Source organism: Blautia massiliensis (ex Durand et al. 2017), from assembly GCF_051861785.1.
GTDB lineage: Bacteria > Bacillota > Clostridia > Lachnospirales > Lachnospiraceae > Blautia_A > Blautia_A luti_A.
On record NZ_CP146725.1, the window covers coordinates 1,365,172 to 1,595,857 of the forward strand.

The 230,686-nt window shown below is 42.7% G+C and carries 217 protein-coding genes, 1 tRNA gene, 11 pseudogenes and 1 other annotated feature (1 of these 230 cut by a window edge); of the genes and pseudogenes, 71 read left to right on the forward strand and 158 right to left on the reverse strand.

Annotated elements, in window-relative coordinates; translation table 11 throughout:
- A protein-coding gene (locus tag V9W66_RS06550) for an undecaprenyldiphospho-muramoylpentapeptide beta-N-acetylglucosaminyltransferase (RefSeq protein ID WP_044962288.1) crosses the window boundary here: on the forward strand, nt 1–204 show its 3' end. The gene continues 864 nt to the left of window position 1, outside the view; only the last 204 of its 1,068 coding nucleotides appear in the window; the start codon falls outside the window, past its left edge; it ends in the stop codon at nt 202–204.
- A gap of 64 nt (nt 205–268) precedes the next feature.
- On the opposite strand, the gene V9W66_RS06555 is transcribed toward V9W66_RS06550, so the two are convergent.
- Together V9W66_RS06555 and V9W66_RS06560 are read right to left on the reverse strand one after the other, a co-directional pair.
- Nucleotides 269–796 (reverse strand): RNA polymerase sigma factor, encoded by a 528-nt coding sequence (locus V9W66_RS06555; RefSeq protein ID WP_144093376.1) that lies wholly within the window; start codon nt 794–796, stop codon nt 269–271.
- 23 nt (nt 797–819) lie between these two features.
- Nucleotides 820–1,224 (reverse strand): HIT family protein, encoded by a 405-nt coding sequence (locus tag V9W66_RS06560; RefSeq protein WP_015525628.1) that lies wholly within the window; start codon nt 1,222–1,224, stop codon nt 820–822.
- Between the two features lie 130 nt (nt 1,225–1,354).
- Between V9W66_RS06560 and V9W66_RS06565 the strand changes: the two genes are divergently transcribed.
- On the forward strand, nt 1,355–2,029 hold the full coding sequence (locus V9W66_RS06565) for a two-component system sensor histidine kinase NtrB (RefSeq protein ID WP_144093378.1): 675 nt from the start codon (nt 1,355–1,357) through the stop codon (nt 2,027–2,029).
- Here V9W66_RS06565 and V9W66_RS06570 read toward each other — a convergent pair.
- The 15 genes from V9W66_RS06570 to V9W66_RS06640 form a co-directional block, all read right to left on the reverse strand.
- Nucleotides 1,996–2,598, reverse strand: a complete 603-nt coding sequence (locus V9W66_RS06570) for a rhomboid family intramembrane serine protease (RefSeq protein WP_114001496.1) — start codon at nt 2,596–2,598, stop codon at nt 1,996–1,998. The genes V9W66_RS06565 and V9W66_RS06570 overlap by 34 nt on opposite strands.
- 157 nt (nt 2,599–2,755) lie before the next feature.
- Nucleotides 2,756–4,186 (reverse strand): DUF6382 domain-containing protein, encoded by a 1,431-nt coding sequence (locus tag V9W66_RS06575; RefSeq protein WP_144093380.1) that lies wholly within the window; start codon nt 4,184–4,186, stop codon nt 2,756–2,758.
- 1 nt (nt 4,187) lies between these two features.
- Nucleotides 4,188–4,619, reverse strand: a complete 432-nt coding sequence (locus tag V9W66_RS06580; protein WP_021652838.1) for a TadE family protein — start codon at nt 4,617–4,619, stop codon at nt 4,188–4,190.
- On the reverse strand, nt 4,616–5,032 hold the full coding sequence (locus tag V9W66_RS06585; RefSeq protein WP_144093382.1) for a prepilin peptidase: 417 nt from the start codon (nt 5,030–5,032) through the stop codon (nt 4,616–4,618). Before V9W66_RS06585 ends, V9W66_RS06580 begins: the two co-directional genes overlap by 4 nt.
- 11 nt (nt 5,033–5,043) lie before the next feature.
- Entirely contained in the window at nt 5,044–5,820 is a 777-nt protein-coding gene (locus V9W66_RS06590; RefSeq protein ID WP_144093384.1) for a hypothetical protein, read from the reverse strand.
- Nucleotides 5,821–5,838: 18 nt separating this feature from the next.
- Nucleotides 5,839–7,332 carry a DUF5702 domain-containing protein gene (locus V9W66_RS06595; protein ID WP_243121619.1) on the reverse strand — a complete coding sequence of 498 codons (1,494 nt, stop codon included), beginning with the start codon at nt 7,330–7,332 and terminating at the stop codon, nt 5,839–5,841.
- Between the two features lie 59 nt (nt 7,333–7,391).
- Complete coding sequence (locus tag V9W66_RS06600; protein WP_044962312.1) at nt 7,392–7,562, reverse strand: Flp1 family type IVb pilin; 171 nt, start codon at nt 7,560–7,562, stop codon at nt 7,392–7,394.
- Between the two features lie 44 nt (nt 7,563–7,606).
- Nucleotides 7,607–8,632 (reverse strand): type II secretion system F family protein, encoded by a 1,026-nt coding sequence (locus V9W66_RS06605; protein ID WP_186290013.1) that lies wholly within the window; start codon nt 8,630–8,632, stop codon nt 7,607–7,609.
- A 9-nt stretch (nt 8,633–8,641) separates the two neighbouring features.
- A complete protein-coding gene (locus V9W66_RS06610) occupies nt 8,642–9,424 on the reverse strand; it encodes a type II secretion system F family protein (protein WP_021652832.1) in 783 nt (260 codons plus the stop codon).
- Nucleotides 9,421–10,611 carry a CpaF family protein gene (locus tag V9W66_RS06615; RefSeq protein WP_144093389.1) on the reverse strand — a complete coding sequence of 397 codons (1,191 nt, stop codon included), beginning with the start codon at nt 10,609–10,611 and terminating at the stop codon, nt 9,421–9,423. Before V9W66_RS06615 ends, V9W66_RS06610 begins: the two co-directional genes overlap by 4 nt.
- Nucleotides 10,608–11,621, reverse strand: a complete 1,014-nt coding sequence (locus tag V9W66_RS06620) for a hypothetical protein (RefSeq protein WP_144093391.1) — start codon at nt 11,619–11,621, stop codon at nt 10,608–10,610. Before V9W66_RS06620 ends, V9W66_RS06615 begins: the two co-directional genes overlap by 4 nt.
- Nucleotides 11,618–12,130 carry a prepilin peptidase gene (locus V9W66_RS06625; protein WP_129975086.1) on the reverse strand — a complete coding sequence of 171 codons (513 nt, stop codon included), beginning with the start codon at nt 12,128–12,130 and terminating at the stop codon, nt 11,618–11,620. Before V9W66_RS06625 ends, V9W66_RS06620 begins: the two co-directional genes overlap by 4 nt.
- Nucleotides 12,131–12,361: 231 nt before the next feature.
- Entirely contained in the window at nt 12,362–13,516 is a 1,155-nt protein-coding gene (nagA, locus tag V9W66_RS06630; protein WP_144093393.1) for an N-acetylglucosamine-6-phosphate deacetylase, read from the reverse strand.
- Between the two features lie 79 nt (nt 13,517–13,595).
- Nucleotides 13,596–13,667, reverse strand: a tRNA-Glu gene (locus V9W66_RS06635).
- Nucleotides 13,668–13,766: 99 nt separating this feature from the next.
- Complete coding sequence (locus V9W66_RS06640; protein ID WP_144093395.1) at nt 13,767–13,952, reverse strand: hypothetical protein; 186 nt, start codon at nt 13,950–13,952, stop codon at nt 13,767–13,769.
- Nucleotides 13,953–14,016: 64 nt separating this feature from the next.
- Between V9W66_RS06640 and V9W66_RS06645 the strand changes: the two genes are divergently transcribed.
- From V9W66_RS06645 to V9W66_RS06655, 3 genes are all read left to right on the forward strand, one after another.
- A complete protein-coding gene (locus V9W66_RS06645) occupies nt 14,017–14,781 on the forward strand; it encodes a GNAT family N-acetyltransferase (protein WP_144093397.1) in 765 nt (254 codons plus the stop codon).
- A gap of 127 nt (nt 14,782–14,908) precedes the next feature.
- On the forward strand, nt 14,909–15,109 hold the full coding sequence (locus tag V9W66_RS06650; RefSeq protein WP_144093399.1) for a hypothetical protein: 201 nt from the start codon (nt 14,909–14,911) through the stop codon (nt 15,107–15,109).
- A gap of 26 nt (nt 15,110–15,135) precedes the next feature.
- Nucleotides 15,136–16,299 (forward strand): hypothetical protein, encoded by a 1,164-nt coding sequence (locus V9W66_RS06655; RefSeq protein ID WP_144093401.1) that lies wholly within the window; start codon nt 15,136–15,138, stop codon nt 16,297–16,299.
- Here V9W66_RS06655 and V9W66_RS06660 read toward each other — a convergent pair.
- On the reverse strand, nt 16,269–17,159 hold the full coding sequence (locus tag V9W66_RS06660) for an amidohydrolase family protein (protein WP_144093403.1): 891 nt from the start codon (nt 17,157–17,159) through the stop codon (nt 16,269–16,271). The two genes, V9W66_RS06655 and V9W66_RS06660, sit on opposite strands and share 31 nt — an antisense overlap.
- A gap of 5 nt (nt 17,160–17,164) precedes the next feature.
- A complete protein-coding gene (locus V9W66_RS06665) occupies nt 17,165–18,379 on the reverse strand; it encodes an alanyl-tRNA editing protein (protein WP_330575520.1) in 1,215 nt (404 codons plus the stop codon).
- An 87-nt stretch (nt 18,380–18,466) separates the two neighbouring features.
- Here V9W66_RS06665 and V9W66_RS06670 point away from each other — a divergent pair, with 87 nt between their 5' ends.
- Genes V9W66_RS06670 through V9W66_RS06680 form a run of 3 tightly spaced genes read left to right on the forward strand, consistent with a single transcriptional unit; the run spans nt 18,467 to nt 20,186 of the window.
- Nucleotides 18,467–19,000, forward strand: coding sequence for an RNA polymerase sigma factor (locus tag V9W66_RS06670; RefSeq protein ID WP_144093407.1), 534 nt, complete (start codon nt 18,467–18,469; stop codon nt 18,998–19,000).
- Entirely contained in the window at nt 19,001–19,495 is a 495-nt protein-coding gene (locus V9W66_RS06675; protein ID WP_144093409.1) for a hypothetical protein, read from the forward strand.
- Between the two features lie 4 nt (nt 19,496–19,499).
- On the forward strand, nt 19,500–20,186 hold the full coding sequence (locus V9W66_RS06680; protein ID WP_144093411.1) for a hypothetical protein: 687 nt from the start codon (nt 19,500–19,502) through the stop codon (nt 20,184–20,186).
- A 60-nt stretch (nt 20,187–20,246) separates the two neighbouring features.
- On the opposite strand, the gene atpC is transcribed toward V9W66_RS06680, so the two are convergent.
- The 11 genes from atpC to V9W66_RS06735 all read right to left on the reverse strand — a co-directional run bounded on the left by atpC (nt 20,247) and on the right by V9W66_RS06735 (nt 29,174).
- Nucleotides 20,247–20,654, reverse strand: coding sequence for an ATP synthase F1 subunit epsilon (atpC, locus tag V9W66_RS06685; RefSeq protein ID WP_118368480.1), 408 nt, complete (start codon nt 20,652–20,654; stop codon nt 20,247–20,249).
- A 9-nt stretch (nt 20,655–20,663) separates the two neighbouring features.
- Entirely contained in the window at nt 20,664–22,061 is a 1,398-nt protein-coding gene (atpD, locus tag V9W66_RS06690) for a F0F1 ATP synthase subunit beta (protein WP_144093413.1), read from the reverse strand.
- Between the two features lie 5 nt (nt 22,062–22,066).
- A complete protein-coding gene (gene atpG / locus V9W66_RS06695; RefSeq protein WP_015525580.1) occupies nt 22,067–22,957 on the reverse strand; it encodes an ATP synthase F1 subunit gamma in 891 nt (296 codons plus the stop codon).
- A gap of 8 nt (nt 22,958–22,965) precedes the next feature.
- Nucleotides 22,966–24,474 carry a F0F1 ATP synthase subunit alpha gene (atpA, locus tag V9W66_RS06700; protein WP_021652816.1) on the reverse strand — a complete coding sequence of 503 codons (1,509 nt, stop codon included), beginning with the start codon at nt 24,472–24,474 and terminating at the stop codon, nt 22,966–22,968.
- 7 nt (nt 24,475–24,481) lie between these two features.
- Nucleotides 24,482–24,985, reverse strand: a complete 504-nt coding sequence (gene atpH, locus V9W66_RS06705) for an ATP synthase F1 subunit delta (protein ID WP_015525579.1) — start codon at nt 24,983–24,985, stop codon at nt 24,482–24,484.
- Nucleotides 24,966–25,466 carry a F0F1 ATP synthase subunit B gene (gene atpF / locus V9W66_RS06710; protein WP_021977339.1) on the reverse strand — a complete coding sequence of 167 codons (501 nt, stop codon included), beginning with the start codon at nt 25,464–25,466 and terminating at the stop codon, nt 24,966–24,968. Before atpF ends, atpH begins: the two co-directional genes overlap by 20 nt.
- A gap of 50 nt (nt 25,467–25,516) precedes the next feature.
- Nucleotides 25,517–25,735, reverse strand: a complete 219-nt coding sequence (gene atpE, locus V9W66_RS06715; protein ID WP_144093415.1) for an ATP synthase F0 subunit C — start codon at nt 25,733–25,735, stop codon at nt 25,517–25,519.
- A gap of 65 nt (nt 25,736–25,800) precedes the next feature.
- Nucleotides 25,801–26,466 carry a F0F1 ATP synthase subunit A gene (locus V9W66_RS06720; protein WP_144093472.1) on the reverse strand — a complete coding sequence of 222 codons (666 nt, stop codon included), beginning with the start codon at nt 26,464–26,466 and terminating at the stop codon, nt 25,801–25,803.
- Between the two features lie 191 nt (nt 26,467–26,657).
- Nucleotides 26,658–27,638 carry a biotin--[acetyl-CoA-carboxylase] ligase gene (locus V9W66_RS06725; protein WP_144093417.1) on the reverse strand — a complete coding sequence of 327 codons (981 nt, stop codon included), beginning with the start codon at nt 27,636–27,638 and terminating at the stop codon, nt 26,658–26,660.
- A 276-nt stretch (nt 27,639–27,914) separates the two neighbouring features.
- Nucleotides 27,915–28,901: a helix-turn-helix transcriptional regulator gene (locus tag V9W66_RS06730; protein ID WP_144093419.1), complete on the reverse strand. Its 987-nt coding sequence runs from the start codon at nt 28,899–28,901 to the stop codon at nt 27,915–27,917.
- A gap of 18 nt (nt 28,902–28,919) precedes the next feature.
- Complete coding sequence (locus tag V9W66_RS06735; RefSeq protein ID WP_144093421.1) at nt 28,920–29,174, reverse strand: hypothetical protein; 255 nt, start codon at nt 29,172–29,174, stop codon at nt 28,920–28,922.
- 463 nt (nt 29,175–29,637) lie between these two features.
- Between V9W66_RS06735 and V9W66_RS06740 the strand changes: the two genes are divergently transcribed.
- Together V9W66_RS06740 and V9W66_RS06745 are read left to right on the forward strand one after the other, a co-directional pair.
- Nucleotides 29,638–30,036: an IS5 family transposase gene (locus V9W66_RS06740; RefSeq protein ID WP_243125561.1), complete on the forward strand. Its 399-nt coding sequence runs from the start codon at nt 29,638–29,640 to the stop codon at nt 30,034–30,036.
- A gap of 26 nt (nt 30,037–30,062) precedes the next feature.
- Nucleotides 30,063–30,314 carry a transposase gene (locus V9W66_RS06745; protein ID WP_243121620.1) on the forward strand — a complete coding sequence of 84 codons (252 nt, stop codon included), beginning with the start codon at nt 30,063–30,065 and terminating at the stop codon, nt 30,312–30,314.
- 61 nt (nt 30,315–30,375) lie between these two features.
- On the opposite strand, the gene V9W66_RS06750 is transcribed toward V9W66_RS06745, so the two are convergent.
- From V9W66_RS06750 to V9W66_RS06830, 17 genes and pseudogenes are all read right to left on the reverse strand, one after another.
- Entirely contained in the window at nt 30,376–31,068 is a 693-nt protein-coding gene (locus V9W66_RS06750; protein ID WP_144093425.1) for an LrgB family protein, read from the reverse strand.
- Entirely contained in the window at nt 31,065–31,427 is a 363-nt protein-coding gene (locus V9W66_RS06755) for a CidA/LrgA family protein (RefSeq protein WP_144093427.1), read from the reverse strand. The genes V9W66_RS06750 and V9W66_RS06755 overlap by 4 nt, the downstream gene beginning before the upstream one ends.
- 272 nt (nt 31,428–31,699) lie before the next feature.
- Nucleotides 31,700–32,167, reverse strand: coding sequence for a metallophosphoesterase family protein (locus tag V9W66_RS06760; protein ID WP_144093429.1), 468 nt, complete (start codon nt 32,165–32,167; stop codon nt 31,700–31,702).
- 189 nt (nt 32,168–32,356) lie between these two features.
- Nucleotides 32,357–33,544 (reverse strand): annotated as a pseudogene (locus tag V9W66_RS06765) (endonuclease Q family protein); the annotation flags it as partial.
- A 188-nt stretch (nt 33,545–33,732) separates the two neighbouring features.
- Nucleotides 33,733–35,073: an MBL fold metallo-hydrolase gene (locus V9W66_RS06770; RefSeq protein ID WP_243121621.1), complete on the reverse strand. Its 1,341-nt coding sequence runs from the start codon at nt 35,071–35,073 to the stop codon at nt 33,733–33,735.
- Nucleotides 35,074–35,157: 84 nt separating this feature from the next.
- A complete protein-coding gene (locus tag V9W66_RS06775) occupies nt 35,158–35,652 on the reverse strand; it encodes a GNAT family N-acetyltransferase (protein ID WP_015525566.1) in 495 nt (164 codons plus the stop codon).
- Between the two features lie 158 nt (nt 35,653–35,810).
- Complete coding sequence (locus tag V9W66_RS06780) at nt 35,811–36,578, reverse strand: ABC transporter ATP-binding protein (protein ID WP_439362947.1); 768 nt, start codon at nt 36,576–36,578, stop codon at nt 35,811–35,813.
- On the reverse strand, nt 36,575–37,378 hold the full coding sequence (locus V9W66_RS06785) for an ABC transporter ATP-binding protein (protein ID WP_144093431.1): 804 nt from the start codon (nt 37,376–37,378) through the stop codon (nt 36,575–36,577). Before V9W66_RS06785 ends, V9W66_RS06780 begins: the two co-directional genes overlap by 4 nt.
- Nucleotide 37,379: 1 nt before the next feature.
- The gene (locus tag V9W66_RS06790; protein ID WP_144093433.1) at nt 37,380–38,936 is read right to left on the reverse strand and encodes an ABC transporter substrate-binding protein; all 1,557 of its coding nucleotides are present in this window, start codon (nt 38,934–38,936) and stop codon (nt 37,380–37,382) included.
- Nucleotides 38,937–38,982: 46 nt separating this feature from the next.
- Nucleotides 38,983–39,852, reverse strand: a complete 870-nt coding sequence (gene nikC, locus V9W66_RS06795) for a nickel transporter permease (RefSeq protein ID WP_144093435.1) — start codon at nt 39,850–39,852, stop codon at nt 38,983–38,985.
- On the reverse strand, nt 39,849–40,793 hold the full coding sequence (nikB, locus tag V9W66_RS06800) for a nickel ABC transporter permease (RefSeq protein ID WP_118062337.1): 945 nt from the start codon (nt 40,791–40,793) through the stop codon (nt 39,849–39,851). The genes nikC and nikB overlap by 4 nt, the downstream gene beginning before the upstream one ends.
- 132 nt (nt 40,794–40,925) lie before the next feature.
- The gene (locus tag V9W66_RS06805; protein WP_243121622.1) at nt 40,926–42,875 is read right to left on the reverse strand and encodes a dipeptide ABC transporter ATP-binding protein; all 1,950 of its coding nucleotides are present in this window, start codon (nt 42,873–42,875) and stop codon (nt 40,926–40,928) included.
- 25 nt (nt 42,876–42,900) lie between these two features.
- Complete coding sequence (locus V9W66_RS06810; protein ID WP_144093439.1) at nt 42,901–44,487, reverse strand: ABC transporter substrate-binding protein; 1,587 nt, start codon at nt 44,485–44,487, stop codon at nt 42,901–42,903.
- Between the two features lie 94 nt (nt 44,488–44,581).
- Nucleotides 44,582–45,499 (reverse strand): ABC transporter permease, encoded by a 918-nt coding sequence (locus V9W66_RS06815; RefSeq protein ID WP_144093441.1) that lies wholly within the window; start codon nt 45,497–45,499, stop codon nt 44,582–44,584.
- Nucleotides 45,493–46,485, reverse strand: a complete 993-nt coding sequence (locus V9W66_RS06820) for an ABC transporter permease (protein WP_144093443.1) — start codon at nt 46,483–46,485, stop codon at nt 45,493–45,495. The genes V9W66_RS06815 and V9W66_RS06820 overlap by 7 nt, the downstream gene beginning before the upstream one ends.
- A gap of 416 nt (nt 46,486–46,901) precedes the next feature.
- Complete coding sequence (locus V9W66_RS06825; protein WP_144093445.1) at nt 46,902–47,819, reverse strand: LysR family transcriptional regulator; 918 nt, start codon at nt 47,817–47,819, stop codon at nt 46,902–46,904.
- Nucleotides 47,820–47,823: 4 nt separating this feature from the next.
- Nucleotides 47,824–50,265 carry a methyltransferase domain-containing protein gene (locus tag V9W66_RS06830; RefSeq protein ID WP_144093447.1) on the reverse strand — a complete coding sequence of 814 codons (2,442 nt, stop codon included), beginning with the start codon at nt 50,263–50,265 and terminating at the stop codon, nt 47,824–47,826.
- A gap of 256 nt (nt 50,266–50,521) precedes the next feature.
- Here V9W66_RS06830 and V9W66_RS06835 point away from each other — a divergent pair, with 256 nt between their 5' ends.
- Nucleotides 50,522–51,157 (forward strand): endonuclease III domain-containing protein, encoded by a 636-nt coding sequence (locus V9W66_RS06835; protein WP_022427162.1) that lies wholly within the window; start codon nt 50,522–50,524, stop codon nt 51,155–51,157.
- Nucleotides 51,158–51,204: 47 nt separating this feature from the next.
- The gene (locus tag V9W66_RS06840; protein WP_144093450.1) at nt 51,205–51,738 is read left to right on the forward strand and encodes a DUF3877 family protein; all 534 of its coding nucleotides are present in this window, start codon (nt 51,205–51,207) and stop codon (nt 51,736–51,738) included.
- Between the two features lie 143 nt (nt 51,739–51,881).
- On the opposite strand, the gene V9W66_RS06845 is transcribed toward V9W66_RS06840, so the two are convergent.
- The 5 genes from V9W66_RS06845 to V9W66_RS06865 form a co-directional block, all read right to left on the reverse strand.
- Entirely contained in the window at nt 51,882–53,693 is a 1,812-nt protein-coding gene (locus V9W66_RS06845; RefSeq protein WP_144093452.1) for a DUF6320 domain-containing protein, read from the reverse strand.
- Nucleotides 53,659–54,948, reverse strand: a complete 1,290-nt coding sequence (locus V9W66_RS06850) for an alpha/beta hydrolase (RefSeq protein WP_330575266.1) — start codon at nt 54,946–54,948, stop codon at nt 53,659–53,661. Before V9W66_RS06850 ends, V9W66_RS06845 begins: the two co-directional genes overlap by 35 nt.
- A 19-nt stretch (nt 54,949–54,967) precedes the next feature.
- On the reverse strand, nt 54,968–55,774 hold the full coding sequence (locus tag V9W66_RS06855; protein ID WP_021652785.1) for a DNA-3-methyladenine glycosylase family protein: 807 nt from the start codon (nt 55,772–55,774) through the stop codon (nt 54,968–54,970).
- Nucleotides 55,771–56,091 carry a hypothetical protein gene (locus V9W66_RS06860; RefSeq protein ID WP_144093455.1) on the reverse strand — a complete coding sequence of 107 codons (321 nt, stop codon included), beginning with the start codon at nt 56,089–56,091 and terminating at the stop codon, nt 55,771–55,773. The genes V9W66_RS06855 and V9W66_RS06860 overlap by 4 nt, the downstream gene beginning before the upstream one ends.
- A gap of 293 nt (nt 56,092–56,384) precedes the next feature.
- Complete coding sequence (locus V9W66_RS06865; protein WP_114001518.1) at nt 56,385–56,828, reverse strand: HD domain-containing protein; 444 nt, start codon at nt 56,826–56,828, stop codon at nt 56,385–56,387.
- Between the two features lie 465 nt (nt 56,829–57,293).
- On the opposite strand from V9W66_RS06865, the gene V9W66_RS06870 reads away from it, so the two are divergent.
- A complete protein-coding gene (locus tag V9W66_RS06870) occupies nt 57,294–57,572 on the forward strand; it encodes a type II toxin-antitoxin system HicB family antitoxin (protein WP_144093457.1) in 279 nt (92 codons plus the stop codon).
- Nucleotides 57,573–57,713: 141 nt separating this feature from the next.
- Here V9W66_RS06870 and V9W66_RS06875 read toward each other — a convergent pair whose 3' ends face one another.
- The 14 genes and pseudogenes from V9W66_RS06875 to V9W66_RS06940 form a co-directional block, all read right to left on the reverse strand.
- The gene (locus V9W66_RS06875) at nt 57,714–58,154 is read right to left on the reverse strand and encodes a MarR family winged helix-turn-helix transcriptional regulator (RefSeq protein WP_022427168.1); all 441 of its coding nucleotides are present in this window, start codon (nt 58,152–58,154) and stop codon (nt 57,714–57,716) included.
- Between the two features lie 135 nt (nt 58,155–58,289).
- Entirely contained in the window at nt 58,290–60,044 is a 1,755-nt protein-coding gene (locus V9W66_RS06880; protein WP_144093459.1) for an acetyl-CoA carboxylase carboxyltransferase subunit alpha, read from the reverse strand.
- Nucleotides 60,034–61,398: an acetyl-CoA carboxylase biotin carboxylase subunit gene (locus V9W66_RS06885; protein ID WP_092071743.1), complete on the reverse strand. Its 1,365-nt coding sequence runs from the start codon at nt 61,396–61,398 to the stop codon at nt 60,034–60,036. Before V9W66_RS06885 ends, V9W66_RS06880 begins: the two co-directional genes overlap by 11 nt.
- Before the next feature lie 9 nt (nt 61,399–61,407).
- Nucleotides 61,408–61,836: a 3-hydroxyacyl-ACP dehydratase FabZ gene (gene fabZ / locus V9W66_RS06890; protein WP_015525544.1), complete on the reverse strand. Its 429-nt coding sequence runs from the start codon at nt 61,834–61,836 to the stop codon at nt 61,408–61,410.
- A 57-nt stretch (nt 61,837–61,893) separates the two neighbouring features.
- Entirely contained in the window at nt 61,894–62,469 is a 576-nt protein-coding gene (accB, locus tag V9W66_RS06895; RefSeq protein ID WP_144093461.1) for an acetyl-CoA carboxylase biotin carboxyl carrier protein, read from the reverse strand.
- Nucleotides 62,470–62,473: 4 nt separating this feature from the next.
- Complete coding sequence (gene fabF, locus V9W66_RS06900) at nt 62,474–63,715, reverse strand: beta-ketoacyl-ACP synthase II (RefSeq protein ID WP_015525541.1); 1,242 nt, start codon at nt 63,713–63,715, stop codon at nt 62,474–62,476.
- A 32-nt stretch (nt 63,716–63,747) separates the two neighbouring features.
- A complete protein-coding gene (gene fabG / locus V9W66_RS06905) occupies nt 63,748–64,488 on the reverse strand; it encodes a 3-oxoacyl-[acyl-carrier-protein] reductase (protein ID WP_015525540.1) in 741 nt (246 codons plus the stop codon).
- Between the two features lie 115 nt (nt 64,489–64,603).
- Nucleotides 64,604–65,524 (reverse strand): ACP S-malonyltransferase, encoded by a 921-nt coding sequence (gene fabD, locus V9W66_RS06910; protein ID WP_144093464.1) that lies wholly within the window; start codon nt 65,522–65,524, stop codon nt 64,604–64,606.
- A gap of 3 nt (nt 65,525–65,527) precedes the next feature.
- Nucleotides 65,528–66,472: an enoyl-[acyl-carrier-protein] reductase FabK gene (gene fabK, locus V9W66_RS06915; protein WP_015525538.1), complete on the reverse strand. Its 945-nt coding sequence runs from the start codon at nt 66,470–66,472 to the stop codon at nt 65,528–65,530.
- 121 nt (nt 66,473–66,593) lie between these two features.
- Nucleotides 66,594–67,559 (reverse strand): beta-ketoacyl-ACP synthase III, encoded by a 966-nt coding sequence (locus tag V9W66_RS06920; RefSeq protein ID WP_015525537.1) that lies wholly within the window; start codon nt 67,557–67,559, stop codon nt 66,594–66,596.
- A gap of 276 nt (nt 67,560–67,835) precedes the next feature.
- Entirely contained in the window at nt 67,836–68,108 is a 273-nt protein-coding gene (locus V9W66_RS06925; protein ID WP_022427174.1) for a DUF1294 domain-containing protein, read from the reverse strand.
- A gap of 56 nt (nt 68,109–68,164) precedes the next feature.
- Nucleotides 68,165–68,731, reverse strand: a complete 567-nt coding sequence (locus tag V9W66_RS06930) for a class I SAM-dependent methyltransferase (protein WP_144094102.1) — start codon at nt 68,729–68,731, stop codon at nt 68,165–68,167.
- A 23-nt stretch (nt 68,732–68,754) separates the two neighbouring features.
- Nucleotides 68,755–68,856, reverse strand: a pseudogene (locus V9W66_RS06935) (GNAT family N-acetyltransferase); the annotation flags it as partial.
- A gap of 10 nt (nt 68,857–68,866) precedes the next feature.
- Entirely contained in the window at nt 68,867–69,505 is a 639-nt protein-coding gene (locus tag V9W66_RS06940) for a Crp/Fnr family transcriptional regulator (protein WP_173740370.1), read from the reverse strand.
- A 291-nt stretch (nt 69,506–69,796) separates the two neighbouring features.
- On the opposite strand from V9W66_RS06940, the gene V9W66_RS06945 reads away from it, so the two are divergent.
- Nucleotides 69,797–71,590, forward strand: a complete 1,794-nt coding sequence (locus V9W66_RS06945; protein WP_144100278.1) for a flavin reductase — start codon at nt 69,797–69,799, stop codon at nt 71,588–71,590.
- Nucleotides 71,591–71,811: 221 nt separating this feature from the next.
- Here the strand turns inward: V9W66_RS06945 and V9W66_RS06950 are convergent, their stop codons facing one another.
- Entirely contained in the window at nt 71,812–72,942 is a 1,131-nt protein-coding gene (locus tag V9W66_RS06950) for a glycerate kinase family protein (protein WP_144093777.1), read from the reverse strand.
- A gap of 183 nt (nt 72,943–73,125) precedes the next feature.
- On the opposite strand from V9W66_RS06950, the gene V9W66_RS06955 reads away from it, so the two are divergent.
- The gene (locus tag V9W66_RS06955; protein ID WP_227945638.1) at nt 73,126–73,296 is read left to right on the forward strand and encodes a helix-turn-helix domain-containing protein; all 171 of its coding nucleotides are present in this window, start codon (nt 73,126–73,128) and stop codon (nt 73,294–73,296) included.
- Nucleotides 73,297–73,309: 13 nt separating this feature from the next.
- On the opposite strand, the gene V9W66_RS06960 is transcribed toward V9W66_RS06955, so the two are convergent.
- Complete coding sequence (locus V9W66_RS06960; protein WP_144093778.1) at nt 73,310–73,582, reverse strand: acylphosphatase; 273 nt, start codon at nt 73,580–73,582, stop codon at nt 73,310–73,312.
- 249 nt (nt 73,583–73,831) lie between these two features.
- Between V9W66_RS06960 and V9W66_RS06965 the strand changes: the two genes are divergently transcribed.
- On the forward strand, nt 73,832–74,350 hold the full coding sequence (locus V9W66_RS06965; RefSeq protein ID WP_015525528.1) for a nitroreductase family protein: 519 nt from the start codon (nt 73,832–73,834) through the stop codon (nt 74,348–74,350).
- A 54-nt stretch (nt 74,351–74,404) separates the two neighbouring features.
- Here V9W66_RS06965 and V9W66_RS06970 read toward each other — a convergent pair whose 3' ends face one another.
- Both V9W66_RS06970 and V9W66_RS06975 read right to left on the reverse strand, forming a co-directional pair.
- Nucleotides 74,405–75,316 (reverse strand): LysR family transcriptional regulator, encoded by a 912-nt coding sequence (locus V9W66_RS06970; RefSeq protein ID WP_144093779.1) that lies wholly within the window; start codon nt 75,314–75,316, stop codon nt 74,405–74,407.
- A gap of 77 nt (nt 75,317–75,393) precedes the next feature.
- Nucleotides 75,394–76,347, reverse strand: a complete 954-nt coding sequence (locus V9W66_RS06975) for a hypothetical protein (protein ID WP_243121656.1) — start codon at nt 76,345–76,347, stop codon at nt 75,394–75,396.
- A 365-nt stretch (nt 76,348–76,712) separates the two neighbouring features.
- On the opposite strand from V9W66_RS06975, the gene V9W66_RS06980 reads away from it, so the two are divergent.
- Nucleotides 76,713–77,804 (forward strand): DnaJ C-terminal domain-containing protein, encoded by a 1,092-nt coding sequence (locus tag V9W66_RS06980; protein WP_144093780.1) that lies wholly within the window; start codon nt 76,713–76,715, stop codon nt 77,802–77,804.
- 91 nt (nt 77,805–77,895) lie between these two features.
- Here V9W66_RS06980 and V9W66_RS06985 read toward each other — a convergent pair whose 3' ends face one another.
- Together V9W66_RS06985 and V9W66_RS06990 are read right to left on the reverse strand one after the other, a co-directional pair.
- Complete coding sequence (locus V9W66_RS06985) at nt 77,896–78,987, reverse strand: PTS transporter subunit IIC (protein ID WP_144093781.1); 1,092 nt, start codon at nt 78,985–78,987, stop codon at nt 77,896–77,898.
- Nucleotides 78,988–79,036: 49 nt separating this feature from the next.
- Nucleotides 79,037–80,161, reverse strand: a complete 1,125-nt coding sequence (locus V9W66_RS06990) for an aldo/keto reductase (RefSeq protein ID WP_144093782.1) — start codon at nt 80,159–80,161, stop codon at nt 79,037–79,039.
- A gap of 339 nt (nt 80,162–80,500) precedes the next feature.
- Here V9W66_RS06990 and V9W66_RS06995 point away from each other — a divergent pair, with 339 nt between their 5' ends.
- A complete protein-coding gene (locus V9W66_RS06995) occupies nt 80,501–81,346 on the forward strand; it encodes an AraC family transcriptional regulator (RefSeq protein ID WP_144093783.1) in 846 nt (281 codons plus the stop codon).
- Between the two features lie 15 nt (nt 81,347–81,361).
- Here V9W66_RS06995 and V9W66_RS07000 read toward each other — a convergent pair whose 3' ends face one another.
- Nucleotides 81,362–82,993, reverse strand: a complete 1,632-nt coding sequence (locus V9W66_RS07000; RefSeq protein ID WP_243121657.1) for a glycoside hydrolase family 36 protein — start codon at nt 82,991–82,993, stop codon at nt 81,362–81,364.
- Nucleotides 82,994–83,510: 517 nt separating this feature from the next.
- Here V9W66_RS07000 and V9W66_RS07005 point away from each other — a divergent pair.
- Nucleotides 83,511–83,963: an Hsp20/alpha crystallin family protein gene (locus tag V9W66_RS07005; RefSeq protein WP_015525518.1), complete on the forward strand. Its 453-nt coding sequence runs from the start codon at nt 83,511–83,513 to the stop codon at nt 83,961–83,963.
- Nucleotides 83,964–84,331: 368 nt separating this feature from the next.
- On the forward strand, nt 84,332–84,976 hold the full coding sequence (locus V9W66_RS07010; RefSeq protein WP_144093785.1) for an orotate phosphoribosyltransferase: 645 nt from the start codon (nt 84,332–84,334) through the stop codon (nt 84,974–84,976).
- A 69-nt stretch (nt 84,977–85,045) separates the two neighbouring features.
- Here the strand turns inward: V9W66_RS07010 and V9W66_RS07015 are convergent, their stop codons facing one another.
- On the reverse strand, nt 85,046–86,047 hold the full coding sequence (locus tag V9W66_RS07015) for a hypothetical protein (protein ID WP_144093786.1): 1,002 nt from the start codon (nt 86,045–86,047) through the stop codon (nt 85,046–85,048).
- A 676-nt stretch (nt 86,048–86,723) separates the two neighbouring features.
- Here V9W66_RS07015 and V9W66_RS07020 point away from each other — a divergent pair.
- A complete protein-coding gene (locus tag V9W66_RS07020) occupies nt 86,724–87,938 on the forward strand; it encodes a DUF4317 domain-containing protein (protein WP_059086232.1) in 1,215 nt (404 codons plus the stop codon).
- A 10-nt stretch (nt 87,939–87,948) separates the two neighbouring features.
- Nucleotides 87,949–88,746 carry an HAD family hydrolase gene (locus V9W66_RS07025; protein ID WP_243121658.1) on the forward strand — a complete coding sequence of 266 codons (798 nt, stop codon included), beginning with the start codon at nt 87,949–87,951 and terminating at the stop codon, nt 88,744–88,746.
- 72 nt (nt 88,747–88,818) lie between these two features.
- Here V9W66_RS07025 and bglX read toward each other — a convergent pair whose 3' ends face one another.
- From bglX to V9W66_RS07055, 6 genes are all read right to left on the reverse strand, one after another.
- A complete protein-coding gene (gene bglX, locus V9W66_RS07030; protein WP_144100280.1) occupies nt 88,819–91,038 on the reverse strand; it encodes a beta-glucosidase BglX in 2,220 nt (739 codons plus the stop codon).
- A complete protein-coding gene (locus V9W66_RS07035; RefSeq protein ID WP_144093789.1) occupies nt 91,035–93,461 on the reverse strand; it encodes a glycoside hydrolase family 31 protein in 2,427 nt (808 codons plus the stop codon). The genes bglX and V9W66_RS07035 overlap by 4 nt, the downstream gene beginning before the upstream one ends.
- Before the next feature lie 8 nt (nt 93,462–93,469).
- Nucleotides 93,470–95,689 carry a glycoside hydrolase family 95 protein gene (locus tag V9W66_RS07040; protein WP_144093790.1) on the reverse strand — a complete coding sequence of 740 codons (2,220 nt, stop codon included), beginning with the start codon at nt 95,687–95,689 and terminating at the stop codon, nt 93,470–93,472.
- Between the two features lie 21 nt (nt 95,690–95,710).
- Entirely contained in the window at nt 95,711–96,601 is an 891-nt protein-coding gene (locus V9W66_RS07045; RefSeq protein WP_144093791.1) for a carbohydrate ABC transporter permease, read from the reverse strand.
- Nucleotides 96,602–96,612: 11 nt separating this feature from the next.
- On the reverse strand, nt 96,613–97,563 hold the full coding sequence (locus tag V9W66_RS07050) for an ABC transporter permease (RefSeq protein ID WP_144093792.1): 951 nt from the start codon (nt 97,561–97,563) through the stop codon (nt 96,613–96,615).
- 69 nt (nt 97,564–97,632) lie between these two features.
- The gene (locus V9W66_RS07055; protein ID WP_186290039.1) at nt 97,633–99,216 is read right to left on the reverse strand and encodes an extracellular solute-binding protein; all 1,584 of its coding nucleotides are present in this window, start codon (nt 99,214–99,216) and stop codon (nt 97,633–97,635) included.
- Nucleotides 99,217–99,449: 233 nt separating this feature from the next.
- Between V9W66_RS07055 and V9W66_RS07060 the strand changes: the two genes are divergently transcribed.
- Complete coding sequence (locus V9W66_RS07060; protein WP_144093794.1) at nt 99,450–101,183, forward strand: sensor histidine kinase; 1,734 nt, start codon at nt 99,450–99,452, stop codon at nt 101,181–101,183.
- A gap of 20 nt (nt 101,184–101,203) precedes the next feature.
- Nucleotides 101,204–101,983, forward strand: a complete 780-nt coding sequence (locus V9W66_RS07065; RefSeq protein WP_186290040.1) for a response regulator — start codon at nt 101,204–101,206, stop codon at nt 101,981–101,983.
- Nucleotides 101,984–102,076: 93 nt separating this feature from the next.
- Here the strand turns inward: V9W66_RS07065 and V9W66_RS07070 are convergent, their stop codons facing one another.
- From V9W66_RS07070 to V9W66_RS07180, 23 genes and pseudogenes are all read right to left on the reverse strand, one after another.
- On the reverse strand, nt 102,077–103,357 hold the full coding sequence (locus V9W66_RS07070; RefSeq protein WP_144093796.1) for an FKBP-type peptidylprolyl isomerase: 1,281 nt from the start codon (nt 103,355–103,357) through the stop codon (nt 102,077–102,079).
- A gap of 213 nt (nt 103,358–103,570) precedes the next feature.
- Nucleotides 103,571–106,897 carry a transcription-repair coupling factor gene (gene mfd / locus V9W66_RS07075; RefSeq protein ID WP_144093797.1) on the reverse strand — a complete coding sequence of 1,109 codons (3,327 nt, stop codon included), beginning with the start codon at nt 106,895–106,897 and terminating at the stop codon, nt 103,571–103,573.
- Between the two features lie 7 nt (nt 106,898–106,904).
- The gene (gene pth, locus V9W66_RS07080) at nt 106,905–107,483 is read right to left on the reverse strand and encodes an aminoacyl-tRNA hydrolase (protein WP_015525511.1); all 579 of its coding nucleotides are present in this window, start codon (nt 107,481–107,483) and stop codon (nt 106,905–106,907) included.
- A gap of 79 nt (nt 107,484–107,562) precedes the next feature.
- Nucleotides 107,563–108,513, reverse strand: coding sequence for a TIGR03943 family putative permease subunit (locus tag V9W66_RS07085; protein ID WP_021651300.1), 951 nt, complete (start codon nt 108,511–108,513; stop codon nt 107,563–107,565).
- Between the two features lie 122 nt (nt 108,514–108,635).
- The gene (locus V9W66_RS07090; protein WP_144093798.1) at nt 108,636–109,832 is read right to left on the reverse strand and encodes a CobW family GTP-binding protein; all 1,197 of its coding nucleotides are present in this window, start codon (nt 109,830–109,832) and stop codon (nt 108,636–108,638) included.
- 211 nt (nt 109,833–110,043) lie between these two features.
- Nucleotides 110,044–110,277, reverse strand: a complete 234-nt coding sequence (locus tag V9W66_RS07095) for a hypothetical protein (protein ID WP_015525508.1) — start codon at nt 110,275–110,277, stop codon at nt 110,044–110,046.
- Nucleotides 110,278–110,413: 136 nt separating this feature from the next.
- Nucleotides 110,414–111,526 carry a DUF3878 family protein gene (locus tag V9W66_RS07100; protein ID WP_144093799.1) on the reverse strand — a complete coding sequence of 371 codons (1,113 nt, stop codon included), beginning with the start codon at nt 111,524–111,526 and terminating at the stop codon, nt 110,414–110,416.
- Nucleotides 111,510–112,442 carry a GTP-binding protein gene (locus V9W66_RS07105; RefSeq protein ID WP_144093800.1) on the reverse strand — a complete coding sequence of 311 codons (933 nt, stop codon included), beginning with the start codon at nt 112,440–112,442 and terminating at the stop codon, nt 111,510–111,512. Before V9W66_RS07105 ends, V9W66_RS07100 begins: the two co-directional genes overlap by 17 nt.
- A 162-nt stretch (nt 112,443–112,604) precedes the next feature.
- A complete protein-coding gene (locus tag V9W66_RS07110) occupies nt 112,605–115,937 on the reverse strand; it encodes a TRAP transporter large permease subunit (protein WP_144093801.1) in 3,333 nt (1,110 codons plus the stop codon).
- A complete protein-coding gene (locus tag V9W66_RS07115) occupies nt 115,938–116,441 on the reverse strand; it encodes a TRAP transporter small permease (RefSeq protein WP_144093802.1) in 504 nt (167 codons plus the stop codon).
- Nucleotides 116,442–116,527: 86 nt separating this feature from the next.
- Nucleotides 116,528–116,774: a binding site (T-box leader), on the reverse strand.
- 86 nt (nt 116,775–116,860) lie between these two features.
- Complete coding sequence (locus tag V9W66_RS07120; protein WP_144093803.1) at nt 116,861–118,258, reverse strand: alanine/glycine:cation symporter family protein; 1,398 nt, start codon at nt 118,256–118,258, stop codon at nt 116,861–116,863.
- A gap of 202 nt (nt 118,259–118,460) precedes the next feature.
- The gene (locus V9W66_RS07125) at nt 118,461–119,489 is read right to left on the reverse strand and encodes an alpha/beta fold hydrolase (protein ID WP_144100282.1); all 1,029 of its coding nucleotides are present in this window, start codon (nt 119,487–119,489) and stop codon (nt 118,461–118,463) included.
- 212 nt (nt 119,490–119,701) lie between these two features.
- Entirely contained in the window at nt 119,702–120,238 is a 537-nt protein-coding gene (locus V9W66_RS07130; protein WP_144093805.1) for a nitroreductase family protein, read from the reverse strand.
- A gap of 231 nt (nt 120,239–120,469) precedes the next feature.
- Nucleotides 120,470–121,402, reverse strand: a complete 933-nt coding sequence (locus V9W66_RS07135; RefSeq protein ID WP_144093806.1) for a DMT family transporter — start codon at nt 121,400–121,402, stop codon at nt 120,470–120,472.
- Nucleotides 121,403–121,406: 4 nt separating this feature from the next.
- Nucleotides 121,407–122,498 (reverse strand): hypothetical protein, encoded by a 1,092-nt coding sequence (locus tag V9W66_RS07140; protein WP_243121659.1) that lies wholly within the window; start codon nt 122,496–122,498, stop codon nt 121,407–121,409.
- Nucleotides 122,479–123,213, reverse strand: a complete 735-nt coding sequence (locus V9W66_RS07145) for a class I SAM-dependent methyltransferase (RefSeq protein ID WP_144093807.1) — start codon at nt 123,211–123,213, stop codon at nt 122,479–122,481. The genes V9W66_RS07140 and V9W66_RS07145 overlap by 20 nt, the downstream gene beginning before the upstream one ends.
- A gap of 168 nt (nt 123,214–123,381) precedes the next feature.
- Complete coding sequence (locus tag V9W66_RS07150; RefSeq protein WP_330575307.1) at nt 123,382–123,726, reverse strand: MarR family winged helix-turn-helix transcriptional regulator; 345 nt, start codon at nt 123,724–123,726, stop codon at nt 123,382–123,384.
- A 34-nt stretch (nt 123,727–123,760) separates the two neighbouring features.
- On the reverse strand, nt 123,761–125,734 hold the full coding sequence (locus V9W66_RS07155; RefSeq protein WP_144093808.1) for a bifunctional metallophosphatase/5'-nucleotidase: 1,974 nt from the start codon (nt 125,732–125,734) through the stop codon (nt 123,761–123,763).
- Between the two features lie 37 nt (nt 125,735–125,771).
- Nucleotides 125,772–126,185 (reverse strand): EamA family transporter, encoded by a 414-nt coding sequence (locus V9W66_RS07160; protein ID WP_144093809.1) that lies wholly within the window; start codon nt 126,183–126,185, stop codon nt 125,772–125,774.
- Nucleotides 126,186–126,243: 58 nt separating this feature from the next.
- The gene (locus tag V9W66_RS07165; protein WP_243121660.1) at nt 126,244–127,458 is read right to left on the reverse strand and encodes an AI-2E family transporter; all 1,215 of its coding nucleotides are present in this window, start codon (nt 127,456–127,458) and stop codon (nt 126,244–126,246) included.
- Nucleotides 127,459–127,460: 2 nt separating this feature from the next.
- Entirely contained in the window at nt 127,461–130,079 is a 2,619-nt protein-coding gene (locus V9W66_RS07170) for a cation-translocating P-type ATPase (protein WP_144093811.1), read from the reverse strand.
- Between the two features lie 415 nt (nt 130,080–130,494).
- Nucleotides 130,495–130,968, reverse strand: a pseudogene (locus V9W66_RS07175) (transposase); the annotation flags it as partial.
- The gene (locus V9W66_RS07180; protein ID WP_420313828.1) at nt 130,896–131,165 is read right to left on the reverse strand and encodes a hypothetical protein; all 270 of its coding nucleotides are present in this window, start codon (nt 131,163–131,165) and stop codon (nt 130,896–130,898) included. The gene V9W66_RS07180 and the pseudogene V9W66_RS07175, both read right to left, overlap by 73 nt.
- Nucleotides 131,166–131,456: 291 nt before the next feature.
- Here V9W66_RS07180 and V9W66_RS07185 point away from each other — a divergent pair, with 291 nt between their 5' ends.
- Entirely contained in the window at nt 131,457–131,555 is a 99-nt protein-coding gene (locus V9W66_RS07185; protein WP_243121661.1) for a hypothetical protein, read from the forward strand.
- Nucleotides 131,522–131,881, forward strand: a pseudogene (locus tag V9W66_RS07190) (relaxase/mobilization nuclease domain-containing protein); the annotation flags it as partial. The gene V9W66_RS07185 and the pseudogene V9W66_RS07190, both read left to right, overlap by 34 nt.
- 365 nt (nt 131,882–132,246) lie before the next feature.
- On the opposite strand, the gene V9W66_RS07195 reads toward V9W66_RS07190, so the two are convergent.
- Complete coding sequence (locus V9W66_RS07195; RefSeq protein WP_005330972.1) at nt 132,247–132,546, reverse strand: ArsR/SmtB family transcription factor; 300 nt, start codon at nt 132,544–132,546, stop codon at nt 132,247–132,249.
- 173 nt (nt 132,547–132,719) lie between these two features.
- On the opposite strand from V9W66_RS07195, the gene V9W66_RS07200 reads away from it, so the two are divergent.
- Complete coding sequence (locus V9W66_RS07200; RefSeq protein WP_144094053.1) at nt 132,720–134,294, forward strand: IS1182 family transposase; 1,575 nt, start codon at nt 132,720–132,722, stop codon at nt 134,292–134,294.
- A 153-nt stretch (nt 134,295–134,447) separates the two neighbouring features.
- On the opposite strand, the gene V9W66_RS07205 is transcribed toward V9W66_RS07200, so the two are convergent.
- From V9W66_RS07205 to V9W66_RS07260, 12 genes and pseudogenes are all read right to left on the reverse strand, one after another.
- Nucleotides 134,448–135,158, reverse strand: coding sequence for a succinate dehydrogenase/fumarate reductase iron-sulfur subunit (locus V9W66_RS07205; protein WP_330575278.1), 711 nt, complete (start codon nt 135,156–135,158; stop codon nt 134,448–134,450).
- Nucleotides 135,155–136,699, reverse strand: coding sequence for an FAD-binding protein (locus V9W66_RS07210; RefSeq protein WP_144093572.1), 1,545 nt, complete (start codon nt 136,697–136,699; stop codon nt 135,155–135,157). The genes V9W66_RS07205 and V9W66_RS07210 overlap by 4 nt, the downstream gene beginning before the upstream one ends.
- Nucleotides 136,696–137,235 carry a pilus assembly protein PilX gene (locus tag V9W66_RS07215; protein ID WP_144093574.1) on the reverse strand — a complete coding sequence of 180 codons (540 nt, stop codon included), beginning with the start codon at nt 137,233–137,235 and terminating at the stop codon, nt 136,696–136,698. Before V9W66_RS07215 ends, V9W66_RS07210 begins: the two co-directional genes overlap by 4 nt.
- 10 nt (nt 137,236–137,245) lie before the next feature.
- Entirely contained in the window at nt 137,246–137,764 is a 519-nt protein-coding gene (locus tag V9W66_RS07220; RefSeq protein WP_055062590.1) for a DUF6921 family protein, read from the reverse strand.
- 16 nt (nt 137,765–137,780) lie between these two features.
- The gene (locus V9W66_RS07225) at nt 137,781–140,366 is read right to left on the reverse strand and encodes a heavy metal translocating P-type ATPase (RefSeq protein ID WP_144100572.1); all 2,586 of its coding nucleotides are present in this window, start codon (nt 140,364–140,366) and stop codon (nt 137,781–137,783) included.
- Between the two features lie 59 nt (nt 140,367–140,425).
- Nucleotides 140,426–140,785: an ArsR/SmtB family transcription factor gene (locus V9W66_RS07230; RefSeq protein ID WP_015512809.1), complete on the reverse strand. Its 360-nt coding sequence runs from the start codon at nt 140,783–140,785 to the stop codon at nt 140,426–140,428.
- A gap of 193 nt (nt 140,786–140,978) precedes the next feature.
- Nucleotides 140,979–141,536, reverse strand: a complete 558-nt coding sequence (locus V9W66_RS07235; RefSeq protein ID WP_144093578.1) for a hypothetical protein — start codon at nt 141,534–141,536, stop codon at nt 140,979–140,981.
- A gap of 45 nt (nt 141,537–141,581) precedes the next feature.
- A complete protein-coding gene (locus V9W66_RS07240; RefSeq protein ID WP_144093580.1) occupies nt 141,582–141,887 on the reverse strand; it encodes a hypothetical protein in 306 nt (101 codons plus the stop codon).
- Nucleotides 141,888–141,927: 40 nt separating this feature from the next.
- Nucleotides 141,928–142,305 (reverse strand): annotated as a pseudogene (locus tag V9W66_RS07245) (DUF6017 domain-containing protein); the annotation flags it as partial.
- 93 nt (nt 142,306–142,398) lie between these two features.
- Nucleotides 142,399–142,728, reverse strand: coding sequence for a hypothetical protein (locus tag V9W66_RS07250; RefSeq protein WP_243121632.1), 330 nt, complete (start codon nt 142,726–142,728; stop codon nt 142,399–142,401).
- Nucleotides 142,729–142,734: 6 nt separating this feature from the next.
- Nucleotides 142,735–142,953, reverse strand: a pseudogene (locus tag V9W66_RS07255) (replication initiator protein A); the annotation flags it as partial.
- A 24-nt stretch (nt 142,954–142,977) separates the two neighbouring features.
- Nucleotides 142,978–143,445, reverse strand: a complete 468-nt coding sequence (locus tag V9W66_RS07260; RefSeq protein ID WP_144093582.1) for a hypothetical protein — start codon at nt 143,443–143,445, stop codon at nt 142,978–142,980.
- 596 nt (nt 143,446–144,041) lie between these two features.
- On the opposite strand from V9W66_RS07260, the gene V9W66_RS07265 reads away from it, so the two are divergent.
- From V9W66_RS07265 to V9W66_RS07300, 8 genes and pseudogenes are all read left to right on the forward strand, one after another.
- Nucleotides 144,042–144,845 (forward strand): reverse transcriptase domain-containing protein, encoded by an 804-nt coding sequence (locus tag V9W66_RS07265; protein ID WP_144093584.1) that lies wholly within the window; start codon nt 144,042–144,044, stop codon nt 144,843–144,845.
- A gap of 158 nt (nt 144,846–145,003) precedes the next feature.
- Entirely contained in the window at nt 145,004–145,525 is a 522-nt protein-coding gene (locus V9W66_RS07270; protein ID WP_242828381.1) for a hypothetical protein, read from the forward strand.
- 52 nt (nt 145,526–145,577) lie between these two features.
- Complete coding sequence (locus tag V9W66_RS07275) at nt 145,578–146,831, forward strand: DDE-type integrase/transposase/recombinase (RefSeq protein ID WP_439362801.1); 1,254 nt, start codon at nt 145,578–145,580, stop codon at nt 146,829–146,831.
- Nucleotides 146,832–146,833: 2 nt separating this feature from the next.
- Entirely contained in the window at nt 146,834–147,637 is an 804-nt protein-coding gene (locus V9W66_RS07280) for an ExeA family protein (RefSeq protein ID WP_243125600.1), read from the forward strand.
- A gap of 173 nt (nt 147,638–147,810) precedes the next feature.
- A pseudogene (locus tag V9W66_RS07285) lies at nt 147,811–148,332 on the forward strand (group II intron reverse transcriptase/maturase); the annotation flags it as partial.
- 97 nt (nt 148,333–148,429) lie between these two features.
- Nucleotides 148,430–148,912, forward strand: coding sequence for an IS630 transposase-related protein (locus V9W66_RS07290; RefSeq protein ID WP_439362974.1), 483 nt, complete (start codon nt 148,430–148,432; stop codon nt 148,910–148,912).
- A complete protein-coding gene (locus V9W66_RS07295) occupies nt 148,839–149,405 on the forward strand; it encodes an IS630 family transposase (RefSeq protein ID WP_439362976.1) in 567 nt (188 codons plus the stop codon). Before V9W66_RS07290 ends, V9W66_RS07295 begins: the two co-directional genes overlap by 74 nt.
- A 21-nt stretch (nt 149,406–149,426) precedes the next feature.
- Complete coding sequence (locus tag V9W66_RS07300) at nt 149,427–149,786, forward strand: restriction endonuclease subunit S (RefSeq protein WP_144092611.1); 360 nt, start codon at nt 149,427–149,429, stop codon at nt 149,784–149,786.
- Between the two features lie 147 nt (nt 149,787–149,933).
- On the opposite strand, the pseudogene V9W66_RS07305 reads toward V9W66_RS07300, so the two are convergent.
- The 8 genes and pseudogenes from V9W66_RS07305 to V9W66_RS07340 all read right to left on the reverse strand — a co-directional run.
- Nucleotides 149,934–150,008: pseudogene (locus tag V9W66_RS07305) on the reverse strand (hypothetical protein); the annotation flags it as partial.
- Between the two features lie 89 nt (nt 150,009–150,097).
- Complete coding sequence (gene istB, locus V9W66_RS07310; protein WP_008369148.1) at nt 150,098–150,874, reverse strand: IS21-like element helper ATPase IstB; 777 nt, start codon at nt 150,872–150,874, stop codon at nt 150,098–150,100.
- The gene (gene istA / locus V9W66_RS07315; RefSeq protein ID WP_144094096.1) at nt 150,871–152,415 is read right to left on the reverse strand and encodes an IS21 family transposase; all 1,545 of its coding nucleotides are present in this window, start codon (nt 152,413–152,415) and stop codon (nt 150,871–150,873) included. Before istA ends, istB begins: the two co-directional genes overlap by 4 nt.
- 175 nt (nt 152,416–152,590) lie before the next feature.
- A complete protein-coding gene (locus V9W66_RS07320) occupies nt 152,591–152,764 on the reverse strand; it encodes a helix-turn-helix domain-containing protein (protein ID WP_144093830.1) in 174 nt (57 codons plus the stop codon).
- 4 nt (nt 152,765–152,768) lie between these two features.
- On the reverse strand, nt 152,769–153,188 hold the full coding sequence (locus tag V9W66_RS07325; protein ID WP_022278534.1) for a sigma factor-like helix-turn-helix DNA-binding protein: 420 nt from the start codon (nt 153,186–153,188) through the stop codon (nt 152,769–152,771).
- A 226-nt stretch (nt 153,189–153,414) separates the two neighbouring features.
- Nucleotides 153,415–154,653: a macrolide efflux MFS transporter Mef(H) gene (gene mef(H), locus V9W66_RS07330; RefSeq protein WP_070509550.1), complete on the reverse strand. Its 1,239-nt coding sequence runs from the start codon at nt 154,651–154,653 to the stop codon at nt 153,415–153,417.
- Between the two features lie 106 nt (nt 154,654–154,759).
- Nucleotides 154,760–155,395 (reverse strand): TetR/AcrR family transcriptional regulator, encoded by a 636-nt coding sequence (locus tag V9W66_RS07335; protein ID WP_022278536.1) that lies wholly within the window; start codon nt 155,393–155,395, stop codon nt 154,760–154,762.
- Between the two features lie 341 nt (nt 155,396–155,736).
- Nucleotides 155,737–156,357: a helix-turn-helix domain-containing protein gene (locus tag V9W66_RS07340; RefSeq protein WP_010727155.1), complete on the reverse strand. Its 621-nt coding sequence runs from the start codon at nt 156,355–156,357 to the stop codon at nt 155,737–155,739.
- 526 nt (nt 156,358–156,883) lie between these two features.
- Here V9W66_RS07340 and V9W66_RS07345 point away from each other — a divergent pair.
- The 6 genes from V9W66_RS07345 to V9W66_RS07370 all read left to right on the forward strand — a co-directional run bounded on the left by V9W66_RS07345 (nt 156,884) and on the right by V9W66_RS07370 (nt 163,393).
- Nucleotides 156,884–158,026: an XRE family transcriptional regulator gene (locus V9W66_RS07345; RefSeq protein WP_118013355.1), complete on the forward strand. Its 1,143-nt coding sequence runs from the start codon at nt 156,884–156,886 to the stop codon at nt 158,024–158,026.
- On the forward strand, nt 158,019–158,225 hold the full coding sequence (locus tag V9W66_RS07350; protein WP_002341493.1) for an excisionase: 207 nt from the start codon (nt 158,019–158,021) through the stop codon (nt 158,223–158,225). The genes V9W66_RS07345 and V9W66_RS07350 overlap by 8 nt, the downstream gene beginning before the upstream one ends.
- A gap of 78 nt (nt 158,226–158,303) precedes the next feature.
- On the forward strand, nt 158,304–159,497 hold the full coding sequence (locus V9W66_RS07355; protein ID WP_118013354.1) for a site-specific integrase: 1,194 nt from the start codon (nt 158,304–158,306) through the stop codon (nt 159,495–159,497).
- Nucleotides 159,498–159,755: 258 nt separating this feature from the next.
- Nucleotides 159,756–160,655, forward strand: a complete 900-nt coding sequence (locus V9W66_RS07360) for a hypothetical protein (protein ID WP_144093831.1) — start codon at nt 159,756–159,758, stop codon at nt 160,653–160,655.
- A 389-nt stretch (nt 160,656–161,044) separates the two neighbouring features.
- Nucleotides 161,045–162,601 (forward strand): transposase, encoded by a 1,557-nt coding sequence (locus V9W66_RS07365; protein WP_144093832.1) that lies wholly within the window; start codon nt 161,045–161,047, stop codon nt 162,599–162,601.
- A 12-nt stretch (nt 162,602–162,613) separates the two neighbouring features.
- Nucleotides 162,614–163,393, forward strand: a complete 780-nt coding sequence (locus tag V9W66_RS07370) for an ATP-binding protein (RefSeq protein WP_144093833.1) — start codon at nt 162,614–162,616, stop codon at nt 163,391–163,393.
- A 159-nt stretch (nt 163,394–163,552) separates the two neighbouring features.
- Here V9W66_RS07370 and V9W66_RS07375 read toward each other — a convergent pair whose 3' ends face one another.
- The 9 genes from V9W66_RS07375 to V9W66_RS07415 all read right to left on the reverse strand — a co-directional run bounded on the left by V9W66_RS07375 (nt 163,553) and on the right by V9W66_RS07415 (nt 173,797).
- A complete protein-coding gene (locus V9W66_RS07375; RefSeq protein WP_021652523.1) occupies nt 163,553–164,635 on the reverse strand; it encodes a Gfo/Idh/MocA family protein in 1,083 nt (360 codons plus the stop codon).
- A gap of 4 nt (nt 164,636–164,639) precedes the next feature.
- Nucleotides 164,640–165,491: a carbohydrate ABC transporter permease gene (locus V9W66_RS07380; protein WP_021652524.1), complete on the reverse strand. Its 852-nt coding sequence runs from the start codon at nt 165,489–165,491 to the stop codon at nt 164,640–164,642.
- Between the two features lie 13 nt (nt 165,492–165,504).
- Nucleotides 165,505–166,386 (reverse strand): carbohydrate ABC transporter permease, encoded by an 882-nt coding sequence (locus V9W66_RS07385; protein ID WP_021652525.1) that lies wholly within the window; start codon nt 166,384–166,386, stop codon nt 165,505–165,507.
- 2 nt (nt 166,387–166,388) lie between these two features.
- On the reverse strand, nt 166,389–167,687 hold the full coding sequence (locus V9W66_RS07390) for an ABC transporter substrate-binding protein (RefSeq protein WP_044962128.1): 1,299 nt from the start codon (nt 167,685–167,687) through the stop codon (nt 166,389–166,391).
- A gap of 205 nt (nt 167,688–167,892) precedes the next feature.
- Nucleotides 167,893–169,482: a response regulator transcription factor gene (locus V9W66_RS07395; RefSeq protein ID WP_021652527.1), complete on the reverse strand. Its 1,590-nt coding sequence runs from the start codon at nt 169,480–169,482 to the stop codon at nt 167,893–167,895.
- A 2-nt stretch (nt 169,483–169,484) separates the two neighbouring features.
- Complete coding sequence (locus V9W66_RS07400; RefSeq protein WP_144093834.1) at nt 169,485–171,248, reverse strand: cache domain-containing sensor histidine kinase; 1,764 nt, start codon at nt 171,246–171,248, stop codon at nt 169,485–169,487.
- A gap of 6 nt (nt 171,249–171,254) precedes the next feature.
- Nucleotides 171,255–172,001 (reverse strand): amidohydrolase family protein, encoded by a 747-nt coding sequence (locus V9W66_RS07405; RefSeq protein ID WP_021650083.1) that lies wholly within the window; start codon nt 171,999–172,001, stop codon nt 171,255–171,257.
- A 28-nt stretch (nt 172,002–172,029) separates the two neighbouring features.
- Nucleotides 172,030–173,127: a sugar kinase gene (locus V9W66_RS07410; protein ID WP_144093836.1), complete on the reverse strand. Its 1,098-nt coding sequence runs from the start codon at nt 173,125–173,127 to the stop codon at nt 172,030–172,032.
- A gap of 7 nt (nt 173,128–173,134) precedes the next feature.
- Complete coding sequence (locus tag V9W66_RS07415; protein WP_144093837.1) at nt 173,135–173,797, reverse strand: bifunctional 4-hydroxy-2-oxoglutarate aldolase/2-dehydro-3-deoxy-phosphogluconate aldolase; 663 nt, start codon at nt 173,795–173,797, stop codon at nt 173,135–173,137.
- Between the two features lie 294 nt (nt 173,798–174,091).
- On the opposite strand from V9W66_RS07415, the pseudogene V9W66_RS07420 reads away from it, so the two are divergent.
- A pseudogene (locus V9W66_RS07420) lies at nt 174,092–175,210 on the forward strand (IS110 family transposase).
- A gap of 143 nt (nt 175,211–175,353) precedes the next feature.
- On the opposite strand, the gene ilvD reads toward V9W66_RS07420, so the two are convergent.
- The 5 genes from ilvD to V9W66_RS07445 all read right to left on the reverse strand — a co-directional run bounded on the left by ilvD (nt 175,354) and on the right by V9W66_RS07445 (nt 183,308).
- Complete coding sequence (gene ilvD / locus V9W66_RS07425) at nt 175,354–177,036, reverse strand: dihydroxy-acid dehydratase (protein ID WP_144093838.1); 1,683 nt, start codon at nt 177,034–177,036, stop codon at nt 175,354–175,356.
- 129 nt (nt 177,037–177,165) lie between these two features.
- Nucleotides 177,166–179,730: an alpha-L-rhamnosidase gene (locus V9W66_RS07430; protein ID WP_144093839.1), complete on the reverse strand. Its 2,565-nt coding sequence runs from the start codon at nt 179,728–179,730 to the stop codon at nt 177,166–177,168.
- A gap of 1 nt (nt 179,731) precedes the next feature.
- Nucleotides 179,732–180,736, reverse strand: a complete 1,005-nt coding sequence (locus tag V9W66_RS07435; protein ID WP_186290042.1) for a zinc-binding dehydrogenase — start codon at nt 180,734–180,736, stop codon at nt 179,732–179,734.
- A 595-nt stretch (nt 180,737–181,331) separates the two neighbouring features.
- The gene (locus V9W66_RS07440; protein ID WP_021650092.1) at nt 181,332–181,961 is read right to left on the reverse strand and encodes a sugar O-acetyltransferase; all 630 of its coding nucleotides are present in this window, start codon (nt 181,959–181,961) and stop codon (nt 181,332–181,334) included.
- Nucleotides 181,962–181,964: 3 nt separating this feature from the next.
- Entirely contained in the window at nt 181,965–183,308 is a 1,344-nt protein-coding gene (locus tag V9W66_RS07445; protein WP_144093841.1) for an MATE family efflux transporter, read from the reverse strand.
- A 110-nt stretch (nt 183,309–183,418) separates the two neighbouring features.
- On the opposite strand from V9W66_RS07445, the pseudogene V9W66_RS07450 reads away from it, so the two are divergent.
- A pseudogene (locus V9W66_RS07450) lies at nt 183,419–183,724 on the forward strand (cupin domain-containing protein); the annotation flags it as partial.
- 132 nt (nt 183,725–183,856) lie between these two features.
- Complete coding sequence (locus tag V9W66_RS07455; protein WP_243121666.1) at nt 183,857–184,300, forward strand: helix-turn-helix transcriptional regulator; 444 nt, start codon at nt 183,857–183,859, stop codon at nt 184,298–184,300.
- Between the two features lie 128 nt (nt 184,301–184,428).
- Here V9W66_RS07455 and V9W66_RS07460 read toward each other — a convergent pair whose 3' ends face one another.
- The 7 genes from V9W66_RS07460 to V9W66_RS07490 form a co-directional block, all read right to left on the reverse strand.
- Nucleotides 184,429–184,848 (reverse strand): YolD-like family protein, encoded by a 420-nt coding sequence (locus V9W66_RS07460; protein WP_144093842.1) that lies wholly within the window; start codon nt 184,846–184,848, stop codon nt 184,429–184,431.
- Nucleotides 184,849–184,863: 15 nt separating this feature from the next.
- A complete protein-coding gene (locus V9W66_RS07465; protein ID WP_144093847.1) occupies nt 184,864–186,390 on the reverse strand; it encodes a DinB/UmuC family translesion DNA polymerase in 1,527 nt (508 codons plus the stop codon).
- 65 nt (nt 186,391–186,455) lie between these two features.
- Nucleotides 186,456–186,797 carry an arsenate reductase family protein gene (locus V9W66_RS07470; protein ID WP_119240892.1) on the reverse strand — a complete coding sequence of 114 codons (342 nt, stop codon included), beginning with the start codon at nt 186,795–186,797 and terminating at the stop codon, nt 186,456–186,458.
- Nucleotide 186,798: 1 nt separating this feature from the next.
- Complete coding sequence (locus V9W66_RS07475; RefSeq protein WP_144093843.1) at nt 186,799–187,254, reverse strand: YaiI/YqxD family protein; 456 nt, start codon at nt 187,252–187,254, stop codon at nt 186,799–186,801.
- A 10-nt stretch (nt 187,255–187,264) separates the two neighbouring features.
- Nucleotides 187,265–187,633: a VOC family protein gene (locus V9W66_RS07480; protein WP_144093844.1), complete on the reverse strand. Its 369-nt coding sequence runs from the start codon at nt 187,631–187,633 to the stop codon at nt 187,265–187,267.
- A 27-nt stretch (nt 187,634–187,660) separates the two neighbouring features.
- On the reverse strand, nt 187,661–188,071 hold the full coding sequence (locus V9W66_RS07485; protein ID WP_144093845.1) for a peptide deformylase: 411 nt from the start codon (nt 188,069–188,071) through the stop codon (nt 187,661–187,663).
- A 317-nt stretch (nt 188,072–188,388) separates the two neighbouring features.
- Nucleotides 188,389–188,685, reverse strand: a complete 297-nt coding sequence (locus tag V9W66_RS07490) for a hypothetical protein (protein ID WP_144093846.1) — start codon at nt 188,683–188,685, stop codon at nt 188,389–188,391.
- 693 nt (nt 188,686–189,378) lie between these two features.
- On the opposite strand from V9W66_RS07490, the pseudogene V9W66_RS07495 reads away from it, so the two are divergent.
- The 4 genes and pseudogenes from V9W66_RS07495 to tnpC all read left to right on the forward strand — a co-directional run bounded on the left by V9W66_RS07495 (nt 189,379) and on the right by tnpC (nt 193,505).
- A pseudogene (locus V9W66_RS07495) lies at nt 189,379–190,616 on the forward strand (IS110 family transposase).
- 212 nt (nt 190,617–190,828) lie between these two features.
- Nucleotides 190,829–191,224, forward strand: coding sequence for an IS66 family insertion sequence element accessory protein TnpA (gene tnpA, locus V9W66_RS07500; RefSeq protein ID WP_118516239.1), 396 nt, complete (start codon nt 190,829–190,831; stop codon nt 191,222–191,224).
- The gene (tnpB, locus tag V9W66_RS07505; RefSeq protein ID WP_439362986.1) at nt 191,214–191,582 is read left to right on the forward strand and encodes an IS66 family insertion sequence element accessory protein TnpB; all 369 of its coding nucleotides are present in this window, start codon (nt 191,214–191,216) and stop codon (nt 191,580–191,582) included. The genes tnpA and tnpB overlap by 11 nt, the downstream gene beginning before the upstream one ends.
- Before the next feature lie 279 nt (nt 191,583–191,861).
- Nucleotides 191,862–193,505, forward strand: a complete 1,644-nt coding sequence (gene tnpC / locus V9W66_RS07510; protein ID WP_302233058.1) for an IS66 family transposase — start codon at nt 191,862–191,864, stop codon at nt 193,503–193,505.
- A gap of 409 nt (nt 193,506–193,914) precedes the next feature.
- On the opposite strand, the gene V9W66_RS07515 is transcribed toward tnpC, so the two are convergent.
- From V9W66_RS07515 to V9W66_RS07570, 12 genes are all read right to left on the reverse strand, one after another.
- Nucleotides 193,915–197,586 carry a hypothetical protein gene (locus tag V9W66_RS07515; protein WP_144100458.1) on the reverse strand — a complete coding sequence of 1,224 codons (3,672 nt, stop codon included), beginning with the start codon at nt 197,584–197,586 and terminating at the stop codon, nt 193,915–193,917.
- A 111-nt stretch (nt 197,587–197,697) separates the two neighbouring features.
- Nucleotides 197,698–199,314, reverse strand: coding sequence for an N-6 DNA methylase (locus tag V9W66_RS07520; protein ID WP_186292808.1), 1,617 nt, complete (start codon nt 199,312–199,314; stop codon nt 197,698–197,700).
- Nucleotides 199,304–202,318, reverse strand: coding sequence for an Eco57I restriction-modification methylase domain-containing protein (locus V9W66_RS07525; protein WP_186292807.1), 3,015 nt, complete (start codon nt 202,316–202,318; stop codon nt 199,304–199,306). The genes V9W66_RS07520 and V9W66_RS07525 overlap by 11 nt, the downstream gene beginning before the upstream one ends.
- Complete coding sequence (locus tag V9W66_RS07530; protein ID WP_117499436.1) at nt 202,305–202,547, reverse strand: helix-turn-helix domain-containing protein; 243 nt, start codon at nt 202,545–202,547, stop codon at nt 202,305–202,307. Before V9W66_RS07530 ends, V9W66_RS07525 begins: the two co-directional genes overlap by 14 nt.
- Before the next feature lie 162 nt (nt 202,548–202,709).
- Nucleotides 202,710–203,087 (reverse strand): TnpV protein, encoded by a 378-nt coding sequence (locus tag V9W66_RS07535; protein ID WP_144092041.1) that lies wholly within the window; start codon nt 203,085–203,087, stop codon nt 202,710–202,712.
- Nucleotides 203,088–203,097: 10 nt separating this feature from the next.
- A complete protein-coding gene (locus V9W66_RS07540; RefSeq protein WP_186289959.1) occupies nt 203,098–204,594 on the reverse strand; it encodes a coiled-coil domain-containing protein in 1,497 nt (498 codons plus the stop codon).
- A 341-nt stretch (nt 204,595–204,935) separates the two neighbouring features.
- On the reverse strand, nt 204,936–205,163 hold the full coding sequence (locus V9W66_RS07545; protein ID WP_144092042.1) for a DUF5348 domain-containing protein: 228 nt from the start codon (nt 205,161–205,163) through the stop codon (nt 204,936–204,938).
- A 158-nt stretch (nt 205,164–205,321) separates the two neighbouring features.
- Nucleotides 205,322–205,564, reverse strand: coding sequence for a hypothetical protein (locus V9W66_RS07550; protein WP_005340455.1), 243 nt, complete (start codon nt 205,562–205,564; stop codon nt 205,322–205,324).
- Between the two features lie 91 nt (nt 205,565–205,655).
- A complete protein-coding gene (locus V9W66_RS07555; protein ID WP_144092043.1) occupies nt 205,656–206,810 on the reverse strand; it encodes an AAA family ATPase in 1,155 nt (384 codons plus the stop codon).
- A complete protein-coding gene (locus V9W66_RS07560; protein WP_144092044.1) occupies nt 206,807–207,130 on the reverse strand; it encodes a plasmid mobilization protein in 324 nt (107 codons plus the stop codon). Before V9W66_RS07560 ends, V9W66_RS07555 begins: the two co-directional genes overlap by 4 nt.
- Nucleotides 207,108–208,208: a site-specific integrase gene (locus V9W66_RS07565; RefSeq protein ID WP_118586247.1), complete on the reverse strand. Its 1,101-nt coding sequence runs from the start codon at nt 208,206–208,208 to the stop codon at nt 207,108–207,110. The genes V9W66_RS07560 and V9W66_RS07565 overlap by 23 nt, the downstream gene beginning before the upstream one ends.
- A 17-nt stretch (nt 208,209–208,225) precedes the next feature.
- A complete protein-coding gene (locus V9W66_RS07570) occupies nt 208,226–208,408 on the reverse strand; it encodes a DNA-binding protein (protein WP_144092045.1) in 183 nt (60 codons plus the stop codon).
- A 231-nt stretch (nt 208,409–208,639) separates the two neighbouring features.
- Here V9W66_RS07570 and V9W66_RS07575 point away from each other — a divergent pair, with 231 nt between their 5' ends.
- From V9W66_RS07575 to V9W66_RS07675, 21 genes are all read left to right on the forward strand, one after another.
- Nucleotides 208,640–209,164 carry a helix-turn-helix domain-containing protein gene (locus V9W66_RS07575; protein ID WP_144092047.1) on the forward strand — a complete coding sequence of 175 codons (525 nt, stop codon included), beginning with the start codon at nt 208,640–208,642 and terminating at the stop codon, nt 209,162–209,164.
- Between the two features lie 516 nt (nt 209,165–209,680).
- Nucleotides 209,681–210,583, forward strand: coding sequence for a hypothetical protein (locus tag V9W66_RS07580; RefSeq protein WP_118633429.1), 903 nt, complete (start codon nt 209,681–209,683; stop codon nt 210,581–210,583).
- Nucleotides 210,584–210,725: 142 nt separating this feature from the next.
- Nucleotides 210,726–211,040 (forward strand): YdcP family protein, encoded by a 315-nt coding sequence (locus V9W66_RS07585; protein ID WP_144092049.1) that lies wholly within the window; start codon nt 210,726–210,728, stop codon nt 211,038–211,040.
- 21 nt (nt 211,041–211,061) lie between these two features.
- The gene (locus V9W66_RS07590) at nt 211,062–211,439 is read left to right on the forward strand and encodes a YdcP family protein (RefSeq protein ID WP_118633427.1); all 378 of its coding nucleotides are present in this window, start codon (nt 211,062–211,064) and stop codon (nt 211,437–211,439) included.
- Between the two features lie 132 nt (nt 211,440–211,571).
- Nucleotides 211,572–212,300 (forward strand): hypothetical protein, encoded by a 729-nt coding sequence (locus V9W66_RS07595; protein ID WP_118633426.1) that lies wholly within the window; start codon nt 211,572–211,574, stop codon nt 212,298–212,300.
- A 108-nt stretch (nt 212,301–212,408) separates the two neighbouring features.
- On the forward strand, nt 212,409–213,806 hold the full coding sequence (locus V9W66_RS07600; RefSeq protein WP_144092051.1) for an FtsK/SpoIIIE domain-containing protein: 1,398 nt from the start codon (nt 212,409–212,411) through the stop codon (nt 213,804–213,806).
- A gap of 151 nt (nt 213,807–213,957) precedes the next feature.
- Nucleotides 213,958–215,181 carry a MobT family relaxase gene (mobT, locus tag V9W66_RS07605; protein ID WP_144092053.1) on the forward strand — a complete coding sequence of 408 codons (1,224 nt, stop codon included), beginning with the start codon at nt 213,958–213,960 and terminating at the stop codon, nt 215,179–215,181.
- A gap of 51 nt (nt 215,182–215,232) precedes the next feature.
- Nucleotides 215,233–215,454, forward strand: coding sequence for a hypothetical protein (locus V9W66_RS07610; protein ID WP_002570387.1), 222 nt, complete (start codon nt 215,233–215,235; stop codon nt 215,452–215,454).
- Nucleotides 215,455–215,639: 185 nt separating this feature from the next.
- Nucleotides 215,640–216,146, forward strand: coding sequence for a superinfection exclusion B family protein (locus V9W66_RS07615; RefSeq protein ID WP_011861920.1), 507 nt, complete (start codon nt 215,640–215,642; stop codon nt 216,144–216,146).
- Nucleotides 216,147–216,219: 73 nt separating this feature from the next.
- Nucleotides 216,220–216,714 carry an antirestriction protein ArdA gene (locus V9W66_RS07620; protein WP_144092055.1) on the forward strand — a complete coding sequence of 165 codons (495 nt, stop codon included), beginning with the start codon at nt 216,220–216,222 and terminating at the stop codon, nt 216,712–216,714.
- 25 nt (nt 216,715–216,739) lie between these two features.
- The gene (locus tag V9W66_RS07625; protein WP_181975791.1) at nt 216,740–217,228 is read left to right on the forward strand and encodes an antirestriction protein ArdA; all 489 of its coding nucleotides are present in this window, start codon (nt 216,740–216,742) and stop codon (nt 217,226–217,228) included.
- Between the two features lie 93 nt (nt 217,229–217,321).
- Nucleotides 217,322–217,714, forward strand: coding sequence for a conjugal transfer protein (locus V9W66_RS07630; protein ID WP_005427021.1), 393 nt, complete (start codon nt 217,322–217,324; stop codon nt 217,712–217,714).
- Nucleotides 217,698–220,148: an ATP-binding protein gene (locus tag V9W66_RS07635; RefSeq protein WP_144092057.1), complete on the forward strand. Its 2,451-nt coding sequence runs from the start codon at nt 217,698–217,700 to the stop codon at nt 220,146–220,148. The genes V9W66_RS07630 and V9W66_RS07635 overlap by 17 nt, the downstream gene beginning before the upstream one ends.
- Nucleotides 220,148–222,529, forward strand: a complete 2,382-nt coding sequence (locus V9W66_RS07640; protein WP_144092115.1) for a CD3337/EF1877 family mobilome membrane protein — start codon at nt 220,148–220,150, stop codon at nt 222,527–222,529. The genes V9W66_RS07635 and V9W66_RS07640 overlap by 1 nt, the downstream gene beginning before the upstream one ends.
- Nucleotides 222,526–223,530, forward strand: coding sequence for a bifunctional lytic transglycosylase/C40 family peptidase (locus V9W66_RS07645; RefSeq protein WP_144092059.1), 1,005 nt, complete (start codon nt 222,526–222,528; stop codon nt 223,528–223,530). Before V9W66_RS07640 ends, V9W66_RS07645 begins: the two co-directional genes overlap by 4 nt.
- A 16-nt stretch (nt 223,531–223,546) precedes the next feature.
- Nucleotides 223,547–224,455, forward strand: coding sequence for a conjugal transfer protein (locus tag V9W66_RS07650; protein ID WP_144092061.1), 909 nt, complete (start codon nt 223,547–223,549; stop codon nt 224,453–224,455).
- A 168-nt stretch (nt 224,456–224,623) separates the two neighbouring features.
- Complete coding sequence (locus V9W66_RS07655; protein WP_044925970.1) at nt 224,624–225,289, forward strand: response regulator transcription factor; 666 nt, start codon at nt 224,624–224,626, stop codon at nt 225,287–225,289.
- Nucleotides 225,286–226,422 carry a sensor histidine kinase gene (locus V9W66_RS07660; protein WP_144092063.1) on the forward strand — a complete coding sequence of 379 codons (1,137 nt, stop codon included), beginning with the start codon at nt 225,286–225,288 and terminating at the stop codon, nt 226,420–226,422. The genes V9W66_RS07655 and V9W66_RS07660 overlap by 4 nt, the downstream gene beginning before the upstream one ends.
- Nucleotides 226,423–226,535: 113 nt before the next feature.
- Nucleotides 226,536–227,933 (forward strand): ABC transporter permease, encoded by a 1,398-nt coding sequence (locus V9W66_RS07665; RefSeq protein WP_144092065.1) that lies wholly within the window; start codon nt 226,536–226,538, stop codon nt 227,931–227,933.
- A 10-nt stretch (nt 227,934–227,943) separates the two neighbouring features.
- On the forward strand, nt 227,944–228,585 hold the full coding sequence (locus tag V9W66_RS07670; protein ID WP_144092067.1) for an ATP-binding cassette domain-containing protein: 642 nt from the start codon (nt 227,944–227,946) through the stop codon (nt 228,583–228,585).
- Nucleotides 228,582–228,752 carry a hypothetical protein gene (locus V9W66_RS07675; protein WP_186289957.1) on the forward strand — a complete coding sequence of 57 codons (171 nt, stop codon included), beginning with the start codon at nt 228,582–228,584 and terminating at the stop codon, nt 228,750–228,752. Before V9W66_RS07670 ends, V9W66_RS07675 begins: the two co-directional genes overlap by 4 nt.
- 13 nt (nt 228,753–228,765) lie before the next feature.
- Here the strand turns inward: V9W66_RS07675 and V9W66_RS07680 are convergent, their stop codons facing one another.
- On the reverse strand, nt 228,766–229,119 hold the full coding sequence (locus tag V9W66_RS07680; RefSeq protein WP_144092068.1) for a helix-turn-helix domain-containing protein: 354 nt from the start codon (nt 229,117–229,119) through the stop codon (nt 228,766–228,768).
- A 595-nt stretch (nt 229,120–229,714) separates the two neighbouring features.
- Here V9W66_RS07680 and V9W66_RS07685 point away from each other — a divergent pair.
- A complete protein-coding gene (locus V9W66_RS07685; protein WP_022615780.1) occupies nt 229,715–230,137 on the forward strand; it encodes an RNA polymerase sigma factor in 423 nt (140 codons plus the stop codon).
- A complete protein-coding gene (locus tag V9W66_RS07690; protein WP_144092070.1) occupies nt 230,134–230,373 on the forward strand; it encodes a helix-turn-helix domain-containing protein in 240 nt (79 codons plus the stop codon). Before V9W66_RS07685 ends, V9W66_RS07690 begins: the two co-directional genes overlap by 4 nt.
- Nucleotides 230,374–230,686 lie beyond the last annotated feature (313 nt).

Consider the following 230,686-nt stretch of genomic DNA (forward strand, 5'->3'; position numbering starts at 1 on the left):
CAGATCCTTAACGCTCGATCCTTCGAACGCCAGGGCTTCAGTAAAGTGCTGGAAGAAGAGGAGATTACAGAAGAAAAGCTTCTGGAAACCATCCGCCAGCTCTATACCGATCGTCAGAAATATACAGATGCTATGGCAGGAAACGGTCAGGTAGATTCCATCAGTAAGATCACTGATCTTATTGAAGAATGCGCCAGAGCCTGACTATATTTCCACAACAGCCATATGAAAACTCTGCCACCCCCTTCCGGGCTGGCAGGGTTTTCTTTTATTCGTATACTTTGCGAAATTCTTCCTGCAGCCAGCGCTTCGCCTTATATATCCTGTTATTGACACCACTTTTCGTCAGACCATATTCTTCTGCAACTGTTTCAACGGAAATCTCCAGATATTTGACCTGAATTAATATCTCATAATTTATCGGCTGTTCCTTTCGAAATCTTCTCAGCACCATATACATAAATTCTTTCTTCTCTTTACGCAGAAATACCTCTTCCGCATCGACCGAATTCTGTTCTTCCAGAAATGCCGCAACTTCTTCCTGACAGACAAACTCATGCTTGGAGCTTGATTTCTTTATATAATCCAAAGCCTTATTCATAGATGCCCTCTTGATCAGAGAAAACATCATCTTTTCATTATCAATATTCAGGCCATCCTTTATAGTATACATTTTGTAAAGTACATCCTGACTGACATCATCAGCAGTACTCCAGTCATGGAGAACCCCATACGCATACCCTCTGGATATTTTTCGGTATTTAAGATAAAACTCTTCAAATGTCTGATTATTCATTTTTCCTCTTTAGTGGCTATTTGTCATTCTTTAATTTTCTTTAAGATTTCATCTCTCACCTCATCGCTGAGTTCTCCGGGTTTCCAGGTTAAACCAACACCATCTCCCTCATATCTCGGAATCAGATGCATGTGAAAATGAAACACAGTCTGTCCTGCGATCTCTCCATTGTTCTGCACAACATTAAATCCATCACAGTTCAGTGCATCTCTCAGCTTTCCTGCCATTTTTTTAGCCAGGATCATTGCTTTTCCGGCAGTCTCATCCGGAAGTTCATAAATATTCGCTGCATGCTTTTTCGGCAGGATCAATGAGTGTCCTTTGCTTGCCGGTCCCAGATCCAGAATCACACGAAATTCCTCATCCTCATAAAGTGTTGCTGATGGAATCTCTCCATTTGCGATTTTACAAAATATGCAATCTCCCATTATTTTGTCCTCCTTGTTTGCAAAATTATTTTATCTATATTCTTATTTTGTCGTATTTTCTCGAATTTTTCAATACTGTTCTTGTTGATATTTGAAATTTCTGATGTTAATATTTTTTCGAGGTGATAATATGTGCAACGATACTACAGTTAGTAAATTGAAAAACGATTTTCATTATACACTTTCAAAATTTTCACATGAACTCCGGAATCCTCTGACTCTTATTAACAGTGGACTCCAGATGATCGCATCTGCACATCCTGAGGTCAAAGAATATGAGCACTGGGATGATGTTATGGATAATCTTGATTATGTAAAAGAACTTCTTGATGAACTTTCTGCATTTAATAATGCAGGCCATGTCAAAAGAGAAAACATTGACACCTGCAGCTACCTCCGAACGATCCTTTCCTCCATAAAACCTACTCTGGATTATCTGGAGATCACACTTGAAACAGATATTCCGGATTCATTGCCATCGATGGCTCTTGACCGGATCCGTGTCCGGCAGATGCTTCTGAATCTTCTGAAAAACGCATGGGAAGCCGTTCCCATTCCCGGAGGAAAGATTTCTTTTTCTGTCATTCCGGAAAATTCCGGCATCCGCATTGATATCCGGGATAACGGATGTGGAATCTCAAAGGAACAGCAGGCTACGATATTTCAGCCATTTTTTACAACCAAAGAATCCGGGACCGGCCTTGGCCTTGCTGTTTCAAAACAGATCGCTCAGGCACACAGTGGAGACATCACGCTTGAGAGCGCTCCCGGTCAGGGAACTGTTTTCCATATTTTTCTGGGATGATAAAGAATTACAGCGATCAGGAAACCACTCAACAAACCGCCTATATGCGCTACGTTATCCACGCCTTCACTTGCAAATCCGAAATACAGTGAAAATGCGGCCATGATCAGCATCTGTCTGACAGTCAGATCCGCCACTCTTCCTCTGTGCCGTATGATCACATAGATCATACCGCCCATGACTGCAAAAACAGCTCCGGAAGCTCCTGCAGATAAAGAAGCGTTTCCTGCATACATATCAAAAAACAAAGAGAGCATATTTCCGCCCAGACCACCAAATATATAGATCAGAAAAAATTTTATCTTTCCTGTTACCGGTTCCAGTCTCTGGCCAAGCACAAACAGAACCAGCATATTATTGATCAGATGCGGCGCACCAAAATGCAGAAACATACTGCTAAACAGCCGATACCACTGTCCCTGTTCCAGGATCAGCGGTGCATAAGCAGCACCGCATTCCAGCATATGCTGCCCGTTCTCCGAGCCGCCGGTAAATTCCACCACAAGAAAGATCAGCGTATTTATGAGGATCAGTAAAACTGTCACAGGTTCTTTTTTTATTTCTTCCAATTCCGGCCTCTTTCCACAGCGGTTCCGGAAATATTTCCCATAACTCGCTGTTATAATCTGAAAATTCGAATTTATTTCATTATTTTAACAGCTTTTCATCAGGCGGACAACCTACAGATCTATATTAATACGATACAAAACCGGATTTTTCGCTCTGTTATTTCAAAAAAATATAACGGGCCTGTGCAAAATCAACTTCATCCTCATCCTCCAGCAAATAATCTTCTCCTGTTTTCAGAAGCTGTCCATTTACAGAAGTCCCATTTCTGGAGTTCAGATCTGCCAGATAATATGCCCCCTCCCTCTTTCGGATCTTGGCATGGATCCTGCTGACAGTTGGTATATTGATCACTGCATCCGCCGCAGTTTCCAGTTTTCCGATCACTGTGATATCTTTTTCCAGATAAATGGTAGCCAATTCCCCCGGTTCCCGGCTTACTAATGTAGCAGGACCTTTGGATGCACCTGCCGAAAGAACTACTGTTTCACCAAATCCATCTGAAAAATCTTCCGCTTTTGTCGGGATATTTTTTTTGATCTTTTCCAGTTCTTTTCTGCTGTCACCGGCATTGCTCCCTGACAGCGTACCAGATTCTTTCTGATCTTCAGCATATACAGCTGCCTCTTTTTCCGCCGCATCATATTTCTGCTCAGGCACCGGCGTATCCTGTTTTTTCTTTTTTCCACAGACTTTTTTGATCAGAATATAGCTCAGCATCCCCAGTATCATTGCTGCAAGAATTCCCAGAAGAAAAATTTCTTTGCTTATTCTTGGAATATATCCGCCGGCCATTCCTGCCGTAATTCCCAGAAGAAGCACCAATGCTGCACCAAATCCAGCCACTGGCTTCCATATTTTGTTTGTTTTCCGCTTCTGTGAGTCCGCTGAAGATTTTTTCTGTTTTTCATTTCCGGACACACTGGCTCTTTCCCAGCCTTCCACCTGCCACAGATCCTCTGCTTTTTCCTCCTCTGTCATCCTGTTTTCTTCCTGGACCACTGTTTTCTTTTTTTCATATGGAGAAAAATCTTCCTCGTCGCTGTTACATATTTTATATAACTCTTCCTTGATGTATTCCAGATGAAAGCTGTCCTCCAGTGCACGTCTGTATACATTATATCCCAACATGACCGCTTTTCCGTCTTCATGATCCAGCTTTGGAAGGATATACTCCGCAAGACTCTGAAACTGTTTCTGTATTTCCCCATGAAATCCCGGAAGATAACAAAATCGGACACTTTTTCTTTCCGCATCCAGATAGATATATTCCGGTTCCAGGATCAGCTGACAGGGATTCAAAAGATACTCGGACATTTCTTCCATGATCTGTATAAAGCCTCCCAGTATCACCTGAAGCGACTCCAGATCCATCTTTTTCTCCTCAAAAAGCGCAGTCATGGAATGCCGGGAAGTTATATCATAATACACCATGAATTTTCCGTCGATTCCCTGTATCCGACACTGAAGAAGATCAGGCACAGCATTGGCCACGATCATCCTTACCTGGTAAGAATCTGTATCGATTCTCTCATCTCCTGTCAGGATCAGATAATTATGATTCATATCTCTTTTATATTCCGTTCTCATTTTATGGCGTCACCTCTCCCAGCATATCCACAGTTCCTTTTACCTTGCGGATCCATCCCACAGGCCGCAGAGGCTTTGCCTTACCACTGACTTCCAGCTTCCATTTCTGCCCCAGGAACCCGGCAGGTACTTCCAGTCTGTAAGTTACTTTCACAGTTTTTCCTGCATTTGTCTGCATGCTCAGATTCTCTCCTCCCGGCAGCCCGATATCGCCCAGCATTCTACCCTGTATATCCGCCTTTTCATATATGTTCCCTTTCTTTTTATATCCTTCCATACTGCCGCTGACTGCTGCCTCATAAGCTGCCGCAGTAAGATATGCTCTGTCATGTACAAAAAAATCCAGATACAGCACTCCGATCAGTATCATAAGCACCAGAGGCATGAGCAATGCAGCTTCTATTGTAAAGCTCCCCTTTTTTATTTTTCTCACAAAAATATCCCTCCCAAATATCCGATCAGCAGAAACGGTACAAAAGGAATTTCCTCACTTCGACTCTTTTTTAGCATAAGATACTCAATGCCTGAGTAGATTCCGCACAACAATAATGCCCCACAGAGGATCCCTGCCAGTTCTCCGGCTCCCAGCACAGAGCCCATTGTCAGTATCAGCAATCCGTCTCCAAATCCGACCATTCCTCCGCTGATCAAAGCGATCAAAATTATAAATACTCCGATTCCCATGGAAATAATCCCTGCCGGCCAGAGAAGCCCCTGCCTGATCCGCCACAGGATCCCGCCTACCAGAAATATAAAAAGCACCGGTAAACAGATTTCTTTTTTTCGGATATCTGTCCAGGTATTAATTCCAAGAAGTACAGTCATGCAAATTTTTACACTGCTCATGATCTCTCCCTTCAGCCACATCGTCCGCAGGCACTCATTTCACCGGAAACCTCAGTTTCTTTCACCATCCGTACAGATCGTTTCAATGCGCTGCAGCTTTCCCTGTTATGAAAACGGTTACTCTTTTTTGTGACATATACCACTCCGGCCGGTTCCTGCCCACGACTGCACAGCTCACAGGCCTGATACTTTTCTCCATATGCATTTTTTAAAGCTTTAACCGAAGAACCTGATATCTGCTGAACAGACAGATTCAGATAACTGCACCCCAGTTTTCTGTGATACACACTTCCTGATTCTGTCACATACACCATAGGCTGGCTCTCCACTGTATCCTTTCCATTTTCGTATACCACACCATTCCACGTATGGACCTTTACCGTATTGTGAAACCATATTTTAGGAAGCGGGAGCAGACCGCCTATGGGCTGATAGGAATATATGTCCGGCAATGTGATCGTTTCTGTACCTGAGCCGCCGGCACCATACGCATACATACCTGCTTCCTTTGCTTTCTGGCACAAGCCGGTCAGATGCTCTGTCTGTATTTTGTAAATATCCATAAAAGAAAGCAGCGTGAGCACTCCGAAAAAAAACAGCGGCAAAGCCATCGCAGTCTCCAGAGTGAGACTTGCTTTTTTCAGAAAGGTGCACAGGGATACTTTTCCAGAAAGCGTTTTCCGGCTTATCGGGGAAAGCAGGAAAAAAGCTCTTCGAGAGCGCCTTTCTCTTTTTTGATCCAGTCTGTTTATCTGATTTTTATCTTCTTTTTCTTTCTGAAAAAGCATCCCTGTACACCTCTCTTTCTATTCATACGCATACTGACGTGTAACTGTAAATATTTTCCGTCTGTTTGCTTTTACATCTGCAGACGCTTCCAGGGCAGTGATGCAGTGATCCATCTGAAAACCCGGTCTTTTTCCCTTTTCACGTACAGAGCACTCGATCATGTCCATTCCTCTCAGAACTTTATCCTGTTTTCCTTTCGCCATAAGCAGAACCTGAAGATAATCCTCATAAGACATTCCATTCCCTGTATCCTTTCTTGAAGAATCCATCTTATCCAGGATATTGGGCAGATTACTCAAAGACAGCTGCCAGTCTGAGGAGTTTTTTATAAGAGGTACATGTCCTCCTGCAAAAAGTTCCCGGACATCCAGAATACTCTCCGCAAATGCCCAGCAAAAAATCAGTGCCGCTTCGATCACTGCTGCCGCCGGTGGGATCAGAAAACCTGATGCAATCGCCAGCGCCAGTGTTTCGACCTGTATCCGTTTTCCACCATCTGAAAGCAGATACGCCATGTTAACCCCCTGACGGATCACCAGAAGTTTTCCTGCCACGGACTTCAGATTTTCCCGATCACTGTTCTTCCCTCCAAGAATATATTCCACCTGATAATTCAACCCCGCCGCTGCCGGTCTTCGATAATTTCCCAGTTTCTTTAGCAGATACTGTCCAAACAATATTCCGGACGTATACGAATTATCGGATCGTATATCCGTATCCAACATTAGTCCTGTCTGGAGCTTTCTTCCGGATGTAAGGCTTTTTCTGTCTGTAACCGCATCCGATATTCCCCGTTCGGATGGTACTACCAGATCAAGAAGTCCCATTTTACGGACTCTTCTGATGATCGGAATAGGATTTTCCACGCTTTCATCAACACCTCCGGTAAAATCATCCCCATTTCCTGCATCCGAAAAATCTCCCTGGTTTTTTTGTTGTTCCTGTTCTTTTTTTGCTTCTTCGCTCTTCTGCGCGGCGTCCGTAATAGCAGAATCATAGGAATCCAACGTTCCTTTATTTTCTGCCTGTTCTCCTTTTTTCTCTGCATCCTCTGTCTTCTTTTCCTGATCCTTCAGTTTTCCGAGAAGAGTCTGTACCCCCTGGCTTCCCAGAGTTTCACGCATATACTGAACAGCCTGCTGGTAAAAAATCTCGCCTTTTCCGTCGCTCAGAAGCTGATAACCATTGAATCCGCCCTGGAGAAGCTCCAGTTTCTGACTGTTCTGTTTCAATACAGGTTTCATATAAGTCTGAAAATCATCATATACAGAAGCCATATCCAGTTCTTCTTTTCCACCTGCATACAGTGCAAACAGCTCATAATCTTCCAAAAGCGTTCGGTCATACTGTCCAAATAAGGAATATAAGCCGATATCCATACTGTTAAGTATCTGTGTCCTGGCAGCTGCCATGCGTACAGATTCAATGCTGGCACACACAAGAGAAAGAACCAGGCTCAAGATCAGAGCCAGAAAGATCGTAATGCTGCCTTTTTTCACATTTCCTGCCAAGGGGTACCTCTCCTTTCCAAAACGGAAATATCAGCAGATATCACCGTTTTTTCTCATTTTCAGATCGTGTTGCTTTGTTTTGTGATTTTTGTAAGGATTTTTTTAACAAGTGCTGTAAGCTGTTCCTTAAAGATGATGACCAGACTGATCAGAACCACCAGAATCAGGATGATCTCCACAACACCCACCGCATCCTCTTCCATCGCAAATTCTTTTACATACTTCCACATATTTTCATTTGTCACCTCACATTTCCTTTCTCTTTTCTCCAGTCCTACCCTCCGTAAAAGGAAAGGCATGCCGGCAGCATGATCACCGCCATCACCACCAGGAGCATTAAGACCATCGGAAGAAGCAGTTTTGTTGCTGCTGTATCTCCCAGCACTCTTGCTTTTCTTTTTCGCTCCTCCCAGGCTTCCACGGATTCCTTTTCCAGCAGATCGGCCAGATACCTGCTTCCTTTCTGGAGGTTCTGGATCAGTAGTGTTGACAGAGTTTTATACTTTACCTGTCCGCACCGTTCTCCAAATCTCCGGTAAGCCTCTGCTTCGGAAATCCCACTGTCCATCTCATAACAGGCTACTCGGATTTCTTCGTAAGCCTCACGTTTTTTACCATCTTCTCTCTTTCCGTAATCCAGTGCTATTTTCTGGAACGCTTTTCTGGCAGTTAAGCCTGCCTGCACCAGAAGGGTAAATTTCATGATCAGTCCTGGATAATCCATCAGCATCTGTTCTCTTCTTTTTATCTGAGCATTCTGTTCTTCCCGTTTTTTTGCAATGACAGCTGCTGCCGCTGCTGCCAGACCAAGAGCTGAAAGCAGGTTTCCTGTTTTGTCTTTTGGCTGCTCCCATTCAAGATGTTTTCCATTCCATTCATCTGGAAGATAATAGTACTGCGGATCGTTTTTTTTCTGATTATATTGTACGATCATGTCCTGCAGCTCTTTCCCGCGCTGCTGTTCTTCGCTAAGTTCTGTTTCCGGTTCTTCTTCGGATCCTTCTGTTTCTTTTTCCGGCACCTGCACATACAGGGAACCGGCTTCTTCTCCGTCTACAGATACTTTGAATTTCTCTTCATAAGCACCTGTCTCCTCTTTTTCCATACGGTATCCGGATGAATAAACCTTATCTCCGCCACTTTGAAATGTCAGGAGCATACCGATGATATTTCCGGTAAGCGCTATCCGTATAAACAGTTTCTTTTCTTCCGGATTTCCGGCTTCCGGAGGCAGCCGCCCCATTTTTCCTGCCAGAAACACCCCAAGGATCACCATAAATATCAAAATATGTATCCACATTATCCTCACCTACACTTCTATGTCTACAATCTTCACACCCAGCCAGTAAGACAAGCCATAGATCACCATGCAAACTGTCATGGCACAGATTCCGAAAGGATTCCCATAAAGTACATCCAAAAATCCCGGCGAAGTCAGTTTCAGATAGCAGATGATACCGGCCGGCATGATACTCATAACCATCTGTTCCGATTTCTTTGCGGCCAGCGTTGCCTCGATCTCTTTTTTTACCTCGATCTTATCACTAAGCATTCTGGCTACTTTCTGGATCACCTGCGTCATATCCCCGCCTGTTCTTTTTGCTGTATAAAATACTGCTGCGAAATTTTCAATATCTTCCACTCCGCTGCGTTTTCCCAGATCCAGGAACAGCTCTTCCACCGGAACACTCAGACGCAGCTGGCTTTCGATATACCGAAATTCATCCAGGATATCACTTCCCTTTTCATAAAGTCTCCCCAGATCCTTTACACTGGCACGCACTGCATTCTCCGCGGAATAGCCGGCCTGTACCGCCACATTCATGGCCGTCAGAGCATCCCTGAACTGGTAATTCAGCTCCCTCTGCTGCCGTGCAGTGCATTTTTTCCTCTGCATTTTCAGAAAAAGCACTGGTATTGGAAGCATAAACAGCAACACAGGAAGGCTCTGATAAAACAGATAGTCGGCTGCAGCGCATACGGCAGCTCCCTCCAGAAGATACTTTGCGGTCTCCTTCCCCGTAAAATGATACATCCTGTAATCTTTCCTCGTAGATCTCCATTTCTGATTCTTTCCTTTCCGCTCTTTCATAGTCTGATTCCTGCCCGTTTCATTTTTTCACAATGCAAAAGTTCTCCGGTTTTTACAAGTCCCTTTCCTTCTTCCCAGCGATACAGCGGCCTGGTCTGGATCTCTCCGTTTTCAAATCCACATACTTCTGTGATTTCCAGCAGCTTTCTGCTTTTATCCCGCATACGCCCGAGATGTACCAGAATGTCTACCCCGGAAGCGATCTGCCTTCGGATTGCTTCCAGGGGAAGATCGATTCCCATCAATGTCATCGTTTCAATTCTGGAAAGCATATCCTGACTGCTGTTTGCATGAAGTGTTGAAAGGCTTCCATCATGTCCTGTATTCAGGCTCTGCAGCATATCCACTGCCTCTCCTCCACGGACTTCCCCTACAATTATCCTGTCCGGCCTCATTCGAAGGGCTGACCGGATCAGATCTCGGATCGTTACTGACACCGTGCCCGCCATATTGGCCATTTTTGCCTCCAGACATACCAGGTTATCAATTCCCCGGATCTTAAGCTCCGCATTATCTTCAATGGTGATCAGGCGCTCATCTTTTGGAATATATTCTGTAACAGCTCCAAGGAATGTTGTTTTTCCACTGCCTGTACCTCCACCGATCACAATAGAATATCTTGCCTGAACAAGTTTTTTTAAAAACTGTGCACATTCTTCGGTGATGCTTCCAAAAGCGATCAGTTTTTCCATTGTGATAGGATCATCCGGAAAACGACGGATCGTCAGGATCGGACCATTCAGAGCAACCGGATAAACCACTGCATTCACACGTGCTCCGTTTTCCAGCCTTGCATCTACAATGGGCATGGACTCGTTGACAACCCGGTTACAGCGCCCTACGATCTGCTGGATCACATCCTCCAGCTTCTCTTCTGACGTGAAGACCTTATTCCATCTGGTCAGTTTTCCTCCACGTTCCACAAAAATATGATCCGGACCATTTACCATGATCTCCGTAACACTTTCATCATCGATCAGTTCCTGCAGAACATCCAGCTTGCGCACAGAACAGAACAGCTCCTGTCTGAGCTCTACTTTCTCCTTCAGTGAAAGAAACAGTTCCCTTGCCTGAGTTAATATCAGTTCATCGATCACCCCCAGGATCTCATCATCGGACAGCTCTCTGGAAACATCCAGCTGTTCCATGAGCAGATCATACATTTCCCGGAATTTTTCTCTGTTCATGACCGCTCCTTTCTCAAAAGTTCACGGATATAATCTCCCAGTTCACTCCAGACCAGCTGTTCTACGTAAGCGTCAGAAGAGATCCTATCCATATGAAAGGGCAGATGCACCTTTTCTGTTTTTTCCAGGATCTTTTCTTTATTCCAGATACGCAGAAGATTTTCGAATTGTGTCACCTTACAGACAGAAAGTGTGTCATTCAAAACCGGCATATAGATTTTTCTGCACATTTCCAGAAGCCGGAAATCCTCATCTCCATTTTCTCCCATATCCAGGATCAGCACTTCATAGGAACTGTGAAGTACGATCTCCTGCAACAGCCGCTCCCAGTCTTCCCAGTCCACGGTCCGGATATCTGAAGGTGTTCTTACAGGCGGTATAAAATCCAGATTATTTACTGTCTGGATCATTCCGTTCATTCTATGGATCAGGTTTTCATTTCCCTGGCGAACATAATAAAACAGATCACTCAGATTAGCCGGAAATTTTTTCCCAAGAAGTTCCTCAAAACCAGAATAGGATTCCAGATTCAGATAAAGAACGGCACGTTCTTTCGCCAGTATCTGTCCCAGCGCAAGTGCAAAGGATGTCTTCAGACATCTGCCAAGAGGAGAAAAAACACCGATGATCTCCATTGTCTTTTTCAACGCAGGAAAAGTTACCGGATCAAGAGACTTCTCTTCTCCATAGCAGGCCATCACCTCCCTTATCACATCTGAGGACGATTGATATTTATACACACTTGAATACTGATCCAGTTCCGGAGGATGCACACCCTCTGAAAGAATGATGATCTTTCCGATACCAAGGTCACGGACTTCTTTTCGCATTGCTTTATCGGAAATCAGCAGCAACTCAATATGATTTTCTTTTCCGTAGGCAATGAGACTTTCCGCTGTGGTAAATGCCTGGATCTCAAACGGAAGATTCTTTTTCTGGTTCAGATAATCCATAAAATTGAAAGCATAATCCACCTCCAGATCACAGACCGCAAATATGTTTTTCTTCAATACACACCTCCTGCATAAAGCACCGCACTCAAAAATATGGGTACCGTAAAATGAAAGTTCTCCGGAAAGCTCATCCCCTTTCTGTAATAAGGACGTATCTCACCGGTACAGTAAAACTCATTCATATACTGATATAAATAAAGGAATCGTCGGCGGATACCGCCTGTAGAAATAAGAATTGCCAGAGAAATGCCTGCACCTGCAAGCAGAGAATAAACAATACATTCCATAACTGTCCGCGGCCCCATGATCCCGCCAAGTGCGCACAGAAGCTTGATATCTCCGGCGCCGATCATATGGAATATAAAAAGAATTCCCAAAAGAAGCACCGGCACGGCCACTCCTGCCAGAAAGATCACTCCACCTTTCGGCCCGTTTTCTGTAATCTGGATCAGGAAACCGATCATAAAAGAAAAAAGGATCCATCCATTGTCTACAGATGCATTTTTAAGATCCATCCAGACCGCCATCGCAGATATCACCACGGATAATTCTCCATAAAGAAACATACACGCCCCCTTTCCTTCTTAAAATATATGTTTATTCAGTTATGATAAAAATGGGATTTCCCGCCTGACCTGGCGGTGATCGATACCAGAAGATCTCTGGTGAAATTAATTATAGAATTTCAGGAGCATTTTGTCCAGCATTTTCGTTCGACAAATTCTGACACGAATTTTGCTGTCATCTGCTCCTGAAATTCTTTTTATCTTTTTTTTATCGCTTTATCTTCTATGAGCTTATCGGATCTTTACTCCGTCCTTGATCACTGCTTTCAGTTCCAGATCCTGATCCAGCAGTACCACATGAGCCTTTTTACCTGCTTCCAGAGATCCGTACTGTTCTTCCACACCAAGGCTTCTGGCCGGATTTATAGTCGCGCAGGCCACGGCTGTTTCCAGCGGAAGCTCCATCTTTTTAACAACTGTACGCATACAGTCCATCAGATTTGTGGCAGATCCTGCGATCGCACCGTCAGATACCAGCGTGGCAAGTCTTCCCACAACCTTAACATCCAGTCCGCCCAGTGTATACTGGCCGTCCGGCATACCGGTAGCTCTCATACTGTCGCTGATCAGGATCATCCTGTCAGCTCCCATCATCTGAAAGGTAGCTCGAACAACAGACGGATGGATATGGATCCCGTCACAGATGATCTCTGCCATAACATCCTTATTATCAAAAACAGCACCTACGACGCCTGGTGCACGATGCGTAAACGCAGGCATTGCGTTATACAGATGGACTGCATGGTTTGCCCCTGCTCTGCATGCTTCCATTGCTGTATCGTAATCTGCATTGGTATGTGCCAGAGAAACATTGACCCTTTCATGAACTTCCCGGATAAATTCTGCTGCATGCTCACTTTCTTCAGGTGCAATCCCTATAAATTTTACCAGACCTTCCGAGGCCTTTAAAAAACGGTCACAGATTTCCACATTACACGGCAGAATATTTCTCGCGTCCTGTGCCCCTTTTTTCGCCGGGCTGATAAAAGGCCCTTCCATATTGATCCCCAGAAAATCCGCCTTACGGCAGTCCTTTGTTTCTTTTTTATATTCTGCTGCTGTATGGAGGATCTGCTCCAGTTCCTCTATCGGTAAAGTCATAGTAGCCGGTGCGATCGCTGTAACTCCTACCGATGCCTCATATTCCGCGATCCTTCCGATCGCAGCCTTGTCTCCGTCGCAGAAATCATCTCCCTTGCACCCATGAAAATGCAGATCGATCAGTCCCGGAATGGCGTAGCAGCCTTTTCCGTCCAGAACATCCCCGTTAAGCTGCGGCGCATCCTTTTCTTCATAAACCTGTCGGATCTTATCCCCATCCAGGATAATCCCGCCTTTTACAAATGCTTTGTCCGGTGTAAAAACATACACATTATCAATGATCAAAGTAAAACCTCCCAAAATCCCCATTTGTGATCATAAACAAAAAAGCAACCAGAAACATGTTCTGATTGCTTTCAGTTAATAGCCAGTACGGGAATCGAACCCGTGTTTCCGCCGTGAGAGGGCGGCGTCTTAACCCCTTGACCAACTGGCCATACTCTTTTGTTTCTGTCGTTTGATTCGTTTTTTTGTTGTTTCCCTCAACCGACTCCGTTAGTATATAACACTTTCTTTCAAAATGCAAGTACTTTTTTTAATTTTTTTTAAAAATTTTCATGTTTTTCACGTTTATTCGTTTTTTACCCATTTTCCGGTATTTCGTACGCTTGACCACTGCTGGTGTAAGTGCTACTATCAAAGCACCACTACGAAAATAATCGACTGCGGATAATGATCCGCCCGGTATAACAGAAAGAAGGAATTGTTTTTCCATGGCCACGCTGCTACGCTTCCTGGGCTCCCCTTCTTTCACAGATGTCCGTACATATCAGAAAGGTAATACTATGGAAACAACGATCAAAAAAATCGAAGATATGTCACTGAACGCATGGCCTTCCCATAAAATGGAACTTTATGACGGATGGATCTTACGTTTTTCTTATTTCTATACGCACAGGACCAACAGTGTGGAACAGTTCGGAACCTCCACACTTCCATGGCGCGAAAAAATCCCCTACTGCGAACAGGTCTATAAGCGTCTGGGAACTCCTGCGATCTTTAAGATCAGCCCCCTTGTATCCCCGGATTTTGACTATATGCTGGAAAACAGGGGCTATTCCGTTCAGCACATAACAAATGTTATGACTGTAGACCTGGACAATGCCGTTCTGGATGCGTCTGTCACCGATGTGCTTTTTTCCAATGAAATTCCGGATTTCTGGATCCACAGCCTTTTTGACCTGAAAAGAACTACAAATCCGATCCATCGAAGCGTTGTTCCTTCCATGTACCGTGCCATTCTTAAGGAAACTATCTGCGCTTCCATAACAAAAAACGGCGAGATCATTGCCACAGGGCTTGGAATCCTGGATCGCGACTACATCGGTATCTATGCCATTCATGTGCGTGAAGATTATCGCCGCAGAGGATATGCCCGTCAGATCTGTACCGGTCTTCTCAATGAGGGCAAAAAAAGAGGCGCCAGCCACGCTTATCTTCAGGTGGTAAAAAACAATACTTCCGCAGAAAAGCTTTACAGCTCTCTTGGATTTCAGTATTCCTATACCTACTGGTTCCGTGTTCAGCCTGTAGGAACACGTTTTCAGTAAATGCATGGATTTTCCGTAAATCCCTGTAGAAATCAAAAAATCTTTTTGCTATAATACCCTTAATGTGTATAAAATCTTTCCTGCCTTCATATACTGATCCTTATCAATCAATAAGGAGACTGATCCGATGAACGATCCGCAGGAAAAAAGCACCCAAAATCCCTATCATATTTATTACGATAATTATCTGGATACCAATGCCTGTACTGAATGCACGGGTCTGATCACCCATGGAATCGACAGCCGTGAGCAATGGGATTCTTTCCGTCAGATCTTTGACTTTATGCCGGCGTCGAAAACCCATGATCTTACAGATAAACAGGACTGACCGTTATCCCGGGTCGGAGGACACAAATGAAAAAACTGTCTGCTGCATGTATGATTCTCGGCCTTTCCCTTTTTGCAGGAGGCTGCAGCAATGATCAGATCGATGATCATATTATTTCTCTTCAGGATAAAATTTCAGACGTTACTGCTTCAGATTCCACAGAACAGGAAGATCAGGAGCCTTCCACGGAAGAACGTGTTTATATGGATGAGCTTACCGGCACACTGCTGGATTTTGACGGTACACACCTGACGATTTCCAGCAATGGAGAAACCTATGTATTTGATGTTTCCCAGACAAGGCTTGAATGCAAATACGGCGTTGTATCCAGTGATCAGGTCAGTGTGATCTACCAGGGACAGCTTTCCGGAACGGATATCAGCACTATTTCCCCCATCAAAATAACCGACAAATATCATAATGAAACTCCTCTGGAGAACCGCACTTTAAAGGGCAAAGTGAAATCACTCACCTCCAATGCCCTTGTGATAGTTACAGAAAAGGGAAATACCGTAACCTTCCCTGTCACCGGTGTCAGACAATACTACAAAAAAGGCATCAAGGCCGGCAAGTGGGTCTATGTCCATTTTCGCGGTAAATTCATCAACGAAACACTCGTGGGTGACAAGCAGTATGACGGCAGTTTCACAAAAGTGATCAGTGTCTCCGATACGGATCCACTGAAAGTACCTGCAGCAACTCCTACGCCTTCCCCTGAACCGAAGAAAAAAGAGCAGCATCTCCGTGCAAAGATCGTAAATGTCAGCACCGGCACAATGACTGTCATTCCGCAGACCACAGGATCGGAACTGACTGTTTCACTTTCCTCGGTTCCTGTATATTTCAAAGGAGGAATGGCTCCGGGATCTTATGTAAACATTATCTATACCGGTAAATTTAATGGCGAATCCACCAGCGGCATGAAGATCCGTGGAATTACCGGGGAGGATCCGGACATACTTTCCGTACGCAACATTACTTCTACTGTAACCGGCACGATCCTGGGCACAACCGCCAATACCGTGCTGCTCCAGACATACGACGGCGTAAAGATCCTCTGCAGCCGTGAAAACGTTCCGGACCTTTCCTCAAGCGGAATGGAAGAAGGTGCCGATCTCCGGGTTACTTTCAACCCTGCGAAATCACGCACCTCCAATATTTATACCTGTATTAAATTCGAAGACCCGTGACGGAAGATGGTACGGATCCTTTTTTCTCCAGCTTCCATCCAGCTTCGTACTGCCTGCGTATCACCCAGTATATCAAAAAAAGCTCTGCTTTCATCCTGTACACCCTGGCCGTGAAGAACCTGATATGCACCGGCATCGCTTCCTACTGCCACATGAACCTTCTTTTCAAAAGCTTTCTTCAGATTCTGCTCGCCTGTCTTTATAATAGATGCAAGGATCGTATCTTCAAATCTGCCGCAGCCTTTAAGATTCCGCACAGTTACAAGTGTCGGAACCCACACGCTTTCGCTGTCTGCCAGCATGGAAATCGTCTCATCATCCATATAGTTCCCATGCTCAATACTGTCAACACCAGCCTCCACTGCTGCCTGTACGCCATAGCATCCATTTGTATGGCTCATCACGGCAAATCCCTCTTCATGAGCAATATGTACCATTTCTTTCACATCCGTTGCTGAAAGCGGCGTTCCCGTAATTTTCCCGTGATCTGCAAAATCCAGAAGCCCTGTAGTCATGATCTTGATAAAATCCGCCCCTTCAGCGGCAGCTTCCAGAACTCTTCTGTGATATTCCTTCATATCCGAGAAGCTTTTTCCAACGATCTTCCCGTAATGGCCCTCTTTATAAATGGCAAAAACCGGTGTGCGATAGACAATTTCATATTCCGGGGCCAGTCTGGCAGCCCGTTTTGACACACCGTAATGATCACCTCCGTCTCTCACAAAACGGATTCCTCTTTTCCGGTATTCCTCAAAATGAGCACGGATCAGTGCATCCCGGGGCCCGTTTTTCTGTGTCTCAACGGCTTTCCGGTAATCATAACCATTGAGAAATATATGTGCATGACATTCCCCAAACATTTTCATCACTGCTCAAAAAAGTTTCGGATCTCTTTCTCAGATGCCTGCACCGATCCCTGTACAAAGAACGGCTTTCCGCCTCCGCGTCCGTTTAATTTCGCATTCATCTCTTTTGTAAACTGACGGAGATCGCCGTCTTTTTCACCTATTGCATACTTGTAGCTTCCGTCTTCATTTCCGGAAAAAACCGCACAGCAGCCCTGGCAGGTCTGCGTCACCGCGTCTGCAAGCTTCCGCACACTGTCTGCATCCATTCCATCCACAAAGAGCAATACACTTCCGCTTCCCTCATAACGCTCTGCCTCTCTCTGACACATATCATCCACAAGCTGCGCTACCTGTCCTCTCAGACGGAAATTCTCTTCCTGAAGACGTTCCACCGCCTGCGCAGTCTTATCCATTTTTGCAGAAAGCTTTACAGAAATCTGGTGGTTCTGGTCATTGACCATGTTCAGGTAATCCAGCACACGTTTTCCGCAGATCATCTCAATACGGACACCTTCACGGAATTTTTCCACGGAAAGTAGCTTCACCATTCCGATCTCTCCGGTGTGTGTCACATGAGTTCCGCAGCATGCACAGATATCCACCCCTGGAAATTCTACGATCCGCACCTGACCGGTAAGCTCTTTTTTGCTTCGGTAGTCAATCTTTTCCAGTTCCTCCGCTGTAGGATATATGATCTTTATCTGCGTATCTTCCCATATCTTTTGGTTTGTTTTCCGCTCGATCTCAGCAAGCTGCGCCTCATCCAACGGGCCATTCAGATCTATGGTAATGGTATCGCTTCCCATATGAAAGCCTACATTATCATATCCGTAAGCCTCATGGATCAGTCCGCTCACCATATGCTCACCGGAATGCTGCTGCATCAGATCAAATCTTCTGGCCCAGTCGATGCATCCCTGTACTTCTGTTCCAGCTTCCATCGGCTGATCTGTATAATGAAGAAGTTCTCCCTCCTTTTCATGCACTTCCTTTACTTTCACATCGTTGAGATATCCGGTATCGCTTGGCTGTCCGCCGCCCTCCGGGTAAAAAGCGCTCTCATCCAGAATGATATGAAAGCCTTTTTTTGCTTCTCTGCACTCCAGGACTTTGGCTGTAAATTCTTTTTTATATACATCTTCATAATATAAACGTTTCGTCTCTGTCATTTGTCTCATCCTTTCTGCATCTCTGCTTTGATGACTTATAGTATAGACCAAATTTTCTCTCACCGCTATATTAAAACGGCATTTATCCAATGATTTACATATTTTTCTATAAAAGCTGAAGTCTTTCCTTCAGGTTCTGCGTTATAATAAATGAAACGGGAAGAGAAGGGAGCTGATTGCATTACACGGGAAGAATATCTGGAATATCTGATACATACATACCAAAATTTAATATTTTCCATTTGTCTGAAATCGGTGGGCAATCCCTTTGACGCCGAGGATCTGACACAGGATGTTTTTCTTTCCGCCTACAAAAATCTCTCCCGTTTTGATGGCACCTACGAAAAAGCCTGGCTCAGCAAGATCGCAGTCAGAAAATGTCTGGATCATCTGAAAGCAGCCGGCAGACGTACCATTCCCACAGAGGACGCCTATTTTGAACAGCTCCATGATAAAGAGTTTTCCCCGGAGGAGGCATTCCTGGACAAAGATTTCAAGGATCGGATCCGGCATTTATGTTCAGCGCTGAAAAGCCCCTACAGGAAGGTTGCCCTTGAGCATTTCTGCGAAGAAAAAACCGCCGCAGAAATTGCAAAAGCGCAGAATAAAAATATCAAAACAGTCCAGACGCAGATCTACCGGTCCAGATCTATGCTGAAAGCACTGCTGGAAAGGAGTGATTAGATGCACATACCACAGGATGAATTACAGAAATTCCAGGACGGAACCATGAATACGGATGAAATGATCCATTTTCTGGAGCATATGGAGCAATGTGACTTCTGTCTGGATGAACTTCTTCAGAATGAAGATGCCGCTTCTGAGTATGCTCCATCCTATCTGCAGGATGAAATTCTGAAAAAAGCAGCTTCTCCGGAAGTTCAGGCTTCCAGAAAAATACTTGAAACTTCTTTTTGGATGAAGCTTCTCTGTTCAGGCTTACGGACTGGCGTAGGCATGGGCGTTGCGCTGATCATGCTTTTTTCTGTATCGCAGACAGATTTTACGACTCTTCATCCTTCACCGGAAACAAAAGTTAAGATTTCTTCATCCCTTGACATTGGTTCCGGCCTGAACCAGCTTTCCATGCAGGTAGGTTCCCAGCTCAGTGAACATTCTCAGAAGATCAGTAATAATCTGAACGATCTTACGAATAAAATTATAAACGGAGGCAAGTAAATTTATGAAAAAACAAAAACATGGTTTCTGGGTATTTATCTTTTCCCTGATCCCCGGTGCCGGGGAAATGTACATGGGATTTAAAAAACAGGGGCTCAGCATTATACTGCTGTTCTGGGGGGCTATCGCACTGGCATCCATAACCGGACTTGGATGGCTGGCCATGTTTCTCCCGGTGATATGGTTCTATAGTTTTTTTAATGTCCATAATCTGAAATCACTGTCAGAAGAAGAATTCTACTCTGTAGAGGATAATTACATCCTTCACATGGATCAGTTTTCCGGTGATATGGGAAAATTCTTACAAAAGCATCAGAGTGCAGCTGCATGGGTTCTGATCCTGTTTGGTATCTGCATCCTGTGGAGTCGTTTCACAAGTCTTCTGTACTTCATTGTACCAAATAATATGGCCGACTATGTATACAATATCTGCAACAGCCTTCCGCAGATCGTCATTGCTGCAGGTATCATTGCTGCAGGTATTTATCTTCTTACTCAGCAGAAAAAGAAACTGAAACAGGAAACCGAAACAAAAGATGAGCATTACTGGGAACCCTATCGTCCATATCAGCAGCTGACAGAAAAGCCTGTTCATACTTCTGATAACTCAGACAAAGATACAGATTCTGAAGCTTCTTCCATTACTGATCCGGAAAATACCGGTTCTGATCCTGCTTCATCCAAAAAATAACAGCGAAAAAAAGATCCACTGTCAGTTTCCTGACAATGGATCTTTTTATATGATTTAAATTTACTGCTTATGTGTTACCTTAAGACGTGTCATTGCTCTCGCAAGAGCCAGCTGACTCCTGTGGTATTCCATAATACTCTGTTTCTGACGAAGCTGCTCCTCTGCACGATCCTTCGCTTCCTGCGCACGACGGATATCGATTTCCTCGGGGCTTTCTACACTGAGACAGAACAGCTTGGCACGGTTATTGATCATCTCAACAAATCCGCTGCTCACAGCAAAAACATGTGTATTTCCATCTGCATCCTCAAAACGCATCTCACCTGGAATAATGGTTGCTACCACATTCGCATGATGAGCAAGAAAGCCCTGCTCGCCATCCACAGCCGGAATAATAAGCTTCTGGGCACGTCCCGCATAAGCCAGTTTATTGCTGGCGTAGATCTCCAGGCCAAAAGTCTCACTCATAGCCGCTCCTTACTGCCGGTTTTCTTCGGCTTTTGCTTTTGCAATTACATCATCAATGGTTCCAACATTAAAAAATGCGTTCTCCGGATACTCATCCATCTCGCCGTCAATGATTGCCTTAAAGCCACGGATCGTCTCTTTCAACGGTACGTATTTACCTTTGATACCGGTGAAGTTCTCAGCTACATGGAACGGCTGGGAAAGGAACTTCTGGATCTTTCTTGCACGAAATACTGTCTGCTTGTCTTCCTCTGAGAGCTCCTCCATACCAAGAATAGCAATGATATCCTGAAGTTCTTTATATTTCTGAAGAATCTCCTGTACTCTACGTGCAACCTCGTAATGTTCCTCACCGACAATATCTGCCTCCAGGATACGGGAAGTAGACTCAAGCGGATCTACAGCCGGATAAATACCCTGCTCAACGATCTTACGGGAAAGAACGGTTGTTGCATCCAGATGGGCAAATGTTGTTGCCGGAGCCGGGTCAGTTAAGTCATCGGCCGGTACATATACTGCCTGTACAGATGTAACAGAACCTTCCTTGGTAGATGCGATCCTCTCCTGAAGCTCACCCATCTCAGTTGCCAGTGTAGGCTGGTATCCTACTGCGGACGGCATACGTCCAAGCAGAGCGGAAACCTCAGATCCTGCCTGTACAAAACGGAAGATATTATCAATGAAAAGAAGTACATCTCTGTGCTCCTGATCACGGAAATACTCTGCCATGGTAAGTCCTGTCTCAGCAACACGCATACGTGATCCAGGCGGCTCGTTCATCTGTCCGAACACTAAGGCTGTCTTCTCAAGAACACCTGATTCCTTCATCTCTGTCCAAAGGTCATTACCCTCACGGGAACGCTCACCGACACCGGTGAAAATAGAATATCCACCATGCTCGGTAGCGATATTCTGAATCAGCTCCTGGATAAGGACTGTCTTACCAACACCGGCACCACCGAACAGACCGATCTTACCACCTTTTGCATATGGAGCAAGAAGATCGATAACCTTGATACCTGTTTCCAGGATCTCAACTGCCGGTTTCTGCTCCTCAAATGAAGGCGGATCACGATGGATGACCCAATGCTCTTCACCGTCCAGGGAATCACCGCCATCTACGGTATCTCCAAGAACGTTGAACAGACGACCAAGTGTTTTATCTCCAACCGGAACCTTGATACCGCTTCCGGTAGCTGTTACTTCTCTGTCTCGCTGCAGGCCCTCGCTGGCTCCCAGCATGATGCAGCGTACGATATTATTTCCAAGGTGCTGGGACACCTCCATAACGCATCTCTTACCGTTGTTCTCGACTTCAAGGGCATCCTTGATATCCGGAAGCTGTCCGTCTTCAAAAACAACGTCTACAACAGGTCCCATAACCTGTACGATCTTACCTTTATTCATAGTCATCACTTCCTTTTTTGTGCTTTAGCACCGCTGATAACCTCAGTGATCTCCTGGGTGATCGCAGCCTGACGTGCACGATTATACTGAATGGAAAGATCCTTCAGCATCGCCTTTGCACTATCTGTAGAGGACTGCATTGCTGTCATTCTCGCACTGTTCTCACTGGCATATGCCTCTACAAGACATCCATAGATCACACCTGTAAGGTAGTTGGGGATCATAGTATCCAGAAGCACATCTGCAGACGGAGATAACACGATCTCCTCCTGATAAATATCTGCCGGGATCTGACCCACCTTAAAATCAGCCTTTTTCAGCGGTAAAAGCTGCATATTCACATTTTCCATTGCCATCGCATTCAGCATCTGTGTATAGACAATGTGAATTTCATCCAGCTCTCTTTCAAGAAATGCCCGTACGATCTCTTCCGTGATAAGGCGTGCTCTGTGCATAGTCGGCTTCTGCACGGTATAATGAAAACTGCCGTCCATATCCACATCTCTCTTGCCGAAATACTGACGCCCTACCATACCAAGGACATACAGCTTGTGATGTCCCGGTACCTCTTCCATGAAATCTTCTGTCATTTTCTGTACATTATGATTGTATGCACCAGCCATACCTTTATCACCTGTAATGACAATGGTACCTACCTTTCTTTCATCCTTCGGAACAAGATGACGCTCACTGAAGAAAGGATGCTGGATGTCCGGCATATGACGGAGGATCCTGGCAATGGCAGCCTGCATATTATAGAAATATGGTTCCGTGTCCTGCAGGATCTTCTTGGCCTTCTGCATCTTGGAAGAAGAAATCATGTACATCGCATTGGTGATCTTCATGGTGTCCTGAATGCTTTTCATACGAGTCTGTATTTCTTTTGCATTTGCCATATCAACACCTACCTGCTCTTATCTCTGAATTCTTCTGCCGCCTTTACGATTTTCTCTACAAGCTCATCAGAGAGCTGCTTTGTAGTCTCGATCTCTTTGCCGATCTCAGGATATACATTATCAAAGTACTCCAGAAGATCCTTCTGATATTTCTTAATCTCTTTCTTTTCTACATCTACCATCAGCTTGTGAGTCGCAACGCAGAGAGTAATTACCTGCTGATGAAGACTTAACGGGCTGCAGAGCGGCTGTTTCAGAAGCTCCATCAGACAGCTTCCGTATTTCAGCTGTGCAGTTGTAGCCTCATCCAGATCTGAACTGAACTGGGTGAACACTTCCATCTCTCTGTACTGTGCCAGGTCGATACGTACACTACCGGAAGCTTTCTTCATAGCCTTGGTCTGTGCAGCACCACCAACACGGGATACGGAAAGACCAACATTGACTGCCGGACGCATACCGGAGAAGAACAGATCACTTTCCAGGAAGATCTGACCATCTGTGATGGAAATTACGTTTGTAGGAATGTATGCAGATACATCGCCGGCCTGTGTCTCGATGATCGGAAGTGCCGTAATGGATCCGCCGCCTGCCTCTTCGCTCAGACGGCTGGAACGCTCCAGAAGTCTGGAATGAAGATAGAATACGTCACCAGGATATGCCTCACGTCCCGGAGAACGCTCAAGCAGAAGTGACAATGCACGATATGCCACTGCATGCTTGGAAAGATCATCATATACGATCAGTACGTCTTTACCCTGATACATGAAATACTCTGCAAGAGCAGTACCAGCATAAGGAGCAATATACTGAAGCGGTGCACAGTCGCTGGCTGTTGCGGAGAATACGGTTGTATACTCCATTGCACCGTATTTTTCAAGATTGGAAACTACCTTTGCAACGGTAGAAGCTTTCTGTCCGATAGCAACATAAATACAGATCACATCCTTACCTTTCTGGTTGATGATCGTATCGGTTGCGATGGATGTTTTACCTGTCTGTCTGTCGCCGATGATCAGCTCTCGCTGTCCACGGCCGATCGGGAACATGGAATCAATGGAAAGGATTCCTGTTTCCAGAGGTACAGTTACAGACTTACGGTCGATGATTCCAGGAGCCGGGTTCTCGATCGGGCGGTATTCCTCTGCCTGGATCTCTCCCTTTCCATCAATAGGCTCACCAAGTGCGTTCACGATTCTTCCGATAAATTTATCCCCTACCGGAATACCTGCCTGCTTGCCAGTTCTGGCAACCTTGGTGCCTTCCTTGATTCCTGTATCCTTTCCGAAAAGAATACATCCCATGCTGTTGGCACGGACATCCTGTACCATACCTTTCAGACCATTCTCGAAGGTCACGACCTCACCGTACATGGCATGATCGATGCCATAAACAGTTGCGATACCATCTCCCACGGAGATGACAGTGCCTACTTCCTGGTCCTTGCTGATTTCGTCATAGTTCTTTATTTCTTCCTTGAGAATCGAAATGATTTCATCTGGATTTATTGCACCCAATTCAATTTCACCTCCGGGTTAATTTCTGTTTCAGTTTCTTATAACGTCCGATGAGGCTCCAGTCGTACTCACGATCTCCTGCCCTGAGAACAAATCCACCTACAAGGCTTTTATCCTCTGTAAGGGTAAGTTCCACTTCTCTGGCAGAAAACTGGCTACGGAGAAACTCCTTCATCTTATTTTCCTGCTCTTCGGCAGGACGTGTTACATAAAGAAGCTCTGCCTTGAGAATTCCTTTCTGTTCCCGGCTGTAAGCATCATAAGCTTCAAGGATCTCTCCGATTCTGTCAATCTTCTGATACTTACACGTTACTTTAAGAAAACTCTTCATTTCCTGCGGAAAAACCCGCTCTATTACCTGTTCTTTTTCTTTGAGGGAAACAAGTGGATTTTCAAGCATCTTACCTATCTCAGGTGTATTCTTAAAAATCCTTCCTGTTTCGCAGATTGCCTCCCCCGGGACAGAAAGACCGTATAATGCTTTTGCATAATTAATGGACGTCTCTGTCATGAGGATCACCTGCTCCTTCTAAAAACTGGTCATATAGGGACATATCCTGTGCTTCGTCGTTCTTTTTTCCCATGATTCTGGATGCTGCATCCATTGCCAGCTCAGCCACTTTGCCTTCCATCGCTTTCATAGCAGCTTCCTGCTCAGTGCTGATATCTCTTCTTGCTTTCTCAAGAATCTGACCAGCCTGATCATTAGCTCTCTTCACGATGCTGTCTGCCTGTACTTTTGCCTCGTCCTTAGCCTGCTCTACAATACTGAAGGATTCCTCCTTCGCAGATTTCAGTGCATCCTCATACTGTCCTTTCAGCTGGTTTGCTTCAGTGGTTGTCTTCTCTGCTGAAGCAAACTGCTCATCGATCATGGATTTTCTCTTCTCCATAACACCAATGATCGGGCCGAAAAGGAACTTCTTCATTAAAAGATAAAGAACGATCAGGTTTATAATAGTAAAGACAAGGTTGATATCAATTTTAATCACCTGGTCCACCTGCCTCTCTTAATCCTGAATTAGTATCTCGTCTTTACCTATTAGCCAAGCATGATGATGATCAGAAGACCGATTACGAAACCGTAAATAGCTGTTGCCTCTGCAAGAGCACATCCAAGAAGAAGTGCTTTACTGATCTTGCTCTCTGCCTCCGGCTGTCTTGCGATAGCTTCTGTTGCCTTAGATGTTGCAATACCGATACCAACACCTGCTCCAATACCTGAAAGAACTGCAATACCTGCACCAATTGCGACTAACATAATTTTTTCCTCCTGTAAAATACAATTTTTTTCATTTTTTTAGATCAAGCGGATCTTCCGCTTCACTACTCAATTGCTTCCTTGATGAACAAGGATGTTAAAAATACAAATACATACGCCTGTATAAATCCGTCGAAGAAATCAAAATACAGACTGAATGGTATGGGAAGAATGGCCGGACAAACAAACTCCAGCAGCTTCATAACTACGAAGCTTCCCAGAACATTACCAAACAACCGCATGCAGAGAGATGTAGGTCTGATCGCAACTTCCAGAATGTTGATCGGAAGCATGATCGGAACCGGCTCCGCAAAGCTTTTCAGGAAACCCTTCAGTCCCTTTTTGTGAAAGCCTGCATACTCGATCAGAATAATGCTCATCAGCGCCAGCGCAATGGTAACGTTCATGTCCTTCGTTGGTGGTGTAAAACCAAATACGCCTGCGATATTGGCTATTCCGATGTAAATTACGGTTGACATCAAATAAGGCACATACTGTTTGCCTTCTTCTCCAAGGATACCTATGAAGAAATCCTGAAGAAAACTTACCCCGGTTTCCAGAAGCAGCTGCTTCTTACCCGGATTTTCCACACTGAGATTCCGAACTAAGATCAGGGACAGAACCACAAGGACCGCCATAATGATCCATGTGACTACTACACTCTCTTCGACCGGTATTCCACCGAAAACCGGAACAGTAAAGGCTGTCTTGCTGCTTAACTCTTCTGCCAGTGAACTTGATAAATCTCCCGTTTTTCTCCCTCCTTTTCTCTTGGCCGTGATCACAGCTTTTTATAATTGGTATGACCACGCCTTGTAGTTGACTTTATTTTACTCCGCATTTCCAGAATGTCAATATTATTTTTGCCTGTTTTGTACAAAAAAGAATCTTTTTTTTATACAAAATATATAATTCATTTCAATTAACCTTGATCCGACTTCCTGCGTACAGATACCTCTCCATAAGAAAGCAGGGTTTCTGAACCATCCTGTTCTCTCACAAGAAGCCTTCCATCTGGTGCTATGGATTCTGCATAAGCTTCCCTTGTACACTGTCCGTCTGTGATCACGATCATGTTTTCAGGAATGATATTATTTTCTGTATATTCTCTGGAAAGTCCCGGAGTCTCCACTTCCATGAGAAGCTGATTGACGATCTCCGCCACAAGAATACTGCAGTTTATATGCTCTGCGTCATTCCTGTTTTCAAATAATGCTCCAGCCGTTTCCTGTATATCTTCAGGAAACCCATCTTCCGGCATATACAGATTCAAACCAATTCCTACAACTGCAAACTCAATGTTCCCGCTTTCAAAGTCTGTAACAGCCTCTGTCAGTATCCCACACACTTTCTTATTATGAAAATACAGATCATTGACCCATTTGATTCCAAGGTCGATCCCGCAGATTTTCTTCACTGCACGGCACACTGCAGTTGCCGCCGCTGTAGTGATCAGGAGTCCCTCCTTCAGAGTTCGGTCAGGTCTTAGAACGATACTCATATAAAGTCCTGCATTTTCAGGAGAATAAAAACTTCGGCCTCTTCGGCCTCTTCCGCTTTTCTGTCTGCGCGCCAGTATCAGTGCACCATGACCTGCTTCTCCTGAAAATGCAGCCTCCTTGGCTGCCCGGTTTGTAGAATCCAGTTCTCTGTATATTTTTACAGGGACATCCGGATGATCGAGGTAAAGCCGTATTCCTTCTTCCGATAAACGGCTGCCTCCTCGAAGCACATAGCCTTTGTTTGGTCCAGCTTCTATGGTATATCCCTCTTCACGAAGGGATTTCACAGCTTTCCAGATGGCTGCCCGTGTGCAGTTCAGTTCTGCTGCTGCCGCCTCTCCGGATATCAGTTCATTCTCGTGCTGCTCCAGAAGCTTCAGCATTTTTGCTTTTACAGTCATATCTTCACCGCCCGTAATCTGCCTGAAATGGCAAAATTTATTCCCTTCTAAGAGTCGAAAGCATTATAGCACTTAAACATCGCGATGTCTATTATCTTTTTTACATATGCTATCTATATTATTTTTATATTTCAGATGCAGCTATTATATATTTTTTCTCATTTTTGTCTGTTTTCATTTATTTTTTTATATATTATTTCTGTTGAAAACCTGCAGACTCAGGAGTGAATTTTCCTGAATCTTTATTATATACAGATTTTCTTTATCATATATTTATCATTTGTAATTAGAAAGACTTTTCTCAAGAAATTCCCGGTACTTATTGCGAACCTCATCCGGTGACGCGATCACCGCATCCGGGCCAAGACTGGCTATCCAGCCAAAGAACTGGTCACTGATATTTACACGAACCAGTGTTTTGAAATGTTCAGGATCCTTCCTGTGTATCATAATATCTCTGCCAAACCGATCCAGCAACACCCCGACCAAGCGGTTATGTGCTTCCAGACATATGGTTACTTCTCTGCCGCCAAACATCCCGAAGGTCCTGGATGTCAGCTCCCCTATATCATAATTCTCAAAAAATTCTCTGCCGCGTCGCACCTCCTTCTCTATACGGATCTGCTGGAGCTTATCTACCTGATACTGCTTAACCCTTCCACACTTCTCGTCGTAAGTGATCAGATAATACTCCTCATTCTGCCATACAAGTCCCCAGGGACTGACCGAATATCGTTCTCCCTCATTCTCCGGACGCAGCTTCTTCTCCACAGTCCATTCACAATATTGAAAAGAAATCTGCCTGTCCTCAGTTAATGCACGCTGGATCATATCAATACTGTAATACACATTCTCGTTTATAGTCCGGATACGGTTCTCTGCAAATCCCTGTCGCCGCAGCTGTCTGGACTCATAAACACTGGCAAGGCTCTCCAGCTTCCTGATCAGCTGTCGGGATTTCCCATTGGTGATACATCTGGAGGACTGTACTGCATCCACCAGAAGTCTCAGCTCCGGAAGCTCAAATTCCCGACTGGCAAGATAAAAACCGGCCGGGTGCTCCCGCCGGTTCAGGATATCCATTCCAAAATTCCGCAGGGTTTCAATATCATCATAGACAGTCTTACGCTCTGCACTGATCCCCAGACTATTCAGATAAGCGATCAGCTCCTTCACGGACATCGGATGCTCTTCGTCCGTCTGCTCCAGAAAAATGCGCATCAGATATAAAATTTTAATCTTCTGGTTAAAGACCCTTGGCATCCTCCTACCTCCGTTCCATTACTTGTCTGTCAGTGATGCTACCACTGCAAAATATAATACCATGAATGACAATACAACAGCAACGATATCTGCTCCACGGAAATCAAAATTAAACAGCATTGCCCCGCCAAGCATGATCTCCATTGTAAGAAGTGCGCCCAGTACCATTGCCATTCCTGAGGAAAGCTTCTGTCTGCCGCAACGTCCGTTCTCAGCTTCCACATATCTTCTCTCTGCCAATACTGCCTTCCTGCTGCTCTCTGTATTCCACATAAGATCCATCCTCCCTGTCCTATGTTCGTCTCAGGATTTATCGAACATATTTTCCAAACATATTTTCTGTATGTTTGCATTATATCTCATTTTTAGTCCAATAAAACGGTATAAATATGGTTTTTCCGAACATTTGTTTATTTTATGCAAAAATATGTTCGTCTTTAAGATCCACAAAAAAGAATGCTGTCTGCCAGTCACTCCGACAGTTCTTTCTGAACTTTGGATATAGTGAGCTAGATAATAGTCAAGCATGGATGTGTATCCAAGCTTGGATATTATTTTATTCGAAAAGATTTGGTTCAGTACCTTTGCCACTCTCCAGTAACCTTTTCTGCTACATGCAAGTTCTTTTGCTTTCCAATGTTTAAGTCCTAGAGCGTGTTTGAAAAACAAAAGTTGCACAAAACATATATTCTAATACCCTTTTTCATGTTAGAGTAAAGAAAAAAGGGTGTTAATTATGTTGAGACGATACGAATTAACCGATAAAGAATGGAACCGTATAGCTTCATTACTGCCGCCTGAAAATTCTGGAAAACAGGGACGCCCACAAAAATGCAGCCGGACAATTCTGAATGGAATTGTTTGGATTGCTCGTAGCGGAGCTCCATGGCGAGACCTTCCAGAACGTTATGGTTCCTGGCAAACTATTTATTCCCGTTTCCGTAAATGGATTGAAGACGGCACCCTTGATAATATTTTTCGTGTTTTGAGCTTAGAAGCCGAATTAACAGAACTGTCAATGGACGCTTCTATCGTCAAAGCTCATCAGCATAGTGCTGGAGCAAAAAAAGGGGGTCTCCAAACGAAATCGGACACAGCCGCGGTGGAGCCAGCACAAAAATCCATGCAGTTGTAGATGCATACGGTTATCCGGTTTATTTTATGATCCGTGAAGGGCAGCGTAACGATATCAATTACGCAATCCCTTTGCTGGATCATGTCAATCCCAATGGAAGTAATGTATTGGCAGACCATGGATACGACTGTAACAAGCTAATTGATTATATATATGCCCATGGAGGAGAACCAACGATTCCTTCTAGAAAAGGTGCTAAATTTGAACGCCATTGCGATTGGTGGCGCAACACGCTTCGCGGGATATTACCAACGAACAACAAAAAAAGCCTGCCGTAAACGACAGACTTGTAAAATGTAACACTTTGAAAGGGCATTTGAAATCCTATGATATCTGCTTTTACATCATTCCCGAAAACACAGACGCTCCTACAACCGTAAGCAATCCGGCTACGGCAATGGCAAGGCTGCTCATAGCTCCTTCTACCGGTCCAAGCTCCATGGCTTTGGCTGTTCCGATAGCATGGGCAGATGTTCCAAGTCCAAGACCTTTTGCGATCGGCTCCTCGATCTTTGCGATCCTGTAGACAACCTCTGCGAGCATATTTCCCAGAACTCCTGTGATGATGATCACGGCAACGGTGATGGTCACGATACCGCCAAGCTCCTCGGAAACACCCATTCCGATGGCGGTTGTGATAGACTTCGGAAGCATGGTGACATATTCCTGATGATCAAAGCCAAACAATTTCGCCATAAGCAGAATGCTGCAAAGCCCGGCCAGCGTTCCGGAAAAGATCCCGGCAGCCACTGCCTTGAGATTTTTTTTCAGCAAATGGATCTGCTCATAAAGGGGCACTGCCAGACAGACCGTTGCCGGGGTCAGCAGATAGCTGATATATTTTCCACCTTCATTGTAATCATCATAATCAATATGGAAGATCAAAAGAACACCGATAACACAGATGATCGAGATCAAAAGCGGATTAAAGATCGCCATTTTAAACTTCTTTTTCAGGATCAGACCGATCTCATAGGCGATCAGACTTATCATTGCTCCGAAAAATGCGGAGTTTTTTATGAATTCCATCATTTTTCAGTTCCTCTCTTTCCCATACGGATCACTCCCTGTGTTACTTTTCCTGTTACGACCATTACGATCACCGTGCTGATAAACGTCATGATGAGAACCGGTACACAGATCGGTTTCAGAGTACTCCAGGCTGTGATCAGTCCCGCACCAGCCGGCACAAACATCACCGGCATGATCTCAACCAGAAAATCTGCCGCACCTTTGACCTGATCCAGCTTCAGAATACCTGTGAGCAAAGCCACCAGCATAATGATCAATCCATAGACACTGGCCGGTACCGGAAGTGGAAGACAGGTTTTCAGTAATTCTCCAATGACGGAAATCAACAGGATGATGCTGAACTGCTGCACATGCTTCATGTTGCATCCCTCCTGATTCATGTAAAGCGCATATTCACATTTTGCTTTACTGCATACTCATGAACGCAGCTGCGTTCAAATTCTGCGCTCAAACGAATTTTTCAAAAGTGGTAAGACCACTTTTGTTTTAAACGTTTTTTAATTATACGCTACAAATCCAAAATTACAAGGATTGTATCCAATAAAATACAAAAAATCCTTTTATGCATCAGCGTATTCCAGTAATCTACAGAAACGGATCTGCATAAAAGGATCCATAAACAGAGTTATGATCATTTCCTGGAATTTTCCGCCAAAATGATTTTTTCCACCTGATATTTGCCATCCTCCACAGTCATCACCGCCATGGTAACCGCTCCGCCAAAACGGCTTCTTCCACAGCTTCCCGGATTCAGCCACAACCGACCGTCAATCATATTCTCAAAATATTTATGAGTATGTCCGAAAATGATCACCTGTGTGTCCCCCAGCTCCCACGCAACGTCTTTTTTGTTATGGACCATAAAAAATTTCACGCCGCCAATGGTAAAGCTTAGACTGGTGCGAAGATTTTCCGCCCAGTCTTTATCATTATTTCCACGGACCACATAGAGATTCCCCATGGAACGCAGTACATCCAGGATCTCGTCTTTATTGACATCTCCGGCATGAAGAATGTATTTGCAGTCTTTTAAGATTTCCAGTACTTCAGGCCGCAGAAGACCGTGAGTGTCTGATATGATGCCGATTTTTTCTTTCATGATCTCTATCCTGCTCCAATCCTTTATCATTATTGCCTTTTACCTTTTGCAGCTCACGCTATGACCGGCAATACTCTTCACAATACATAAATTTTTAACAGTTGCTTCTTTTCACACCATTTCAGAAATTTTCTTAATTGGATCAAGCCGATATTCGCAATCACGCAGAGGACTTACCTGAGTCGCTTAAAACAATTCTATTTTTCCATATTCTCCGTCAGATCCCGGTTTCCGCACCACTTCTCCTGCACGGAGCCGCCGGATGCCTTCCGCCAGAACTTCTCCGCCGGCTTTTCGGATATCTTCCGGCGGAACCTCTCTCAATATGGTAAATTCCGCACCCAGTTTCTCAAGCAGAGCCTCGTACTGTCCCTGAACTTTTTTGCTTGCCGTGGAAAATCCCACACATGCGGAGATCACCTCCGGCAGCGGCATCAGGCTTTCATATGGGCGGCCGCTTTCCGGCATGGCCGCTGAACTCTCGTCACGGTCAGATAACTGCATGATCCGGTGATCCACACCCATGGTCAGCTTCTTTCCGCAGACCGGGCAGATACCGTTATACATCTCTGCTTCTTTCGGACTCAGGCATACACCGCATTTCCGGTGCCCGTCAAAATGATACTTTCCTTCTTCCGGAAAAAATTCAATCGTCCCTTCAAGACCTTTTCCGTTCTGCACTGCATCCCACAATCCCTGATAGGAAAGCTCTATATCCAGAAGGTCCGCTTCCCTTCCCAGCTTCGACGGTGAATGTGCATCCGAATGGGACACCAGCTGATAGCCATCCAGCGCCGAGATCTGCCAGTTCATCGCCGGATCTGAAGAAAGTCCTGTCTCCAGGGCATGGATGTAAGGTGTCAGTTCTTCAAAGCATTCTTCTATGGTGTCAAATCCGGACTTCGCTCCAAACAGGGAAAAATGTGGGGTCCAGATATGCGCGGGGATATAGATACCCTCCTCACTGACCTCCAGCATTATTTCCAGAAGATCATGGCAGGGCAGCCCCAAAATAGGACGTCCGTCTGAATGGATATTTCCGATCTTTTCCAGCCTTGCGGCAAAAGCATCTGCCTCATTGAATCCCGGAAGCAGGATCAGGCTGTGCACCTTCCTGGTTTTTCCTCCTTTTTTATAGATGGAACTGATCTCACCGGACAGTACAAACCTGGGTGCTTTTCCAGGATAGCGTGCCGCCTCCGGCAAAACATATTCCTCTTTCAGCCGGAACAGTCCCTGTTCTGCAGGGATCAGCTTATCCTTCAACTCCTGCCGCCAGATGGGATGTGTCATATCTCCTGTTCCAAGGAGTGTGATTCCTTTTTTCCGCGCCCAGAGATCCAGCATCTCCGGCGTGCCATCTTTGCTGGTTGCCATGGAATATCTGGAATGTATGTGCAGGTCTGCGATCTGTTTCAAAACTTTTCCTCCTGTATCATTTTTCCTCTGTCCACATGTACATCCTGTCTTTTTAACAAAAACGCAGACAAAGAAATTACCGTCTTCTTTGTCTGCCTGAATGACCGGATCGTATATAACTCACCAGAAATCCATCTGTAACATGATCAGATATCTTTATAATACGATGGTGATATCACATCATACTCCCTGCAGGAGCATCCGTTCTCATAGCTGTCACAGCAGTCACAGTTGGAACAATACATATGCGCGTCATTAATATAAAATAAACCGCCGTACTGCATGGAAGTGCGCTGATTCTTGGATTTCTTCTTGCTGTTGTCGTAGTAGGCTCCGTTGGGGATCATCATATTCTCCGGGGAGAAGCTGCTGAAATCAAAGAAATGGGATTCCGTACCATGATGTGGTACCTTGATACACCAGTAATGCTCATGAAGGGGAATCCTCCCATCATAGTTTTCTGCGATCATCCTCATGTACTGTGGCTGTACATCTCCGGTAAACAGAAGATTCAGCTCTCCGTCGCCGGTATTCTGAAATGCCAGACTGATCTTGTGGCGGAACTGACGCAGAAAATGCCCCTGTTTTTCCGCACTTTCCAGAAGTGCCTGAAATTCTCCGGTTGCCTGTAATTCACGGAATTTCTTTTCCAGCTTTTCCGGTTTAAGGCGACGTGTTCTCTCTTTTTCGGCTTCTTCCGGAGCCTCTGCTGTATCCTCAGCTGCTGCGCCTGTATCTTCCATTATAAGCTCCAGCTTCTCCTGCGTATATCCTTCGTTTTCCCTACCAGGCTCTGTCTGTCCTGTCAAAGAGCGCTCGGATTCCTCTGTATCCTCTTCCACCAAAGATGCCTCAGACAGTGGAGCAGATTTCTGCTCTGTTTCCGGCATCTCCTCTGTCATGGACAGGAACAGCTGACGTACCTCCTCCGCAATGTTCACAAGCTCGGTCATTGCGTTTTCATGATTCTCGATCAGGGAATTAAATACGTCCTCCGTTTCCCGGCTGACTTCCCTGAGATCCGGCCAGAGCGCTGTATATTTTCCCTCAAACTCTGAGCCTCTGGATAAAAGGTCGATCTTTACCCTTCTGGCGCAAAGAGCTTCTGCAAGGGCAAAAAGGCTGACACGTCTTCCGGGAAGGCTGGCCTTTTTTGTCACATCCGCAAGGAGCAGCAGCGCCAGTGTGTATTTCATTTCCGGACCGGAAAATACATCCGGAAGATAGATCTTTTCAAATTCGTAGGCATCTCTTCGGTAACGCATCATATAAAGCAATCCGGAAACATGGTCCGGATGAAAATGTGTCAGAAGCAGATTTTTTTTGCGGATAGTGGTAAGGTCTGAGATGATCACATCAAAGACCTCTCTCCGTGGCCGCCCTTCGATCTTGCTGTTGGCTGCCCCGAAATCCACAAGCAGGCTGCTTTTTCTGTCACGGATACAGAAACAGTCTCCGAACCCCACATTGTACATTCGTATTCTCATTTATTTTTCCTCTGGTTTCTTATTCAGCTGACCTTTATTTCTGCAGCTGACTCTTCTTTTTTCTTCTGTTACTGTCTTCATTTCTCAGAACCAGATCTGCATATCATACCAGGTTGCTCCGCCATGACAGGAATCTGCCACACCCAGCTTCTTCAGTCCGTGGCTCTCATAGAATGGGATCATATGCTCCTTGCAGGTAAGGATCAGAGCTTTTTTTCCGCGCTCTTTCGCAAGCTCCTTGAAATATTCCACAAGCTCTCCGGCAATTCCCTGATGACGGTATTCCGGGATCACATTCAGTCCGAATACCGTCTGGATCTCCCCGTCCTTTCTGTGAAGCGTGATATCATGATAAAATTCATCCGGGAGTACTGGTTTATCTGTGGTTCCTCCGTTGATAAAGCCTACGATCTGCTCATCCTTTACTGCTACAACGAAATTCTCCGGGAATGCTCCCATACGCTTCACAACTTCCTCATGACTTGCTGCCTCCGCAGGTGGAAAACAGATTGCCTCGATCTCTGCCAGACGGTCCGCCTCACCGGGATCTGCCAGTCTGATCTGTAAATTTTCTGCCATTTTTCGTGGTCTCCTCTATATTTATTCCGTTTTCATCCGGTTTCGATTCTTTTTTAATTATATCGGGTGAGGGAAAATGCGTCAACGTGTAACCTGCAAAAAAGCCCTCAGTATTCGCACTACTGAGGGCTTCGTTCTTTTGTTTTTATCTGTCATTATCACAGCACCGACCGGATCAGCTGCTCCGTATACTCTGTCTTCGGATGCTCAATGATCTCTTCCGGTGTCCCTTCCTCTTCCACATGTCCGTCATGCATCACGATCACCCGGTCGCAGAACAGCTGGACAAGGGCCAGATCATGGCAGATAAAAAGAAAGGACAGCTGGTTTTCTTTTTTTAACTTCTGAAGCAGCTCCATAATCTGTTTCTGCACAGTCACATCCAGGGCGCTGGTTGCTTCATCACAGATCAGCACTCTGGGTTCCACAGCCAGGGCTCTGGCAATAGCCGCTCTCTGGCACTCCCCTCCGCTGACCTGATGGGGATACCGATCTGCATATTCCGGAGTCAGTCCGCAGGTAAGCAGAAGCTTTTCCACACGGTTCCTGGTTTCCTTCTTACTTATCCCCATATTCCGGAGACTTTCCCCGATTCCGTCCCCAAGAGTGCATCTGGGGTCAAAGGATTCTGCCGGTGTCTGAAAAATCATCTGCATTTCCCGGTAGATTTCCCGGAGATTTTTTCCCCTTGCATGTGTGATATCCTTTTCCATGAGAAAAATTTCTCCGGCGGTGGGTTCTGTCAGATGTGTGATCATCTTCGCCACAGTGCTTTTTCCTGAGCCGGATTCCCCTACGATTCCTAATACCTCCCCCGTTTTCAGAGAAAAGCTTATGTCTTCTACAGCCGTGAAGGATTTTTTACCGGTGGTGAAGCTTTTTTTCAAATGATGTACTTCCAGAATGTTTTTATTTTCTGTCATCATCTGCCTCCATTTCCGGTACCTGTACGTTTCAGACGAGGTACCGAACTCATAAGCTCTTTTGTATAGGGATCCTCCGGATCTGTCAGAACCTGAGCTGTTTTTCCGTATTCCCTCACCTTTCCGTTTTTCAGTACCAGAACCTTATCTGCCATTTTTTCCACCACACCGATGTTGTGTGTGACAACGATCATGGCTGTTCCGTATTCCTTACGCATCAGCAGCATTTCCTCAACTACCTGTTTCTGTATGGTTACATCCAGGGCACTGGTAGGCTCATCTGCCAGAAGAAGCGACGGATTCTGCAGCATGGAAATACAGATTCCCACACGCTGATTCATACCGCCGGACAATTCAAAGGGGTAGCTTTGCAAAACACGTTCCCCATCCTTGAGGCCAATCTTAGCCATCATCCGGACGGCGCGCTCCGCACACTCCTTACGGCTGATCCTCTCATGCTCCCGCATACTCTCATAAATCTGATCGCCCACGGTGCGGATGGGACAAAGGGCTGCTCCTGAATCCTGAAAGACCATGGCGATCTCAGGACCCAGAAGTCTGCGTAATTCTTTTTCCGGCATATCCACCACATTTTTTCCTTTGTACCAGATATCCCCTTCTGTCACCATGCCTTCATTTCCCAGAAGTCCCATGATTGCCTTGATGATGGTACTTTTTCCGCTTCCGGATTCGCCTACCACCCCCAGGATCTCCCCTTTATTCAGTTCCAGATCCACATCATGTACAACCGGTTCTTCGTTGTAACAGATCGTCACATGCTCAAGCTTCAACAATGATTCCATCTTATTTCACTTCCAGATCTGCCGTGATCTCGTAATAATCACATGGGTGAGCAGTCAGCCCTGATACATTTGACTTTGACACAAGTCCCATATTCAGATGAGAAACAAAGAAATACGCATCATCATCCAGAATGGTCTGCTGTGCTTCCACAGCAAGCTTGCCTCTCTCATCTGTATCAAAGGTCTCATGCAGCTTCGCTACGATATCATCAACATCCGAATTGCTGTATTTGCCATAATTTTTAGCAGCATCAGATATAACTGTACTTGTGAAGAAATATTCCGGATCACCGGTAGGTGCAGTTGTAAGCGAGCTTACATATACATCAAATTCTCCATTCTTTGCATACGTCGCATGGTCTGCTGTATTGTTGACATCGACCTCAATTCCGATGTCCTTTAAAGTGGACTGTGCATATTCTGCAAGCTTAGGCTGTTCCAGACGGGTTGGATAGGTCAGCCATGTGATGGACAGCTTCTTTCCGTCCTTATCTGCATAGCCATCTCCATCCGTATCTGTCCATCCGGATTCTTCCAGAAGCTTTTTCGCCTCTTCCGGATCATAGGACGGTGCCTTTACTGCATCGTTTCCATAGGAAAAGCTGCTTGGGAAGGCTCCCACTGCCGGAACACCTCGTCCTTCCATGATCACACTGCAGAAGCCGTCCTTATCGATTCCCATCTCAATGGCTTTTCTCACATTCTGATCCTGCATCAGTTCAGACTTCATATTAAACTGTCCGAAGAAACATCGGCTTGTTGCTACAGAGCTGATCTGATAGTCTGGATTTCCGTCAAAAAGCGCATAGTTGTCATACTGAAGTCCATAGGTTCCCTGTATATCGCCTGTCTGTAATGCTGCAGTCAGGGCACTTCCGTCTGAGAAGGATTTTACGATAACGTTGTCTACCTTTACATCTCCGCCCCAGTAATCCTCATTTTTTACCAGCTTAATCTCTGTTGGAGATACCTCTGTTGCAACATAAGGGCCTGTTCCTGCCACATTTGCAGAGCCGCCCTCTCCCTGTACGCCATAATCCATATCAATGATAGCACCATATGGATCACCGAGATAATGGATCAGTGCCGGACATGGTTCGGAAGTATGGATCGTTACTGTCATTCCATCTGCTTCGATCTTATCGATCTTCATATCGTAAGGTGCACGGTCATGGTTTGCGATCAGATCCTCCAGGCATTCCTTTACCGCTTCTCCGTCCATGGTTCTTCCGCTGGAAAATTTCACACCATCACGAAGGGTGATCTTTACTGTATTATCGTCTGTAAATTCATAGTCTGTAGCAAGCCATGGCTCTACCTCCATGTTGTCATTGTACTTAAACAGTGTTTCTCCTACGCCATAACGAAGACAGCTCCATCCGGAATAATTGTCGTGAGGGTTTAATCCTGCATCTCCCATTTCTTCACTATATCCGGTAGTTCCGTAAACAAAGGTAGTTCCTTCACTCTTTTCTTTGCTTTTTGCTGCTGCCGGAACTCCTGTCATGCTCATGACCATTGCCGCTGCAAGCACTGCTGCCAGAATCTTTTTCTTCATAATCTCCGCTCTCACTTTCTCTGTTATGTTTATTTATAAGTGCCTGTTATCCTTTTCTCCTGTTTCGTTCCTTCGGATCCATATAATCCCGGATCGTATCTCCCAAAAGATTAAAGATCATTACTGTAATAAAAATCGCCATTCCCGGCGCAAGTACCATCCACGGTGAAATCTGCAGCATACTTCTTCCATCGTTGATCATACTTCCCCATTCTGCCATTGGAGGCTTTACCCCAAGCCCGAGAAAGGAAAGTCCTGCCAGCTCCATCATCATGGTTCCGATATCAAGAACTGACGTAACAAGGATGGGGCCTGCGATATTGGGAAGGATATGTTTGAGCAGAAGCTTTCCTGTACTGCTTCCGGAAAGCTTCGCCGCCATAAGATATGCAGAGTCCTTCTGAGTCAGAGTAAGCCCTCTGGCAAGTCTCGCAAACTTCGGCCAGCTGATCACTGCCAGGGCAATGATCGCATTCTGGATACCGCCTCCCAGAACACCTGCTACTGCCAGGGCAAATACCAGTCCCGGAAAAGCCAGGAACAGATCAGAGATACGCATCAGAACGGTATCGGCTTTGCCGCCCTTCCAGCCACAGAAAATACCAATAGCCGTTCCCGCCACCGTGATCACCGCAACCAGGAGCAGCGTTGCATAAATACTGGTCGTACTTCCTATGATCACACGGGAAAGCATATCTCTTCCATAACGGTCTGTCCCCAGCAGATGCTCCGGTCCCGGCGGTTTCTGGGCAAGTGCCAGATCCTGGGCATAAGGATCATAAGGGCAGAGATATTTTGCAGATGCTGCTACAAACAGAAGCAATGCTGTAAGCACAAGAAAAAAGACAAGCTTTGCTTTTGTATGATTTTTCCGGATCTTCTGCTTCCGGACTGTGATATTATTTTTTCCACTCATGCTCTGTCACCTCCAAGTCGTACTCTCGGATCCAGATAGTGGTAAATAATATCTGTCACCAGATTTACCAGAACATAAATAACCGCCATCCAGGCCACATAAGCCTGGATGATCGGATAGTCACGCATGGTGATCGCATCTACCGCCAGTTTTCCGACACCATCCCACATAAAGATATTTTCCACAATGGCAGTTCCTCCCAGAAGATTACCGATGGACAGAGCCAGCAGTGTGATGATCGTCAGCATGGAAGCCTTCATTACACTCTTCCAGATGATCACACGACTGCGGATCCCTCTTGCCCGGGCTCCGGTCACATAATCCTTATTCAGTTCTTCCAGAACCGTGGCACGCACCTGTCTGGTATATTTTGCAGCCATGGAGATCGCCAGTGTCAGTGTCGGCAGAATAATACTCTGTCCGAGATCTGTATTTGTGACTACCGGTAAAACGCCCAGCCTGATGGACAGAAAATACATCAGGACCATGGCAGCAAAAAAATTCGGCATGGAATTGCCGATAAAGCTTAAAAATCTTATCAGATAATCTACCCATTTGTTGTGCTTTACTGCTGACAGGATTCCCAACGGGATCGCAAGAACAATTGTAAGAAGGATCGATGACAGAGTCAGCATCATCGTTGCCGGAAGCTTTGAAATAAAGGTTTCATAGACATCTCTGTGAGACACATAGCTCTCTCCCATATCTCCGGTTACCATTCCCGCAAACCAGGCAGCATATTGTACAAGGAATGGTTTATCAAGGCCATATTCTGCCTTCGCCTTATCAATGACCTCCTGGGATACTGCAGAGCCTGCATTTTCATACATATAAGTTACTGCATCTCCGCCGGCAAGCCGCATCATGGCAAAAGAAAGAAATGTGATCCCGATCAGAACCGGGATCAGCTGCAGCAACCGTTTTATTATATATTTTCCCATATTTTCCTCTCCGCACTTTGTTTCTCAGTATTTCGAATAACAAAAGTTTAACAACACGGCTGTTCTGCCACAACCCCGGCGGGGGGATTTTACATATTCCATTTTGTCATGCATATGTATTCCATTATGTTCTTATATTCTCACACAGTGACATGCGGATAATTCTTTCCAGCCCTCTCCAAGAGACTGTGGCTCTTCATACTCGATCAGCCTCCGTTTTCTCTCTTCCAGCGGATCCGGGATATGGATTGCAGAAAGCAGGGACTGTGTATAAGGATGCTGCGGATTTTCAAAAAGCTCTTTTGTAGGTGCCATTTCTACCAGCTTTCCGTTTTTCATCACACCGGTTGTATCACTTAAAAAACGTACCATGGACAGATCATGGGCAATAAAAAGAAACGAAAATCTTTTTTCCTGCTGAAGCTTTTTAAAAAGCATGACGATCTGTGCCTGGATAGAAATGTCCAACGATGCGATGGGTTCATCTGCAATGATAAGACGTGGTTCCATGAGAAGGCTTCTTCCTATGGCAACTCTCTGTCTCTGTCCGCCGGAAAGCTCTCCCGGCTTTTTCGAAAGAATGCTTTCATCCAGTCCTGTCTCCTTCAGGATTTCCCGAAGCCTGTTCTCCAGAATTTCTCTGTCACGGATCCTGCGGCTGATCTTTACAGGCTCCAGCATGATCTGCCGTATGCTCATTCGGGGATTCAATGCAGCGCCCGAATCCTGAAAGATCATCTGGATCTCCGTCTGCATTTTCTTCCGCATTCCGAAAGAATCCTTTTTATCCGGCACTCTTTCTCCCTGATAAAAGATCTCCCCGCCTGTAGGCCGGTAGATTCCTGCAAGCGTTCTGGCTGTCGTGGATTTTCCACAGCCGGTTTCTCCCACCAGTGCCATGATCTCACCTTCCCGGATACTGAAGGAAACATCATCCACTGCATGGATCGTATAATCGGAACGGATACGGAAATGCTGCTTCAGATTTCTGGCTTCGATCAGTACAGGCGCCTGTTTCTGTTCTGTTTTCTGTAAAAATGACGCTTCCTTTTTATCCGGTTTCTGTTTACGGCCGCTGTTTTTCGGTAATCTGTCCTTCAAAATGGAGGTCTTTTCTATTTTCGGAGCTCTTTCATCCAGAAGCCATGTGGCGGCATAATGCGTATCACTGACCTTAAACATCGGAGGAGTCTGTTCATAATCGATTGCCAGTGCCTGGGGATTTCGAACGGCAAACGCATCTCCCGGCGGAGGATTCAAAAGAGAGGGCGGCATTCCGGGGATCGGATTCAGCTCCCCTTTTTCACCTGCAAATACAGGCAGAGAAGACAGAAGTCCCCAGGTATAAGGATGCCGGGGATCATAATAAACATCTTCCGCTGTCCCGATCTCAATGATCTTTCCTGCATACATAACTGCAACTCTGTCTGCGATCCTTGCAACAGCTCCCAGATCATGAGATATGAACACAATACTGATCCCTGTTTTTTCTCTCAGCTCAAGAAGCAGATCCAGAATCTTTGCTTCCACGGTTGCATCCAATGCTGTAGTCGCCTCATCGGCAAATAATATTTCCGGATCACAGGCCAGTGCAATAGCCAACACACAACGCTGACGCATTCCTCCTGAAAAAAAATGAGGCTGCAGGCCATAGCGCTGTTCTGCATCCGGAATCCCTACCAGCTTCAGCATTTCCACAGCTCTTTTTTTCGCCTCATTCCTGGATACTTTCTGATCTTTGATAATAGCCTCTGTGATCTGTTTGCCAACAGGGATCGTCGGATTCAGCGTCAGCATAGGGTCCTGGAACACCATGCTTACCTTGCTTCCGCACAGCTTTTCCATTTTTTTTCTTTTATAGGCTGTGATATTCTCTCCGCAGAGACTGATCTCTCCGCTTTTTACATGTGCATTCGGTGGCAGAAGCTTCATCACACTACGGCACATAACGGTTTTTCCACATCCGGATTCACCTACGATACAAAGTATCTCTCCTTTTTTTACCGTGAGATCAACATTCCGGACGGCCTGTACCTCGCCGTCCGGTGTGTCAAAGCTTACCGAATAGTTTTTTAATTCCAAAACGGTTTCCTGCATGATCTTTTCCTTATTTTGTAATGGTCCAGTTTTCAATATTCCACATAACACCTACGGAATGATGTCCCAGAACACGTGTGGTATCCAGTCCGTCAAGTCCGGAAACGCCTACATAATCTCCCTGAAGATAAGCAACCAGAAGGATTCCAGGTGCCTCGGCATATGCCTTTTCGAATTCACCATATGCTTCTTTTCTGGCTTCCTCAGTCTCACCGTGACGGCCTTCCTCAAGATATTTATCCACATCTGCATTGGAATAATGCATGTTGTTTCCACTTGCATCTGTCACAAAATTTACATATGCCATATCCGGGTCAAACTGTGTTGAATAGCCGGCAAGAAATCCATTGTATCCTGCATCCCAGTCAAATTTGGTAACAAGCTTTACTTCCATTTCCACACCAGCCTGCTTCAGCATATCAGACATGACATTGGCAATATCCACACGCTCTTCTTCGTAATCACGTACCTGGATGGTAAAGTGGAATTTCTGTCCGTTTCTCTCATAGATCCCATCATCACCTTTTTTCCATCCCAGCTCTTCCATCTTCTTTGCAAAGGTATCCAGATCATAGGAGTAGATATTGGCTTCCTTATCTGTTCCGAGAGGGTTTCTCTGGATCGGGCTGTATGCCGGCTCCCCCTGTCCTGCAAGAACACCTGCAATAATGGAATCCTTATCCAGCGCATAATTCAGAACGCCGATGGAATCTCCGTTTTCCTTCCAGAAATCTGTGCTCATATCCATGGCAGCTCCACGGTAATCTGCTGTGGTGAACTCCCAGTAATTATATCCGTCCTTATCCTTGAACTGAGAAGCATAGTTGGAATTCAGCCATGCAAGATCCGCCTCACCGGACTGGAGCATGGTTGCCTTTGTAGTCTCATCCGATACTGTACGATATACAACGGTTTCAATATTCGGAACCTTTCCGTAATAATCTTCATTTCGTTTCAGTGTGATCATTCCGCCGGTAGCATCCCAGTCTTCAAATTTATAACGGCCTGTTCCCACCGGATTCTGGTTAAAGGATGTAGTATTTATGTCCTCCCCTTCCAGAAGATGCTCTGGAAGGATTCCCATGGTAAAGTAATCCAGCATGGCAGCATCATACTGATCCAGTGTAAAGATCACAGTCTGATCATCCGGTGCCTCAATACTTGTGATGTCCTGATAGTTGCTGGTGATGCTGGCTCCCAGGGTTTCATCCTCTGTAAGCTCCTTATAGGTGTATACAACATCCTTTGCATTGAAATCTTCTCCATCATGCCACTTAACACCATCTCGAAGTTTAAAAGTATAGGTATTGGTATCCTTGTCAAAGGTATAACTCTCTGCAAGATCCTCTACCGGCTTTCCATTGGCATCATATTTCATCAGTCCTGAAAAAATAAGATCCGGAAGTTCATCATGGTTATTCAGAAGGGGATTGATCGTACTTTCTGACTCACCTGCATATACCAGAGTTTTGTTTTCTTCTGCCGCAGCTACAGTTACCGCACTGCCTGCCGATACTCCTGTACATGCTGCGGTCACTGCTGCCAGTGTTATCGCAGCATATTTTCTTCCATAGTTGATTCCTGTTCTCTTTTTCATTCTGTTTTCCTCATCTTTCCTTATTTTCAAACCGGTTATCTACACCTCGGAATGTTTTATCACGGTTTGCGTCCAAATATTTTTTCTGACTGCATCAGAGATTGCTGTAATGATCATTTACCTCACTTCTCACAAAGCTTCCCATACTGGTAATGCACATTAAAGTAATGACCAGAAAAACTCCCGGGATCACGATCACCCACCAGGTATTCATGATCAGTGCTTTATTTGCCAGTGAGAGCATACTTCCCCAGGAGACTACATTTGCCGGAAGCCCGAGGCCAAGAAAGCTTAAAGTAGATTCCATGGTAATACAGCTGCTTATCGAAGAGATCACCACAAACATGATCGCCGAAACAAAATTCGGTATCAGATGGTGATACATCACATATCCAAAACTTCCTCCGCAGAGTCTTGCATACATCACATAATCACTGTTTCTTATCTGCCGCACTTCACTTCTTACAATACGTGCCAGTGCAAACCACCCGGTAATACCGATGATCACAGATATGCTGATCACATCATCGGCCTGAAGGACCGCAGACAGGATCAGGATCAGCAGAAGGGTCGGAATACTTCCGCACATTTCCGTAAACCGCATCAGAACCGAATCCACCTTTGGACCTGCTGTTCCGCTGATGCATCCGTAGGTAACACCGATCACAGTAATGATCGCAGCTCCCAGAAGCCCGATCACCAGAGAAACCCGTCCGCCATACCAGATCAGTGAATAAATATCTCTTCCAAGCGAATCCGTTCCAAAGATAAATTCCTTTCCCGGCGGTGTATTCAGATTCTGGAGATAAAAACCTGAGGGATCATGATTTGCAACAACATTTGCAAATACACAGCCCAAAACGATCAGAAAAAGCAGGAACATGGAAAATACCGGTTTCCCCTTCAGCTTTTCCTGAAATGTTTTTTTTCGTTTTTCAGATTCATGCTGCTTCCACCCGGCACCAACTACCTGAAAAAGCTCAGCTTCTGAAAGCTTCCGGTCAGCTACCATACCCTCACCTCCGAATCCTTCATTCTTGGATCGATCTCTTCATTGACAGTCTGTGCAACAAAGCTGCTTAAAAATACGATAAATCCCGTGATCAGCACATCGATCATCAGCAGGTTATAATCATGATATTTCGCAGATTCCACTGCAAGATTTCCAATTCCCGCATAATTGAAAACAGCTTCCACAGTTACAGTCCCACCGGTTACATGGGGTACCGAGACTGCCATGATACTCACGATCGTCGGCATTACATTTCGAAGACAATGCTTCCACAGGATCTTTCTTTTGGAAAGTCCCTTGGATCTGGCAAGAAGTACATAATCCTTTCGCACCTCATCCAGGAATTTGTTGCGTATCATATATGCGTAATACCAGAGATGGCTGAAGATCATTACTACCAGCGGAAGGATCATATGCTTCATACGATTGCCGATACTATCTGCCATTCCCACATCATAGGCACCGCTGCTTGGGAACCATCCAAGATTTACACTGAAGATCAGGATCAGTACCACACCAAGCCAGAAAGCCGGCACATAATAGGCTGCTGTTCCGATCTTGCAGATCAGCCGGTCGATCCACTGATCCTCATGGAGCGTACAGAATATGGCGATCAGAACTGCCAGTATAAAGATCACAATATAAGCAATTCCTCCCAGCACCAGAGTATTTCCGATCAGCGGTTTGATCACATTCATAACCGGCTGCCTGTATTTCAGCGACAATCCGAAATCACCATGGACTACATTGGTAAACCACCTTACATACTGTACCCCGATCCCCTGATCCAGTCCCAGCCTCGTTCTGGCCGCAGCCACTTCCTCGCTGGTCATCATTTCCAGGGAATCTCCGTAAAAAGACTGCAGGGGATCTCCCGGCGCCAGTCTCGCCAGCCAGAACACCACCACAGACAGCAGAAACATAACCACTGAAAGCAGAAGGATCCGCTTCAGGATCCGGATGACGAGTTTATTTTCTTTGTTCATAATTTTCCTTTCCCACTGCCCTTTACAGTTCAGACAGACATTCGCATTCCTCTCTGCTGCATACTCATGAACACAAATCGTGGAGCGATTAGTGTTCATATTTCAAAAGCAGTTATGGCATCCAAAACCATAACTGCTTTTGAAAGGGTCGTGTTATTATTCGACAAAACATTTGTATGCACAAATAGGAGTGCGCGGAGGTTATGTGCATCACAGTGTTTTTATATTCAGCACGCGGAGTGTGCTGCTGATATTATTTTATCATTTAACAGCTTTCGGACAACCCCGGTACGGGGATATTGGACAGTCGGGTTTGGCATGGATGTGTATTCCATATAAAAAACGGGACTTTTCTGTATCAGGAACCTGTGTCCCGTGCAGAAAAATCCCGTCTGGTCTTTTGCTTTATTCTTTTATCACTTCCCGGAAATCTGAAGTCTTTCCTTCACGAATCCCAGAAAATCCTTTCCCTGTTCACTGAGCTCTTCACCTCTCCGGCAAATGCACCCGTAAACAAGTTTCTGGCCTTCTCCCGGAAATGTATATTTCACGGAGGAATATCCCGGATCACGGCCGGAAAGATCCGCACCACTGATATTACACAGCTCTCCGGAACCAAGAAGACGTTCCACGATATAATCACTGTTTGTTACGACTACAGTCTCTGCCTCCACTGCGGAATGACCGTTTTCCTCTACAAGGTTCCGGTAATTATCCGGGGAAAATTCATCGGGAAATCTCTGGATCAGCCTGAGCTGGGACATATTAAAATCTCCCTCATCTGCTGTATCTGCTTTCCCTTTCCCGGTATAAATATTTACCTCGGTTTCCGTCAGCAGCTCAAATTCCAGATAATTCCGGGAAAGAAAATACTGGAACGCCGCCAGCTGATTCTGCATCACATAGGCGAATCCCATATCATCCTGTCTGCCTTTCACACGTTTTATGATCTCATGGGTATCTGCTGCGTAAACCTGATAATGAAGATCATCGCACTTATGTGCTTCATAATACGTTACGAAGATATCCGCAAACCAGGAGCTGGGATGAAAGCATACACACAAGCTGCTTTTTGCAAGTGGCTGTGCCTGCATTTCCAGTTCATCTATATTTTCCAGGATCCTCTGCACATGGATATATGCACGCTCTCCTTCCGGTGTCAGCTCTATGCCCTTTGCATGACGGACAAACAGCTGGGTACGCATATCGTCTTCCATGGAACGGATCACCTTGCTTACATTTGACTGCGTGGTAAAAAGCATCTCTGCTGCCTGGCTGAAGGAGCCTGTTTTGGCACAGGCCGCAAAATACTGTATCTGTTTTATATTGAGCATGATCCTACCTCTGTTTCTTTGCAAAGATCAAAAACATCGGGGTCGGATTGTAAAACTCGTCTTTTTCTGTATAAATACGTTTGCTGATACCAAGGTCAAAGGAAAATTCTTCCACACCTATACGGCTCAGCGTTTCCAGATCCCATGCCGGACGCAGAAAAGAACTGATGGGCAGCTGCCGCTTGATATCCTCGCATTCCTGCATCAGCTCATCCTGGATCTGATGATGGGCATGATTCTCCGGAAGATCCGCAGTGTCCGCAAAGTCTGCTGCTCCGTAGTTTGCATCCAGATTTATCATCACTCCGCCCGGTTTCAGTACGCGGAACCATTCCTGATAAGCATGCTCCGCGTCCGGAAGTGTCCAGGTAAGGTTTCGTGATACGATCACGTCAAATTCCTCATCCGGAAAATCCGGAGCTTCTGCATCCATCACCATAAACCGGCAGTCTGCTTTTTCTTCCTCCGTCAGCTCCTTTGCATGAGTGATCATATCCGGCGTCAGATCGATCCCGGTTACCTGATGGCCTTCCTTTGCAAGAAGAATGGTAAAAAATCCGGTTCCGCAGCCTACATCCAGGATCCGGAGATTCTTTTTCTCAGGCAGATACTTCTTAAGCTCAGCCATCCAGCGGCCTGCAAGTGCACTGTGAAGCTCTGCTCTTCTCTGTTCCAGAAAGCTGTCGCTGCGCCTGGTCCAGTACTGGGCGATCCTTGTTTTCCGCTCGTCTTTTTCTCTTACGATATTTCCGTAGGTGATCACAGGGCCGCCTTCCACAACCTGAAGGCTTGATACCTGATAAAGGATCACACCATCCATGTCTGCGCGACAGATTTCCTGTACATTTCCCTCATAATCACGGATCTCTCCAAGATACTCATCCTGATGAACGATATCGCCTGGTTTCTTCACCGGGTACCAGAGACCGTTGACACTGGCGCACTGATAACGCACATCATCCATTTTCAGCGGATAGTACGTACTGTGGGAACGGATTCCGTTATAGGCTCCGATGCTGCAGAGGATATTTCTTACATCTCTTCGCATGGAATCCACTTCCTCCCGTTCCCAGGTTCCCATACAGCCGCGTTCCAGAAGGACCGCCGGAATATGGAAGGTACTTGCCGCATAATTGTAGGCGCCGCCTGTACTCACATTTGACTGTACCATATATGGGACATCAACCTGCTCTGCCATTTTCCGGGAAGCTTCCACGATCTCCGGCTTTGCCACGCCTGCAAAATATACATACGGAGTCAGCTCCTCATAATCATCACCGCCGTGAAGATCGATATAATAATCTGCCTTCCGAATCAGGGATTCTGTGATGGCCGCTGCCAGTCGTTCCATTTTTGTGCCATCTTTTCTGCCAGGGAAAACACGGTTCAGATTTTTTCCGTCTTCCCAGCTGATGCTGCCTGCACGCTTCTCAAAGTCTTCCCGGTTCAGCACCTTTACCAGAACCAGCTGGCCCTTTACCTTTTCCGGCTTCAGCCGCTTCGACAGCTCGATCAGAGTCTGGATCCCCACATACTCTCCTGCATGAAGACCTGCTGTGACGAGAACGGTTTTTCCAGGATCTTTTCCACGGATGATGGTTGCCGGAAGGACAAATTCTCCATCTCCGAGCTCGAGAAAGCCTTCTGTTTTTTCTCCTGCCGCAACCGGAAGATTCAGGAAATGATCCGGCTTTACACCAGTTACCATAAACATTGGTGTGGACTGATAATTTAATCTCTCCTCCTCACTCCAGACCGTTTTCCATATTTCTGTGTCTGTGCGGATCCCAAGAAGTCCTGCTTCTCTGAGAGTTTTTACATCCCACTGGGGACGACTGATCTTTGACAGCGGTACCTGGAGGGCGATCCGCTCCATGCGCTCAATATCCGTACAGAGATAGTGATCATCCAGGCTGTTGTTTTCCACATTTTTCCGGTCGTTTTCGTAGGCCTTACGCTGCTCTTCCTCATAAAGATAACCGTACCAGTTGGCATCAAAATTCAGAAGTCTTCCTCCTGCCTTCAGTACACGGACCCACTCTCTGTAAGCAACATCAGGATGCTCCAGATTCCAGGTAAGATTTCGGGAAATGACCACGTCAAAGGTATTATCCTCAAAATCCAGCTTCTGTGCATCCATCCTCCAAAAACAGATGTTCCGGCAAAGCTCTCCTGCATTTTCCTTTGCCTTTTCCAGCATTCCTTCCGTATAATCCACTGCATCTACATGATATCCGGCTTCTGCCAGGATCACAGGAAAAAATCCGGGGCCTGTTCCGATATCCAGGATACGGATCTCTTCCCTGGGTTTGTCCGGAAACTGACTGGTCAGCACCTTAAGCCATGCGTTTTTCTGCGTTCCTGCAAGCTCTTTATGATTCACTTCGGAGTACCCTTCTGTACGGGTGCTCCAGTAAGATTCGATTTCATCGAGAAGTTTTTCCACGTTGATTCCTCCGCACTTTTCTATTCACGTGAGGGAGATCAGGTCCCTCACAGGTCACGTTTAATGTACCAAATTGTCAGGGTATTAACAAGCCCCTGGGGGGGATTCCCAAAATTGCTCTGCTGATAAAATTCCCAAATGCCACACACTGCTTCCGTACTCCTGTCCACCTTGTAATTCTCCGAATGCTGTGGTATCATCCTGGCTGTAGTAATTCAGTAATATAACCGAAATTGAAAGGATGGTTCATATACAAATGACAACACAGGAACTGGCCTATGAAGTTATCAGCCGTTTAAAAAAGGAATATCCGGATGCAGACTGTACACTGGATTATGATGATGCCTGGAAGCTTCTTGTAAGTGTCCGTCTGGCAGCTCAGTGCACCGATGCCCGGGTCAATGTAGTTGTTCAGGATCTCTATGCAAAATACCCGGATGTGGCAGCCCTGGCAGCAGCAGAGCCGGAAGCGATCGAAGCCATTGTACGTCCCTGCGGCCTTGGAAAAAGCAAAGCCCGGGACATCAGCGCCTGTATGCGCATTCTCCACGAACAGTATCACGACAAGGTGCCGGAAGACTTTAACGCACTTCTGAAGCTTCCCGGTGTGGGCCGAAAAAGCGCAAACCTGATCATGGGGGACGTATTCGGCAAGCCCGCCATTGTAACAGATACTCACTGTATCCGCCTTTCCAATCGCATCGGCCTTGTCCATGACATGAAGGATCCGAAAAAGGTGGAAATGGCTCTCTGGAAGATCATCCCTCCGGAAGAAGGCAATGATCTCTGCCACCGTCTTGTCAATCATGGAAGAGAAGTCTGTACAGCGCGGACAAAGCCTTACTGTGACCGCTGCTGTCTCAATGATATCTGCGAAAAAAATGGGATCTGAATGTATGCAGTTCAATAAACCTTCAGACCTCGGAAAGGAAAAACATAATGAATTTCAAAAAACTGGAAAATAATCTCCTGGATATGATCCAGGAACAACAGGTAAAGATCGGATACATGAGCGGAGTTACCCGTTTTTATTATCCGCTGCAGTCTCTGAACCGCCTTCTTGGCACAGAGCTTACGGAAGAAGAAATGCAGCATGCAATGGAAAAATTCTCAGATTATGCCTGTGACCGTCTTGGAAAAGTAACGGCTTCTTCCAAAAACGGGCGTTTCTGCATCACCCTGCCGCCTCAGGCCTCGGACTACGTTCACGAAAACCGGAAGCCGAGTGAATTTCTGGTACGCTTTATAGGCACGGTTGCACGTCAGGGCTGTACTCTGGATGAAGTGATGGACATTTTTCATGCTTATTCCGAACATGTACACGTGGAAAAAACAACCGGAACCGGATTTGATTATCTTGTATATTTCGAAGACGGGATCCCGGATGACTACCGGTATTGTCTGTCCCTGGAGGGTGAGCATATGATCTATCATAAGTTCACACCGGAGGACTATGAGGACTTCGGATTCTGATCTCCGAACATCGGGCAAGTTTCCCCCACTGCTTATTGCTTTTCGCAACCCTGCAGGAGACTCCCTTGATTTGATCAAAAAACCGCCGGTCTGCAGACAGCTCTTCAAAAAGTCCTCTGCAGATCGACGGTTGTTTTTATTTTCTATGCACGGAATTTCTTCTGCATCTCCCGCACCATATCTTTCCTCTTAAACAGGAACAGCCATATCAGCATCAGGAAACTGACGCATATGCAGATCAGAGACGGATACAGCACCGTTACCACACCGGCAGCCAACAGGATCACAGGGATCACTCCTCCGAAAGCTCCTGCCTCCAGAAGATAGATCATATATTCCGCCACCTCCAGCTTCTGTACCGCAGTGATCACCCACATGGAGCAGATCACAGCAAGCGCAGCCAGAGGAAGCAGATAATCCACAGACCAGCCACGCCAGCCGGTAAACACATCCCAAAGCACTCCTGCAACAGCTGCGATCACCAGCTGCCACATCTCATTCTTCAGAAGATTCCGCCGCTTCACATAAGCCACTGAAACCATCAGCCAGGTGCAGAACGCCCCTGCAGTCACAAACCAGGCCCAGCCTATATGACCATCCAGCAGATAATCGATCAGATTACATACCACAGCCAGCACAATACACAGAAATGTAAAGCTCTCAAAAAGCTTCATCTGCTGTTTCTGCTCCTCTTTCTGTCCCGGAAGATCATTCTCCCGAATTGTACAGGATACCTGCTCATTTTTCAGTCTCTCCACAAAATTCCGCTCAATATTTCCATTGGGGATCTTGGACGTAAAGCTTAAAACCATCTCATCTCCAAAAGAACAGGAACACAGCTGCAGACTGTCCGTGCTTGCAAAAAGTCCGAATCTCTGAATATATTTCCGATATTCCTCCGGCATCCGGATGATCCCCACATTGGAATAGATCGCCGTGATAGACCTCCCTCCGAGAGTCGTCCCGGCAAGAAGGAACGGGGTTTTGATCTCAAGTGGTACCAGACGCAGGATCGGATTTTTCTCCAGGCTTACCAGATCATTCAGCTTTGCTTCGATCACGTCCTTACTCAGTTCCTTTGCAAACTGCTCCTTTACGGATCTCAGAATATCCTCAAAGGCTGTATCAGGCTGAAAATAACAGCTGATCTCGATCCATCCGAAAAAATTTGCCATAGACCGGGACGGAAAATAATTTCTCAAATTTACCGGGATCATCAGACCAATGGGCTTTTTCGCCTGATTCTGAGGTACTTCTTCATGGATCGCCCAGATAAGTGCTGCCGTAAGAAAAACCGTGATCGACACACCGGCCGCTTTTGCACGGGCGTGGATCTCTTTTACCGGAACACAGACTTCCGTGATATTCATATCCTCCTGCCTGAGCTTCTCGCCTTTTAACTGGAAAGCAGGCTTCTTGGACTCTCTCTTTCTTGGCGCATCGGAGGAATAATACTGAGAAAAGCTGTCCTCCTCCATATCCCTGCCCGTAATGTTTTCATCCGGAAAAAGCTCCGGAAGCTCTGCGGATGGGTGCGTCTCCTGAAGATAATTTTTCACCAGCTCCATCAGAAAATGCATGGCTCCCGTTCCATCCGTCAGCGCATGAAATACCTCGAAATTGATCCTGTTCTTATAATAGCTCACCCGAAAAAGAAGCGTTTTTTTGTCCGGAATATAAAGTCCGCTGCAGGGTGCACCTGCTTCTTTCTTTACCACTGCCGGAATATCACGTCTCTCCAGATAAAACCAGAACAGTCCCTTTCTTAAAACTGCACGGAAAAGAGGATATTTTTCCAGTGTCCCCTCCAGGGCCTCCTGCAGGTTTTCTTCTTTTATCTCTTCTTTCAGTTCACAGTAAAAACGAAATACCCTGGTGTCATTCTTTCCTGTCACCGCCGGGAACGCCAGCGCCGCATTGTCAAGTTTTCTCCACTGTGCATATTCGTTCTTCATGATGCTTTCCTTCTTCCTGTTCCTCTGTTTCGAGAAAACGATTTACATATGCAAAGCTCTCCTGCACATGCAGAAATTTGATCCCCAGTGCAAAATACCCGTGAAACGCACCTGCGATCCTGCGCACTTCCACACGATTTCCCGCTTCCTTCAGTTTTTCACCAAATGCCTCACCTTCATCCCGAAGAGGATCGAACTCAGCGGTAAGTATCAGTGTATCCGGCATATTTCTAAGATTCTTCTCCAGGATCGGCGCAAAATAGGGATTCCTCCTGTCTTCCGGACAACTCTCATAGAATTTCAGATAATCTTCCATCTTCTCCGCTGTGAGAAGATAACCGGTTCCGTTTGTTTTTACGGATTCAAAGGGAGAGTCTTCCGTATAACAGTTGTTCAGTGCCGGATAAATAAGGATCTGTTTTTTTGGAAAAAAATCTCCGCGGTCTCTGGCCATCATACATACAGCCGCTGCCAGATTTCCGCCTGCACTATCTCCCATAATGGTGATACGATCCGGATCCGTATTCAGAAGAAAACGATTGGTGTAAAAAGTCTTCGCAGCTGCATAACAATCCATCAGTCCCACCGGGAAACGGTATTCCGGGGCCAGCCTGTATTCAACAGACGCCACGATCTGACCGGTAGACTGTGCCATTCTGGCACAAACCCGCTGATAATTCTCTACACTTTCCGTAACCCAGCCACCGCCATGGAAAAACAGGATCACCGGTGGTTTTTTTCCGGAGGCGGCACCGTTTTCCATGTCCTCTTCTGTTGGAAAAAACAGACGGATCGGCACTTTATAGTCTCCGTTATAAACTTCCGCATCCAGCGTCCTGTAAAAGATCCTCATAGGATCCATCTTCTTAAGATCTGCCAGCTTTCTGGAAGCCTCCACTTCGATCCCGCCATAGGAAAGAGCATGGAGCACGGTCCGCACGGCACGTGGCATAGCAGTTTTTCTACCGGTCGGAATGCCCGGAACTATGACCGGGCGGCTTCTTCTGTTTTCTTTTCTTGTATAGATATATTTTGTTTCTGTTTCATATCTTCCAGGAATGCAGACTTGTTTCACGCAGGTACGCCTGTAGGCAATCCTCTTCAGGATCTCATGATCTGTACAGATGATCACTTCCGTTCCCTTATAGCCCCGGATATAATATCTGTTTTCTTTCTTTTTTATACGTGGTTGTCTCAATCGCAGTAAATATTTTCTGATTACTTTTTCCTCCGTGGATTTTTCCTTTATTTTCATCTATGATAGCATCCGCAGTCTATGAGTACAAGTCATAGTAAAAAATATACTGCTGCATGATCCCACGCATTCCTCTGTATCTGCGGTTGGGAAATCCTCTTTTGTAATGCACGTCCATGACCTGACGGATGTGGGTATCTATGGGAAAAGCATCCATATGATGCAGTGCAAACAGGCAGATACATTCAGCTACCTTTTCTCCCACACCACAGAGCTTCATCAGCTCCTTCTTTGCCTGAGGGTAACGCATATCATAGATTTTTTCCAGGGAGATCTGACCGGATGCAATGGTCCTGGCCGTTACTGCGATATATTTTGCCCGGTATCCCAGGCCGCATCCTCTTAACTCCTCTTCCGTTGCCTGACTCAGCGCCTCTACAGTCGGAAAAGCGTAGTATTCCACACCTGCAGATGAATTTTTTCGCTCTCCGTACTTCCGGCAGATGGTTTCGATACATTTGCGGATACGCTTGATATTGTTCTGCTGAGATATCAGAAACGTAACGATCATTTCCCAGAGATCCTGTCTTAATATCCGTATCCCGTCTCCTGCCTTTATTGCGGCACCCAGATATTTATCCCGTGGATTAGCAGCATTCATGTAAGCTTCATAATCCGTATCCAGATCAAAATAAAGCACCCAGTAACAGATAAATTCCTCCTGAGAGCAGCAGAAATCCACCACTCCGTCTTTCTGATACATTTCCAGATACTGGTCTCCCGCCACCATGGAAAAATGTCCGTCTCCAAGCTTTCTCATCCGGAAGCACTGTCCGGAATCGCATATTTTATCAAGGCTGAAATGTTCCAGCTCTACTGTGATCATGTCTGTCCCTCTCGTAAATATTTTTCCTTATATAATGTTCTGTATTCTCTTGAAATGATATCATTGCTCTCCACTCTGCTCTTCTCCATCATGCGAAAACAGGAAATGCTTCTTGCCAGAAGGATCTGCACATACGCCTGTTCCACTGCAAGATCTCCTTCTTCCATATGATAAAGCTCCTGTCCCATACCAAGCTCCGGAGTTCCCTCTGTGATATAGATAAACTCTATGGAGTTATAAAGATGGGGTGAAGCATGGGCTGAGGTCCGCAGATGAATATGGAGATTCTTCTTTTTTTCTTCGTATACTGGAAACATGGATTTTTCTCTCCGCAATATTTGACTACTTTTTCTGTGTTTTTGGCACGTAATATTTCCGAGAGTTTATTATAATGCATTTGTAAGTTAAAGAAAAGAGGAGGAAACTAAAATGAAAAAAATCATAGAATTTATCAAATATGCGATCCAATGCTACATGGAGATCAATGCAAGAAATCCATACTTCCACTAAGAAGATCCACAATAATATCTGAGGTCACGGATATTTTGTGTGGATCATGCGCATGAAAAAACTGAATAAAAGTCAATAAATGACTTGTGCGAAAATAATATCACCTGGCATCATGAAGTATCTCCAAAGCCCGTTTATATCTTCCATGCAGCCGTGATATCTGTTCAGCAGACATATTTTCGCAGTCAGAAAGACGTGTTACATCAGAATTGTGGAGCAGATCAGCCTGCTTCACTTTTTTTGCGATCGGATTCTTCCGAAGCTTCCGGATATAATCGAAATAATTCATATTCTTATCTCTTGTAAGACAACGTAATGCCTCCACAACCTCTTCCGGAAATTCTCCGGTAAGATCCTCAAATGTGATCTCTGTATCTTCTATCACATCGTGCAGAAGTGCCGTACATACACTGAGTTCATCATCCATTTGCTCCGCTACATGAAATGGATGAAAGATATAAGGTGTCCCGCTTCGATCTGTCTGTCCATGATGTGCCTCGTACGCCACCTTCATAGCTTTTTTCGTCAAAGCTGTATAAATCATAGCTGTGCCTCCCGTCAGGTCTTTCGAACCCCCGTTCATACTCTGTATTACACAGTATAGCATCTATATTTCCTACATACAAGGATAAAAAGTTTTATATATCTATCATTTTTACTTATATACGACAATTTTCTGATTATAGCATCCCCAAAACTCTGCTGTTCTTATTTAGATCTTTCATTGGATCATGAACTCGCTTGCCCTCATTCTGAAATTGGTATATACTTACTAGTACAGCGAAAATTAAGTTTCTGCTATATTGACGCAGGATGATTTCTTCATCTGCAAGGCGGAGGAATGAGGCGTAGCGGTGGCTACGACGATTGACGACAACGCAGCAGATGAAAAATCAGACAAGTCAATATGGCGGTTACTTAATATTCGCTGTACTAGGTCAGGTAAAACTATCCATATTCATGGTATTACACGGATCACTTCATTTAAAAAAAGAAAGGAATCTTACCTATGAAATTTATATATCCCGCAGTTTTCCGTCCCACAGAGGACAAAAAATACAATGCTTTTTTTCCGGATCTTGTCTGCTGTGAAGCCAGCGGTGACACGCTGGATGATGCCATCGAAAATGCCAATGCAGCTGCATACGACTGGATCTACACAGAGCTTATGGAATTTGAGGGAAAGCTTCCTCCGGTTTCCGATGAGAGCGATCTGGAGCTTCAGGAGGGAGACGTTGTCCGCAATATCTCTGTAAATATCCGCTTCCAGGATGGCTGGGACGAATAAACTCTCGTATCACAAAAACAAAGGCGACATTTAATATCATTTTCAATAAATGTCCGTGTCGAAAATGCCTGTTATGCAAAAAGCATCCGGATCGGTAATTGTCCTTTATTACCGATCCGGATGCTTTTATTATACATTTCTTCATTGTTCGTGATACTGTCTGAAAAATTTACGCAGTCCGTCCAGTGCTTTTACCAGCACTTCTGTCTCATTCTCATTCAGCTCTGCGATCACCGCTTCTGTCATCTGCCTGTGAAACTCCGCATGATGATGATATGCCATACGTCCCTTATTTGTAAGCTGGATAAATACCACACGCCGGTCCTTCTCACTTCGTTCTCTCTTCACATAGCCCTTTTTTACAAGACTGTTCATAGATGTTGTGAGGGAGCCTACGGTGATCTTAAGCTTGGCTGCAATGGAGGACATGTTCCCCCCTCCAAGGCCTACAGCCTCGATAATGTGCATATCATTGTTGGAAATATCTTTATATTTATCTGTGATGATGGCTTCCTCCTCCAGTCGGAGGATCTCATTGAACAGATTCACCAGCACGTCATTTATAACTTCCCGATTGTCCACTCTACCCGCTCCTGTTTCTCCGGAGCAAAAAGGCTTCTCCGGTTCTCTGTTTATGAAGCCATCGTAACATAAATATGGCATTTTTTCCACTGGATTTTTACTTTGCGGACTACAAAATCACTGCACTTATTGCTTCTACATTTTCCGGAAACGTTCATAACGATGTTCCAGAAGCTTCTCCGGCTCTTCTTCGCCATATTTCTCAAGAAAATCCGCAATTCCGTTTTCCAGACAACCCGCAATATCATTTATGTTCTCACGGCTTACAGGCTCTGCTTCCGGAATCACATGCTCGATCATTCCCATCTGGTAAAGGTCTGCAGCTGTGAGTTTCATCACTGCTGCTGCTTCCTTTGCCTTTTTGCTGTCTTTCCAGAGAATGGAGGCAAAGCCCTCCGGGGACAGGATGGAATAAACGGAATGCTCCAGCATCCATACCTCATCTGCCACCGCCAAGGCAAGGGCACCTCCACTTCCGCCTTCACCGATCACAACGGAAAGCACCGGCACTGTGAGACCTGCCAGTGTATAGAGATTTTTTGCAATGGCTTCACCCTGTCCACGTTCCTCTGCTTCCAGCCCGCAGAATGCGCCTGGTGTATCTACAAGGCAGATCACCGGACGGTGAAATTTCTCTGCCTGCTGCATCAGGCGCAGGGATTTCCAGTACCCCTCCGGAGATACCATTCCGAAATTCCGGGTAATGTTTTCCTTTGTACCCTCTCCTTTTTCCTGTGCAAGGACAGTTACCGGCTGTCCGTGGAAAAATGCCACACCACCGATCACTGCCGGATCATCCCCGCAGTGACGGTCTCCGTGAAATTCCATGAAATCGTCAAAAAGCGCTTCGATGTAATCCTTTCCTGTAGGGCGTGTTTTGGCTCTGGCAAGCTGGACATGTTCCCAGGGAGTGAAATCTCCGGATGGGACGAAGTCCGGCCAGATCCTATTATCTTCCTCAACCGTTTTCATCGATTCCTGATTGTCAGACTTGAACCCATTTTTAATGTCTGCATTATCGGACTGTACATTATTCAGAACTTTATCCTGATGTAATCTCAGAATATCCGACAATACGATCCTCTGCTCCTCACGCTTTACGATCTTGTCCACAAAGCCGTGTTCCAGAAGAAATTCCGCTCTCTGGAAGCCTTTGGGAAGCTTTTGCCCGATGGTCTGTTCGATCACTCTGGGACCTGCAAAACCGATCAGCGCTTTCGGCTCTGCCAGGATAATATCTCCCAGCATAGCAAAGCTTGCCGTCACGCCGCCTGTTGTCGGGTCTGTGAGGACCGGCACATAAAGAAGTCCGGCATCGCTGTGCTTCCGGATGGCCATACTGGTTTTTGCCATCTGCATCAGGGAAACCAGCCCCTCCTGCATTCTGGCACCGCCGGAACAGATATAGAGGATTACCGGCAGCTTCTCCTCTGTGGCACGTTCAAAAGCCCGCGTGATCTTTTCCCCCACGACTTCTCCCATACTGGACATCATGAAACGACAGTCACAGACACCAAGTGCCACAGGTATCCCTTTTATAGTACACTTTCCGGTAACTACAGCCTCATCAAGCCCTGTCTTTTCACGAAGTCCCTGAAGCTTTTCTTCGTAGCCTCTGTACTGAAGGGGATTCTGTTCTTCCATGTGAGCATCCCACTCCACAAAACTCTTTCTGTCTGCGATCATTTTGATCCGACGGTAAGCGGGTACATGGAAATAATTTCCGCAGTGGGGACAGATGTATTGATTCTGCTTTACCTCGTCTACAAAAACCGCCGCTTTGCAGGCGTTGCATTTACGCATCAGGTTATCCGGCACCTCCGGAATGTTTTCCTGTTCCTCACCCCGGATATCCCTGACTGTTTTTTTGAACATGTGCTTAATTCTCATTGATCTTCACTCCTGCAATGATATGGCTGGCAAGAAAGCCTGTGTCAAAGTTTCCGGACTGATAATCCTCATCTTTCAGGATTTCGTACTGATAGTCAATATTTGTATCGATTCCGTCAATGATCACCTCACCAAGAGCACTCTGCATTTTTGCAATGGCTTCTTTCCGGTTACCTGCATGAACGATCAGCTTCGCAAGCATGGAATCATAATATGGCGGGATCTTACAGCCGTTATACACACAGGTATCCACACGGATCCCGTTTCCTCCCGGAAAATGCGCTCCCTGGATAGTTCCCGGCGAAGGGCGGAAATTTTTTTGAGGATTTTCAGCATTGATCCTGCACTCAATGGCGTGTCCCTGGATCCGGACATCCTCCTGTGATATCTCAAGAGGCATTCCGGAAGCGATCTTCAGCTGCTCCTTTACAAGATCGATTCCTGTTACCCACTCGGTCACCGGATGCTCCACCTGGATCCTTGTATTCATTTCCATAAACCAGAATTTTCCATCCGGTTCCAGAAGAAATTCGATCGTTCCCGCATTTACGTAACCGGCTGCTTTCGCCGCTGTCACCGCCGCATGCCCCATTTTTTCTCTTAATTCCGGAGAAACTGCAGCACTTGGAGATTCCTCGATCATCTTCTGATGATTTCTCTGGATGGAGCAGTCACGCTCTCCCAGATGGATCACATTTCCGAAGCTGTCTGCAAGGATCTGAAACTCAATATGTCTCGGATTTACCACGAAATGTTCAATATACATGGTACCATCGCCAAAAGCGATCTCAGACTCTTTTCTGGCGGTTGCATAGGCTTCCGGAAATTCCTCCGGTGTGTTTGCCACACGCATGCCTTTTCCGCCGCCGCCAAGAGCTGCCTTGATGATCACCGGATAACCGATCCTCTCAGCTTCCTTAAGACCGGTTTCAATATCCTCCACATCCCCTTCGCTGCCCGGAACTACCGGAACACCAGCTGCGATCATGGTACTTCTTGCAATTTTTTTGTTGCCCAGCATACGGATGACCTTTGATGGCGGACCCACAAATGTGATTCCGCATTTTTCACAGAGCTCCGCAAATCTGGCATTTTCAGAAAGAAAGCCAAATCCCGGATGAATGGCATCCGCACCGGAAACCATGGTTGCACTGATGATCTGTTCCATATTCAGATAGCTCTGTGCAGATGGTCCCGGTCCGATACAGATTGCTTCGTCCGCCAGCTGTGTGTGAAGGCTTTCCTCATCTGCCTCAGAATAAACCGCCACTGTGGCAATTCCCATTTCTCTGCAGGCACGGATAATACGCACCGCAATCTCGCCTCTGTTGGCGATCAGTAACTTTCGAATCATACAATCACCTTACCCGATCATAAATGTAAGCTCAGCCTCTACGGCAACCTCTCCATCCACAGATGCCACTGCAGAACCAATGCCTACAGGACCCTTTCTGCGGATGATCTTTGTTTCAAGACGGAGCTTGTCTCCCGGAGCTACCTTTCTGCGGAATTTACACTTGTTGATGCCTCCGAAATAAGCGGTTTTTCCCTTCATGTCCTCCAGGGAAAGAATGGCTACCGCACCCACCTGTGCCAGCGCTTCTACCATCAGAACACCCGGCATTACCGGCTCCTGGGGAAAATGTCCCCGAAAAAAATCCTCGCGGAAGGTCACACATTTATATCCGACAGCAAATTCACCCGGCTCATAATCTTCAATATAGTCCACAAGCAGAAACGGATGTCTGTGTGGAATGATCTCCTCGATCTGTTTTACATCAAGATGCTTCATTCTCTGTCCTCCTGAAACAATAATTTTTCTTATTCTCTGATTCCGATCTGAAGGTACTTATCGGATACGGAAAAGCTTCTGACCGTATTCTACCGGCTGTCCGTTCTCCACATAGATCTCTGCGATCTCGCCGTCAAAATCACTTTCGATCTCATTCATCAGCTTCATAGCTTCCACGATTGCAAGAACCTGACCTTTTTTTACCTTGTCTCCCACCTGAACGTAAGGCGGAAGATCCTGGGACGGTGCAGCATAGAAGGTTCCTACCAGCGGAGATGTTACCAGGCTGCCTGTCTGATCTTCCCCGCTCTGTGGTACGGTTTCCGACTGCTCAGTACCTTTCACTCCCTGTGCTTCTGCCACAGTTTTTCCTGTCACTGCCATTTCATCTGTTGAAGCCGGTACCACAGGATCTTTGCCTGCCACCGGTGCTGTATTCACTGCCCTGCGGACTTTTCCACCGGTCATTCCTGCTGCCGGAATGTTTTCCACAGTTTCTCCCATAACCCCCTGGATGATCTGTGGCTTTCCATGCTCCATACTTAAGGTCAGATCTGCTGTCTCATATGTAAAGGCAGTAAGCTCTGATGCAGATACGTGATCAATCAGTTCAAGGATCTGGTTAAATTCCATAGCTTCAGTCCTCCTCATACTTCTTTACAAGCAATGTTCCGTTGTGTCCTCCAAATCCAAGGGAATTGCTCATTGCATAACGAACTTCCTGTTTTGCCGGAGCGCCGATCATATAGTTCAGATCAAGCTCCTCCTCTGTTTCTGTTGTTCCCACTGTCTGATGGATAAATCCGTCCAGAATGGATTTTACGCATACGATAAACTCAACAGCTCCTGCTGCGCCAAGAAGATGGCCCACCATGGATTTTGTGGAATTGATCTTTACATCCTTGGCAGCGTCCTTAAACGCAAGCTTGATAGCTCTTGTTTCAAACAGGTCATTGTGATGTGTTCCGGTTCCGTGTGCATTGATATAATCTACCTGCGCCGGTGCAACACCTGCTTCCTTCATGGCATTTTCCATAGCACGTGCGGCGCCGCTTCCGTCCTCGGCCGGAGATGTGATATGGAAAGCATCTGCAGTTGCACCGTATCCCACAACCTCTGCCAGGATATTGGCATTTCTCTTTTTGGCATGCTCAAGCTCTTCCAGAACAACCACACCTGCACCCTCGCCCATAACAAAACCGCCTCTGTCTTTATCAAACGGAATGGATGCACGCAGCGGATCCTCACTTGTGCTCAGTGCAGTAAGGCTTGCAAAGCCTGCGATACCGATAGGGCAGACAGCTCCCTCTGTACCACCGGCAAGCATTACATCTGCATCACCATACTGAATGGCACGGAAAGCATCTCCGATACAATGTGTTCCTGTCGCACATGCCGTTACCACGTTGGTACATTTTCCTTTTGCGCCGGTAGCGATAGAAACATTTCCGGCTGCCATGTTTGTGATCATCTTCGGAACAAGAAGCGGATCCACTCTTGAAGGACCTTTTTCCATAAGCTTCTTCTCATTGGTCTCGGTAGCCTGAAGACTTCCCACACCGGAGCCGATGATAACGCCTACCATGTACGGATCTTCCTCTTCCATCTTAAGCCCGGAATTTTCCACTGCTTCCAGTGCAGCTGCTACCGCATACTGGGAAAAAGGCTCCATTCTTCTTGCAGTTCTCGGATCCATGCGATCCTTTGCCACAAAATCTTTAAGCTCTGCTGCCAGTGTTGCCTTGTATCCGGTCGTATCAAAACGGGTGATCGGTCCGATCCCCACCTTTCCTTCTTTTACTCCGTTCCAGAAGCTTTCCACATCATTTCCGATCGGTGTTACTGCTCCAAGTCCTGTTACTACTACTCGTCTTTTCATCAATCTATCCTCCTGACTCCGGGGAGCCTTCTTTACATTGCCATTCCGCCGTCTACGCGAAGTACCTGTCCTGTGATGTAACGTGCACCGTCTGATGCCAGAAATGCGGCTGCCTTTGCCACATCTTCTGTTGTTCCCATGCTTCCCATGGGGATAGATGCCGCAATATTTTCTTTTACTTTGTCAGAAAGCACGTCCGTCATGTCTGTTTTGATAAATCCCGGTGCAATGGCGTTGACCGTGATCCCTCTGGATGCCAGCTCCTTTGCAGCGGATTTTGTAAGACCGATGATCCCGGCTTTGGATGCCGCATAGTTGGCCTGTCCTGCATTTCCACGAAGGCCTACCACCGATGAAAGGCTGATGATCCGGCCGCTTCTCTGCTTCAGCATCATTCTGGACACATGACGGATGCAGTTGAAGGTTCCTTTCAGATTGATGTCAACAACTCTGGAAAAATCCTCTTCGCTCATTTTCATGAGAAGTCCGTCCTTCGTAACTCCGGCATTATTTACCAGGATATCAACACGTCCGTATTTCTCTGCAACAGCTTTGAAAAAAGCTTCACATGCATCAAAATCTGCCACATTGCACTGCAGGATATCTGCCTGGCCGCCGGCTGCCTCGATCTCTGCTTTTGTTTCCCGGGCTTTTTCTTCTGAGCCGTTATAATTGATCACTACAAGGTTTCCTGCTTTTGCAAGCTCCAGGGCGATGGCTTTCCCGATTCCACGTGCACCGCCTGTTACAACTGCGATTTTTTTCTCTGACATATGAATTCCTTTCTGATGTTATGCGGTCATCCATGATCCGCATTTGTTACCTGGCATTTCTGTCTGCTGCACTATGCCTGCTTTGTTTTTGATTCTTTATCTTTTTTTCCAATATTTATACCAGTTCCCGGCAGACTTTTTCCATGTCTTCTACGGTCTGGATGTTATATACTTTTACATTTCTGTCGATCTTTCTCATAAATCCGGCAAGGGTTCTTCCCGGTCCGATCTCAATAAATGTATCTACTCCCTGACGGATCATATTTTCCACACTCTGCTGCCAGCGCACGGAAGAAGAAATCTGTTTTTCCAGAAGTGCTTTTGTTTCCGCCGGATCTTCCACATACTCTGCGGTCACGTTTGTCACATACGGGATTTTAAGTTCATGAAGGGTGACACCCTCCAGAACCTTTCCCAGTTCTTTTCCTGCAGTGGCAAGCATTGCGGAGTGGAACGGTCCGCTGACATTTAACGGGATCACTCTTCTTCCTCCGGCTGCCTTCAGCTTTTCAGAGGCTTCCGCAACTGCCTCCGCAAGGCCTGTGATCACGATCTGGCCGGGACAGTTGTAGTTTGCAATGCTTACATCCGCAATGTCTGCAAGCACTTCCTCGATCTTCTCTGTCTCCATTCCCATAACTGCTGCCATGCTTCCCTTACCTGCCGGAACTGCCTGCTCCATAAGGATTCCTCTTTTTCTCACGGTAGTAACAGCATCCTTCAGCTCCATGCCGCCGGCAGCTTCAATAGCGCAGTACTCGCCAAGGCTTAATCCTGCAGTTACATCCGGATGAAGTCCCATCTCCTCTACCACCTTCTCCATGGCAAGACAGGTAGTGACCAGTGCAGCCTGTGTATATTCAGTCAGGTCAAGCCTGTCATTTTCTTCAAAGCAAAGTGCTTTCATATCCAGATCCAGCCACTCACCGGCAGAGTCGAAAACATCCTTTGCTGTATCGTATTTCTCATAAAAATCTTTTCCCATTCCGGCCTTCTGTGCACCCTGGCCCGGAAAGATGAATGCTGTTTTTCCCATTTATTATTCCTCCACAAGAAAACTGTTTTTCTTTACAGTCTCTTTTGTCTCTCTGATCAGTCTTGCCATCAGCTCCTTACAGGTCGGTACATCCTTTACCATACCTGCGATCTGTCCGGACATAACGCTTCCGGTTTTTACATCGCCGTCAACAACAGCCTTCCTGAGGCCACCAAGTGTCAGCATTTCCAGTTCTTCAAAGGATGCACCTGCAGCTTCTTTCTCCAGATATTCCTTTGTCATAGGGTTTCTTAAGGTACGGACCGGATGACCTGTGGTACGGCCGGTTACTCTTGTGTCGATATCCCTGGCTTTCAGAAGGAATTGTTTGTAATTCTCATGTACGTGACATTCCTCTGTTGCCACAAATCGGGTTCCCATCTGTACGGCTTCTGCACCTAGCATAAAGGCTGCCGCGATCCCACGACCGTCTGCAATTCCACCTGCTGCAATTACCGGGATCTTTACTGCATCCACGACCTGCGGTACCAGCGCCATAGTGGTTGTCTCACCGATATGTCCGCCGGACTCGGTTCCCTCTGCTACCACTGCATCTGCGCCACAGCGCTCCATTCTTCTTGCAAGAGCTACAGATGCAACAACCGGGATCACCTTTACTCCGGCCGCTTTCCATGCTTCCATGTATTTTTCCGGGCTTCCGGCACCGGTTGTTACTACCTTAATCCCTTCTTCTACTACGATCTTCGCAACCTCATCGGCACTTGGACTCATCAGCATGATGTTTACACCAAAAGTCTTATCTGTCAGTTTTTTCGCCTCACGGATCTGCTCACGCACCCACTCTGCCGGTGCGTTTGCCGCTGCGATCAGTCCCAGACCGCCTGCCTCGGATACTGCTGCCGCAATGTGATGATCTGCCACCCAGGCCATACCGCCCTGGATGATGGGATATTCAATACCAAGTAATTCTGTAACTCTTGTTTTCATCTTTTACCTCCGGAAAATTAAATCAAGCGGATAAAAGCATCCGCGGTTTATTTGGATCAAGCGGATAAAAACATCCGCATTCACTACGTAGCCTTATTTTAACAATTCATTAACAGGGGCTTTAATACTCGATCAGGCTTGCTCCGTACGTCAGTCCGCCGCCGAAGCCTGCAAGGACCATTCTGTCACCCCGCTGCAGTTTTCCGCTTTTTTTCATCTCATCCAGGAGGATAAGAAGACTTGCGGAAGAAGTATTGCCGTATCTGTCCATATTCATAGGGAACTTGGAAATGTCTTCGCCCAGCCGCCTTGCTGCGGAACGGATGATCCGCTCATTTGCCTGGTGGAGAAGATAATAACTGATATCTTCACAGGAAACCTGCTCTCGGGAAAGAAGCTCCTTCACAGCCTCCGGTACCTTGCTCACGGCAAAGCTGAACACTTCCTTTCCGTTCATCTGTATGTAGGTTTCCTTTGCCTTCGGATCATTTTCATAACGGATCTGATTTCTGCTCTGTAAGGTAAGTGCACCGCCTTTTTTTCCAATGGAATGGGTTACCTGTGCATAGCTTCCACCCTCTTCTGCTCTCAGCACGACTGCTCCCGCACCATCCCCGAAAAGAATGCAGGTGCCACGATCTGTCCAGTCTGTTAAACCGGACAGTTTTTCCGCTCCGATCACAAGGGCATTCCTGTATATTCCCTGGGCCAGGTATGCCTGCGCAGTGTTCAGTGCCAGAAGAGATCCTGTGCAGGCGCCGTTCAGATCAAAGCAGGTAGCCTTTTCCGCTCCGAGCCGCTCCTGCACCCCACATGCCACACAGGGCATGATCTCTGTTGGAGAAATGGTTGCCACAAGGATCAGATCGATCTCTTCTGCCTTCATTTCTGCGTCTTCCAGAGCTTTTAATGCTGCCCCCGCTGCCATCGTCACAGTATCTTCGTCCTCTTTTGCAATATGTCTCTGTACCACACCGGTTCTTTCCCGGATCCACTGATCACTGGTTTCCACCATCTTTGCCAGATCGTTGTTATCCCACACTCTGTCCGGTGCCCACGAACCGGTTCCACATATTTTACCTGTCATATTTTTCTCCATGATATCTGTCTTAAATCAGTCTGTATAAATCTGTACTGCTGTTCTCTGAATTATCTTTTATCTTAAAATATTTTGATTATCAAATTATATCATCATAAAAGTATTTGTCAAGAAGGAATTTTTGAGCATCCTTTTATGAAAAAAATAACAGCTGCCCCAGGCGTGGAGTATTGGTCTCTCCTCTGTCCTGTGACAGCTGTCTTATTTTTTCAGACAGGTATTGTATTTATGGTTATTGCATTTATAGTTATTGCCTTCATAGTTTTACTTCATCGCCCACTGTACCAGGCACACCACACCAATCTGCACCAGCAGTATCACCGGTACACCAATTGCAAATCTGGCTTTTCGGGTTTTGTGGTGAAAAAATCTCATGCCAAGGATCGCCCCGACGCTGCCACCGATGACAGCACTTAAGATCAAGGTCTTCTCCGGGATCCGCCATTTATTACGACGGGCTTTCTGCTTGTCAACTCCGAAAAGCACAAAGGCCAGGATATTGACTGCAAGCAGATAATAATATATGTAATCATTCATGATAGCTCCCTCCGGGCTCTGTGTCCTGTATTTCGGACAGTAACCGATTTATGTCTTCATTGCAGTTTGATGATCAGCACCGGTATGGGCGGATCATTAGGCCGGTTTGCATATTCCGACAGGATCACCAGATATTTATGAGGATCCAGCTGACGGATAAACGTAAGCATCTCATCCCGTTCCTGATATCCTGTATCCCCGCCACTGTAAATGCAAAGTGTCATAAGTCCGCCTTTTTCCAGGAGCTTAAGTCCGCTTTCTACCGCTCTTATGCTGCTGTCTGCTCTGGTCGCCACCGAATGGTCTCCGCCGGGAAGATATCCCAGATTAAAGGTGATGCAGGACACGGTTTCTGCTCCTGCATAAACATCCATATTCTCATGAGACTCCAGAAGAAGCTGATAATTTTCCGGACAGTTATCTCTTTTCAGTCGCTCCTTCGTATGTTCCAGTGCCTGCTTCTGAATGTCAAAAGCCAGAACCCGTCCCCTTTTTCCTGCAAGCTGGCTTAACAGAGCCGTGTCATTGCCATTTCCCATTGTTGCATCGATACAGATGTCTCCCGGCATGACCTGCTGCCGTATAAAATGCTGCATGTATGCAATGATCTGAAGATTTTTCATTTAAAAATCCTTTCAAAATTCTCTTACAGTTCATGATAATACGGACAGATATCCTCATAATGTCCGTCCTTCATACGGAACCCCTTCGGGATCACGCCAAGCTGGGTAAATCCAAGTCTCTCATGATGATCTTCTTTATTTAAGCAGCTCCACATTCCGTCCGTTTCTTCGGATCACACCCTCATCCGAAAGATTTTTGATCTCTCGCATCATGGCACTACGGTCCACACTTAAGTACTGGGCCAGTGCGGTATAGGACATGGGCAGCTTGAATTTCCCGGCATTTTTTTCCGCAGCCAGAGAATGCAGATAGGCTATCAGCTTCTTCCTGGTGGAGGATCGTGAAAGCATGTATATCCGATCCGTCTGCTGCCTGGAACGGAGGGCTGTCATCTGCAGAAGATTACTGACCATCTGGCTGTGATGATGACAGGCATTTTCACAGCGCTTGATCACATGCTCATAATCAATAAACAGCACCTTCGTCACGGTAGTGGCACATACATAATAATGCTGGGAATCTGACGGAAGCAGAAACGGTTCGCCAAATACACTGTCCTTATTCAGTTCATCGATGACATACTCATTTCCATCCTCGTCACAGCAGTAAAGAACTGCTCTTCCCTCCTGGATCAGACCGATCTTTTTCATGGAGCTGGAATATTCCATGATGGTTTCTCCATTCTGAAAAACTTTCTCCCGGACTTTGAAGCAGACACGCATTCTTTCCTGTTCTTCGGGCAAAATATCCGTAAATAAAGTGATATGCTCCATAAATTTTCCTCCCACCGGCAAAATACTCTTCCGCATATCTGTACTTTCCTCTTTGCATACAAGACTATGTAAGAGGACTCTCAAATCAAATATCCGCATTTTATTTTGCTGCATGTTTCTGATTTTATACCAGCACGAAAAAAATGTAAAGTCTGGAAATTTTTCCTGTTTTGTTGTATTTGCAACAGTTTTTGTCATCAATTTCTGTTATATTTTTATCAAAGTTAAGAAACAAACAAATCACTGAAGCATATAAACAAATCCACCATGGAAAGAAAAGAGGAATCGCTCATGAAAATCACAGATACCATCAAATATGTAGGCGTTAATGATCATCAGGTTGACCTTTTTGAGGGCCAGTACAAAGTGCCGAACGGCATGTCCTACAACTCCTATGTGATCCTGGACGAAAAAATTGCGGTTATGGATACGGTAGATGCAAATTTTACTCACGAATGGCTTGATAATATCCAGAAAGTTCTGGGTGACCGGAAACCGGATTATCTGATCGTACAGCATATGGAACCGGATCACGCAGCCAACATCGCAAACTTCCTGAAGGCTTATCCGGACACCATCGTTGTTTCCAACAAAAAAGCCTTCGCCATGATGCAGAACTTCTTTGACCTAGATCTGGAAGGTCATCAGATCATCGTAGATAACGGCGGAACCCTTTCCCTTGGAAAACACGATCTGACTTTTGTATTTGCACCGATGGTTCACTGGCCGGAGGTTATGGTCACTTATGACAGCACAGAAAAGGTTCTTTTTTCCGCAGACGGCTTCGGAAAATTCGGTGCCCTGGATGCAGAGGAACCATGGGACGATGAGGCAAGAAGATACTATATTGGCATCGTTGGAAAATATGGTGTGCAGGTGCAGAACCTTCTGAAAGCAGCCGCAACTCTGGATATCCAGACCATCTGCCCGCTCCACGGACCGGTTCTTACTGAAGATCTTGGACATTATATCAGTCTCTATGATACCTGGTCTTCCTATACACCGGAGGATGACGGAATCGTGATCGCCTACACTTCCGTTTACGGCCACACAAGAACAGCAGTCGCACAGCTTGCCGATAAATTCCGTGCCAAAGGATGTCCGCGTGTTCTGATCTATGACCTTGCAAGAGATGATATGTCCCAGGCACTGAGCGATGCTTTCCGTTACTCCAAGCTGGTTCTCGCAACCACCACATATAATGCAGGTATCTATCCGTTTATGAACGACTTTATTACCCGTCTGGCAGAGCACAACTTCCAGAACCGCACGGTAGGACTGATTGAAAACGGAAGCTGGGCACCGCTGGCAGCGAAGGTCATGAAAGAAATGCTTTCCAAATGCAAAAAGATCAACTGGCTGAATACCACAGTTAAGATCATGTCTGCAGTAAACGAAGAAAACCGCAGACAGATGGAAGCTATGGCTGATGAGCTCTGCCAGGAATACATTGCAAAAAGCGATGATCTTGCCAACAAAAATGATATGACCGCTCTGTTCCGCATCGGTTACGGCCTCTATGTGGTAACCTCCAACGATGGCAAAAAGGACAACGGTCTGATCGTCAATACCGTTACACAGCTTACCGACAACCCATATCGCGTGGCTGTCAACATCAACAAGGCAAACTACTCTCACCACGTGATTCAGCAGACCGGTATCATGAACGTAAACTGCCTGTCCACAGATGCTCCGTTCTCTGTTTTTGAGCAGTTCGGCTTCCAGTCCGGCAGAAACACCGATAAATTTGCCGGCCAGAAAGTAAACCACTCCGACAACGGCCTGGTATTCCTGGACAAATATATCAATGCTTTCATGTCCCTGAAGGTAGAAAACTATGTGGATCTCGGCACTCACGGAATGTTCATCTGCAGCGTCACAGAGGCCCGTGTCATGAGCGATCAGGATACCATGACTTACACCTACTACCAGAAACATGTAAAGCCAAAGCCACAGACCGAGGGCAAAAAAGGCTGGGTATGCAAAGTCTGCGGATACATCTATGAAGGCGATGAACTTCCGGAAGATATCATCTGCCCGCTGTGCAAGCATGGCGCTGTGGATTTTGAGCCGATCGAAGGATAAGACTGAAATCCCCATAAATTGATTTAATCCGGTTACAGCTCCCTTATTTTTACAAATTATAAACCACAAAAAAGACAGGCTTCTGAGGTGGCCTGTCTTTTTTGTATTATCATCCAATGTCTTCTCAGCGTCTTTCACCAAATTTATTCTTACAGCAGATCAGACACTCACGCTCTGTATTTCTGCAGGAATCCTGAAATTTACGGATTACATGCCTTTATTTATTTCATCAGTCTGATAACCTGCTCTGCAGTATCTGCCAGATTCTGCTTTGCATTCTCATTTTTCATGGCCTCATCCAGAGTTACCACTCCGCGGAGGATCGGGAAAAAGGCATCGATCCCTGCATCGTTGCAGGCTCTTGCGTCACGCTGTACGGCACCTGCAAAGGCGATCACTTTTTTGCCATATTTCTTTGCAAGCTTTGCAACACCTACCGGCGCTTTTCCCATGGCTGTCTGTCCATCCATACGTCCCTCACCTGTGATCACAAGATCCGCATCTTTGATGTAGTCCTCAAGTTTTGTCTCATCCAGCACGATGTTGATCCCGGATTCCAGGACTGCATCGGTAAAGGTCAGGAATGCAAATCCCATTCCGCCGGCAGCACCTGTTCCCGGATACTTTGCATCTGCTTTCGGAAAACGCTCCTTTGCAAGCTCTGCGTAAGCACCCAGCCACTGATCCATGTCCTGGATCATCTCCGGCGTAGCACCCTTCTGCGGTCCGTAGATGGAACTGCATCCAAGCTCTCCGCAAAGAGGATTTGTGACATCACAGGCAACACGAAATTTACATTCTGCAAGCTCCGGGATCACATAGGCAGCTGTGATCTCTGTGATGTCTTTCAGGCCCCTTGCTCCCGGAAGGACCTGCTTTCCGTCTTTATCCAGAAATGCATAGCCAAGTGCCTGAAGCATTCCCACACCACCGTCATTGGTGGCGCTTCCGCCGATACCCACAATAAATCTGCGGCAGCCTTTTTCGATGGCGTCCTTGATCACCTCACCGACACCGTAGGTTGTGGTATAAAGAGGATTTCTTTTTTCGTCCGGCACCTGCGTGATCCCTGCTGCACCAGCCATTTCGATCACTGCGGTCTTTGTGCTTTCGATGATGCCATACTCACAGATCACCGGCTCGCCAAGAGGCCCCGTAACCTTTACGTGCTCTGTTTTTCCGTTCATTCCTGCGACAAGGGCTTCCACGGTTCCCTCTCCACCGTCTGCCAGTGGTCTTACCTGAACTTCTGCGTCCGCATCCACACGATGGATACCTTCAGCAGCTGCAAAGCCTGCCTCCATGGATGTCATACTGCCCTTAAAAGAATCGATCGCTGTTACTACCTTCATTTTATTTTCCTCCTGTATGATTTTTATGTAAAGCTGATATCCGTACTCTCCGTTCTATCATTCCGTGTACCCGAAACGTGAAATGTTCATTTACGTTTCAGGCGGATATTCTCTGCGCAGCTCTGCAGCCAAATAACTGTTCTGCTGTTTAGTTATCAGCTGTCCCCGGATGAAAAGAACCTTCTGCGAACTTATTTTTCCCTGGAAATGTCTCTGGCTGATGCCGCAGAAAAGCTTTTTCTCCACAAAAATACTCTTCAATATAAATTAAACCACATTTATAAAAAATGTGGTCTCAATCCCCGAAAATTCCGGGACGCTGTTCTGTTGTATCTGGCACTGGAGCTGGAATGAACCGGCCATTTCACTATCCTCTCACATGAAAGCCAAACTCCTCCTCCAGTGGAATTTCCCTCGCTTCAATCCCCTCGATCTCCACAAAGCTCTGCTGAGAAAGGCGTTCTACCATCTCCCGGATTTCTTCTCTGGTTCCCTGTACTTCCATTTCCACACGATCATCCCAGAGATTCCGTACCCAGCCGGTCAGTCCCATGGACTGTGCAATATAATAGGAGCGGTAACGAAAGCCTACTCCCTGTACTCTTCCTGAAAAATAAAAATGTTTCCGAACCTTTTCCATCTGGCACCTCATATTTTCTGTCTTAACTATTCTGTCTCTGTATCTCCACCCGAAATTCTCCCGCATCCGCCGCAGGAATATCATAACCAGATTATATAATATTTCTTTATAAATTGTAAAGTTATATCCTTCTATCTATTGGAAACTATAATCATCTGCGTTATAATGGTTTTTATCAGAATAAAAAGAAACTTACTTTCTTTTGCAGGAAATATTTTCAACAAAATTTAACATCAGGAGGTAATGATCATGAATGAAAGCATCAAAAACCTGTTAGAACGCAGAAGCATCCGCGCCTACAAAAAAGAGCTTGTTCCGAAAGAAACTCTGGATACGATCCTGGAAGCGGGAGAATATTCCCCCAGCGGCATGGGACAGCAGAGCACTCTTATGGTAGTGACACAGGATCCGGAGCTGGTTGCAAGGCTTTCCAAAATGAACGCAGCTGTTATGGGCAGCACCTCAGATCCGTTCTACGGCGCCCCAACTGTGATCATTGTCTTTTCCGACAGCAAAATGGGCACCTGTGTGGAAAACGGAAGTCTTGTGATGGGAAATCTCATGAATGCCGCACATGCTCTCGGCGTGGACTCCTGCTGGATTCACCGTGCAAGAGAAGTTTTTGACTCAGAGGAAGGAAAAGAGCTGAAGAAGCAGTGGGGTGTTCCGGAGGAATATATCGGCGTGGGCCACTGTGTTCTTGGATACCGTGACTGTGAGTATCCAACAGCCAAACCGCGTAAGGATGGTTTTGTGATCCGTGTGTGATCGGCTTGTTTTTCCCTGCTTCTCCGGCTGTGATCTGTCAGATTTTATTTTCTCTTATTTCAGTGCTTTATCCTTATATCTGGAAATCTCCTCCAGATATTTTTTCCCAAGGGCACTGATGTTAACACCCCTTCTGGCAACATAACCGATTGTCATGATCTCATCGGAATCCAGCTTCACAGCACAGTAATCGGAACCATTAAGATCCTCACAGATAATACCGGAGCATAAGGTATATCCATTCAGTCCTACCATCAGGTTCAGCATAGTAGCCCTGTCATCGGCTTTGATCAGCCGTTTGTATTCATAGGTGCTCAAAACCTCCTCAGCAAAATAAAAAGAGTTATTTCCTCCCTGTTCAAAGGACAGACACGGATATTCCTTCAGTTCTTCCAGCGTGATCTTCTCACGCTTCGCCAGAGGATGCCCCTTCCACATATAAACGTAGATCCGACAGTTGAGAAGTTCGTGAAACTCCAGACCATACTCATGAAACATTTTTGTAAGTACCTTACGGTTAAAATCATTTACGTAGAGGATCCCGATCTCACTCTTGAAATTACGGACATCCTCGATGACCTGATGCGTCTTGGTCTCGTGGACCGCAAATTCGTACTCATCCATGCCGAATTGCTTTACCAGCTCCACAAAGGCATTAACTGCAAAGGTATAATGCTGCATGGAAACACTGAATTTTTTGCGTGACTGTTCCTTGGAAATATATTTGGCTTCCATCAGTTCGTACTGTTCCACCACCTGCCTTGCATACCCCAGAAATTCTTCGCCTGCAGGCGTTACGGCGATTCCTCGGTTCGTTCTTCGGAAGATCTCAACACCGGTTTCTGCTTCCAGCTCCCGGATTGCCGTGGAAAGACTGGGCTGAGAAATATAAAGGCTTTTTGCTGCCTCGTTCATAGATCCGGCTTTTGCAATTGCTATGGTATATCTGAGCTGTGCCAGAGTCATCTTTCTGCCTCCCCGTTTCTTGTTCCGGCTTTCTGTTCCTCTTCAGGCAGATCCGGCAACAAGCATCCTTTATCTTTTTATTTAAGGTAGTTCTTATCTACATATCCTTCTTTTCCAAGCTTCGGAACATATACATACCAGTAAGTACTGTCTTTCTTCTCAATGACTTCTACCGTATCTCCGTTATTCAGCTGGGCGATCTCATTGTCCTTGTCATACGCCTTTGTACTGCGCAGAGCCAGATAGCCGCTTTCCACTTTAACAGTCATGGATGGAATTGTCGTACCTGAGCCTCCGGTAAGATAGTTCCTGTCAATATAACCGGTCTTATCCAGCTGCGGAACATATACATACCAGTACTGATCGTTGCTGGTGTCCTTCACCTGAACCGTGTCACCGGTATTCAGCTGTCCGATCTCATTGCTTTCATTATAGGCTGCCTTGTTGCGAAGGGCAAGATAACCTGTTTCTACTTTAACTGTCCACAGACCACTGTTGTAAATATACCGGTTATCCACATATCCGGATTTATCAAGCCCCGGAGCATATACGTACCAGTAAGTAGAATCACTGCTGTCCTTTACAAGAACGACATCTCCGGTATTCAGACGTCCGATCTCGTTACTGTCATTGTAAGCTGCGGTACTTCGAAGAGCCAGATAGCCTTTTTTTACCTTTACTGTCCAGGAATCGTTGGAAGCTGTGGCGTTCTCGGCTATCTGGATATAGTTTTTGTCCAGATATCCGGATTTATCCAGTCTTGGCACGTATGCATACCAGTAGGTAGCGTCCTTCCGATTTGTAACTTCCACAAGATCTCCTGTATTCAGCTGTCCGATCTCATTGCCTTTGTCAAAAGCCTTCTCACTCCGGAGAGCCAGGTATCCATCTGTGACTTTGACTTTAAAAGTGGTTCCTGCTGCTGCCTTTGTCTCCCGGATCGTCGCCGGAAAAGCTGCTGCCAGTATAAGTGTCAGAAGTACCAGCCTTTTTACTGCCTTTATATTGGACAGAAGAGTTCTTTTTCTCATATTATACGCCTCCTTTTCTTTTTTGGATCTTTCTCTGATCTGCGGCTCTCTCTGTTTTTTATTTACTGAGCAGACCGCACCGGAATTTATGGTAGTATTATATCATATTTTCAGCTGATAGCTGTAAGAATCACATCTCTTATTGCAGTCCAAAATGTTCTTTTCTGCAATGCAGGTATTGACACTTTTAATTAGTAGTGTTATATTACATGTAGAACAAGATAAAAGTAATGCCCCCGGGATTTTTCCCGGGGAATTTTATACGCATACGTTCAATATATGACAGTCCGGGAGATCTGTCCTCTGAGAGGACAGATCGATCATCCGGGACGCTGCAGACTATAATATAAGGGAAGGTGAATACCATGGCAGTAAAAAGAGATTATTACGATGTTCTGGGCATTGACCGGAACGCAGATGAAAAAACAATAAAAAAAGCCTATCGTAAACTGGCCAAAAAATATCATCCGGATACAAACGCCGGTAATGCAGATGCCGCAGATAAATTTAAAGAAGTAAACGAAGCCTACGATGTCTTAAGTGATCCAAAGAAGAAAAAAATGTATGATCAGTTTGGTCATGCCGCATTTGAAGCAGGAGCTGATCCTGGAGCCGGCGCAGGTGCCGGTGGATTCGGCGGATTCCAGGGTGGCGGCAATGGCAGCTATCAGGAATTTCATTTTAACGGTGAAAATATGGACGATATTTTTGGTGATATCTTCGGAAATATGTTCCACGGCAGTCACGGCGAAAGCCGCGGTTTCGGCAGCAATGGCACATATGAGCATTTCACCGGTAACGGTGGCGGCTTTCACAGTGGATTTGGCGGAAGTGGCTTTCACAGTGGCAACGGCTTCGGCGGATTCCATCAACAGGATTTTCCGCAAAAAGGCTCTGATGTGAAGGCCAGCATCAACGTTACCTTTGATGAGGCAGCTTTTGGTGCAGATAAAAGGATCTCTCTGTCCGGTCCGGACGGAAGCTCCGGTGCACCGCAGACACTTCAGATTCATATTCCGGCAGGTATTGATACCGGCAAGAGTATCCGTCTGAAAGGAAAAGGCATGCCCGGAACCGGTGGCGGTGAGCCTGGTGACCTTCTTCTGAAGGTTACCGTAGGAACACGTCCTGGCTATGAACGAAAGGGATCGGATGTTTATACCACCATTTCTATTCCTTACACAACCGCTGTTTTCGGCGGTGAAGCCACCGTTCCCACCCTTTACGGAAATGTTATCTGTAAGATCAGGGAAGGTATGCAGTCCGGTTCCAAGATCCGCCTGAGAGGAAAAGGCATTGTTTCCATGAAGAACCCTTCCGTCCGCGGTGATCAGTATGTAACCATTCAGATCCAGGTTCCTCAGGATCTGAATTATTCCGCAAAAGAGAAACTCCATGAATATGCAAAGGCCTGTGGACTGGAACGGAGTAATGCCACCGGATCACATGTAGCATAAAAGTTAAAATAAAAGAGTATCACAAAGCTCATCACTATCAATGAGTTCCTGTGATACTCTTTTTTGATTTTAAAGTAAGATCTGATATAGCTTATGACAGCGTCATATCTCCATCTTTCACCCATCCGAGCTTACGTACAAACATATTGATCAACGGGCAGAGAACTGCCGGGAGAATAAAAGAGATCAGAAAAAGTCCTGCCCAGTCCATAGCTGTAACAGTTGTCTTGGTTCCTTCTGCAATATCATTCATCCATCCTGTATACACACCGATCTGACCTACAAAACCGCAGGTACCCATTCCTGAGGATACAGCAGTTCCGTTCATCTGAAGCCTGAACAAGCAGGTTGCAATAGGTCCTGTGATAGCAGATGTTACGATCGGAGCGATCCAGATCCTTGGATTTCTGACGATATTTCCCATCTGGAGCATGGAAGTTCCGATTCCCTGAGAGACAAGACCACCCCATTTGTTTTCCCTGAAGGACATGACCGCAAAACCTACCATCTGCGCACAGCAGCCCGCTACTGCAGCGCCGCCTGCCAGTCCGGTAAGCCCCAGAGCCGCGCAGATCGCAGCAGAAGAGATCGGCAGCGTCAGTGCGATTCCAACAAATACAGAAACCAGGATTCCCATAAAGAATGGCTGCAGATCTGTTGCCCACATGATCACGCTTCCTACCTTCATAGCAGCTTTTCCAAGGGCCGGTGCCCACCATGCGGAAAGACCTACGCCCACACCGATGGTTACAAGAGGCGTTACAAGGATATCGATCTTTGTTTCCTTTGAAACTGCCTTACCGATCTCAGCTGCAACAATGGCAACAAACAGTACAGCCAGAGGACCGCCTGCTCCGCCAAGTGCGTTGGAGGCAAATCCAACAGTGATCAGCGAAAACAATACCAGCGGAGGGCAATGCAAGGCGTAACCGATGGCTACTGCCATGGCAGGGCCGCTCATGGCAGATGCCAGAGAACCTACTGTGTACTGGGTATCATTGACTGTGGCAACTGCCATAGTCAGAAACGGAATGTGAAACTGTGTGCCAATGGTGTTGATGATCGTACCGATCAGCAGGGAACAGAAAAGTCCCTGTGCCATAGCTCCCAGTGCATCGATACCATATCTCTTCAGAGAGATCTCAATATCCTTCCGTTTCAGAAATGCTTTGAATTTTTCCATTTTTAAACTCTCTCCTTACCCTGATCCGCTTCCTGCCGGATCAGTTCCTTTATTTGCAAAAAGCCTCGCTTACTTTCTCAAGTTCCTCGCGGATGGAAATATGCTGCGGACATACTTCCTCACACTGTCCGCATTTTACACATTCATCTGCACGCTTTCTGCCATGACTGACTACCAGCCAGTCTTCCTGATGCGCTGCGGCGGCTTTATTTCCGTACAATGTCAGATAATTCATTGCTGTAAAAGAACCGGAAATTCCGATTTCCATCGGACAGACCTTTGCACAGTAGTTACAGGTTGTGCATGGGATCAGAGGAATTTTGCTCATAGCCTCTCTTGCCTTATCAAGAGTCTCCTTCTCACTGTCAGTAAGGCCATTGAAATCCTTCATAAAGGAAAGGTTATCCTCCATCTGTCCAACATTGCTCATTCCGGAAAGTACGGTGATCACGCCTTCCAGATTTGCCGCAAAACGGATCGCCCAGGATGCTGTAGATGCTTCCGGCTCTGCTTCCTTCAGAAGCTTTTCCACTGCTTCCGGCGGAGTTGCAAGCATGCCGCCTTTTACAGGTTCCATGATAATGACCGGTTTTCCATGTTTTCTGGCTACCTCGTAGCAGGCTCTTGACTGGATCGCCGGATTTTCCCAGTCTGCGTAATTGATCTGCAGCTGTACAAATTCCATTTCCGGATGTGCAGTGAGAAGTGCATCCAGCTCCTCCGGTGTGGAGTGGAACGAAAATCCTGCATGTCTGATCAGACCGGCTTCCTTCTGTTCACGGATCCAGTCCCATAAACCGTACTCATCAAAATATTTTGTTCTGTGCTCTCCAAGATTGTGGAGAAGATAAAAGTCGAAATATCCTGCCTTTGTTCTCTCCAGAGATGTTTTAAACTGTGCAAGAGCTTCATCTCTTGTCTTGCAGTTGATCCAGGCTGCCATCTTGGTGGCTAGCTGATATTTTTCTCTCGGATAACGCTCTACCAGCGCTTCGCGGATAGCATCTTCGCTTCCTGCATAAGCCCATGCTGTATCAAAATATGTAAATCCGGCTTTCATAAATTTGTCCACCATGACTTTGGTCTGCTCCACATCGATCACACCTTCTGATTTCTGCGGAAGTCTCATAAGGCCAAAACCAAGTTTTTTGATTTCTTCACCTAAATATGACATATCTTTCTCCTTTCTTATTACATACCGGAAAATTCTTCATATCATCTGATATATCACCGGATAAGCAATATTTCTGACGCAGATATCTCCCGGACCGTTATATTTTTGCCACAGAAAAGCTGCGTTTCTCCTATTATAACGATATTTTTCCTGGTGGTAAACCTTTTTCTTTTACAAGTGTCAAGACAACACCAGGATATAAAAAACAGCTGCCGCACGTTTATTGCACGGCAACTGTCTTTTGTCCTATCGGTTCATCTTTGTTCTTTACACCTCAGATCAAATATTTTAAACTGATATTACTTATAATAACCATATATCGAAAGGCAGAAAACTCTCATGAAAAACAAGCAGGTCATGAACCGCCAGACTTCATCAAAAGAACTTCATCTTATTTCCTGCGGCTGGGAAAAATGTACACCGGAGCAGTCCTATGGTCCAGGTGTACGGCGGTATTACACCATTCACTTTGTGCTGAGCGGGCAGGGCTATTTCTATATGAATAACCGGAAGTATACCCTGAAAGCCGGACAGTGCTTTTTCATTCCTCCTATGACCAGCTCTCTCTACAAAACGGAACCTTCTGATCCCTGGACTTACATCTGGATCTGCTTCAACGGGGAAAACGCTCCAACGCTTTGCGAGCACTGCCATCTTACCGGGGAAACTCCGGTCCAGCAGCTGAATTCGGTTCTTCCATATCAGGAAACTATTCTTGAAATGATGGCTCATCCACAACTGACGCCTTCCGGTGAGGCCTATATCCAGAGCGGTCTTTACCGGATCATTGCCCTGCTGGAGGAAGAATTTCATGCTTCCTACACCACCATGGAATCCAACGATAATTTTTACATCACACAGGCTGTTGATTACATCAAAAAAAGTCCGCTGCAGAATATCACTGTGACAGATGTTGCTGACTATCTCCATATCAGCCGAAGCCACCTTTACGGACTTTTTAAAAAACATCTTGGAACCACACCCCAAGCATTCCTGACTTCAGCCAAGATCATCAACGCCCGGGAGCTTCTGACCATCACGGATATCCCTGTCTCCAGCGTGGCGTTCTCCTGCGGATATCAAAATCCATTTGCCTTCTCCCGTGCCTTCAAAAAAGAAACCGGCATGACGCCACGGGAATACCGGGAAAAATATCATCATGCCGAGGATCTTCTGGATTGCTGAACCACTTTTCCTGATTTACGGAACAACTACCTTGGCATTATAGTATTCCACCGCAGCATCCATGGTCGGACCTTCGTTGTCAAACCAGTCATAAGTGATGGTTTTGCCGTTTTCTCCCCATACCTCCGGGCAGTCGATTTCTTCCCAGTCAAGCGGAACAAAATGCTCTTCCTGTTCTGATGCACGCAGCATGATCTGATGCAGCTCCTCAAATTCCTCCGGATTCAAAACTCCAGGTTTTGCGGATACAAACAGTGGTGTACCGCTCTTTGCAAGAACGTCTGCCCACTGACGATTTTTCTCCCATGGGATCATTCCGAAAATACCGACACAGTCTGCATCAATATGGTAAAACGTATTGTGCTGCGGAAGACGGAATGCCAGCGTATTTACGCCCATTCGTCTGGTACGCTCCCAGATACGTCCGCTGGTATCGTCACCGGTCCGGTTCAGATGCATCAGGCCTGCGCCGAGATGTCCGATGGTATTGCAGCCGATGATCACTGCGTTGTTGCTCCGGGAAGCATCATAAATCTCCTGATAAAGCATTTTTACGATTTCTGCGCTGGTTTTGGTCGGATCATAAAAATGCCATTTCTCCATGGAATTGTCTCTTAAATTCGCCTCAAATCCCCATTTCCCAAAGAGATCAAAGGTAGAAAAATCATGCTTGATCAACGTGTATCCCCAATCACAAATCCTCTCGATATCTTTACGGATATATTCCAGTGCATCCGGGTGGGACGGATCGAGACAGCCATTATAGGAAATCCTCCACTCATTCGGGATATTCTCATCTTCATTAAGAAGCAGACGGACCCAGATACCCGGGCGGACACCTTTTTTCTCCAGCTTGTCTGCAAGACCTTTCATATCCGGAAATCTGTCATTGCCTTTTGTCCATGGTCCACCGTTGTATTCATCCAGGCGGTGATGTTCCTGCCAACAGTCATCAATGACCATGAACGGAGGATTTTTTACACCTTCGGTCAGTTTCAGGATATAATCGGTATCACTTAAGATCTCCTCTTCGGAGCTGTCACCGTAAGCATAGTACCAGTTATTGCTTCCATATACCGGAAACTCCGGGAAGATCGGATCTGTACACATTTTTTCACAGAATTTCTGTGCAGTTTCAAAAGTATCTGCTCCTTCTGCTTCCATACAGACGATCTGCGCGGCACACAGCTTTCTTCCTTTCAGCTGTACTCCTGTATTTCCGCAGCGAACATCCAGAAACAAAGTAATTCCTTTGGTATCCACCTGCCAGCAGCACATAGCAGAAGGACGGACCTTTACGCCAAAGCAGAGAACCTTCTCAGAAAGCTTCGCCAGAAAATACCATGGCAGATAACGGTTTCCGCTCATTCCATACCATTCCGCATCACCATAGGTACGTTCCCAGGCATCTCCCAGAAATCTGGCTGATTTCGGGATCTTATAGTTCCATCTCAGCTTCACACATCTCACTGCATCCTCGGATGTGACAAATATATCCTCATGTTCACCTGCGTCCTGAAATTCCACAGTAGTTGCACCGGCAGCTACTGTCGTCTGCCCTCCCTGGCACACAAGTCTCTCCTCTTCTGTTTCCACTGTTACATAATCCGGTACCCCAAGCTTAAAATCTGCATATTTTTTCTGCATTATTCTCTCCTCCTGTACTTTTTCATTTACATTTTGCTTTACCTGCATACTCATGAATACTGTCTTTCTATCGTCTGTTCAACTCAGAAGAATGTACGAAAAATTTTTTTAATACATTTTGTCTATATGCCTTATTATATTGATTTTTTTGGTTTTTTCTATGCTTTAAAGTTATTATAACATTGCAGAATGTTCAATCTGCATAAGCTTATCAGTCCTTGTCCCATCCGCTTTTTAATATAAGAACATAAAGGACTAAAGGTGGAAATTAGTTTTTCATTTTACGGGACACAAATTCTTCACAGTTTTTTTAGCACTCACCTCTTGACTTTGCTAGCAACATGTGTTATATTACATATAGAACAAAGGAAGAGATAAAAAAAGAACTTCCAGATGTTCAGAGTAAAACCAAACGATCACCACTGCGGAATAACCCGAAGTGGTAACTATATACCGACAACAGTTGGATTTCTTGATCCACCGGAACGGCTTTTCAATTTGAAAGGAGAAATGACTTATGATGTTCCCGAGTGTATTTGGAGAAAACTTATTTGATGACTGGATGGATGATTTTGGATTCAGAGATAATTTCTTTAGCGGAAAAAACCCTCTTTATGGCAAACATGCAAAAAATATCATGAAAACGGATGTACGTGAAACAGATAAAGGCTATGAGCTGGATGTAGATCTTCCAGGATTTAAGAAAGATGAAGTACAGGTACAGCTGAAGGATGGTTATCTTACCATCTCCGCTGCCAAGGGTCTTGACAAAGACGAGGAAGACAAGAAAGGCAATTATATCCGCCGTGAACGTTATGCCGGCAGCACAAGCAGAAGCTTCTATGTTGGTAATGGTGTAAAAAACGAAGATGTCCATGCAAAATTTGAGAACGGTGTTCTGAGACTTTCTATTCCGAAAAAAGCAGCTGAAGAGATTGAAGCTGATAAATATGTATCTATTGAAGGCTGACATTGACTCACTCTCACAGGAGGAGGATCCACAGGGATTCTCCTCCTCTTTTTTATACGCAATAATACATATGACACTCTCTTTCCAATTTACTACGTACTCACAAGTACTTTCACTCTATAGTAATGATCCTATTGTCAAAGTTTTCATGATATTGGATATTTTTTAACAAATATGCTTGATTTTTTGAATATTTTTTATATATTTCGCATTATATTATTTCATTTTTTTGGAATTAATGGTATAATATGCACAGCTAATCGGATATTTGCGATCCGCATTCGGTTAAATAAATCTGTTTCGTAATCCTTCAGGATAATTCTCCTGAACAACCACGTAAAACACGATCACGACAGGAGGTATTTATTATGGATCAGGACAACATCATAAAAATTTATGCACGCAATGACAACCGCATACAGCTTAAAATGATTCCGGGACACTTCGTAACATCCCAGTCCCATATCACACACTACCTGGATCTCACCACCATGAAATCCAGATGCGCTGAAGCACAGCGTATTGCATCCGCTCTCGCAGCAAATTACGAAGCATCCATTCCGGTAGACACCATCGTCTGCATGGACGGACTTGAAGTGATCGGTGCTTATCTCGCCGAAGAACTGACCAAGGCCGGCGTTCTTTCCATGAATGCACACCAGACCATCTACGTCATCACCCCTGAGTTCAACAGCACCGGACAGATGATCTTCCGCGACAACTATGAACCAATGATCAATGGAAAAAACATCCTCATCCTAAATGGTTCCATCACCACCGGATCCACATTGAACCGAGCTATCGAAAGCGTTCTGTACTATGGCGGTAAGATCCGCGGCGTGGCAGCCATCTACAGCAGTGTAGACAGTGTAGCCACACTCCCTGTCCACTCTATCTTCCAGGCCAGAGACATCCCGGACTATCACTCCTACCGCTCTGACAACTGCCCACTGTGCAAAAACCACCAGAAGATCGATGCTATTGTCAGCAGTTACGGATATTCTGTATTATAAGATTCAGATCAATCAACGAATCCCCCATGGATAGCAAAACCAGTGGGGGATTCTCTTTATCTTTTCTTATTATAATTGATATTCTCTGTACATGGCTTCACGCATTTCTTTATCTGTAACAACCTTCTGGATCTCATTACCACGATCATCAAGTATAAGCCTGTTGATCAGAACACTCAGTCGTTCTTCCCCCTGGGCCATTCCCCGGGCCATTCCCTGGGCCATTCCCTGAGCCATTCCCTGAGCCATTCCCTGAGCCATTCCCTGTTCTCGCCCCAGTGCTTCAGCCTGTTCTTTAGCTTCCGCCATCAGTCTTGCCCTTTTCTCAGATTCCAGTTCCAGAACATGTCCACCCATAATCTCACCTATTCCTTTCCGGACTTTCTCCTCATTTCTGAAAATATGATCAGATATCCGAGTTATCAGTCCAATCAGATCACTGAACAGTTCAGACCTTCCAGATTCAGTGATCTCTACCTCCAGTTTACTCCGGATCACTTCATATTCATTCAGTAATTCCTGAAAAAGTTGTGGATCCTCACTCATCTCATGCCCTCTTTTTTCATATCGCATGATATAAAAAGGAAGCAGCATAAGAAGACTCTTTTCAAATATCTTATCTTTTGTATAATTCTCTACTTTAATGGCAGGCACTCTGTACAAATGACATCCCCCATCCGGAAAAACCACATCCACTTCCAGAAAATCCGGCGTATTCCTACTATTTCTCAGATACAACACACAAGAACGTGGAAACTCCATCCGATACCTCCGTCCCTGCTTTCTGGCAAACTCAACAGCAGTTGCAAAATCATACTCTATCATCCGTACAGCCATTGTCGTGTCATCCGTACTCTGACATTCTATATGATAAATCCTGTTTCCGATCAACAGCCGCGAATCCGTAATAATCTCACCATCCACCCGCTGATACTCATTACGTAGCTGCACAATCTCCACATCAGCCGGGTATGATGTATGAAAAACATCATTGATCAAAGGCACGACCAGAAACGTCATTTTCTCCATCATAGTACGAAAAACATCATCAAAAATCGTATTATCTCTCAAACAATACTCCTTCTGGTATATACAATTATACCATCAGCCAAACACTTCAGAAACCCTGTATACAGTTTTTATAAATATTTTTTGAAAAAACGCTTCAGACATTGAAGCAAAAAGAAACCAAATAAATGGTTAGATCTTATAAGATATACAAATCATACCACACATCCCACCACAACACCACAAAAACCCATCTCCAAATTTCGACACCACCTTCCAACGTCCAGCAACGCGCCGACATTCACAACCTCCCTCCAAACCACATGGAATCTCAATCTTCCAAACTACAGGCGTCCAGCAACGCGCCGACGCTCACAACCTCCCTCCAAACCACATGGAATCTCAACCTTCCAAACTACAGGCGTCCAGCAACGCGCCGACGCTCACAACCTCCCCGGCAAACCACAAGGAAACTCAGCCTTTCCTCCCAGCCATCCAGCGCAGCGCTGATGGCTCATCCAACTCCCGTCAGACCACTCTATCCCTCCCACCATGACCGCACAGTGTGAGGTTTGCAGCAGAAGTCCAGGTGCTTTGGAGTGAGCCTTGGTCCATACTAAGCGTCTGAGGTGTCTCCCGGACTTCTGCTGCAAATCTCACACGTCCGTCCGCGTCATCTTGCCCCCACCAAACACCTGTGCTATAATCAAACTAATTAAAAAACCGAGGTAAACCACACATGAACAAAAAAGAAATCGCAGAAATAAAAAAACAATTCACCCCTGACCGCTGCTCCATCACCCGCATCTGCGGCTGCTACGTAGACGGTGAAAAAAACAAAAAAACCGAACTCAAAGAAGCCTTCTTATCCTTATCAGAGGAAGAAACCTTCAAATACTTCGACATCTTCCGAAAAACCCTCACCGGCACCATCGGAAAAAACCTCATCAACATGGAATTTCCTCTGGATCAGGAAACCGAAGGCGGAACCCAAAACTTCCTCATGAAACTCCGCAAAAGCAAACTCACCGACGACACCCTCACCGAAGCCTTCTACGACAGAATCATAGAAAACTACGACTACGGTGAAAACTACTACATCATCCTCATCCACGCAGTCTACGACATCCCCGGCAAATCCTCCGACGGTGCCGAAATGTTCGACGCTTCCGATGAGATCTACGATCACATCCTCTGCAGTATCTGCCCGGTCAAGCTCTCCAAAGCAGGCCTGCATTACAATGCAGAGACAAACAATATTGAAGACCGTATCCGGGACTGGCTGGTAGAAATGCCTGACTGGGGCTTCCTTTTCCCACAGTTCAACGACCGCAGTACCGATATCCACGGACTTCTCTACTACACCAAAAACGCCGAAAATCTCCGCTCCACCATGATGGAAGAAGTCTTCGGCTGCACCACACCACTATCTGCCGGAACCCAGCGTGACTCCTTCAATGCTCTGGTGGAAGAAACCCTTGGTGATGACTGTGCCTACGACACAGTCCTTGAGATCCACGAAAAGCTCAACGATCTCATCGAATCCCAGAAGGACGAACCGGAACCTGTTGTCCTCACCAAATCCGAAGTCAAACGTCTCTTCGAAGAATGCGGCGTAGAAGACGAAAAGCTCCAGAACTTCGATGAACAGTATGAGCTTGCCGCAGGAGAAAAATCAGCTCTGGTAGCATCCAACATCACCAACACCCGGAAATTCGAGATCAAAACCCCTGACGTGGTGATCCACGTAGCACCGGACCGGGCAGAGCTGGTAGAAACCCGCATCATCGATGGTCGAAAATGCCTTGTGATCCCCATGGAAAGTGAAATAGAACTCAACGGCATCCGTGTCAGCACACTGAACTCTGTTGAAGATACATCCGCAGAACCGCTTCCTGTTAATGATATTACTGACATTGATAACAGTAACACCGAAGAAGAAATCCCATTTTAAAGGAGACCTTATGAACGATAAAAAAATCCTGTTCTTCGACATAGACGGCACACTGCTTACGCCTCACCCCTTCAAGGTTCCGGAGAGCACCAGCCGCGCCCTCACAAAAGCCCATGAAAACGGTCATCTTCTTTTCATCAACACCGGCCGCACCAAAGTAATGATGCCCTCTGCACTCTCAGAGCTTCATTTCGATGGCTATATATACGGCTGTGGAACCCACATTTACATGGACAACAAATTGCTTTTTTTCCGCACAGTCCCAAATCTTCTGTGCAAGGAAACCGTAGACCTTCTCCGCAAATGCAAGATCGAGGCAATTTTTGAATCCAACACTGAGATCCTGTATGATGGCGCATCTCCGGCCCAGTCCGAATTCGGAGTCAAAATGCGAAAAGAGATTCCAATGGTCGACATCACGAAATTCAATCGGGAGGATGCCTGCACTTACTCCTATGACAAATTTCTGGTACATATGCTGCCGGATTCCAATGTCGAAAAATTCCGCAGCTTCTGTAATGATCATTACACCTATTTTGATCACGGAGACGGAATCTGGGAAGTCACACAAAAGGGTACCAGCAAAGCCACAGGCATGGAATTTCTCCTGGACCGCCTTTCCATCCCCAAGGAAAACTGCTATGCATTCGGAGACAGTCCCAACGACCTTCCCATGCTGAAAGCTGCCGGAGTCAGCGTTGCTATGGGAAACTCCTACGGTGGCGTTGAAAAAGACTGTGCTTATCAGACTACTGCTGTGGATGAGGACGGAATCTATAATGCTCTGACGCATTTTAAACTGATCTGATCTTCTGATTGATTTTTTATCTGCATATAATAACAGCGACAGACGGAAATATTATCCGTCTGTCGCTGTATTTTAACCGATTAGCTTCTCTTCCGGCAGTAATATAAATTCTGCTTTATTTTCTGTTCTACTGTCAAAACCAACATATACTTTAAATTTACCTGGTTCCGATATATACCTTCCCTGCTCATCAAAAAATCGCAGATCTTTCTCACCGATCTCAAAATCCACCTCTGTACTTTGACCGGGTAATAAAGTGACTTTCTGAAAAGCTTTCAGTTCCCGTACCGGACGAACCATACTCGCTGCCACATCCTGAAGATATAACTGTACGACTTCCGTTCCGGCTCTGTCGCCTTCATTTTTCACATTTACTTTAACTTTTATCTGTCCTCTTTCGTCCCCATATGTCAACTGTATCGGTGAAACAGAAAATCTCGTATAATTTAATCCGTATCCAAACGGATATAATGGCTCATTCGGGATATCCAGATACCTTGAACAGAATCTTTCATCATTTCCATTTGATGGACGGCCTGTAGAATACTCATTGTAATGAACCGGAACCTGCCCTGTATTATAAGGAAAACTCATAGGAAGCTTTCCCTCGGGAGAGGAAACTCCCCTTAAGACATCCACAACAGCATGTCCGCCTTCGGTTCCGGGCATCCATACACACAAAACTGCTTTTGCCTTTTCAGAAATTTTCCTGATATCCAGAGGTCTTCCTGTGAAAAGCACAACCACAATATTCTTATTTACCTTCCACACTTTTTTGAACAGTTTTCTCTGTATTTTGGGAATCCGGATATCTGCTCTGCTAGCTGCTTCACCTGACTGCAAAAATCCCTCGCCCAGAGTCATGACTACGATATCTGCTTTTTTCGCTTTCTCCAGTGCATCTTCCAGCATTCTTTCCTGTTCTTCTTTCCCGGCGCTTTCAGAAAAGCTGCGCCCAAAGCCTTCCATATGTACCTTGTCTCCAAGCAGCAGACTTCCCTTGCTGTATGTCACTTTTTCTGAACCAAAAACTTCCTCTGCAGCTTTCTTTATGCTTACCGCATCTTCAGAATCCCCGATAAAAGACCAGGCACCCAGAATTTTCTGACTGTCTGTATACGGACCAATAAATGCGATTTTTTTCTTCGTATCCAATGGAAGAATCTGCTCCTCATTTTTCAGAAGTACAAAAGATTTTTCCGCAGCTTTTTTCGCCAGCTCCCGGTGTTCTTCACATAAACACCATTTCTTTTCTTCTTTTTCATCCGCACCTTTATACGGATTTTCAAAAAGTCCCAGATTATTTTTCAGCTGAAGAACCCGGAGAACACTTTCATCGATCAGTTTTTCGCTGACCTTTCCTTCTGTCACCAATTTTTCCAGTCTCTTTGCATAGATTCCGGCAACCATGTCGATATCAACACCGGCTTCCAGAGAACAAATTGCTGCTTCTTCTGCATTCTCACAATATCCATGGCGGATCAGTTCATCAACCGCAGCCCAGTCCGAGATCAGAACTCCGTCAAATCCCATCTCCTTCCGCAGTACATCTCGCATAAGCCATTTGTTTCCTGTTGAAGGAATTCCATTCAGGGTATTAAAAGAAGTCATAACAAGTGCTGCTCCGGCTTTTATTCCTGCCTGATATGCCGGAAGATAATATTCTCTTAATGTATGTTCGCTTAGTTCAACATTGTTATACTCACGACCGCCTTCCGGAGCTCCGTAAGCAGCAAAATGTTTCACACATGCCGCCACACTGTCTTTTTTTCCAAGATCTTCTCCCTGAAAACCTTTTACCATAGACTTTGCAAAACAGCTGTTCAGATAGGTATCTTCACCGGTGGATTCCATCACTCTTCCCCATCTTGCATCTCTTACCAGATCTGCCATTGGCGCAAACGTAACATGAACACCACTGGCAGCCGCTTCTTTAGCCGCTGCACGTGCACATTCTTCAGACAGCTCCGGCTCGAAAGTCGCTCCCTGTCCCAGCGGAATGGGAAATACCGTTTTGAAGCCATTGATCACATCCATCATAAATAAAAGCGGAATGTGATGCGGCTGTTTTTCCATGTACCGTTCCTGCAGTTTTTTTACAGTTTCTGCTCCGAAAGTTCCAATCACGGAACCTGCAAGCTGCATCTCTTTTTCTGTAATTCCCTGTTCTTTCAAAGGTCCTGTCAGTTCTGCCCCCTCCAGATAAAGAGAACCTGTCAGCTGGGAAAGCTGGTTGATCTTTTCCTCCAGGGACATACTGTATAATAACTTCTCCAGATCTTCCTGTTTCATTCAAAAACCTCCTGATCCATCTTCTTTCTGTCATGAGATATGATCTCTATTTCATAGGCAGTTTTTCTCATTCCATTATAACTGCCTTTTCTGTTTCCTTCTGTAAATTTCTGTTGTTTCTCATCCCAGAAAAAGTCAGTAATTGCATAGATCCCATTTTCAAAATTATAGTTATCACCTTCATCTTCATACAGCTGAAACGCTGCATCTTTTCCTGCATATATCCGGAATTTCAACGGTGCTTCCGGCTGCTGATCCGCATACTGCAGCCCGCAGGCCTCCGGTAAGATCGATCCTTCTTTCACAAAAACCGGAATTCTCTCCAGCGGAGCTTCCACTGTCACATATCTGCCACCCTGGTAAAATCTGTTGTTCCAGTAATCATACCACCCAGTTCCTCCTGGAAGATAACATTTCCAGATTTTTTCCCGGTTTATCGGTTTACTGTCAGCTTCATAATACATCGGTTCTGTCACAGGACAGATCAGAAGTGACCTTCCAAACATAAATTCATTTGAAATCTTTCCTGCTTCTTCATCCTCTGCAAAATCAAAAAGAAGACTTCGCATGATCGTTTCATCTTTGAAATGAACCCGAGCTGCCATGGAATAAATATATGGCATAAGACGGTATCTCAGCCGGATATATTTTTCAATGGTATCATAAAACATGGAACCTTTTTCACCGAAATTCCAGATTTCTCTGGGGGTATCTGTTCCGTGAGACCGGAACATAGGAAGAAATGTTCCCAGCTCCAGCCATCTTGTATAAAGCTCACAATAGCCTTTATCCCTGACTCCATCGTCATATGTTCCATTCCAGAACCATTTCGGAGTAGGGTCATTGCTACATCCGCAGCCACGATTCTGCCATTTTTTTCCAACAGTAAAAAATCCGCCGATATCCATTGTCCAATAAGGATAACCACTCATTGACATATTAAGGCCTTCTGTGATCTGTATCCTCATCTGTTCCCAGGATGCACAGATATCACCGGACCAGAGAACCGCTGCATATTTCTGACCGGATGCATAACCGGAACGTGTCAGATTCAGCACTCTTTTTTCCCGGCAGACTTTTTTCTGATTTTCATAAATTCCTTTTGCATGCATAAGCCCATAAAGATTTGCAGAAGCCGAATCCAGAAATTTTTTGTGCTCACCACCTACCAGTCTGTACCGTTCCAGTGGTTCCCGCTTTTTTTCGCCACACCAGTCCGGTCCCGGAAAAGGTTCTGTAGAGTCACACCACCAGGCATCAAATCCACTGTTCCACAGTTCTCTTTCTGCCTGTGCCCAGTACAATTTCCGTGCCTCTTCCTCAAAAGCATTATACGTGGAATGATCCAGAAGAAGATAACCCTTCTCAGAAAACTCCTGGCCATTTTCACATTCCTCGTTCATATTCGGCCATATCGAAACCATGGCATGTACATTCAGATCATGGATCTGGTCCAGACATTCTTTCAGATTTCCGTAACGGGTCTTATCTGTAATCTTATTTCCCCATTCTCCCGGTTTCCAGGTATTCCAGTCCTGCACAACACAATCCAGCGGAATCTGGATTCTTCGGTAATGTTCCGCTACAGATTTCAGTTCTTCCGCCGTATGGTAACATTCTTTTGACTGAATATACCCATACGCCCATCTGGGAAGCATTTCCGCTTTTCCGGTAAGATAACGGTAATCATGGATCACACCGTCCATAGTTTTTCCACCGAGGAAATAATAATCCAGCTGGTCTACCGTATCCAGCGTTATACTTGCATCCTGTCCTGTTTTTTCCTGAAAGATCATAAGCGATCCACAGTCCAGAAGAATTCCATAACCTTCTGTGGAAACAAAAACAGGCATCGGTATTCTCATATTATGCTGGTAAAGATATTGTGTATGTCCACGATAATCATAAATCCCGTCTTCTCCCTGGCCCAGCCCATGAATCTGTTCTCCATCTTTCCACTGAAAAAAAATTCTGGCCCTGCTGGCTTTCCGATCAATTACAGGTTTCAGATTTTGTACCTGATTTCTTTCGCCATCCACAGTTTTAATCTTTCGGATCTGCTCTCCGCCTTCTGATTCCTGTACATAATGCACCACTTCCGTCGGCTCAAGCTCCTTTCCTTTTTCCTGCAGCCATACGGAACCGTCTGCATGGATCCAGGTAAGCTGTCCCGTAGAAATATCCGCTCTTACTCCTGCACCGGAAGTTTTTATCTCATAAAACTCCGGCGTTTCTTCTACTGTGAATTCTGGCGGAATGTCTGCCGGTGTTTCGATCATAACCGACTTTTGGTTCACATTCTGCCCTGTTCCAAACACGGTACATCTGAAAATTTCTTCTGCAACCGGTTGAATCCGCTGAATCAATTTCTGCGTTTTTATTTCAACATAATGAGAAAAAACGGTAACTTCACATTTTTTCATAAATTCTCCTAAGCTTTCCATATATATGGAATTTCTTTTTTCAGACCTAAAGTTTCTTTCCTGTCATTAAAATATACCATCATTTCCTGATCAGAATCGGCGGAAACAGAAAAACCTGTCACCCTTCCATTTTTCCATTCCATATCCAGACGAATGCCTCCTTTCAGACGCATTCCCCTTATCCAGCCATCTTTCCATGCTTCCGGTAATGCCGGCAGAAAGTGAAAGATTCCGTTCTGAAACTGCACCAGCATTTCCATTACCGCTGCTACCGCTCCCATATTTCCGTCGATCTGGAATACATAGTCATTTCCAAGAGGATGATTATTCATCAAATTGGGAAAAGTACTTCTTTTCAAAAGCTCACGGAAATTTTCATATGCTTTCTCACTTTCCTGAAATCTTGCCCAGAGACCTGTGATCCAGGCTCTCGACCAGCCGGTGTGACCGCTTCCAAAAGACAGTCTTCTTTCCAGAGAAATTCTGGCCCCATCCCGGTACTTTGTATCGGTTCCCTCATACAGACTAGTACCTGGATAAATACCAAAAAGATGTGAAATATGCCGATGACCCGGTTCTGCTTCTTCATAATCTTCCTGCCATTCCTGAAGCTGTCCGTATTTACCGATTCGGAACTGCGGCATTCTCTCCAGAATCTCCCTGGCTGCCTGCTTTTTCTCTTCTTTTTCTCCTAAGGCTTCACAGCTTTTCAGATAACCAGTGAAAAGTTCACGGAGAATCTCAATATCCATAAAGGATCCTTCACAGAGACAGCCTTTTTTTCCGTTTTCCATAATATAGGTATTTTCCGGTGAAACAGACGGGGAAGTTACCAGTGTCCCATCTTCTCTTTCTACAAGAAAATCTTCAAAAAACAAAACACATTGTTCATATACATCAAAATATTTTTTCAGAAATTCCATATCTCCGGTATATTCATAATGTTCTATAATATGTGTGGCCATCCAGGCCTCACCCATTACCCAGTAGCTTGCAGGAATATATTTGTCCTGTGGTGCTGTGTCGCCGTAGATATCTGTATTATGATGTGCAACAGAACCTCTGCATCCGTACATTTCTTTTGCTGTCTTTTTCCCGTTTTCTTTCATTTTATCCAACAGGTCAAAATACGGCAGCTGGCATTCCGACAAACCGGTACTTTCAGCAGGCCAGTAATTCATCTCTGTATTAATATTGATCGTATATTTACTTCCCCATGGCGGGGTAAGCTCGCAATTCCATATGCCCTGAAGATTGCAGGGCAGGCTTCCCGGTCTGCTTGAAGAAATCAGAAGATATCTTCCATACTGTACATATAAAGCATACAGACCTTCATCCTGGCCTCCATTCCTCAAAAGCTCCAGTCGCTCATCTACCGGAAGTTCTCTGCGATCCGTATTTCCAAGTTTCAGTTCCATCCCCTGGTACAGTTTTCTGTAATCTCTGATATGTCTGCTCAGGATTTCTTTCCATCCTTTTTCTTCTGCTTTCTGTAATTTTTCCCGGCATTCTTTCTGTACTTTTTCGCATCGGTAAGTACTGTTTATTGAAAGATACAGCGTGACTTCCGATGCATCGCGGACAAGCAGATGATCTCCTATCGTCTCCGCTGTTCCATCACATTCTCCACATTCTGCCATAACACAAAATTTCATACCTCCGGTATCTGCAAGGAAAAAAATTCTTCTGTTTTCCTCACCTCCGGATTTTCCTGTCTGCATATCACAACGTCCCAGTGCACAGCTGAAATTCAGTTTTTCTTTTCCTTCCGCAGTCAGATGTATCGCCATGATCTGGTCTGGATATGAAGAAATGACCTCTCTTGTGTATACCGTATCTCCGCATCGATACCTTGTCCTCACTACGGCATTTTCCAGATCCAGTTCTCTCTCATATTCCGAATATTCTCTTCCAGAGAGAGCGTCCAGATACAATTCTCCCGCAGTCTGGTAGGATCCCTGGGAATATGGAACGCCTGACAAAGCAAGAAGCGCCATTTTTTCCGCTTCCTCTATATTTTTTTCATGGATAAGTTTCCGAATCTTTTTCAGATTTTTCAATGCATCCTGATTAATACGGTTTCGGCTTTTACTGCTCCAGATCGTCTCTTCGTTCAGCTGGATCACTTCATGAAAAGGACGTCCATACACCATTCCTCCCAGTGATCCGTTTCCTACCGGCAGTGCTTCCCGCCATTTTTCTGCCGGATTTCTGTACCATAAACGCATGTTTTTTCTCCCTACATGTTTTTATTCTTTTACAGATCCCACCATCATTCCTGTTACAAAATATTTCTGAAGAAATGGATAAATACACAGGATCGGCACGGTTGCCACAACCATCGCTGCAGTCTGAACAGATAATGTAGTGGTTGTAGAAGTCACACTTACACCGGCGGCTGCTGCACTTGCACTGACCTGTGTGGAATTAATGACCTGCATCATCAGATATGCCAGATTCCGCAGATCTTTTGACTGGATAAAAAATGTACAGTCATACCAGTTATTCCACTTATTTACTCCTATAAACAACACGCAGGTTGCAAGAAACGGTTTCGAGATCGGAAGTATGATCTTGGTAAATACAGTCATTTCTCCTGCTCCGTCAAGCTTGGCAGATTCTCGCAGGGATCCCGGAATATCCGCAAAGAAATTGGTTCCGATCAATATAAGAAACGTATTCAATGCTCCCGGAATAATATAGACCAGATAATTATTTACAAGTCCTAACTGTTTCAGCAATGTATAATACGGAATAATTCCACCGGAGAAATACATACATATGATAATGATCGTCATATATAATTTTTTATGTATCAGATCTTTAAATGACAGCGCATAGGAAACCAGAACGGTAAATAATACGCTTACCGTTGTTCCGATGATCGTAGTTGACAGGGAGATTCCCAGACCCTTCAGCCATTTAATATCATTAAAGAAATCCTTGTAATTTTCCAGTGTAAACTTTCGCGGAAACCAGTAAAGTCCCCCCAGTGAAGCATCTACACCCTCATTAAAAGAAACAACAATAATATAATAAAAAGGATAAATCGTCATAAATATAAACACGATACTGAACAATGCGATCAGTGTATCGATCACTTTATCCTCTGTACTGGATTTTTTCCATCTTTTAAGCACCTGTATCCCTCCTAGATCAAACCACTTCCTGTTATTTTCTTTGAAACAGTGTTGCTGCCAAATACAAAAACAAGAGATATAATGGACTGTATCAGTCCTACTGCCGTTGCATATGCATATCGCCCGCTTCCAAGACCTACATCATAAACATATGTCTGAATAATGCTGGATGCCCCGCTGTTCATGGAATTTCCCAAAAGGTAACTCTGCTCAAAGCTGGATCCGCTTAAACCGCCGCCAAACAGGTTTCCAAGAGAAAGGATCAGTACTGTCACGATTGTCGGCTTGATACATGGAAGTGTGATATACCAGATCCGCTGTAATCTTCCGGCTCCATCAAGCTTCGCAGATTCATACATTTCCTGGCCTATTCCCATGATTGCAGCCAGAAATACAATGGCCCACCAGCCGGTTTCCTTCCACACATCCAGAAATACGGCCAGCCCCCAGTATTTTGACGGATCTGTCAGAAATCCTACAGGTTTCTGGATAATATGTAATTTCATCAGAAAGGTATTCACGATTCCGCTGGAAGAAAGGAACTGATAAGAGAGCCCTGCGATAATAACCCAGGAAATGAAATGCGGAAGATAGCTTGCTGTCTGTGTAACCTTTTTCAGCTTTTTGCTTCTCATTTCACTGAGCATAACCGCAAAGATGATCGGCAGCGGAAATGTAAATATCAGTTTTAAAACACTGATTCCTATCGTGTTTTTGATCAGCATGGGGAACTGATAATCACTGACAAACTCTTTAAAGTATTTTAAGCCAACCCATTTTGCTGTAAAAATGCCTTTAAATCCCATTGACAGCTGATAGTCTTTAAATCCCATGATAATTCCTACCATGGGAATAACATTAAAAATAAAAAAATATAGCATTCCTGCCAGAGCAAACATCTGCAGTGGCAGCTGTTTCTGAAAGGGTGTTTTCTGTTTCGAAGAAACCTTTTTTGTTTTCATGACAGCCTCCTTTTCCAATTTTGTTCAAAAAAGTGAAGCGGATAGGAAAATCCGCTTCACCAGTTTTGATCAGATTCCGAATTTTTCCTTCACTTCTTTGATCTTTTCTGTCATATAAGCATTATATTTTTCAACACCGGTTTTTTCATTGGCTTCCATATATTCCTTATACGCACTTTCAAATGCATCATCGGAATCTGTGAAAATAACTTTTGCCTCATACATCTTTTTCAGATCATCAAGCTTTGTTTTTATCACGCCTTCATCTGAACTGGATAACGGTTTTGCAATTCCGATTTCAGGATAGTTCTTGTATCCTTCACCATATGCGGTAAACTGTGAAACAACATCTTCATCTGCGCCACAGTAGTTGGAATAAATCTCATCAATCGCTGAAGTTCCAAAATAGAACCATCCATTATAGTCATTATTCCATTTGTCAGTATCGTTCCGTGCTTCAAGATACTTCTCGCTGAATGTAGGAACTCCTTCTTCATCTACAGTATAATCATCTCCCTCGATGCCCCAGAGGCCTGTTCGGGATCCTTCTTCACTGTTCATATAAGAAACGAATTTTGCAGCTGCTTTCGGATCAGAACAATTTTTTGAAACAAACACTCCGGCCCATCCATCGCTGTCATTTACCATGCCTTCTCCTAAAGGATTCAATACTGCCCATTCTGCATTCTCATCTTTGGTATTATTCTGAAGACCTGTCATGTTGGTCAGTTTCAGATATCCTGACAGAAATACACAGTTGCTGTTGTATCCTGCCTGATTTGCATCAGCCTCATTCTCAACAGAATAGTTTTCTGCAGTAATCGCACCTTCACGGTATAATTCATTACAGTATTTCAGGTAGTCTTTATAAGAATCGGTGGATGACCAGTACTTATATTCTCCGGTTTCTTCATTATACTGATCTGCGGATACTCCCATCCAGTTTCCGATGGCATCCAGTTTCCAGGTTTCACCGCCCATTCCAAACGGCACCACATCCGGATATGCTTCTTCAACTTCCTGAAGGCATTCCTTAAATTCGTCCAGATTTGCAGGTTCTTTGATTCCTGCCTTATCCAGAAGATCCTTTCTGTAATATACACATGCCTGACCTGCTGCACCTACTTTCAGATTTTCCCACTGTTCCTGTGTATTGTAGGCATTCAGAAGCGTGTAGGCCTGGCCATCTGTGGAAAAGGTCTGGGCGATGTCACTTCTGTCCTTATAATTTGCGCAGTCGTCAAATTTCACGCCTGTTTTTTCTGCCAGTTCATCCAGAGAATAGCATACATCCGGGTTACTCAGGGAACTTAACACTCCGCCTGTATCATCAGAATAAACCAGATCCGGAAGCTCACCGGAGGCGATCATAACGCCTAACTGTTTCTCATCTGTTGCAATGGTAACATCCAGATCCACTCCTGTTTCTTCTTTGATCTTATCCGGAATTTTTCCGGTAAATGAATCCTGCGGATACCATGACATGTTAATAAAAATAGATAATTTTTCTGTGCCGTCTCCTGTATCCTCTGCCTGTGCAGATGCAGTATCCGTTTTTTCTTTTTCATCTGTGCTTTTTGAGGAACCGCAGCCTGTTAACGCGCCAGCGATCATACAACCGCACAGTAAAGCAGCCATCCATCTTTTTCTCATACTCATTCTCCTTGAATTATTTTCGTTTTTATAAAGTTGCTTTCGTTTTCTATGCATAGATATTCGTTTTTGATACTTAAAGTATAATAAAATCTTCCTCTTATTTCACCTGTCCATTTCTCACATTTTCTGCGCTTTTTTATTCATAGCCTCTGTTCCCTGTTAACTTTTCATTTTATTTTCGTTATAATAACAGATGAAAAAACTTTTTTGTTTATATCGGGAGGACCATTATGAAATCTGCTGCTTTTTTACACCATATATATGATCGCTTTATGAATATGAAGCTGAAACAGAAGCTGCTTACAGGATACTTTTTCATCGTGATCATTCCTGTATTCACTGTCTCCATCCTCATGTTTTCCTTTAATTACCGCGCTTCACAAAAAGCATATTTAAAATCACAGGAACAGGAAATGAACAACTTTGGTTCACAGTTTGATTCTCTTCTGGAACAGATTGCACATTATTCTTATTTTTTCCAGAATAACACGGATATTCTTGCATACCTCGGTGGGCAGTATACAACCCCTTCCGATGTTCTTTTTCACTATATGGACACTATTTCAGAAACTTTTGACTGTGCCTCTTCTGATACCAGGGTTATCAGAATGAAGGTATTCAGTTTACAGGATCAGGCGCTTTTTATTCCTGCGAAGCTGGAAAATATTGATAATTTTCCATATAACAGAGCTCTGATCAATACTGTAAAAAAACACCCCAATGGTTACTGGTTCTGGTCTCATCAGGGCAGCCTCACTTATTATCAGCCACTGTACAATCAAAATTACCAAAACGCTCTTGGAATCCTGCAGATTGAAACAAATCCGGCACAGATTCTCCAGTCCCTGATTCGCGATCTGAATTATTCCTGGTATTTCCGGTTTTCTTCTTTTCCGGAGCAGCTTTTCACTTACCAGGAGCAGAAATTACGCCTGTGCAATGCACAGGAACAGGAAGAGTTTCTGACTTCCGGCTCCGGTTACCTTACCAAAACGCTGGACACCCTCTCCGGTCAGTTACTGCAGCCTGTAATTCACTCTGACTATTTACGCTCACACATTTTTCTTTATATTTTGCTGACACTTATTGTGCTGTTCTTATTCAGTTTGCTCTATTTCAGCATTACACAGTCGCTTACCCGACGGCTGGTAGATTTCAATAAATTTATTTCCGGTCAGCTTCCCAGGGAACTGAAAGAATATCCGGGAATCTTATATCAGGATGAAATCGGAAACACGATTCTGGCTTATAATCATCTGATACAACAGATCAATACTCTGATCCATGACAATTATGAAGTATCCCTAAAAATGAAAGAAGCCCGTTATTACGCGCTCCAGTCTCAGATCCGTCCTCATTTTCTGTACAACATCCTTGAAAATATACGAATGTCTTCCGTGTCCCACCGAGATATGGAAACGGCACAGATGACCGCTGTTTTCGGAAAATATCTGCGCTATTCCATGAATACCAGTATGGAGGCTGAACCTCTGGAAAAGGAACTTCAAAGTGCCAGGGATTATCTGGATGTGAACAAGATCCGTCTGGGCGATTCTCTTACATACGAAATATCCGTGGAAGCAGAGCTGGATGATGTATACTGCCCCCGTTTTATCCTCCAGCCGCTTCTTGAAAATTCTATCAGGCATGGCCTGGTTAAGGGACAGCCGCTTCATATTTCTCTTCGGATCTTCGGAGAGGATTCTTCGGAAATGTCTCCTGTCCTGCGTATTCGGATTCAGGATAATGGTGTCGGTATCCAGTCGGAGCGGCTTCATATTATCCAGGATATTCTTTATGCAGCAGAAACCTTTCCTTCTTCCAGACATGTAGGACTTCGGAATGTAAATGACCGCCTGAAAGCTTTTCACCCCGATCATCTCGGTCTTCGTATTGAATGTCCGGAGTGTGGTGGTACTATAATAGAGTACAGTCTGGTACGAAAAGAAAATATTTTACCATAAAATTCAGGGAGGAACTGTTCATGAAAGTACTGATTGTAGAAGATGAAAAAAATATCGCTCTTGGTATTGCAGACATTCTGAGAAGCAGGGGAACCATTCCCGTTTCCATACGTTTTGCTTCCGACGGTCAGGATGCCTGGGATAGTTACAGAGATTCCCATATCGACCTGATCATAACTGACATCCGCATGCAGCAGATGAACGGTCTCGATATGATGGAACTGTTTTATAAACAGAACAAAAATATACAGTTTATCGTAATATCTGGATATGATAATTTTTCTTATGCCCAAAGAGCGATCCGCTATGATGTGATAGAATATCTGCTAAAACCGGTGGATACCAGTATGCTACTCTCCGCAGTTCAGAAGGCTTATGACAAACTTCCGGAAAATTATCAAAAAAAAATGAATCGAAAGCTTCCGGATATTCCCTATTTTCAGTTTAAGCTTATTGATGATTCCTATCCCGGATCTCTGAAAAAACTCATCGAATATCTGCAGCAAAATTATATGCTGGATATTTCTCTTCAGTCTTTCTGCCTGGAGTATATGAAAAGCACAAATTATCTTTCTACCATCATAAAAAAATATACCGGTCAGAATTTCAGTTTTCTGATTGACTTTATACGTCTCTCCAAAGCTTCGGAATTACTTCTTTACGAACCGGATCTTTCCATCAGCGAGATCAGTTATCTGGTAGGATATAATAACGAACGCCGGCTGTACCAGGCATTTCAGAAACGTCTTGGCTGTACACCCGGAAATTTCCGTCAGTCTGCTGCCGCAGATATTAAATAAGGCTTTTTTGTATACCCAAAAAGGCTCACCGTATTATTCCTCTCAGGGAATTTTATACAGTGAACCTTTTATTTTCAGATTACATTCCTGATCTTATTTCTCAGCTTCCGGTGTAGCAGTTGCCTCGGTCTCTGTAGAATCTGCCTCTGCAGACTCATCTTCAGAAGAATCCTCTGTTTCTGTCTCATCTGCTGCAGGGGTTTCTGTTGCTTCTGTCTCAGCTTCTGTTGCTGCCGGGGTCTCTGTAGCCTCTGCCTCAGCCTCTGCAGAATCTGCTGCAGGTGTCTCAGTTACATCCGGGTCCGGTGTCGGAGTTGGAGTCTGGATCGTAAAGCTGTGATTATCTGTGATCTTGATCTTCTTGATCAGTTTTTTCTCTTCTTTGATATCTGCTTTCTTCTTCCATCCATCTGTTGTATCATTATAGAAATCGTCCTTCTTGGTGTTTGTCAGAGACTCTTTCTTACTCTCCGTCGCAGTTTTATCATTCTTGGAATCCAGTCTCACAACATACCATACGGAATCTGTCTTGATGATTTCTTCGTTCAGTGCACCCTCATCCAGCTTTCTTAAAGCGGTACGGACCTCATCCGGATAAGTAGCTCCGTTGGCAGCACTGTCATCACCTTCCTCATAGGTAGGGCATGTTCCGGTTGTTGCGGTCATATCCTTGGAGATCTCATCTCCAAGAGTATTGAAATCTGCAGCCGGATCCTCTTTAACCTTGTCATAGAACTTCTGAAGATTCTCTTTATTCTTCTTGATATCATCATCGGAAAGATCATCTCCGCTGACCTTTGCACTTGCATAGCTGAAGGACATCTGCTGATATTCTTTCTCATCCAGCTTCACGTCCGCTTTGGCTTCAATGGCATCCTTCATCTTCACATCGTATGTTTCAAGCTCGAGGAAAGTCTTCACCATATCTTCATCAACCGCAAGCTCTGCAATTGTCTCATCAGAATTGGCAGCCATGAAGTTCTTGGCAGCTTCCTCAAGAGCCTTCTGCTCATCATCTGTGATTTCAACATCATACTCGGAAGCGTGTTCTTTCTCCAGACACATCTTTTCAACAGTTTCAACAGAAGTTGTTACCGCATTTTCACCGTAAGTCTCATCGGAATCATCATCCATTTTGGTACTCCAGATAGACATATCGCTTCCGCCGCCAAGATACATCTTGTACATTGCCTCAGCCTGTGCCTGCTGCATACGTGCTGCCAGACTTACAACGCCAAGCGGGATTTCCTGCTTATTGACTGTCACTGCGATCTTTGTACCATCGAGTTTTTTATTTCCGCAGCCTGCCATCATTCCTGCCGCTGTAACGCAGACAAGAGCAGTAACTGCCGCTTTCTTTACTGAATTTCTCATTTCATCCTCCATCTATCCGTCCATAAGAATCACGGTCCGGCTCTTATTCCATAATACTTGATTATAAACGTTTTCACCTTTAAGAGCAAGGAATTTCACGAACTTACACGACATTTCACAAATTATCCACAAGTCTTTCCGGGAAAATATCCGGTATCCACAAACCGGATGTTTTTTCCCGTGGATAACCCTAAGCTTAGCTGATTCTTCCCTTTACTCCAGTGGCTCTGCCAGTTTTGCCAGCTCCCCCGCAAACTTCATCAGCTCTTCGATCAGCCTTCCCTGTGGTGTCAGGATAAATTTCGGCTCATGATCAGCCTTAAACTGCAAACCTCTCCTGTACTGCGCCATAATAGCCGGGATACCTGCAGGATCCAGCTTGGCCTTTTCATAGAGCGTGATCCGGACATCTTTTCCAAGATGCTTGATCTCCGTCACATATCCCTGATGGGCAAGAGCCTTCAGCCTTGCAATGGCGAGAAGGTTCAGCACAGCTTTTGTCGGCTCGCCAAAACGGTCGATCAGCTCCTCCAGCATATCGTCATATTCCTGCTGGCTTTCAATACCGGCAATACGCTTATAAATATCCAGCTTCTGGAACTCGTTGCTGATATAGGAATCCGGGATAAACGCATCGATGTTGAGATCAATGGTCGTCTCAAAATCATCCATAGTCCGGATTCCCTTTGCCTCCTTGACAGCCTCACTGAGCATCTTACAGTAAAGGTCATAACCAACTGCGTTCATATGCCCGTGCTGCTGAGCACCAAGAAGATTTCCTGCTCCACGAAGCTCCAGATCCTTCATAGCTATCTTAAAACCGCTTCCAAGGTCTGAATACTCCCGCATGGCGCTGAGCCGTTTCTCCGCGGTCTCCTGGAGCATCTTGTTTTTGGTATACATCAGAAATGCATAAGCAGTCCTGTTGGAACGTCCTACACGCCCACGGAGCTGATAAAGCTGGGAAAGGCCATATCTGTCCGAATCATGGATGATCATAGTGTTTACGTTGGAAATATCCAGTCCTGTTTCAATAATAGTGGTAGAAACCAGCACATCCACATCTCCGTTGATAAAATCATACATTACCTGCTCCAGTTCCCTCTGACTCATCTGCCCATGTGCAAAATCCACTCTGGCCTCCGGCACAAGTCTGGATATCCGAAGGGCTACTTCGGCAATGTCATTGACTCGATTATATACGTAATACACCTGTCCACCCCGGCGAAGCTCCCTGCGGATGGCTTCCCGAACAGTCTCCTCATCGTACTCCATAACGTATGTCTGGATCGGCACACGATCCATCGGCGGCTCTTCCAGAACGCTCATATCACGGATACCGATGAGACTCATATGAAGAGTTCTCGGAATCGGCGTTGCCGTCAGCGTCAGTACATCCACATCTTTTTTCATCTGCTTGATCTTCTCCTTGTGAGTAACACCGAAGCGCTGCTCCTCATCAATGATCAGAAGTCCAAGATTTTTAAATTCCACATCTTTTGAAAGAACTCTGTGGGTGCCGATCACAATATCTACCTGCCCCTTTTTGATCCCTTCGATGGTCTTTTTCTGCTGGGCAGATGTCCGGAAACGGCAGAGAAGCTCCACCTTCACCGGAAATTCTTTCATACGCTGTACAAAGGTATTGTAATGCTGCTGGGCAAGAATGGTAGTAGGGACCAGATAAACCACCTGCCGGCTTTCCTGTACTGCCTTAAACGCAGCTCTTAAAGCCACCTCCGTCTTTCCGTAACCAACGTCACCACACACAAGACGATCCATGATCCTGGTACTTTCCATATCTCTCTTGGTATCCTCAATGGCTGCCAGCTGATCCTCTGTCTCCTCATAGGGAAACATCTCCTCAAATTCCTTCTGCCATACGGTATCCGGTCCGCAGACATACCCCTCTTTCTCCTGGCGTACTGCATAAAGCTCAACCAGCTCTTTTGCGATATTTTTTACTGCACCCTTAACACGGCTCTTGGTCTTATTCCACTCCTGACCGCCAAGCTTGTTCAGCTTGGGCGTTTTTGCATTTTCGGAGGATCCTGAATATTTCTGCAAAGCATCCAGCTGGGTTGCCAGGATATAGAGATTACTGCCGCCCCGGTATTCGATCTTGATGTAATCCTTCACAACACGGTCAACCTCTACCTTTTCGATTCCACGGTAAATACCCAGTCCGTGCTTTTCATGAACAACAAGATCACCAATGGAAAGCTCTGCAAAATCCTGGATCCTGTTTCCGCTGTACTTTTTCCTTTTTTTACGCTTTTTCTGCTCTTTGCCGAAAATATCGGTTTCCGTCATCACTGCAAATTTGATCAGCGGATACTGGAAGCCACGTCTTGCGTGACCATAGACCACCATGATCTCCCCGGGACTGATGATACGATCCATGTCCTGGCTGTAAAAAGCATTCAGTCCTTCCTCTGAAAGATCCTTTGCCAGACGCTCCGCCCTGGTCCTGGAACCGGAGAGCAATGCGATCCGGTATCCCTGACTCTTATACTGAAGGAGATCCTTTACCAGAAGTTCAAAGCTGCTGTTATAAGAATCTACAGACTTCACCGTGAGATCAAATTCCTCATTGATCTTCCATCCGGAACGTCTGGGAGAAAGTGCGGATACAGCCACACAATTCCGTCTGTTCAGCTTCTTCTGCAGTTCCTGAAAACCACATAGCCACTGCTCCGGAAGATTTGTCTCGCCTTTTTCCTCTCTGTGCATACGACTCTGACGGTACTCTTCCTCCACACCCTCGCCGTTTTCTGCCAGGTGGTTCAGTTCATCCAGAAACACCAGTGTTTTTTCTTCCGGAAAATAATCCAGAAAGGACACCATATCTTCTCCGTCCATCTTTTCCGCGGCCGGATAAATCGTAATTTCATCTACATTTTCCAGGGATCTCTGGCTTTCCGCATCAAAGCTCCGGATAGAATCCACCTCATCATCCCACAATTCGATACGCCAGGGATTATCCTCTGTCAGCGGATAGATATCAATGATTCCTCCACGCACAGAAAACTGCCCCGGAAGTTCTACCTGACCGGTGCGTTCATACCCCAGCTCTACCAGCTCTTCCTTCAGCTGATCCAGATCGATCACACTGTCACTTTTAAAACGAAGAAGCCTGCTTCTGATCTTTTCCAGCGGCATCAGGAAATCCATACATCCGTCAATGCTGGTAACAACGGTCACTTCTTCCTGTTCCAGAAGTGCCCGGATCACACGCATCCGCTGCCGGATCAGAAGATTTCCGTGAATATCTGCCTGAAAAAACAGAAGATCCTTTGCCGGATAAAAATATACATTTTTGTCATAGAAGCGGTAATCCTCATAGATTTCCTTTGCATTACGCTCATCATCCGCAAGGATCAGATGATATGGAAAAAGCCCGGAAAGTCCATACATCAGATGGACCTTCTGGGACTCCATGCATCCGGAAACGTTAAGAATTCCGCAGTTTGCGCCACAGCGCTTTTTTATTTCCCCAAACTCTGCAAGACCCTGCAGAGGCTGCAAAAATGCTTCCATACAAACCTCAATTCTTAGGCTTTTTCCTGTTATACTTATTCATTGCCGCATCTACGCCCTCGGACAGGATCATCTCCACAGCCTCTGCCGCATCATTGATCCCTTCATCCACAAGCTTGCGGTCACTGTCCGAAAAATGCCCTAGCACAAAATCTGCCAGATCCCAGTCTTTCGGTTTCGCACCGACACCAACACGGATACGGATAAATTTTTCAGTTCCAAGGCGGCGGATGATATCCTTTATCCCGTTATGTCCGCCCGCACTGCCTTTTTTGCGAATACGAAGCTGTCCAGGCTCCAGATCGATATCATCGTAGATCACGATCAGCTCTGTCTCCGGATCGATCTTGAAATAGCCGGACATCTCCTGGATCGGACCGCCGCTTAAATTCATATAGGAAAGCGGCTTCATCAGAATAGCTTTTTCACCGCCGATGATACCTTTTCCATACATGGCATTAAATTTTACGCCGCCCTGCGGGATATTATGCTTCTCCACAAGACAGTCAACGGTGTCAAAGCCCATATTGTGGCGTGTAGCCTCATACTGCTTTCCCGGATTTCCCAAACCTGCAATTAAATACATAAAAACTCCTCAGCTGTAATCTACCTGGTTCAACGCCAGGCCCTCTTATGCCTTAAGGCATACAAATGCTCTGATCGTATCAGTTGAAATATACCATCTCATCAGCAAGTGGCTCACAAACTTCCACATGCTCTGCGTAAAGTACGATTCCCTCTCCCTGATATTCCATTCTCTTCTCAAACGCAACCTTCGCAGTAACATCCACCCACTGGCCTTCTGCGATCTTCGGAGCAAAAGCGCTCTTGCAGATGTAACCAAGGAATGTGGTATCATCTGCACAGCATGTCATGGCTGTTCTTCCGGGAACAAAGAACTTGCTTCCCATTCCACGCGGCTTCAGGGCACGTGCTTTAAAGTGAACGGTTTTTCCGACATAGCGGTCCGGATGATCCATGGAATCCACAAACCAGATACCATAATCCTCAGGAAGGATATCGATCACCGGCGCATCAATATCAAATGGCATCTCATCCTCAAAAAGATCACCAAGCTCGCCCTCTTCATCCTCAAAGATGATCTCCGCACGCTGGTTCACCACCTTGATGCTTCTTCTGTAAGAAGGAAGCGGATCGTTCTCCTGGCAGCGGTTAAAAATAACCATATCCGCATTGCGGACCATGTCCATAAAAAGGGACTTCATATTCGCCATATAGACCTGGAATGTGCTTGCATCCACACAGGTGATATGCTGCTCCACGCCCCAGCCTTCCGGTTTTTCCATTTCTTCGAATTTACTTACCAGCCACATGCCATTATACTCAATGATCACCCGCTCCGGCTGATGCAGGATCTCCATTGCCGCAAGTCGTTCCGGTGTAAGCTCTTCCTCACTGTCAATGCTCTCCACAACGGTATTGCACTGTTTCAGTGCTTCCTCATCATATTCTTCCTCACCCTCTTCGCAAAGGATCAGCAGTGTTTTTCCATCGATCTGAAAGTAATCCTGCTGCAAGGTAAAGCTCAGGAAAGAGGTCTTGCCGCTTTCCAGAAAACCTGTGATCAGATAAACGGGTACTCTGGTCTCTTCCATAAATCCATCCTATCAGATACTGTACGATTTAATGTACAGTATCTGTTTCCTTTCTGTAACAATCTATATCTGTATTCCGCTTTGGCTTTGCGTCAAAACGGACATTTATTTTATCATATGCTTTATGCGATCCCGAAAAGCTCCTCCAGTGCATGCTCGTCAAGCTTAGAACCGATCACGCACAGACGGCCTGTATATTCCGGTGCACCCTCACGGATCTCAGTTTCTTCCGGAACCATATCAAAATAGATCCATGTTCCGTCTTCTGCCGGAAGCATTCCCTTTGCACGGAGGATGATACCGTATTTATCAGACTCGGAAAGTGCCTCAAGGATCTTCTCAAGTCCCTCACGTGTATATTTTTTAATAGTCTCACGGCCCCAGCTTGTGAAGACCTCATCTGCATGATGATGGTGGTGGTCATGTCCACAGCCACACTCTCCGTCGTGGTGATGGTGATGCTCATGCTCTTCATGATCATGGCCACAGCCGCACTCTCCGTCATGGTGATGATGCTCATGCTCTTCATGATCATGGCCACAGCCGCACTCTCCGTCGTGATGATGGTGATGCTCATACTCTTCATGATCATGGCCGCAGCCACACTCTCCGTCGTGGTGATGGTGATGCTCATGCTCTTCATGATCATGGCCGCAGCCACACTCTCCGTCGTGGTGATGATGATGCTCATGCTCCTCCTCAAGCATCTCCTGCTCCAGGGATACCGGATGCTCCATAACCTCTACCAGTTTCTTACCGTCAAGATTCTCGATCGGAGTTGTGATGATAGCAGCATCCTTATTCAGGCTGCGGAGAAGCTCCAGGGACTCCTGAACCTTTTTCTCACTTGCAATATCGGTACGGCTCATGATGATAGCACCTGCATACTGGATCTGATTATCAAAGAACTCACCGAAGTTCTTCATATACATTTTGCATTTTTTTGCGTCAACAACAGTTGTATAGCTGTTCAGTTTAATGTCAACCTCGTCCTGAACACCCTGTACAGCTTTGATAACGTCAGAAAGCTTACCAACTCCTGATGGCTCGATCAGGATCCTGTCCGGATTGTATTTGGTAACAACCTCTTTCAGGGATGTTCCGAAATCTCCTACCAGAGAGCAGCAGATACATCCGGAATTCATCTCACGGATCTGGATCCCAGCTTCTTTCAGAAATCCGCCGTCAATACCGATCTCACCGAACTCGTTCTCGATCAGAACTACCTGCTCACCCTGAAATCCGTCCTTCAGAAGCTTTTTGATCAGAGTTGTTTTTCCGGCGCCAAGGAAACCGGAGATAATATCAATTTTAACCATTTTGTATACACTCCTTTTAACGTAGTTTGACCAGGAAGTATTATACCCCCTGGTTGTATCCTGTTATGATCATGATGACAGAGAAAAACTATCTGTTTCTGTATCTGCTGTCATTATATCCATTTTACAAAACAGACATTCATATTCTGCTTTATATTCAGATTAATAGAGGGATGTGAAAAGCTCACATCCCTGAAAATCGTTCTTCCTATCAGCCGTTGATCATAAAGTTCATAAGCTTGTCGATATCCTCTTTCTCTGCTGCAACGATCTCAAGCTCCGGGATCTCACCAGCGGAAAAGATGTTTGCAAGAGATACATACTGGGAAAGCTTGGATTTCAGATTCAGTCTGTCTCCCTCTCCTGTTACAAGCTCTACTCTGCCCTTGCAGCTGTCAATTACCTCAAAAAATTTATCAATATCTGTAATATGTGTTACTTTCATTTTAAAAATCTCCTTTCTTATTAAAGGGCTGTTCTTAACTCTTTCCGTTAGATTATACCCCAGTGTTTTTAAAAAAGCAATCCCTGCCGGGCAAAAACACTTCACAGATATTCTCTGCGGATCTATATATATTTCGTCATATTTCTTCAATTTCAACGGTACAGTCTTTTCTTCCTTTGTTCCATTTCATGAGATAAACCTTAAATCCCAGAGAATCTCTGGCAATGGTAAACGGTTCTTCCCTGAGTACTTCGGCTCCCATACCCTGCTCGTTCAGCTCTGCCTGCTTTGTCCTGGCTTTTTCTGTAAGAACTCTAAGTTCTTCATCGGCTTCTTTTCCAAAGGAACGATTCCCATATCCGGATGAAGCTTCCCGCAGCTTTTCGGAAAGGCACATCGTTACCTGGATGTGTTTTGTACGGTGAAGCATTCCTGCCAGTTTCCGTGCTACCCATTTAAACGGAAGTTTCCGGTAAATTTCAAGCCACCTGACAAAGGTACGGTCTCCTGCCTGCCTTGCGATCTCTCCCATTACCTCAAATGCCTTTTCCGAGGGAATCCACGGATTTTCCCTGGGAACAATATACTTTTCCGGAACAGACGGATAACAGCAGTAATTCAATGGCGGAAATTCCACCAGTACAGAAAGCTTCTCCTCCAGAGCGTTGCAGCTGTCCCCGCCTATATAATCATATTTGTCGCGGAGGATTGCCAGGCGATATTCCAGCTGCCGTAAATATTCATACCCTTCTATCCAGAAATGACCGATCCGGCTGTAATCGTAGAGATGTTTTTCCAGAGACAGGGTTTCAAAAAACAAAGTCACCACCGAATCATCCTGGTGAACCACAAGGATATATTCTCTGCCCTGCCGGCTTAAATCTGCCAGGATCTCGCCCTCGTAATCCGGTTTGTATACACCTGTCATACGGGCATTTCCGAAAACAAGAAAGCTTTCTACCGCATCATTCATAAGATACACAAGGCGGATTTCTCCGTTTTTTACATAAGAATCCACTCTGTATATATTGTCATCGGACTTTTCCGCAATTGCTTCCGAAAAAGCACTTTCTGAAGCTGCTTTCTGATCCTGCGGATCTTTCTCATCATTCACTGCCACCAGTTCAAACTGATCTTCTCCAAGCAGCTCTGCAAGCTTCTGAAAGGTATCTGGAAGCTCTTCAAAGGCCTTCTCTGAGACATATCTCTCCGGTGCTGTTTTTCCTGCAGTATTATTTCCAGTATCCATCAATTACCTCTTTATTCAGTTTCTCCCCAATAACGATCATGATCTCCTGTCCCAGCTTTGCTGGCCGGATGCAGATCTCATGGCGGGTAGCATTCAGCTCCAGCCATTGTCCATCTTCTTTTCTGAGAAAACCTTTTACGCGAAAAACATCTCCGCAGGATGGATCATTCAGGATCCTTTCTGCAGTTTCATGAAGTTCCTCCTCGCTTTTATGAACGTTCATAAAAAACAGAGAATCAAATCCGCCGCCTTTCGCATAGGATTCCTTCACGTAATCCTCTGCCACATACCCGCAATCCAGGATTTTTTCCAGGTCTGTGTCTGTGAGATCATCCCAGTTTCCGGTGAGGATCTCACTGTCCAGACGGCGCCTGCACTGGATCTGGCCAAGTGCACGGTTGAGATGCTCTTTTGTGCTGCTGATCTCTTCCACCGTGGCTTCCTGGCTCCTGCTCAGTAATACATAGCCTGCATCTGCCACCTCGGAAGCCAGCAGATAATCCGCTTCCGCAGAAAGATCCTCTGCCAGCTTCGCATCCACAATGGCGATCACATTTCCGATCTCATACCATTTATCCAACGGTTCCTCATGGAGGGCGTCAAAGAACTCATCCACATCAAAGATTCCGGATGGTTCTACGATGACACGGTCGTAACCGCACATTCCCATGGCGATCAGCTTTGTCTTAAATCGCCGTCTGTGACAGTCCGCATCACAGCCCCCAGAAACCATCTCCAGCTCACAGTTGTCTCCCATCAGATCCTGAAGCAGCATCATATCCACATTTACTGCCCCGAAATCATTTTCCAGGATCCCGATGTTCATGCCTTTTTTTAGAAGATAGGAGGCATATTTTTTTATAAATGTTGTCTTCCCGGATCCGAGAAATCCGGTTATCAGATCAATTTTTATCATATTTCTTCCTTTACTTTATCTCAATAATACTCCTGTCCGGCAGACACCGGACTGTTACCAGTATATAATCTTTTGCCCACAAAGAAAAGAGGCGGCCCTGAAAAATCCTCTCAGAACTGCCTCTTTCCGGCTATTTTATCTTTTTATAAACATATATGAAGATTACTTTGTAAACAGATCTACCAGATCCTGACCATCATTATAGCCCTGTTTTTTCAGTTCCTGAACAAACCAGTCATCTACACCGTCTACTGCTTTCTTAAAGGAATCGATATCCATGTCCTTTTTCTCTGTGAAGGTCACACCGTTTTTGTCTGCCCAGCGTGCTTTGATCTCATCATCACTGGAACGGTTGATGTAACGCTCATACTCAACAGCTTTCTGACCACACTCGTCAACAACAGCCTGCTGCTCCGGTGTCAGCGCATCATAAATATCCTGGTTGATGCAGAAGAACAGGCAGTCATAGATTGCATCCCACATGGAGCAATATGGCTGTACCTCCTGTACACTGGCTGCATCGATGGCGGGCAACGGATTCTCCTCGCCCTCTACCGTATTCTGCTGAAGTGCTGTGTAGGTCTCGGACCAGTTCATATTTGTAGCATCTGCACCCCATCTCTTATAACACTCCATAAGAAGATTAGAGCCTGCTACACGAACCTTCAGATTCTTCATATCATCTACAGATTTTACCTCATGCTTGCTGTTTGTCAACTCACGGAATCCGTTCTCTGCAATACCCATACAGTGAAGTCCGTAGCCGTTAAGGATCTCCTTCAGCTTGTCTCCGGCCTCTCCGTCAAACTTCGCATCTGCATCATCGTAGGAATCATAGATGAACGGCAGGGATACCACATTGAAGCGTGGATCAAATGCAGAATAGATCAGATTGGAATGCATGGAGATCTGTACCGGGTCTCCGTTCATCAATGCCTGGATTCCCTCGGACTGATTTCCGTTTGTCAGCTGATCCGCTGCGTAAATGTTAACCTTGACCTTTCCTCCGGTAGCCTTTTCCATGAGTTCACCGAACTTACGTCCTCCGTCAGCCCAGGTACTTGTCTCTGTTGTGGAGCATGCAAAGTTCCAGGTTGTCTCAGGCCAGTTCAGATCACTGTAATCCTCCACGGTATCTACCGAATCCTCTGTAAACAGATCTACAAGATCCTGTGCATCGTCATAGCCTGCACTCTTAAGCTCGTTTACAAGCCAGTCGTCGATTCCGTCTACTGCTTTCTTGAAGGAATCGATATCCATATCCTCTTTCTTTGTAAAGGTCACACCGTTGCTCTTCTCCCAGCGGCTCATGATCTCCTCATCGCCGGAACGATTGATATAACGCTCATACTCAACAGCCTTCTGGCCTGCCTCATCAACAACCTGCTGCTGTTCCGATGTCAGGCTGTCATAGATATCCTGGTTGATACAGAAGAACAGACAGTCATAGATCGCATCCCACATAGAGCAGTACGGCTGTACCTCCTGTACACTGGCTGCGTCGATCGCAGGCAGCGGGTTCTCCTCACCCTCTACCGTATTCTGCTGGAGAGCTGTGTAGGTCTCGGACCAGTTCATATTTGTGGCATCTGCCCCCCATCTCTTATAGCATTCCATGAGAAGATTGGAACCGGCCACACGAACCTTCAGGTTCTTCATGTCGTCTACTGTTTTTACTTCATGCTTGCTGTTTGTCAGCTCACGGAAACCGTTCTCTGCGATTCCCATACAGTGAAGTCCGTACTCACCAAGGATTTCTTTCAGCTTTTCTCCGGCCTCACCATCAAATTTTGCATCTGCGTCATCGTAAGAATCATAGATAAACGGCAGGGATACTACATTGAATCTCGGGTCAAATGCAGAGTAGATCAGATTGGAATGCATGGAGATCTGTACCGGGTCTCCGTTCATCAGTGCCTGGATTCCCTCGGACTGATTTCCGTTTGTCAGCTGGTCTGCTGCATAAATATTAACCTTGACTTTTCCGCCGGTTGCTTTTTCCATAAGCTCACCGAATTTACGTCCGCCGTCAGCCCAGGTACTTGTCTCCGTTGTAGAGCATGCGAAGTTCCATGTCATCTCCGGCCAATCAAGATCACTGTAATCTGCGATGGTATTAAAGGAATCACTTCCGTCTCCGGCATCCTTGGAGCTCTGGCTTCCTGTGTCAGAAGACTGGTCTCCTGTATAGGAGCCCTCTTTTGCAAGAGCCTTCGGAAGAGCTGTGGAAACAGCCGGAATATAAGTGATGATCAGAAGAACTGCAACGGATGCAGCGATCATCGGCATAACTGCTCTGGAGATCTGCTGAAGAGTAACCTCCAGACCTTTTTTGATCTTGATACTGATGGCAACGAAAAGATTTACACCTACCGGAGGTGTTACCTGTCCGATCGCAAGGTTAACTGTTGCCATAACACCGAATGCTACCACATCATAGCCCAGAGCCTTACATACCGGAAGCATGATCGGTACAAAAATGTACATCGCAGAGTTTGCATCAATGAAGCATCCTGCGATCAGGAAAATGATGTTTACGATCAGAAGGAAGGTAAACTGATTATGTGCAATGCCGGCAAGAAGCTCAGATGCCGCATTTGCAATACCAAACTTGGTACATACAAAAGAGAACAGGGAAGCACTCGCTACGATCAGCATGATTCCACCGGTTGTCTTTGCAGAATCCACAAGAATGTCAAACAAATCTTTGAGCTTAACCTCACGGTAGATCACCATACCAACAAACAGACCGTAAACAACAGATACGGCTGCAGCCTCAGTTGGTGTAAAGATACCACCGTAAATTCCTCCGAGGATGATAACCGGCATCAGGAATCCCCAGAATGCATCTTTAAATGTATCCCAGCGCTCTTTTGCGGAAGCTTTTTCACGGGATGGCTGAATGTTATGTTTCTTTGCCTCGATCATAACGATGATCACAAGAGCAACACCCATCAGAAGTCCCGGAACGATACCAGCCATAAACATATCTGCAATAGATACGCCTGTGATGGAAGCATATACAACGAATGCGATACTCGGCGGTATGACAATGGCGATGGAACTGGAGGTTGCCATCAGTGCTGTGGAAAACGGTGCGGAGAAACCGCCCTGCTCAACCATAGCCGGGATCAGAACTGCTCCAAGTGCCGCAACAGTTGCAGGGCCGGAACCGGAGATCGCTCCGAAGAAGCAGGCTACGATAACACATACAATGGCGATACCGCCCTTTTTATGTCCTACGCAGGTATCTACGAAGTTGATCAGTCGTTTGGAAATACCGGCTTTTGCCATAATGTTTCCGGACAGAACAAAGAACGGGATAGCAAGAAGCAGGAATTTACTGATTCCGGAGTACATATTTGTAGCTACGATCGTCAGAGATGTACCGGAATAAAGGATGGCACATACAGATGACAGACCTAAGCAGATCGCAATGGGAAGTCCCAGGATCAGGAAAACAAAGAAGGAGATAAATAAGATTGCACTGATCATTTATTTGTCCTCCTTTTCATCATCTTTTTTCAGGCAGAAGTCGAGGCAGTACTCAATAAAATGAAGGATCATACAGCCTGCTCCGATCGGCACGAAGGACCAGAAGATCCACTCCGGCCAGTTCAGTACGAAAGTTCTCTTGCCGTTTGCCAGCTGTGTAAGAACTTTGTCCATTCCATATTTCAATAAAATTGCGGAAAAAACAATGCACAGGACCGTGATCAGGATCACAGATGGTTTTTCCAGTTTTTTCGGAAGACGGTCCGTAACCAGTGTCAGACTTACCAGTCCTCCTTTTTCACGGCAGGCAAGTGCTGCTGCCAGAAGTGTGATGAGAACAAACACCGCTACAACAAGCTCTTCTGTAAAAGACCATGAGCGATGGATGACCTTGCGGGAAAATACATTTCCCACAGTCAGCACAAGGATCAGCAGGGTGGAAATGACCAGTACGATTTTTTCTACTGCTGCAAGTGCGTTCATGAGTTTTTTGTACACTTTCATACTCTTTCCCCTTTTGTATATTTTTCCGGTTTCAGATCCTTACCCCGTGGTTTAAAATGTTTTTGGATAAAAAAAATCCGTCCCCTTTCAGGGACGGATATAAAATTCCGCAACCACCCTGTTTCTCCATTGAAACAAGCACGATCCTGCAACGTACCGGCATACGCGACTTCTGTAACGGGAAGCACCCGTGAAAACCTACTTACTTGTCTGAAACTTTCGGCTTTCCTTCTCAGGGATGATATTCAAGGCAGTTCCGACGCTGCATCACACCAGTCACAGCTCTCTGAAGACGGTTCCTCTGTCTTTACTGATTCCCTTCACGGAATTTACTTCTGTTATGTGTTAACTCTTTAATGAGTTAAATCAATTCTAACTCTGTTTGTTTTGATAGTCAAGTTTTTTTTTCAAAAACTCCTTCAGGCGTTCTTTCCTTCTCCGGCGAAGTACTCCTTCACAAGCTTTACAACCACACCGGAAAGCAGGAATACTGCGATCAGGTTAGGGATCGCCATCAGACCGTTGAAGGTCTCTGCGATACTCCAGAGAAGTCCGAGATCAACAGTTGCGCCGATGATCGCTACCAGAGAGTACAGTACCATAAAAGGCCTGATAGCTTTTTCCTTAAAAAGAAACTCCGCACATCTGGCTCCGTAAAGTCCCCATCCAATGATAGTGGAAAATGCGAAGCAGCACATGGCAACTGCTGTAAAGATAGAAACCCAGTTTCCATATGTACTGGTAAAACCGCTGATGGTAAGCTCCGCTCCTGCTGCTGCGCCATAACCAATCGGCACCCCGCTGCAGAGGATGACAAGCGCTGTCAGCGTACAGATCACGATCGTGTCCGTGAATACCTCAAAAATCCCGAAAAATCCCTGTTTTACAGGTTTTTTGGTGTCTGCACAGGCATGTGCGATGGAACCGGTACCAAGACCTGCCTCATTGGAAAAAATACCTCTGGAAACACCTTTTTTCATACTCATGAAAAAGCTTCCTACTACGCCGCCTGTCACAGATGCCGGATTAAATGCCCCTCTGATGATAGCGCTGAAAACACCAGGAACATTTTTCCAGTTGATGATAACTACACCGACGGCAAGAATAATATAAAACAATGCCATAAACGGTACCAGCTTTTCTGTAACCTGGCCGATCCTTTTGATTCCGCCAAGCAGGATCATTGCCACAAGAATCGCAAGGATGATCCCCATAACAAGGTTTGCCGTAGAAGTATTGTCTGCAGCGATCACATTGTAATTGATCAGTGCAGAATCAATAGCTGTTGTAATGGTATTAACCTGGGTTGCATTTCCGGTTCCGAAAACAGTAAGCACACCAAAAGCGGAAAACAGATATGCCAGCCAGTGCCAGTGTTTTTTTAGACCATTCTTAATGTAATACATTGGTCCTCCAACCAGATCTCCGTTGGCATTGGTTTCGCGGAAATGTACCGCAAGTGTTACTTCGGAAAACTTTGTACACATTCCAAGAAGTGCGGAAATCCACATCCAGAATACGGCTCCCGGTCCTCCGATGGCAATAGCACCTGCCACACCTGCAATATTTCCCGTTCCCACGGTAGCAGCTAACGCCGTACAAACAGCCTGAAACGGTGTCAGACTTCCATCGGAAGCTTCTCTTTTCCGAAGCATACGTCCGATAGTGACCTTGATGGCATAGGGGAATTTCCGGATCTGGAGAAAATTCGTGCGAATACTTAAATAAAGACCTACACCGATAATACAGATCATCGCAGGAACGCCCCAGATAAAATTGTTTACGGCAGCATTCACTGATTCAATAACAGATAACATTCTATAATCCTTCCCTTATTTAATTTTGTCTTTTTTGATTGTACGTTTGTCTGTACAAAAAAAACGATTCGTTAGATTATATCACATTTTCTGTCGAATGTATAAGAGAAAAGCTTTATAATTTTACTATGATAAAGAAAGAAAGTAAATAAAAGCTGCCAATCCTGTTGTCAAATATGTGATACACCTGTAGTAAAAATACTTATCTGTGGTCAGTATCATTTTCCGTATCGTCCAGGAATGTAAATATATATCCCCAGTATTTCTCCAGAATCTTGCCTCTGCTTCCATAGATCTCATGCTTTGTTCCGATCATATGGATATAATCACAGCTTGTTTTTCCCTGGCGATTGATCTTTCCGGCAAAATTTTTCAGGGCACGGACAGACACCAGATCTTCCGTCTGGGCCTGGATGAGCAGCATTGGTGCCGTATATTTTTTCCATCCGTAGAGACGCAGATACCAGCTCATTTCCGCAGAAGCCCAGAGCCAGCCGTAGGATGGAGACCAGGTCTGGAGCTCCTTATGTTCTGCACGGAGATTTTTGTATCGCTCGTATCTTGGTTTTGATGTTGCGGAGCTTGTCTCAAAAGAACCGCTGCCATCGTAAGGCTTTCGGCCGGCTACATATTCCTCATCTTTTCCGAAAATGCATTTCTCCAGAGCTATGCCGGTGGCTGCCGGCCACGGAACATTATCTGTAAGAGGACGGATCATCGGAGAAGAAAGGATCACCTTGTGAAACCAGTCCGGCTCCCAGGCTGCAGCAATACCACCGATGGCACCACCCATGGAATGTGCATACAGGTTAAGTGATAGATCCGGATGTGCTTTCTTTATGTAGCGGCATGCTTTCAGAAAATCGCGGATATATCTTCTCCATGTATCGATGTGGACCAGAGACAGGTCTGCGGTAAGACGATAGCTGCGGCCATGGCCGCAATGCTCCGGAATATATACATGATAGCCTTCCTTAAGAAAATAATAGGCCACTTCATCATATTTTACTGCTGATTCTGTGAATCCGTGGCTGATGACTACCACACCTTTAGGCATATCAATATCAGACAGATACTGCAGCATATGGATTTTACCTGTGATCCGTTTGCTTTCGTTACGAAACGGATAATCCGCACCCGGTACATAGAGTTCCCTTCTGTGAGACAGAAGATATGGCGTTACGATATTTTTCATGGTTTCTTCGTATTCATTTTCATGTATGATCTGCATATTGGTTAAAAACCTCCCTTGCTTTTACTGTATTGCTTTTTTGCTTCTCCCAAACTCTGCTTTTCAAACCCCTTCCATATTGTCACAGCTGTTTTCTTACAGGATAACAGAATTCACTCCTCCAGGCAATCCTTTTCAGACCATTTTGCTCTTTAATTTCCATTAAAAAATGCCCGGACATTTTGATATGTACCGGGCATTTCTTCCATTATTTAATAAAATCTCACAACATCTTCCACATCTTTACGTTTCGGTCTTGCAGGCTCTTCGGCTGCTTTTCCGATGGCGATCACTGCCATTACCGTTTCTGTTTCCGGAATGGAAAGGATCTCACGGAGCTTGTCTCCGGCACGAAGTCCCATGATCAGGGTTCCATATCCAAGCTCCCTTGCCTTCAGGATCAGATTCTCGTTCTGAAGTCCCAGATCATAGCAGCCCCAGCCGTTTCCAAGCTCATTATCCGGTGTTCCGTCTTTCTGAAATCCGGCATGGTTATGTACAAAGGTTGTAACGATCAGGGAGGCATTCTCTGCTTTTGCCTGGTTCATTTCCGGCAGACATTCTCTGCTGACCTTCTCCACCATCTCTTCGGACATTACACAGTAATATCTTCCGGTCTGGGAGTTTTTCCAGCTGGGTGCTTCCTGAGCGGCCCGGATCACTGCAAGAAGATCTTCTTTTGTGATCCTGCTCTCCGGGCTGTATTTACGGATGGTCCTTCTCTCTTCGATCAGTTTCTGAAATTCCATATTTTTCCTCCTTACTGTCCGGTGCAGGATCTGCTTCCGGATCCTGCAGTTATTCCGGCATGGATTTTTATGTTCACACTTTTTATGGAGCTATTTTAACACAATGCCGTATTGAAATCAATTTCAAAACTCCGGCATCGTTACTGTTCATTCTGCGACCGTTACTGTTCACTCCGTTCTCAGCAACACGCTTCAAAAAATATTGCCTGGGAACAATAACTGCAATACCACTTATGAAGATTTTTTTTGATTTACCACATAAATTCCCACACAGACAAGAAACAGTGCGATGAGGCTTCCCATATTAAATGCCTGACGTACCTCTCCCAGAACCAGTGCAGACAGGATCACGCTGAACAGAGGATTTACAAAGCCAAAGATTGCTACCCTGGACACATCATTCCAGGCAAGCAGCACTGACCACAGTGTATAGGCCACCGCAGACACCATTGCCAGATAAAAGATGATCCCGATACCGGCGGCATTTACCACTCCGAAATGTCCTCCCATCCCTTTTCCGATCAGGAACAGAATGATCCCGCCCATGGTAAACTGCGTTCCGCTGAGTACCACCGGAGATACCTTTCTGGAAAAAATATTGATCAGCACCGTGGACATTCCGTAAGAAAACTGCGCGATCAGAATAAATCCTTCTCCTGTAAGCCTAAAACCCGCATCCAGAGAATTTCCCATAAGATTGATCACGACCACGCCGGCAAAACCGAGGATGCAGCCAAGCATCTTTCGCCCGGTCATTTTTTCCTTGTGAAAAACAAGGCAGGAAAGCAGGATCGCAATAAAATTCCCAAGACCTGTGATAATAGCACCTTTTACACCAGAGGTATGTGCCACACCTATATAAAAGAAGAAATACTGACATACCGTCTGAGCCATACATACCGGCACCGCATATTTCAGAACAGTTCGATTCGGAAGCAGAACCTTGCGCTCACGCAAAGATGCAAAGATCAGTACAAGGATTCCTGCCAGTGCAAAACGCACTCCTGCAAAAACGATCTGACTTGCCGTATCTGCAGAATCCATCTGCATCAGACGGTATCCTGTCTTGATCAGCGGGATCGCACTCCCCCAGAGAAGACAGCAGACGCAGGCAAGCGCTGCCACCACCCAGGTTTTTTTTAATATTGTTTTTGTTTGTTCCATTTGTTTATTCTCTCTTTCTCAAAACTTCTTCCATCTGACTGATCACAGCTTTTATTTCATTTATTGCACTGATACTTACGTCCCGGAAATCAAGCTTTTTCCCCTTTCCGTATAATTCCGCCTCATAAGCGCTGGCTTTCTCTTCATCTTTATCCTTGTATCGGGCTTTTCCGATCAGCCAGGCACTGGAATCCGCACAGTCCGGATATTCCATATTTCTCCGGATCAGAAAATCCTCTGAAGCTTCCGTCAATGCTGTTTTCAGTTTTTCTGCCTTATCCAGAAATTCTTCCGTTGTCTGCGGATAATGTTCTTTTATATAGAGGAGATTTTTATGAATACAGGTGGCACTTTTTTCCATTAGTTTCCGTTCTTCCGGATCTTTGAAATTATCATATTCCCCAGGCCGGACTTCCCATCCGCGGATGGATTTGCTTAATTCCATCAGCCAGTATACATGACGGGAAACATCGTCCGGAAACATAAAATACGTAGAAAATTCATGATCGATCATAGGTGCAAGACTTATGATCCCGCCATCTTTATCACAGAGAAATGCTACATTTTCATAATGATAATTCTGGTCTCCCTTCAGGACAGAGATCAGTACCTGCATGGCAAGCTGTTCCGCCATTTCCTGATGCTCCTGCAAAAAATCAGCTTCAAAAATGTCTCTATAATCATAAAACATCTGACAATAGTTTACATAATTATCTATATCTACCTTTTCATCCGGATATTTCCTGAAAAACTCCAGAAGATTCAAAAGGGATTCCCCTTCTTTATAGGCCATGGGTACTGTCGTTCCGTAGTCAAGATATTTTTCATTTACTGCCTCATACCCTTCACAGATGGCCAGTTCATACCTGGGCGCAGGCATAAAATATTCATTAATGATCGTTGACCAGAACACCTCTGCATAAGCATACAGTGGAGTGGAAAATGGTTTGGATTTCGTCAGTGGCTTGAAAATCATATTTCCAGGAAATATGGGGAAATGTTTTTCCCCGCTTACCACGCCTACAGCTTCAGACTTAAGATTTCCGATTCGATTTTTGTATTGATAGTGTCTGACTTTATAATACATAGCAGTCATATCGTATTGCCTTCCCTTTCAATGTATAAGACGGCTCCCGGCCGGCAAGACATTCACTTTTCAGCGGACGCTTGACGATGATCTTATCCGGATTTGCTCTGATAGCTGCATCAAAAAGATCCTTTTCCCCGGAACACGGTGGTTCCAGCTTCTGGATCAATTGAAGTTTCTTGTTGATCAGGCTGGATTTCTGTCTTGCCGGAAACATGGGATCCAGATAGATCACGTCTACAGGATCAAGAAGCTTTGACATACCTTCTACACTGTTTCCCTCGATCACCTTCATACGACCGGCAATATCTTTCAGATCCATATTTTTCTTGGCACGGCGAATGGCATCTTTAAGAAGGGCTGCGATCACCGGATTCTGCTCGTACAGCGTCACCTCATAGCCCTGGGCTGCCATAAGAAAGGCATCCTCACCCATTCCTGCCGTAGCATCGATGGCCTTCCTTCCCTCCTTATCTGACTTCACCGCCTTCACCAGCATCTCATGCTGAAGTCTGCCTCTGGTAACTCTGTGAAGCATCGTCTCCACAAAATCCCCCTGATAGGTCAGCCCGAAACCGGACAGCGAAACGCCCCTGGAATCAAACCGCACCGTCAGAAAATCTCCCGGCTTATCCTGAAGCTGCGCTCCGGTCCTCCTGCAAAAGGCTTCCGCCATATCTCTCTGTCCGCCCTTTCCAAGACAGACTGCGATTTTATCATTCATTTCCCGATTCTCTCTTTCATGACTCTTTTTCATAAGCTCTTTCATTCTACAATTTTACAAAAAAAATTGCAATTCATCTCAAAAAAAGATGTCCGCAGACGTACCAAAATACGCTGCGGACATCCAATGTCTGATCCATAGTCAGGCGGTTACTTAATGCTTGCTGTCCTAAAACAGAAGCTGAAGTCCCATTGCAATGATCCACATATATGCACAGATCTTTGGGATCATCAGTAATCCGACCTTGGGCTTTGTTTTGCTGAATAAGGTTACCGGAAGATAGCATCCAAAGGAAATGATGATCGCAGAGATCCAGATCATTGCTTCCACTGTCAGGCCGTCCAAAGCGATTTTTGCAAATTCCTTCTGTGCTTTTATTCCATCTTCAATGATCCGATCTGCCTTATTTAATAAAACGATCTCGATATGCTTCTTATTGTCCGCACTCTGGATCCTTTCGATCAGACCTCTGCTCTCCAGATTTTTCAGAGAAGAGGACACGTGGGATTTCATCGACTTACGGACCTTAACGATCTCAGCCGTATATTTATTTTGGATTTCTCTTTCCTTTTCTGACTTTGATCCTGCGGATCATCCTTCGGATCAGAAATACCACAAGCACAATGATCACTATAAAGATCAGACAAATACCCGCGATCATTGCCGAAAACTTATTAGGCTGCTTCACCAGATCAATGATATTTCTGCTGTCCTCCACAACCTTACGTCCATGTGTCGTCTCATAATATTCCGGCACATTGGCAATTCCGTCGCCGTCTGTATCCGCAAAGGACTGCATATATCTTGCGATCGCATCCCAGGCCTTTAATTCCCTGTCATCCTCCATGATCGCCTGATCTTCCAGATTTTCAATAGGATTTCCATTCCTGTCCTTCGGTTCAAGAGACAGCAGTCCATAGGACATTTTCATCACTGAACCAAGCATCTGGCCGGTATACAGATCTGTCACGACATGATACAGCTTGTCATCCTGGATTTCGATCCGTTCTCCGTCTGCCCTGGTGAGATAACAATCTGTCACCTTATTCAGGATCATCCGATGTGGATTGTATGCAAAATTCAATCCACTGCAATATAACCTTGCCGTTGTCATAAAATCTGATACAGAAGCGTCCACCTCCGCTACCAGCTTCAGCTCCTTTCCGGTCAGGTATGCACTGATCAGCGGATATCCGGCAACACCGTCCTTTCCGATCCCCAGTGAAAAGGAATTAAAAACATCCTCTACTGTGATATCGCCCTTTGTGTATGTATCCCGCACGGTTCCGCTTGGAACAACGGCAACATCAACCGGATCACCATCATAATACTTGGAATTTTCCACTGCATATATGTATGCATCGGACATGATATCACCAAGATTCAACTCTTCGTGCTTCGTGCCCATTTCTTCCAGACTGTTGAATTCAACATCATTTTCAGCAAGAACCTCTTCCCTTGTATAGCCGAAATCGGCAAGATAATTCTTATCTACCGTATCCATCAGGGCATCGATCTGTTCCTGTGTCGCCTGGTCCGGTTTTATCTTCTCAGAAACAGGGATCAGCTCATAGGATGTCAGCTCCCACCGTCCGTCCTGCTTCTGCGTCATGGAAAGTGATCCCAGATTTCTTCCGTATTCGCCACAGGATACGATATATGTGTTCCCATGCTGAATTGCCTCTTTCAGCTCTGAGTGCGTGTGTCCACTGATGATCAGATCGATATCCGGCACCTCTTTTGCAAGGATCTCATCCTCCGATTTATTCTCATCCTCCCAGGTTCCTCCATGAGACACACAGGCGATCATATCCACTTTTTCATTTTTTTCGATCTCTTCTACTGTCTGTTTTACAGCCTCAACCGGATTCTTAAATTTTAATTCACAGGTCGGTGCACATTCCAGGGCATCCTTGCCGAACACACCGACTACTGCAACCTTCACATCTCCCTTTTGAACTACTACATAATCCTTCACACCGTAGGCTTCAAATGCCGACCGGATCTGCTTCTGGCCATCGCTTAGTCCATCCTGCTCCATGCTGTCCCAGTCCACGTTGCACACCACCAGTGCCGGCACTGTCTCACCGGAATTCTTTGCAGCCTCCAGCATATTAGCCAGTCCCTCTGAGCGATAATCGTATTCATGATTCCCCAGGGTCGTCACATCATACCCCAGATATCCCAGCATCCGAAGCTCTGCCGCCTCCGTATCGTATACGGTCTGGATCAGTGTTCCCATGGAAAAATCGCCGCCATCCAGCACCAGGGTATCCGGATCTTCCTGCTTCTTTTCATCGATCAGCGTTTTGATCCTTGCAAATCCGCCAACTTCTTTTTGCTCCCCATCTACGATGGTTGAAAAGCTGTTCAAATGCGAATGTGTATCATGGCTGAACAAAACATCGATCTGTTTTGTCTCTGTAGCTTCCACCGGAGTATTCCATGAAAGAGGAAGCAGCAATGCAGCAATAAGCATGATCGCCAGCAGCCTTGCTGAAATTTTCTTTCGTGTTTTCATAACACTCTCCTTTTGTATATAGTTTTCTTATACATTTTTACAAAACCATCAATAATGTTCCCGCACCGATCAAAATACATCCCATCATCGATCTTGCTGTGAATTTCTCATGCAAAAAAACAAATGCCAGTACCAGTGTGATCACGACACTCAGCTTGTCTATCGGCACAACCTTCGATGCATCGCCTATCTGCAGAGCACGATAATAGCATAACCACGAAGCACCCGTTGCCAGACCTGAAAGGATCAGAAACAGCCAGCTTTTTTTGCTGATCGCTGCGATCCCGCCCTGGGTATTTGTGAGGAAAACCATTCCCCACGCCATAACCAGCACCACCATCGTTCGAATCGCTGTTGCAAGATTCGAATTAACACCGGCAATACCTATCTTGGCCAGTATGGAGGTCAGCGCCGCAAATACAGCAGACAGCAAGGCAAACACAAACCACATAGTAACTCCCCTCTTAAATATAAGATTTTCTTAACTATCCCAATACAAGTCCATCATATCATTTCCCCTCTGATATGTCACTATTTACAATTTCCTCCGCCGTATATTCCTCTATTTCTGTCTTTGTCACCTGTTTGATATGCTTTTTCTTCAGGCGCAGATATACGAATTCCCGAAAGATAGTATAGAACACGGAAAGCAGCGGAATGAAAACAAGCATACCTACAATTCCCATAAGGTTTCCGCCGATCGTAACTGCTGCAAGAACCCAGATCGACGGAAGTCCTACGGATTCACCCACAACATGAGGATAGATCAGATTTCCCTCGATCTGCTGCAGCACCAGAAATACTATAATAAATAAAATTGCCTGTTCCGGATTTACCATAAAGATCAAAAAGCTTCCCACCGCACACCCGATGAAGGCCCCGAAAATCGGAATCAATGCGGTAAACGCAATCAAAACTCCGATCAAAAGTGCATATGGCATCCTCAAAATACTCAGTATCACAACAAACATACAGCCGAGGATCGCAGCTTCCAGACACTGGCCTGCAAGAAAATTTGCAAATGTCCGATAAGTCAGAGAACAGACTTTAAGAAAAGCATCTGCCTTTTTCTTTGGGAGAAAGGCAAAAAATACTTTTCGGATCTGCACATGCAGCTTCTCCTTCTGAAAAAGAACATAGCAGGCAAATGAAAAAGCAATAAAAAAGGCTGCCAATCCACTGATTATGGAACCCACTGCTGACATTGTAGTATTCATCATATTTCCTGCACCGTTTCCAAGAAGGCTTATCCCCCACTTGATCGCCTGATTCGGATTAAACTGTACCTGATCTACCAGCTTCATGATTTCCTGGTTATTATGGGAGAATTCCCGGATCCAGCTTTGCATCTGCGGGATAAAATCAGCGATACTCATCATCAGAGTTCCCATTGTCCGCGTAAGCTGCGGGATCACACCAAACATCACCATTACGATCACGCCAACCGCAAATACGAGCGTAAGGAAAAGACTTATGGGTCTTGCCAGTTTTACACCTATCTTATTTTCTTTTTTTACCCTTCCAAAAATTTTCTTTTCCAAAAAGCTCATTGGCACGTTGGTCACAAATGCGATCGCTCCGCCAAGTACAAAAGGAAATGCAATCCCCCATATTGCTTTCAGCACATCGATCACCACATCAAACTTCCACAGGGCGGCCACAAGAAATGCTGTAAACACAATAAGCTCCCGGATTTTTTTTACAGATATTTTACTTATATCCACTATCATTCTCCTCTTTTTCTTAATTTCATGCGTATCCATTTAAGCAGCTGAATGATCGGAAGACTTGCAAACGCATACAGATATACACAGCCAAGCTGCATCAAATCCAGCGTCTCTACTTTAAACAGGAGATGAAATCCCGGAACCGTCAGTACAACGGTAATGAGTACTGCCCCAAGTACAAATGCTCCCTGAAGCCATTTATTATTAAAGAAACGTTTTGTAAAGATAACCGGATGATCCGATTTGCAGTTGAATCCATGGAACAGACGTGCCAGACAAAGTGTTCCGAAGGCATAAGTACTGCCAAGCAGTGCACCATTCTGATGATATCCTGTCAAAAATCCGATCATCGTCATCATACCGATCACCAGTCCTTCCAGACCGATTTTACCAAGAAAATCCTTTGTCAGTATTGACTCGTCTGCTGATCTTGGTTTCTCATTCATCACCTCACTGCTGTGCGGCTCCACGCCTAATGCGATCGCCGGAAGGCTGTCTGTCAAAAGATTGATAAACAGCAGATGTACCGGTGCAAAAGGAACCGGAAGTCCTGCAAGGGATGCACAAAGAACTGCCAGGATCGCACCAAAGTTTCCTGACAGAAGAAACTGGATCGCATACTTGATATTCTGATATAAATTTCGTCCGTTTTCCACTGCTTTTACAATTGTTGCAAAATTATCATCTGTAAGCACCATTGCTGCGGCATCCTTTGCGACCTCGGTTCCGGTCACTCCCATTGCAACACCAATATCTGCCTGCTTCAATGCCGGAGCATCATTCACACCGTCTCCGGTCATTGCCACGATCATCCCCTTCTCCTGCCATGCACGGACAATACGGATCTTGTGCTCCGGTGACACTCTTGCATACACAGAAATATTCGGGACAAACTCCTTCAGCTGCTCATCACTCATATTTTCAATATCAGCACCTTCGCAGGCCTCTGACAGATCATGTAGGATCCCGATCCTTTTTGCGATTGCCGCTGCTGTGATCTTATGATCTCCCGTGATCATGACCGGCCGGATCCCCGCTTTTATACATTCTGCAACTGCAGCCTTTGATTCTTCCCTCGGCGGATCCATCATAGCGATCAAGCCAAGAAATACCAGATGGTTCTCATCTTCTGGCGTCAATACATGCTTCTCCGGAATTTCACGATAGGTAAATGCCAGTACCCGTAACCCTTCCATTGAAAATTCCTGATTCTGGCGCCGGATCTTTTCTTTATCTGCTTCTGTGATTTCCCGAACTCCGTCCTTTGTCCAGATCCTGTCTGTCAGCTCCAGAAGCCGGTCAACCGCACCTTTTACGATCATCCGGTTCTCATCATCAATTCTGTGAAGTGTTGACATCATCTTACGGTCACTGTCAAAGGGAAGCTCTCCTTCCCTTGGATAAAGCTTTCTTACACCAGCAGCCTCGATTCCGTACCGGCTGCCCAGATTGATCAATGCCGTTTCCGTCGGATCTCCGATCTCCACTCCATTTTCATTTGTTGAATCATTACATAAAATGCTGTAGTCCAAAAGACATCTCTGCGCCGGATCTGCTACATCAATTGCATCTGCTGTGATTCTTTTTCCATCAATATAATAATCTTCTACTGTCATTTTATTCTGTGTGAGTGTTCCGGTCTTATCCGAACAGATAACAGATACGCTTCCAAGACCTTCCACAGCCTGAAGCTTACGAATGATCGCGTGCTCCTTTGCCATCTTCTGTGTTCCGAAAGAAAGGACGATCGTCACGATGGAGCTTAAAGCTTCCGGAATCGCTGCGACTGCAAGTGCTACTGCAAACATAAATGCACTGCTGATCTTCTCACCGCGGAATACACTGATCGCAAACAGAATTCCGCAAAATATCAGGATCAGAATGGAAAGCTTCTTTCCAAAATCATCCAGATTCGCCTGAAGTGGCGTCTGTTTTTCCGAAGTCGATTTCAGAAGTCCCGCAATTTTTCCAACCTCTGTCTGCATTCCTACATTCGTTACAACCGCTCTGCCACGCCCATATGTGACAAAGCTTCCGGAAAACAGCATATTTGTCCGATCACCAAGCGGTGCTTCCTCCAAAATAATGTCCATACTCTTTTCAACCGCAAGACTTTCTCCGGTAAGGGCACTTTCATCGACCTTAAGGCTTGCATTTTCAATCAATCTTCCATCGGCCGGGATCATATCACCTGCTTCAAGGAGGATCACATCTCCTACAACCAGTTCTCTTGCCGGGAGCTGTACCGCCACACCATCACGTAATACCTTTGCCTCCGGTCCGGAAAGCTTCTTTAAGCTCTGCAGGGACTGCTCAGCCTTTACTGTCTGCACAGTTCCCAAAATCGCATTGATCGTAATAACGATCACGATAACTGCTGCACTTTCCACATCTCCAAGCATACCGGATATCACTGCCGATGCGATCAGGATCAGCACCAGAAAATCCTTATACTGTTCAAAGAAGATCTGCAAAATACTTTTTTTCTTTCCTTCTGCAAGCTCATTCCATCCGCACTTCTCTCTGGACCGTCTGACCTGTTCATCGGTAAGCCCTGATTCCCTGCTTTCCACACGCTCGAGAACTTCTTCTGCTGTCTGCTGATAAATTTCTTTCATTACCTTTGCCTCCTTTTTTGCAAATATTCACCAACTGTAATTTTTTTATGCAATAAAGGATTTTTTTGATAAAATGATATAAAAAAAGAAACCCTTATTGCATAACAAAAAATGCAATAAAAGTCTCACCATTTCCCTGCAGCGCCGGATGTTTCCACCGTACTGACGACACTGCAAACGCAGATTTCCAAACGTAGGTTACTCCCCTTTATCAGTTTTCATAGTATAACAGGATCGGTACCTCTGTCAAGATACTTTATCCTGAATTATTCATGAGCATATAAAAATGCTCAATACTACAAAGCCTTGAAACAGTTTCCTTGAATTCAATCGAATCATCCCTAAAAATGTACAGACTACCCCCTGTGAAGTTTGATCAAGTTACTTTGGAACTGTCAAGGTACGTTGATAGTTTCTATTCCAACTGTACGAACAGCTGCTGGATATTCTCCCATGTCCTGTAGAACTCCTTTTTATAAGGACAGCTGCTACACAGTTTGAATGTGATAGATCTTGCGGAATGGATTGCCCTTGCAGCAATCTTTATCAGCTTTAAGCGGATGGTGTCCACCTGTTGCTTCCGCATACTGGCTGGCAGTACCAGTCGCCTGAACCAATTGAACAGGTTGTAAGCAAGCATATGAAGTCTCATACGGTTTGTATTTACTATTTTGGAATGACTACTGACAGCAGCAAAGTCAAATCCACTTTTGCTTTCCTTAATGAAGTTTTCCATCTTGCCCCTGCCACAATAAAACTGGATGATCTGATAAGGTTCCATATCCATGTTTATAACAATAAAAGTGTACATGTGTGTCAGCTGTCCGTATGGTTTCTCAATTTTGAAAACCACACGTCCTGGATATTTCCATGAGCCTGCCTGCCATAAGTGCCAAACAGAGTGCTGTCCAGATCCAGAGTCAGTTCATCCGCACAGTCGTCCTGAAAATATGCAGAGATGACCTGATAGATCATCTGTAATAGATTTTCATAGTCTTTGTGGAACCGGACAGACTTATCGTTAGTTTTAAACTTTTTTTCAATCAGCTTTGTAAAGCCGATCTTTGCAGCGAATTCTTTTATCAAAAGGAGACCTGCATCGGAGGAAAGATCGCCTCCATCAAAATTTCTTTAGAATTTGCCTATTGCTTTGAAGTGAAAAGGTATTTACAATACTCATAAAGGGCTCCTTTGTTGGTATTATTTGAGATTCGACACCTTAATTTTACCACAAATGGATGCTCTTTTTTTATTCACTTAATAGGTGAAAAGCAATATGCAATTAAAATACAGTAACTATATGGCTTTCAGCCACTTTCACGGCAAAGCCGTGAATAATTCAGGATTGGCATAAACATCAATCAGATTGCAAAGAAGGTGAATACTACTGGAGATCTGTATCCAGAAGAAATGAAAGAATTGAAAGAGATGGTGAAAGAACTATGGCATATATTAAGATCTTCCCCATTAAAGTAACAGATAAGAAAGCTCTGGACTATATCACGAATCCAGACAAGACTGATGAAAAACTGCTGGTTTCCGGTTTTGGCTGTTCTCCTGAAACAGCTGATCTGGAATTTGCCATGACGAGAGAACAGACAAAAAAGAACGGAATGAATAAAGGCGATAACCTGGCATTTCATCTGATCCATTCCTTTAAACCTGGTGAAACAGATGCAGAAACCGCCCATCGCTTAGGACAGCAATTTGCAGACGAAGTACTGAAAGGAAAATATGAATATGTGATCAGCACCCATGTTGATAATTCAATTCCTGCCGAAATCAAAATAACATGCGGTGTCCAGAAACTCATTCCACCGATATTCAGATAATTGAAATTTGCAAGCTAAGAAAGGAAATTGTTCTGCATACCAATTCCGGCAGATGGAAGTAAGGTAGAGAGCCATGTTGCTCCCATCGCCACATAAGCAAAAAGCGACATGAGAAGAACTACGATAGAGATCAGCAAAACTGTCAATGTGTCTTTACATTTTGCAGACAGGAACAACGTACAGCTAACCGTTGCTAATACAGAAAGTAAGCCCGCTGCTGCGAGAATTATCTGCAACTGCCTCAGATTGATGTTTGGCAGGTTACAGTCAGGTAACGCTGGAAAAAACTAATTCCTGAATTTGATTCTTTTTTTATGATATCTGCTCTCCTTAAATTATTTACAACAATCCCCGTCACCGCATCCAAGGCAAGTAAGGGATTCTATAAAGTGTTTGTAATTCATCAATGTCTCACAATTCAAAGAATAGTGATGCCATTTTCCTTCCTTACGATCATTCACAAGGCCGCATCCTACCAATATCTTCATATGATGGGATAAAGTTGGCTGGGTAATTTCAAATCTTTCTAAAAGTTTACACCCGCACTTTTCTCCATCCGACAGCATCTGTACAATTTCCAGCCGGTTCGCATCGCCCAAAGCCTTGCATATCAAAGCCACATCCATTGCATTCATATTGACACCTCACATTGATCATTGTCTATGTTCAATATAATATATACATAGATATTTGTCAATGTATATATTTTTAAAAAAGGGGCTGTGAAAAAAGAATAGTCCCCCAAAAAAGAAAGACCAAGAGTTTATAATGAACTCAAGGTCTTTCTTTCTGTTATAATTAACTTGCAATGAAAATTAATAACATAATCTATTCTAACCCAAAACAGGCAGTTTTGCCAATGCTAATTCAAGATTATTTGGACATCTGTGATCCAGTGCTGACTTTTGATAGATTTATGGGAGAAATCGAACTGGAGAAATATCTGAAAAATATTCCTCAACATGATACAGGAAGACTCAGGTATGACCCGGTCAGCATGCTGAAAACAGTTTTGTTTGGATTTATGGCGAATGGCTATATATCATTGCGTGAACTGGAGGATCAGTGTAAAATCAATCTCCGTTTCATGTATCTTATGGATCATCAAGCACCTTCTTACCGTACTTTCGGCTACTTCATCAACGAAGTACTTGCTGATTCCATTGAAGAAATATTTCAAGATATAAACAAAAAAATCTTCGAGACAGAGCATGTGGATCTTCAACATCTATACATTGATGGATCCAAGTTTGAAGCAAATGCGAATAAATACTCCTGGGTATGGAAAAAAGCAACCGAAAAATCCAGATACCGTCTCTTTGGTAAGATCACTACACTCTTTGAAGAAATCAATGAGGAACTTTCATGTACAGGTATGAAACTTTGTATCAATAGTGAGTACGCACCAGAGTATCTGAAGGAAGCTGCTGAACAGTATGCAGAAGTCTGGCAGATTAATGAAGCAATGTTTGTTCATGGCAGGGGACATCGTAAAACTACACAACAACGTCATTATGAGAAACTCAAAGAGTATGCTGCTAAGTTGGAAGAATACGTGGAAAAAATCAAAATCTGTGGAGAAGATCGCAACAGCTACTCGAAAACAGATCATTCAGCCACTTTTATGCGAATCAAGACAGACTACATGGGAAATGACCAGTTGCTTCCAGCTTATAATGTACAGGTCGGTGTTGCAGATGAATATATTGCTGTTGTTGATGTAAATCAGTATCGCTCAGATATGGATTGTTTTATTCCATTAATGAACAAGTTTTATACTACATATGGCTTCTATCCAAAGTACCCAGTAGCAGATGCCGGATATGGTTCTTACAACAATTACATCTTCTGTGAGCAGCAAGGAATGGAAAAATATATGAAGTTTCCCATGTTCAAGAAAGAGACTACTGACAAGAAATACCATGAAGATCCATTTCGTGCAGTAAATTTTCCAATCGGGGAAGACGGAATCATGCGTTGCCCAAACGGGAAAAACTTTAATCTTCAGTATCGAAAAAACGTAAAAGGGAACAAGTATGGGCGACAGGAAGAAGTGTATCAGTGTGAAGACTGCTTCGGCTGTCCATACGCAGAACAATGTAAAAAGACAGACAAAAACCGTACTGTTCGAATCAACCGCGAACTTACAGCGATGCATCAGGAAGTGATAGAAAATCTCGAAAGTATCCAGGGAGCGCTTCTAAGGATGAACAGATCCATTCAGGCAGAAGGTACCTTTGGTATCATGAAAAACGACCGGTGGTACAAAAGAATTGTCCGAAGAGGAATAAAATCTGTATTGCTTGAAGTATTTCTCGTTTCTATCGGACACAATCTTTATAAATATCACAACAAACAGAAAAAAGTTGCAGCTGCCGCATAGGAGTTCATAATAGCATTCTTATGGGGTAAGGGGAACTATACCCTTTTTTATGCAATATAACTATTATCATAACCATAAGCAAAAGGACGCATGAAAAAACTCTCGTTTTTTCACACGCCCTTCATACATTCATTATAGCTTTTATCATCCATTTTATTTGCCCCAAACAGCCGCTGCATTCGACCTTACAAGCAGTTCTTCCACAGGCAGACCAATCGGACAAATATCATGACAAGATAACGACTTCCCGCATCCTTCAAAAAATCTCTTCTTATATTCAGCAGAAATCTCATTCAAATGAGTGCTTTCCTGTTCTTCATTCAGAATCCGAAATGCGTTGACTGCAGCAACAGTGCCTGCGAAAGTCCCATTTGCAGAGAAGTTAGGACACACTTCAAGGCAACAGCCACACATCAGACAGCGTGCCGACTGATATCTCGGTTCATGTGTCCACGAACTCATATAAGCTTCACTTTCAAGCCAAAGGTTCAGTTTTTTCAAATTTTCAAACAGATTTGACCGGTCAACGATCAAATCTCTTACAAGCGGAAATTTGCTTAAAGGTTCCAAGATGATTGTAGAACCTTTTAACGTATGTAGAAATGTAGAGCATGCCAACCTCGGACGTCCGTTAATCAGCATGGCGCAAGCCCCACATTTTCGCACCATACAGCTACATTCCCAGCTGATGGGAGTAACTATATTTCCTGAGTTATCTTTCAAAGGGGTTCTACTGTTCAATTCCTTTAGAACATTGGCAACAGAGCTGTTTTTGCTTCCGTCAAACTCAAATTCCTGCCAATAACTGTCTGATTTCTGACTCTCCTGCCGCCTGATTCTTATTTTATATACCAAGTGAATCACCGCCTTTCTGGAACAGGTACAAAGGAAATCTGTATCTGCTTTCCATCAAATCTGGCTACCGTTGTTTTAAGGTAATCATCGTCATTGCTCTTCGGATAATCCTCCCGCCAGTGTGCACCACGGCTTTCTTTTCTTGCAAGAGCACTCTTTAGAACTGCCATGCCAAGCAATGGAAGATTTCCTGTCAGCGCTTGTACCGTTTGAATCCCATTTAACAACGTATTCTCATTTCTGACAACGCCCATAGTCTCCTGCATCACTTTGTTTAATTGCTTTATTTCTGAAATTTGGGACGCTGGTGGAAAATCTATCTGTGTCGCACAAGATAGATCTACTACATCTGCCTGTTCGCATGCTGATTTTGCCGCAACACGTCCTCCGTATAACGCTCCTAACAGAGAATTTCCACCAAGACGGTTGGCACCATGATATTGGGCACAGCATTCTCCGGCAGCGCAAAGATTCTGAATCGGCGTTCTGTGCTGCTCATCCACCAGAATGCCTCCCATAAAATAGTGAATTCCCGGTAAAACAGACACCGGTTCCTTTCGTATATCTTTATGCAGATAGGTCATACAATCGTCTGCCAGACCAGATAGCTTATTTGAAATAATCTCCTCCGATATTTCCGTCATGTCAAGAAATACCTCTGATTCATGGCTGACCTTCCATATCTCTCTGGCGGTAATATCTCGTGGCATCAGATTTCCAAGCTCCGGGTATTTTTCCTCCATGAAATACCATTGTTTTCCATCTTTCATGGAAAACAACCTGCCACCTTCCCCTCTGGCCGCCTCGCTGATGAGCATGCGTTTTCCACCACATTTCACAGTTGTCGGATGATACTGGATCATCTCGCCATTTGCCAGAGGAACACCAAGCCGGAACAATTCTGCGGTGACTTCTCCTGTATTGCTCAGCGAACCCGTTGTATTTCCAAACAATCCGTGCATACCACCGGTGGCAACAATAACCGCATCCCCCGGTAATTCCACAGTCTCCTGACTGTATTCATCCCTGATTACGCAGCCACAACAAATATTGCCACACAGACGAAGTGTTAGGAAAGAATGATGGCTGAACCGTTCTACCATACCAGATGCTTCTTTCCTGCGAACAGCGTCTATCATAGCTGTCATGATCTGCTTCCCGGTATCGCTCTGTGCAAAAGCAGTCCGTTTCTTTTTCTGCCCGCCAAAATTCCGCAGATCCACATCATCATAGCCACTCATGTTAAATTTAACTCCAAGTTTTAGCAGCCAGTGCACCAGCTCCGGTGCTGCCTGTGTCATTCCCCAAACTGCATTTGGATCTGCCAGACCACATGCTGCCTTTATTGTATCTGTAAAATGTTCTTCGGGACTGTCGTTTTCATCTTTTGTATTCAAAGCTGCGTTGATACCGCCCTCCGCCATAACAGACTGTGCCCGCTCTGACGGAAGGAAGGAAACCAGTTTTACATTGCATCCATTTTCCGCTGCCTGCAAAGCCGCTGAAAGTCCTGCCAGTCCAGCACCTATAATAATAATTGTCTTACTCATAGATATTGCCACCCAATATAATATAAAATAACCGCTCCCGCTATAAAAAGAAGAAGCACCGAAAGGATCAAATAAATATCACTCCTTCGTTCTTTATAACTGATGATTCCCAGTGATACGAGCAATGGGCGGATATTGATAAAAATATGAACAAAGATTACCGCTACGAACAAAAGCTGAGTTACCATCTTTACAGTTGTAAAAGGGAACAAAATATATGTCCCATTCTGCACCTTTCCAAACAAGCCAATATGGAATAACAGCAGAATCAGTATTGCCATCCCACTGGCTCGTCTCGCCCAAAATATGACGTTTTGTTTCAGATACATTTTTCCTGATTGCTTCGCTGTCTGTAAACTCTGAACTGTCAGGATGACACCAATCACCGTATGCACAACAAGAATACCAACACCAATCCATGCAAGAAGTTTCCCTGCACTACTTCCAACTCCGTTCAGCATAAAGCTGCCCATGATTCCATGAATCATAAAAATGAGAAGCATTAAAACAGACAAAATCGTATTCCATTTTCTCATAAATTCCCGCTCACCTCATTTCTTCGCTGTCCATGATCATATAGTCCATCTGTGTTAGCGTTGTAACGTCAATAAAATCATCCGATGCCAGGAATACATCATACTTTCCACTTACCACTCTTGATAGCATCATTGTGTTACTGTACTCTTTCAGATCTACGAAAAAACCGGCCTGTTTCAACCTGTCACAGAGTTTCTTAGCATAACTGACAAGCGGATAATCCGTCTCAGATACATATAACCGAAAACTAATATCCGTTTTCATGAGATCTGTTTCATTTGTTTCCGAATCGTCCAGTGCCAATTCTTTTAATTTATTCCGGGTGTTCTCGTTGTCGAGACCATCTGACATCATATTAATACCGAGAACATAAGAGCCTTCCAACTGTGCGGAGGCTTGAGCCGCCTTTTTTGACTTCGGTGTTGCTCCTGTGACTGCATCAATCATAGAAGGCGGTGAATGTAATATGACACCAAAACCTACAAGAAAAACAATCGTAACAACTAACAGAATCAGTTTTCGTTTCACATTCCCACCTCATTTCCTATTTTTTCAAAATTCTCATTGCGTTCAAAACAGCAATTATGGTAACGCCTACATCACCAAATACAGCTTCCCACATTCCCGCAATACCAAGAGCGCCAAGAATCAGGAACACACTCTTAATCCCAAGAGCAATCACTATATTCTGCATGACAATCTGTTTTGTCGCTTTTGCCACATCAATCGCGTCCACCAGCTTAGACGGTTCATCTGTCATCAGAACTACATCTGCTGCTTCAATGGCCGCATCCGAACCAAGCCCACCCATTGCAATACCAACATCTGCACGGGCAAGGACAGGAGCGTCATTGATACCATCACCAACAAAAGCCAATTTGCTTCCCGGTCTCTTTTTACTGTCTAAAAGCTCAACCTTTTCCACTTTTTGATCAGGAAACAGTTGTGCATAATATTCATCCAACTGCAATTCTTCCGCAACAGCCTTTCCGATTTTTTCATCATCACCAGTAAGCATGACTGTTTTTTCCACACCGATATGTTTCAAATCAGAAATTGCTTTTTTGCTGTCCGGCTTTACTTCATCTGTTATCAGAATGCATCCGGCATATTGACCATCTACTGCTACATAAACCTTTGTACCAACTTTTTCACAGGCTGTGTACTCCACATGCTCTGAATCCATAAGTTTCGTATTGCCGGCATAAACTTTCTTCTTTCCTGCCATGGCACTGATTCCATATCCGGAAATTTCCTTGTAATCAGAGATAACTGATTGGTCAATTTCTTTTCCATAAGCAGAGAGAATGGATTTTGCAATAGGATGGTTAGAAAAGCTCTCTGCCTGGACCGCATACTCCAGAACCTGTTCTTTTGAAAATCCATTTGCAGGCAGAATATCAGTCACATTGAAAACACCCTTTGTAAGTGTTCCAGTTTTATCGAACACAATAATGCTGACATTATTAAGCGCCTCTAAATAATTGCTTCCTTTTACAAGAACACCTCGTTTAGATGCCGCACCAATGCCGCCGAAGAAAGTCAGCGGGATTGAAATAACCAATGCACATGGACAAGATATCACAAGGAAAACGAATCCTCTGCGAATCCACTCTGTCCAGCCTCCACCAAGAAGGATCGGTGGCAGAATTGCCAGAATAGCTGCTAAGATTACAACAACAGGAGTGTAATAACGTGCAAATGTAGTAATGAAATTTTCTGTTGGTGCTTTTCTACTGGACGCATTCTCCACAAGATCAATAATCTTTGAAGCAGTAGATTCACCAAATGCTTTCGTTGTCTTAATCGTTAAAACACCCGTCTGATTCATACAACCGGAAAGTGCTTCGTCTCCTTTATGAACGCTTCTCGGAACCGATTCTCCAGTTAAAGCCCTCGTATCCAGCATAGAATCTCCATCCAATACCACACCGTCTAATGGGATTTTTTCACCAGGCTTTACAATAATAATCTCGCCAATGGCAACACTTTCAGGAGATATGGTAATCAATTCTCCGTTCCTTCTGACTGTAGCACAATCCGGACGTATATCCATTAAATCTGATATAGATTTTCTGGAACGCTCAACAGCCAATGACTGGAAAAATTCACCAACTTGATAGAACAGCATAACAGCAACTGCTTCCGGATATCCGCCAATGACAAAAGCACCAATCGTAGAAACGCTCATCAGGAAATGTTCATCAAACACACGTCCCTTTGAAATATTCCTCACAGCTTGCCATACAACATCCCCGCCAAGAATAATATAGGAGACAATGAGAAAAACTAACTCGACAGGCAGTGGCACTTTCGCAAAAACTGTCAATGCCATACCAATACCATAGATTGCTGCGCCAATCGCTAAACGAATCGTCAACTTCTTGTCCTCATTGTTATAGGATGTATTGGTATCCTGTTTTTTTGCAGGTATATAGTATTCCTGTGCAATTTCGGAAACTTCTACATCTGGCTCATGGCTGTGGACAATCGTTTCAATCTGACTGGCTATTGTATTTGCGACAACTGGAGCAACATTGATTGTCAGCGTCTGCTTCATCAAATTTACAACTGAGGATTGTACTCCATCCAATTCTCCGACTTCTTTTTCAATTTTTGCGGAGCAGTTCGGACAGTCCAAGCCCTTTAACAAATAACTCTTTGTAACGGGGATAATTGTTTCTTCCTGAACCTCCACATCTGGCTCATGGCTGTGGACAATCGTTTCAATCTGACTGGCTATTGTATTTGCGGCAACTGGAGCAACATTGATTGTCAGCGTCTGCTTCATCAAATTTACAACTGAGGATTGTACTCCATCCAATTCTCCGACTTCTTTTTCAATTTTTGCGGAGCAGTTCGGACAGTCCAAACCCTTTAACAAATAACTCTTTGTAACGGGGATAATTGTTTCTTCCTGAACCTCCACATCTGGCTCATGGCTGTGGACAATCGTTTCAATCTGACTGGCTATTGTATTTGCGGCAGCTGGAGCAACATTGATTGTCAGCGTCTGCTTCATCAGATTTACCACTGAGGATTGCACTCCATCCAACTCTCCGACTTCTTTTTCAATTTTTGCGGAACAATTTGGACAGTCCAACCCTTTTAATAGAAATATGCGTTTCATGATAATCTCCTTATAATTTGTTTAATTGTTCAATTGCTCAACTATAATGTTAAAAAATATTATTTCTGCCAAAGATGCTCAAATCCCTTGTCAATAATCTCTTTCACATGATCATCTGCCAGCGAGTAGTAAACTATCTGTGCTTCTTTACGGAATTTTACCAGATTCGCTAGGCGTAATGCCTTTAACTGATGCGAAATTGCAGATTTTGTTACCCCCAGTAGCACTGCAAGATCACATACACACATCTCACTCTGTTCTAGAGCGTGTAAGATTTGTACTCTAGTTCCATCTCCAAATAGCTTAAACAAAGAAGCCAACTGGATATAATCATCTTTTGGCTGCATCTTGGATTTCACATCATTCACAATATCCTCATGAATTACATCGCAATTACAAATATAAGACGTTTTTGACATATATTCACCTTCAAATAATAATAATTGAACAATTACTCAACTATTATTATACTTATTTTTAAATTTATGTCAATAAGCTGATGTTAGTTCCCCATAAATTTTACAATTAAAACCAGCTCTTTATTCTTTTCTTAATCTTTTTTCCCAGTATACCGTTTTGGCTTTCTTGTCACACTTCCTGTAAATTCCGATTTCACGATATCATTTCTAATACTAATTTTACCGTATTTTTCAGATTCAGTCCGTCTTTTAATCCCAACCGATAGAAAAACTCTTCTGTATCTGCTCCACTGCTGAAAATTGCATTACAGTATTCCGTAATCACTTCTTCCTGTTCTGGGGATAACGTTTCCAGTAATTTCTGGTATTTCTTATCAATCTCACTTACTGGCTCTTTATCCTGCTTTAACTTCCATTCTGGATATGCTTTCCCCATATGCTCTGTAATTGTCAGATTCACAAATTCCTGCACTTCCTCTGGTATGGTACTCGTAGATTCCTGTTTATCTTTCTTTTTATCATTTGATTTTTCAAGTGTCGTGTCATCAATATAACGAATGATTTCTCGAATATTTGACTTCATCGACTGCAGATATCCTTTCATCAGCACAGCTACTTTTCTAGCATCCGATTTTTCGGTTTCTTTTTCCAGCATATAAAACTCTTCCAGTTCTTTCAGGATATCCATCCCTGCTTTCATCTGAAATTCCACCTCAAGCAAATCATCCATCACTTTATATAATTCTTCCATTGTTTATTTCTGCCTTTCCATATAGCGCCACTATATTTTCCACAATCATCCAAAAATAAAGTCCTGTAATCCACATTTCACAACTTCAATCACTGCAACTATCCCCATACCGATATGTGGGAGTAGAACAAACACTACTGTCGTAATAATCGCTGATTTCATTGTCCAGTCCGTACTGATCCCAAACCCAATGCTCAAAACTTCTGTCACAACAGAGATTCCGGCTATCAGATAGCAGAATCCAGCAGATAATCCGACCAGGAACACCAGCACGATATTCACCGTTGCAAGTACCAGCCAAACAGGAGCTGCAATAATTCGAAATGGCAATTCTATCAAAAATCTCAACATAATTCTTCCTCCTACTTTGTGCCCACTGGGCACAAAGTTCTTACCCATCCGGAATATCCTTGCCCCAGTACATGTCATGTCGAACTTCAGCATCATAAAACTGATTGATCGTTGCAGGAGCGTTATACAATACAGTCAGCATATACTGCCGAATATTCTTCACTTTGCTTGTACTCCTGTCAAGACTGAAAAACACATACTGGATGTGTTCATACCCGACTTTCAGCAAACGGCTCTTGACCACTTGTGTAGGCACAGCTTCTCCATTGATCTGCTGATATGGCTTTGTCGAACATATTGCATCCAGCATCAGCTCTACCAGCTCTTCTACTCGTCCAGTTCCATAGCTCTGACAAAGGATCTCATATTCGATATTGTCATGAATTAACTGTCGATACTCATTTCTCTCCTGTATCCTATCTTTCCCTTTCTCTTGTTCAGATAGATATTGATAAGATTCATTCTCACTAAATTCAGTATAATTATATTCAGTATTATTACAGTTTGTTTTTCAAACTTCTTGAAGTTTATTTTTCAAACTTCCTGAAGTTTGTTTTTCAAACTTCTGTGTATTTACGGGCTTTTCCGGCTCTCTTTCCGCATATTCTTCTATTTCTGCCTCTGTATTTTCTTTTCTCTCTGCTACATTTTCCGGTGTTTCTTCCGAATCAAAGATTGCTGGCTCATCTGGATATTCTGTCAGGCTGAAATTTTTCACGTAAATAACATTTGTTTTTCCAAGCCCGATTCGCCTCTTCTCAATCAATCCAATCCCTTTTTCCTGATCCAGCTCTTTTAGACAATTCACAGCCTTATTCCTGCCACAGTTAAGCATTTCCATAATCTCTTCCACCGAAAAGAAAATATATGCCCTGTCCTCTTCATCAAACCACCGGTTCTTGATGGACAGTGACATCCGGTCTAACATCAGTCCGTACAGCACCTTTGCTTCACAGGAGAGATTTTTAAAATATTCACTTGTAAACAGCAGTTTGGGAATACGATAAAAACTGTACATATCGCATTCCATTCCTTGAAAATAATGGAATGTTGCTCTTATACTCATGACACATCCCTCCCTTCGTGCCTATCAATGATTCTGATTGCTCCATTCCTCCAAAAGCTGACATATAACAGTCCGTATCTTCTGTTCATCATATTCTGGTGGAAAATACTTCTTAATTTCATCCTGTTTTAATGTTACCGTTGTTTTCTTTTTACGCTCTCCTATAATCAGGAGCCGCACAATCTCTTTTGTCAGCGTTTTTTCTTCTCGATGTTGCCTTATTTTTTTTGCCTGTTCCAGGCTTGGATATTTTCCGGTACTCTCATGCACTTCTTCCACCATCTCCTGTTCTGGAACCGTAAGATAGGAAAGCTCTACACCTACCTGCAATCCGATCACATCACGATCTACTGCGTTTAATAGGTCATTCATCAGATAAGTAAGCCGGATATAGCGATACACCTGCCTTGCACTGTCATTTGCGTTCTTTCCAATGTCTTTCGCACTGATACCGCCTGATGTCCCCTGATGATTCATTGCTTCCATCTTCATACGGTATGCAAATGCCTTTTCACTTGGGAGTATATTATAGCAAACCTCTTAAATAATGCAGTTCCTTTACAGCGGTGATAAAATATAGTGTAGGAGATGTGCGCCAGTTCGGTGCCGAATATATAACTGGTGGGAATCCAGTCTGGTAAGACCTAGCAAGTCGCCAGTACCGAGTCCTTGGAGCATCGAAGGCTAACAATGATGTTTAAGCGTAGGACAGGGAACAGGAACGCCGTAATGCGAAAGCGTGAAGTGATTGAGCTTCGTTAGAATTATCGATTGTGTGGGGTGGTCTGCTATCTCCTTGGGTCACCAATAAGGAATAATCGCTAAGCGAGATTATGAAAACACACCGGAGTCCCAGAGCACGGCATACCTGATATAGTTATATTCGACATACCTGGGAGACCTGAACAGTTCTGGACATGAGCCAGTAGGGAGTATCGGCCAATGCAATGGTGAGTACAAACGAAGACTGTTGAGGAGTCGGATTCATCCATAGTACCGATGAAGGAAATAATGACTCTGGAGGGAAGGGATGGACAATAAGTTGCTTTTGCGATCAAAACATAGAAAGCACAGGAGGCAGACATTCTATGGAAAAAGAGAAAGCAGAAATAGCCAGTCTCGTAGAAAAATATGGAAGAGTCCAGTCGTTAATGAAATACGTCAACGAGGACACGCTCAAAGTATCTTACAGCAAACAGCCAAAAGGGAAAGCGGTGGGAGCAGACGGAGTTACAAAGGAAGAATACGGAAAGCGATTGGAAGAAAATATTGAAAATCTGATAGTAAGAATGAAGAAATTTTCCTACAAACCATACCCGGTACGCAGAGCCTATATTCCAAAAGGAAATGGGAAAATGCGAGGACTGGGAATCCCGTCATTTGAAGACAAAGTGGTTCAGGGTGTTTTCAAGGAAATACTTGAAGCGATATATGAGCCGAAGTTCAAAGAGTTTTCCTACGGTTTTCGTCCAAATAAGAGCTGTCACGACGCAATCCAGAGGGTAAATAAACATATCATGGCAGATAAGGTAAATTATATAGTGGACGCTGATATTAAAGGCTTCTTCGATAACATAGACCATGAGTGGATGATTAAATTTCTGGAACACGATATAGCTGATAAGAACTTTATACGATATATCAAAAGATTTCTGATAGGCGGAGTCATGGAGGACGGAAAGCGGCTGGAAACAGAATCAGGAACGGTGCAAGGCGGGCTGATTTCGCCAGTGCTTGCAAATGTGTACCTGCACTATACGTTAGATACGTGGTTTGATTATGTGAAGAAGCACGAGTTTAAAGGAGAAATGTATATAGTACGCTATTATCAGCCACACTATAACAAACCGATTTTTTACTTTTCATGCAAAATAAAAGAGATCCTGGTATAAAGGAATCTGACGTATTTTCCATCAGATTATTTTATCATGAGACCTCTTGTGTTATCATATGGTTTTGTAACCACGAAATAAAAAGCAGAAACCTCCCCGACCAAAGTTCGATTTCTGCTTTCACCCAAACATAGCTTACGCTACATTCATGCATACCTATGATAACAGTTAATACAGAAAACTACAACCTTATTTCTCAGGATTTTTACAATAAAACAATGGATTCTCTCGATCTGAACCTTATTTCATGTACCTGCGGTCACTCCGGCTGTCTCATCCGCCATGGCTCTTATAAACGCAGTGTCCAGCTTGCTGACAGAATCATCTCCCTTTCTGTTGTTCGTGTGTACTGCAAAGCATGTGGGCATACCCATGCGCTGTTACTTTCATCCATGATCCCGTATTCCCAGATCCCTCTGGTTCTGCACGTCCGTCTGATCCATGCTTATGAGCATGAGACCGGATTCCAAAACATACTGGCAGAACAGTACCTCGTGGATGAAAACAACCTGAAATCCATCATCCGGAACTACCGTTTACATTGGAAGCAACGGTTGCTCTCCATGAGGCTTCACCTCCCCGATATCCCCAGCCTGATTTCAGGATGTTTTTCCCTCTTTTCCAGACAGTTCATGCAGATTAAATCAACCTCCAATAAACTTTTTATCCTGCCAACATAACCTTACACGACAGGTCTGGTTTTATCCCTTATCCTTTAGAAAAAGGAGGCAGATGAAATCTATGAAACAAGAAAAACAACAGGAAATCGCACTGATGCGCTATGGCGCCATCGCACCGATTATTGCAGGACTTGATGAACGTTATCCAAGCAAGACCGCTTTTTACACGGAAATTTCTGCAAAAGGACTCATGGGACCCGACGGGAAGCTCCATCATTATGCTCCCGCCACCATTGAAAAATGGTATCTGGACTATCAGAACCATGGTTTTGAAGGTCTCGTCCCGAAAGGGCGCTCAGATGCCGGCATGAGCCGCAAGCTTGACGAAGAACTTCAGGAGAGAATCCGGTATTTCAAGACCAACTATCCACGCATGTCTGCGGCCGCTATTTACAGGCAGCTGAAATCCGATGGCTCTGTAATAAACGGACAGGTATCCGAATCCACCGTCAGCCGCTTTGTGAAACGGCTTCAGTCGGAACTGCGGCAGACACCGAACAAGGATATGCGCCGATATGAACGCCCCCATATCAACGAAGTCTGGTGCGGGGACAGCAGTGTCGGTCCCCGCCTTACAGATTCGGACGGAAAAAAACACCGGGTCTATATCATTGCCCTGATCGATGATGCCAGCCGGTTCATTACCGGGATCGATGTGTTCTACAATGATAACTTTATCAATCTGATGTCCGTTATGAGATCAGCCATAGCAAAGTACGGGCGCCCCAAAGTTTTCAACTTTGACAATGGGAAATCTTATAAGAACAAACAAATGGAACTCCTGGCTGCAAGGATCGGTACAACACTCAGTTACTGCCAGCCATACACTCCTACCGGAAAAGCCAAGATCGAGCGATGGTTCCGGACCATGAAGGATCAGTGGATGGCAGCCCTTGATATGCGGGATTTCCATTCACTGGAAGAACTGAGGGGAAGCCTGCATGCTTTTGTCCAGAGATACAACCAATCCCCCCATTCTTCCCTCCACGGGCTGTCCCCACAGGACCGCTTCTTTTCGGAACCGGAACAGATCCGCAGGCTTTCTGAGGAAGACATCACCCAAAACTTCCTTCTGGAGATTGAACGCCGGGTATCTGCTGACAGTGTGATCGTCATCGACCAGATTGAATACGAAGTTGATTACCGTTTTGCACGGCAGCGCATCCGTCTGCGCTATTCTCCGGATATGAAAGAGATCTTCATCGTGGAATCGGATGGAACACTAACCCCGATCCGACTTCTGAACAAAACGGAAAACGCATTGATAAAAAGAGAAAAAGTACACTTATGTAAAGGAGACGAATGAGCATGGATTATACTGCAAGATACGGATTGGAATTCAATCCTTTCCTGAAAAACTCAAAGGAAGTCCTCGTAGAAACACAGGAGTACAAGGAGGTTCTGTTCCGGCTGGACTACCTGCTTACCACAAAAGGTTTCGGGCTCCTCACCGGAAGCGCCGGAAGGGGAAAGACCACCGCAGTCAGGAACTGGGCTTCGGGACTGAACACTTCCCTTTATAAAGTGATGTATTCCAGTCTTTCCACCCTGACCGTAAATGATTTTTACCGGAACCTTGCCACTGAGCTCGGAGCCCAGCCTGCATTCCGCAAGACCGATAACTTCAAGATCATCCAGGATGAGATCAACCGTCTCGTACTTGAAAAACGACAGACGCCTGTCATTATCATAGATGAAGCGAACTATATCGGAAACGCAGTGCTCAATGACTTAAAAATGCTGTTCAACTTTGAAATGGATTCCAAAGACCGGGCAGTTGTTCTTCTTTCTGGTCTGCCACAGCTCAACAGCACCCTGCGCCTGAGCATCCACGAACCTTTCCGCCAAAGGATTGTCATGAATTATAACCTGGAAGGTATGACAAAAGCAGAAGGACATTCCTATGTTACTGCCAAGCTGAATGGCGCAGGATGCACACAAACGGTATTCGAAGACAATGCACTGGAAGCAATCCTCAATGCAGCGAATGGGACCCCACGTATGATCAACAAACTGTGTAATGCAAGTCTGTTGGTTGGAAACAGCTCAAATTTAAATATCATAACCGCCGATGCCGTCATGCAGGCAATCAATGACTGTGAACTCGGATAGCTTTAGAAACCATCATGTAAGATAATCTGCATGATGGTTTTTTCTCATAAAATAACGTGCCTGAAGCGTCCAAAAATATATGCTTCATCCCATCGTTAGGTGCTCTGAAAGACCCGTTTTAATCTGATGGAAACGGCAGCGTTTAATTTGCCGAATAACAACGCTACGCAGATGATTTTGTTTGCTTGTTCCAATACGAGAATGAAGCACGAAAGTTCTATCAGCTTCTGATTGAAAGACTGAAGAAATTCGGACTGGAAATCGCAGAGGACAAAAGCAGGATACTACCCTTTGGCAGATACAAGGGAACAAAAGAAAGCTTTGATTTTCTGGGTTTTACGCATTACAATGCGAAAAGCCATTGGGGGAAATACTGTGTACTGCACAGAACAAGTAAAAAGAAGCTGAAAATAAAACGAGAGGAAGCCAAGAAATGGATATGGGAGCATATGCATGAAAGCATAGCCGACACGATAGAGACACTGAATATAAAGTTAGCAGGGCACTATCGCTACTATGGAATCTATGGGAACTATATAGGACTCATAAAATATTTTGTGTATGTGAGGCAGGAACTCTGGAAGAGTAAGCGTCGCAGAGACCAGTCGTATTGGCTGACATGGAAAAAGTATCGGGAGATTTTAAAGATACATCCATTGGAAACTCCGAAGATATATGTAACAAGTGCTTATTAGGCGAAAAGCTTATTGAAGAGCCGTATGCCTTAATAGGGCACGTGCGGTTCTGTGAGGGGCTTTTGAGACTTGAACCTCTCATCGCAAAAGAATATAGATGAAAGGAAGTGAAAAGTCGAGACAAAGTCTACTCGACGATAGTATGCTACACAATGAAGCTAGAAAACTAGTATTGGAAGCCTGGGATAAAACTCACAATGCCAGGGAAATTGCAAAATATTTTTCAGTAAATGAAAGCACCGTATACCGCCTTGTAGAAGAGCGTGCACGCACTGGCAGTTATGAGACCAGAACGCAGATGAGAGGTCGGAAAACAATTCTTACAGAAAAACAGCACCACGATATTCTGGAACTTGTGCAAGAACAACCAGATATCACAATGAAGGAGATTGTCGAAACGCTTCATTTACCTGTCGGCGATGAAGCCGTCAGGCGTTTTCTGATAAAACAAGGTTACACTTATAAGAAAAAGTCTTTGCATGCAAAAGAACAGGAGCGTCCCCGATGTGCAGAGAAAACGCAGTCAATGGATAGAAACTATATCTGGTGCAAATGCAGAACATCAAATATATCTCGATGAAAGCGGTATTAATACAAACCTCACAAGACACTATGCACATGCAGTACATGGGAAACGTGCCATGGATGCTACTCCGATCAACACGCCTGCCGGAACAACTGTTTTGTCATCCATCCGGCTTAACGGCAGTCTGGTATATACTACGTACCAAGGTGGAACAACTGCACAGCGATTTCGTGAATATATGGGAAAACAATTGATACCGAGCCTTGAGAAAAACGATGTTGTAATCATGGATAACATGCGTTCTCATCATGCCAAAATAGTGACGGAACTTTTAGACAAGGCAGGGATCTCCTATCTATATTTGCCACCATACAGTCCAGATTTGAACCCTATTGAAAAAATGTGGTCAAAAATGAAATCCTTTCTCAGAAAGAGGAAAGTCCGTGTTGCTGCTGAACTACCTAAGGCTGTAAAAGCGGCCTTAAAAACAATAAGTACGAACGATTGCAAAGGGTTGTTCCTCGCATCTGGAATTTGCGTTAATTAAGAGGATAGCTATAAGTGTTGTATGCCTAAAAAAGAAGAAGTTCTAGATAAAGGAAACTGTATTACAATCAGCCCGATTGATGGTAGTGCTTTTTATCAAGAAACTGCTTTTCTTGGCAGAGGTGGTGCTAGTTCTTCTATTCTGATATTATACAATTCTAGTATGAATAAATATTCAGGTTTATTTATAGCCAGAATGCTAACGCAAACTTGTTCAAAATATTCTTATGGAAAAATGGGAAATCAAGAAAGTATAAAACGAGAAAAAATAATGCTCCCAATCGACGGCAATGATAATCCCGATTATTACTTTATGGAGCAATATATAAAATATATATCATTTAAACTAAATTTTATATCTAATTTTCAATTATCCGCATAAACACTATACATTCAAGCATTTTGAAGTATAGAAAAACACTCATCTTACCACGAATTTACCACGATTGAATGAGCCTTGATATGACCGTAAAACTACTAAGGGAGATAACACGAAACTGTGTATCTCCCGATTTTTTTATACAGTTGATTACTTCACTCCGATTTCAAATTTCAATATTGCTTTCATCATGTCTGTATGAATTTCTCCTTTTAGTTCTTCATCTGAATATTACGGTGCGGCAGAGCCGCCAGTCCGGTGTGGCGAGAGCCACCTGTCCGGACTAACGGAGCCACCTCAGTTTGTTTATTAAGTTACTTTGCCATTGCTGGATCCAGTCCATATACTTCTCTCATAGAGAGGTCTTTAGCTGGGTCAACACTTTCAATATCGATTTTATAGGAATCATACGAAATACGATCCATGATGGCATCGGCAAGAGTACTTTCACCATCACAGATTTGCTGGTACCATTCACTTTCACGGAACTGAGAACAAAAGATTGTTGAAGATTTTTTACGTCTTTTATGTATCAGTTCAAAAAGATTCCTGGCTTCAGCTTCGGTCAGTTTAAGAAGCAGCCACTCATCAAGGATCAGTACTATTGGCTTGGTATATTTCTTCAGGACATTCGAGAAAGTTCCATTGTCCCTGGCAGCCTGTAAGTCCAATAATAGATCAGGAAGTCGTACATACCGTACTGAGTAATAGTGCTTGCATGCTTCCATGCCAAAGGCACAGGCCATATAAGTTTTACCACTTCCGGTTGCTCCAGTAATAAAGATGTTCCGGTATTCTGTAATGTATTCACAGGTTGCCAGACGGTTGATCAGTGCTTTGTTCAGCTTTCGTCCAGAATGGTAATCGATGGCTGCGATGCTGGCATCTGGCTGTTCAAACTCAGCCTGGCGGATCAGCCTTTTCAGACGATTGTTTTTACGGTTGCTATACTCGACATCAACAAGCATACCGAAGCGATCTTCGAATGGAACTTCTTTCATTGCAGGATCATCCATCTGGATGCGGAATGCATCTGCCATAGCAGTCAGACGCATTTCAATAAGTTTATCGATTGTACTTTGATTTGTCATGATTGTTTACCTCCATAGTATCTGGCTCCTCTGGTTATGCCGTGTGGTTTTTCTACTTGAGATGATTCTGATTCGGTATCAGGTGCATCCTTTGTTGCAACCAATAGATTTTTGATACTTTTATAGCTGGGTTTACCGGAATATGAGAGCGCCTTAGCGCAGACCTGTTCCAGCTTTTCTGACGAATATTTTTCTGCCAGTTTCAGTAATCCCATGCAGCTTCTGTAGGATTGCTGTTCAATCCTGCCGGAGGTAAGTATTGCATCGACAACCTTACTTGTGTTAATTCCAATCGAATCAGCCCACTTACGGAACCGATCACCGTTCCATTCCAGATATTTCTGGTGTTCCTGCGGCATATGTTCTGTCACTGTAGAATACTGACCGCTTCTTCCATAGAGTCGTCTGTGAGAGGCAATACGATTGTGATTATAAAATATTTCAACCGTTGTATCTGTTATACGCACATCAACCTTATTTTTGATATACTGATAAGGCACGGAGTAGAACATTCTGTCTACTGCGATGTGATAGTTAAACTGGACGGTGGCTTGTTTCCACTCAGCCAGTTCAAAAGGTGTAGCAGGCAACGGAGCCAGTAATGGCATTTCTTCCCCAAGAAATAAACTGCGTCTGCTACATTCCTTTTTCTGGAATTTACGGGCGTTGTAGGCATCCAGTTTTTCACGGATTGAAGCATTCAATTCTGCAAGAGAGAAAAACTGTTCATTGCGAAGGGCTGCTGTTATCCATGTGGATATCTTTCCTACCGATCCCTCTACATTCGGTTTATCTTTGGGTTTCCGGATTCTGGCCGGAAGGATGGCAAGATTGTAATGTTCTGCCATCTCATGATAAGTTGTGTTTAAGGCAGTGTTGTACCAGTCACTCTTTTTATGATTCACTGCGGTTGTGCAGTTATCAGAAACGAGCATAGGTGTGACACCGCCAAAGAAATCAAACATCTGGACATGAGCTTTGATCCAGTTGTCGGTTTTCTCATTCATATATGCTTTTACAAAAGCATACTGACTGTAAGTTAATACACCTACAAATATCCATGCATCTGTTATTTCTCCGGTGTCCGGATCAATGATGTGAGCAGGGTCACCTGCCCAGTCAACCTCAATCTGTTCACCTGGTTTTCTAGGGATATGCATGGTAGCCCTGCGTTTTTCTTCATCCTTCTGGATGTAGTAGCAGAACTGAGAATACATTAGAGGCTCTTCGCTGCTCATGCGGCACTCCTCACAGTATTCTACCCAGAGAAGCTTTTTGTTTACGCCGTTCCGCAGAAGTTCTTTGCGGATGTAGTCAAAGTTTGGCATACGTTTATTCGTTGCCGACTTATCTTTAGGAAACATCAGCTCCTCTAGCGCACTGTCGGTCATGTCAAAATCCAGCGGCCATGAAAGATTGATTTCCGCTGCTTTTTTCAAAACCTTGGCGACTGTGTTTCTGGATACACCGCAACTTTGTGCGATGTTCCTCTCACTGAATCCTAAGCTTTTCAAGCGTAGGATTTCACGATACTTGGTCATAACTTACGACCTCCTTTATCTGTATTCACACCAAAGGTGTGTATTTACAATATAAAGGAAATATATGTAATAGAGCCCAATAAGGTGGCTCTGAATTACCGGAATATATGGCTCTCATTCTCCGGAATGGTGGCTCTCAAAGTCCGGACAGGTGGCTCAAAGAGCCCCGGAATAATCATTCATCAACCTGCATAATGATTTTACCACTTTCAGAGTGGTAAAAAGGACGCAAGCATAATTTAGAAATATAACCGTCATAAAACTTCAAAATCTCTTTAACTGCCATTTCATCTCCGCTTGACGCTTTGCAAATCAATTCAAAAGAGGGATAGCCATAATCTTTACTCATTTCTTTACTTCCTTTCGCTCAAAAGCATTTTTAACTTCCTTAGTCCTCTAGTTCTTCTACTGCAAATAGCAGAACGTGATACATGGTACAGTTCTGAAATTTCTCTGTCGTTCATTCCTTGAAAATAACGTAATAAAATCGCACTACGCTGTTTTTCTGACAGTCTATGTAAAACTGTACCAAGTGTTTCATCAGATACATAAATTGTAAAGTGCAAGACTTTAAATGATACACAATCATAAAAACAGGTATCAATCGTTCCACGTTCAACTTGTTTCGTTTCGGCTATTTCACAAAACAATACTTCACGTTTAGAATGTCTTGCAAGCTGTCTGTTTCGACTTTTCACTTTGTTCTTAATGACAATCAGCATTAAAGAATTGAACTGTAATCTGACGATATGCTCGAAAGAAGATGTCCTCATAATCTCACCCCCTTTCTGCTAATGCTGAAATATATAAACGGAATACCGTTTATACCCTTTAGAAATACAGAAAAATGGTAAGAAAAAAGCCCACACAAAACATATATTTGTGCGAGCCTTAAATACTGCAATATTACTCTTTCTTTTATAACACTATCCTTTTAGCAGATTTCAAATTTTCTTTTATATATTGTTTTTAGCCTAACATACTATTTAACCCCTTGTATTATATCTCTAACTTTTGAAAAATTCTTTTTGAATATATTGAAATCATGATTGAAGCAATAGAAGCTACAAACATAACAACCCATGTTTCTTGTATAAATACATCGAATAAAATACCGTAAACCATTTGTCCAATAGGTTGACCGCACATAGCAACTGCTACCAGCGTAGCCATTATCTTTCCTACTAATTGCGGTGGTGTTTGTGTCTGAACAAGAGTGTAAATTTGAACAACAAACATAGTAGATACACCCATAGCCACAAAGCACATCACTGTAACTACCCAGTAGGAAACTATTGCAGGCAATTCTAAAAATAGCGAAATTCCCATAAGTAAAACAGAAACAGAACAAATAAGTAACAAGGTATAAAGGTTTTTTAGTTTTAACTTTGAAGCAACAAGAGCTGTTAAAATACCACCACATAAACCACCTAATGATAATGCTGATTGTGAAAAACCATATAGTGTATCTGGCATTTTTAAAACTTCAGAAATTAAGATAGGCAGACCAACAATTAAAACAGCACTTAAAACCAAATTGAAAATGCAAACCAAAAAGATTACGGATATAAAAATGGGTTTCTCCTTTTTCAAAAAGGTATAACTATCTTTTAAATCGTTTTTAGCAACTGCAATTACACCTACTTCACGAGGTCTTTTTTGGTGTGGAATATGGATAAAAATTTCCATAATGGCTGAAAAAGTAAAACATATAATACTAACAATTAAAATGGGATTGATACCATAAAATTGAAAAACTACTCCGCTTATAGCTGGTCCGATAAAGTTTGCTAAAGTATTTACTTGATTTATTATAGCATTACCGACGGTAAGTTTATCTGATGATACCAATAGAGGAATACTTGCTTGTACCGCTGGTTGATATGCACCAGAAATACCATAAAGTAACATCAAAGCAACAATAAACAAAGGTATGATAGGAATTTTTCCCAATGACAAATAAAATACTAAAATTATGATTGCTGTTACAAAATCTAGTATGACCATAATGTTTCTTTTATTTGTCCTGTCAGCAATAATACCACCTACCAGCGACAAAATAACCATAGGTAAAAAAGAGCAGGCTGTAACAATACCAAACAAAGCTGATGAACCAGTTTCTTTTAACAAATAGTACGGTAATGCAAATCGTAGGATAGCGTTTCCAAATAAAGAAATTATCTGTCCTATAACAACAAGTATAAAATCACGATTAAAAAGTTTTTTTTCTGCTTGCATAAAATCTCTCCTTTTTATTTAATCAAACAGACCGTCGGTTTATATAATGGTTTAAATAAACTGCTCTTTTATAGAGCAGTCTATCGTATAGGGATAACAAATACAGTTATTTACAAAACTGTATAAATGCAGAAATTGTTTCTTCGTCTAATAATGTGTCTATGCCTATTCCATTTAAAAGGGCATTGAATGTATTGCAACGTTTTTCCATACCCTCTTTATCCGTCATTTCAACTAATGGGTTGAGCCATACATTACTTAATACCATGATAACTTCTGCAATTTCATGTGAATTTTCAATCTCCAAAGACTTATCCTTGATACCTTGTTCTAAAACGGGTTCAACAAATTCAGGTACTACAATTTCATACATTTGTTCTATTTGCATAGCAAGAAAACGAGGATTGTTTAATAGTTGAGGAGAAACTGTCAATAAAACGCTTTGGTTAGAATTGAATACCGCTGTCTTAAATATTTCTCTTAACTTTTCTAAACCGTTTAAACTATCGTTATCTCTAATTTTAGCAAATATTACTGCATTTTCATTTCCAATTCTTTGAAAAATTGCTTTTAAAATATCTTCCTTTGAATCGAAATGATGATAAATAGCACCTTTAGAAAGTTTTGTTTCATTGATAATATCTTGCAATGATGTGTTATCATATCCTTTTTCACAAAACATTTTTGTAGAAACATCTAAAATGAGTTTTACTGTTTCTTCTGGATATTTATTTCGTGCCATAACTTACCTCCAATACAAACCGTTGGTCTGATTAAAGTATATCTTAGTATTTTATGCTTGTCAATATAAAGACTTGCAATTTTATAAAAATGCAGAATGCAAGCCTTTTTCATTTATTCTACAATCTTCCAGTTGCTTTCCTTATGCGGTGTCAATTCATACTGTGATACCTGCGTTGCCTTTGCCTGATTTACCACAAATCAGATTTTATCCCTTTCTTCCTCTTGATTGCCCACAACAGAAAAGAAAAAGCCCTGTCAAGAGCTTTGCCACCATTGGTGGTGCTTTGCACTCTTGATCGGGCTTTTTGTTTGCTGTATCTTCTCGCAAGAGGAAAAAAGTTACTCGTCCTCATCATCAAAATTGTTATTCCTTAATACTTCTCGTAACAGTTCCATATCTTCTTTTGAGTTCGGGTTTATCATTTTCACGACTTGATAAGGTGTCTTATACTTATGTCCCTCTATGCTTTCCCCAAACATATCCATACTGTATAAATCATCATAGCGGTCTAATAATTTTTGAAACTTCAAATGCTGGATAAATTCTTTGATTGGGTAAAGGTCGGACGCTTCAATGCTTTTCCCGTTGATATAGTCTGTAATATATTCCCGTAACTTTTCTAACTCATATTCCAGCCATTCTTCCTCGCTGTCAAAGAAGTTATCATAGTGTCCATGTTTCAGTTCTGCATTTAGACGTTCTTCGGCTCTTAAAAACTGACAGACTTCCTTTTCAGATTGATTGACATACTTCCATTCTCCCGACAACAATTCATTGGGCGTAACGTCCAGCACTTCCATTATCTTTTCCAGCGTTTCATAGGCAGGATAGTTCAACCCTCTTTCAATCTTGGAAAGGCTCTGCATATTGATACCGATTTTGTCCGCAAGTTCCTGTTGTTTCATTCCCCTAAATTTTCTTATGGTCTGTATATTATTTCCTAAATGGCTTATTTTCATTGCATAACCCTCCATATCTCGTTATATCTTCGCTATTATAAGTCTATCATGCTTAATATGATTTGTAAAGGCAAAAAAAGATATTGACAAATAAGCATATAAGAATTACTATGTTCTTGTAGTCGAATAAGCACAATAGAATGAAATATAAAAACATTCAAAAAGAAATACCTATCTGATTAAATCCGTAGATATGAATATCGGTTGAAATGGAACTTGTTAGAAAAGGCAAAACAGAACTTGCTGACAAAGTATTTCTGACACGGTGGCGGAAGCCTCTCAGGCTTACCGCCATGACACCTTGTGTCAAGGGGAAGAAATGCTTTGTCGGCTGGCGAGCCTGCGAGCCTTGTCTGTGCCCCCGTTATCTAACAGGGGGGCACTATTTCACAAAAGACAAGTCAAAAACCATACAACCCCAAAGCTGTAAGGAGTAATGAGGAGTTTTAAGAAGATAGTAACTTCACATTCTTTTGAATGGTGGTTTACAGGTATTTCAAGGCTATTGTGGGATTGGAGGAATACAATGAACAATTTAGAATTTGCACTTGAAATGAAGAACAAACGTCTTGCAAGCGGTCTTTCACAAGAAGAACTTGCAAGTCTTACCCATGTATCAAGATATAGTATCAACCGCTTTGAGAACGGAAAAGCCAACGCCAGTAAGGAAACACAAAATATTATCCTGCGTTGTCTGAATTACTATATCTGCGATAAGCCTTTTTATCTGCTCGTTGATTATCTGTCTGTCCGTTTTCCAACGACTGACGCATTGGAAATTATCCGAAAGGTGCTTGGCATGAAAGCAGATTATTTTATCCATTATGACTATGGATATTATGGCTATAAAGAGCATTACGCCTACGGGGAAATCAAGGTTATGGCTTCTGATGATGAACACATGGGCGTATTCTTGGAATTAAAAGGAGCAGGCTCACGCAACATGGAATATGTTTTACAGGCACAGAACAGAGATTGGTATTCATTCTTAAACCGCTGTCTTGACTGTGGCGGTGTTATCCGACGTTTTGACTTGGCAATCAATGATATGTGCGGTCTGCTGGATATTCCCGTTTTGTCTGAAAAATACAAAAATGGCGGTGCGGAATGTCGCTGTAAAAACTATGAAAATGTGCAAGGTGGAAAACTAAGCGGAAAAAACCGTAATTTAGCAAGTACCCTTTATATCGGCTCAAAGGCAAGCACAAAATATTTCTGCCTGTATGAAAAACAAAAGGAACAGGCAACCAAAAAGAAACATACGGATATTATCAACCGTTTTGAAATTCGTCTGCGTGATAAAAAGGCAGTACAGGCAGTTGAGGAATTGTTATTGACATATAACCCTCATGGGTTGGTGTTTTACCTTATTACTGATTTTGTGCAATTTCCCGATTATCCGCTGTGGGAGATATTCATTTCCCATGACAGTTTACCTTTTGAAATGAACCCTGTACCTGTCAATATGGAACGCACTCTGCAATGGCTGGAAAGACAGGTCATGCCGTCAATCGTGATGATAGAGGAAATCGACAGGCTGACAGGCTCAAACTACATGAAAATGATTGATGAATGTACCCGCCTTTCCGAAAAACAGGAAATGCTTGTAGAACAGATGTGTACGGATATAGCAGATGTAATCGAAAGTGAGGGGGTGTTTTATGAGTAATGCACAGGATATTCCCGTATGGGAAAAATATACCCTTACCATTGAAGAAGCGTCAAAGTATTTCCGTATCGGAGAAAACAAGTTAAGACGCTTGGCAGAGGAAAACAAGGACGCTGGCTGGCTCATTATGAATGGCAACCGCATACAGATTAAACGCCGACAGTTTGAACAGGTTATTGACAAATTGGACGCAATCTAATGCAAATGAGCCTTGTATGTGTTATGATGAACACAAGTCATATCAAGGCTCTTTCCAACAAGGAAAGGAGCAGACACCATGAAAGAAAAAAGACGGGATAGTAAAGGACGTATCCTGCATACTGGAGAGAGCCAACGAACAGACGGAAAATACTTATATAAATATGTGGACGCATTTGGAAACACAAAATATGTGTATGCTTGGAGATTGACACCCCCAGACCCGACACCAAAGGGAAAACGGGAAAAACCCTCACTTCGAGAACTGGAACAGCAGATAAGACGGGATATTGAGGACGGTATCGACAGCACAGGCAAGAAAATGACGCTTTGCCAACTCTATGCCAAACAGAACGCACAGAGGGCAAATGTGAAGAAAAGCACAATGAAACAACGGGAACAACTCATGCGGTTATTGAAAGAGGATAAGTTAGGTGCTAGGAGCATTGATACAATCAAGCCCTCTGACGCTAAGGAATGGGCGTTACGCATGAAAGACAAAGGCTTTTCCTACAATACCATTAACAACCATAAACGCTCGTTAAAAGCGTCATTCTATATCGCCATACAAGACGATTGCGTAAGGAAGAACCCTTTTGATTTCAAGTTAAATGAAGTCCTAGAAAATGATACCAAAGAGAAAGTCGCATTGACAGAGGAACAGGAACAAGCCTTATTGTCATTTATTAAGACGGACAATGTGTATCACAAGCATTATGATGATGTGCTGATACTGTTAAAAACAGGACTTCGTATCTCGGAACTGTGCGGACTGACAGTAGCCGATATTGATTTCAAGAATGAAGTTGTGATTATCGACCACCAGTTACTAAAGAGCAAGGAACAAGGCTATTATATTGAAACGCCTAAGACGAAAAGCGGAATAAGGCAAGTACCATTAAGCAGAGAAACGATACAGGCATTTCAACGGGTTATGAAGAAACGCTCAAAGGCAGAACCATTTGTGATAGACGGACGGGGCAATTTCCTATTTGTCAATCATAAGGGCAAGCCAAAAGTTGCGATTGATTACAACGCCTTATTTGTCCGTATGGTAAAGAAATACAACAAGCACCACAAAGACAATACCTTGCCACATATCACACCGCATACGCTACGCCATACGTTCTGCACAAGACTGGCAAGCAAGAACATGAACCCAAAAGATTTACAGTATATCATGGGACATTCAAATATCAGTATCACAATGAACTGGTACGCTCATGCGTCCATAGATACCGCAAAATCAGAGGTTCAGCGTCTAATCGCATAGAAGTATTTACCACGATTTTAACCACGCTTGATAGCGAAAATATAAGAAGATAGACCTAGATATGTGAGGTTTACCACAAAAGCAAAATGCCCGTAGAGCCTATAAAATAAGGCTTTGCAGACATTTAAGGAGATATAAAAAGATAGTCAAAAAGACATATATAATTTAGCATAAAAACAAAATACCTTAAAGAGAAAAATATATAACCAAATTTCCAATAAATACGCAAAAATGAATAAATACTAATGGAGACCAACTATGATAAATAATTTTATATATGACGATATTTCTAATGCGATATTAAATACGAATACAGCTCTTAACGAGATTACCTCATCTATCACTAGTGCTACAGCAAAACCATATTTTATTTATGCTTACTCTTTATTTGAAAGTACCATTACAGAAATTATCAGATATTATATAAAGGCTTTTCCGTATAAGATTGACAAGACCATTTCTGTTAATAAGGATCTATTTCTTACATCCCCAAGAGCAAGTGATATAATTGATGCCATAATAGATCAAAACATACGAAAATACTCAAGTCGATCCCTTTATGCGTATATACAATTTTTTATATCCATACAAGATTTAGATTTATCTCTAAATGAAAATAAAATCAAGGATATATCTGATTTACGTAATTCTATTGTTCATGATAATATAAAAAACTCATTAATATACAAGCATACAAACAACACAAAAAACTATAATGAAAATCCACCCATATCATTATACAAAAACCACATTTGCTATTTTATTGAAATTCTTGATTTATACAACACATGCATGGAAGAAAAATACTATGAATATACTCTTGATAAGTTAGCTCGCACAATTTGGGAATATACTTTTTCAACACCAATACTTCCTTTTGATGCCGTTTGGGAATATCATTCTGAAGGTTATTTAACAATTAAGGATATTGACGATTTAAAATCAAGAGCAACTTCTCTATCCAAAAGTGAGCATTTATTCCTTGCAATTTTTCTTCAGCAATATAATAACGATTTAAATAATTATATTCATGACTTCAATAAAATACCTTCACTTGTAGGCATAGATACATATAACAAAGCAAAGCTTGTAGAACTTATTGATTTCTTTGATTCTTTTCCTTTACTTTTCAATGGTGAAAGAATTAAACCAGCATAATAAAAAACTGCAAGCATTTTGCAAGCACAGAAAACGGGAAGCCGCATAAATACTGGCTTCCCGCTGTTTTCACATCATTCAAACTCCAGACAGACAGTACGGAGTATAAAGCAAAATCGTTGATTTTAAGCCATTTTTAGGCAATATAAGTAACTATAAAACCATATAAAAATATTAAAAAATGCAATTTTAATGCAATGAGGTGCAATTAAAATTATCTGATTTGTACCTAATTGCAAATTCCGGCTCATCTGACCACGCATTCCGCTAAGAGCTGATCAGTCTTTCCGGATGTAACTGAACGCGTTTCCGCTTCAGCTGATCAATTAGTTTTCAACGTGTTATAGTTCTTTCGTAGTCATCAAATGATTGCGAAAGGAGGCATAACTATGCAAGACTACAACACGATTATCGGCTCCATCCAGATGCGTTTGAATGGATGCCAGACCAGGTCCGTTATGGACCGTTACAAGATTGGCTCAGGTACATTAAATCTGATCATGAGCCGATACCATGCCAACGGAATCCCAATCGAGGAACTCCGAATGATGGCACCTAAGGAAGTTGAGAACCTTTTCTATCCGCAGAAAAATCTACAGAGGAAAGATGTCCCACTTCCAGATTTCCAGTATTACTATGACAGAATCCATGCACCAGGGAGTCGCATGAACATTTCGTTCTGTTGGCTAGATTATAAAGAAAAGAATCCTGATGGTTATGAGAAGTCACAGTTTTACGAATACTTCAACCGATTCATAGCAGAAAACTATGGTGGCCAGAAGGTATCAATGGCCGTAAACCGAATCCCGGGTGAAAAGATGTATATCGACTGGGTCGGTGATCAGCCGGAACTGTTAACAGATACCGAAACGGGCGAGATCAAAAAAGTCCATATCTTTGCGACCACTCTTGGAGTCAGCAGTCTGATCTATGCAGAAGCTTTTCCAAATGAGAAACTCCCATGTTTTATAGAAGGCTGTGCCCATGCTGTTTCATTTTATGGTGCTGTTACGAAATACTTTGTGCCCGATAACCTGCGAACTGCTGTAACCAAGCACACAAAGGATGAACTTATCCTGCAGTCTACATTTGCAGATCTGGAAGATTTCTATGAAACTATAGTTCTTCCACCACCCGCTAGAAAGCCGAAAGGCAAGCCTACAGTTGAAAATCATGTACGTTATCTTGAAATACACCTGGTTGAGAAACTGAAAGAAAAGATGTATGTATCATTTGAAGACCTGAATGCTGAAATCAAAAAAATAGTAGCAGTCCTCAATAAACGATCTTTTCAAGGCAAGGATTTCTCAAGACAGGATGCTTTCGAAAAGTATGACAAACCATGTATGAAACCACTGCCAGGCGGATGTTACACGGCTTGCGACTATAAAGCGTTCCTAAAAGTTCCCAACAACTACCACATCGAGTATGACGGCCACTACTACTCCGTATTGTACTCTTACTGTGGCAAGCCTGCAATCCTGAAGGCAACAGCTTCAGAGATCAGAATCTGTGATCAGTATAATCGGCTGATCTGTACACATAAGCGGTCTTATAGAGAGTTTCCGCTGTATATCACGGTAGATGAACATATGCCGCCAGAACACCTTTATTACAAAGAAGTCAATTCAAAGGATGGTAATTATTACCGCCGCTGGGCTTCTGCCATTGGTCCTGCGATGTCAGAACTGATTGACAGGCTCCTTAAATCATCAAAACATGAAGAGCAGTCCTATAATGCCTGTGCAGGTATCCTGCATAAAGTAAAAACAATCCCGAAAGGTGCTGCTGAAGAAGTTGCCCGTAAATGTATAGAGATCAATTCCTGTAAGTATTTTACCTTCAAGCAGATGCTGAAAAAGATAGATGTGAAGGAACTCCCCGAGCATTCACCAGGAACACTGCCCAATCATGAAAATATCAGAGGAAAGGACTACTATAAGTAAGGGTGACGTACTATGGCATACAGATTAAAAGACTATCTTTATAACGATAAACTCACAAAGGAACAGAACATACTCATGGATCGGCTGTATAAACTTCGCATGTCCGGTATGGCTGAAGCATTTGAAAAGCAGCTGCTGGAACCAAACACAGGTCTCGAACCATTTGAAGTCCGCTTTGCTGCTATTGTAAATCAGGAGTGGGATCAGCGTGAGAGTAAAAAGTTTAAACGCCTCATGAAGAAAGCGACCCTGAAATATCCTGCAGCTGATCTTGACAGTTCAATCTATGATCCAGAACGTCAGCTGAATACACACGTCATAGAACTTCTGGCCAAGTGTGATTGGATCGATGAGCCGAATAACCTGCTGATGACCGGAGGGGCCGGTGCTGGGAAAACGCACATCGCCTGCGCCTTATGTATCACAGCAATGCATCAGAACCGTACTGTTAAATACATACGTGCAAACACACTCTTAAAGGAATCAGATCATGCCGGGCAGGAAGGTACTTACTTTGAGTATTCGAATGAAATGGCAGCTTATGATCTCATGGTGATAGATGATTTCGGCTTAATGGATCTGGACATCGAGAAATGCCGTGATTTATTTGAAATCATCGAGTCCAGAGACTGCCGCAAGGCAACTATTATTATCTCACAGATTCCAGTATCCGGATGGTATCAGCTTTTTGGGGATTCCACCTACGCAGATGCCTGCTTAAGTCGAATGACATCTAAGTCATATCGCCTTGAATTTCCTGGCAGGGATCGCAGAATAACCAATAGTAATTAATCAACCTGCTGAGCTTTGCTCAGTTTGAAGCGGAATGGCGCTCCGTTCCTCTGGAACGGATGCGCAGTTCTTGCGGAATATGCACTTGTCGGGCGCATCCATCGAAAAACTGAATATCTTTGTAGCATAATCTAAAAATTGTTGTAACTGTTACTACTATTAAAACCACACGGTCTCATTTTTAGCCGCTGATTCATAAATTGCATCCAATACCTGTGTCACAACCAATGACTGTTCTGGTCGTACAAGTGGATCCCTGTCTTCCAAAATGGCAGTCAACCACTCCTTAGCCTCCAGATACGGCGCATCATACCGTGTTCCAAAAAAGTCATGTGGCTCTCCCGGTGTAAGCACTTCTTCTGTCAGCCGACCGTATTTTCCACGATTATAAATCACTTCTTTTTGATTTCTAAGTTCCGCTCCTGCTTTCGTTCCACAAAGTGTAACCTCTGCTTCACGCGCTTCCAGTATATTTAAAGCCCAACTGGATTCCAGAACAACCAGTGCTCCACTTTTCATTTTTATGTAACCAATCGCAGAATCTTCTACATCATATTTTGATGTATCCCATGCTCCCCATAAGTTCCCATCTGTGGCCTGTGGCAGTTTTCCCAGTTTTTTAAATACTGTCCCGGTCACAGATTCCACATCATAGTTGTCCATCAACCACAACGCAAGATCAAGCGAATGTGTTCCGATATCAATTAACGGTCCACCACCCTGCTGACTTCCCTGTATAAAACTTCCCCAGGTCGGAACTCCCCTTCTGCGAATTGCATATGCTTTCGCATAGTATATCTCACCCAAATCACCATTCTGGCACGCGCTGCGGAGATGACGGACATCCGCACGATAACGATTCTGGTATCCGATAGAAAATTTTTTACCAGACTCTTTCCAGGCGGTCATCATTTTTTCCGCCTCTGCAGTATTAATTGCCATCGGCTTTTCACACATCACATGCTTTCCCGCATGAAAAGCGTCTACTGCAATTGGGCTATGGCTAATGTTTGGCGTTAAGACATATACAACATCCACATTCGGATTCGCCAGCAGCTCATTATAATTCTGGCAAACCTGTGCATTTTCTACTCCATACTCCTGTGCCGCCTTTTTTGCTCTGTCAAGTATGCCATCACAAAATGCTACTACTTCACACAAATCACCATTTGATTTTAATGCTGATAAATGCTTTCCTGTCGCGATTCCTCCACATCCAATAATTCCTATTCTTAATTTCATGTTCTCATCCTTTCACTGCGCCCATAATAAGCGCATTTTGTACCTGTCTGTTCAGCAACAAATAAATAATCAGAACAGGTGCTGTTGCTACTACCATTCCTGCACCAATTGGCCCCCATTCCGTATAAAACATTCCTGAAAGACTCTGTAATCCGATCGTCAATGTCTTCCACTTGGGTTCACTTATAAACGTCATTGCGAACATCAGCTCATTCCATGATGATAAGAATGTAAATAACGCAATTGCCGCTACCGTTGGCTTTACAAGCGGAAACATAATTTTCCAAAATAACTGATATATATTGCATCCATCTATACAGGCTGATTCTTCCATCTCTATAGGAAGAGACGCATAGGCATTTGTCAAAATCAAAATTCCTGTCGGTAATGCAAATACAATATACGGGATCAAAATTGACAGAGGATTATTAATGATATGCATCTTTCGGAAAAGTAAAAACAACGGCAGAAGTGTTGCATGAAGCGGGATTGTCATTCCTGAAATAAAAATCCAGTAAACTATTTTCTTTAATTTCCATCTCATTCTGCTTAGTGCATATGCCGATGTTGCAATTAAAATACACGCAACAATAACAACAGCCATAGACACCCAAACGCTGTTAAAAAGATAGCGAAAAACATTTCCACCCATTAACGCATTTTTATAATTTTCAACTTTCCATACAAGCGGAGGCCCGGCAATATTTCCTCCAAAAATTTCTTCATTGCTTTTGAAGGAAAAGAAAACAAGCCATATAAGCGGATAAATCTGCACAGCGGCCCAAAAAACCAAAAAAGCCGTAATGATAAGCCGTATTAAAAGATTTCCTTTTCTTGAATGAAGTTTGGCATACATCTTCTTTCCCTCCTCAAGCCGATTCCTCTTTCACGAGAAATACTTTCTGTAAAATAACTGCCATAACAATACATTCAACAACGATAAATATAGAAATAGCACTTCCATAGCCATATTTATTAAGATTGAATATACTGCTAAACATTAAGGAGCTTGGAACTTCTGTCATATGAGCCGGTCCACCATTTGTTAATACATAAATCATGTCAAACGCCTTTAAAGATCCAATTACCACAAAAATCGCACATGTTCTGAGCATTGGTTTCACTAATGGAATCGTAATATACCGCGCTGCCTTAACTCCACTTGCTCCATCCAATTTTGCTGCTTCCAATATATCTTTTGATATAGAATTAATAGATGTATAAAGCAGCAACATATGGTATCCGACATTCTGCCATATAATTGGAACAAAAGCGCTAAATAAAGCTGTATTTACATCACCTAACCAGCTTCTTTGTAAGCTTTCCAGTCCCAATACTCCCAACAGAGTATTCAGTACTCCATAATTCGGGTTATAAATTTTCAACCACAGCTGTCCAATTACAACCGAAGATAATGTCATCGGGATAAAAAACACTGTCCTGTAAAATCCTTCTCCCTTAATGCCGCTGGTGAGCAGCAACGCCAGCAAAAGCGCCAGCGGCAGCTGCGTAACCAGTGTCACAAATCCGAGTAGCAGTGAATTAACAGCGGATCTTAAAAACACCTTATCCTGAAACATTTTCGCGTAATTGGAAAACCCAACAAAGATTCCTTCTCCAAATCCATTCCAGTCAAGCAAACTATACCGGAAAGACATAATAATCGAATAAAAGATAATGCCACCGAACAGAATGAGGGAAGGTGCCACAAATGCAGCAATCGCTGTTTTATTTCCCAATATCTTATTCATACTTACCTCGTAGCTGCCATAGCTTCAACATAATCATCTGCTGTCATCTGCTGTGCATAAATTCCCTGCAGTGACGTAGAATGAACATCTGCTGTTTCCGGATCCAGCAATGTATCCCATGCAAGGCAGAACCCATCTGCACCCTGCATCAAATCCAGTAATGTCTGCTGAAATGGTTTCAATTCCATATCGCCACTATATTTCCATGTCGGAAGGATCGCTCCTTCTTCATATGCGTAATTGGAAAAATGCTCACTCATAAATGTCATAAATTCAACTGCTTCTTTTTTATGAGCGCTCGTCGCTGATGCTACAAGCGTTGCACTTGCGCCTCCGACAAATGAATTCTGGTCTCCGTCTGCACCAGAAACTGCCGGCCAGTTTACCATGGTTAATTTGCCCTCAAGCGGAGATCCTTCTTCGCAAAGTAAATCTACCTTCCAGTTTCCGCTATACCACATAGCCGCTCTTCCCTGACGGAATTCCTCTGTTGCCTCATCATCTGTAAGAGCAACACTATCCGAAGCAAATACACCTTCATCAACCATCTTCTGAAGTTCTTCCGCAGTTTTCTGCACAAATTCCTGATCAAAGTTTCCTTCGCCATTCAACATCGTTATTGTTTTTTCTACACCGCCATATCGAAGTGCCAATGCACCAAATGGAAACAGTCCCGGCCACTTATCTTTTTCCCCCATCGCAATTGGCGTAATTCCATTTTCATTAAAGGTGGCGGACACGGCATATAAATCATCCATTGTTTTTGGTATTTCAAGACCATATTCATCAAACAGAGACTGATTGCACATCAGCACTCCTATGAAGCTATCCAATGGAAGGCCGTACAATGAGCCATCATAATAAAAGTTGTTACAAATATCCGGCATCATAGCATCCAGATCAATCGTTCCATCTTCCACGTACGGATCAAGATTTTCTACCATTCCTGCTTCTACAAATGGCTTTGTAAAGCCACCTCCCCAAGCATAAAATACATCTGGAACTGCACCTGCTGCAAGCTGCGTCTTCAGCTTAGTTTTATATGCATCATTGTCTGCAGTGTCTTCTACAATCGTAATATTGGGATGAGATTCCTTATATTCATCCAATGCCTTATACCATCCTCTGCACTGCCCATCTGTCTGATCCACGAAGATATGGGACACGTTTAATGTGATCTGCTCTGCATCCTCTGCAAAAGCCGTGGTTGTAAATGCTCCTGCAACCATTCCCGTACATGCCAATACTGTTGCAGCCTTTTTTAAATGCTTTTTCATTTGCCTTTTGTTATTATTCTTCACATGAATAATAACTTCTCCTTTCCTTTGTTTTTGATGGTTTTATTATAACAAAAGCTTATCTCTTCCAATCTCACACTTTTTACATTTTTCAACACTTATTTTACTTGTTAGCTGTTTTTGATATTTTTTTGCTTTATATTCTATGTTTATTAGTTGTTTTTCCTTTTATTTTTTCCATTTTTCCATTTCCTGTATCTGTTTTGCACTATTTTTCGTATTGTTTTCTGTACTCAGCTGGCGTTACGCCCACTTTCTTTTTAAATAAAATCCCAAAATAATTTGCATTATAAATTCCCACTTTTTCGCCCACTTCGTAAATCTTAAAGTTCCCATATTGCAAAAGCTGCTTTGCTTTATCAATACGTTGTTCTGTCAAATACTCTACAAATGAGCTTTTTACCTTCTCTTTAAAAAAACGGCTTAAATAGCTGCTATTCATATAATATGCCTTTGCCAATGCGCCTAATGAAAAATCCGGGTCATCTAAGTTTTCTTTTATGTATTGTTTCATAGAATAAATGAGTTTGTAACTGTCTGCCGCTGTCTCCCTCCCCCTTAACATCTCCTGCAGTGCCTGACATCCTATTAAAAATGCATTTTTTAACTCAAGTATATTCTCCGCATGTTTTACATTTTCATAAAAATTCATATATTGCATTGCAACTGCATCAATGCAACGATCTCCAAATGAAGTGTAAAAATAAAAATAGATATTCAATAATTGCACCTGCAACAGTTCCATATCATCTAACGTAACATCTTTCCATTTCAGAAAATAACTATCAATTACTTTTTCTACTTCTTCTAAATCCTCTGCCTCAACACAATATTGCAGCCTTTTCAACTCGTTGAGATCCCATAACTGCTTAGTTTCTTTTTTTTGCTGTTTCCATCTCCATATATCTTCTGGTTTATTTTCTCCATTAACCAATTCGATATTTAATTGATTAACCGCCTCTATATAGCCCTCATGAATACTCTTTTCCTGATTATATATAACCTCTGTCCCGTAATACAACGGACACTCAAATTCCTTTTTCCATTCCTCTTGCAGCTGCTTTAATATTGTCTCAGGCATGATATCTTTTTCAGGATCAAGAATAATCAACCTATTAGCCGTTCCATGAACCCAAACCATTTTTTTTAATTTTTCTTTACAATAATTGACAATCCACATCTCACAATCTAAAAGTTCTTCATTCCCAGTCCTTTTGGCAATCAGGTTTGTTTTCCATTGAAAAACAACTATCCATACCATTGGGCTTGTTTCCAAAGCCAATTCCTCCATCAACTGGCTATTCACAATTTTTTCCGGCACATCTGATTCCAGAAGCTTTGTCAAATAATAATTTTTAACGATTTCCTCTGCTTCTCTTTTAAATATCGAAAGAGTTTCTATTTCATTTCTCTTTCTGTTTTCTTCCAGAATTTTTTTCTTGATCTTAACAATACATTCTGTAAGTTCTTCCTCATTGATCGGCTTTAAAATATAGCCGTCCAACCCTATGCAAATTCCCCTTTTCGCATATTCGAAATTATCATAGCCGGTAATTGCGATCACTTTTGTGTCTGGATTTCTACCTTTTATTTTTTCTGCAAAAGTCAGACCATCTATATCTGGCATACAGATATCCGTCAAAATGATATCCGGCTTTAAAGACTCAAGCTGCCGCATTGCCAGCTCTGCTGATGCCATTTCTCCTACGACTTCAATATCTAATGCTTTCCAATCGATTATATTTCTGATTAATTGTCTAAGTAAATATTCATCATCTACAATAATCAGCCTTAGCATATTCAACACTCCTCCACTTCAATTTTCATTATAATTGTAGTACCACCATTTTCTTCCGACTCAATACTCCACCAAATTCGATCACCATAACAATACTGAAGTCGATGAAGCGTTGCAAATAATCCGAAAGATTTGCCATTTCTTCCCTCTTCTCCTGAAATAGCTTTTTTCAGAGCTTCTTTAGACATTCCGCGTCCATTATCCATTAATGTGATTTTAAGACTCTTTTCTCCTGTCCGGACTATATCAAGATTAATAATCCCTTCTGTCGTAAACCCATGTATGCCATGATTAATTGCGTTTTCCACCAACGGCTGTAAAGCAAATTTCAAAATTTTCCACTGCATAATTTCCGGATCAACCGAGTATATGTATTCAAACTCTCCACCAAAACGCATTTGTTGAATATCAATATAGCTTTTTAACATCACCAGGTTTTTCTCTATTGTTATAAAATCATCTCCTTTGCTGAGATTAATTTTATAAAATCTGGAGAGCGCATCTATCATTGCATATGCATCATCATATCGTTTCAAAACAAACAACGCTTTTATGGAGTCAAATGTATTATATAAAAAATGAGGATTTATCTGTGCAGTAAGCACTTTTAAATCTGCTTTTCCCTTTAATCGTTCTGCCTCCTTTGTTTTTTCCAGCAATTCATTGATTTTTTTTACCATTTCATTGTAAACATGTATTAGTTCCTGTATTTCGTAATGAGCAGAATTCATTTTCACTGGCTGAAATACACCGTTTTGCAGACAGCGCATCGCAATCATCAGCTCCTTTATCGGTCGTGTATATAGTTTAGAAATCATAACAATGCAAACCAGGGTGAGCATAGCCTGTAAAATAATCAATGCAATATCCACTAAACTTTTCTCTCGATTTCTTTGATAGGCATCCTCTACCGAAATAGCATCCATATAATATCCTTCCTCCGATTTCAAAATACAAAACATATATTTTTCATCGAACATATTCCGAAGCACCATTGTTTTTTCATTCTGAATCATGTCTTTTCCGATTTTCTGCATTTCGTCCATATACACATTATCAGAGATCACAATTACAGATTCCTCATTATTCAAAAGACAAAATACCCTTTCATATTTGTCCGCATTATCCGCCACTAAAAAATCCTTTAATACATCGGAAGAGACCGTCATAATCATATAACCGATTTTTTTAAAATTAGTCGTACTTCTTACTGCTCTTCTGAAACTAATCTCCGGCATATCACCTTTTCTGTAAAAATCATCGCTCGAAAAATCAACATGATATTCCCCATATTCCTCTTCATCATACCATTCATAATCTTTAATACAACGATATCGTGGATAATGCAGCTCCTGCCTATCTGCTGAGGCTACCAGTCCATTATTACTATACAAATAAATAGATTCTATCTGCTTTACATTTACAACCAGTTCCCACAGATAATTATTAACATTGTCCTGCAATGAAAAATCAACCTGCCCACTCGAATTTTTATCCAGTAACTCCTGAACTCCTGCATTGGAAAAACAAATTCTTGAATAACCATCCAAAGTGTCTACTAAATTTTCCATCATCCTATCTATACTATCCAAATATGTCAAAGACGCATTTTCAAGTTTTTGATACACGAAAAATGAATTATAATATCTGTTTACGCCAAGAAAGACCGTGAGGATTAAAACAATCGACACGGTCATAACAATTGACATTTTGCTGGAAATACTTACTCTGCTTACTTTCTCTTTCATTAATTTACGTATATTCATATCCCTCTATAACGTGATTTTATACACACTTTCTGCTGTTTTATATAACACTTGTTCCATTTCTTTTTCTGGCACAACGGTTTTTATTGTTTCATATTGCACAGTAACATTGTTTACGTGGTCTGAAGAAAACATTATCTTCCCTGCCCCCAGTTCCTTATAAATCATGCCCATATCTGCAACACCGGTCCAAGTCGGTTCAAGATACACATTTTCACAAATCTGCGCCAAAATAACCGCTTCTCTGGCCATCACTCCCATTCCCGCATGTGCCACTACAATTTTTAATTCAGGATACTCTTTTGCAGCTTTCAAAATATGCATCGGACTTGAAAATGGTATTCCTGATCCGGTATGAACCATCATCGGCACACCCAACTCAGCTGCCACAGAAAAAGCATACATGCCATCCTCTGATTCAGGATCACAGGCGTGACCAATTGGTGTTAATTTCAATCCTACAAAACCAAGCTCTTTTACGCACCGAATAGCTTCTTCTCTATATTCTTCCTGTGTAAAATGCGGATAAATAGATGCCATCCCCCAGATTTTCATTTTATCACACTTCGAAAATTCAAAAATTCTATCATGGATTTCTTTATTTGCCTTTAATGAAAAACGTGGTAACGATGGCTGTACAATTGCTCCCTGTACGATCGTATCCTTATAGCCATCCAGTAAATTTTCCTCTGTAATTACATGTCCAAACACAACATCTTTGCCCAAATGAGCATGTACATCCAGTGCTCTCATATTTTTACCCTTGCTCCTTCCTGTCATTTTATCGCTTCACTCGTGCGCCAGCCCCCCGCATAACCGCCTCAACCTCTTTTCGGTTTGCCATACTCGTATCTCCAGGTGTTGTCATTGCAAGCGCTCCATGTGCCACTCCTAATTCAAGTGCTGTTTCCGGATCTCCTGTCGTCAACATCCCATAAATCAGACCAGATGCAAAAGAATCTCCACCGCCTACGCGATCTAAAATCTCAAGATTCTCATACCTTTTTGAATTATAAATTCGACCTTCTGCCCAGCAAATAGCACCCCAATCATTCACAGTGGCCGTCTTTACCTCTCTAAGCGTCGTTGCCACCATTTTCAGATTTGGATATTTCTCTACTACATTATTAATCATGCGCTCGTATCCTTCAAGATTTAATTTCTTTAATTCATTATCATTACCATCTACATCAAATCCCAAACACGCAGTAAAATCTTCTTCATTTCCAATCATTACATCTACATATTTTGCCACTTCTTTATTTACTTCCTGCGCTTTCTCAATACCACCAATTGCAGACCACATAGATGGGCGATAATTTAAATCATACGAAACAATTGTACCATATTTTTTGGCAATTTTTATTGCATCCACTACCGTTTCACATGATTTTTCTGAAAGTGCTGCATAAATTCCTCCTGTATGAAACCAGCGTACACCAAGCTTTCCAAAAATATATTCAAAATCAAAATCTGCCGAAGTTGCCTTGGAAATTGCAGTATTCGCACGATCCGAGCATCCTAACGCTCCGCGGATTCCAAATCCTCGTTCTGTAAAATTCAGGCCATTTCTGCATACCCGTCCTATTCCATCAGTATCTGCCCACTTAATCAATGATGTATCTACTTTTCCCTGACAGATCAGATCTTCTAACAACATTCCCACTTCATTTTTGGCAAATGCAGAAATAGCTGCTGTATCTAACCCAAAGCACTTACTCAGGCCTCGAATCACATTATATTCTCCGCCGCCTTCCCAAACTCGAAATGAACGCGCAGTGCGAATTCTTCCTTCACCCGGATCCAGTCGCAGCATTACTTCGCCAAGTGAAACTGCATCATATTTACATTCACACGATTCCTTTAGATGTAAATCCATTTTTTCATTATCTCCTTTTTTCGTTTCTATTTTCTGACCTGATTTCACCTTTTAATTTTGCAGCTTCTATTACCAGACTTCGGATTCTGTCAAATTCACCGTTCTGAATCCATTCCCTTTTTACCATCCAGCTCCCCCCGCAAGCTGCTACTGCCTTATACGAAAGAAACTCTTTTAAATTCTCTTTATTTACTCCACCGGTCGGCACAAATTTCATTTCATTATACGGTGCTGCCAACGCTTTAATCATTGCCACCCCACCAAACTGAACCGCCGGGAAAAATTTCACCATTTTTAAACCACAGGCGATCGCCTGCATTATTTCAGATGGTGTAACGCATCCAGGTAAAACTGGAATTTTTCGTTCCAGGCAATAGTCAACCACTTTTGAATCAAACCCGGGACAAACAATAAATCGTGCACCTGCATTCATCGCACGTTCAACCTGTTCTACATTTAAAACAGTCCCAGCTCCAACTATCATCTCGGGATACTTTTGCGTCATAATGCGGATACTTTCTTCCGCAGCCTGTGTTCGAAATGTAATTTCCGCACACGGAAGCCCACCCGCCACTAATGCTTCTGCAAGCGATTCTGCATTTTTTGCTTCATCGATTACGATAACCGGAATAACTCCTATTTTTTCAATTTTTTCCTGAAAATCCTTCATACTAATCTCCATTCCGCCGCCTTCGGCTGGCGGCGCAAATAGTAATGAAAGTGTTCCAACTCTCTACACTGTGCTGTAAAATAGTTTGCAAGAAGCTACACTACAAAGCACGGGAGGAGGAGTTGTAATAACTTTCTTCGTTTTAGACAGCATACTAATCAGTGTAAGTTCTGCCTTTTCAAGCACAAATAAGTGACATCATGAATCCGTACACTAAGAATTGTTTAAGCCTTTCGTTTAATTGTGTGGCAGTTCAGTCAATGGCTTCTTATCATTCACGAAAGGAGTCTGACTATGAAAGTTACTTATCAAACCTGTTGTGGTGTCGATGTCCACAAATCTTTTCTCGTTGCCACAATTGTAAAAACCACTGGTGGCATTGAGCCTTCTTACCAAAAGAAGCGCTTTTCCACCTTTAACAATTCAATTCTTGAATTCAAGCAATGGCTTCTCGACAATGATTGCCATAATGTCTGCATGGAATCCACAGGTAAATACTGAGTTCCTGTCTTTAATCTTCTGGAAGATGATATCAATGTTGTCATTGCCAATCCTAAATGGGTAAAGGCGGTGAAAGGCAACAAAGATGATACAAAAGATTCTAAATGGATTGGAGATTTGTTCCGCCTTGGACTTGTCAAAGGCAATTATATTACTTGCAAGAAAGTCCGTATTCTTAGGGAATACACTCGCTATCGTTACAAGCTTGTTTCCTGCCGTTCAAGTGAAAAGAATAGATATCAGAATGCTCTTACCGTTTGTAATGTTGCATTAGATTCTGTTGTTTCCGATATCTTTGGGAAGTCATCCACATCCATTATCGACTATCTGCTTGAACAATCGGGTACATCTATAAACCACGAAGAAATCGCATCTAAGCTTCTTAGGAGGCTCAAATCCAAAGAAGATGCTGTCCAGTTTCTCTGTACCATTCCGGGTGTCAAACGTGATAGTGCAATCACTGTCATCTCCGAAATCGGTACTGTCATGTCTCAGTTCTCAAGTTCTAAACGTTTGTGTTGCTGGGCTGGTTTAACGCCAGGCAGCAATGAGTCTGCTGGTAAGAAGAAGTCTGTTCGGATTACACGTGCCGGTATCTACCTCAAATCTGCATTAGTACAGTGTGCTCATGCAGCCGTAAAATCTGACAAATCTCCTTACTACAAAAAGAAATATGATTCTCTTGTCAAACGCCGTGGCAAGAAAAGAGCCATTATCGCTATTGCCCGTATGATTCTTACTGCTATCTATCAGATGCTGTCTACTGGTGAGCAGTGGAATCCGAGCGATCTTTACAAAATCGATATGCCTGTAGCTCTTGTTGAAAAACAAAAAGCAAAAGCTATCAAGCAAGCCAAGAAACTATTACAACGAGAGGGATTATTTCCTCCTGATGAACCATTAGCTTCTTGATTTAATTTTCTAACTCTATAACACTTTAAAAAGTTGCCTGCCTTAGACAGCTTATTCAAGTGCGTCAATTTATGGTCTTCCTCTACTTTCTTTCACACTACACTACTGCCTCTTTCCCTCAATTATTAACGATGCTGCATCTATCATTCGTTCTCATAAGTGGGAATCACTGCTCCTTTTGATGCAGATGTCACATTTTTTGCATACTGGTACAAATATCCTTCTACCTTTTGATGACATATGTATTTCTTTTTCCTTCGTTCTTCAAAATCTACATCTATTGCATCAATTTTTCCATTTTCCACATCGACTGATATCATATCCCCATCCTGTAAATATGCAATCGCTCCATCGTCTACAGCTTCAGGACAAATATGCCCCACAAAGCACCCGTTGTTTGATCCTGAAAATCTGCCATCTGTAATCAGACATACCTTCGATCCCAAACCTAAGCCAACTAACAGCTTCATAGCTTTATACATTTCCGGCATCCCTGGTCCACCTTTGGGTCCTTCATTTCGAATCACAACAACTTCCCCACCTTGTACTTCTCCATTCCGAATTCCTGTCAACGCCGATTCTTCACTTTCATAAATCTTTGCTTTTCCACAAAAGTGTACTGCCTCTTCTGGAATTGCTGACGGCTTCGTTACCGCACCGTTGGGTGCTATATTTCCATACAGGATCTTAATACCTGCTCGCTTATGTACTGGATTTTGAATTGCATGAATTACTTCCCGAGATCTATTCTCTGCATGCATCAAATTCTCATATAATGTATCTCCTGTACATGTTAATGCATCCACATACAGTTTTTCTTCCATCTCTTTCATTAAAGCCTGTACGCCGCCAGCTTCAAAGAAATCAAACAATGTATATTTTCCAGCCGGAATCATAGCCACCAAATGCTGAATCCCACTGCTGATCGTTTCAAAATCATCTATTGTTAAATTAATTTTTCCGCTATGTGCAATTGCCAGCAAATGCAATACAGCGTTTGTTGACCCTCCCATCGCTGAATTTACCATTATTGCATTTGCCAGCGCCCTTTTTGTAATAATATCCTGAATCCTTATATTATTATGTACCAAATCAACGATTGCTTTTCCACTATTGTAAGCGGCGGCCATACGTTTACTATATACTGCCGGAATCGTAGCTGAACCTGGCAGCATGATTCCCATAGCTTCTGCAAGGCATCCCATTGTATTTGCTGTACCAAGCATCGCGCAGGATCCAACTGTCGGCATTGCATTATCCTCTATCCACTTAAACTCTTTTTCCGTAATCTTTTCTGCCTGTAAAGCTCCTTCCGACTGCTGAATACAGGAATGGTCGATCCACTCTCCTCCATAGGGATTTCCATCTGCCATATGTCCCGGAAGACTTGGTCCTCCATTAATAAAAATTGCAGGCAAATTTACCCTCATTGCTCCTATCAACATTCCCGGAATAATTTTGTCACAGCTTCCCAGTAATACAATGCCGTCTAAACGATGAGCCTGCACCATTGCCTCCACATCATTTGCAATCATTTCTCTTGCCGGAAGGATATAACGCATGCCCTCGTGTCCCATTGCAATTCCATCACAGGCACCAATTGTTCCAAATTCAATTGGCATCCCCCCTGCCGCCTGAATTCCTTCACGAATTCTTTCTGCCATCTGGCGCAGGACAATATGACCCGGACAAATCGAATTATATGCATTTGCAATCCCAATGATTGGGCGTTTCAGTTCCTCTTCTGCATATCCGTCTGCTTTATATAAAGCTCTTACATTTGCATACCCGGGACCCTGTAAAATTTCATGACTTCTGTAAGACATTTTTTATCACCCTTCCATAAATTATAATCTCTCACAATCTTCATACTGATAAACTTAAAACTTTTATCGTGTTAACTCCAGTTTTTCATAGTCATACAGCCTGCTAAAAAAGGCAGGCTGTATTTCTTATTATTTCTCACATGCAACATATCTAAACTGATAGTTACCAGATCCAATTTCTTTTCTTTCTTGTCCTGGAATCAGCAAAACTGCTTCCGTATTTGGCGGAATTACCACAGACACTAAAATTTCGTCTTCGTTTCTCTCCCAATCTATGCAGACTTCTCCATACGGTGTCTTTACACTGGATGATACAAATCTGAGATCTCCTATCATTGCCGGCTTAATTTCAATTTTCTTGTATGCCGGCTTTAATGGCTTAATTCCAGCCAGCTTTTCGTAAAAGAAGCTGCTTATACTGCCGAACATCGGCTGATTATGATTCGCAGGGCACTGATAAAATCCATACTCTTTTTCCCAGTATTCCCATAATGTAGTGGCTCCATTTGTAATCATATATCCATAGCTTGGATACGTTACGCTAGTAATCATATGATAGGCTACTTCACCAAGGCCAAATTCAACAAGTGTTTCAAATAATAATGGTGTCCCAAAAATTCCTGTATCTAAGTTTCCTTCGCACTCCTTGGTAATATGTTTCTCCAAATACTGTTTTACTTCGCAAAGTTCTCTTTCTCTGATAGCACCCAACTTATTCGCAAATGCTTCCGTTCCCTGTGCCCCAATACTGTACCTACCATTTTTAGAATCATAAAACTCGTTTCTAAAGCTAAGCACTGTTTCATTATACTGATTCTGAAAATACTCTGCATCTGCTGACCGGCCAAGCACCTCTGCCAATTCTGTCATAAGTTTCGCATTATATGCATAGAAAAAAGTATTAACAAATCGCGGAGGTATTAAAATTTCTCCAGGTGTCGACCATTCTCCAAGACAGTCCTTATCTGTACCTTCACCCTCAACAATTCCTTTTTCCATTCCGGTCTGCAGGAATTGCATCCAATGAATCATATTATCAAAATACCCTTCTGCACTCTTCGTGTCTCCGTAGTAACGGTACATAAGCCATGTGATAATAATCAAAGCACTGCCCCAGGCCGGACCACCACCGCCGTCCTGACATGGTACTGTGTGTGGCAAAAATCCTGTTGTCTTGTCCTGTGCATCTATAAAGTCATCCATCCAGTCGGAATAGAATTCGTGCATGTCATAGCTATACATCATAGCTTTTGCTGTAATCAATGCATCCCCTCCATACCCCTGCCGTTCTCTGTGAGGAGAATCAAGTGGAATGCCTCCATGTAAACCACTCTCCATCGACCACAGACTTGCTTTCTGAATCTGATTGATCAATGCGTTAGAGCATATAAATTTACCTGACCGTTCGACACCTGCCCGAATATGCACCGCCACAAAGTCTTCCCTCTTTGGGATTCCCGGATATCCCTGTACCTCTACATATCGAAATCCATGCCACGTAAATGCCGGTTCATAATATTCTTCTTTTTTTCCACTTAAAATATAAATATCTTTTTGCTGTTTCCACCCGCTTCCAGTACTATAATAATTTATTTTCCCATCCGGCCACAGTTCTTCACCAAACCGTAACTGAACCTTATCTCCCTCTTTGCCAGATACCCTCATTTTAACCCAGCCAGTCATATTCTGACCAAAATCAACCACATACATTCCGGGCGTTACTTCACTGATCTTCTTTGGAAAAAGTTCGCAAATCTTTTGATCTGACGGAGCTTTCTGTTTGGTTAATTCTCCGCCTGGTTTCTCTGCTTTACCTGCAAATTTCCAATCCAGGTCTTCGAAATCTTTTTCTCGCCAGCCTATACTCTCCTTACGTGCATCATATATTTCTCCAAAATAAATATTATTATAAATTCTAGGGCTTTCATGCCATTTCGTATTTTCATCGCTTATAAATACATCTTTGTCTCCATCTGCATATTCTATTTCAATCTGGAACAAAAGCTTTGGATATCCATACCATAATTTTTTTTCGTTAATTTTATCTTTTTGGTTATACCATCCATTACCAAGCTCAACACCAAAAACATTTTCTCCGTGAACAACCGCAGTTGTTATATCATATGTATGGTAAAAAACTCGTTCCGTATAATGCGTTCGATTCGGCGTGAGAACATCTTCCCCACATTTTTTTCCGTTAAGATAAGCTTCGTAATACCCTAACCCGGAAATATACAACCGCCCGGATTTCGGCTGCTTCTCTATATTGCAGACTTTTCTAAAATAAACCGCTGCTGCCTTCTCTGGCGCACAAATCCACTCTGCTTCCCAATCCGTCTTATTTAATAAACCGGCTTCAAAAAAAGCCTCCTCACTCCATTCAGAAACATTTTCCTTTTCATCCCATATACGAACTTTCCAATAAACCCTCTCTCTGGATGCAAGCTGCTTTCCTTTATACGGAATGTTCACAGATTCGCCGGAATAAACTTTTTCGCTATCCCAGACAAGAACTTCCTTAATATCCGACTCCTTTTTAAATACCTGAATCTGGTAGGCACTCTGTTTGCGGTTTTTTCCATACGCCGTCATTCTCCAGGATAAGCGTGGAGCTACATTGTGAATTCCTATCGGATTTACTTTATAATCGCTACGTAAATCGATTGCCTTAATTTCTTCTTTACTACCCTTCATCTTATCTCCAATCCAGAACAACACCCATTGCCTGCGTGCAATCCTTTAACAGCATCTGATACATCTGCGGTGCCTCTTTATAGCTTACACGATGTGTAATCATTTCTGACATATCTACCTGTTTGTTGTAAATCAACTTAAAAAATGTTTCACTATTTCTTTCACATGTCCACGGATTGTCATAAGTTTTTACCGGTGCCTGTGAAGATGTATGTGCGCCAATAATGTTTACACTTACTGCATTACAACAATCATGAAAATCAATTAAGGTCTTTTTCTTAGGTGAACTCAACATACAAAGCTTTCCCTGCTGGTGCAAAGCTAAAAATTCTTCCGGAATCGCATCTGCATTTCCCGTTGTTTCAATAACAATATCTGCCATATCCCCATATGTATATTCTTTTATAATCGAGATTGGATCTTCTTTTGTGGAGCAAATCGGAATAATTGCCCTCTGATCAGGTAAATGCTTCAGTCTTGCTTCACTCCTGTTTACCACAAAAATTTCTGTACATCCTCCTGCAAGTAAAAACCTGGCCGCCAGTTGACCTACAATACCAGCTCCATATACTACAACCCTGTTTCCTAATTCGATACCAGTTCTTCGAATTCCATTGATCGTTGTTTCTGCAAGTGCAAAAAATGTTGCTTCTTCTGGTTTAATTTCATAATTAATCATACGAAGCTCATTTACATTCACAATGACATACTGTGAATGTCCACTGAAACTTGCTACACGTTTTCCAATTAAATCCTTTGAAACACCTTCACCTACTTCTTCAATAATACCCACATTTGAGTAACCACTCTTTTGCGGATAGTGAATATATTCTGACCATTTTGATTTTTCCGGACATTCCCCAGTCAAGAAAGTTAATTCCGTTCCTGTGCTAATTAAGGTTTGTTCCGTTCGAATCAAAACCTCTGATTTTCCTGGCTTAGGGCAATCAATTTCTTGTATTTCAGCCTTATATGGTTCAGTAAAAATAACAGTATTACTTTTCATTTTCCCTTCCTCCATTCATTAAATTGTTTGTTTTCTGTTTATTTTTTTGTATTTTTTAGTAACTTTATTATACATTTGTTCTTTCTATTTTCTTCTCAGTATTTTTACCTGTTTTGTATATTTTTTTGTCTTTCATAATCTGATATTCTACACATTTAAAAAACTGCATTATTTAAAATACAGTTTTAGACAAAAAACATCATTGCAATTCCTCTTTTATGGGCAGTAAAGTTTTGATTAACCAATAGAAAAAAATCCATCGAGTCATGCATTTATCGAACTCGATGGATTTTTATTCTGATTTTTTATGTTTTTTTGTTAAAGGAACCATGAAGTTATGAAGAAAAAGACTGATCAAAATCTTATAATTCATAAGGCATTTTACAGACTCAATTGGCTTTAGGGAGATATGATACGATGAGAACAATATTTGCAAAATATAACCCGCAATACAACAGCATTGATGTTTATACCCAAAAAAACTCCCGAATTAAACTGAATCATTCCTTTTTTACAGTTTATCCGATCTTCCGGAAGCCCTTCACAATAATCTGCTGATAATTATCCGGCTGCAATCCGTTCTCTCATGATCATATTATTTTTCCGCCTGTGCACATATCATATCCCATGCTTCATCATCAATTTCTTCATTGTGAAACAATTTTCTCCTGTCCTCATCTGTTATTTTTCTAATCACACGACATGGATTTCCAGCTGCAATGGACCAGTCCGGAATGTCTTTTGTTACAACACTTCCTGCACCAATTACCACATTGTCTCCAATATGTACTCCCGGACACACTACTGTATTTCCTCCCAACCATACATTATCCCCGATGGTAACCTCTTTTCCGTATTCAAAAGCAGAATTGCGCGTATCTGGATAAATTGGATGTCCTGCCGTATAAATAGATACATTGGGTGCCATCTGACAGTTATCACCGATTTTTACCTTTGCCACATCTATAATTGTACAGTTATAATTTGCAAAGAAATTTTTACCTACTTCTATATGCGAACCATAATCGCAGTAAAAAGGTGGGTTAATCCATGCACCTTCCGATTTTCCCAAAAGTTCTTTTACTATTTCTGCAATCCCATCAAAATCCGACCGATCTGCAAAATTAAGTTTTTGCAGAATTTTTCTACCTATCCTCTGTTCTTCCATAACCGCTTCATCTGAAATGTAAGCAAGCTGCATATCTCTTCTTTTTTTCATATCCATAATTTAATTCTCCATCTCTGTTAAATTTTTTAACCATTTATATTGTTTATAATGTTTAAATACTGCTGGAAGTTTTACCAGTTCATCCAGATTTAAGACAAAATACACCATCATTACTGGCAATTTAAATACAAATGCTGCGATACATCCCAGTGGAACTGCAAAGCACCACATGGTAACCACATCACATATTAATCCAAATTTTGTATCTCCCCCTGCTGGAAAAATACCACCTATTGTCATAGAATTAATTGATTTTCCTATTACATAATAGCTGCTTATAAACAGCATATTCTTTAAATATCCTGTTGCTATATCAGTCAGATTCGTAAAATGCAGGATTACAGGTGTCGCAAGAAAAATCACTCCAGCCGTCACCACGCCCAAAAATACCGAAGTTTTGCATAAAATATTTCCGTTTTTCTTTGCTTCAGATAAGTTCCCTTTACCAAGCAGATTTCCGACAATAATACTTCCACCATATCCAAAACCGGTACAACCACAGATTAAAAGATTCTTGGTTATATTTGCAATAGAATTGGCTGCGATAGCATCGGAACCAAGATGTCCAAGTATGACAGAATACATCGTAAATCCACCGCCCCAGGCAAGTTCATTAAAAAGTACCGGATAGACATGTTTCCAGAATTTCCTCGTTATATGGACTTCCCTGCTTTTTATGTCTTTTACTCCAATCCAAAATTCCTTTTTCAGGTGCAAAATATAAATCGTAATAACCAGACCAAGTCCATTTGCAATGACAGTAGCCAGTGCCGCACCTGCAATCTCCATTCTTGGAAAGCCCATGTATCCGTAAATCAGAATAACATTCAGTATAATATTAACACAGACAACAACTGCACTTATTATGGTACATCTACCTGCATAACCACAATTTTTCAAGATTCCCTGCAAAACCTGCAGAACCCCTGAAAAGATATAGGATAATCCAATCACTTTCAAATACTTAATACCATAATCAATCAGTATAGTATCGTTTGTAAACAGTCGCATGAGCATTTCAGGAATAAAGAATGTTGCAAGCAGAAAGAGAATGGAAATTATGAATACATATCTTAATACAAGTCCTGCTGATGTCCGTAATCCATCAAAATCTCTTTTTCCATAATACTGTGCAACAAACATATTTTCCCCTATTGTAAGTGCTGTTAAAATCAAATTAAAAACAAAGGTGATCTGCGAAGCCAGCGAAATTGCTGACAGAGAGTTCTGATTTAATCCTCCCAACATAAAAGCATCGCATGCACTTACAAGTGCTAACATAAATTGTTGTGCTGTAATGGGCAGAGCAAGTTTCAAAATCTTATTTGTGAATTCGTTTCCCATCTACAATTTTTCCTTTCTGTGCACAATATAAAAATAAACCAATTTTATTGATTTTTATACCATAATCAGCTATAATAATATAACAAACGTTCGAAAAGGAGATTATTTTGATGGAAGTATGTCCAAGCATTGTTTTAAATTCAGATGCATCTGAAAATGTTGCCTATAACAATCCAGACTTTCCTGCATATATAAAAAAGGGACAGCTTTCACGCTATCCTGATTTTCGTGCAGTCAGTCATTGGCATGACGATCTGGAATTTATTCTGATTTTAGAGGGACAGATGTTTTATGATGTGAATGGTCAGAAGATTTCTTTGCAAGCAGGTGAAGGAATTTTTGTAAACAGCCGCTGCTTTCATTATGGCTATTCCGATACTCATACAGAATGTCTCTTTACCTGTATTATGTTATCTCCGCAGTTGCTTTCTGTAAATACTTATTTTGTGGAAAAATGTCTAAATCCCCTGATACAGAATATTCATTTTCCCTATCAGCCACTGAATCCGTCTATCCTGTGGCAGAATTCTATTCTTCGTGACCTTGAAATGCTTTACAAAAAAAATGTGGATGAAATACAGCCATTTATTACGCTGGAAAAAACCGTTCATATTTTTCGCCTCCTTGCTGAAAATATGAACTATTTTCCAGATTATGATAAAGATACAGAGGATACTCTGGCTCTTACTACAATGATCGGATATGTGCAAAAAAATTATTCCCAAAAAATTATGCTTAAAGATATTTCATCCTCAGGAAATTGCTGCAAGACAAAATGCACTTCCCTTTTTCAGAAATATTTGAATACTTCCCCAATGGTATATCTAAATCGCTATCGTTTGGAAAAATCTGTTTTTCTTCTTCAAAATACTACAATGTCTGTTACTGAGATAGCATATACCTGCGGGTTTTCAAATAGCAGTTATTTTTGTGAACTTTTTCATAAGTATTATAATACCACCCCTGGGAAGTTTCGAAACAGTAATAGATAAGCACTATTCATATTCTTTGGCTTATAATTATAATGGGTATTTTTTAACAGTATCCCTGTTTTTCCAGCCTTTTTTCCAGCCAGTCTTTCACATAACATCGGAATGCGATACTTTCCGCCATCCAACTCTCAGATTTGCCACTCTTCACATTTAATATCACTTATCTGCTCGATTGGAATGACCGTTTGATCTGTCATGATGATGGTATGCTCGTATTCGTCTATCTTTTTTACAATACCAGAGCACGTAACATAGGCTCCGCCGGCTTTTTTTGCATCGGGAATAAAATAAGTTATTAATACTTTCTGTTCTATGCCGATATTATTTCTGATTATATTAATTTTTTCGTTCAGCTGAGCAATCGCTTCCTCACTCAGTTCCCATCGTTCCTCGGTTAATCTTGCCGTCTCTTTTATCGCAGCATCATGTCCAGTCAGGGCTGCAAAAGGAGCAAATTGCGCTGCCCGATCCTGAAGCGGCATTTGCGGATGATTCTTAGAGACCGGATGGGGTAAATTGATGATATCGTCATAAGAATTATTTTTCATCCTCTTCCAACTCCTTTACGCCTTATGTCCGCCAATTTGTTCATTTCTATCCTTAGCGGTTGCGCCTTCCTGAAGATTCATTCCCTTCAGTACAGCATTTTTTCCAAACTTCTTTTTGATACTGAGTATGGCTTCCTGCATACGTTTTTCGCGATCCAGCGCGGCTTCTTCCTCTTCCTTCTTTTTCCTTTTCGCCTCATAATCCGTAAAAAGATCCAGCTGCTCATACACTTCTTCTTTCTTTACAGAACTCTCATCCACAAGCCTGTTCGCTGTGATATTGATTCTTCTGATAAGCAGGTTTCTGTCAACGATCCTGTCATATAGTTCTATTACTGCATCCGTTATCAATTTTGTTGAAGAAGTCTGCCTTTTTAGATTGGTCGTTCCATGTGCGTGTTTCGGGATTTTTCTTCCATAACGGTCGATCGTAACCTCTCCATGATATTGTTTTCTCCTGTCGGTGTTGCTCAGATTCTCAATATCATAACCAACTGTCAACACAATCTGGTCTGTGACCAGCTTCTTGTCCACCAAATCTAAAACCATCTGGTCCGTCATCTCTTTTACAACCAGTTTTGCTTTTTCAAAATCATAAGGACAATGCAGTACCTGACCGGAACAAACACTGTTCGTTTCCGGTTTATAAGCCTTGACCATTTCCATGGTACAGGGCTCATACCCCCAGGCATGATCGATCAACAGCTCTGCATTAACGCCAAACAGCCTGTATAACAGATCTTCATTGTATAATTCATTCGCTTTTCCAATGGAACATCTTGCAATATCACCCATTGTATAAAGCCCGTATTCTTCCAGCTTCTTTGCGTATCCTTTTCCTACTCTCCAGAAATCAGTAAGTGGTCTGTGACCCCAGAGTATCCTTCGGTATGACATTTCATCCAGTTCCGCAATTCGTACGCCATCTTTATCTTCTTTAATGTGCTTTGCCACGATATCCATCGCAATCTTACACAGATACATATTTGTACCAATTCCTGCAGTTGCTGTTATACCTGTTGTCTTCAGCACGTCCTGTATCATGGTCATGGCAAGTTCTCTTGCTGTCATATGATAGGTATGCAGATAATCCGTTACATCCATAAATACTTCGTCGATCGAATAAGGGAAAATATCTTCCGGCGCAATATATTTCAGATAAATGCTGTAAATTCTGGTGCTGTATTCCAGATAGAGAGCCATCCGTGGTGGAGCAACAATATAATCAATCTCCAGTGCCGGATTGGTATCTAATTCCGTGCTGTCATCAGAAGCTCCGATAAAAGCTCTGTTCGGCGCTTTCCACCTGCGGGCGCTGTTGGCTTCTTTTACTTTTTGAACAACCTCAAATAAACGAGCCCTTCCGGGTATCCCATAACACTTTAAAGCTGGAGATACCGCAAGACAGATTGTTTTTTCCGTTCTGCTTTTATCCGCAACCACAAGATTGGTCGTTAAAGGATCCCTATTTCGTTCTTTACATTCCACAGACGCATAGAATGACTTAAGATCGATTGCAATATAGGTTCTTTTCTTTTCCATCATTCTACACCTCCCGATTCTCCTGTGTTGCTTTATTTATCTAGGTCAGAAGTCTACCGGCACTCTTACTTCCACGTCTTCCAGATATCCGGCTGATATCCAAGAGTGGATTGTTTTCCATTACGAACCACCGGTGTCTTAATCACCTGCGGGTTTTCCAGTACCTTCTCAAGTTTATCTTCCTCTGCAATGTACTTAATGAGCGCAAGCAGATCCTTATCCTTGCCCTCCCAGTTGATCATATTTTCCAGTCCACCATTTGCCTGGGCGACCGAATTGAATTCACCCTTGCTCATGCCTTTTTCTTTCATATCAATAAACTGAAACTTGATCCCACGTTCTTTGAAAAAACGTTCTGCTTTCTTTGTATCATTGCACTTCTTTGTTCCAAAAATCTGTATATTCAAATTATTTCTCCTTGTCCATCACCATATGTATCATTTTCTCAAAAGACGCTCTGAAATGCTCATCATCCTCTGCTGTTCGTTTTCTTGGTCCTTTTAAGTGATTCTTTCCGGATGCCCTTCGCGCTTTCTTGTTCAAGTGGCGTTCCATAAGCATCTGGTCAATATTCTCATTGGTATACCATTTCCCGGATTGATGAATCGCATACGCAGCTTTTCCAAGTGCCATTGCCGCCACTCCATAATCCTGTGATACAACAATATCTCCTTTATGGCAAATGCTGATCAGTTTATAATCCACTGCATCTGCTCCGGCTCCAACTACGATCACTTTACTATAATCAGAAGCTAACACATGATTGGTATCACACAACAACGTTACCGGAAGATCGTGCTCTTTCGCAACTTTTTCAACGATACCAACCACCGGACAGGCATCTGCATCAACAAAAATCTGCATATCTTCTCCCTCAATTACACATAAATGGCGTACGAACCTCGATGAGATTACCACTCGGATCATACAGCCTTACAAGTTTCTGACCACCTGCAATTTCTGCTAGTTCAGTGGCATATCGGACGAAATACTTACCGGATTCATATTTTGCAAGCAATCCATCTATATCAAATTCCTCAAAATACAGTTCCATCCTGTTATTGAATGGTGTAGAAATCTCATCCAACGTCTTTCCCCATAAACCGGCATCCTGCAAAACAAGACCCTCCGATAATATCACATTTCCTTCATTCTGAAGAATCACTTCCAGGCCAAATAAATCCCTATAAAACTCTATGGATTTTTCTATATCATCTACTACGATCAGTATATTCTTTAACATGCTGGCCACCTCGCAATTCGCATTCGGTTATATGATCTTCCCGGACAAATGATCAATTTCATGCTGACAGATCTGTGCCGTCCATCCGGACAGCTTCTGCCTCTGTTTTTTCCAGTTAAAGTCATAATACTCCACTTCAATTTCCTGGTATCTGGTCGTCTTGCGGACACCTTCCAGGGACAGACAGCCTTCTTCTGTCTCATACATGTCACGTTTTGAAGCAATCACCGGATTGAACATCACAACATCTATGAATCCCATATTTACAATGATGATATTCTTCTTTACACCAATCATGTTTGCAGCCATACCAACACACCGCTCCCGGTTCGCCTGCAGTGTATCCTGCAGGTCTTTTCCCACCTGGATATCTGCTTTCGTGGCCGGTTCAGATGACTGGCCTAAGAAGAAAACATCTCTTACAATTTGTTTTACCATTTATTTTCTCCTATATTCCATTTTTTATTTATCTTAATTGGAAAGCTTTCTCATCGACTCAAGTATAACATAAATACAATTCCTATAGTGAATCTTTCCTACCAAACAAAATTTCTTCCCATTCCTTTTTTACTTTTCCTTCATTTGTTCCAACACCTCTGAAGCCAATCCGGTAATCATTCTCTATTAAAAATCAAACTCATTCGGATCAACAGGATGAGCTGTCATCTGCTGATAGCAAAATCCGATGCATAGAGCATGACAATTATACGCACATTTGTAACATGGATCTTTTTTCTGCGTTCCATGCGAATCTCCTATGCGAACATCTCTTGAACGGCGTCTCTTCTGCGTTTGGCATCAATATACCTCTCCTCTGCCTGCATGCATTCCTCATCAAGAATCGGAATCATCCTTCTTAATACCGGCGCGAAATGTTCCTCTTCCTGATCCCAGGAACACTGGCGCTGCATACAACGCGGCTTCTTATCAATCCTTCCTGCATAATACAGACACTCTGAACAATAATGTTCTCTGAAGGTCTCCTCATCAATCACCGGTAACTTTTCTTTAATCTCTCTAGTTATTTCTTCTGCTTTTAGATATGGTTTCATCTGTTTAATCTCCTTTCTGTTTGCCACTTCTTTTCACTGGCAACACAAGGGTATGGCAGAAGTTTCCCTCTGCCACACGACTTCTATTGTCAGTTACCCCGGAATACACCGGGGCAATCTTTTTCATACAGTGCTCGTTTGTCTTGTTCACACGTGTATCCCATCTCAGGGAACACCCAGTCCGTTAGCGCCATCGCAGGCAGCCTCAACCATATCGTGTATGGTCTCCAGGATCCTCACTCCTCCTGGCCGACATCATTCGGGAGTATCATTATCAATTCGCTGCTTTTCCAAGAAAGCCATTGCCGCAGCAATGTTTCAATGCAAACCTCTGTTTCTGTTCATCCTCGGACCGATTGTCCTTGGACTTATCCGGAATCCTATCTGGCAGGACTCCGGCGAACTGGCAAGCTCATTTAATTTTCAACGAATCATGAAAGCTTATCACAGCCTATAATGAAAATAGAGGATTGACCTCCACTACTTTTTTTACTTCCTGCCTTGTTTTACAATAGTTATTGACAGGATTAAGTTTGATTGTACCTTGGAGGATTTTCACCCCGTTTTTCAACGTAAATGTTTTGCCCTTGAGTACAGCATATTGTCGCATCTTTTACAGATAGCACGAGTAGCAAAGTCCATATTATCTCGGGCAAATCTCCTGTCAATTCTATTATAAAGGAGGCTGTCTGTATGAAAGATCTTTTAGAAATTTCCTGTGGTTTGGATATCCACAAAGAAAAAGTTGTTGCATGTATCCTAACTGGTCCATTAGGTAAACCTACTCACTCTGAAATTCGTGAATTTACCACTTTAATTCCTGATATGCTTGCTTTACGAGACTGGATCATTTCTGAGAATTGCCATCATGTTGCAATGGAAAGCACTGGCATTTATTGGATTCCAATTTACGAAATATTAGAAGATGCTTTCTCTGGAGATATCACTTTATTAGTTGTTAATGCCCGCCATATGAAGAACGTTCCTGGCAAAAAAACTGATATGCGTGATTCTGAATGGATTTCTACATTACTACGTGCAGGACTCCTTAATGCAAGTTTTATTCCAGAAAAAAGGATTCGTGAATTTCGTGATTTAAACCGTTATCGCAAGAGTATTATCCGCGATATTACTTCCCAGAAAAACAGGGTTGAAAAATTCCTGCAGAGTTCCGGTTTTCGTCTGTCTTCTTTTATTTCTGATATTTTTGGTGCTTCCGGCAGAAACATTATTCTACATTTGATGGAACATGGACAGATTGATAAAATATCTTTGGATTCTTATCTCAAAACAAAAACCAGAAAACGCATTGATAAAATCCTCATGTCTGTAAATGGGACTCTTTCAGAACATCAAAAATCTTTCTTAAAAATCCTCATGTGTCATTATGATTCCATGAAAGAGCATCTTATTGAAATTGAAACTATCTTCAGGAAGATATGCTTCCATTCGCTTTACAAATTGAACAGTTAAACACTATCTATGGAATAAGTACAACTGCTTCCTGTGCAATCATTGCCGAAATCGGTACAGATATGAAACCATTTAAAACTGCAGAACACATCTGTTCATGGGCCGGTCTGTGTCCCGGCAATAACGAGAGTGCCGGAAAAAGAAAAAGTACCTCTATCACAAAAGGCAATCCTTATATAAAAAGTATGCTTTGTGAGATTGCCTGGGTAATTGCCGGCAAACGAAACACATATCTTTCAGCCTGGTATTGGAGAATCAAGCAGAAAAAAGGAGCCAGAAAAGCCATTGTCGCTCTTGCTCGTAAATTACTTGTTATCATTTATACAATGCTAAAACAAGGCACTAATTTTGATGAAAACTGTTTTGAAGTCAGGCGCAAAAACTGTGAGCAAAAACAACTTTCCCGTTATATACGAGAATTAGAAAAACATGGCTATACGGTTGAAGCTCAAGTATAATCCATCTTTTGTACAAATCATATTTCACTGCTGGCAGCCATTATTATGACTGCTTTATAGTGATGCTTTCATAATTGTTGAAAAGTAAACGGTAGAACCTAAGTACCTTTTCATACCTGTAAACTCGTGCCATAATTATATTCAACAAAATCAAATAGTCAAAAAAGTTTAGTACTCAACTTTTTTAACTTGCTATGATCAGGAGGAATGTTATGGCTATACAAACCAGCCTTGTGGCTCAGCAGGTCAGACTCCAACAGTGGGCAGAGCAGATCCGCAACTGCCAAAGTCGACCGAAGGGAATGGATGTTGAAACCTGGTGTGCCCAGAATAATCTTACAAAAGCAAACTATTACTACCGTCTTCGTCGTGTCCGTGAAGTATGTCTGGAGCAGGTACAGGGGACGGCTGCTACTGCTTTTGTAGAATTACCAGTTCCAACGACTGCTTCAACCGAACTTCCCAAAATTCCGCAAACCGTTACTTCCGATGATACAGCTCCTTTAATACGAATTAAAAATACTAAGGGACTTTCAGCAGAAATATTTTCTGGTGTGTCACCGGAAATGCTGCGTCATCTTATAGGGGCATTCAGCCATGTTGAATGATGCGGATGCTTCCGGTTTCAAAAAAGTATATCTTGCCATGGGATTCACAGATCTCAGGCGCGGGATTGATGGCCTGGCAACAATCGTGCGTTTTCAGTTCAAACTTGATCCATATGATAAAAATACATTATTTTTGTTTTGTGGAAGAAGATCTGACCGTATCAAAGCTTTACTATGGGAAGGAGATGGATTCCTTCTTATGTACAAAAGGCTTGATAATGGTGCGTTCCGATGGCCGCGCTCTGCAAATGAAGCAATGTCTATCACTAAAGACCAGTATCGTATGTTGATGCAGGGACTTGAGATTGTTGCCCGGTATCCAATTGAAGAGTTAAAAGAAACGCCAAGTATCATGTAGTTTGTGCAGAATGCTGAAAATAAAAAAGTCAAAAAGACATCTGAACAGAGGCTGTCCACTCAAACCTAAAGGTTGTCCACAAACAGGCAGACCAGGCAGGATGCATCAGCAAAGAGCTGGTTTGTCTGTTGTGGATAATACATCTGAAATGCTGTAAAACAACAGCTTTTCAGATGTATTATCCACCGTCATTATGCTGAAGAAGCTAATGACCGGAATTGGCGGTAATACAAAAAATCTGTTATAATCAGAACCAGTATAAAGACAGGAGTTCCGGTTATGGCATTTAAGTACACAGAAGAACAACTGAATAAACTTGACAAAGAATTGTTGATCCATCTATTCCTGGGAATGCAGGAACAGATGGAAGAATTGACAGGACAGACACAGTCATTAAATGATAAGATGCAGCTGATGATGGAACAACTGATCCTCTCCAAAAAGAACCGTTTCGGAAGATCCAGTGAAAAGATGTCCGATCCAGAACAGATTTGTTTTATGGAGGTTGATGGAACGATTGTGTTCTTTAATGAGGCAGAAGCTGTCTGTGACCTGGATGCACCAGAACCAGATGATCTGGAAGTGAAAATGCCAAAGAAGAAAAAACAGCCTGGAAAAAAAGCTGCCGACATAGCATCCCTTCCTGTCAACCGTATCGATCATTACATGAGCAAAGAGGAACTGACTGCTGAATTCGGTGAGAATGGATGGAAACAGCTTCCAGATGCAGTCTCAAGGTGCTATAAATTTGTTCCGGCCCGCGTCGAAATAGAAGAACATCATATCGGTGTGTATTCAAGCAAGCTTGATGAACATATGGTAAAGGCTCCTCATCCTCGGAATCTGCTTCGTGGAAGTCTTGTTTCACCGTCCCTCGCAGCAGCAATCATAAACGGTAAATATGTAAATGCGGTGCCGTTGTATCGTCTTGAAAAGGAATTCGAGCGGTATGGTCTTGCCATAACCAGACAGAACATGGCAAACTGGATGATCCGGCTGGGGGAAGAATATCTGGGAGTTTTGTATGACCATCTACATAAGCTTTTGTATGATTGTCACGTAATACAGGCCGATGAAACTCCGGTCCTCGTCAATAAAGACGGACGTTCTGCCGGAAGCAAGAGTTATATGTGGGTCTACCGGTCAGGGTTTATGTATCCGGAGCGTCAGATCGTCCTCTATGAATACCAGAAGACGCGTAATGCATCACATCCCAGAAATTTTTTAAAGGATTACACTGGGATCTGTGTTACGGATGGATACCAGGTATATCATACGCTTGAAAAAGAGCGTGAAGATCTGAGGATTGCCGGCTGCTGGGTTCACTGCAGACGTCGCTTCTATGACGCGTTAGAAGTCATCCCGAAAGCGCATCAGAAAGAATCTATCCTGCATCTGTTTATAAAACAGATACAAGCCATTTACCGGGAAGAAGGAAAACTAGCAGGTCTTTCATCAGAAGAAAGGCTTGCCCAGCGTCAGCTGGTGGTGAAACCACTAGTGGATGCTTTCTTTGCGTACCTAAAACAAAATGAGACTAAAGTTCCAAAAAGCGGAAAAACAAAGGAAGCTTTTACCTACGCTTTAAATCAGGAACGGTATCTTAGAGTGTTTCTGGACGATGGTGATGTTCCGATCGATAATAACGCCAGTGAACGTGCAATCCGAGGTTTCTGTATTGGAAAGAAGAACTGGGAGATGATTGATACGATCAACGGAGCAACAAGTTCAGCAATCATCTACAGTATCGCAGAAACAGCAAAAGCGAATGATCTGAAGCCTTATGCTTATTTTGAATATCTGCTGACAGAGATCCCAAAGCATGCAGAGGATAAAAGCACTGACTTTCTAACGGAACTTCTGCCATGGTCTGCGTCTTTGCCTGAACATATCCGGAAGCCTAAGAAAGCAGTTGAAAAATAATATGGCCGCTAAAAGCGGCCTGATATTTGTCAAGGTACTCAGGTTCTATCGTTTACGGAAAAGCTGTAAAACCCTTGTAAACAAAGGCTTTACAGCTCAGCTTCAACTATTCAAACTCGGCAAGTTTAAAGATGTTCTTAAATATATTTGTTTAAGTTTTATATCTTTTTAGCCGTTATTTTATTTCTGTTGCATATATTATTTTGGCTTGCTGATTTTCTGTTGCCAATTTGTTGCCACTTCATTATAAATGGAACGGAAATATTTGGCAATCTTTATTTCATATAATCATTTACTTTTTATCTTTTAAAATAACTTTATATCCATTATCTTACATTCTTCTAAAAACAATTTACTTATTTATCTTGCCTTCACATCTCAGCTTTTGCAATTAATATATGCTTTGTAACTAATAAATATTTCTAATAGAACTTACAGACAATTCTTTTTCTGTAAGCATTTTTATCTCTTTATGGTAAATTTCTGTACTTACCAATGGTTGACTTAAAATAAATACCCCTATCACCCTCCAATCGCCATCATCTAATCCATATTGTTTTTTGAAATCATCTATATGTTTGTTACACCAATCAACGCGGCGACAATGTTTTGTATAATATCCCTTTTTCTTTTTGGTATTTTCAAACATCTTTTTGTATTCTAAATGCATTTCATATGGATTTTTAGAAAAATTAAAATTTTTCACCTCAGCTGCAATTATTTTATGATACTCTCTATCAATAATCAGCACATCTATATCACCTAGTGTATTATTATTTTCCGCTATATAAACACCATTAACTTTGCTAATATTAGGATATACTTCAAATACATTGAAATTGACTAATATCTTGTATATAAAATCATTGAATTCGGCTCCTCTCTCATCACTTATTCTTCCTACTAACGAATTCATTTTAGAAGAATGTGCTTTTAATTTACCATTATTAATTAGTCCCAAAGTAAATCTTATCATATGATCTAGTTGTCTATTTCCCCAAATCATTTCATCTCCACGAATAATAATTGGACGTCTAGTAAATGATAACTCTCTATTAAATCTCCACGGATATACATCCTCTTTTCTAAATGGCTCTGGTGGCACAAGAAAATCTTCTCTCTGCCTTAATGCTATTGAATCAATAATCAAACCTACTATTTCTTCATTGAAACTTGCATCATATGCACTCATAAATTCAATAATATCCATTATTCTTGCAACATAAACTGTATCTCCACTTTGCCTTTTGCTATATTCTCTTAATCCCTCTGTAAAAAGTTTAAGCTGATAAAATGAATACCCATATTCTTTCTCAAAAGCCGCATTAATCTCTTCCCCAAAACTTTTGTATTCAATTAAATCACCGGAATTATCAAGAACAGAAGACGCAATAAGTTGTTCTTTTCTAATTGCCTCATTAACACTAAACATGTGCTGAAATTCCTGTTGTTTCATTCCGATACGATGTGATTTCAATATTTCTATTGGTGTATTAAATATCTGATAATAAAATAGATCATTTTTATATGACCAATCAATTATCAATGAACATATTGCCATCAATCGCTCATATTGATTCTCACCAATATTTATATTTCCTTTAGGAGGAACAGCAGCAATATATTCTATAAGAAATTTTAATGCGATAGAAGATTTATTATCTCTGTTTGTCTGTTCAAATATTTCTTGTTCCTTTTCAGGATAACAAGCGATATCTTCTGCATATCTTTTTTGTGATAACATAAGTTTAAATAGAACTTTTTCCAAATCGTCATATAATACTTCTATAAGATTTCTTGGACTTAATACTCTTACTTCTTGCTGAAGTTTTTTATAAAGGATTCCAACCACTTCATGTACAATTTTTGTTCTATCTTCGTCATCTACTATCCCAATATTCCAATTCTCTACTTCAAGAATCTCTTCCCCAATTTCATTCAATAATATATCTTCATCCTCACCATGTACAAAATGATTCTCTCGATTTTCAGTAGGCTCAAAATAATGATATTCTTGATAATCCAAAGAAAATATTTTTTTCTGTATTGGGTTGGGAAATAATGCATTTAAATCATAATTAATTTTATCAATTTTCCCCACTAAGTTACAAATATGATCAATTATTATAGCAATAAGTTCTTTTTCTCTCGAATTATCGCAATAATTCAAATATTGAAATGCTTCGGGCGAAACACATATTTCCATCACCGGAAACAAATTAGATATTTCTAATGTTTCACTAAATGATTTAGGATTTTCTTTATAATAATAGTACTGATCTGCTCCGTCCGATAAAAGGATTTGAATTTCATAAGTATTCCCACAACCATCTATTTGGTCAAAAACGATCCTGCATTCAGATAACCAATATGATATCAAATCCACTAACGAATAACACAAATCAATTTTTCTTACATTTGAAATTTCTTTCGCAACAATCCATATATTGAAAGTTTTAAACTCAATATAGTAACGAATTTCATGACTCTTTGCGCAATTAGGATCTACGTATATTTTCCTTTTTTCATCGTTAAGAACAACTTCAACAAACCTAGTACCATAAGCATCTTCGACAAGTCGTCTATCCTCTTTTTGAATGGCACGAATAATATAATCGAGCGAATCACCTGGTGCAAAATAAGTTGTAACCTCTCTTGGCGCAAATTCATCATTCATATAAAAAGAATAATTATTATTACAATATATTTCTATCTGATTTAATTCACTAAGTATACCCGTTTCAAATGTTTGCAAATTATTCTTTGCTTTCAAATATCTTGGTATAAATACGCTTTCAGCTTTCTCATTAATACTAATACACATAAGCTCAAACGGATGAATTCTTAGTGGTGGATAACAATAGTCATATTTTTTTATTCCATAAGCCATCCCGCGCCCAAGTGAATTAATAATAATGATAACGAAAATGTCTTCTTTCTCCACACCATATTCAATTATTTTTGAATAGTGATAAGACAATCGCTTAGACGCCACATCATTAAATTCTTTTTTCTCAATAGTTGAATGCAATGTACATGCATTATAATTCTTTCCATCATCGTACAAGTACTGAACAATTACTAACTGATTATTTTGTACAGACGCAATATATTCTTTATATCCACTACTGCTAAATAAATCTATACCCATCTGAGATTCAAGCACTTTTTTATGTCCCAGATTACACAAATATTTTTGGCATTCATGAAAAATATAATCATTATAATTTTCCAGAACCTCTTCAAATATGCCATATTTTTTTGCCAAACAAGTAATCCAAAATACAATGGCTGTTGGAAGTAAGCCGGCATTTAAAAGAATATACTGATCTTTCTCTTCGTTATATAGAAACGGGCGAGTATAAAATGATTTATTATCAAAATCGCCTTCAAATTGAACTCCAAATTCTATCGTAACTAAATCTAGTAATTCTATACGATTCAGGAATAGTTTGCGAAAATCCGCTCCATTTATGATCACCAGTTCAGTATATTTATTTAACTCCATAGCCGAAGGTATCATTATGCTTTTTTCTTCATCCGTATCATGATTATTTTCAGTATTTAAAATACCTCCTACAATCTTTTCAGAAATTTCAAGCATACCATTAACTAATATATATGTTGCATCCAAAAATTCTTTGGGATATTCGATTCCTTTTGCAAATAAAACCGAAATCATGTGTTGAAGATTATATGCCGGTGTTTGATCAATTCCATTTAAGACCCTATAATTCCCATAAAACATAATATTCTGTACAAACATATTTTCCGGAGGATCAATCGAATACTTTAAGCTAGTATCTGATATCTGATTAATTATTTTTCGAAACTTTCCAGAACTAATGGTATATTTAGATGGAAATTGATCTCTTGTTTGACATAATACCCCCTCTATATACGTATCAAGAATAACCGATTTCGTTTGATTCTGATGAAATAAATTCAAAGCAGATACCCTTGAAATCAAATTAAATATATCATATTTTTTTGCTTCTTCAACAGCAATGGAAATTTCATTTTTTGAGTCAGTTCCATCAAAAAAATTTTTAAACTTTTCTATATCTGGTAAAAAGTCCATCCGAATTCCTCTTTCTGTACATCATAATTGCTTAAATTCTAAATTTCTAAATCGTTTTAATAATCATATACTCAATGCCAGCACCATTGAATTTTTATATCCTACTAAATATTACGAAATTCTTTTTTCTTTTCTTCCAATCCTACGTTCACTTAATTTTATCCATATATTTCTTAGTGTACCAACTTCAAATTTTGTTAATCCTAAGCCTTCTATCAGCAATATTTGATCTGTATAATCCAATACTTCGTCAATCCTGTCATCTCGAATTAGTTTGTCTATTTTATTAACATCTAGCTTTTCTGCATTTTTCATCGGAATTTTTAACTGACGTATTTCTCCCGGTTCAAATGTTAACACTCCACCACCATAACTTCTTCCTGTTATTTCTGCCAATGCCAATGTAAAAGAATTTAAAAAAGCGGCTGCTACAAACTCAGGATTAACTCCATCTAAGAAACGTACTTTATGAATTGTATCTGTGCTTACAGCATTTACATGATTTAATATAATTCGTGGATAACGATTAACCTGCCTTAAAATAAAAGCATCTGGTTCCCAGGATTGCGGAACACAATACCAATTTTTTCTTATTCGGCATTTATATCCTTTATTATATCCTTGTTCTACACCATAATTAATGTACTCCTGTTCTGCTTTACTAAGTTCTGAAAAAGGCAAATTTTTAGGCATAAACATATATACTTTTTTCCCATTTTCAATCAATGTCTTAAAATCACGTTCTGACAAGATAACACCTTTTAATTGCTCTGTTCTCCCGATAACCATACGAGTTGAATTAGCAAGTTGATACTCATCAACTGTATTCCTGTTCAACAAAAAGAATGCATTTTCTCCGCTTACTAATCCTACATTTATTTCGAATAACTCTGTGGTAAACGGTATCTTTTCACACTCTCTTAATTGCCTAATTAATTTTATTTCCTTGTTTGTCAAATAATATTTAATCCATTTTTCTGTACTATGATTAAGTTCTTTTATTTCATAGTTGTAGAAATTATTAAGATCAAGCTCTTTTAAATCATCCAAATCACTTAATTCAATTACCTGAATTCCCTTATCCGCGGATTTTTTCTCTCCTAATAACAAAATCACTTCTTGTTGAATCTCTTCAAAAACTAATTTCTGAAAAGTAATTAATGTTAATCTGTCAAAATATCGTGCTAGAAATTCTCTCGTTTCTCCTGCGTAATTTACTTGAAATAGTTCTGCTGGAATAACCATCCCCAATCTTCCATTTTCACTTAATGCTAAACAAGACAAGACCAAAAAGGGCAACCAGATATTAGTTAATTTTGTCGGATGAAATCCATTTTCTTTCATGTAAAAAAATGCAATATCTCTCGATTTTTCATCAAAGTCTTGGTAGCGGATAAATGGTGGATTTCCTACAATTGCATCATAGTTACTCTTTCCTATAACCTTATCTCTATAGAATGCAAAAAAATCTTGACATTCAACATTCGTACCATATCTCATTGCTTTCTTTGCTTCATCAAGGCATAATTCTACTCCTGTAATATCTAAATTTAAATTTAGCTTTTCTTGCCTTTCCACTATAGCTTTTAAAAAATTTCCATCTCCACAACTTGGTTCTAATATATTTTTTGTATTCTTATTTATTATCCACTTACAAATAAATTCTGTGATAGCTTGTGGGGTGTAATATCCCCCACGAAGCTTATCAAAACTTTTTTTACTCTTCATCTAAATCCTCTCGTCTACAATTCTCGGCTCCATACAATTTTGAAATTAATCCATCCAATTTATTATCTTCTATTTGAATCAATCTCTCATATGTTTCTTTTTGAGGTTTTGTCTGCTGTTCATCTCTCTTATTTTTTAATTTCATAAGATTCTTGACTGTATCAACAATTTCATCATGAATTTTCACTTCATTTGAATCATCAAAGTTAATTCTATAGATTGGTAGCTGCGCAACAAATTGTTTTCCATGCGAATAATAATCTCCTCGGAACTTACTTGCTTTGCTCTTTACAATCATCTCTATCATCCAATAATTTAATACTGCTTGGATGTAAAATAGTGATTCTTTCGTATCATCTTTCTTTTCCAATCCATAAAATGGCCCATTTCCTCCACCGGTAAAACAAATTGTTCTAGTATCATATACATAATTTCCCTGAGTTGCCAAAACTGACCAAACTAAATGTTCACCTTTTACAAATCTCTTTAAACTTTGGCTTCTACCAAATTGATACCAATTATTCTCTGACATGTTATTGATGCTCCGCTTACACAGCTCTTCTTTAAAAGATTCAAAATATTTCAATGTCTTAGGGAATAATTGTTTCATTTCATCTATTGAATATAATATCTGTTTCTTTCCCTTCTGATAATACGGAAAAATAATTCTTCTATTTTCCTCAATTTTTGCATATTTTTCTAATTGCATATCATAAATACACGGTTTAGTAATTGCAGCTTCAATTTCTTGTTTTCTTCCGTTGCAATCAATAAATTTTATAATCCCTTTTTCCTCTGATTTTGGTTCAATAATATATATTGGATCTGCACTTGTTTGCAAACCTACAAAAATATCAGCTAATGAATCTAACGACTGACATTTCCCTTTCTTCTTTTCCAAAGTTCGCACTATTTCATTGGATAAAAAAGTCCAAGGTGCTGCACTAAGATACTCGATAGGATATTCTTTCATTTCAGCTGATTCTGTTGCATAAAATTTATTAATATCTTTAACAAAACCAATCTCAAATGTCTTCCTCTCATTTTTTTCAACAAATAATAAGCACGTATACGTACTTCTTCCCTTAAAAACCTGTTCTGTTCCAAAGTGAATTATTTGTTTAACACATTTTTTCTCTGATAACAATTTTCGTAAAGAAGCACCAGACTTGATAAGCATGAATTTATGCGGAATAATATATCCCATTTTCCCTTTTGGTTTCAATAATTGCAGTCCTTTTTCCATAAATAAAAAATATTTATCCAATAAATCTGATTTTGCCGTTTCATATTTTGAAACTTCAGATTTATAATATTCATATTCATTTTCAGAAAAATGCACCATATTCTGAACCCGAATATATGGAGGATTTCCTACAATTGCATCGAATTTTTCTCCTTCAAATTCGTTTTCCCAATTGAATATTTTAATTTTTTCAACCATTTCCGGATCATTCAATACATTAGAGTTAAACTCTATGTATTTTTCGTCTACAAGACTATTGCCATTTTTAATATTGTTATCTAAACTAGGTAAAATCCGACAGTTATTGTTTTTTACAAAACTTTCCATTTCATATAGAGAGCTATCTTCTATAAGTTTTATAAGCAAACTAAACTTAGCAACTTCTACCGCCAAAATATCAATATCTACTCCCCATATATTATTCTGTAAAATCTCTCTCTTTTTTTCATATGACAACTTAAAGTTATTTCCTACATCACTAATAAGTAATCCTTTTTGTATCGCCATATCTAAACAATTTTTCATATAATATTCAATATAACGATTTATAATAAATTCATATGCAGAAAGCAAAAAGTTTCCAGAACCACAGCAAATATCTGCTATTCTATAGCTATCCCATTCCGTAAATTTTTCATCAGAAAATAATGGTGTCAATGTGGTTTTCACAATAATATCTGCAATATTTTTAGGCGTATTTACTACGCCCTGAGAATCCACAATCTCTGGTTTTCTTTCTGCAACCACAATTCCATCTTTAATTACTATTTCTTCTTCCAAAAATAATTCATAAATTTGACCGATAATAAATGGATCAACTATGCTAAACTCGTAGCAACTATTTGGATAATACAATTCTTTAAAAATATCCACAAGTATACTATCAGATATTTCAAATTGTTCCCCATCAATCAGTTCAAATAAACCAGAATCATACTTTTTATCTGCCGCTGTAAATACCTTTTTCAGCTCTGCATATGTACCTATATTTTTAAGGCTTTCATATTTTTCTAATTCCCTATCTTCACATATTCTCAAAAATACAATTCGGTTAATCAATTTCTGAACAAAAATGTTTAATGTTTCCTGATTAATCGTAGAATTATTTTTAACAATATCCTCGCTTAATACCAATCTCCATTCTTTTATTTGTGATAAAAAATATTTATCAAATGGTTCTTTCTTTAATGAACTAGATATATTTTCAAAGGTTTTTTCAAAGGCTCCTGAAACTACAGTCTCATATGAAAGCAATCTAGATATCTCATCAAATTTATCTACATATTCTGTAAAATGGAAATGAGCAACTTGCGCAACTGAAGGTTTATCATTCTCATTCGGTCTTACTGATGTATCATAGATAACCAAATCCGTAAAATTCGATAATACAGATATTTCAAGATTTCCATTCCAACCATATCGTCTAGTTTGAAATGCCGCTTCTTTACTTGCCATAATATCTACATTAGGTTTTTTAGTTTCTAAAAAAAAGTATGGTGTAGATCCCACATGAAATTCATAATCAGGCTTCTTTTTTACTTGTTTACCATTTTCTTCTACAAAAACCGATGCTTCATGTTTTACTTCTCTTAAATGTTGCGGCAAATTCTTTTTGTTTTGCACATCCCATCCTAATATTTCAAAAAATGGATTCACAAAATCATTACGAACTTCTGTCTCATTGTAATCTGGTCTGTTGTATTGTTTAAAGTGTTTCTGATAAGCTTCTACAAGTTTAAGTAATCTATCGTTTTCCATCCTTTTCCTCCCCTACTTTTTTCTCTTTAAAAGTGTCAATTTCAACCAAATCACCAATATCACAATTAAATTCATTACATATCTTTTCTAAAACGGTCAAAGTTACTGCTTCCCCATTTGTCATTTTAGCAATTGTTCCACTGCTAATCCCTGTTCTTCGTTTTAAATCCCCTTTTTTCATTCCATTATCAATTAGAATTTTCCACAGTCCATTATATGAAATTGCCATCTTTTACCTCTCTCTTTATCTTTCGAATATACGTTCTGTTTAGTATAACATTATTTCTTTCCTCCGTCAACAATGCGTCCATAAAAATAGATGTTATATCTATTTTTATAGATATAACATCTATTTTTTTATATTTCTGAATTAAGTGCTATCTCTTTAAATCTAATTGATTATAATCTCATGAATCACAATCTCCTCCGCACATGCCCGGATATTATTCATTTTCCCAACCCATGCCATCTGATCCTGCATCTTCAATTCTTCTGTTACTCCCTGCTTTTCTTTCATCTGCTCCACCAGTCTGTCCATCATCTGATTACACTCCTCATCAATCAGATGCAAGTGCTCATTTAACTTCCCTGCAAGCACCAACTCCAGATATAATCCTTTCCGATGCTCCTGCAAATATGACTTTCTCAGCATTCCATACTTTCCAATCGGATACTCTGTCTCTTCCGGGAGGTACAGGTCTGGATAATACAGACCGTCCTCTCCTAAAGTATAACTGATTCCATTTTCTCCCATAATGTGTTTCTTCATGATTTTCCTCCTATCTTGCTCCCCGATCTTTGTTCTGACTACGGGTACGCTGTTTATTTTTCTGTTCATTCTGTATTTCTTGTTTCTTTTCTGCCAGCTTCGCCCTAATACCATGCGCTACTGGCTCTTTTCCTGTTTCTTTCTTCCATTTTTCTATTGCAGTTCGATACTGACTATACTCAGTTTGAGAAGCCTTAAAATCCTTTAAAAATTCCTGTACACTTCTATATCCGATTTTCTGCACAATCCTTGGAAGATAATCTTTCATATCTCTAATCTGGCTTTTCAGTTCATCAATTTCTTTCTGCAATTCTTTTTTCTTTCTTCCTTTAAACCATCCCATGACTTCTGACAGTTCTTTCTTCTTTGCAGAAAGCTGTTTTTGTTTCTGTTGAATTGCACCGTTTTGATCTTCCAGTTCTTTATTCACTTTAAATAGTTTCGGATACTTTGATGCAAGCCTCGTCATTTTAGGTTGTTCCGGTTCTGCCTTTTCTTCTTTTGTTGTCTTGACTGCTGCCGTGCTATTTTCAGCAACATGCTCTGGGTGTTCTGCTTCCGTTTGCTCTGTCTGTTTTGGCTCTTCCCTGGGTTTCTTAAAAAGCACACTTGCTATCAAAAACTCCAATGCCTCAACAGCCACTGTTACAACTCTGGAAAATAATCGTGGTCTGTTTCCACGCCGGGCAATTGATTCCCTGATTGGCTCCGTGATTTCTTTCCGCTTCACTTCCATTATCTTCGGTTCCGGCACTCCACTAATCAACGCCATATCAACAGCTCTGTTCCATTCCCGGCGTTTTTGGTTATCTGCTTCTATTTCCTGTGCCTTCGGATTATTTTTTCCGATTTTCTTTGTTGCAAGATAAACACTGCCACGCTCAAATACCTGTAGTTTCTTTTTCTCGTCCTGCACATAAATATTGATTAAATCTGTATAAGAATGCTTTACCTCATCCAGAAATGAATTGCTCTTGAAGCGTTCATCTTTCGCAGTAAACAGCTTCTTCTCATAGACTTCTCCTTTCTTCACAATACTGCAGCCTTCCCGAATCTCGCCATCTTCTCCTAATATCTCTTTCTTGGTTCGGACATGTTTTCCATTTTCATCATAAAACATATTTCTGCTGGCAATCTTAATAATTGGTTCATCCAGTAGTTTCCGTTCTGCAAATATCAAATGAATGTGATAATTGGTCTTTCTTTTATTGTGGTGCAAAGCAGCAATACACTCTGTTCCATAATTCTGTTTAAAATGATTTGTAAAAAGCTGTAGCAATCTATCCGGCTGATATTCTGTAAAACTCTCTGGCAAAGCAATGATCAATTCTCTTGCCTCAATACATTTTCCTTCTGTTCCACTTTTTGCAAATTCTTCCTGATTACATTTTGCAAGTTCCCGCCAGAATTTCCGTTCTGTGGTTTCATAAACTGCATAGAGGTTTTCCTGTTTTGCATGACTGGATATATAAGTGATCCTGCCTTTTACATTGCTTAGTTTTGTCATTTGAATAAATGAATTTCTTCCGATAGGCACTCCCTCCTTGTCTTCGGCAAAATAAATTCTGCCATATCATTTGTGAGTGGATGCATCGGCATCCGTTTACGAACTATCCGCCTGTCGGCGGAACAGCTCCCGGCAGGGCGAAATATCCTGAGTACAAATCTTTGACTTGTGCGATGGGTATATTTCGCTCTCAAACGCCGAGGGCTTTGTGAGATGCTTCTTACATCTACCACAACTTGGCTTTCGCTTTTCATTTTGGGCGTATCCGCCCTCTTTTTTTGCCCGTATCCGGGCTTATTTTTTCACTAACAACAAACCGACTATTACTCTTCCTGTCTGCTTTATTCCGGTATCCTTACCCTTACATACTCCAGATCTCCACAATATGGTGTTCCAACCAAATACCATTCTCTCGCCAGATTCATTTCCATTCGTGTCTTTACCCACTGATCATCAACTAGAACTTCCAGACATTCTCCGCAATGAAATCCCGTATCAATCCATAAGTCTGATGATAATAAGCCATATCTCTTGTTATAACTGTTGTAACCTAATCTTCCTTCTCTCATTTGATTATTCTCCCTTCATTTATCGTTCCTGCAAGGACGCCCTGAATCAGGGCTCCCTTTTGAAAATCTCCTTACGACTGCCCCTTACCGGCTTTCTCCTCGTTTGCTATCTACAGGTGCGTGCCACGCTCCTGTTATTAGGTAATCAGGCAAAATCTTTACCAACGAAAGTTCTCATGCATTCCACACTTATCCAAATACTCTTGTCTTGCCTTTTCCCGTTCTTCCTCGGTTGATGCTGTTTTGAATGTTGTATATAACTGACGTTTTACCATACTGTCTAATTTTTCCATCAATGCTTTTTCTATCTCCGGCAAATATTCCTCATTCCTGGCAAGATGATACTGGAACAATGCCAGTAATAAATCTTTTGGTATCTGCACCTGTGATTTTCTTTCCATGTTTCTCCTTTCCGTGACGGTCGTGACGATAGTGACGATATTTTCACTACCGACACGCTATATAAAATACCGTCACAACCGTCACATATCGTCACGCTTGTTTTCCGACAAAGGTTAATCTAATTTTTCTTCCGTCGTGTCCCCGCTCTGTTTTATACTGGATTCCATATTCCAGAATCAATCGTTCCAGGCTGACATTTAATTTTCGTGATAATGCGTTCGGCTGCATTTCCACCTGCAATACTTCCACAAGCTCTGTTGCTGTTCCTGCCCACTCTGGCGTAATCTCTGTTACAAGTTCTTTGATTTTTTCAAGCAAGGGATCTTCCGGTTCTTTCCAGAGTTCTGTTTCTGTCTTAGTTAACTCCCAGACACATCTTTCCCGATTAAAATTCAGCCACAGCTTCTGATCCTGCTGGTCACGACCTGCCACCTCCAGCACTGCCTTGTTATCTGTCCTTTTTTCTTTCTGCATAACGAATGCTCCATCCGCAGCTCCCAGCAGTCCGTTTGTGCCGGAAATCATATCAAAACTGTCTGAGGATTCCATTTTTCTTGTGTGATGCACCACCAGAAAGCAAATTCCATAATGGTCACTGAATGCTTTCAACTTCGTCACAATCTCATAGTCACTGGCGTAGCTGAATTTATCTCCACCGACTTCCCGGACTTTCTGAAGCGTATCAATAATAATGAGCCTTGCGTCTTTATGATTTGTTACAAACTGCACAAGCTGCTGTTCCAATCCGGCATTTAATGATTTAGACTTTGTAGCAAAATAAAAGTTCTCACTGCCTTCCATTCCAAACATCTGTGATAACCGCTTTTGCAACCTTGCATAATCATCTTCCAATGCCAGATACAGAACCGTTCCCTGTCTGACTGAAAATCCCCACAATGGAAGTCCTTTACTGATGTGATACCCGATCTGTGCCATAAAGAATGATTTTCCAATTTTCGGCGAACCAACAAACAGGTAAGTTCCGTTATACAGAAGTCCATCTACAATTGGCAGTTTTGGTGGATATGCGGTATCGTATAATTCCATCATAGAAACTGTTTCCAGATCATCTGGATTCTTTTTACTTGCTGATTTTTCTGTATTTTCCGCATTATTTGTGGCTTGCAGATTGCCCTTACCGGGCAAATCTGCTATACTTTGGTTGGTTAATTTATTACTTGATGGCTGTTCCACATCTGCGCCAACAGATGCAATTGGAGCAGTCATTTTTTCTTTTGCTGTCATTCATTTTCCCCTTTCAATCCATACAATGTCTCTGCGACCAATCTCAGGGTACTCAGCAACTCTTCGTTTTCCTCACTGCATTTTTCCAGATGTTTCAATTCTTCATAAATCGCTGCCATCTGATTTCGCAATGCTTTATACACTCTTGGATTTCCCTGTACCACAATTTCCCGATCAGTTAATCGTTTTATGATATAGTCCTGCTTGCTAAGTCCTGACAATCGGACACATGCATCAATTTGCTCTGCTTCTTCCGTGGATACCCGGAATGCTACGATTTTGTTTCTCCATCTTCCTTTACTGTCCAGATTTTTCTCCATTTAATTTTTCCATCCTTTCAATATCCAACTGTTCTGCCATCTGTGTCTGCTCACTTGGAAACAGATGTGCATATCGGTAAGTGATATCAATGCTCTCATGTCCCATTCGGTCTGCGATTGCTAATACCGTAAATCCCATATTGATCAACAACGATACATGGGAATGTCTCAAATCATGCACACGGATTCGCTTCACCCCAGACACTTTTGATCCTCTGTTCATTTCATGATGCAGATAAGATTTGGAAATTGTGAAAATTCTTTCGTCTTCCTTCAGACCGTAAAGCATTCCCATATAATCCTGCATCTCATCACATATAAATTGTGGCATCTTGATAAATCTGTTACTTTTAAATGTCTTTGGTGGGGTAATCACATCTTCCCGGTTTAATCTTTGATATGATTTGTTAATTCGCAGTGTATGCGTTGTAAAGTCAAAATCCGCTGGTGTCAGGGCAAGCAACTCTCCTTCACGGATACCACACCAGTAAAGCATTTCAAAAGCGTAGTAAGAAACTGGTTTATCCATCATCACATCTGCAAATTTCAAATACTCTTCTTTCGTCCAGAACAACATTTCCTTATATTCCTCTATTGCTATATTTCCAGCTTTCTGTGCCGGATTAGAAGGCAAATGATAAAAATCAACTGCATGATTGAAAATGGCACTTAACTGGCTGTGGATTTTCCGCAGATATGAAGCAGAATACCCTTTTCCATTCGCTCTCTTAAATGCAAGCAAATGATTCTGCCATGCAATCACATCTTTTGGTTCAATTTCTGCAATCTTTCTCTCCCCAAAGTATGGAAGAATTTTTGTTCTGGCAATATTATTCTTAGTTCCCCATGTGTTATCCCGGATTCGTTCCTTTTTATCTTCTACATAGATTTCATAAAAACTTGCGAAAGTCATATCCAGTTTTGCATCATGCTTTAACATTTGTTCGTGTTCCCACATCTGCGCTTCTCGCTTCGTAGGAAATCCTCGTTTTGAAGTCTGTTTCGTTTTCCCTGTCCAGTCGGTATACCGATAAACCACTCGCCACTTCCCAGTGACATTATCTTTGTAAATACTCATACAAATTCTCCTCTCTCTTACACTTCGCTGTAACATACTTTTTTGCGGAAATAATTGGTGTTTACTCTGCCAGCTACCGTAAGATAACCCAGCTTCTTTAATTCTTCATTTAGCTGTTTGACAATCTTATAAGCATAAGACTTAGAAACATCCAGTTCCGCTGCTACTTCTTCTACTGTCATAAAAGTTCTGTTCGTCACATTGCATCTCTCCTTTCTTATTAACGTAATTTGCTTAAGTTGTTACATTTGCATGATACTAAACATTTTAATTTAAGTCAAGCAGTTTTATAAGAATATTAAATTTTTTTGTTTAAGTTCTTCTTGCTATCTAAAATTGCTCATGCTATACTGAACCTAAACAGAATTGTTTTATTTTCTTCACAATTAATTATGGCAACACGAATGACCACTATAAGGAGGCAAACAAAAATGGCAATCGGACAACGTATCAAATTTTTTCGTAACCGTATCGGCATGACACAAAAGCAACTCGGAGAGCAACTGGGATTCAAAGGAAAAACCTCAGATGTCCGCATGGCTCAGTATGAATCTGAAGCCAGAGTTCCTAAAATCGATCTTGTAAAACAAATGTCTCAGATCTTCGATGTCAATACTCATGCTTTAACAGTTCCAGATATTGATACTCACATAGGTCTGATGCATACACTATTTGCACTGGAAGATATGTATGGTCTGAAGGTAAGAAATGTAGATGGGCAGCCTCATCTCTGCCTTGACTCTTCCATATCTTCTCCCGGCTCATCTGTTGATGAAATGCTTCGTTCATGGATGGAACAGGCTGACAAATTGGAAAACGGTGAAATCAGCAAGGAAGAATATGATGAATGGAGATATAAGTACCCGGAACTGGATACTTACCAGAAACGTGCCAAGGTACCATCTCAGGAACTAAGTGATTACCTCGTAAAAGAATTGACTAAAAAAGAAAAATAAGAGAAAAGAAAAACCTTACCGATATTCAGTTTTTTACTTCTGAAAATTAGTAAGGTTTCTTTATATACGTTATGAAATAAAATTTTTATCTCTTGAATAATCACAAAATGTTGCCATTTTGTTGCCAATCACTAAACAAATTTGTTTGTAACCAGCATGAATACTGGTTTCTCGTGATTGTATGAATTATTCAAACTCCAGACAGACAGTATGCCATATAAGTGAAAATCGTTGATTTTAAAGCATTTTCAGGAACTATCAACCACTAAAATCTATATGAAAAAAAATAAAAAATGCAATAAAAATGCAATCGAAGTACATCCAGATTTATAGTATAGACCAGCAAACCTCAATATCTTCCCTCTATAGACGTTCAGAAATGAGCGTCTATTTTTGCTTTAAAACATACTGGTACTAAACTTAGAATTATAAAATATATTTTAGGATATTAAAAACAATTTTCACTTTTAAAAAAAATGGTATAATATTTTATAATTTAAAATTAGGAGGCTCTGTATGCAACAAAATTTATTTTTTCCTGTATATAAACAATTAGAAAAAGAGTTAGACGAATTAAGCTATTTTATAACCTTTGATAAGAAACAGTTAAAAACTTATTCAATTAAAATTTCTGAATTACTTTTAAGAACAGTTTCTGAAATAGAAAACATATCTAAAGAGTTGTGCAAACGTGAAAAAATTAAATTCTATGATAAAAATAAACATATCCGCAAAGTGGTATATTTTAACGACTATTTCGAAAAACTTGAAGACTTATTTCTTTTATCAAAAAAATATGTGTCGTTTGACCTAGATAACTGTAATGAAAATATATTTGATGTTAAGCTTGTTCCGTTTAAAAAAGATAAAACATATACGCTAAACGGAAAGACTAAAAGTATCTGGTCTTGGTATTATGCCTATAATAAAATAAAGCATGATAGAGTAAAATTTTTTAGATATGCAAATTTAGAATGTTTAATTAAGGCTTTAGCTGCCTTATTTCTACTCAATATTTATTATTTAAACAAAACATTCTATTCAGAAAATTCCTATGATACAGATTATATACTCGAAAAAATAGAAGGATTTTCAAAAATATTTTCCGTAGATTATACAATGGCAATTTCTGATGATGAAAGAATCTCACCAAATTTAAAAGATACTTTTTTTAACCCTATTGAATTTTTTAGAATAGGTCGTGAATCATCAACATACTTATTGTATTCTGATTATGTAATTAGAACTTCTTCTGACGAAGCTGCTGATATGTTAGATAAATTAGAAGGAAGTGTTCACTTATTTAATTCCGAAACTCACACTTTAAGAAAAAAATATGACAATTATCAATATACAGAACATACAACTCAATGTAAATTAGTTGCAAAACTAAATAGGGAAATAGACGTTCAAAAATGAGCGTCTATTTTTTTACCCCAAAACCAGAAAGGATGTGATACTACGAAGAAATCACCACCGCCGGAGCGTTCCCCTCCACTTCCAAACCAGCACCCGAAACCAACCATCAAACACAACATTCAGAGAGGACAGGTACATCTATATGGAATTAAAATTCGTTATCCCCAACATGGAAAAGACATTTGGCAACTTGGAGTTTGCCGGAGAAGACAAAACAGAGCAGAGAAGAATCAACGGACGCATGGCGATACTCTCCCGTAGCTTCAACCTGTATTCAGATGTACAAAGGGCGGATGATATTGTGGTTATCCTCCCTGCCGAAGCCGGAGAGAAGCATTTTGACTTTGAGGAACGTGTAAAGCTCATCAATCCCCATATCACCGCAGAGGGCTATAAAATCGGCACAAGGGGCTTTACCAACTACATTTTGCACGCTGACGATATGATAAAAGCGTAAGGAAAAGGAGGACATCAGACTATGAGATTAGCAAACGGAATCGTAATTGACAAGGAAGCAACTTTCGGGGCATTGAAGTTTTCTGCCCTCCGCCGTGAGGTTCACCTCCAGAATGAAGACGGCTCGGTATCAGAAGAAATCAAGGAGCGTACCTATGACTTAAAATCCAGAGGACAGGGGCGTATGATTCAGGTTTCCATTCCTGCCAGCGTGCCATTAAAGGAATTTGATTACAATGCAGAGGTGGAAATCATCAATCCTGTGGCAGACACCGTGGCAACGGCTACCTTTCAGGGGGCAGCGGTGGACTGGTACATCAAGGCGGAGGATATTGTCCTGAAAAAAGTGACTGCAATAAATCCGCAGCCGCCGAAGAAAGACCACCTAACAGCAAAATAACTTGATAAACCTATTGCGTTTTATAAATAATAAAAGTTAAATTCCCCTCTATTTCTATTGGGAAAATTGTTGTTTTAATAAAAAATAAATGGTAGTATTATGTAAATAAATATTTAGATAAGGGGTGTCTATATGAAAAAACTCGTCGGAGAAATGTCGGATTTATTGAATAAAATCGTAAAATTTTCAGATGACTATGCAGACGTCAAAGATATTTTTCTTAATGACTCTACAATGGAGTTGGCAGAGGATGCAATAGGTTCACTTAAATTTTTAAATAATTCTAGGAAAGCACTATCAATTATTAAGTTCAAATATTTCTTAAAAGGACTTAACTATGAAAATGCTGATAAAGAAAGTATTGAAAAACTAATTAGATATGTAGATAATCAATCCAAAGCTGAATTCATTACAAACTCTTTTGACAAAATAATTTCGTCAAATTCAAAATTAGCCTGCTGTGTAATGGGACTAATGTTAAATGATATAGGACAACATAATGATGATATATCACAAGAAGATTTGATAATGTTAAATGCACTTCCTATGCTTAATGATTTCGACATAAAAAACTTTCATTATTTATATAAAATTTCCTCAAAAAATCACAAAAGTAATCATAATATTTCCCCAAAAGATATTAAGGAATGCGTACAATTATACAATATTACTCGTAGAAATTTATATTTAACAATGGGAGTATTAGAAAAATATAACTTGATGGACAAAAACATAGATGTTGATTTAGACATAGACGAGGATAACTTAGACTTTAGCAGCGTAGATTGTGATGAAACATATTATTTCAATTCAATAAGCCAAAAATTATACACTTATAGCAGTATGTTATTTAAAGATTAAAATAACACTTTTTATCTATTATACAAAATTCATATTAAACCATAAAGCAGATAATTCATTTTTATTGAGTTATCTGCTTTTCATATTCTTAAAAAGGAGAACTTTCCCATGAAACAGCTTTTTCCCCGTGGAAAACGTATCCGCCCCACGGATAAAGACCTTGTGTTCCATACTGCCCTTGCCGCCCTGTTCCCTGTCTTCCTGCTGGTTGTCCTGCTGTTTCATATCCGGCAGATTGCCGGAACCAACTGGCAGGAAGTGTCCCTCTCCCAGATAGTACAAGATGTAAATATCCCTTACCTGTTATTCAGCATGGGCGTAGCAGGGCTGGTGTGTCTTGCAGCCGTTCTTCTGTTCTGGCGATACCGCAGGGATGAAGTAAAGCAGCTCATCCACCGTCAAAAGCTGGCAAGGATGGTGTTGGAAAACAAGTGGTATGAATCAGAGCAGAGAAAAGAAGACGTTTTTTTCAAGGACTTGTCTTCCAGCCGTTCCAAAGAAACCATCACTTACTTTCCCAAAATCTACTACCGGATGAAACAGGGCTTGCTCCATATCCGTGTAGAAATCACCTTAGGGAAATATCAGGAACAGCTCTTAAACTTGGAGAAAAAGCTGGAAAGCGGCTTGTACTGTGAACTGACGGATAAGGAATTAAAGGATTCCTATGTGGAGTACACCCTGCTCTATGATACCATTGCCAACCGTATCTCCATTGAGGATGTACAGGCAAAGGACGGCAGGCTCCGGCTTATGGAAAATGTCTGGTGGGAGTATGACAAGCTCCCCCATATGCTCATTGCCGGAGGAACCGGCGGCGGAAAGACTTATTTCATCCTGACCCTCATTGAAGCCCTGCTCCGCACCAACGCCGTCCTGTTCGTGTTAGACCCGAAGAACGCCGACCTTGCGGATTTACAGGCGGTTATGCCGGATGTGTACTACAAAAAGGAAGATATGCTCGCCTGCATTGACCATTTCTATGAAGAAATGATGAAACGCAGCGAAGACATGAAGCTCATGGAGAATTACCGGACAGGGGAAAACTACGCTTACTTAGGACTTCCGGCACATTTCCTTATCTTTGATGAATATGTGGCATTTATGGAAATGCTCGGCACAAAGGAAAACGCTGCTGTCCTCAACAAATTAAAACAAATCGTTATGCTTGGGCGGCAGGCTGGCTTCTTCCTGATTCTCGCCTGCCAACGTCCGGACGCAAAGTATCTGGGGGATGGAATCCGTGACCAGTTCAATTTCCGTGTAGCTCTGGGGCGGATGTCGGAAATGGGCTATGGGATGATGTTCGGGGAAACCACAAAGGACTTCTTCCTAAAGCAGATAAAAGGGCGTGGCTATGTGGATGTGGGAACCAGCGTTATTTCGGAATTTTATACGCCCCTTGTACCAAAAGGACACGATTTCCTCAAAGAAATTAAAAAGCTCATAGACAGCAGGCAGGGAGTGCAGGCGGCGTGCGGAGCGGAAGCCGCAGAAACGGACTGACCTGCTGTGGCTGGTGTGCCGCAAGGCACGCCAGCATGAACCCCTCGTATCTAACAGAGGGGTACAAATCGACAGGTAACAACCAAACAACAGGGCAGAATCCCACGGTACACAAGGGATTTTCCCATATCCGGCGTGTGTCAACAAGGCTCTGAAAATTGACATACGCTTTTTTAGACAGGAGGGATTTTCACTGAATGAAGAAACATGGGTACGGGACATCAAAGAGAAACGGGAAATTTATGGTATCTCACAACAGAAACTTGCCTTAGCTGCCGGAATCACCCGTCCGTACCTGAGCGATATTGAAACGGGCAAGGCTCACCCATCCGAAGCATTGCAGGAAGCCATCACAGAAGCTCTGGAACGCTTCAATCCAGACGCTCCCCTTGAAATGCTCTTTGACTATGTACGGATTCGCTTCCCCACTACGGATGTGAAGCATATCGTGGAAGACGTGCTGCGGCTAAAGCTATCTTACTTTATCCATGAAGACTACGGATTCTACTCTTACACGGAGCATTACTATCTGGGTGATATTTTCGTTCTGGTATCGCCGGAACTGGAAAAAGGGGTGCTGCTGGAACTGAAAGGGCGTGGCTGCCGCCAGTTTGAAAGCTATCTTCTGGCACAGGAACGAAGCTGGTATGAGTTTTTCATGGATGTTCTCATGGAGGACGGCGTGATGAAGCGGCTTGACCTTGCCATCAATGACAAAACGGGAATCCTGAACATTCCCCATCTGACAGAGAAGTGCCGGAATGAGGAATGTATCTCGGTCTTCCGCAGCTTCAAAAGCTACCGCAGCGGCGAACTGGTACGGCGTGAGGAAAAAGAATGTATGGGGAACACCCTGTATATAGGCTCCCTCCAAAGTGAGGTGTACTTCTGCATTTATGAAAAAGACTATGAGCAGTACAAAAAGCACGATATTCCCATTGCGGACGCAGAGGTAAAGAACCGCTTTGAAATCCGGCTGAAAAATGAGCGTGCCTTTTACGCCATCCGTGACCTGTTAGAACATGACAATCCAGAACGGACAGCCTTTCAAATCATCAACCGCTATGTCCGGTTCGTGGACAGGGACGATACGAAGCCCCGTTCTGACTGGCGTATCAGTGAGGAATGGGAGTGGTTTATCGGGGAACACAGGGGAAGCCTGAAACTGACAACCAAACCGGAACCTTATTCCTTTGAACGCACCCTGCACTGGCTCTCCCATCAGGTAGCCCCCACGTTAAAGCTGGCTCTCCGTCTGGATAAGATGAACCACACCCAGATTGTCCATGACATCATCACCCATGCAAGGCTGACGGAGAAGCATGAAAAAATCCTGAAGCAACAAGCCGCCGCTGCAAAGGAGGTGGTGCTTTAACGGCGGCAATTTTAGAACCTAAGAACTCTTACAGGAAAGAAAGGAGCTTTTATGAATTTCGGACAGAATCTTTACAACTGGTTTTTATCCAACGCCCAGTCCCTTGTGCTGCTGGCAATCGTGGTGATTGGACTGTACCTCGGATTTAAGAGGGAATTTTCCAAACTTATCGGTTTTCTGGTGGTGTCCCTTGTAGCGGTCGGTCTGGTCTTCAATGCGGACGGTGTAAAGGACATCTTACTGGAACTGTTCAATAAGATTATCGGAGCATAGGGAATCCATTTTACACTTCCGTTATGGAGCAAGCTCTGATTGCTTCATGGCGGAAGTCCACTAGGGGCTTGGGGAGCGTAACTCCCCAAAAGAAAGAAGATGTAATATGATAGTGTATGATAATTGAGATAAACTAAGAATGGTGGTATAATTTCTTTAATAGTAATTGAAAGTGGAGGAAATGTATGAAAGATTTTATTGATTTTTTGAAATTACCGCCGAACATTTTAGGAGCTTTATCTATTGCCAGTGGTACATTATTATTATTGCCTCAAAAGTTAGCCCAAAAGTTTTATATTATAAATTTTCGAGAAAAATATGGTTTTACAATAGGCATTGTTTTTGTGATTTCCACAGCTTTACTAATCGTTTTATTACTATCTAAAATTTTTCATTTCTTTTATGACAAGTATGCTTCTAAGAGATTAGGAACTGCTCAGATTAAATATTTGAAAAATATGACACCAGAACAGGTGACAATCATTCGGGAGTTTTTACGTGAACCAACTCACACCCTGCCATTACCCATGAACAATGGATTAGTAATAGAACTTCAACATTTACAAATATTAACCCCTGCCGGACAAACTCATTTAGTAAGTATGTTAGACCCACAAATCAATTATTTTTTACAACCTTGGGTAATTAAAAAAATCAATAGTGATGAAGAATTAAAGCGAATATTTTATTAGAAAAATGGCAACTGACAAACAAAGTTAGTTGCCATTTTTTGTTCTAAGAAAGGACGTGATACTGATTGAGGAAATGAGAATCTACATCCTGAACACCACACGGTTTTACCATGAAGATTTTGAGGAATATCCTGGGGCATGGTTTTCCTGTCCTGTGGATTTTGAAGAAATCAGGGAACGTCTTGGAGTTCAGAGTGAGGAACAAATCGAAATTGAAGACTATGAGCTGCCGTTTCCATTGGAGGGCAACACAAGGCTCTGGGAAATCAACGCCCTTTGCCGGATGATACAGGAAATGCAGGGAACGCCCCTCTATTATGAAATGGATGTGGTACAAAAGCGGTGGTTTCCCAGCTTTATGGAATTTATCGACCACAAAGACCAAATACGCTGCTATCCGGTGCAGGACGGAGAATCCCTCGCCCGTTATCTGGTGCAGGAGGTACAGCTATTTGGAGAAGTACATCCAGACCTGTTGAACCATATCGACTACGCTTCCATTGGTCGGGAACTGGAAACCAGCGAAAACTACCTGTTTACGGACAATGGTATCTTTTATTACCGCTAAAAGGAGGTGGAGGAACTTGGAAGAAATGCGGATTTACATTGCCAACTTAGGCAAATACAATGAGGGCGAACTGGTAGGGGCATGGTTCACGCCGCCTGTGGACTTTGAGGAAGTCAAAGAACGTATCGGTTTGAATGATGAATATGAGGAATACGCCATCCATGATTATGAGCTGCCCTTTGAGATTGACGAATATACCCCCATTGAGGAAGTCAACCGCCTGTGTGAAATGGTGGAGGACTTACCGGAGTACATTCAGGAGGAACTATCAGAGCTGCAATCCTACTTTGGCAGTATCGAAGAACTCTGTGAGCATGAAGACGATATTATCTGCCATTCCGGCTGTGATGATATGGCGGATGTGGCTCGCTACTATCTGGAAGAAAGCGGACAGCTTGGGGAACTTCCAGCACACTTACAAAACTATATCGACTATGCAGCCTATGGGCGTGACATGGAATTGGATGGAACCTTTGTTGTCACGAACCACGGCGTATATGAAATCTTACGGTAGCCCCGTCTGTATCTCTTTCAGGAAATACAGGCGGATTTTTTGATTCAGGGGCGGCTCTTTTGCTGCCCCCATCTTTTAGAAAGGACGGACAACATGAAGAAAATACGAAGCTATACCAGTATCTGGTCGGTGGAAAAGGTACTCTATTCCATCAATGATTTTAAGCTGCCATTCCCCATCACGTTCACACAGATGGCGTGGTTCGTGGTATCGGTGTTTGCAGTTATGCTCTTGGGGAACCTCCCTCCCCTTTCATTCATTGACGGGGCATTTCTGAAATACTTCGGCGTACCCTTTGCCCTCACTTGGTTCATGTGCCAGAAGACCTTTGACGGGAAGAAGCCTTACGGCTTCCTGAAATCCGTACTGGCATATCTGGTACGCCCGAAACTGACGTATGCAGGAAAGCCCGTGAAGCTGGAAAAGGAATATCCGGCACAGCCCATCACGGCAGTTAGGAGTGATATTTATGGCATATCCGATTAAGTACATCGAAAATAACCTTGTGTTCAACCATGACGGGGAATGCTTCGCTTACTATGAGCTGCTTCCCTACAACTATTCCTTTTTAAGCCCTGAACAGAAATATCAGGTACACGATTCGTTCCGGCAGCTTATCGCCCAGAACAGGGACGGGAAGATTCACGCCCTGCAAATCAGCACGGAATCCAGCATACGGGCGGCACAGGAACGCTCCAAACAGGAAGTGACAGGCAAGTTAAAGGACGTTGCCTGTGCAAAGATTGACGCACAGACCGAAGCCCTGATTTCCATGATAGGGGAAAATCAGGTGGACTACCGCTTTTTTATCGGCTTCAAGCTGCTTGTTAATGAGCAGGAAGTCACTATGAAACAGTTTCGCAGGGAAGCAAAGACCGCTGTTTCCGACTTCCTCCATGAAGTCAACCACAAGCTCATGGGGGATTTTGTTTCCATGAGCAATGAGGAAATCTGGCGGTTTCAGAAGATGGAAAAACTGTTGGAGAATAAAATCTCACGCCGCTTCAAAGTCCGGCGGCTTAACAAGGACGATTTTGGCTATCTGATTGAGCATTTATACGGGCAGACCGGAACCGCCTACGAAGATTATGAGTATTATCTTCCGAAGAAACGGTTTCAGGAGGAAACGCTGGTGAAATACTATGACCTCATCAAACCCACCCGTTGTCTGATAGAGGAAAACCAGCGGTATCTGAAAATCGAACAGGAAGACGGGACAGTTTATGCCGCCTACTTTACCATCAACAGCATTGTAGGGGAACTGGACTTCCCATCCTCGGAAATCTTTTACTATCAGCAGCAGCAATTCACTTTTCCCATTGATACCTCTATGAATGTGGAGATTGTGACAAACCGGAAAGCCCTCTCCACGGTGCGGAACAAGAAAAAAGAGCTGAAAGATTTGGACAACCACGCATGGCAGAATGACAGTGAAACCAGTACAAACGTGGTGGACGCTTTAGACAGCGTAAATGAGCTGGAATCCACCTTAGACCAGAGCAAGGAATCCATGTACAAGCTGTCCTATGTGGTGCGTGTGACGGCTCCCGACTTGGAAGAACTGAAACGCCGCTGCAATGAGGTGAAAGATTTTTATGACGATTTGAACGTGAAGCTGGTTCGCCCCTTTGGGGATATGCTGGGGCTGCATGGGGAATTTCTCCCTGCCAGCAAACGGTATCTGAACGATTACATCCAGTATGTCACCAGCGACTTCCTTGCTGGTCTTGGCTTCGGGGCAACCCAGATGTTAGGAGAACCGGAGGGCATTTATATCGGGTACAGCCTTGATACGGGAAGAAACGTGTACTTAAAGCCTGCCCTTGCCAGTCAAGGAGTGAAAGGCTCCGTCACCAACGCCCTTGCTGCCGCTTTTGTCGGCTCCCTCGGTGGTGGAAAATCATTCAGCAACAACATGATAGTCTATTATTCCGTATTATTTGGGGCACAGGCTCTCATTGTTGACCCGAAAGCGGAACGGGGACGCTGGAAAGAAACCCTGCCGGAAATCGCCCATGAAATCAATATCGTAAACCTGACCTCGGAGGAACAGAACAGGGGCTTACTTGACCCCTATGTGATTATGGAGAACCCAAAGGATTCTGAATCACTGGCAATCGACATCCTGACCTTTTTAACCGGCATTTCCAGCCGTGACGGGGAGAAGTTCCCTGTTCTTCGGAAAGCCATCCGTGCGGTGACAAACAGTGAAGAGCGGGGGCTTTTCAAGGTAATTGAGGAACTACGGGCAGAGGGAACCACCATCAGCACCAGTATAGCCGACCATATCGAATCCTTTACGGACTATGACTTTGCACACCTGCTCTTTTCGGATGGGGATGTCACACAGTCTATCAGCCTTGAAAAGCAGCTCAACATCATTCAGGTGGCGGATTTGGTGCTGCCGGATAAGGAAACCTCGTTTGAAGAATACACCACAATGGAGCTGCTTTCCGTGGCAATGCTCATTGTAATCAGCACCTTTGCCCTCGACTTCATCCATACCGACCGCAGCGTGTTTAAGATTGTGGATTTGGATGAAGCATGGAGCTTCTTACAGGTGGCACAGGGCAAGACCCTTTCCATGAAGCTGGTTCGTGCCGGACGTGCCATGAACGCAGGCGTTTACTTTGTGACCCAGAACACGGACGATTTGCTGGATGAAAAGCTGAAAAACAATCTGGGCTTGAAGTTTGCGTTCCGTTCCACGGACATCAACGAAATCAAAAAGACCCTCGCCTTTTTCGGGGTGGATTCCGAAGATGAAAACAACCAGAAGCGGCTCCGTGACTTGGAAAACGGACAGTGCCTTATCAGTGATTTGTACGGGCGTGTGGGCGTGATACAGTTCCATCCTATCTTTGAAGACCTGTTCCACGCCTTTGATACCAGACCGCCCGTAAGAAAAGAGGTGGAATGATGGTGATACATAGAACTTCCAACCGACCGCAATTCCCAGTTCCTCATCACACAAAAAAGGGCTTGTCTTGGAAGACGGCAGGAAAAGTGATTGGCAGGGTGCTTCTGGCACTCCTGCTCATCCTCCTGCTGCTTGCAGTCTTCGGCACAGCCGCCCACGCTGCCGGACTGGTGGATGATACGGTGGACGCTGCCAACGAATACAGCAAATATCCTCTGGACAACTACCAGCTTGATTTTTATGTGGACAGCGGATGGGACTGGCTCCCGTGGAACTGGCTGGACGGTATCGGAAAACAGGTGATGTACGGGCTGTATGCCATCACAAATTTTATCTGGACAATCAGCTTGTACCTTTCCAACGCCACAGGGTATCTGATTCAGGAAGCCTACTCGCTGGATTTCATTTCCTCTACGGCGGATTCCATTGGGAAAAATATGCAGACCCTTGCAGGCGTTACCACTGGCGGCTTGTCCTCGGAGGGATTTTATGTCGGGTTCCTGCTGATTCTCATTCTGGTGGTGGGGATTTACGTTGCCTACACAGGGCTTATCAAACGGGAAACCACAAAAGCCATCCATGCCGTTGTGAACTTCGTGGTGGTGTTCGTGCTGTCCGCTGCCTTTATCGCTTATGCTCCTGATTATATCGGGAAAATCAATGAATTTTCCGCAGACATCAGCAATGCCAGCCTGACACTTGGTACAAAGATTGTGCTGCCTAACTCGGAAAGTCAGGGGAAAGACAGCGTGGATTTGATACGGGACAGCCTGTTTTCCATTCAGGTCAAGCAGCCGTGGCTCCTGCTGCAATATGGCAATTCAGATATGGAAAGCATTGGAGCAGACCGTGTGGAAAGCCTGCTTTCAACCAGTCCAGACGAAAACAACGGACAGGACAGAGAAGAAATCGTAGTGGAGGAAATCGAAGACAGGGAAAATACGAATCTTACCATCACAAAGACCATCAACCGATTGGGAACCGTCTTCTTCCTGTTCCTGTTCAATATCGGTATCTCCGTTTTTGTATTCCTGCTCACGGGGATAATGATTTTCTCACAGGTGCTTTTTATCATCTACGCCATGTTCCTGCCTGTGAGCTTCCTCCTTAGCATAGTTCCCTCTTTTGAGGGGATGTCAAAGCGTTCCATTACGAAACTGTTCAACACCATCCTTACCAGAGCCGGAATCACCCTAATTATCACGGTAGCGTTCAGCATTTCCACCATGCTCTACAACCTGTCTGGGGAATATCCGTTCTTCCTGACGGCGTTCTTGCAGATAGTGACCTTTGCCGGAATCTATTTCAAGCTGGGGGATTTGATGGGGATGTTCTCCTTACAGAGCGGCGATTCCCAAAGCATGGGGAGCCGTATCATGCGAAGACCCCGTATGCTCATGCACGCCCATATGCACCGTTTACAGCATAAGTTAGGACGTTCCGTGGCAGCTCTTGGGGCTGGAACGGCTGCATACCACGCAGGAAAACAGGCTGGCTCAGACCAGAGAACTGCTTCCCACTCCGGCGCTTCCAAACGGACACAGGCAGACCACAGCAGACCAGACGGACAGGCAGCACCGGAAAAGGAATCCGCATGGAAACGGGCTGGCTCTGCGGTGGGTGCGGCGGCAGATACCAAAGATAAGATAGCCGATACTGCCGGACAGCTTCGGGAGCAGGCAAAGGATTTGCCTGTCAATGCAAAGTACGCCCTTTACCACGGGAAAACACAGGTATCAGAGGGAGTACGGGATTTTACTTCCAGCGTGACCCAGACCCGAACTGCCAGAGCCGAACAGCGGAACGCACAGGCAGAACGCCGCAGACAGACCATTGCAGAACGCAGGGCTGAACTGGAACAGGCAAAACAGCCGCAAAAGACAGCTTCCGAAGCACCCAAAGGGGCGGCTCCTATCCATGAACGTCCTGTTACTGCAAAGCAGCCAGAAGATTTCCGACATCATGCAGATACCGCTCATGCAGGAAAACCAGCCATGCAGCCTGCTTCCTCATCCATCAGGGAACGGGGACAGGTTCCTTATGGGGGAACTGTGGCGGAACGGGCTTCGGTTCCGGTGGTAAAAGCGGCTTCTATCCACCATGAACAAACGCCTCTTGTAAGGACAGAACGCCAGATAGTCCCATCTGCTTCCCTATCCCAGTCGGATGAAAGACAAAAGGCGGCTCCCACTATCACACCGGCTGCTCCCCGTCCGGCAAGACCTGTCCAGAATGATACGGCTCCTGTGATACCGGAAAGAAAACGGGCTGCCCCTGCGGTAAAAGAATCAAACTTTACCATCCGGCGTACCACCGCCAGAAAGGAGTGGACAAAAACGGTAAAAGCGGCTGCCAAACAAAAGAAAGGGGAGAAACCATGAAATTAAGACACCTTTTCTTTGCCTGTTCCGGCGTGTTCGTGATGATGTTCTCCCTGCTCCTTTTGGTGGTGATTGTCTTCTCGGATGAGGAAGACGGAGGAAGCGGCGGAAACCTTATCTATGGGGGCGTGAGCGTATCACAGGAAGTCCTCGCCCATAAACCTATGCTGGAAAAGTATGCAAGGAAATATGGCATAGAGGAATACTTAAATGTGCTGCTCGCCATCATTCAGGTGGAATCCGGCGGCACGCTGGAAGACGTTATGCAGTCCTCGGAATCTCTGGGGCTTCCCCCGAACTCCCTTAGTACAGAGGAATCCATCAAACAGGGCTGCAAGTATTTCTCGGAACTGCTCGCAGCGGCAGAAACAAAGGGCTGTGATTTAAACAGTGTGATTCAGTCTTACAACTACGGCGGTGGTTTCCTAGACTATGTAGCAGGGCACGGAAAAAAATACACCTTTGAACTGGCAGAGAGCTTCGCAAGGGACAAATCCGGCGGAAAGAAAGTCACCTACACCAACCCTGTTGCCGTAGAGAAAAACGGGGGCTGGCGGTATTCCTACGGGAATATGTTCTATGTCCTATTGGTATCGCAATACCTGACCGTGGCACAGTTTGATGATGAAACGGTGCAGGCTATCATGGAGGAAGCCTTAAAGTATGAGGGCTGGACGTATGTGTATGGGGGCGATTCCCCCTCCACTTCCTTTGACTGTTCGGGACTGGTGCAGTGGTGCTATGGCAAGGCAGGAATCGCCCTGCCACGGACAGCACAGGAACAGTACAATGTGACGCAGCACATCCCCCTGTCCGAAGCAAAAGCAGGGGATTTGGTCTTTTTCCATTCCACCTACAATGCCGGAACCTATATCACCCATGTGGGGCTGTATGTGGGAAATAACCGGATGTACCATGCCGGAAATCCCATTGGTTACGCAGACCTGACAGGCTCCTACTGGCAACAGCACCTTGCCGGAGCCGGACGAATCAAAAAATAAGAAAGGATGAACCGATATGATTCAGATTAGAAAAGAGGAAAACCAGAAAAAGCAGAAAGAAAAGGAACTGAAAGTCTATAAAGCCAATACCCACAAAAAAACCGTGATTGCCCTGTGGGTGCTGCTGGCAGTGAGCTTCCTGTTTGCCGTTTATAAGAATTTCACGGCGATAGACATTCACACTGTCCATGAAACCAAAGTGATTGAGGAAACAATCCTCGACACCCACAAGATAGAAAACTTCGTGGAGAATTTCGCAGAAGTCTACTATTCATGGGAACAGTCCGCCGCTTCCATTGACAATCGGACAAACGCTTTAAAAGGGTATCTCACCGGAGAACTGCAAGCCCTGAATGTAGATACCGTCCGAAAGGACATCCCCGTATCGGCTGCCCTGACTGACTTCCAGATATGGGAAATCACAGAAGAAAAGGAGCAGCATTATCAAGTGACCTACACGGTGGAACAGCGTATCACAGAGGGAGAATCCAGTAAAACCGTCCGTTCTGCCTATCAGGTGACGGTCTATGTGGATGGCTCTGGAAACCTGACGATTATCCAGAATCCAACCATTACCAGCGTTCCCGTAAAATCTGGTTACACTCCCAAAGAGATACAAAGTGACGGTACGGTGGATTCCATCACCACAGAGGAAATCAACGAATTTCTCACCACCTTTTTCAAGCTGTACCCTACGGCAACCGCAAAGGAACTGACCTATTATGTGAGTGAGGGCGTGCTGAAACCTGTGGGGAAAGAGTATATTTTCTCGGAACTGGTGAATCCGGTTTATAACCGAAACGGAAATCAGGTGACAGCTTCCCTTGCAGTGAAATATCTGGATAACCAGACCATGACAACACAGGTATCACAGTTTAACCTTGTGCTGGAAAAGAACGGGGAAAACTGGAAGATTGTGAAATGATTATATATTCCAATAGTAAACAGATGATAAAAAATCATCTGTTTACTATTGGATGTGAGATAAATTCTTGTTTTAATTCCTAAATCTTTCTATAATAAAATTAAATTATCAATCTAATTTCATATTCTTTTCATATAAATGCTGTACAGTAAAAATGGAGGTGAATATATGGCTAAAATATTGATTGTCGAAGATGATAAAAGAACAAATATGGCTATTTGTGAATATTTAAAACCAACCGGACATAACATTGTTTCTGCTTATGATGGTGAGGAAGCATTGCAATTATTTCATAGTACAACAATAGATTTAATTGTTTTAGACATTATGCTTCCACGATTAACTGGGATTGCTGTTTTACATGAAATAAGAAAAAGCAGTCTTATACCTGTACTTATGCTCACAGCGATTGAGGATGAATATACGCAATCACAAAGTTTTGATGAATTAGCAGATGATTATGTAACAAAACCTTTTTCTATGGTATTGCTTGGAAAAAGAATCACCGCTCTTTTGCGCCGCTGTGGACAAATGCAGTCTATAGACACTATTACTTTCGGGGATGTTACTGTCAATTTTTCTGGATATACAGCCCATGATAAAAATGGAAGAATTGACATTACTCCAAAAGAAATAGAATTATTAAAACTTCTTATAGAACATAAAGGACTGGTTTTGACCCGTTCACAAATTCTTGACGAACTATGGGGATATGATTACCCTATTATCGACCGGACAATAGATACTTATATCAAAAATTTAAGAAAAAAATTACGTCTTAATTGTATTGTAACAGTAAAAGGAATCGGCTATAAGTATGAGGTGGTGGAATGAAACGATTAAAAATATTGCCTAAAATTTTTTTATATACATTCAGCATTATGGTGTTTATTATAATTGCAGCTCATCTGATTTTGTATTTACTTGCCCCACGAATTGCTATAGATTACACTTCATCAGTAATATCAAATCAAAGTGAATATGTATTAGATGGCAGTATCGACCCTTTGCAGTTTGTATCACAGGCAATTTGGCAGGCGTTACCATTTTCTGTTTTTTGTTGTATTATTCTTTGTGCAATATGTTCCTATTTTTTTTCAAAAAGTATTACAACACCAATTCGGAAAATTTCAAGTGTGACAAAACAAATGTCTAAAATGGATAAATCTGCTGTTTGTATAGTATCTTCTCAAGATGAAGTGAGAGAATTAGCTGATAATATCAATCAATTATATTATCGTCTATTTACAACTATTAAAAATCTTGAAGCAGAAAAGGAAAAGGTTAAAGAAAGTGAACAGGCAAAAATTGATTTTTTAAGGGCAGCGTCACATGAATTAAAAACCCCAGTAACCGCTTTAAATGCAACCTTGGAAAACATGATTTTAGGAGTGGGAAGTTATTGTAATTATTCCACATATCTTCCTGAATGTAAGGATATAGTAGAACAGCTTGCAACCATGATTCATGAAATTTTAGAAACTTCCAAAATAAATATGGAAACCACTCAGGAAGATTCTACGAAATGTAATTTATCAGACTTAATTTTGAATGTATGTGAACCATATAAACTGATTGCTGCGACTCATGGTATCAATTTAAAGTTAGATATTCCTCAAGAATACAGGATAATAATTCCACAAAAGCAATTTAGTCGGGCATTTTCTAATATTATTGCAAATGCTGTCACCTATACTCCAAATGAGGGGAGTGTTTTTGTCTGTTTAAAAGAACATACTTTAACGGTAGAAAATGAATGTATTCCGATTGATAAACAACAATTAGCACATATATTTGAACCATTTTATCGTCCTGATTTTTCTCGCAATAGTGATAGCGGTGGAAATGGATTAGGACTTTACATTGTCTCAACTATTTTTTCATCACTTCATATTTCGTATGAATTTTTACCAACAGAATCACAAAAAGGGATGTGTTTCTCTATCCTCCTGCCAAAAGCTCTCTAATTTCAGAGGGCTTTTTTTCGCCCTAAATTCTATATTCATTTCATATACATTCCATATTGAACATTTATGATGTTCCTGTATTCAAAATAAAAAATCAGGAGGTATAAAAAATCATGAACTTTATGAAAAGAGCATTTCTATATGTCTCACGCAAAAGAGGAAAGAGTATTTTGCTTTTTTTCATCCTTTTAATTCTGTCAACTTTTGTTCTAACGGGACTAAGTATTGGAAGCGCGTCAAAACAAGCTCAAAAAAATTTAAGACAAAATATCGGCGGCTCTTTCAATATTGATGTCAATTATTCAGATTCAAATCCATATTATCACGAAGAAGAAAGTGAGAATGAAGATGGGTCTTCCGACCTTTTAATGTACTCGACTGAGCAGGTGACATCAAAAATGGTAGAAAACATTCGGAATATTTCCGGTGTTAAATTCTGTGATGCAACAACGGAAAGTCTGATAAATTTTGATAAACTTTTACCATTTGCCGGAACTGTTCCATTAGATGAGAGTCTTTCTCATTGTGTAAAAAGCATTGGTGTATGGCGTTCAGAAGAACAAAATTTCTTTACTTCTGGAAAAGTCCAACTAATAGAAGGCAGGCATATTTTAGACAATGACATACACAAAGTTATTGTGTGTAAAGACTTAGCAGAAAAAAACAACTTAAAATTAGGCGATTCCTTAATTGTAACAAATGAGAACGGAAAGCAACTAGCTTTTGAAATTGTTGGATTGTTTCATGCACAAAAACTTGAAAAAATTGGCGAATCAATACCAACATATGATAAGATACAAAATTTAATTTTTACAGATATAGAATCTATTGTCGAACTTGAAAATAGTGTTGCAGTGCAAGGGTTTGATACAGTAAAAGTTACCGTAAATGACCCTAAAGATATTGAAAAAATCATAGAGCAAGTAAAACATTTACCTGACTATAAAGAAAATGTTTATAACATTTATGCCAATGATGAGGTTTACAAAAACACAGCAATTTCTTTAGAGAATTTAGATACGTTAGTTATCGGCTTGTTACTTGTAATCATTATCGCAAGTGTTATTGTTCTTTCACTTATTCTCACACTTTGGGGAAAAGAGAGAATACATGAAACAGGCGTTTTGCTCTCCATTGGAATAAAAAAATCCAGCATATTAGGACAATACCTTATTGAAGTTTTAATGATAGCAATTTTAGCTTTTACCTTATCTTTTGTTACAAGCAATATGATTTCTGGAAATATTGCAAATACCCTTTTACAACAAAATACAAAAAATGAAAAACAGCAACTTTCAACACAAGAAGACCATACAGAAATGAAAAGTCTGGATTTTAGCGTTTCAGAAGATTCAGAATCCGCTATTCCTGATATTAAGGTAGAAATTACTTTGCCCGATATATTGCAATTATACACAATCGGTTTTTCTATCATTTTTATTTCAGTAACTATATCTTCGATTAGTGTTATGCGTTTAAAACCACGGGAAATTTTAGCCCGTATGAGTTAAGGAGGAACAAATGTCAATTTTTAAATGTAATCATGTATCATACTCTTATGATAAAAATACAAACGTGCTGAAAGATATTACCTTTTCATTTGAACTAGGAAAAGTATATGCGATTTTAGGTTCATCTGGTTCCGGAAAAACAACATTACTTTCACTACTAGGGGGACTTGATATACCAACTACCGGAACTATTTTATACGAAAATGAAGATATTAAAAAAATAGGATTGGAATCTCATAGACAAAATCATGTTTCTCTTATATTTCAAAATTATAATTTGATTGATTATATGACACCGATTGAAAATGCAACTTTGGCAGCAAAGAAAGATGTTGATGTGGTTCCTCTTTTAAAACGTCTGGGACTTTCTGATAAAGAACTAAAACGAACCATTTTAAAATTGTCTGGTGGGCAACAACAACGTGTAGCAATCGCACGTTCCTTAGCTACCGATGTCCCTATTATACTGGCAGATGAGCCTACAGGAAATCTTGATGAAATAACTGCCGCTGAAATCACACAAATATTACAGGAAACTGCCCATAAATTGAATAAATGTGTCATTATTGTTACTCATTCTAAAGATGTTGCTCAAAAAGCTGATACTGTGTTAGAACTCAAACAAGGAATATTAAGGCAGGTGAAAAAATGAAAAAAACGATTACACTAATAATTTGTTTATTACTTTCTACTTTTGCATTTAGTGGATGTGTAAACAGAACAGAAAAAAGTAAATCTGAAAAAGTTTCTTACGATTACGAAATTTCAGGGCAGGAGGATATGTCAAATATAGAAATTGTGCCAGAAAATGAAAAGTAAGCCAACGGAAGAATTATTCTTCCATTCGCTTATATTTCATAATACCATCAATAACGCTTTCCATAATTACAAGGTCGGTATCTGTCAACTGATTTATTTTTTCTTCAAGCTGCCTACGTCTGCTGCTTTTTATCATGTTATCAGTAGGTAGAAAAAATTCATCAACAGATACATTTAATAATGATACAAGGTCGTAAAGAACCTGTAAACTTGGGTGCTGCCCTTTGTTCTCAATATTGGTTAAATAGCGTGGGTCAATTTCAATCATTGCTCCCACCTGTTCACGGGTCAAACCCTGTTTTTTACGGGCTTCTTTTATGGCAAGCCCAAACGCCCTGAAATCATATTTATCTTCTTTTTTACGCATAATACACCACCTCTGTACATTTTACTGTTCCTGTTGCAATAGTGACAGGTATAGAAAAACGTATTACATAGTTGTATAGTTCCTATTATGCGTATCAAAGATAAATGTATGCTGCCGAAACGGAAATTAAAAAAAACCGTTATTTGGCAGCATACTTTCCCTGCGTCAAAAATCACATCATCTTTTCCAGACGACGGTTTAACAAAAGCCGCCGTCTTTTTTTGCATGAAATATAGATGATTTTTAAAGTCTACTACTTTATACAGACAGCGGCTTACAGGAGGAAGCCGCTATGAAAAATATTTTCTTAAATATATCTACATTCGGTAAACCGTTAAAAAAAGCCATCCACCTACACTAGAAAAGTCTGACCCTCAATGTGGTTTTTCAGAATACATAGAAAGAACTATCGAAGCATACAAGCAGAAATATCGTCTGTTTGCGTGCTTTTTTAGTTGGAAGAAAAAGTTTTTAAATTTTTCTTCTCAAAACGCAACTGCACCCCCTGTCCTGTCGGGACTAAGAGCGAAAAGGGGGAAAGAAGCAGAGATTCCTATCAACTCGCTCCCTTTCAAGGCTGGAAAGGGGGTGAGCAATGATGAAGCCATCTGAATTTCAGACAACCATAGAGAACCAGTTTGATTACATCTGTAAAGTCGCTATGGAGGATGAACGCAAAGACTATCTCAAAGCGTTGTCCAGACAGTGTAAACGGGAAACCCTGTTCTGTGATATGGACGATTACACCGTCAATCTGTTTTCTTCCGAAGACACCTATCCATCCCACTTCCATACTTTTGAAATGGATGGATTTACTGTCCGCATTGAAAACAGCCTGTTAGCAGAAGCATTAGAAAATCTGGATGGAAAGAAACGTGACGTTATCTTGAGATATTATTTTCTTGGATTTGACGATACGGAGATTTCAAAAATTCTGGAAGTCAACCGTTCTACTATACAGAGAAGAAGACACGCCGGACTGGAATTTATCAAAAAATTTATGGAGGAAGAAGCATGACAGCAAAGCACCCTATGATTCCGTTTCCTGTGATTGTAAGGGCTGCGGATGGTGACATTGAAGCAGTCAACCAGATTGTACGCCATTACAGCGGTTTTATTGCCAGCCGTTCCATGCGTCCCATGAAAGACGAATACGGGAATACCCACATGGTTGTAGATGAAACCCTACGCCGCCGGATGGAAACACGTCTGATTACAAAGATTTTATCTTTTGAAATCAGGGAACCAAAGTAAAAATAACGCTCTCCTGTGGAAGCATGGACAAGCCCATGCTTCCCAGACAGAGCTTGCCAGTCTATTAAAGTGCATTATCACCAGTGCATTTTAACAGGCTGACAAAGCCGGATTGTTCCTTGAAAAAGAAAGCGTCTAATCAACGCAGCATAAAGCAACCGAATACGTTTCGATAGAAAGAGAGCCGTTGGGCTGGCACGCCGTAACCCACCAAAGGAGGGATGAAACCGGATAGCGATTCCTGCCAGCGTTCCATAAGCAGCTTCCCGTAAAAGCTGCCGCCATGACCTTTCTATTGTGATAATGATACTTC

What these genes read in the sequence shown, in the direction of transcription:
- V9W66_RS06555 (WP_144093376.1), bottom strand. Translation starts at nt 796, where the DNA reads ATGAATAATCAGACATTTGAAGAGTTTTATCTTAAATACCGAAAAATA.
- V9W66_RS06560 (WP_015525628.1), bottom strand. Translation starts at nt 1,224, where the DNA reads ATGGGAGATTGCATATTTTGTAAAATCGCAAATGGAGAGATTCCATCA.
- V9W66_RS06565 (WP_144093378.1), top strand. Translation starts at nt 1,355, where the DNA reads ATGTGCAACGATACTACAGTTAGTAAATTGAAAAACGATTTTCATTAT.
- V9W66_RS06575 (WP_144093380.1), bottom strand. Translation starts at nt 4,186, where the DNA reads ATGAGAACGGAATATAAAAGAGATATGAATCATAATTATCTGATCCTG.
- V9W66_RS06585 (WP_144093382.1), bottom strand. Translation starts at nt 5,032, where the DNA reads ATGAGCAGTGTAAAAATTTGCATGACTGTACTTCTTGGAATTAATACC.
- V9W66_RS06590 (WP_144093384.1), bottom strand. Translation starts at nt 5,820, where the DNA reads ATGCTTTTTCAGAAAGAAAAAGAAGATAAAAATCAGATAAACAGACTG.
- V9W66_RS06600 (WP_044962312.1), bottom strand. Translation starts at nt 7,562, where the DNA reads ATGTGGAAGTATGTAAAAGAATTTGCGATGGAAGAGGATGCGGTGGGT.
- V9W66_RS06605 (WP_186290013.1), bottom strand. Translation starts at nt 8,632, where the DNA reads ATGTGGATACATATTTTGATATTTATGGTGATCCTTGGGGTGTTTCTG.
- V9W66_RS06610 (WP_021652832.1), bottom strand. Translation starts at nt 9,424, where the DNA reads ATGAAAGAGCGGAAAGGAAAGAATCAGAAATGGAGATCTACGAGGAAA.
- V9W66_RS06615 (WP_144093389.1), bottom strand. Translation starts at nt 10,611, where the DNA reads ATGAACAGAGAAAAATTCCGGGAAATGTATGATCTGCTCATGGAACAG.
- V9W66_RS06625 (WP_129975086.1), bottom strand. Translation starts at nt 12,130, where the DNA reads ATGTTTCTTTATGGAGAATTATCCGTGGTGATATCTGCGATGGCGGTC.
- V9W66_RS06645 (WP_144093397.1), top strand. Translation starts at nt 14,017, where the DNA reads ATGGAAACAACGATCAAAAAAATCGAAGATATGTCACTGAACGCATGG.
- V9W66_RS06650 (WP_144093399.1), top strand. Translation starts at nt 14,909, where the DNA reads ATGAACGATCCGCAGGAAAAAAGCACCCAAAATCCCTATCATATTTAT.
- V9W66_RS06655 (WP_144093401.1), top strand. Translation starts at nt 15,136, where the DNA reads ATGAAAAAACTGTCTGCTGCATGTATGATTCTCGGCCTTTCCCTTTTT.
- V9W66_RS06660 (WP_144093403.1), bottom strand. Translation starts at nt 17,159, where the DNA reads ATGTTTGGGGAATGTCATGCACATATATTTCTCAATGGTTATGATTAC.
- V9W66_RS06670 (WP_144093407.1), top strand. Translation starts at nt 18,467, where the DNA reads ATGAAACGGGAAGAGAAGGGAGCTGATTGCATTACACGGGAAGAATAT.
- V9W66_RS06675 (WP_144093409.1), top strand. Translation starts at nt 19,001, where the DNA reads ATGCACATACCACAGGATGAATTACAGAAATTCCAGGACGGAACCATG.
- V9W66_RS06680 (WP_144093411.1), top strand. Translation starts at nt 19,500, where the DNA reads ATGAAAAAACAAAAACATGGTTTCTGGGTATTTATCTTTTCCCTGATC.
- atpC (WP_118368480.1), bottom strand. Translation starts at nt 20,654, where the DNA reads ATGAGTGAGACTTTTGGCCTGGAGATCTACGCCAGCAATAAACTGGCT.
- atpD (WP_144093413.1), bottom strand. Translation starts at nt 22,061, where the DNA reads ATGAATAAAGGTAAGATCGTACAGGTTATGGGACCTGTTGTAGACGTT.
- atpG (WP_015525580.1), bottom strand. Translation starts at nt 22,957, where the DNA reads ATGGCAAATGCAAAAGAAATACAGACTCGTATGAAAAGCATTCAGGAC.
- atpH (WP_015525579.1), bottom strand. Translation starts at nt 24,985, where the DNA reads ATGACAGAGACGTCCATTAATTATGCAAAAGCATTATACGGTCTTTCT.
- atpE (WP_144093415.1), bottom strand. Translation starts at nt 25,735, where the DNA reads ATGTTAGTCGCAATTGGTGCAGGTATTGCAGTTCTTTCAGGTATTGGA.
- V9W66_RS06725 (WP_144093417.1), bottom strand. Translation starts at nt 27,638, where the DNA reads ATGACTGTAAAAGCAAAAATGCTGAAGCTTCTGGAGCAGCACGAGAAT.
- V9W66_RS06730 (WP_144093419.1), bottom strand. Translation starts at nt 28,901, where the DNA reads ATGCCAAGGGTCTTTAACCAGAAGATTAAAATTTTATATCTGATGCGC.
- V9W66_RS06735 (WP_144093421.1), bottom strand. Translation starts at nt 29,174, where the DNA reads ATGTGGAATACAGAGAGCAGCAGGAAGGCAGTATTGGCAGAGAGAAGA.
- V9W66_RS06740 (WP_243125561.1), top strand. Translation starts at nt 29,638, where the DNA reads ATGTTGAGACGATACGAATTAACCGATAAAGAATGGAACCGTATAGCT.
- V9W66_RS06745 (WP_243121620.1), top strand. Translation starts at nt 30,063, where the DNA reads ATGATCCGTGAAGGGCAGCGTAACGATATCAATTACGCAATCCCTTTG.
- V9W66_RS06750 (WP_144093425.1), bottom strand. Translation starts at nt 31,068, where the DNA reads ATGATGGAATTCATAAAAAACTCCGCATTTTTCGGAGCAATGATAAGT.
- V9W66_RS06755 (WP_144093427.1), bottom strand. Translation starts at nt 31,427, where the DNA reads ATGAAGCATGTGCAGCAGTTCAGCATCATCCTGTTGATTTCCGTCATT.
- V9W66_RS06760 (WP_144093429.1), bottom strand. Translation starts at nt 32,167, where the DNA reads ATGAAAGAAAAAATCGGCATCATATCAGACACTCACGGTCTTCTGCGG.
- V9W66_RS06770 (WP_243121621.1), bottom strand. Translation starts at nt 35,073, where the DNA reads ATGAGAATACGAATGTACAATGTGGGGTTCGGAGACTGTTTCTGTATC.
- V9W66_RS06775 (WP_015525566.1), bottom strand. Translation starts at nt 35,652, where the DNA reads ATGGCAGAAAATTTACAGATCAGACTGGCAGATCCCGGTGAGGCGGAC.
- V9W66_RS06780 (WP_439362947.1), bottom strand. Translation starts at nt 36,578, where the DNA reads ATGATGACAGAAAATAAAAACATTCTGGAAGTACATCATTTGAAAAAA.
- V9W66_RS06785 (WP_144093431.1), bottom strand. Translation starts at nt 37,378, where the DNA reads ATGGAATCATTGTTGAAGCTTGAGCATGTGACGATCTGTTACAACGAA.
- V9W66_RS06790 (WP_144093433.1), bottom strand. Translation starts at nt 38,936, where the DNA reads ATGAAGAAAAAGATTCTGGCAGCAGTGCTTGCAGCGGCAATGGTCATG.
- nikC (WP_144093435.1), bottom strand. Translation starts at nt 39,852, where the DNA reads ATGAGTGGAAAAAATAATATCACAGTCCGGAAGCAGAAGATCCGGAAA.
- nikB (WP_118062337.1), bottom strand. Translation starts at nt 40,793, where the DNA reads ATGGGAAAATATATAATAAAACGGTTGCTGCAGCTGATCCCGGTTCTG.
- V9W66_RS06810 (WP_144093439.1), bottom strand. Translation starts at nt 44,487, where the DNA reads ATGAAAAAGAGAACAGGAATCAACTATGGAAGAAAATATGCTGCGATA.
- V9W66_RS06815 (WP_144093441.1), bottom strand. Translation starts at nt 45,499, where the DNA reads ATGGTAGCTGACCGGAAGCTTTCAGAAGCTGAGCTTTTTCAGGTAGTT.
- V9W66_RS06820 (WP_144093443.1), bottom strand. Translation starts at nt 46,485, where the DNA reads ATGAACAAAGAAAATAAACTCGTCATCCGGATCCTGAAGCGGATCCTT.
- V9W66_RS06825 (WP_144093445.1), bottom strand. Translation starts at nt 47,819, where the DNA reads ATGCTCAATATAAAACAGATACAGTATTTTGCGGCCTGTGCCAAAACA.
- V9W66_RS06835 (WP_022427162.1), top strand. Translation starts at nt 50,522, where the DNA reads ATGACAACACAGGAACTGGCCTATGAAGTTATCAGCCGTTTAAAAAAG.
- V9W66_RS06840 (WP_144093450.1), top strand. Translation starts at nt 51,205, where the DNA reads ATGAATTTCAAAAAACTGGAAAATAATCTCCTGGATATGATCCAGGAA.
- V9W66_RS06845 (WP_144093452.1), bottom strand. Translation starts at nt 53,693, where the DNA reads ATGAAGAACGAATATGCACAGTGGAGAAAACTTGACAATGCGGCGCTG.
- V9W66_RS06850 (WP_330575266.1), bottom strand. Translation starts at nt 54,948, where the DNA reads ATGAAAATAAAGGAAAAATCCACGGAGGAAAAAGTAATCAGAAAATAT.
- V9W66_RS06855 (WP_021652785.1), bottom strand. Translation starts at nt 55,774, where the DNA reads ATGATCACAGTAGAGCTGGAACATTTCAGCCTTGATAAAATATGCGAT.
- V9W66_RS06860 (WP_144093455.1), bottom strand. Translation starts at nt 56,091, where the DNA reads ATGTTTCCAGTATACGAAGAAAAAAAGAAGAATCTCCATATTCATCTG.
- V9W66_RS06865 (WP_114001518.1), bottom strand. Translation starts at nt 56,828, where the DNA reads ATGATTTATACAGCTTTGACGAAAAAAGCTATGAAGGTGGCGTACGAG.
- V9W66_RS06870 (WP_144093457.1), top strand. Translation starts at nt 57,294, where the DNA reads ATGAAATTTATATATCCCGCAGTTTTCCGTCCCACAGAGGACAAAAAA.
- V9W66_RS06880 (WP_144093459.1), bottom strand. Translation starts at nt 60,044, where the DNA reads ATGAGAATTAAGCACATGTTCAAAAAAACAGTCAGGGATATCCGGGGT.
- V9W66_RS06885 (WP_092071743.1), bottom strand. Translation starts at nt 61,398, where the DNA reads ATGATTCGAAAGTTACTGATCGCCAACAGAGGCGAGATTGCGGTGCGT.
- fabZ (WP_015525544.1), bottom strand. Translation starts at nt 61,836, where the DNA reads ATGAAGCATCTTGATGTAAAACAGATCGAGGAGATCATTCCACACAGA.
- accB (WP_144093461.1), bottom strand. Translation starts at nt 62,469, where the DNA reads ATGGAATTTAACCAGATCCTTGAACTGATTGATCACGTATCTGCATCA.
- fabF (WP_015525541.1), bottom strand. Translation starts at nt 63,715, where the DNA reads ATGAAAAGACGAGTAGTAGTAACAGGACTTGGAGCAGTAACACCGATC.
- fabG (WP_015525540.1), bottom strand. Translation starts at nt 64,488, where the DNA reads ATGTCAGAGAAAAAAATCGCAGTTGTAACAGGCGGTGCACGTGGAATC.
- fabD (WP_144093464.1), bottom strand. Translation starts at nt 65,524, where the DNA reads ATGGGAAAAACAGCATTCATCTTTCCGGGCCAGGGTGCACAGAAGGCC.
- fabK (WP_015525538.1), bottom strand. Translation starts at nt 66,472, where the DNA reads ATGAAAACAAGAGTTACAGAATTACTTGGTATTGAATATCCCATCATC.
- V9W66_RS06920 (WP_015525537.1), bottom strand. Translation starts at nt 67,559, where the DNA reads ATGACAGGTAAAATATGTGGAACCGGTTCGTGGGCACCGGACAGAGTG.
- V9W66_RS06925 (WP_022427174.1), bottom strand. Translation starts at nt 68,108, where the DNA reads ATGAATGATTACATATATTATTATCTGCTTGCAGTCAATATCCTGGCC.
- V9W66_RS06930 (WP_144094102.1), bottom strand. Translation starts at nt 68,731, where the DNA reads ATGAAAAATCTTCAGATCATTGCATACATGCAGCATTTTATACGGCAG.
- V9W66_RS06940 (WP_173740370.1), bottom strand. Translation starts at nt 69,505, where the DNA reads ATGGAGCATATCACTTTATTTACGGATATTTTGCCCGAAGAACAGGAA.
- V9W66_RS06945 (WP_144100278.1), top strand. Translation starts at nt 69,797, where the DNA reads ATGAAAATCACAGATACCATCAAATATGTAGGCGTTAATGATCATCAG.
- V9W66_RS06950 (WP_144093777.1), bottom strand. Translation starts at nt 72,942, where the DNA reads ATGAAGGTAGTAACAGCGATCGATTCTTTTAAGGGCAGTATGACATCC.
- V9W66_RS06960 (WP_144093778.1), bottom strand. Translation starts at nt 73,582, where the DNA reads ATGGAAAAGGTTCGGAAACATTTTTATTTTTCAGGAAGAGTACAGGGA.
- V9W66_RS06965 (WP_015525528.1), top strand. Translation starts at nt 73,832, where the DNA reads ATGAATGAAAGCATCAAAAACCTGTTAGAACGCAGAAGCATCCGCGCC.
- V9W66_RS06970 (WP_144093779.1), bottom strand. Translation starts at nt 75,316, where the DNA reads ATGACTCTGGCACAGCTCAGATATACCATAGCAATTGCAAAAGCCGGA.
- V9W66_RS06975 (WP_243121656.1), bottom strand. Translation starts at nt 76,347, where the DNA reads ATGAGAAAAAGAACTCTTCTGTCCAATATAAAGGCAGTAAAAAGGCTG.
- V9W66_RS06980 (WP_144093780.1), top strand. Translation starts at nt 76,713, where the DNA reads ATGGCAGTAAAAAGAGATTATTACGATGTTCTGGGCATTGACCGGAAC.
- V9W66_RS06985 (WP_144093781.1), bottom strand. Translation starts at nt 78,987, where the DNA reads ATGGAAAAATTCAAAGCATTTCTGAAACGGAAGGATATTGAGATCTCT.
- V9W66_RS06990 (WP_144093782.1), bottom strand. Translation starts at nt 80,161, where the DNA reads ATGTCATATTTAGGTGAAGAAATCAAAAAACTTGGTTTTGGCCTTATG.
- V9W66_RS06995 (WP_144093783.1), top strand. Translation starts at nt 80,501, where the DNA reads ATGAAAAACAAGCAGGTCATGAACCGCCAGACTTCATCAAAAGAACTT.
- V9W66_RS07000 (WP_243121657.1), bottom strand. Translation starts at nt 82,993, where the DNA reads ATGCAGAAAAAATATGCAGATTTTAAGCTTGGGGTACCGGATTATGTA.
- V9W66_RS07005 (WP_015525518.1), top strand. Translation starts at nt 83,511, where the DNA reads ATGATGTTCCCGAGTGTATTTGGAGAAAACTTATTTGATGACTGGATG.
- V9W66_RS07010 (WP_144093785.1), top strand. Translation starts at nt 84,332, where the DNA reads ATGGATCAGGACAACATCATAAAAATTTATGCACGCAATGACAACCGC.
- V9W66_RS07020 (WP_059086232.1), top strand. Translation starts at nt 86,724, where the DNA reads ATGAACAAAAAAGAAATCGCAGAAATAAAAAAACAATTCACCCCTGAC.
- V9W66_RS07025 (WP_243121658.1), top strand. Translation starts at nt 87,949, where the DNA reads ATGAACGATAAAAAAATCCTGTTCTTCGACATAGACGGCACACTGCTT.
- bglX (WP_144100280.1), bottom strand. Translation starts at nt 91,038, where the DNA reads ATGAAACAGGAAGATCTGGAGAAGTTATTATACAGTATGTCCCTGGAG.
- V9W66_RS07035 (WP_144093789.1), bottom strand. Translation starts at nt 93,461, where the DNA reads ATGAAAAAATGTGAAGTTACCGTTTTTTCTCATTATGTTGAAATAAAA.
- V9W66_RS07040 (WP_144093790.1), bottom strand. Translation starts at nt 95,689, where the DNA reads ATGCGTTTATGGTACAGAAATCCGGCAGAAAAATGGCGGGAAGCACTG.
- V9W66_RS07050 (WP_144093792.1), bottom strand. Translation starts at nt 97,563, where the DNA reads ATGAAAACAAAAAAGGTTTCTTCGAAACAGAAAACACCCTTTCAGAAA.
- V9W66_RS07055 (WP_186290039.1), bottom strand. Translation starts at nt 99,216, where the DNA reads ATGAGAAAAAGATGGATGGCTGCTTTACTGTGCGGTTGTATGATCGCT.
- V9W66_RS07060 (WP_144093794.1), top strand. Translation starts at nt 99,450, where the DNA reads ATGAAATCTGCTGCTTTTTTACACCATATATATGATCGCTTTATGAAT.
- V9W66_RS07065 (WP_186290040.1), top strand. Translation starts at nt 101,204, where the DNA reads ATGAAAGTACTGATTGTAGAAGATGAAAAAAATATCGCTCTTGGTATT.
- V9W66_RS07070 (WP_144093796.1), bottom strand. Translation starts at nt 103,357, where the DNA reads ATGAGAAATTCAGTAAAGAAAGCGGCAGTTACTGCTCTTGTCTGCGTT.
- mfd (WP_144093797.1), bottom strand. Translation starts at nt 106,897, where the DNA reads ATGGAAGCATTTTTGCAGCCTCTGCAGGGTCTTGCAGAGTTTGGGGAA.
- pth (WP_015525511.1), bottom strand. Translation starts at nt 107,483, where the DNA reads ATGTATTTAATTGCAGGTTTGGGAAATCCGGGAAAGCAGTATGAGGCT.
- V9W66_RS07085 (WP_021651300.1), bottom strand. Translation starts at nt 108,513, where the DNA reads ATGGAAGAGACCAGAGTACCCGTTTATCTGATCACAGGTTTTCTGGAA.
- V9W66_RS07090 (WP_144093798.1), bottom strand. Translation starts at nt 109,832, where the DNA reads ATGGTTAAAATTGATATTATCTCCGGTTTCCTTGGCGCCGGAAAAACA.
- V9W66_RS07095 (WP_015525508.1), bottom strand. Translation starts at nt 110,277, where the DNA reads ATGAAAGTAACACATATTACAGATATTGATAAATTTTTTGAGGTAATT.
- V9W66_RS07100 (WP_144093799.1), bottom strand. Translation starts at nt 111,526, where the DNA reads ATGGATACTGGAAATAATACTGCAGGAAAAACAGCACCGGAGAGATAT.
- V9W66_RS07105 (WP_144093800.1), bottom strand. Translation starts at nt 112,442, where the DNA reads ATGATAAAAATTGATCTGATAACCGGATTTCTCGGATCCGGGAAGACA.
- V9W66_RS07110 (WP_144093801.1), bottom strand. Translation starts at nt 115,937, where the DNA reads ATGATCAGTGCAATCTTATTTATCTCCTTCTTTGTTTTCCTGATCCTG.
- V9W66_RS07115 (WP_144093802.1), bottom strand. Translation starts at nt 116,441, where the DNA reads ATGAAAGTGTACAAAAAACTCATGAACGCACTTGCAGCAGTAGAAAAA.
- V9W66_RS07120 (WP_144093803.1), bottom strand. Translation starts at nt 118,258, where the DNA reads ATGTTATCTGTTATTGAATCAGTGAATGCTGCCGTAAACAATTTTATC.
- V9W66_RS07125 (WP_144100282.1), bottom strand. Translation starts at nt 119,489, where the DNA reads ATGCAGATCATACATGAAAATGAATACGAAGAAACCATGAAAAATATC.
- V9W66_RS07130 (WP_144093805.1), bottom strand. Translation starts at nt 120,238, where the DNA reads ATGGAATTTCAGAAACTGATCGAAGAGAGAAGGACCATCCGTAAATAC.
- V9W66_RS07135 (WP_144093806.1), bottom strand. Translation starts at nt 121,402, where the DNA reads ATGGAACAAACAAAAACAATATTAAAAAAAACCTGGGTGGTGGCAGCG.
- V9W66_RS07140 (WP_243121659.1), bottom strand. Translation starts at nt 122,498, where the DNA reads ATGACTGCTATGTATTATAAAGTCAGACACTATCAATACAAAAATCGA.
- V9W66_RS07145 (WP_144093807.1), bottom strand. Translation starts at nt 123,213, where the DNA reads ATGAATGATAAAATCGCAGTCTGTCTTGGAAAGGGCGGACAGAGAGAT.
- V9W66_RS07150 (WP_330575307.1), bottom strand. Translation starts at nt 123,726, where the DNA reads ATGAAATCCCACGTGTCCTCTTCTCTGAAAAATCTGGAGAGCAGAGGT.
- V9W66_RS07155 (WP_144093808.1), bottom strand. Translation starts at nt 125,734, where the DNA reads ATGAAAACACGAAAGAAAATTTCAGCAAGGCTGCTGGCGATCATGCTT.
- V9W66_RS07160 (WP_144093809.1), bottom strand. Translation starts at nt 126,185, where the DNA reads ATGTGGTTTGTGTTTGCCTTGCTGTCTGCTGTATTTGCGGCGCTGACC.
- V9W66_RS07170 (WP_144093811.1), bottom strand. Translation starts at nt 130,079, where the DNA reads ATGAAAGAAATTTATCAGCAGACAGCAGAAGAAGTTCTCGAGCGTGTG.
- V9W66_RS07195 (WP_005330972.1), bottom strand. Translation starts at nt 132,546, where the DNA reads ATGAATGCAATGGATGTGGCTTTGATATGCAAGGCTTTGGGCGATGCG.
- V9W66_RS07200 (WP_144094053.1), top strand. Translation starts at nt 132,720, where the DNA reads ATGAAAATTAATAACATAATCTATTCTAACCCAAAACAGGCAGTTTTG.
- V9W66_RS07210 (WP_144093572.1), bottom strand. Translation starts at nt 136,699, where the DNA reads ATGAGTAAGACAATTATTATTATAGGTGCTGGACTGGCAGGACTTTCA.
- V9W66_RS07215 (WP_144093574.1), bottom strand. Translation starts at nt 137,235, where the DNA reads ATGAGAAAATGGAATACGATTTTGTCTGTTTTAATGCTTCTCATTTTT.
- V9W66_RS07225 (WP_144100572.1), bottom strand. Translation starts at nt 140,366, where the DNA reads ATGAAACGCATATTTCTATTAAAAGGGTTGGACTGTCCAAATTGTTCC.
- V9W66_RS07230 (WP_015512809.1), bottom strand. Translation starts at nt 140,785, where the DNA reads ATGTCAAAAACGTCTTATATTTGTAATTGCGATGTAATTCATGAGGAT.
- V9W66_RS07235 (WP_144093578.1), bottom strand. Translation starts at nt 141,536, where the DNA reads ATGGAAGAATTATATAAAGTGATGGATGATTTGCTTGAGGTGGAATTT.
- V9W66_RS07240 (WP_144093580.1), bottom strand. Translation starts at nt 141,887, where the DNA reads ATGTTGAGATTTTTGATAGAATTGCCATTTCGAATTATTGCAGCTCCT.
- V9W66_RS07250 (WP_243121632.1), bottom strand. Translation starts at nt 142,728, where the DNA reads ATGGAAATGCTTAACTGTGGCAGGAATAAGGCTGTGAATTGTCTAAAA.
- V9W66_RS07260 (WP_144093582.1), bottom strand. Translation starts at nt 143,445, where the DNA reads ATGAAGATGGAAGCAATGAATCATCAGGGGACATCAGGCGGTATCAGT.
- V9W66_RS07265 (WP_144093584.1), top strand. Translation starts at nt 144,042, where the DNA reads ATGGAAAAAGAGAAAGCAGAAATAGCCAGTCTCGTAGAAAAATATGGA.
- V9W66_RS07270 (WP_242828381.1), top strand. Translation starts at nt 145,004, where the DNA reads ATGATAACAGTTAATACAGAAAACTACAACCTTATTTCTCAGGATTTT.
- V9W66_RS07275 (WP_439362801.1), top strand. Translation starts at nt 145,578, where the DNA reads ATGAAATCTATGAAACAAGAAAAACAACAGGAAATCGCACTGATGCGC.
- V9W66_RS07280 (WP_243125600.1), top strand. Translation starts at nt 146,834, where the DNA reads ATGGATTATACTGCAAGATACGGATTGGAATTCAATCCTTTCCTGAAA.
- V9W66_RS07290 (WP_439362974.1), top strand. Translation starts at nt 148,430, where the DNA reads ATGAAAGGAAGTGAAAAGTCGAGACAAAGTCTACTCGACGATAGTATG.
- V9W66_RS07300 (WP_144092611.1), top strand. Translation starts at nt 149,427, where the DNA reads ATGCCTAAAAAAGAAGAAGTTCTAGATAAAGGAAACTGTATTACAATC.
- istB (WP_008369148.1), bottom strand. Translation starts at nt 150,874, where the DNA reads ATGACAAATCAAAGTACAATCGATAAACTTATTGAAATGCGTCTGACT.
- istA (WP_144094096.1), bottom strand. Translation starts at nt 152,415, where the DNA reads ATGACCAAGTATCGTGAAATCCTACGCTTGAAAAGCTTAGGATTCAGT.
- V9W66_RS07320 (WP_144093830.1), bottom strand. Translation starts at nt 152,764, where the DNA reads ATGAGTAAAGATTATGGCTATCCCTCTTTTGAATTGATTTGCAAAGCG.
- V9W66_RS07325 (WP_022278534.1), bottom strand. Translation starts at nt 153,188, where the DNA reads ATGAGGACATCTTCTTTCGAGCATATCGTCAGATTACAGTTCAATTCT.
- V9W66_RS07335 (WP_022278536.1), bottom strand. Translation starts at nt 155,395, where the DNA reads ATGGCACGAAATAAATATCCAGAAGAAACAGTAAAACTCATTTTAGAT.
- V9W66_RS07340 (WP_010727155.1), bottom strand. Translation starts at nt 156,357, where the DNA reads ATGAAAATAAGCCATTTAGGAAATAATATACAGACCATAAGAAAATTT.
- V9W66_RS07345 (WP_118013355.1), top strand. Translation starts at nt 156,884, where the DNA reads ATGAACAATTTAGAATTTGCACTTGAAATGAAGAACAAACGTCTTGCA.
- V9W66_RS07350 (WP_002341493.1), top strand. Translation starts at nt 158,019, where the DNA reads ATGAGTAATGCACAGGATATTCCCGTATGGGAAAAATATACCCTTACC.
- V9W66_RS07355 (WP_118013354.1), top strand. Translation starts at nt 158,304, where the DNA reads ATGAAAGAAAAAAGACGGGATAGTAAAGGACGTATCCTGCATACTGGA.
- V9W66_RS07360 (WP_144093831.1), top strand. Translation starts at nt 159,756, where the DNA reads ATGATAAATAATTTTATATATGACGATATTTCTAATGCGATATTAAAT.
- V9W66_RS07365 (WP_144093832.1), top strand. Translation starts at nt 161,045, where the DNA reads ATGCAAGACTACAACACGATTATCGGCTCCATCCAGATGCGTTTGAAT.
- V9W66_RS07370 (WP_144093833.1), top strand. Translation starts at nt 162,614, where the DNA reads ATGGCATACAGATTAAAAGACTATCTTTATAACGATAAACTCACAAAG.
- V9W66_RS07375 (WP_021652523.1), bottom strand. Translation starts at nt 164,635, where the DNA reads ATGAAATTAAGAATAGGAATTATTGGATGTGGAGGAATCGCGACAGGA.
- V9W66_RS07380 (WP_021652524.1), bottom strand. Translation starts at nt 165,491, where the DNA reads ATGTATGCCAAACTTCATTCAAGAAAAGGAAATCTTTTAATACGGCTT.
- V9W66_RS07385 (WP_021652525.1), bottom strand. Translation starts at nt 166,386, where the DNA reads ATGAATAAGATATTGGGAAATAAAACAGCGATTGCTGCATTTGTGGCA.
- V9W66_RS07395 (WP_021652527.1), bottom strand. Translation starts at nt 169,482, where the DNA reads ATGCTAAGGCTGATTATTGTAGATGATGAATATTTACTTAGACAATTA.
- V9W66_RS07400 (WP_144093834.1), bottom strand. Translation starts at nt 171,248, where the DNA reads ATGAATATACGTAAATTAATGAAAGAGAAAGTAAGCAGAGTAAGTATT.
- V9W66_RS07405 (WP_021650083.1), bottom strand. Translation starts at nt 172,001, where the DNA reads ATGAGAGCACTGGATGTACATGCTCATTTGGGCAAAGATGTTGTGTTT.
- V9W66_RS07410 (WP_144093836.1), bottom strand. Translation starts at nt 173,127, where the DNA reads ATGGATTTACATCTAAAGGAATCGTGTGAATGTAAATATGATGCAGTT.
- V9W66_RS07415 (WP_144093837.1), bottom strand. Translation starts at nt 173,797, where the DNA reads ATGAAGGATTTTCAGGAAAAAATTGAAAAAATAGGAGTTATTCCGGTT.
- ilvD (WP_144093838.1), bottom strand. Translation starts at nt 177,036, where the DNA reads ATGTCTTACAGAAGTCATGAAATTTTACAGGGTCCCGGGTATGCAAAT.
- V9W66_RS07430 (WP_144093839.1), bottom strand. Translation starts at nt 179,730, where the DNA reads ATGAAGGGTAGTAAAGAAGAAATTAAGGCAATCGATTTACGTAGCGAT.
- V9W66_RS07435 (WP_186290042.1), bottom strand. Translation starts at nt 180,736, where the DNA reads ATGAAAAGTAATACTGTTATTTTTACTGAACCATATAAGGCTGAAATA.
- V9W66_RS07440 (WP_021650092.1), bottom strand. Translation starts at nt 181,961, where the DNA reads ATGGATATGAAAAAAAGAAGAGATATGCAGCTTGCTTACATTTCAGAT.
- V9W66_RS07445 (WP_144093841.1), bottom strand. Translation starts at nt 183,308, where the DNA reads ATGGGAAACGAATTCACAAATAAGATTTTGAAACTTGCTCTGCCCATT.
- V9W66_RS07455 (WP_243121666.1), top strand. Translation starts at nt 183,857, where the DNA reads ATGCTTTACAAAAAAAATGTGGATGAAATACAGCCATTTATTACGCTG.
- V9W66_RS07460 (WP_144093842.1), bottom strand. Translation starts at nt 184,848, where the DNA reads ATGAAAAATAATTCTTATGACGATATCATCAATTTACCCCATCCGGTC.
- V9W66_RS07465 (WP_144093847.1), bottom strand. Translation starts at nt 186,390, where the DNA reads ATGGAAAAGAAAAGAACCTATATTGCAATCGATCTTAAGTCATTCTAT.
- V9W66_RS07475 (WP_144093843.1), bottom strand. Translation starts at nt 187,254, where the DNA reads ATGCAGATTTTTGTTGATGCAGATGCCTGTCCGGTGGTTGGTATCGTT.
- V9W66_RS07480 (WP_144093844.1), bottom strand. Translation starts at nt 187,633, where the DNA reads ATGTTAAAGAATATACTGATCGTAGTAGATGATATAGAAAAATCCATA.
- V9W66_RS07485 (WP_144093845.1), bottom strand. Translation starts at nt 188,071, where the DNA reads ATGGTAAAACAAATTGTAAGAGATGTTTTCTTCTTAGGCCAGTCATCT.
- V9W66_RS07490 (WP_144093846.1), bottom strand. Translation starts at nt 188,685, where the DNA reads ATGAAACCATATCTAAAAGCAGAAGAAATAACTAGAGAGATTAAAGAA.
- tnpA (WP_118516239.1), top strand. Translation starts at nt 190,829, where the DNA reads ATGGCTATACAAACCAGCCTTGTGGCTCAGCAGGTCAGACTCCAACAG.
- tnpB (WP_439362986.1), top strand. Translation starts at nt 191,214, where the DNA reads ATGTTGAATGATGCGGATGCTTCCGGTTTCAAAAAAGTATATCTTGCC.
- tnpC (WP_302233058.1), top strand. Translation starts at nt 191,862, where the DNA reads ATGGCATTTAAGTACACAGAAGAACAACTGAATAAACTTGACAAAGAA.
- V9W66_RS07515 (WP_144100458.1), bottom strand. Translation starts at nt 197,586, where the DNA reads ATGGACTTTTTACCAGATATAGAAAAGTTTAAAAATTTTTTTGATGGA.
- V9W66_RS07520 (WP_186292808.1), bottom strand. Translation starts at nt 199,314, where the DNA reads ATGAAGAGTAAAAAAAGTTTTGATAAGCTTCGTGGGGGATATTACACC.
- V9W66_RS07525 (WP_186292807.1), bottom strand. Translation starts at nt 202,318, where the DNA reads ATGGAAAACGATAGATTACTTAAACTTGTAGAAGCTTATCAGAAACAC.
- V9W66_RS07530 (WP_117499436.1), bottom strand. Translation starts at nt 202,547, where the DNA reads ATGGCAATTTCATATAATGGACTGTGGAAAATTCTAATTGATAATGGA.
- V9W66_RS07535 (WP_144092041.1), bottom strand. Translation starts at nt 203,087, where the DNA reads ATGAAGAAACACATTATGGGAGAAAATGGAATCAGTTATACTTTAGGA.
- V9W66_RS07540 (WP_186289959.1), bottom strand. Translation starts at nt 204,594, where the DNA reads ATGACAAAACTAAGCAATGTAAAAGGCAGGATCACTTATATATCCAGT.
- V9W66_RS07545 (WP_144092042.1), bottom strand. Translation starts at nt 205,163, where the DNA reads ATGAGAGAAGGAAGATTAGGTTACAACAGTTATAACAAGAGATATGGC.
- V9W66_RS07550 (WP_005340455.1), bottom strand. Translation starts at nt 205,564, where the DNA reads ATGGAAAGAAAATCACAGGTGCAGATACCAAAAGATTTATTACTGGCA.
- V9W66_RS07555 (WP_144092043.1), bottom strand. Translation starts at nt 206,810, where the DNA reads ATGACAGCAAAAGAAAAAATGACTGCTCCAATTGCATCTGTTGGCGCA.
- V9W66_RS07560 (WP_144092044.1), bottom strand. Translation starts at nt 207,130, where the DNA reads ATGGAGAAAAATCTGGACAGTAAAGGAAGATGGAGAAACAAAATCGTA.
- V9W66_RS07565 (WP_118586247.1), bottom strand. Translation starts at nt 208,208, where the DNA reads ATGAGTATTTACAAAGATAATGTCACTGGGAAGTGGCGAGTGGTTTAT.
- V9W66_RS07575 (WP_144092047.1), top strand. Translation starts at nt 208,640, where the DNA reads ATGGCAATCGGACAACGTATCAAATTTTTTCGTAACCGTATCGGCATG.
- V9W66_RS07580 (WP_118633429.1), top strand. Translation starts at nt 209,681, where the DNA reads ATGCAACAAAATTTATTTTTTCCTGTATATAAACAATTAGAAAAAGAG.
- V9W66_RS07585 (WP_144092049.1), top strand. Translation starts at nt 210,726, where the DNA reads ATGGAATTAAAATTCGTTATCCCCAACATGGAAAAGACATTTGGCAAC.
- V9W66_RS07590 (WP_118633427.1), top strand. Translation starts at nt 211,062, where the DNA reads ATGAGATTAGCAAACGGAATCGTAATTGACAAGGAAGCAACTTTCGGG.
- V9W66_RS07595 (WP_118633426.1), top strand. Translation starts at nt 211,572, where the DNA reads ATGAAAAAACTCGTCGGAGAAATGTCGGATTTATTGAATAAAATCGTA.
- V9W66_RS07600 (WP_144092051.1), top strand. Translation starts at nt 212,409, where the DNA reads ATGAAACAGCTTTTTCCCCGTGGAAAACGTATCCGCCCCACGGATAAA.
- V9W66_RS07610 (WP_002570387.1), top strand. Translation starts at nt 215,233, where the DNA reads ATGAATTTCGGACAGAATCTTTACAACTGGTTTTTATCCAACGCCCAG.
- V9W66_RS07615 (WP_011861920.1), top strand. Translation starts at nt 215,640, where the DNA reads ATGAAAGATTTTATTGATTTTTTGAAATTACCGCCGAACATTTTAGGA.
- V9W66_RS07620 (WP_144092055.1), top strand. Translation starts at nt 216,220, where the DNA reads ATGAGAATCTACATCCTGAACACCACACGGTTTTACCATGAAGATTTT.
- V9W66_RS07625 (WP_181975791.1), top strand. Translation starts at nt 216,740, where the DNA reads ATGCGGATTTACATTGCCAACTTAGGCAAATACAATGAGGGCGAACTG.
- V9W66_RS07630 (WP_005427021.1), top strand. Translation starts at nt 217,322, where the DNA reads ATGAAGAAAATACGAAGCTATACCAGTATCTGGTCGGTGGAAAAGGTA.
- V9W66_RS07635 (WP_144092057.1), top strand. Translation starts at nt 217,698, where the DNA reads ATGGCATATCCGATTAAGTACATCGAAAATAACCTTGTGTTCAACCAT.
- V9W66_RS07640 (WP_144092115.1), top strand. Translation starts at nt 220,148, where the DNA reads ATGGTGATACATAGAACTTCCAACCGACCGCAATTCCCAGTTCCTCAT.
- V9W66_RS07645 (WP_144092059.1), top strand. Translation starts at nt 222,526, where the DNA reads ATGAAATTAAGACACCTTTTCTTTGCCTGTTCCGGCGTGTTCGTGATG.
- V9W66_RS07650 (WP_144092061.1), top strand. Translation starts at nt 223,547, where the DNA reads ATGATTCAGATTAGAAAAGAGGAAAACCAGAAAAAGCAGAAAGAAAAG.
- V9W66_RS07655 (WP_044925970.1), top strand. Translation starts at nt 224,624, where the DNA reads ATGGCTAAAATATTGATTGTCGAAGATGATAAAAGAACAAATATGGCT.
- V9W66_RS07660 (WP_144092063.1), top strand. Translation starts at nt 225,286, where the DNA reads ATGAAACGATTAAAAATATTGCCTAAAATTTTTTTATATACATTCAGC.
- V9W66_RS07665 (WP_144092065.1), top strand. Translation starts at nt 226,536, where the DNA reads ATGAACTTTATGAAAAGAGCATTTCTATATGTCTCACGCAAAAGAGGA.
- V9W66_RS07670 (WP_144092067.1), top strand. Translation starts at nt 227,944, where the DNA reads ATGTCAATTTTTAAATGTAATCATGTATCATACTCTTATGATAAAAAT.
- V9W66_RS07675 (WP_186289957.1), top strand. Translation starts at nt 228,582, where the DNA reads ATGAAAAAAACGATTACACTAATAATTTGTTTATTACTTTCTACTTTT.
- V9W66_RS07680 (WP_144092068.1), bottom strand. Translation starts at nt 229,119, where the DNA reads ATGCGTAAAAAAGAAGATAAATATGATTTCAGGGCGTTTGGGCTTGCC.
- V9W66_RS07685 (WP_022615780.1), top strand. Translation starts at nt 229,715, where the DNA reads ATGATGAAGCCATCTGAATTTCAGACAACCATAGAGAACCAGTTTGAT.
- V9W66_RS07690 (WP_144092070.1), top strand. Translation starts at nt 230,134, where the DNA reads ATGACAGCAAAGCACCCTATGATTCCGTTTCCTGTGATTGTAAGGGCT.